This window comes from Prevotella multiformis DSM 16608 (assembly GCF_000191065.1).
In the GTDB taxonomy this organism is placed as follows: domain Bacteria; phylum Bacteroidota; class Bacteroidia; order Bacteroidales; family Bacteroidaceae; genus Prevotella; species Prevotella multiformis.
In genome coordinates this window covers 42683-216444 of the sequence record NZ_GL872282.1, presented here as the reverse complement: position 1 = coordinate 216444, position 173762 = coordinate 42683, and the positions used below count along the sequence as shown (strand labels likewise).

Below are 173762 nucleotides of genomic sequence, written 5' to 3'. Positions count from 1 at the left end.
ACTTCAACGAGCGACCGTACCTGAAGCACACGTGCTACCTCTACCTGACCAAGACGACGAAGGAGCGTAACCGGATGCAGAGCAATTTCAGCACGCTGTGCCGGGGGCATATCATCCCGAAGGAACTGGACAAGGAAACAGCCGCGAAGTTCATGGAGGCTGCGGAACAGTTCGAGCGCATCATCAACGACAGCGGCTTTGTCAGGCTGCGCCGCCTCTCCACCGACGAGATCGTGGGGACAGACGGCAAAGCCGGACTGATAGAGCGTTACTTCTCGCTCATGCCCGAAGGCGACGCCACGTTACAGGACATAGACCTCTCGGCACGGGAGATGCGCATCGGCGACAATCGCCTGTGCCTGCACACCCTGTCCGACGCGGAAGACCTTCCCGGCACGGTGGCTACCGACACACGGTATGAGAAACTCTCCACCGACCGCTCGGACTGCCGCCTCTCCTTCGCCTCCCCGGTGGGGCTGCTGCTCTCCTGCAACCACATTTACAACCAGTACGTGATTATCGACAACAGCGAGGAGAACCTTCAAAAATTCGAGAAGTCCGCAAGGAATATGCAGTCGTTATCCCGATACAGCCGGAGCAACAGCATCAACCGCGAGTGGATAGACCGCTACCTGAACGAGGCGCACTCCTACGGGCTGACCTCGGTGCGGGCGCACTTCAACGTCATGGCGTGGAGCGACGACGCGGAAGAGCTGAAGCACATAAAGAACGACGTGGGCAGCCAGCTGGCAAGCATGGAGTGCGTGCCGCGCCACAACACCATCGACTGCCCGACACTTTATTGGGCGGCTATGCCCGGCAACGCGGCGGACTTTCCGGCGGAAGAGAGTTTCCACACCTTCATCGAACAGGCGGTGTGCCTCTTCACGGAGGAAACCAACTACCGCAGCTCGCTCTCGCCCTTCGGCATCAAGATGGTGGACAGGCTCACGGGAAAACCGCTGCACCTCGACATCAGTGACCTGCCGATGAAGCGGGGCATCACCACGAACCGTAACAAGTTCGTATTAGGTCCTTCGGGCAGTGGCAAGTCGTTCTTCATGAACCACCTCGTGCGGCAATACTACGAGCAGGGCGCGCATGTGGTATTGGTGGACACGGGAAACTCCTATCAAGGGCTATGCGAGATGATACGGCGCAAGACGGGCGGCACGGACGGCGTGTATTTTACCTACACGGAGGAGAAGCCCATCAGCTTCAACCCGTTCTATACCGACGACTACGTGTTCGACGTGGAGAAAAAGGACAGCATAAAGACGCTGCTGCTGACGCTCTGGAAGTCGGAGGACGACAAGGTGACGAAAACCGAAAGCGGGGAATTGGGCAGTGCCGTGAGTGCCTACATCGAGCGCATCAGGGCTGACCGGAGCATCGTCCCCTCGTTCAACACCTTCTACGAGTACATGCGCGACGACTACCGCAGGGAACTGGCGGAACGCGACATCAAGGTGGAGAAGGAGGACTTCAACATCGACAACATGCTCACCACCATGCGGCAGTATTACCGGGGCGGACGCTACGACTTCCTGCTCAACTCGGCGGAGAACATCGACCTGCTGGGCAAACGGTTCATCGTCTTCGAGATCGATTCCATCAAGGACAACCGCGAACTGTTCCCGGTAGTGACCATCATCATCATGGAAGCCTTCATCAACAAGATGCGGCGTCTGAAAGGTGTGAGAAAGCAGCTTATCGTGGAAGAGGCTTGGAAGGCTCTCTCGTCGGCGAACATGGCTGATTACCTGCGCTATATGTACAAGACGGTGCGCAAATACTTCGGTGAGGCAATCGTGGTGACGCAGGAGGTGGACGACATCATTTCCTCGCCCGTCGTCAAGGAGAGCATCATCAACAACTCGGACTGTAAAATCCTGCTTGACCAGCGCAAGTACATGAACAAGTTCGACCAGATTCAGGCGTTGCTCGGACTGACGGAGAAGGAGAAGTCGCAGATACTCTCCATCAACATGGCGAACAACCCCTCACGGCTCTACAAGGAGGTGTGGATAGGCTTGGGCGGCACGCAGTCGGCGGTCTATGCCACCGAGGTGAGCGCGGAAGAGTATCTGGCGTACACCACCGAGGAAACGGAAAAGGTGGAGGTGTACCGTCTGGCGGAGCAATTGGGCGGCGACATCGAAGCCGCCATCCGACAGCTTGCCGAAAGACGGAGAAACAAGCAGTAAGTAATCAATAATCGGTAAAACAGATTTATCAACGAAAAAAGAAAAGCGTATGAGCATATCAAGAATGAAGATGCTGCAAGTCAGCAAGTGTCTGATCGGATTGGCGGTCATGGTGCTGCAATCCTGCGACGTGGCGGAGAACCGCCGCGACCTGCTGTGCGGGAATTGGGAAAGCGTGGAGGGCAAGCCCGACGTGCTTATCTACAAGGAGGGCGAAGCCTACAAGGTGACGGTATTCAAACGGAGCGGCATCCGCCGCAGGCTGAAACCGGAAACCTACCTCTTGCAGGAGGAGAACGGCAACCTGTTCATGAACACCGGCTTCCGCATCGACGTGGCGTATAACGAAGCCACCGACGTGCTGACCTTCTCACCGAACGGGGACTACGTGCGTGTGAAGCCGCAGCCGGAAACTCCGGCAGGAAAATAAGAACCGCTAAAATCCAAAGAAACATGAGAACAAGAATAACATTCGTCATCTGCCTGTGCCTGCTTCTCGCGGGCAGGGCTTCCGCCCAATGGGTCGTGAGCGATCCGGGCAATCTGGCGCAGGGCATCATCAATGCCTCGAAGAACATCATCCACACCTCGAAGACCGCCACGAACATGGTGAATAACTTTCAGGAAACGGTGAAAATCTACGAGCAGGGCAAGAAGTATTACGACGCCCTCAAATCCGTGAACAATCTGGTCAAGGACGCCCGCAAGGTGCAGCAGACCATACTGATGGTAGGCGACATCACGGACATCTACGTGACCAGCTTCCAGAAGATGCTGCGCGACGACAACTTCACGGTGGAGGAACTCGGAGCCATCGCCTTCGGGTACACGAAGCTGCTGGAGGAATCCAATGACGTGCTTACGGAGTTGAAGAACGTGGTGAACATCACCACGCTCTCCATGACGGACAAGGAGCGCATGGACGTGGTGGAACGCTGCCACTCCAAGATGAAGCGTTACCGCAACCTCGTGAGCTACTACACCAACAAGAATATCAGCGTGAGCTACCTGCGTGCGAAGAAGAAAAACGACCTTGACCGCATCATGGGGCTGTACGGGAGCATGAACGAAAGATACTGGTAGCCTATGGAGTTCGACAACCTTCACCAGATTCTCCGCTCGCTCTACGAGCAGATGATGCCGCTGTGCGCCGACATGGCGGGCGTGGCGAAAGGCATCGCCGGGCTGGGCGCGCTCTTCTATGTCGCCTACCGGGTATGGCAGTCGTTGGCGAGAGCCGAACCGATAGACGTCTTCCCGATGCTCCGTCCCTTTGCCGTCGGTCTGTGCATCATGTTCTTCCCTACGGTGGTGCTTGGCACGATAAACAGCGTCCTCTCGCCCGTCGTGCAGGGTACGGCGAAACTGCTCGAAACGCAGACTTTGGACATGAACAAGTACCGGGAGCAGAAGGACAGGCTGGAATACGAGGCGATGGTGCGCAACCCCGAAACCGCCTACCTCGTGTCCAACGAGGAGTTTGACAAGCAACTGGAGGAATTGGGCTGGTCGCCCTCCGACATGGTGACGATGGCGGGGATGTATATCGACCGGGGGATGTACAAGATGAAGAAGGGCATCCGCGACTTCTTCCGCGAGATACTGGAACTGATGTTCCAAGCCGCCGCCCTCGTGATAGACACCATCCGCACCTTCTTCCTCGTGGTGCTGGCGATACTCGGTCCGATAGCCTTCGCCATATCGGTGTGGGACGGCTTCCAAAGCACGCTCACGCAGTGGATATGCCGCTACATTCAGGTCTATCTGTGGCTGCCCGTGTCGGACATATTCAGCACCATACTCGCCAAGATTCAGGTGTTGATGCTCCAGAGCGACATCGAGCGCATGCAGACCGACCCCAACTTCTCGCTGGATTCCAGCGACGGGGTGTATATCGTGTTCATGATAATCGGCATCATCGGCTACTTCACCATTCCGACGGTGGCGGGCTGGATCATCCAAGCCGGGGGCATGGGCGGCTACGGGCGCAACGTGAACCAGATGGCGGGACGCGCCGGAGGCATGGCGGGAAGCGTGGCGGGTGCTACCGCAGGCAACATGGTCGGACGTGCCGGGAAACTGCTGAAATAATCAATGTGGAATTATAAACGGAAAAAGTAAAATGGAATTCAAGTCACTCAAAAACATCGAATCATCGTTCAGGCAGATACGCCTGTTCGGTATCGTCTTCCTCTCGCTGTGCGCAGTGATAACGGTATGGAGCGTGTGGAGTTCCTACCGCTTCGCGGAGCGGCAGCGGGAAAAGATCTATGTGCTGGACAACGGCAAGTCGCTGATGCTGGCACTCTCGCAGGACCTCTCGCAGAACCGTCCGGCGGAAGCGAGGGAGCATGTGCGCCGCTTCCACGAGCTGTTCTTCACGCTCTCGCCCGAAAAGAGCGCGATAGAACACAACGTGAAGCGTGCGTTGCTGCTGGCAGACAAGAGCGTGTACAACTACTATTCGGACTTCGCCGAGAAGGGGTACTACAACCGCATCATCGCCGGTAACATCAACCAAGTGCTGAAGGTGGACAGCGTGGTGTGCGACTTCAACGGCTATCCCTACCGCACCGTGACCTACGCCACGCAGAAAATCATCCGGCAGAGCAACGTCACAGAGCGCAGCCTCGTGACCACGTGCCGCCTCTTGAACTCGTCCCGTTCGGACGACAACCCCAACGGGTTCACCATCGAGGGATTCACCATCATCGAGAACAAAGATTTACAAACCATCAAAAGGTAAACGGACATGAAGAAAATCAAGAAATCACTGTGGAGTGCGTACTGGAAACTCCACGACAAAAAGAAAATGCTGGTGGAACGGCTCAAAGGGTATCTGGACGGCTTGCCGCCGAAGACACGCAGGCGCATCGTGCTGGCGATGCTCATCGCATTCGCCGCACTTGCCCTCTACACCTTCGGTAAAGCCGTCTATGACATCGGCAGGAATGACGGCAGCCGGATGGAGATAGACCATGCCGGACAGGTGGAACTGTCCGTGAAGCCGGATAACAATCACAATGTAATACCTTATTTATATGGAACAGACGAAGAATGAACCCAAGAACGAAAACAAGGCGGCTCCCGGCAACGACAAGCCGAAAAAGGAGCGCAAGCCGCTGACCGAAGCCCAACGGCTGAAACGCCAGAAAATGATAGTGCTTCCCGCTATGGTGCTGGTATTCATCGGGGCTATGTGGCTGATATTCGCCCCGTCCTCCGGCAAGGAGCAGGAGCCGGGAACAAGCGGCTACAACATCGAGATGCCCGATGCGGACAAGGAGAACCGCCGGATTATCGGTGACAAGGCGAAAGCCTACGAGCAGGGGGCAATGGAGGAACGGCAGGAGAACCGCAGCCGCGCCATGCAGCAGTTGGGCGACCTGTTCGACCGCGAAACGGTGGAAGCGGATGGGGACAGCGACTTCGACCTTGCCAATCCCGGCGGAACGGAAGAGGCGGTGAAGCCAGCACCGAAGACCATCCAGTCCTCGGCAGCCGCCTACCGTGACCTCAATGCCACGCTCGGCAACTTCTACGAGCAGCCGAAGAACGACAATGCGGAGATGGACGAGCTGCTGGAACGCATCGCCACCCTCGAATCCGAACTGGAAAGCGGAAAAGAGAGAAGCTCCACGATGGACGAGCAGGTGGCACTCATGGAAAAATCCTACGAACTGGCGGCGAAGTACATGGGCGGTCAGAACGGCACGCAGGCGGCAGCGGGACAGACCGCAGAGCCGTCCCCCGTGCAGAAAACCGGAAAGAACACGGCAAAACCCGTCAGGCAAGTGACGCATCAGGTGGTGTCCTCGCTCGGACAGCCCATGAGCAATGCCGAATTTGTCGCTTCCTTCTCGCAGGAACGCAACCGCAGTTTCAACACGGCGGTGGGCGTTACAACCGTACCGGACAGGAACACCATACCGGCATGCGTCTATGGGGCGCAGAGCGTGACGGACGGGCAGGCGGTCAGGTTGCGGCTGTTGGAGCCGATGGCGGTAGCAGACCGGATCATCCCCCGTAATGCGGTGGTGGTCGGCGCAGCCAAGATTCAGGGTGAACGGCTCGGCATCGAAATCACCTCGCTGGAACACGACGGTACGGTTATCCCGGTGGAGTTGGAGGTCTATGACACGGACGGGCAGCCCGGCATATTCATCCCCAACTCGATGGAGATGAACGCCGTCAGGGAGGTTGCCGCCAACATGGGCGGTTCGCTCGGCAGTAGCATCAACATCTCCACCAATGCCGGGGCGCAGCTCGCCTCCGACTTGGGCAAGGGGCTGATACAAGGCACGAGCCAGTACATTGCCAAGAAGATGCGCACCGTCAAAGTGCATCTGAAAGCCGGGTACAGGGTCATGCTCTATCAGGAGAAGAACTGATGTATAATCATAAGAAATCCAATCAATAACAACAACCCACTAAATTCAAAGTAAAATGAGAAAAGTAATCATGATGTTTGCCCTCGCTATGGGCATCGCAACTGCCAACGCGCAGGAAAACGTAACCGTTGAAACGACCAACGGAAGTGAAGAACTGACCTTGACAAAAGAGGTCTATCCGCAGAAGGAGGCGGACGGCGACCTGTATCACGGTCTGACGAGAAAGCTGGGCTTTGACCGCATGGTTCCCCCGCACGGCTTGGAAGTGACCTACGACAAGACCGTGCATGTCATCTTCCCGGCGGAGGTGCGCTATGTCGATTTAGGCTCGCCCGACCTGATTGCGGGCAAAGCCGACGGAGCGGAGAACGTCATCCGTGTGAAGGCTACCGTGAGGAATTTCCCGAACGAAACCAACATGTCCGTCATCACGGAGGACGGGAGTTTCTACACCTTCAACGTGAAATACGCCGCCGAACCGCTGCTGCTCAACGTGGAGATGTGCGACTTCATCCATGACGGCGAGGCGGTGAACCGTCCGAACAACGCGCAGGAAATCTACCTGAAAGAATTAGGCAGCGAAAGTCCGATGCTGGTGCGCCTTATCATGAAGTCCATCCACAAGCAGAACAAACGTGAGGTGAAGCATATCGGCTGCAAGCGTTTCGGCATCCAGTACCTTCTGAAAGGCATCTACACGCACAACGGGCTTCTGTATTTCCACACGGAAATCAAGAACCAGAGCAACGTGCCTTTCGATGTGGACTACATCACATGGAAAATCGTGGACAAGAAGGTGGCGAAGCGTACCGCCGTGCAGGAGCGTATCATCCTGCCGCTCCGCGCGCAGAACTACGCCACGCTCGTGCCGGGCAAAAAAAGCGAACGCACGGTCTTCACGATGGCGAAGTTCACCATACCCGACGGCAAGTGCCTCGTGGTGGAGCTGAACGAGAAGAACGGCGGCCGTCACCAGTCCTTCGTGATCGAGAACGAGGACTTGGTGCGCGCCAATACCATCAACGAACTTCAAGTGCGCTGACCATGAGAAAGTACATCGCAATAATCATCGCGTCGCTTGCCCTGTTCACGGGGCAGGCGCACGCCCAGCGATGCCTGCCGAAGATGCAGGGCATCGAGGTCAGGGCGAATCTGGCGGACGGCTTCAAACCCGGCGGCAACGACGGCGGGTACAGTTTCGGGGCGGCTCTCTCCACCTACACGAAGAAGGGGAACAAATGGGTGTTCGGAGGTGAGTATCTCCTGAAAAACAACCCGTACAAGGACACCGCCATACCTGTGGCGCAGTTCACGGCGGAAGGCGGCTACTATTTCAAGATACTTTCCGATGCCCGTAAAATCGTGTTCGTCTATGCGGGGGCTTCGGCTCTCGCCGGGTATGAATCGGTGAATTGGGGCGAAAAAGTGCTGCATGACGGTTCGACACTGCACGACCGGGACGCCTTCATCTACGGCGGTGCGCTGACGCTCGATGTAGAGTTTTACGTGGCTGACCGTATCGCCCTGCTCGCCAACCTCCGGGAGCGTTGCCTGTGGGGTGGCGACACGAAGAAGTTCCATACCCAATTCGGGGTGGGCATCAAGTTCGTCATCAACTGACACGCGGCATGGAACGGACGGATATAGACACCATGAGGCAAATATCCCTCGCGGACTTTCTCGCGCGGTTGGGGCATGAGCCTGTCCGAAGGAGCGGAAACGAACTTTGGTATCGTGCGCCGTACCGCAGTGAGCGCACGCCCTCTTTCCGTGTGAACGTGGCGAAACGGCTCTGGTACGACTTCGGTTTGGGCAAGGGCGGTGACATCTTCACGCTTGCCGGGGAGTTTGCCCGAAGCGGTGACTTCATGGCGCAGGCAAGATTCATAGCGGAAACCGCCCGTATGCCGTTTGTCGCATCGGAAAAGCCGTTGTACCTGCCGGAACCGTCCGAACCTGCCTTTGAGGGGGTGGAAGCCGTCCCACTGCTCCGCTCACCATTAACAGAGTATCTGGCGGAACGGGGCATCCCTTATGCCGTTGCATCCCGTCACTGCTGCCGCTTGAACTACGGCGTGCGTGGAAAACGGTATTTCGCAATCGGTTTCCAGAACGTGGTTGGCGGCTATGAAATCCGGAGCCGTTATTTCAAGGGTTGCGTGCCGCCGAAGGATGTGTCGCTGGTCAAAATGGAAAGTTCTCCGACTGGCGTGTGCAGTTTATTTGAAGGATTTATGGACTTCCTTTCCGCTGCCACGCTTGGATTGGAAACAGGCGACAGCCTTGTGCTGAACTCCGTCGCCAACGTGGGTAAGGCGGTAAAACACTTAGACGGGTACGGGCGCATCGACTGCTTCCTCGACCGTGACGAAGCCGGGCGGAGGACGCTGGAAGCCCTCAAAGGACACTACGGCGGACGTGTCTGTAACTGTTCCGCACTCTATGACGGTTGCAAGGACTTGAACGAGTATCTGCAACTGACAGCAAAAAAGAAATGAACAATAACTTAAAAATCAAAGGACAATGAACATACTGAACAACAAGAACAAGAGAATATCCATCTTCAAGGCGTTGGCACTCTGCCTGTTCGCCGCCGTGTCGCTCACGCTCGCATCGTGTGACGATGACATGGACATCCAGCAATCCTATCCGTTCACGGTGGAAACGATGCCCGTACCGAACAAGGTCACAAAGGGGCAGACGGTGGAAATCCGCTGTGAACTGAAAAGGACGGGCGATTACGCCAACACGCTCTACACCATCCGGTATTTCCAGTTCGAAGGGGAAGGCACGCTGAAAATGGCGGGCGGCATTACTTTTCTGCCCAATGACCGCTACCTGCTCGAAAACGAGAAGTTCCGGCTGTACTATACGGCTGAGGGCGACGAGGCGCACAACTTCATCGTGGTGGTGGAGGACAATTTCAAAAATTCCTACGAATTGGAATTTGACTTCAACAACCGGAACGTGAAGGACGACATTCAGACCGTCATCCCCATAGGCAATTACAAACCTCTGCCAAGATGATGCGTGTATTCATGGCTATCCTCTGTTCGCTGCTGGCGGTCTGCTCCGTGTCCGCACGGGACAGCCGTCGGAAGGGGACGGACAGGCAGGCGGCAATCTACCGCCTGCCGCCTTTTGAGCGGGCGGTTCGCTGTACGAAGTATTTTGAAGGCTGGCACTCGGAGAAACACCACCCATACGTGGGCTGGGGTCATCAGGTGCAGCCGGGGGAAAGGTATTCGGCACGCACCATGACGAAGCGGCAGGCGGACGCACTCCTGCGGAAAGACTTGCGTAAGTTCTGCGCCATGTTCCGTAAGTTCGGGCGTGACAGTCTGCTCCTTGCCACGCTCGCCTACAATGTCGGTCCATACCGGCTTTTGGGGAGCGGGAAGATACCCAAAAGCACGCTGATCCGAAAATTGGAGGCGGGCGACAGGAACATTTACCGGGAATATATCGCTTTCTGCAACTACAAGGGGAAACGGCACGCCATGCTGCTCAAACGGAGAAAGGCGGAGTTTGCGCTGCTGTACATTCCGTAACATGGCAAATGCCTGACAAATGAAACTCCGATGAAGCCGCAACTTCATCGGAGTTTCCGCTTTTCATACATTCGGGATTTTTCCTTTGCCGATTACTTCACCGTCCCTGCAATGCTCTATGATGCCGGGCGAAAATCCCATCTCCCCGATTGCGATATGCCGGATATACTCCACATATTCCTGACCTTGAAAAATCCTGCCCGTGAGGTTTTTGAAAATCATCCTTATGCTTGTTCCGTCATCGCTGTGCAGGATGATTTTTCCGTTCTGTCTGATTTCTTCCATGATTGAAACTTGTTTTTGTGAATACTATCGTAGATTGGGACAGCGGTTTCTTTGCTACTTTCTTTGTCCGCCGTCATGCTCACCGAAAGAAAGTAGGGCGGCTTTGTCCGCCGCCACTCAAAAATGGGTGTAGAGTCCTGTTACCATCGTGAACATTTCTTCCAGCATATCGCAATATATGCCATCGTGTGTTTCGATGTCCTTCGTCTTGCACTCGAATGTCTTTTTGCTGAACGTCCTGCGGTAGAAACGCATATTGTAGAGGTCTAAGCCGGCATCGTAGATGATGTCAAGGCGGTTGGCACTCGTCTTGTTCCTCGCAAGGCTCATGCGCAGTCCGTTACCCATATCTATAAAGTCCTTGCTTCCCGTCATGGCGGCAAAGCGTCTGCCGCCTATCTGCTGTAAAATAGTCTTCGCTATCATGCTTTTCTTGGTTGTAGGTTGGCGGTGCGGACACCGCCAACTTGTTTAACATTCTGTTATCTCGGCAATGGGTGTGTTTCGTTTCAACCATTCCATCAGGCACTCCATATTGTACTCGCTTGTGATGACTGCCGTATGGCTGTTGATGGCGGTAAACCTGCTGCTCTCGTAGTCGTCTATCCACCCTTTTAGGGTATCAACTCCCCACGCTTCGGCATCGTCAAAGATGCCGTCCAATACTTTGATAGGCTCACTGAACTTCACTATCAGCGTTTGATAGGCTGCGTTCATCGTCTGTCCTCCTTTCCTTCCTTTGCCGTGAGCCACTCATCCCGTGCTTCTCGGCACTCGTCCAATGTGGGTTTGACACAAGAGAACAACTCTCCGTCTGTGGGGTGGCGGTAGTCGTACTGCACAAGTGTCCGCTTGCGTCTGCCGATACCTAATTGGAAACGCTCGTATTTCTCCGTACCTGCTTCCGTGCAGGTGCTTACTCCGTTGATGGTCATCCGTGTTGCCATAATCGTTGATTTTAGGGTGGTTAAAAATGTACTGACAAAACTCTGTTCTTCATCACCATTTCGGGGTCGCTCGTGTAGCGTTGGTGCAGGTAGAAATGGTGGGAACCGAAGCCGTAAAGGAAAAACCTGTCAAGTCCGTGCTTCTCGGCAAAGTTCTTTACACTCCGTCTTAACTGCTCCTCACTCGTTGCAAGAGTGAGGAGGTTCACAAATTCAAGGAACATCGTGGGGATTTTATCGTCCCACAGACAAACCATGCTTTCAATTTTTACTTCCATACTATTGGGTATTATAGGTTGATACTATGCCGCTTCCATCCGCTGGCGGATAAGGTTCACGTTGCTGTTCACAAGGTTTACAATGCGGTCGTGGTACTCGGTATTGGAATTGTGCAAGCCACGACTTTGCACCACTTCCAATGTCTTCAAGGAAACCTCCACCGTTTCTATGCGCTTGCCGTCAATGGTAGCGGATAGGATAAGAGAGTTCTTTTCAAGGAAATAGGAGTTGGAAAACACGCAATGGTGCAGTTCCGTCCCTTCCGCTGCAAACTCCGCAACGCTCTCCAACACACGCACCTGCAAAGTGCCGTCCGTGAAGGCGATGCCGAAGAATATGCCTTTGAGTTTGCGGTATGCCTTCTCGTGTTTCTTCGCTTGGCGGATGCGTTCCTCCAACTTCTTGCGTTCTATCTCCTTGTTGCGCTTGTGCATAAGTCTGTCGTGTTCGGCTTTGAGGTCGGAGGGACAGACGTACTTCGGGCTGTTCGTGTCCTTGCCGAAATGCCGCAGGAGGTCTATGGTGTCACGCCACATGGAGCCGTCAGCAATGGTGTAGCCGTTGCGGATACATATCTTTACGGATGCCCAATACCTCTCTATGTCAAAGGAACTGCGGATATAGTGGCGCAACATGGGGTATTGCCCTGCCTTCAACAGCGTTTCGGCTCGGCTGTCGGAAAGGATAGCCGTGAAAAGGTCGTAAGGCAGTATGTTGTGGTATTCGCCATTGAAGCCGTTGCGTTTCAGTTCGGGTATGAAACGCTGTCGGGGATAGGTGCAGACGGGGTTTATATCGTATGCACGGAGTTTGTTGTTCTTGCGTACCTCCATGTCGCTGTATTCCGCCCATAGGTCGTAGTAAAGTATGGACATTCCACGCAGTCGGGCAATGGTGACGGTTGTGCCTTTGGGCGAAATCCACCTTTGCACCACTTCATAAATGGAATACCCGGCTGCCTGCCCTGCCTTGTATTGGGACTTGACGAAGAAGAAGCGTATCACTTGGTACTGCTTGCAGGTGGTGATGATGCAGAAATACTCGTTCTCGCTGAACACGCTCTTTCGGGTGCGCAACGCTTCCAACTCCATGCCGCAATGCGGGCAGGTGCATCCGCAAACGGTGTCCGCAAGGTTGTGTTCACTCCTCCACGAATGTCCGCACTCGGTGCAGATGTTCGTGCCGTCCGCCCTCTTGATGGCGTAATGTTTGAAGCAATGGCGGAAAGCGTAAGCCCTCTGTGTGGCGGTCAATTTCGGCAGTCGCTCGCTCAATCGTGCGACTTCCTGCTGTATGGGTGTTCTCGGTTTCATAATCAGAAATTGAATAGGTTGGGTTGTTGTACTTCTTGTGCGGTCGCTTTGGTGGCGGTTCTCGGCTTGCTGCGGTTCTGCAACTTGCGGAGTTCCTCCTCTTGGTATCTGCGGACTGCGTTCTGCCGTGCTTCCGCCTTTTCCTCTGCCGTGAGTTCCACAACGTGGTTCACCGCCACTTGGCACTGAATGGGCTTGCCTACCTCTATCTCGTTCTCGTCATAGTAGTGGACGGCTTGCCCGAATATCTCCCCGTCCGTGAAGCCGTTGCAACCGCTCCGCTGCACGTAGTTGAGAATGTAGGTGACACAATCGTCTATGTTCTTGGCAGGGTTGCGGTAGTTCCTCGCAAAGAGCGTATCTTCCGCTGCACGCTGCTCCAGATACATCTGTATCGTTCTCTTGAAATGTTCTGTTCCTTTCATATCGCTGTCTTTTTTAGATTGTCTGTTTCAGTATTTCTCTCCAATAGGTCGGCTCTACCTCGCTCAGAAGGAAGTCTGTAAAGTCCCTCCGTGCGTCCTTGTTCAGTTCTCGGTAGAGTTCACGGAACACGGATATGTTGCCGTTGATGTACGTTTCCACCATGTACACGAAGATGTTGTCCACCTCGTAGTATCTGCACTGCTGCGCTGCCGTTTTGCTGCTTCTCTTTGCCATGTCAGTAGGGGTTAAAGGGTGAATAACCAAAGGATGAAGCCGAAGAAGGCAATAGTGGAAAGGATAGCCACGATTACACCTATCGCCACTCGGAACACTCCGTTTACAATCTCTCTAATAATGCCCCAAAAGATGCCGAACATCCCGAAGGCGGTGCGTACCATCAAGCCGCATATCGCAAGCCCTATGTACTGCGCCATTTGTCTGAAATTTGCCGTTGCCGTCATATCTTCGCTGTTTTTGATTTTTTTGTTTTTTAATGCGGATTCAAGAGCTGAGGGAGTTGAGTTTCAAACTATCTTATCTGCCTCTCGTTTATCCGACATTTTTTTTATGCGTCTTTCTGTCGCATCGGTCGTTTTCGTTTCGGGTGCTTGAAAAGGTAGGGATTAGGGAATGCAAGGTTTTTCGGGAAAAATACTACCCGCAGGGCTGGAGATTTTTTCCGAAAACAGGAGGCTTGACCTTGCATTCCCGTCCAATCCCGGAATTACCTTTGCGCCCAGAACGGAAATGACTATCTGATGCGGCTCACTGAAAGACGCGAAAATGGAGGTAAACGGAAGTGGAGGCAGATTGGACAGGAAAACTTCAAAAGAGAAATCCGTAAAAAAGGGAAAACGCCAAAAGGAAAAGGGACATAGCCGGAGGCGTGAAACCGGGCAAACCACCGGCAAGGAAGTATGATTTTATATGTCTGGCCGAGCGTGTACGGTCGGACGGATAAAATCATTCTTCCCGGTTTGCCTGCCGTGTGTGACGGCTTGTTCCATTTATGGATCGGGCGGTCAGACACGGCTTTCCGCTTACGGCTCAAAGGAACAGTGGAAAAAGAAAAATCGTCAGAAACCCGTAAAAGCACCTCTTTGGCATAAGCACAAAAGAAATGGGCCTTGCATCATTAGTCTAAACTGTTGTTTAGGCGTGAGGCAAAGCCCTTTTCTCCGCTTATGCGTAGTCGGCATACGTTCGACCAAAATCCTTTTGGGCGATGGTGTGCCGACGGACAAAACCGCTTTTACGGAAAAACTTGTATGAGAAGAAAAAATTAGGGAGATTCATTTCAAAATCTCCCGTTTTATTGTTACTTTTGCATACGAAGAGTTCTTTGAAGGTTACGCAACGCGCAGAAGGATGATGCAGTAGATAACTAACTAAATCGTAACCTATTACTATCATGAGCAATTAACCTACGCTCAGTTCCAATAAATTACACTCTTTTCGTAACTTCTCGACACAAAGTTACAAAAAAGATTCCATATAGGAGGATTCCGGGAAGATGAGCGAAGAAAAATAGGATCCGTCTTTGATTCGTCTTTGACCTGCCGGGGAAAGGGAGTGGAAACCTTACAGTCCTGTGACGGGCCAGACATTGTCAATTCTTTGTCGCTCTTTCCTCTGTACAGAATCGATGCTGCAAGCGGTGAACATCGGAACTAATGTGGGAAATCTTTACCGGACAGCAATGGCGTCTTTTCTGATTCCGGGTTTGAGGCAGGCGCATGGGAGCGGGGGGACGGGTGGAGAACGTCCTGGGGATGAATGAGAGTTCTTGATCCGCAGACTTCAGAAAAGACTCAGGCTATGGTCCACTGCCGGCTTTTCTTCTTCTTTCTCCATTCCGCGGCGGAACTGGAGGAGCAGTTGTTGTGTTATCTTGTTAGACCGGTTGAGGCGGTAGACTCCTTTTCTTTTCTTTTCGATAAAGGGATCGTCCGCTTTGCTGTTCTTCAGGAGATACGACTGTACATATTTATGAACTTCCTCCTGTGTAATCGGATGGAACAGTGTGTTGCAGGCATTGTACACATGCCGGGAGATTTTCCGCACGGAAAGCCCCTCGGCACCAGCCTCTGCCAGCACACGTAGTATCTCTTTATTGTATTGCATAAAAAAGGAAGCCTATATCCTGTCATACAGACTTCCCCCTGTTTTGTATAAAAAATCTTGATTAAGCAAGTGTCACCTTGCCGTCTTCGTCTTTCACCTTGCCCTCCTTGAAGAGCCAGCCGATGCCAAGATAAACCTCCTCTGTGCTGATCTTTGCAGCTTTGGCGATCTCTTCCACGCTGAGGGCTTTGGATTCAGCTGCAAGCGCGTTATAAACATCGCCGGCCTTGAAACCAACATTCTCTGCGTTGATCGCTACGGTAACAACAGCCTTCTTTGCAGAAGTCTTCTTTGCTGCGGCTTTCTTTGCTGCCTTTGGAGCAGACTTAACTTCTTTCTTTTCTGTCATAATCTTATAAAATTAAAGTCCCATTCAAGCAATCTAATTACAATCTGCTAATATTTATGCAAATTTACATCAAATATTCCAAAGTATCAAATACTTATGACAAAAAGTAATTGAAAACGAATGTTTTTAATTCTTCCGACACGTTTTGTTGATATATGTCAACCTTATCGGTCTAATTCTTCAGGTCGAGCTTGATTTCCAGCTCATCCAACTGCTTCTGGTCGATAGACGAAGGAGCCTCCAGCATGACATCGCGTCCGCTGTTGTTCTTCGGGAATGCAATACAGTCGCGGATGGAGTCGAGGCCGGCGAGGATGCTTACGAAACGGTCGAGACCGAAGGCAAGGCCGGCGTGTGGCGGTGCACCGTATTTAAAGGCATTCATCAGGAAGCCGAACTGTGCCTCGGCACGCTCCGGTGTAAAACCGAGAACCTCGAACATCTTTTCCTGTAACTGTGTGTCGTGGATACGGAGTGAACCGCCGCCAACTTCGATGCCGTTGCATACGAAGTCGTAGGCCTTGGCACGGACCTGTTCCGGATGTTCGTCCAGCAGGGGGATGTCATCAGGATTCGGCATGGTGAACGGATGGTGGGTGGCCATCAGCCGCTGCTCCTCATCGCTCCACTCGAAAAGTGGGAAATCGACAATCCACAGACATCTGAATACGTTTCTGTCGCGCAGTCCGAGGCGGTTGCCCATCTCCAGACGGAGAGAACAAAGCTGGACGCGTGTCTTGTTGGCGTTGTCGCCGGAAAGAATCAGTACGAGGTCGCCATCCTTGGCACCTGTCGTCTCCTTTACCTTCTGCAATTGCCCCGGTGTATAGAATTTGTCGATAGAGCTCTTGGCAGTCCCGTCAGCATTGTACTTGATGAACACCAGACCCTGTGCTCCGACCTGCGGCCGTTTGACGAAGTCGGTCAGTTCGTTGAGCTGCTTGCGGCTGTAGTCCGCACAGCCGGGGACGACGATGCCGCCGATGTAGTCGGCCTCATTGAAGACGGAGAAGGTGCCCGTGCCCTTCAGGTCGTCCATCAGTTCGACAAATTCCATGCCGAAGCGCAGGTCGGGCTTGTCGGAACCGAAGCGTTTCATGGCTTCGTGCCAGGTCATCTGCTCGAGTCTGGGCAGTTCGACACCGCGTATTTCACGGAAGAGATGGCGTGCCATCTCCTCAAACAGATTGATGACATCGTCCTGGTCGACGAACGACATCTCACAGTCGATCTGCGTGAACTCCGGCTGGCGGTCGGCGCGCAGATCTTCGTCGCGGAAGCATTTGGCGATTTGGAAGTAGCGGTCGAAGCCGGCGACCATCAGCAGCTGTTTCAGCGTCTGCGGACTCTGTGGCAGTGCATAGAACTGACCCGGATTCATCCGCGAGGGTACGACGAAGTCGCGTGCGCCTTCCGGAGTAGAACCGATGAGGACAGGTGTCTCCACCTCTATGAACTGCTGTGCGTCAAGGAAGTTGCGGATGAGGATGGTCATGCGGTGACGCAGCTCCAGGTTCTTGCGGACCGCCTCGCGGCGGAGATCCAGATAGCGGTATTTCATGCGGAGGTCGTCGCCGCCGTCCGTATTGTCTTCTATCGTGAACGGAGGTGTCAGGGATGGGCTGAGCACTTTCAGCTCTTTGGCGATGATTTCGATGTCACCTGTCGGAATCTTGCTGTTCTTGCTCTGCCGTTCGCTGACAGTCCCCTTCACCTGAATGCAGTATTCGCGTCCCAGCTTGTTGGCTTCTCCACAGAGTGCGGCGTCATCTGCCTCATTGAAAACCAGCTGCGTAATGCCATAGCGGTCGCGGAGGTCAAGGAAAGTCATGCCTCCCATTTTACGTGAGCGCTGTACCCAGCCGGAAAGGGTCACCTCCTTGCCTGCATCTGAAATGCGCAGCTCTCCACAAGTATTCGTTCTATACATATTATATATGTTGTTTATATTTTATGCAAAGGTACAAACTTTCAGTGAGAAACGTATGTCGCCTTATGAAAATATAAGTCCGTAACGGAAGGAATCTGTCATTGCAGACGACAAAGCGGACAAAATCCGCTGGTTTCTGCTTAATTATTGTGAAAAATTCGTGTAACTATAAACTTTCTGATTACTTTTGCATCATACTTGCAACGGATACAGTATAAACGGATAAAACAACAAGGCGATATGAAAAAGATTCTATTAATGACACTTCTGTTGGTCTTCGGACTGACATTTGCCTCCGCACAGAACCAGGCGGAAATCAAGTTCGACCAGATCAGTTATGACTTCGGGACTTTTTCGGAGAACAACCCGGTCCATAAGACGACCTTCACGTTCACTAATGTGGGCAAGGCGCCTCTGGTCATCAATCAGGTGATTGCAAGCTGCGGATGCACGATTCCCAAGTATGACAAGCGTCCTATCGCTCCCGGACAGAAAGGCAGCATTGATGTGACATATAACGGTACTGGGAAATTCCCAGGACATTTCAAGAAGAGCATCACGGTCCGGACAAACGGAAAGGTAGAGATGACCCGCCTGTACATAGAGGGAGTCATGAACGGGAAGTAAAGTCTCTTCTACTGAAAACTGCCGCATCGCCGTCGTAGAGGCTTCTGCGAGGCGAGTGACCGATCAATAAACCCCCGGACGTAGAATTGGTCCGGGGGATTCTTTCTCGGTTCTTCCGTTCAGTGCGTGGATGCTTTTCGTATAGCTTTAACGGAAAACCGAAGTGATTCATTAAAAAAACTTTGCCAAGACTGTCCAACTGTCTATTCTATTATCATCCTCCGACACAAAACCCTATTCATTTTAATACGTCGGAAATACAGACAGGGTTTTGAAAAGTCATTACATAATTCCAAACAGATCATCTGAGAATATAAAAAACACGTGCGAGAAGCAGGTTTGTAACCAGCAGAAAATCAATTGGTTATCAAGTCGTTCATAAAAGGTGCTTGATTGGACTTCAAAAGGGCGTTGGTTACACGCTGAAAGAGCACCTGTTGCAGGTCAATCAGGCATCTTTTAGAAGCCAGAAGAGCATGTGTCAGCTTGGGTTGCATGAAAACAGTTTACAGATACCGATGATATGGGGATAGGTTGTCTGTGGAAGACGGAAAGATATGCTGATGGACAGATACTCTTGTCTATTTGCCTTCTCCGCATTTTATCCTCCTTTGTGAGACAATCCGTTTTCGGATAGTCATACCATGCAAGTGCATAAGCCTTTATTCTTTTTCAATCTATAGATCTAACGGAAGGATCTACTTTTCTGTATATGCCATAAAGGGGATACCGCCGGTTGTGGCGATCACGCTCTGTCATTGCTCGTTTTTGCATACAGGACACAGGGACTCGTCCTTGTCGAATTTCTTATAGTATTCCTTGCGTTTCGGATTCATCGGAAACCATCCTTTTGCTACTCGCTTCTCCTGTGCCAGCAGTTCGCCGATGCCCCAGAGGAAGGAAGCGCCTGATACGCCGAGCAGTGCCGACCAGAAGATGCTTTCGACAAACAGTGCGCCGGCGCAGCAGACAACCCCGGAGACAAGCCATATCCACCAGGGTTTTGTGCCAAAATAATATTCGGTCTTGATTACCAGGGGGTGACAGAGCCCGATAATCAGGAATGTACAAACGGCAAGAAGGATGCCTTCAAAGTTCAGTTCCATGCTTTTTTTGTTTAATGATGTCTGGTGACCGTCTACGAAGATGTTTCAGAGAGCGGTGGAAGTCTGGAGATATTCCATATTGAATCGTTTGCAAAAATACAAAAAAATATCTGTTTGCGGATGGCTTTCTCAGAATTTTTGATTACATTTGCAAATAGATATAGTCAATAATAAAAACTTAAATTATGGACAGTAACCAGACACTTATCGCCCAGTGCGAAAGCAAGGCAAAGCAGTGGTTGTCTCCGGCTTTTGACAATGAGACGCGTTCGGCCGTTGAGGCCATGATCAACAATGAGGACAAGACCGACCTCATTGAAAGCTTCTATAAGGACCTGGAATTCGGAACAGGTGGACTTCGCGGCATCATGGGTGCCGGTTCCAACCGCATGAATATCTATACCGTCGGTATGGCGACACAGGGTTTTGCCAATTATCTGAAGATCAATTTCAAGGACAGGGAGCAGATCAGCGTGGTAGTCTGCCATGACTGCCGCAACAATTCCCGGCTGTTTGCGGAGACGGTTGCCAACATCTTCTCTGCCAACGGCATCAAGGTTTACCTCTTTGAGGATCTCCGTCCGACACCGGAGTGCTCTTTCGCCATCCGTTACCTGAAAGCGCAGGCCGGCGTGAATATCACAGCCAGTCATAACCCGCGTGAATACAACGGTTATAAGGCATACTGGGAGGACGGCGCGCAGGTGCTTGCACCACATGACAAGGGCATTATTGACGAGGTGAACAAGGTCAAGGTTGAGGATGTCAAGTTTGACGGGAACAAGTCGCTGATTCAGATCATCGGTGAGGATATTGACAAGCCTTATCTCGACGAGGTAAAGACCATCAGCATTGACCCGGAAGTCATCCGGCACCAGCACGACCTGAAGATCGTCTATACGCCGCTGCACGGTGCAGGGCGCGTCATGATTCCCCGCTCACTGGCATTGTGGGGCTTTGACAATGTTCACTGTGTAAAGGAACAGATGGTGAAAGACGGCAACTTCCCGACCGTTGACCGCCCTAACCCGGAAATCGCCGAGGCATTGACGCTTGGACTGAGGGATGCGAAGGCGCTGGATGCCGACATCCTGATGGCATCTGATCCTGATGCAGACCGTGTTGGCATGGCCTGCAAGAACAGCGAGGGGAAGTGGGTGCTCATCAATGGAAACCAGACCTGTCTGATCTTCCTGTGGTACATCATCACCAACCGTCAGGCTGTGGGCAAGATGAAGCCGACGGATTTCATTGTCAAGACGATTGTAACAACGGAGGTTATCCGCAAGATCGCAGAAAAGCAGCATGTGGAGATGCGCGACTGCTACACCGGCTTCAAGTGGATCGCCCGTGAGATCGCACTCTCTGAAGGCAGACAGCAGTATATTGGAGGCGGTGAGGAGAGTTATGGCTTCCTCGCAGAGGACTTTGTCCGCGACAAGGATGCGGTGAGCGCATGCTCTCTGTTGGCTGAAATCTGTGCCTACGCCAAGGATCATGGTAAGACCTTGTACGATATTCTGATGGATATCTACCTGGAGTATGGTTATAGCCATGAGTTCACGATCAATGTGGAACGGCCGGGCAAGAGCGGTGCTGACGAGATCCAGCAGATGATGAAGAACTTCCGGTCCGATCCTCCAAAAGAACTTGGCGGCAGCGTGATAGATGTCTACAAGGATTTCCAGACTCTTGAACTGACAAAGGCTGACGGTTCTAAAGAGAAGATGGTGATGCCTGACACGAGCAACGTACTCCAGTGGTTCTGCACGGACGGAACCAAGGTCAGTGTCCGTCCATCGGGTACAGAGCCGAAGATCAAATTCTATCTGGAGATCAAGGACACCATGAAGTCGGCTTCTGACTTCCCGGTATGTGAAAAACGTGCTGCTGAAAAGATCGAAGCCATCAAGAAGAGTCTGGGACTCTAGGAGATTGATATTGTCTGCGGTCTTGCTCCACCGGATAAGATGGGGCAAGACTATGACACCATAAGAAAAGAGGAGTTCCCGTAACGCTGGGTTATGGGAACTCCTCTTTTCTTATGGTGTGTCATTCTCCTTATGAAGACCGGGGCACCTTATAATATATGCTAAATGTCTTCTTTCTCAGAGGTCTTGGATTCGTTGGGTAAAGTGTCAAATTCCAGTCTGTCACAGTCCTTCTTCTTGGATATGGAAATCGTATCTCCGGCCTTTATATTGCCGGAGAGAATCAGTTCGCATAATCCGTCCTCGATATAGTTCTGGATGGCCCGCTTCAACGGTCGCGCACCGAACTGGACATCATACCCTTTTGTCGCGACAAAAGTCCTGGCCTCATCGGTTATTTCCATCTTATAACCCAGTTCATGTACACGGTTGAACAGGCTTTTCAGTTCGATATTGATGATCTTCTTGATGGCCTCAAGATCCAATTGGTCGAAGGTGATGATCTCGTCCAGACGGTTCAGGAACTCCGGCGCGAACTGTTTGCTGAGACTCTTCTGTATGATCGAACGGGCACGCTGCTTGTCGTTCTCACTCCGGGAAAGACCGTTCAGACCGGAAGCCTTGAAGCCTACCCCCTGACCGAACTCCTTCAGCTGACGTGTTCCCGCATTTGAGGTCATGATGATGACCGTGTTCCGGAAGTCTATCAGCCTGCCGTTTCCATCGGTCAGTCTTCCTTCGTCAAGAACCTGCAGAAGCATGTTGAATACATTGCCGTGGGCTTTTTCTATCTCATCCAGCAAGACAATGGAGTAGGGGTGACGGCGTACCTTCTCCGTCAGCTGTCCGCCTTCCTCATAACCGACATAGCCCGGAGGCGCACCGACGAGGCGGGACGTATTGAAGCTCTCGGTATATTCGCTCATGTCGATCCGTATCAATGCGTCGGCAGAACCGAACATCATCTCTGCCAGCCGTTTGGCAAGATAGGTCTTGCCGACGCCGGTAGGGCCTAAGAACATGAATGCGCCGATGGGGTGGTTGGGGTCTTTCAGTCCCACGCGATTGCGTTGAATGGCCTTTACCATTTTGTCAATGGCGGCATCCTGGGCGATGACCACTTTCTTCAGGTCTGCATCCATATTCTTCAGCCGGACCCCCTCAGCCTCCTGCATGCGCTGTACGGGCACGCCCGTCATCATCGAGACGACAGCGGCAATCTCTGTCCCGCCGATTTCCACCTTGTCATCGGTGTCACCTTTCTGCCATTTCTCCTGCTCATTCTTCAAGGCATTTTCAAGTTCCGTCTGCTTGTCACGGAAGCTGGCTGCCAGTTCAAAGTTCTGATTCTTGACCGCCGCCTGTTTCTTCTCCTGCGTCGTCTCGATCGCCTTCTGGATATCCAGGATCACCTGTGGCACCTTCACGTGCTGTAAATGGACACGCGATCCGGCTTCATCGATAATATCGATTGCCTTGTCCGGGAAGAACCTGTCGGTAATGTATCTGTCTGCATACTTCACACAGGCCTTCAGGGCCTCATCCGTGTAGCTTACATGGTGATGTGTCTCATAGCGGTCCTTGATATTCTCGAGGATCTGGAGTGTCTCGCCGACCGTTGTCGGTTCGACCTGCACTTTCTGGAAGCGGCGTTCCAAAGCGCCGTCCTTTTCTATGGAGTTGCGGTATTCATCAAGGGTCGTCGCGCCGATGCACTGGATGGTTCCCCTTGCCAGGGCCGGTTTCAGGATATTGGCGGCATCCATCGAACCGGGAGATGAGCCGGCACCGATCAGCGTGTGAATCTCGTCAATGAAGATGATGATGTCCGGGTTCTGTTCAATTTCCTTGATCAGGGCTCGGATACGTTCTTCAAACTGTCCGCGGTACTTTGTGCCGGCGACTACTGCCGTCAGGTCAAGCGTGATGACACGTTTGTCGAAGAGAATAGGCGACGTAAGATGTCTCACGATCAGCTGTGCCAATCCTTCTACAATTGCGCTTTTCCCGACCCCCGGTTCACCTATCAGAATGGGGTTGTTCTTCTTTCTTCGGCCGAGAATCTCGCAGACACGCATGATTTCCTTCTCTCTCCCCACGACCGGATCCAGTTTCCCTTCAGCGGCAGCCTGGGTCAGATCGGTGCCGAAACTGTCTATCACAGGCGTTTTTGATTTTGTCCGTGAAGCCTGGGCTGTCTTGGCACTGCCGTTTCCGGAGGAGGCAGACGAGGACATCATGTCATCCTCCATTTCATCTTCGTCGGCCATCCCGATCCCGTTTTTCGGCTGGTTGGCACGCTGTTGCAGCATTGAGACCGCATTGTTGTAGTTGACTCCGTTATCCTCCAATACGGTCTTCGCCCCATTGTCTGAGGCATCATGCAGGATGGCAAGGAAGAGGTGGATGAGGTCCACCGTCTGTGCATGTTGCAGGCGGGCTTCCAATACTGCGAGTTTCAGAATGTTGTTGGCCTGGTCATTCAGCAGCATATCGGCCACCGGTGTCAGCGGATCGGCTGCCTGTTCCTGTATCTTTCTTTCTATGTCTTTCTTCAAACTGTCAATATCAACCTTCCAGCGGCTGAACAGTTCCCATACCGGTCCCGACTTTTCTCTGAGAATAGCGAGCATGATATGTTCGGGAGCGACCGACCTGCTTGTCAGCCGCTCGGCTTCCTCTCTACTGAATGAAAGAATTTCCGAAACCTTTGGGGAAAATTGATTCATCATATCCTAACCTTTCTTTTCTTTACTTATATATGGGCTTGTACGCCCTGCATCAGCAGGCTTCAATCTACAAAAGATATGCCAAATGACAAAGAATCGGACATACAGGCATGTAAGTCCGATTCACCCTTTTTCTATATCTTTTCACAGAGACTCGTCTGCAGGTCTCTGCAGCCTTCTCGGCAGTCTTGCCGGAGACCGTCTGCACGAATGTCCCTTCTTGCGGAGCCAGGCTGCCTTGCGCTGTTCATAGTCCTCCCGGTGACGCTCCAAGAAGTTATCTGCCATAGAACTTGCTGTATATGACGGAAATCTGAATGTTCTTTCCGCCGGCCGTATTGCCTATGAGCTTGGTGCTGGAGAGCCCCATGTCGTGGGAGACCTTTGTTATCTTTGTCTGTCTGCCGCTCCCTACACCTTGTGTGACCGTCTGCAGTTCGACGGGGACAACAACGACCTTCCCCCATTCCGGCATGGTCCTGTTGTGTGAAAAGAGGTTGACTATCCCCGAGATGTTATTGAATTCGTAGGCGTTCTTTGTACTGTTGTAGGTGGCCAGGAATGAGATCTTGTTGTCAGGCAGGCGGTTGTTCTTGAAGAACGACTGCAGACTGTCTGCCGGCAGCATGATGACATTCTTGGGGATCCCGAACTGATAGTTGGAGGAAGTATCGTTGTTCTTCCGATAGAGTACGATCTTCGCCGTGTTTATCGAGTCTGTCGAATGTCCTGCCATAATGTCAGCAATCGGGAGTGTCAGCTTGGTGAACAGCCCTGCCGGTGTTTTAAGGTAGGTATGTCCTGTCTCACTCGCAAGCTGACGCAGCTGTGTATTGTCATTGCTGAAGTTCGTTATCTGCAAGACCTCCTCCGTGCTTACAAAGTTGGTTGAAATCTCTGTTACCTTCTTTTTCTCCATGTGCTTGAAGTAGATGTTCAGCTGTGCCATCTGGATGTGTGCTATTGCTCCGTCACCTCCCTCTATCTTGAAATAGAAGCCCGGACAGACTTCGTGCAGGAAGCGGTAGGTGTCGCGGAAAGCCGAAGGATCCGTCAGGTACTTACGGAGCAGATAGGTACCGTAGTTGTTGTATGTCACACCGTTCTTGTCTTTGTAGGCCCCGTTCAGGCGGACGTTGATGTTACGTGCATAGCCTTTCTTTTTCCGGATGCTGTCCGTCTCGGTGAAATCCATCAGGGTGAAAGAACGCTTCTCGGCAATTCCGCCCTGTGCAGCCGGTCGGATGTAACCCCGTGCTTCCGGATCAAAGTCGGAAAAGAAGGTCTGTCCCTCCTCTACAGGCTTGGCAAGTTCGTATGCGGTCAGCTTCATCTGGCTGAGTGAATCGCCGTAATAGGAACTGTAATACAGGCGTATGTCACAGGAGTCTGCTATGATCTCGTTGTTTGCATCCCGGCTCATGATAGAGTCTTTCTCGGGCAGTTCAAAATTCTTCAGTACATGGAACTGCGACATCAGGTTGCCCGTAACAGTTGTATGGGTCTCCGGGTCTTCCATTCTCCCCAGATAACCTGTGGACGACCTTGCGATAACCTTCTCTGCCAGCATCGTCTCGGAAGTGACGCTGAAGGTATCTGCCTTTATGGAAAGTCTGTTGCCGTTGTCGGTCAGCGAGCCTCCGAGGGTGTCCGTCGTGTCATCACAGGACACCATACCGAGACAGGCTGCGAACATACAGGCTGCAATGATGTTTCTTCTCATTTAGAATCTGTTGTTGTAAAATATTGAGCGTGTCAGTAATCGCAGGACACTGAACGCATGGGAGGAGGTGGGGATGCTGATGGACTCAGATCAGCCTGCCGTAGAACTCCGAGTATTTATCCTTTAATTGATCATCGTCGATGGCGTGCTCCAGAAGGGGCTTGTCATTGTCCCGGGCATAGCCGATAAGAGCGGCGTTGGCCTTTTCGCTGGTGCCGATGATGCCGTCCGAATAGTCGATGGCCAGTTTCCCCAGTTCCATGAAGTCGAAATTGTCTCCATATTTCTTCAGGCATTTTGCCTTCGCCTCACGAAACTCCAGGCAGTGCTTGAAGTTCGTGCCCAGGCTGTCTTGGGGCTGCTCTGCAAAAAGCGAGGTGACTACTTTCGAGTTTGCGAACTGCGGCTCATCCTTATAGGCGGTCTTCACGTAGAACGGTATGACGGCCGACATCCACCCCTGACAGTGGATGATGTCCGGTGCCCACCTGAGTTTCTTGACGGTTTCCAACACGCCTCTTGCGAAGAAGATGGCACGCTCGCCGTTGTCCGGGTAATCGTTGCCCAGCTCGTCCTTCGTCATGGCAGGCCGTTTCTGGAAATAGTCTTCATTGTCAATGAAATAAACCTGTATGCGTGTCTGGGGGATGCTTGCCACCTTGATGATCAGCGGGTGGTCGGTATCATCAATAATCAGATTCATACCCGAGAGACGGATCACTTCGTGCAACTGCCCTCTACGCTCGTTGATGTTCCCCCATCTCGGCATGAATGTGCGGATTTCATAACCGGCTTCCTGCATGACATGGGGCATTTCAGAGCCATAGACCGACATCTCTGTCTCAGGCACATACGGCATGATTTCCTGATTGACGAATAATACTTTCTTTCCCATTATTATATTAGAAATTTTATTTTTGCAAAGGTACGAAAAAAAAAACGAGATACGTTTCGCTTTCGGGTTAAAACGGATAAAAAGTAGGTTTCATTGAGATTATTTAATTAAATTCTCGTCTATTCAATTATTTTGTTGTTACTTTGCACCCGTAAAATTCTTAGTCACTGATGAAAGTTTTTAAAAAGATTGTTGAACTCCAGAACGAGCTTTTCTCCTGCCGCAAAGAAAACAAGACCGTAGGACTGGTGCCTACGATGGGAGCACTTCACGAAGGACACGCATCACTTGTAAAACGAAGCGTTGAGGAGAACGATGTGACGGTCGTCTCCGTTTTCCTGAACCCGACCCAGTTTAACGACAAGGGCGACCTTGAACGTTATCCGCGGACATTGGAGGCCGACTGCCAGCTCGCCGAGACGTGCGGAGCCGATTATGTCTTTGCCCCGTCTGTCGGGGAAATCTATCCCGAAGGGGACAATCGTCATTTCGAATTCCCCCCTCAGTCGACCGTGATGGAGGGTGCAAAGCGTCCGGGACATTTCAATGGCGTCTGCCAGATTGTCAGCAGACTGTTCTATATCGTACGTCCGGACAGAGCTTATTTCGGCGAGAAGGACTGGCAGCAGATAGCCGTCATCAAACGTCTTGTCGATTTCATCGGCATGAAGGACACTATCAGGATTGTCGAATGCCCGATAGTACGTGATGCCGACGGACTGGCAAAGAGTTCGCGCAACACGCTGCTGACGGCTGACGAACGTGCCGTTGCGCCGAAGATATATGAAGCGTTGCAGGCAAGTGTGGAATATGCCAGGACGCACGGCGTGGCAGAGACCCGCGACAAGGTGGTTGCCGAAATCAATTCCGTCGAAGGGCTTGAGGTGGAATATTTTGAGATTGTTGACGGCAGCACACTGCTTGAGGTTGCCTCATGGGAGCAGTCGCCTTATATTGTCGGCTGCATCACGGTCTATTGCGGCAAGACACCTGTCCGGCTGATCGACCATATCAAATACAGAGGATAGTATGCAGATTGAAGTTTTGAAGAGTAAGTTGCACTGTGCAACCGTCACGGAGGCAAACCTCCATTATATGGGAAGCATCACCATCGACGAAGATCTGTTGGATGCAGCCAACATGATTGCCGGCGAGAAGGTTCAGATTGTCAACAACAATAACGGCGAACGTTTTGAGACCTACATCATCAAAGGCGAACGGGGCAGCGGGTGCGTCTGCCTCAACGGTGCCGCCGCTCGGAAGGCGGTCGTCGGCGATGTGGTCATCATCATTTCTTATGCCCTGATGGACTTTGAAGAAGCCAAGATGTTCAAACCGACCGTCGTGTTCCCCAAAGAGGGCAACAGGCTTTAGTCAGTCAGGACAAGAACATTCTTGAAAGTAGAAATCCGTGAGGCGGAAAACCGAAAGAGGGTTCTCCGGAAAGCTGCAAGACAGAACGGAATGTATAAAACAGCCATATCCGGGCATTGAATGCCTTGATATGGCTGTTTTATATTGGGAGGGAATACAGTTTTACATGATGCACAGACCGGACTTCTCAGCCGGTCAGGCTTATGGCATTCCCCACCGTCTCCCCATCCTCTGAACGGAAAGGAGGTCGATGGGGCAGTGCGTCAATCCAGTGTCTTCAGCTGGTCGGCAACTTCTGCATTGATGCGTTCTGCGAAGGCTTCCATGGTCATGGTAGCCTGCTCGCCACCGCCCTGCTGCCGCATGGAGACAAGCCCTTCCGCAGCCTCCTTCTCACCTACAATAACCATGTAAGGTACACGCTTCAACTCGTTGTCACGGATTTTGCGGCCGATTTTCTCGTTGCGGTCGTCCATGATGGAACGCACATTGTGCGCATCAAGGTAAGCCTTGACTTTGAAAGCATAGTCGTTGTATTTCTCCGAGATGGGCAGGATGGCCACCTGGTCAGGTGTCAGCCATAGCGGGAAATGCCCGGCCGTATGCTCGATGAGAACAGCTGTGAAGCGTTCGAGCGAACCGAACGGGGCACGGTGAATCATCACCGGAGTCTTCTTCGAGTTGTCCTCGGCTGTGTATTCGAGCTTGAAGCGGTTAGGCAGGTTGTAATCCACCTGGATGGTACCCAGCTGCCAGCGGCGTCCGATGGCATCCTTCACCATGAAATCGAGCTTGGGACCGTAGAAGGCAGCCTCGCCCAGCTCTACACGTGCCTTGAGCCCCTTCTCTTCACAGGCCTGCTTGATGGCAGCCTCGCTCTCTTCCCATACCTCGTCAGACCCGATGTACTTCTCTTTGTCGTTAGGGTCACGGAGAGAAATCTGAGCCTCATAGTTGTCGAAACCGAAAGTCTTGAACACCTTGAGGATAATGTCGATATTCGTTTCGAACTCTGTCTTTACCTGTTCGGGACGGACGAAGATATGGGCATCGTCCTGCGTGAAGGTACGGACACGGGTCAGACCGTGCAGCTCACCGCTCTTCTCATAACGGAACACTGTACCGAACTCGGCGATACGCAGCGGGAGGTCTTTGTACGAGCGTGGTTTGTAGGCGTACACCTCGCAGTGGTGCGGACAGTTCATCGGCTTGAGCATATATTCCTCGTCTTCCTCCGGTGTGTGGATAGGCTGGAAAGAATCCTTGCCGTAGTGGGCATAGTGTCCGGAAGTGACGTAGAGGTTCTTGCCGCCGATGCCCGGTGTGATGACCTCCTGATAGTTGTAGGGACGGAGAAGACGGCGCAGCAGATCCTGCAGGCGCAGGCGCAGCTGGGTTCCCTTCGGCAGCCATATCGGCAGCCCCTTGCCCACACGGTCGGAGAACATGAAGAGTTCCATTTCCTTGCCGATCTTCCGGTGGTCGCGTTTCTTGGCCTCCTCGAGCATGACGAGGTATTCGTCAAGCATCTTCTTCTTGGGGAAGGTGATGCCGTAGATACGTGTCATCTGTTCGCGCTTGGCATCGCCGCGCCAGAAAGCACCGGCCACGCTGGTGATTTTGATGGCCTTGATAGCACCTGTGGAAACAAGGTGCGGACCGCGGCAGAGGTCGGTGAAATGTCCCTGTGTATATGTCGAGATGGTGCCGTCCTCGAGATCCTGCTCGATGTGCTCCACCTTGTATTCCTGTCCGTCAGCGGTGAACTCCTTGATGGCGTCGGCTTTTGAAACGTCATGGCGGACAACCGGCTCGTTCTTCTTGGCGAGTTCGCGCATCTTCTCTTCGATCTTCGGGAAGTCGTTCTCGGAGATGGTCTGACCGTCAGCCGGCATCACATCATAGAAAAAGCCGTTCTCCACTGCCGGGCCGAAGCCGAACTGAATGCCCGGATAGAGTTCCTGCAATGCCTCGGCAAGCAGATGGGCAGAGGTGTGCCAGAAAGTGTGCTTGCCTTCTTCGTCATCGAACTTGTAAAGTGCGATGGTCGCATCTCCGTTGATGGGACGGTTCAGTTCTGTCGTTACGCCATTGACACCGCAAGATACAACGTCACGGGCGAGAGCCGGCGAAATGCTCTCGGCGATTTGATAACCAGTCACCCCCTGTTCGTATTCACGAACGGAGCCGTCTGGGAAAGTGATTTTAACCATACTACAAATTAGTTTTATAAATCAAATGTTGTGGCAAAGGTACTACTTTTAATTTATAAATCATAATTTTTTTGCCCCCAAAGGCTCTTCTTCCGAATCCTTGTTCTAATATTGAGTGAAGGTTGAGGACGCAAAGCGAACTCTTGCAAAGTCTTAATCCTTGTTTTAATGGAAGATACTCATTGAGAGCATGGTTTGATGCCTACTTCCCGACGCGTGAGTCTTAATCCTTGTTTTAATGGAAGATACTCATTGAGGCGGACTTTAACGAGTCTGCCAACGTTACACGGGGTCTTAATCCTTGTTTTAATGGAAGATACTCATTGAGTAGCAAAAAACTATTTTTCATAGAGCTCATTAGGTCTTAATCCTTGTTTTAATGGAAGATACTCATTGAGGAACGAAACAACCGCCCTTAAGGCTGCAAAAGCAGTCTTAATCCTTGTTTTAATGGAAGATACTCATTGAGATACACAAGAGTATATTTATGCATTTTAATCGGTCTTAATCCTTGTTTTAATGGAAGATACTCATTGAGGATGGAATAATGATGATTGTCGTAGAATGTGTGGACGTCTTAATCCTTGTTTTAATGGAAGATACTCATTGAGATTCAATCAGCTGTAGCGAAGAAAGTACCTACAGTGTCTTAATCCTTGTTTTAATGGAAGATACTCATTGAGAAAGACTGTTGTTGAACTTAGGAACTTTCTTAAAGTGTCTTAATCCTTGTTTTAATGGAAGATACTCATTGAGTTGCACAAGAAGATGGTACTTACAAAGAGGGTGAGTCTTAATCCTTGTTTTAATGGAAGATACTCATTGAGACAAAAGGAATAAGAAAACAATTGTTTTTAAATGGTCTTAATCCTTGTTTTAATGGAAGATACTCATTGAGTAAGAGACTTGCAGGCAAGTACATTAATTGCGGATGTCTTAATCCTTGTTTTAATGGAAGATACTCATTGAGTGAATCGTGAGTTGGAAATGGTAGTTGCTAACGGTGTCTTAATCCTTGTTTTAATGGAAGATACTCATTGAGGTTTTGTGGAGAGCAGACTCAGCGATACTTTAGAAGTCTTAATCCTTGTTTTAATGGAAGATACTCATTGAGACTCAGACTACTAAGGTTTGTAACTTTGAGTATGTCTTAATCCTTGTTTTAATGGAAGATACTCATTGAGAGGTTTATTCTTCACCAGTACGTAGAGGATCAGACGGTCTTAATCCTTGTTTTAATGGAAGATACTCATTGAGACGACATCACCGCCAGCTTGGTTGCCAGAACGGGCAGTCTTAATCCTTGTTTTAATGGAAGATACTCATTGAGGAAATTGTTAATAATTACTTAGACGAGTTTGAAGTCTTAATCCTTGTTTTAATGGAAGATACTCATTGAGCAACAAAAGAGAACCGCAACGGTGTTAAATCCAAGTGTCTTAATCCTTGTTTTAATGGAAGATACTCATTGAGATTTAATTCTCCTAATTTAATAGAAATGTATAACAGTCTTAATCCTTGTTTTAATGGAAGATACTCATTGAGGCCCATACATCCTTTCTGTAAAAGCCGGGAGAGAGTCTTAATCCTTGTTTTAATGGAAGATACTCATTGAGGAACTACGACAGTATGGACGAGTTATTCGCCGCATGGTCTTAATCCTTGTTTTAATGGAAGATACTCATTGAGTAATCCAAAGAAGCCTAAACGCTTATGCGCATGGTGTCTTAATCCTTGTTTTAATGGAAGATACTCATTGAGTGGAGATACCAGAGGCATTGGCGGATTTCAAGTCTTAATCCTTGTTTTAATGGAAGATACTCATTGAGTGGGTCAAAATGACGCTGCCGCCCTTAAGGCTAGTCTTAATCCTTGTTTTAATGGAAGATACTCATTGAGTGGGCGCAAACGATGCGGCCGCCCTCAAAGTTGCGTCTTAATCCTTGTTTTAATGGAAGATACTCATTGAGACTTTACAAATTTCAGTTATGCGCAAAAAACAGGGAGTCTTAATCCTTGTTTTAATGGAAGATACTCATTGAGAAAGCAGCATTCGAGGGGCAAACAAGCAACATTCAGTCTTAATCCTTGTTTTAATGGAAGATACTCATTGAGAGTAAAGACTTGTATTCCTTTATATGCCGCAGCTCCATGCGTGTAAGCCCTAAAAATGCTTGAGGAATTAAGAAAAATTAACCATATTCCAAGCGAGTGCAAAGGTACGAAAAACTGTGCAGAAAGTCAAAGAGCGATGCGTTAAATATTCTTTATGGAGGAAGCATTGCTGCTGCTTTCCCTCATGGGGAGGACATTCTTCCCTGTTGTAGAAGGTATCCTCGCTGCCATCTTCAGAAGAACAATGTGTTGCGCGAACGGATGATGACATCTATGCTGATGTCTTCACCGATGATCTGCATTGCCCGGATCTGATCGGTGGAGACAGGACAGACGATGATGCTGTCGTGGTTGTCGTAAAGCGACTGCACCTCGGCAAGGTCTCTTTTAATTTCATCGTAGACGGTCTTGTCGAGGTCGGCAAGGAAGATGGAACGCTGGATGCGTGTGCATCCTTTCCGTTCCAGGTATTTTGCGATATGATAGCGTACCTTGTCGCTCTCAATATCATACATGACGAAGAATAGCATATTGGTTGCCGGTCTTATGGGTCTGTTTACGATTCCCATGAGAAAATCCACCCGTTCCTGTAGTGTCGGCAGACAGCTGAAGTCGCCGGTCCGTCGGTTGATGACGGGTGATTTTTGCACACCGGCTCTGCTGAGCTTGCGTAAGATTTCTATGTAGGGGATAGCTTTTCGCATGGGATCTCGGGATGATTCGACTATCTGTTTTGCAGGAAATGTCCGTTTTTTTGAACCTTTACGGTACTGCCTGTTTTCCGACTGGGGGTTGTCTGCCTTCCAATCAATGCCTGTTTGCTTTCTTACTGATGCCCTTCCGGCCTGCAACTAACGCCCTTTTGCAATGCAACTGAGCGTCTTTTCAACAGCCCCTTTCAGACTTTCTGCAAGTACCTGTAAATGTGTTTTTTAGAGTTGAGGCCGACAACGTGTCTCCAGAGGATTTGACAGATCCGGCACTCCTCTCCGTGAGCCGGGGACACGGCCGTTCTGTCTGTTATTTTTACTTCTCCAGAAAATTGCCGACCAGTCCGGCGAGCAGTTCGTTCAGTTCCCCGTTGGTTCCGAGGCGCGGCGAGACGACGATGCTGAACCCCCGCTTTCCGTAGAAGAGATTTATCTCGGCCTCCTTCTGTCCCAGCCGTGCCCGTATTTTCTTGGCGTATTGAATGTTGATGATTTCAGTCACCTGCAGTCCGGTCGCCTCTATGAAGCATTTCAGATCGGCAATGATTTCATTGAGCCGTTCGGGTACGTAGGCCGGGGGTGGATCGGCCTGCGGCCGTGCGTTGGGGTTGAGCTGCCGGCGGATGCGTGCCAGCACCTCCTTGTCCGGGTCCTTCGGACGGGATGCCTGCCCGTCATCGCTCTTGCGTGTCACCTTGTCGTGCTCGTCCTGTTCGTGCTTCATCTTGAAGACGGTATCGGGGTCGGCCTCGTCGATATATGCCTTCATGTCGACGGGGATGGCATCAGGATTGTAGTAGGCATCGGGGTCGATGCTGACAAAACACGCTCTTGCCACATCCGAGGTTCTGCCGTCTGCCACCTGTGTCAGGTTATGGCGCATGGCGAAGGTAGCCGCAAAGGCCTTGTAGAAGATGGAATACAGGCCTGCATCGTAGCACCGTTCCTTGAGCCGGAACATCACCTTCAGACCGTCTTCGCTCGGTGAGGCGAAGCACATCATCACCTGTTCGTCGCGGATGATGTCTTCCCGTACCGTCTTCAGCGACAGCCGCTTGGCAGACAGATGGTCGAAGTCGAGGATGAAGCTCTCGGTATAGGCGAAGTTTTCTTTCCGCCGGAAAGCAGGATTGAACTGTCCGCAGACGAAGTAGGGAAGTCGCCGTTTCAGCTGGGCGTAGCCTTTGGCATCCATGCTGTAGACGATGCGCAGCTGCCGTACGGCGGCGGCGATGGCAGGCTTGGGATTGCGCAGACTGTTGTAAAGATACGCTTCCTGCACTTTCCGCAGTCCGTCTGCCGTTGATTGTATGTTTGTTCCGAATAGTAGCATAGGGAAGAGATTTAGGCGTTGAAAGAGTTAGGGGGATGGAGTTTATGAGTAAAAAAGTCGGGTGATGCATGCCTGTGTTTTTACCATCTTACCTTTTTACTGTTTTACTTTCCTCTTTGAACTTCTGTGCGAGCGACTGCACGTAGAGAGTGAGCTGGGTGAGGCGCGAGCGTGTGGTGCCTTTCACGGTGACAACCTCGTCCATGTAATCGTTGAGCGACTGGATGAGTACACGCCGTCCGAGTGCTTCGAGCCAGTAGGAACCGTCTTCGCGGACGGAATAGAATTCTTCGGTGATGACGTTCTGTGCAAGGAGGGTATAGACGACGTAGTCTACCCATATACGGTACATCTCGATGACATCGTAGACGAGTACCGGGCGGTTGTAGTCGTCCCGGTGCAGCACCCCGATATAGGGGTCGACGCCCGCCTTGATGAGCGCTCCCTCAATCCTGCCGTAGAGGATTCCGTAGCCATAGTTGAGAAAGGCGTTCGCCACGTCGAGCGCAGGATGCTGCGACCGGGCGTTGAAACGGAACTGCTCCGGGAGGAAGGCATTGATGGTGCTGAAGTAGATGCGCGAGGCCTGCCCCTCCCATCCGCGGAGCATGGGAGCGATGTCGTTGACGATGTCGCCGTCGAGGACACGGATCTTGTTGCGGTAGTCCTCCAGCCGGGCGACGTTCTTCTCCGTGGGTTCGTCCGTGTGGTCACTCGTGTCGAAGAGCATCATCAGTGCCTGCTGGTTTTCAATCTTCCTGAGCAGGACCTCCTTGATCCAGTCTACGGCGCGGTGGGAATAGACGAAGTTCAGCTGCCCTTTCCTGATGGTGGAGATGCTGCCGTACTTCGGACTCCATATCCGTCCGATAGGTTTCCCTGTCCGGTCCATGAACATGACTTCTATCTCGTGTTCCACGGCCAGCATCACGGCATCACTCGTGATCTGTGCGCCGCGGCTGATCTGTATGCTGTCTATGCCGACGGCAGGTATGCGCTGTTTTCCGTCGGACGTGCTGATGACGAATCCCTCGTTGTCACGGTTGAGGGAGACACCGTAAGTATTGAGTATCAGTTCCATAAAGTCTTGTTTTTGATTTTTTATTTTTTCCATACGGCTTTGCCAGGGTTTGATGCCTGCACCTTCCGGAGGCCGGTTTCACGCCAGACCGGGGGCTTCCGTATTCTAATATTCTCTGAACCGGACGAAGGAGAACTGAGCCAGTTTCCGGTCGCCGTCCAGTTCTTCCACGATTCGTTCTGAAGTTGAGGCTACACAGCACACCCCCGCCTCCTTGAGCTGACGGGCGACATGATAGCAGAAGGTCATCTCACCCATGATGTGTACCGTAAGCCCCCTCGCAGGGTAGTGCTTCAGAATGTCGTCAACATAGTCCGTCGCCATTGCCTGCACATCCCCGGCAGAAAGCTCCGGACTGATGTCCGGGAAAGGCATCTCCTCCAGTCCGCCGTATTCCTTTGCCGCAGCAAGCTGTGCGGATGACCATGTGGAGAGGGGATGGTTAGAGAGGTTGAGGAATGTAAAAACAGGCCGGGCAGTCTGGCGAGAATTTCCGGAAAGGACAATGCCGTTTACTTTTTCGATTCTTTCTCCAATCTTGCTGATAATTCCCTCTGCCTTCATGGGGTTGTTACGGAAGCCCGCATGGTTGAAATCATTTCTTATGTCGGTAGCAACCATGAAACTACTGGAAAGCTCTGCGACGAGAGGGAGACTGATAAGCTTTCTTACCTCGTTAAGTGCTTCGTCCTCTTTGCCGAATGGAGGGAGTTTCCAGCTGTCCTCTGCCTGCTGTTTCCTGTTTGCGACAATATGAAAGGCGGCATTGACGAGGTTCCTGGCGTTCTTGTCGGTTATAGACAGTCCTGAAAGTTGACAGATATAGGTGACTACCGTCTCCTGTAAGATGGTGATAGCCTGCTGGTACATCTGATTGTCATAGCACCATTTTGCCGCACATAATCCGTTGGTGATGTCGGCCTCATCTGTAAAGTCTGAAAATGATTGTTCTATTTTGTGGACAACAGGTATCAAAGGTTTTATGATGTCTTCAGACAGTTCGCCGATTATTTGCCTCAGACCGGAGATATCGTTGTCCTGTGTGATGGAAAGTCCACGACACATCTGGAGGTTATTGGTTATTGTCTGCAGTGACTTGGAAAATGTCTTCAGGTTTTTAGCCTGTTCGTCCCGTCCCTGTGTCTCACTTAGGATGGGTCCGTAGACCTGTGTAGTGAGGTGTACCAGATGTTCGCTATGGCCGTTGCGCAGGAAGTCGGCAGCGGCGAATGTCCAGTCCTGCAGCACTGTCAGGGGCAGGAGGTTGACGATGGGTGACCCCTCCTCATTCCGTGCTTCATAATTTCCATAGGATATATGTGCGATGTGTACGTTCTTCAGAAACTTCGCATAATTGCCGAGGACAAGGACGAGCATGGGAAGATAGCGGAAGCTGTGGGTGAGATCGAAGTAAAGTTCGTCCCCCTCCTGTATTTGAGAGAAGATGGTCTGGAATATCTTCCACATCTCGTTTTCGTCTTTTCCATTGAGTATAGGGACCGGATGGATTTTCGGCAGTAATTCCATCTGTTGGAGAAGGGTGTTCAGCCCCTCGTAGGGAATCATATCATCTGAATGCGGGCTTTTACGTGATGTCGCATTCCAATTGAGTTCCTGTGCCTTCTCTGTGAGTAGTATGCAGATCTCGTCGTTTTCTGTCCAGGTTTCCTTGCAACCGATCAGTTCGAGTGTCGCCTGCTGGATGAATCTTGTTTCAGACGATCTGAACGGGCCTTGTGTATATACTCCTTTTTCGTATAATCCTGTACCGAGTACGGATATGAACAGTTTACGTGCCATAAATGTTTTTATTTGATGATGGTCGTCAGGGCCTTAAGATACTTTTTGAGCAGGTCGATCATCCTCATGGGTTTCTTGTCTGTTTCAAGTGAATGAGCAAGACAGTTCCTGACGCTGTTGGCTTTGCGGAAGATGTCTGTAAGCCCGGCATCAATTTTCCACGAGCTGGTGTTCTCCCGTAAAGCTTTCTTTGCTTCTTCCCTTGTTTCGTAGTCTTCCCATGGCTTATGGTTTATCTCGCAAGCATAAGTAATGATACTCTCAATGACAGAGATGTAAGCAGCCGTGTAGTTACAATGCTCACACTGCCATTTTGCCAGTCGGAGCTGGAAGAGGGCATGTGAACTGATGTCACCGAACTGTTCGATGAATGTATTGATGATAGGAGTGATGATGAGACCCGGTATCAATGACCGGTATTTCGTATTCCTGATAGCTTTCAGGTTTTTCACCTCTTTCTGCAACAACCCTAAGTGATTCAGATTCATTAGATTGGAAAAACGGCGGAGGCGTTCGCTGACACTTTTGTTCTCGCTTTCAATCAGATCGGCAATCTGATAGGCATTGCCATAGTTCTCGAAGGCATAGGCACCAGTAATCCATTTGCTGATGTCGAGCATGCTTCCGAGTTCTGTCACAGGGGTATAACCGAGTTCTTTCGACACTTCCATCATGCCATAGTAGACGTGTGATATGCGTATGTCCTTGCGGCTGACTGTCTGAAGATAAATGAGGAGATTCATCAGCAGGATGGGGAGCGAACGGAAGGAATGAGTTATGTCGACGACCAGTTCGTCCCTTTCGTTCAGTTCTTCTTCAATAGCCAGAACGGTATTGATGTTTTCCTGGATTTCTTCATCTGTGATGCCGTATTTGATCAGGATAATCTGAGCATCCTTCCCGATGGACCGCTCGATGAGTTTTTTGTACGGGATGTCCAGAGAGGATGAATGCCCGGCTTTATTGCAGTGCTCGAGGATTTCAAAGTACTTGTCTTCATCAAGCTGCTTCCCGTCCTTTTCGGTAAAGTATCTGTAGACTTCTTCCCACATAGAATGGACTGTGCCAATCAGTATTATCTTGTCGATATTGCTGTGCTCGGCAAGTGCGGCGGCGACAAAGGTGTGTTCTTTTATATCACCGTTGTTGAAACGATACCTGGCGGTACGGTATTGACGTTCGCTGCTGGAAGGAGCATTGTTGCCTGTACCTGTCTTCAATGCACCTGTCCCGAGAAATGATATAAGTATTTTCGACATAGAACCTTATCGTTTAAGATAATCTTTTATGTTATCGGCATTTATCTCTATCCCAAGGATTTTCGAGGCTTCTTTCCATTTGAATTTCCTCTGGTCGGCTTTCTTTGCATTCACATATAACTCTGCAAGGGCGGCCGCACCTGTTTTCTGCTCTTCTTCCGTGAGTGCGGTTCTTCCGTTGTCGTATGCTGCGCACCACTTCTTCCATTTCCTCATGCGTCCATCCCAAACACCATAAGAGGTGAGGGAGGTGAGAAGGCGGGCAATGCCAGTAAGGAAATCCTGTCTGTCTTTGTTGGCTAGAATCGCATCCTCTAGTGTCGTCCGTCTGGTAGCCCATTCCGTCTTCAATTCATAGTAGAAGTCTCTTCGTTCCCTATTCTTTTCCTTTTCATATTTCTCTTGAAGTTCCTCTTTTAGCTCATGGAAGTTCTGGAGAGCCTCTTGCGGCGGCATTGAAAGGAGTTTATCAAAGCGTCTGTTGTAGGATTCGCGTATCTCAGCATTCTCTGCATCTATCATGGGTCTGTATATTTCTTCACCACGTGCGTATAACGACTTTAGGTGGATATTTGCTGCCAGAATCTGTCGGGCTGGGGGGAGATATTCATGTGCTTTTTTTGCTTTCACAAATTCGTTGCTCCCTTTCATGTCCATTGTCATGTATTCGAATGAGCTGCCTTGAACATTTTTGGAAGCCATCGCCAAAAGCGTCACGACCTGTCCTGACGTGGCCCAGGGTGTAAGCTGCCCGGAGACCGAAAGGGTAGTAAGTTCTTTTGTCATGGCATATTCAAAACAGGCCATGTAGTATTCCAGATCATTATTCTTGTTGTCACAGTCGAGTTCAATGTGGAAACTCGTCTTGCCGAATCCGTAGGGTTTCCCCTGTCCCAGACTGTGATAACAGTCCGGGGTTCCATGGTATGTAAGCGCAGAAAGCAATGCACCGAGTTCGACTGGGCGTAAGTTGTGGAATGTGATACGACTATGGAAAGCAGCACCGGCTTTGACAGGATGGATGACTGTGTTCATCTTCTCTTGATCCATCGCATTCCGCCATGTATGTTCACGGATATAATAACGCTTCCATCCTGCCGGTGTTCCATCATTGTAAGTGCTGTATTCCGTGACAATTCCATTTTTCCCATTTTGCCGGATATAAATAGGGTAGTAGGAGGCCTTGGGCGAGTTGAGCACTAAGGTGACATCTTCATCGGGCTGCGCATCCTCCGAAAAGGCGTTGCCGAACTGCACTCTCCCTTTCAGGCTCTTATCCTTGGACGTGTATCCGAAGATACATTGTGCGAGGTCGATTCCATTCTGCCGGTGTGCTTTAGGAAGTGCCTCATAGGGTGTCCGTTCATAGGGCAGCTTGTAAAGGTAAGCCATGCCGAAATCCTTTATCCCTGTCTCCTCAATCCTGAAAAACACGGGAACTCCCTGTGAAGTCTCAATCGCCTTCTTGATTCGTTTCCACTCTTCAGAACCCTGATAGATAAATTTGTAGTGCTCGAAAGTCTCTTTTGAAAGGTCATATACTGTTTGCTTCTTTGTATCATCATAATCAGCAAAAACGAACTCATAATACTTTCCTTTCGGTGTGGTCTTTTCAGAAGTTCCCTTTTCTTCTTTGCTTACCCGTTCTGTCCAGTGATTCGGTTGCCCTGTCAGCACGATGGTTCCTGTAATGTTTCCTGTTTCCGACACGAATACTCTTCGAGAGCTGTTCTTCGTACAGTTTTCTTTGTCAATTTCAAAGGACAGATTGTCAGTAGGGACACCCGCCTCGTTCATGAGATGATATTTGAATGCAGCAGTCTTGGGGTCGTAACCGGCTATTTTCTCGTTCAAGTTTAATTTGTGTTTCTCGGAGAAATAACTTTCCATAATATTTCTTCCGATGTATTCATCAAGACGCTTATGACTGATACGGTAGGGCTTTCCACAGTCTCTGATCTCGTAGTTTTCCCCTTTCCGCCTCAGCCATCCGCAATAAATCGCATCTGGAGTGGATTTGATGGGATAAAGACCGCTTATCCCCATCTCTCGCTGTGCGAATAGCATTCTTCGGTCTACATCCAACTTGGAGAAACTCAATATCTCCAGTATATTACGTACCTCTCCCTTGATGGATGTACCCGGGATGAAATAACGGTCTGCAATATTTGAAAAGCTCTTATAGACAGCATTCTTGTCATCGGCATCCTGCTTTGTGTGTCCGTTACGGACAAATGTCGGCGTATGGGTCGTTATGGCCAGATGAATGACTCCGCAGATACCATCTGAAAAGGGTATGTCGTGGGATATTTGTCCGCTCCAGTCAGGGAAATATACATTGTCAGAGACGGGGATAAAGTTAAATGGTGATTTTATGTAAGTCATAATCTATTCCTCCTTCGTTTTGAATCCGACAAACAGTTCTTTTTCTACTTCCTGTACATTCATGCTGTGACAGGCGGGGTCGGGAGTCTCCGTCCAGTAACGGAGGAACTCAGCCCACAGGGCATCCGAATCGTCCATGCGCTGGGTGAGATAGCACAGGCGGTTCGTGTCCTTGCTGTTGAAGTCGGATGGCTTCACCTTGTCTATATAAATACGGTATCGTCCATCAACATACTTTATGCTGATGGAAATGCCCTTCTCATGGTTGAACAGATAGCCTTCTGCCACAAACGGGTTATGGCCTTCGAACAGCTGTCTGTCGATCAGTGACTCGGGGTGGAATACCTGTGGATGGTTCTCGTTGCTCATCCACAGATAACCCTCGTAAGGTTGGTTGAAATCAATATTTATATCCATCATAGATTGTTTCTCCGTTTTTATTTAGTTTCCCTTTGAATGTTCCGTTGCCGCGATTCACGCCGCCTCCCAGCGGCAGATAGCCTTTGCAGAGGTCGGTCAGCGCTGCTTCAAAGGCTTTGACGATTTTTCCGTCTTTTTCATCTACAGCCGTTTTTCGGAGCATCAATTCAAGGTTGAAAGTCTTTCCGGATGCATAGAGTACTTCCTCAGAGAAGAGTGCTCCGTCAACCGCTCCACCTGTAAAACGGTCTATCTTGACATGATTGAGCACTTTCTTTTCGAGGGATGCTTCCTGCTTCTCGATGACATCAGAGAAAAGAATGTTCCCTCGCTGCTTGTTCTTTCCTTTGCGGTCGCCTTCAGAACCGAATAAAGTCTTTACGGCTTTGTTTTCTTTGCCGGTATTCTTTTCAAGTTCCTCTGCGGTCTTTTTATCTGCAAATACTCCTTCCAACCGGTTGTAATGATAGGCCGTGCGGTGTGCCAGTGCGCCTTTGACGGAGGAGGCCGGGATGAGTATCACTCGTTCCAGCTCCTCAACAGTTGCTTCTCCCCTGTCCCATGATGTGACGACCGGTTCCCGCACAAAGGTCATGTCCGACCGGTCGTCGCCGAAACCGGAGCCGAAAAACATGAAGTCGACAGGCCTTAGTTCCAGTGTGTATAAGATGCAGTCAGGATCTATTGCTGCAGATGGTGTGTGCGGCCTGTACCCTTCCCATGCTTTCGCCAGTGACGAGGACTTCCCAAGGTAAAGCGCCAACTCGTCCGGTACACAGAGATCCAAGTCCCTCCGAAGGATGCCGACAACTTCTATCTTCCCGAATCCGCTCCGGCTTCCACTGCCGATACGGAATCCATCCGATTGGATGATGGAAAGTATCGTGTCCATTATGCCGGGCTTGTCTTTCTCTGCCATCAGCTCTATCTCGAAACAGAAACGTACGCCTTTCGGCACGATTTCTTCATCGAACTTACCGTTTTTCACAGCCGTTCCCTGCTGGTTGATGCGTACATGCTGGCGGATGGGCAGTTCATGACATAGCCGCGTTACTGCATCTTCGTCAAGGTTCAGTCCGTCAATAGGATTCCTGTCGGCCGACAATATCTTGCCTTCAGACAGCATGATTCTCGATCCCTCTCCATCCTTCTTCTTCTGAAATCCCATCCAATACTCCTGTAGTTCCTCTGGGAGTGAATGTCGGATAAGTCCTGCCAAGGTCGTTGCAGGGATGTAAGGCAGTTCGTTTATATCTTTTGCAACGACCGAGTCGGTCTTGATGTCCTTGTTCCCGCTTCCGATTGCAAGCGGCGTTTCTGTTTCCAGGATGATTCTTGCCAGTTGCCTGTATCTATATGTATGCTCCATATTGGTTCATTGTTTTATGGTTTACAAATCTTCGCCATTTCCGATGCCAGGTTGATGACAGCCTCCTGCAGATGTCCCTTGAGTTCCTCGTTCTCCAAGAATTCCCAGAGCCTTTCCTTTCGTCCACGTTGATCCCATTTTTCTGATGCCGTTCCGTGGTTGATATAGCCTTTTCCCTCCTCGTCTTGTTTCCTGCTGCCGATGATTTCTTTCAGCTTCTCTTCATCTTCGTAGACCATGGCAAGACTGCGGATGCTTCCCCATTGCGAGGCGAACACATCTTGCTTAAACAGTCTCTTGTTCGCTTCTACAAACTTGTTTACATCCGTGATGATAATATTCTGTTTTTCAGCATCTTCCTTTCTCTTTTGCAGGAATCGTACCAGGCTGCTGTCTACTCCTTTTTCTCTCTTTTCGCAGGCAGGCTTCTCCTGTTTGACAAACTGGAAGATAGAGTGCCCCTCCTTGTCGCCCTGCAGGAAAACCGGGTTGTAGACAACCTGTCCGAACCCTTCAGTCAGATAGCAGCCTACGGTGCCTGTTGCAGGCGGCATACAGTCTGTTTCCACAAGAAAGACACTTCCTTTCTCTATTCCGCAGCGGTCAGCATCGAACGCCTGCCGCTTGTAGTTCCACGGCGCATACTGGAAGGTGCGAATCTGAGACCGTCCCCAGTCAATCTCTCCATGCTCTATCCCGAGGTCGGCAGGCTGTGGCCGGAACGTGCTGTTTCCATACCCGTCGAAAAAGACAAGGCGGCTGTCTGCATACACGGCGACGTACTGCCGGCTGCCAATGTGCAAGGGACTCTGCAGGGTGGCGGCTTCTGCAAAACCACACTCTGCTATTTCCACGCATCCGTACTGTGCAGAACGTGAGCGTCCCACATGATGAAGTCCGCAGATGGCTTTGACAATGGCGTCTTTATACGCTTTTGCCTCCTCGTCAATCTCAATGGAGAACAGCAGGACGAGTCCTCTGCAAAGAGCTTCGTAGCCGAATATCTGGTTGTCCATCGGCCTCCGTGTGTCGCTGTCGTATGCCGACTTGACGGTAAAGTCTTTGTCGACGGTAATCTGCGTGGCAATATGCTCTGGACCGAAAGTGCAGAAGCCTTCCCGGCATTGTCTCAGCTGCATTTTCCTGGCGGCATCCTCCTCTACGAGGTAGCGGACATAGCAGCCGCCCTCTATGCCTTTCAGTTTCGGATAGAAGAGTGAGGCGGGTATGCGCAGCCCCCTTGTTCCGTTGGCTGAAGGATGGGCATCACCGAAGCGGACGTGTCCGCTGTGGAAGATGAGCCATGCTGCTTCATCCGTCTCCTTATATAATTGCGATGCCACAATCCCCAGAAAGTTGTTTCCCGGAATGAAGTCCAGACTTCTTCTTTTCCCTTCTGTTGCCGACGAGGCGTTCAGGACAATGTCTGAAAGCAGCTCGCATCTGAATTGTATCTTTTCCATAGTCTTAATCTTCTTTTGTTATCTCACAACGTCCGTAGCCGCGGTTGCGTCCCAGCCCCATCCGCTTGATCCATCTGAAGGCATGGGTCAGTACCTCTACATCTCGCTCGTCGACATTCATTACCGTGCCGTAGACGCAGCAGGGCAGCGTAGTCTCCACCTTCCGGAGCGAATGGTCTTTTGCAATACCGTCCGCCCCGATGGCTGTCGATGCCACCGACCGGTAGAGATGTGGCGTGAGCTTCTGGCTGATGATGGCATCCCGTTCTCCTTTGTCGAGTGTCGCATTGGTGAACGATACACTCCTGAACTCGAGGCCGTCTGCGCTACCTGCCTGTCCGAAAAGCCGGTGAACGCTCTCCTCTGGAACATCCATGAGCTGGTCGAGCATGGCAGCTGCCTCACGGAGCAGTCCCTTTACGGTGCGTCCTGGCACATAGGGCAGACCGTCTCGGTCCTTGATGACCAGTTCGTCGGTATCGGCACCTGCGGCAAGTCCCGATCCACAGTGCCAGCTGGAAAAAAATGTGGCACTTCCGAAATATGGAGTGATGGAGTAAGCCTACTACATAATATGTCACGCAGAGAATCTGAGAACACTCTAAACACCACGGAATTGCCGATGGCACAAAAGGGCGAAAGAGAAGTAACGTACGGATCTCTTCTATTTTCGGGATCAACGTCTTTCACCATTCTCACAGATAAATGCTCTGGTAAATCTCTCAGATAACCCTCCGCTCCACGCCTCCGTTATAGGGTTTTACCTCTACTCACCGCCTCTGTGTGATATTTCATCAAAGTCATCAACTTATGGGACAAACTTCATCACGCCAAATTCCTGAAGACTCGGCAAAGAGACGTCGGCAAGTGCTTCGCTGCATGTCAACAGTTGGGTAACAGGTTTATTCTGCCAGTGATAATTTGTGATGACAGCAGGAAGAGCAGAGATTCTGATTGTAATAATAAAGTCATGCAGGATTTTACAGGTGCCTGACAACGTTGCAACCAAGGCTTGACAGGGGTGCAACCAAGGCTTGATAGGAGGTTTAAAGGGCGTTAGTTGGAGTGCGACCAAGCATTGATTAGCTTACTGTTCTGCAACCGGTTGACTGTGTGTCGGTTGTGTGTGAGGATTTTTAGGGTATTTGTTGAGGATTAAAATCGCTTCCCAGCTTACAGTGTAAAGATATTTCACCGCACAGGCTCATTTACCAGAGTGCTTTTCCCGGATTGTTGGAAAAGTCGGTACGTGTCTGCATCCGGCGAATGTTTCATTCATTACCCGGCGGTGGAAGAGGGTTGGGTAACAGGCTGATGATAAGAAGGCAGATGGTCTGTTTCAGCGTAGAAAGGAAATCGGACGGATGTCATTCTATGAAAAAAAAGAAAGCAGCATGCCGTAACACGAGACCTTCGCCGACCTTGTTTACACGGAGGAAGCGTTGTTGACTGTCAATGAATCGCTTGTTTCGTCACCGCTTAGCAAAGGGTTTTTGACGTGGCTCCAAGATGTCTGTTTTAGTGTGTCTTCCGGCCGCATTGTCACTGCGCTTTTGGAAGCCAGTCGATGCAATCTGCTTTTTCAGGTTTCCGGGAAGCTCATGTCGGGTAGACTTTTCCGGACGTGTTTATCTGCTTATCCGGAAGCCTTCTATCTGTTCGTATTGTCTTTCCTTCATTTTCCCGCAGATCCTGCCTATCCATCGGCGGTGGGTAAAGATGAAGCTGCAGCCGAGAAGGGAGAGAACCGTATGCGTAAGCAGGGGACGGCCAAGCCACCAGCTGCCCAAGGCGATGACGGGAAACGGACTGAAAAGAACCAAGAAAGGCACGACTGACAGAAGGTAAGGTGCTCCGGAACGTTTCCCGGTATGGACGGTGTTCAGGGGCTGTGCCACCTTATTATATACAGCCATCTGAAAGAGGGTGCGGTAGCAGACTCCGGCTGTGTACAGCGCATAAGCAATGATTGTCCACGGACTTATCGTGCCAAGGATCGCGGCAGGCAGCAACAGGAGAACCGGTAGCAGCAGCAAGGCGGCATAAAAGTAATATTTCGCAAGCAGCAGGGTGTACAGGCTGTTTCGCTGCATGAGCAGGCACTCAAAGTAGTTGCCTTCAACACTCATGATTCTTGTGAGGAAAGCAATGCCATAGATGGTGAAACAGTAAAAAAGGAAAAAATGGTTCTCTCCGTTTCCCACCCCGATTCCGAAGCATGTGCTCAGTGCGTAAAGGATGATGAATGCCGTATCGGCGATAAAGATGTATCGTAACCGTTTGTTTCGGAGAATGCTCCTTGTCTCGAGCTTGAAGTATTCTCCCAGAAGATGGAACCGTTCGAAGAAAGTGAGCGGAAGGGGGGCTTCTTTCCTGTAGACAGCTGCCGGGGTGAGGTATTGTTCGTGACGGATCTGCCATTGAAGAACACGCCTGTTCAGGTCGGCCAGCAGGAACAGCAGGGAGAACAGAGTCGTATAGACCCATAGATTCCAGGTCATCAGGGCATTCCCGATGAAACCGAAGGAATCGACATAGGAACGAGGGGTGGGGAAGAAGAAGATGGTCGCTGCGGCAGACAGGTAGACGGCCGTCGGAAGCAGCCAGTAATAGATTCTGTGTGCAATGAGCACTTGTGTGATTTGGAAGAACTGTCCGTTGACAAGCAGCAGCAGATACAGGCCGACCGTATAACCGGCCATGGCTCCTAAGCCCGACTCCGGGACGACGGTTTTAAGGCCGAAAGGAATACAGAGAAACAGGAAAAAAGTGTTCTTGAAATCTGTCAGCTGGCGGACAACCAGATAATCTGCGTAGATGTTTCCCGGCAGCGGCAGCAGGAGGTAGGGGCGCACCTGCATCAGCCTGCGGTTGTCGGACGCATAGCGAAAGAAGTAATCGAAGAAGAGCAGGAGCGGGAGCAGCGCATAGATGAATCGGTAGCCGCCGATGTCCGAACTGGCGACGAGATCCGCCATTTCTGCCCCTGCCCATCCCATGTATACACAAACAAAAACAGCCAACACGTAGTAAAGATACCTTCCTGCGTTGTTGGCTTGCCATTTAGGATTCCTCCTGTCCGAGAGGCAGAAGTGCGTATGTAGGGTGTAAAGTGCTTCCCAATAAGTCATTTACCGTAAGTCTATGATTTCAGCAGACGGATGGCTTTTCCTGTTGAAAGTGAAGATGGCATCGGAGAGATTCCTGCGCTGGATGCCTGTCACGGTGATGGTAGTCCATTTACCGCTTTGCTTCATCCTGACACCCTGTAACTGGTAGTTCCTGCTTACCGTCACATAAACCTCAGACACGCTCCGTCTGGCATCAAGCGCCTTCATGTGTACCACGTAGGCGTTGCCTTTGTCTGTCATCGAGAGGCTGTACCCCTGCCGGTACATCGTCAGTAAGGTGTAAGGATTCATCGAGAACCGCTGCGCCTCGGTGGGCGTGGAGATGTTCACTTCATTGGTAGACTTCATGTACGACCACTGGGTTTTCCCGTTGAACCAGATGGTCATCTGCGGGGTGGAGGCTACGAACTTCGTGCCTTTTACGGATATTGTGCCCGAAGTCCTTCCTACGGCTCCGGGTCTGGACAGTGCAAAGCGGGCGGTAATGCCTCCCCGGCTGGATACGATGGCTGTGGCTTTGTCCAGACAGGCCTTGGCCTGGCTGGAGTTCTGTGCGAGAATACTGTTTGCCGCAAAGAGGACGGACAGTAATAAGAAATACTTGATCTGTTTCATCGTTATGATGTTTACGCTGTTTTGTTCTTTACCGTTCTGGTCAGCAAGGGGACGGTTGAACGGTGTTCTCCATCCGTTTGTCGACCGCCTGTAACACCTCATCCGTGCAGAGAAGCGAGCATGTTGTCGAGGCTTACCTCATCCCCGATCAGTACCTCACGCGGCTTCGAGCCTTTGGCAGCTCCTACGATGCCGGCTTTCTCCATCTGGTCCATCAGCCGGCCGGCACGGTTGTAGCCGATGGACAGGCGGCGTTGGATCATACTCGTCGAACCCTGCTGGCTGATGACAATGGCACGTGCGGCCTCTTCGAACAACGGGTCGAGACTGTGCGTATCCAGTGAACCGCCTCCGCTCACCTCATCTTCTGACAGCGGCTCCGGAATCTCCAAAGGATGTACCGGCCCCAGCTGGTTGGCGATGAATTTCGTTATCTTCTCCACCTCGGGAGTATCCACAAAGGCACACTGCACGCGCACAGGATCGGCGCCGTTGAGATAGAGCATGTCACCGCGTCCGACAAGCTGCTGCGCCCCCGGACGGTCGAGGATGATGCGGGAATCCATCATGGCACCGACACGGAAGGCGATACGGCCCGGGAAGTTCGCCTTGATGTTGCCGGTGATGATGCTGGTGGTCGGTCGCTGTGTCGCAATGATCATGTGGATGCCGACGGCACGTGCCAGCTGGGCTATACGGGTGATGGGCATCTCCACTTCCTTTCCGGCAGTAAGTATCAGGTCGCCGAACTCGTCGATGATGACGACGATATAGGGCATGAACTCGTGTCCGTCCTCGGGATTCAGCCTGTGGCTGAGGAACTTCTGGTTGTATTCCTTTATGTTTCTCACGCGGGCTGCTTTCAGCCTGTCGTAACGCTCATCCATGAGCACGCACAGGCCTTTCAGTGTCTTCACGACTTTCTGCACATCAGTGATAATCGGTTCTTCCTCGTTCTCTTCGACGGCCGCCATGAACGGTTTGGCTATCGGTGAATAGACACTGAACTCAACTTTCTTCGGATCGACAAGTACGATTTTCAGCTCGTTGGGATGTTTCTTGTAGAGCAGGGAGGTGATGATGGCATTCAGTCCGACGGACTTACCCTGACCTGTGGCACCGGCAACAAGCAGGTGGGGAATCTTGGCAAGGTCTACCATATAGACCTCGTTGGTGATGGTCTTGCCCAATGCTATCGGCAGTTCCATCGTCGATTCCTGGAACTTGCGGGAATTGAGGATGGAGTACATGGATACGATGTTCGGCTTGGCGTTCGGCACCTCTATGCCGATCGTTCCCTTGCCCGGCATCGGAGCGATGATACGGATGCCTATCGCCGCCAGACTCAGTGCAATGTCATCTTCGAGGTTCTTGATCTTGGAGATGCGGATGCCTTGTGCCGGAGTGATTTCATAGAGGGTGATGGTAGGCCCGACGGTAGCCCGTATGCTGCGGATCTGTACCCCGAAGTCGTTCAGTACCTTGATGATGCGGTCCTTGTTCGCTTCCAGTTCCTCGTGGCTTACATAGCTCGTCTTGGAGTCGGAATCGTACTCTTTCAGCAGATCGAGTGTCGGAAACTTCCAGTTTGTGAATGGTTCACGGGGATTGATCGGTGTCAGTGGCAGATTGCTGTTTGCCACGGTCCTGCCATGTGCCTGTTCGGTGTCAGGGACTTTTTCCACTTCCAGGCCGGGTGTCTCCTGACCGGCTGTATGCTCCAACGCATCATGGTCGTCAGGAGCATAGAGGGAGTCGGATTCGCGCTGTACGGCAGCTGGCCTTGTGGACAGGTCTATGGGCTGGGCTAGTTCGGAGTCTACCGGTGTCGTCAGGTTGTCGGATACGTTGTCAGCAACCGCCTCATCTGCATACAGTCCGTCCGCAGCGGCTTTGTTGTCATGATGGACTACGGTGAATTTGACCTTGTCGCGTATGTAGCCGACCGGGTTCATCATTTTGCGTACGACCGTGATGGTCTCCGAAGTAAGATAGGTCAGGTAAGCCAGCATGACGATGACCAGTATTGCCATCAGTCCTGTCGTCCCGACAAGATTCTCTATATACTGCACACAGAAGACACCGTGATCTCCGCCGGGATTGAAGACCTGGTCACCCATCAGCGGGGTGAGCAGTTTGGCAAATGTAATCGAGGACCATATCATTACCAATGCCATTCCCATGAACCATTTCATCAGGTTCAGCTTCTTGTAAGCCCCCATCATGCGGAGACCGCAGAGGGTGATGAAGGCCGGGATGATGAAGGCCGGAATGCCGAAACAGCGTGAGATGAGACCGTATGAGAGCAGAGCGCCGAGCGATCCGCACGCATTCTGGAAGACCCTGCCGGTGTTTTCGACCTCACCGGGACGCAGGTCGGTTACTAAACTCTGGTCGGCGGCACCGGTGTTGAAATAGCTGAAGAAGGCCACGCAGATGAAGAGCGCAACACCAAGGAGGATGAGACCGGCTACAAATCCCGTCTTGTCGTTAATGATATTGTTGAGCCCGATTGCCTCTGTAAATGTCTTGCTTTTGCGTTCCGTTTTCTTCTTTGCCATTGGTTCATCTTCGTTTTATCCTTGCAAAAGTAATAAATTCATGCCACATAAGTACAGGATTTCAGACTTTTTTTCTTAATTTTGCAGGTCAGTATACATTCTGAAATGAATAGGGTATTATATAACAAATTCGACAAAAGCAGAATCTCGCAGCTGCCGAGAGTTACTTTTCCGGGGAGAATCGTCGTTGTCCTGAATGAGGCAGAGGCGGAGAAGGCCGTCAATTATCTGCTTTCACGTGACATCATCGGCATTGATACCGAAACACGTCCCACCTTCAGAAAAGGGCAGCACCACAAAGTCGCGCTCCTGCAGGCCTGCGACAAGGAGGTGTGTTTCCTGTTCCGACTGAACCTGTTGGGTATGCCCGACTGCATTAAACGTTTTCTTGAAGATACGACCGTACCGAAAGTAGGGCTTTCCTTGGGCGATGACATGCTGATGCTGCACCAGCGTTCAGCTTTCAAACCGGGCTATTTCATCGATCTGCAGGACTACGTGAAGTCGCTGGGCATCGAGGACATGAGTTTGCAAAAGCTCTATGCCAACGTTTTCCATGAGCGCATTACGAAACGTGAGCAACTGTCGAACTGGGAGAATCAGATCCTCAGTGACAAGCAGAAACTCTATGCCTCAACGGATGCGTGGACGTGCATCAATCTCTATGAACGGCTGCATGAATTGAAACATACTGGTGATTACGAACTGATTGTAGTGCCTCCGAAAGGACAACCGGTTCCTGCCGGGCACAAGGAAAACGTGGAGAGTGCTGCAATCTGACATTTCAGAACCGGGCTGTCCCACGGCGATTGATTTCCCGTGACGTGTAGCAGGGAAATCACTTGGATCCGGTATGGTCCAAGGACTGACAGACCGATGAAACGGGAATAATAGTGAAATTGAAACTTTATGTATAAGCAAATATATCTGAAAAAAGGCAAGGAGGACAGCCTGCTCCGTTTCCACCCCTGGATATTCTCAGGTGCTGTCGATGGAATCGATGAAGGACTTGAAGAAGGTGATACTGTCCGGGTGCTGACACATGACGGAAGATTCATTGCCGTCGGACACTTCCAAATCGGTTCCATCGCCGTCCGTGTCCTTTCTTTCCGTGACGTAGAGATTGACAATACCTTCTGGGAGAGCCGTCTGGAAGCGGCCTTGCGTATGCGGGAAGCCATCGGTGTCGTCTGCGAAGAAGGGGATGCCGACTCCTCGTTTGTCAACACGACCTACCGGCTTGTTCATGGGGAAGGTGACAATCTGCCAGGCCTGATCATCGACATTTATGGCAGAACAGCGGTCATGCAGGCACATTCTGTCGGCATACATGTATGCCGGTCTGTGATAGCAAAGGCCCTTGTGGACGTGATGGGAAACAGGCTGGACAGCATTTTTTACAAGAGTGAAACAACCCTGCCTTTCAAAGCCGATCTCGGACAGGAGAATGGTTTTATCTACGGTGAGACGGATCATGATATTGCGGTTGAGAACGGATTGAAGTTCCATATCGACTGGTTGAAAGGACAGAAGACCGGCTTCTTCATCGATCAGCGCGAGAACCGTTCGCTGCTGGAACGCTATGCCAAGGGGCGCAGTGTGCTCAATATGTTCTGTTATACAGGTGGCTTTTCTGTTTACGCCATGCGGGGCGGTGCGGAACTCGTACACTCCGTGGACAGTTCGGCCAAGGCGATAGAACTGACCACAAAGAATGTAGACTTGAATTTTCCGGGCGATCTGCGTCATGAAGCCTACTGTGAAGATGCCTTCAAGTATCTTGACGAACATGAAGGGAAGTACGACCTGATCGTCCTTGATCCTCCGGCTTTTGCAAAACATCGGAAAGCTCTGAAGAACGGTCTGCGCGGGTACACCCGGTTAAATGTCAAGGGATTTGAGAAGATCAAACCGGGGGGGATTCTCTTTACTTTCAGCTGCTCTCAGGTCGTTACAAAGGACAACTTCCGTCAAGCGGTATTCACGGCAGCTGCACAGGCCGGGCGTAAGGTGCGCATCCTGCATCAGCTCCATCAGCCTGCCGATCACCCCATCAACATCTATCACCCTGAAGGTGAATATTTGAAGGGACTGGTTCTCTATGTTGAATAAAGTCAGACGTTTCATAGCTAACGAACATCTACTGCATGCGGAGGCTCTATACTTAGTCGCCCTGTCCGGCGGTGCAGACAGTGTCGCCCTGCTGTTGACCCTGAAGGAGTTAGGCTATCGTGTTGAAGCTGTACATTGCAACTTCCAACTGCGTGGGGAGGAAAGTCTGCATGATGAACGGTTCTGTCAGGAACTTTGCCGGCGGGAGAACATTCCGCTTCACAAGGTTCATTTTGACACACGGTCCTATGCCACTTTGCATAAGGTGAGCATTGAGATGGCGGCACGCGACCTGCGTTATCATTATTTCTTTCAGTTGAAAGAGACGTTGGGAGCGGATGCCGTCTGTGTGGGACACCACGAAGAAGATTCTGTAGAGACGATCCTCATGAATCTTGTCCGTGGAACGGGGCTCAAGGGGCTGATGGGGATTCGGCCGAAGAAAGATGGTATTGTCCGTCCGCTGCTCTGCGTGTCACGCCATGAAATCGAGGCATATCTCCATGCACGGAATGAACCATTCGTAACGGACAGTACGAATCTTGTTGCCGATGTGGTACGTAACAAGATACGACTGACCATTCTCCCGAGGCTGGCTGAGATAAACCCATCTGTCAATGAGGCCATCCTCCATACGGCAGAACACCTTTCTAATGTAGACAGAATAGTACAGAATGTGCTTCAAAATACTTTGAGAGAGGCGATTATCCCTGTCGATTCAACTATTGGAGAAGAGGATATTCCCTCAACGGATCATGCCTTTAAACTTAATCTGAAGGTCATTCGCCAATTTCCCGCTCCCTCTCATCTCCTTTTTCATGTATTGAGACCTCTCGGTTTTACCCCCTCTCAGATTGAAGAGACGGCCGGGCATCTTGAAGGACAGACAGGACAGGTCTGGACGTCTTCCACACACGAGCTCACACATGACCGTGACGTGTTTTTCGTCATGCCGGTGGAGAAAGAAAGGAAACATACGCTTGTCATGCCTGAACCAGGACGCTATGTCTATGATGACGGCCTTTCCGTACGATTGACACGAAAGCGTCTGCTTCCTTCCCAAAGTCCTTCTTTCTCCCGCAGTCAGACCATTATCGACCTTGATGCCTCTTCCATCCGCTTTCCTTTGACCCTCCGCCGTGCAGCCGAAGGCGACCGCTTTGTCCCGCTCGGAATGGACGGTGCTCAGCTTGTAAGCGATTTTCTCACCAATCTCAAGCGTAACCGTTTTGAGAAGCGAGGACAACTGATCCTGGCAGATGCCACGGGTACGATTCTCTGGGTTCTCGGGCTGCGTATCAGTGATTGTTTCAAAATCACGTCACACACAACCTCCATCCTGCATATCGAACTGCTTTAGCTTTCTTATACGGTGTCTCTCTCCGGTTAACCCGTTATGATTCCGCCCGGCATTCGTATGATCTGCCGTTTCTTCGGTTCTTCCGTTAAATACATAGATTGGAAAAAGAATAAAGGATTATGCGCTTCTATGGTACGGTTGTCCAAAATCAGATAGTCTTGCAAAGGAGGATAAACTACAAGATGAAATGCAGAAAAGGCAAATTGAAACGATGTCCATTTATCAGCAGGTCTTTCTGCCTTCTACAAACAACTTATTCCTATATCATCAGTGTTTGTAAACTGTTTTCATGCAACGCAAAGCAACACATGCTCTTTCAGCTTCTAAAAGATGCCTGATTGACCTGCAACAGGTGCTCTTTCAGCGTGTTACCAACGCCCTTTTGGAGTCCAATCAAGCACCTTTTCAAAACGGATAGACAACCAATTGATTTACTGCTGGTTGCAAACTTGCTTTTGGCACGTGTTTCCTATATCTGCAGATGATTTATCTAAAATTATGTAATGGTTTTTCAAAACCGTGGTCTTCGGGACAGGACGGTCTGTAACTTTTGAGTTGCTGTCCGTTGAAACGTAAATGTCATCGATTTCTGTGCTGAATTTCCTTATAAATCAGTAATGCATCTTGGCCGTAGGGAAGCAAGTCCCCCTTTATTCAATTGATGACGTTAGCCTTTGGCTTTTACTGCATGCCGCTCCCGTTCCGGCAACAGAGGGCAAGACCGTATGCCCTCGACACGTCCCGTGTCCGCTGCCGGCACAATACGTGTCGGGCATCAACACGATGTGTGGCGGACATCAGTATATCGGCAGAAAAAAGGAAGTTCCTGCCATGATCGGCAGGCGAAAAGAGGGCTGTCCTATAGGGAAAATACTACCGGACAGCAACACAGGGCCTGCATCCTCGCATTGCCAATGGCGTAGTATCGGTTTGATGGTCAGAAAATAAAGTTGTAGGCCGGGTGCATGCCGAGGAATTAAACAGAAGGGGAGCCTTGCCTCATCTGCCTATAAGACAGATTTCTCCTTCAAGACGGACGGGAGCGTTATCCCTACGGTGCATCTTCCAATTGATACATTCGGGGGTGTGCCGGGATGCGATTTCAGCCAAAGACAGCTGTCATGTATAAAGAAAAACCGCTGCCAGAGAGCTGATAACTCGATGGTAGCGGTTGTTTTAATGTTTCTGAAGGATAGAAGCTGTCATTATGAAAGGAGACTCTCCACGGATTCTGTGTCTTGACGCACCCGCCTCTCTGTAAGATTATTCTGCAAGTTTCTTTTTTACTTCCGCGAGTGCTGCAATCCAGTCTGTATCGAGCGAGAACTGCGTAAGGTAATCTTCACGGTTGAAATAAGCCAGCACAAGGTCTTGGTCGGGATCATTATACAACGGATGATTGATGCTCGTCTCCTTGAACAGCTTGAGAATGCGATCCCTGTCCCGTTGCTTTGTCGCATGGGCGTATTGGCGTGTAAAGAAGTTGACATACTCGTGCATGCAATAAGACATGGAGTCGAGCTGGGCATTGAGATGGGCGATTTCCTTTTTGGACAGCTGTCGGGTCGTATCAACGATAGCCGATAATGTACGGGTATTCAGATAGGTGATGGCGTCGACCTTGAATGAGGCCGCCTTACGTACATCTACATCCTCTTTGGAATCAGTCGCTACTTTGTAAGCACTGGTATAAATCTGTTTTGAGACACGTTCCTGTTGCGCATTTACAGTCAGCAGTGAAGCGAACAGGAATGTCAGCACCATTAATTTAGTTTTCATACGCTTTGATAGTTTTAATATTGTTACTATATTTTTTCCCCGATGTGATTACCATGCCGGTCTAATCCGCACAAGTTGGACAGCTAACCCCGCCCTAACCATCTGCCTCCGGCACTGTTTCCCTTGAAGATGCAGGCTGCCGTACAAGGTCATCTTATCCGGTCAGCATGTGACTTTGCAAAGTCTTTCCAGGAACCATAATGCCGGGCATCAGTCGTCGGACGGTTCATCTGCAGGAAATGGCAATAAGCAGCAGCGACAGCATCTGTAGCATCCATGAAGTGTGGCATCTGGTCGTCACGCAGGTGGAGCAGCTTCTGTAACATACCCGCCACCTGTTCTTTAGAGGCCGACCCGTTCCCGGTGATGGCCAGTTTGATCTTTAACGGGGCATACTCACTGATCGGGACGTCATGATGAATGGCTGCTGCTATGGCCACGCCTTGCGCACGTCCGAGTTTCAGCATCGACTGCACGTTCTTTCCGAAGAAGGGTGCTTCGATGGCAAGTTCGTCAGGCAGGAATTCATCGATGATGCCGGTGACACGGTCGAAGATCTTGCCCAGCCGTAAGTACACATCTCTCTCTTTGCGCATATCGATCACTCCCATGACGACCAGTTCCGCCTTGTTGCCGCTGACACGCAGCACGCCATACCCCATGACATTGGTTCCCGGGTCGATACCCAGCAGTATTTTTTCAGTCTGTGAACTTCTTGTCTGCATTCTGAATGACTTTGATGCAAAGCTTTTCAACGGTCCATGTAGGGATTGTGGGCAAGTTCAAATCCAATGGTCGTCTTAGGTCCATGTCCCGGGTAGACGACGGTGGAGTCTGGAAGCTGTGCAAGTTCTCTCAGGCTGCCGATGATCTGGAACATGCTGCCACCCGGGAAATCGGTTCTCCCGATGCTTCCCTTAAAGAGGGTATCGCCTGTGAAGAGAACATTCTCTTCCGCACAATAGAAGGAAACCGAACCGCCCGAATGTCCGGGCGTACGGATAATCCTGAAAGTATGTGCTCCGAAGGATATTTCCTTGTTTTCAGTGAGATTAAGCTTGCCGGCGGGGAGTCGGTCGTTTAGTGTGATTCCCAGCATCTGGCTGGCAGCCTGTTCCGGATTCTCCATGAACACGCCATCACATTCATCCACTTCCGGCAGCAGCTTGAAAGCTTTGAGAATCGCAGCATCACCGAGGTGATGGTCAAGATGTCCATGTGTGCCAAGATTGTGGATGGGTGTCAGTCCGTTATCCTTTATGTAGTCGATGACCGTGTTCTGTTCACTCTCCGTGAAGGCACCACAATCGATGATGACGCATTCTTTAGTATCGTCGCTGACGACGTAACAGTTTTCCTGAAGAGGATTTACTTCAAATGTCTGGATTTTAAGCATAAGCGTTTATGTAGAATAGTAAGGAAGCGCGGATGATGGGACGAGGAAGAGAGCCATGGGGGAGAAGGTCTTTCCGTCAGGGGATTATCCCGGTACATAGATGAGATACTTCTCTTTAAACCATGCTTCGTCAAACCATTGCGACAATTCTGTCTTTTCGGCAATCTTTCGGAACGGTCTCAATTCTTCGTCAAGACAGCCTCCTTTGAGGACAAGTACGCCATTGGGAAGTACGTTGTGCTGGTCGCAGGCAATATTTTTCTTGACTACTTTCATCAATTCAGGCAGAGGCATCACAGCCCGCGAAACGATGAAATCGAACTTTCCCTTTTCCTCTTCGCCCCGTTGGTGCATGGGGAGAACATTCTCGAGGCCGATGGAATCGGCAATTTCCCGGGCAACCTTGATTTTCTTTCCTGTCCCGTCTATGAGTTTGAAATTTGACTCGGGAAAAAGAATGGCAAGCGGGATGCCGGGAAATCCGCCCCCCGTGCCGAAGTCGAGGACATTTGTTCCTTCCCGGAAGCGAATCCGTTTGGCGATTGCCAGGGAATGTAGGATATGATGTTCATAAAGGTTGTCAATGTCTTTGCGGGATATGACATTGATCTTGGCATTCCAGTCATGATACAGTGTGTCGAGTGCGGCAATCTGTTCTTCCTGTCGAGGAGTGAGATGAGGGAAGTATTTTCTTATTATTTCTGTCATTGTCTTGTTGAATGTCGGGGGATGTCAAGGTGAATGTGCGAGGGAGCGGAGGAACAGGCGGAGAGAATCTGACAGGAGGCGGATGGGGCTGCAAGGTGCCACCGGACGAGCAAGCTCAATTTTCCACCGCCACGCTTACTTCTTTCCGGCTGATTTCCCCGGGCGTATAAATGAACACGGTGGAATCATCCGTAAGGATGAAATTGTCGGATGGATAGGGAGTAATGCCCACGAAATATCCTTTCGATTGCAGTCTTTCAATATCGTTGTCCTCTATGTCTTCACGTTTTGACAGCCTTTCGATGATTTTCTCTGTCAGTTTTTCCCCGGCATCCTTTCCGAAATGTTCCGACAGGGTGACACGGTGTCCGTCCTTCAAATCGAAGTTGCGTGCTATCGTGTACTTTGTCAGCCTCCCGTTTCCATTGTTGATGGCGATATGTGAGACAGCTGTGACGTAGTGATCTGCCGCAGCCCTCAGTTCTGTCTTGATGGACAGTTCCCCAAGCAGTTGACTTCTTCCTTTCTCCTTCTGACGTATGAGGCGTGCCATTTCCATATAGTCTCTTATATATTGGCGCACGAAGGAGGGAATGACCGTCTTTGGTGAGAGCGGACCGTAACTGATAGAAAGATAATCAGGCTGCAGAAGTCCCATTCGCAGCAAGGAGTCATTGACAGCAGCATACTTCCGTTCCTTCAGACAGGTGAAGTCGACATGAACATGACACTGTATCGCATCAGAAAGACGAGCCAGCGTGTCTGCGGACACGACGATCGTAGAAACCTCCAGCTTCTTGGGAGGCCCCTGCCGATGTCCGCAGCTTCCTGCTGTCAGCAGGAAGACAGCGGAGAATGCAATGATTGAAAATAACTCCTTTGTCATATTACAGACGGCAAAGTTACAAAAAGTTTTTGTAACTTTGCATTATACATCTTATAATAAAAGGGAAAGAATGATAAAAGCTTGTTTGTTTGATTTGGATGGTGTCGTGTTCGACACAGAACCTTTATACACCTTGTTCTGGCATGAAATGGGGCGCAGGTATTGTCCTGACATCGAAGGTTTCGAGTATGCCATAAAGGGACAGACACTGGTACAGATCTTCGACCGGTATTTTGCCGGGGAAGAAGAAGTGCAACGGCAGATTACGCATCGTCTGGATGTATATGAGCAGAATATGCCATATCATTATGTTTCTGGTTTTGAATCATTTGTAAAAGACCTCAGAAGTAAAGGAATAAGGACGGCGGTCGTGACGAGTTCCAACCTTGACAAGATGCGGAATGTCTACAGATCTCATCCGGAGTTCAAGGATTATTTTGATGCCATCCTCACGTCGGAAGACTTCGCTGAAAGCAAACCGTCGCCAGACTGTTATCTCAGGGCTGCAGCCCGGTTCAATGTCCCCGTCGAGGCATGTGTGGTCTTTGAAGACAGTATCAACGGCTTATGTTCCGGCATCTCTTCCGGTGCACGGGTCATAGGACTTGCAACCACCAATCCGGCAGCTGACATCAGGCGCTATACCCATGAGGTCATCCGTAATTATGAGGGATTCACTTTGTCGGATGATTAAAAAGAGGTAACTTTGCAGCCTGAACGCAGGGCTTGCAGTCCGTGATTCTATGACAGGAGGAGCAGGAATGTATGTTCTGGATCACAGAAGGTAAATATGAACCGGAATTGTTGATTGTGAATCCGGAGACAAGAACAGGTATATGGGATATTTGACAACAGACAAGAAAAAGGTAACGGCCAGGACGCTGCTGGAGATGAAAGCGGCAGGGGAGAAGATTACCCAGATGACGGCCTATGACTACACTACGGCGGGAATCATCGATGCAGCTGGCATAGACAGCATTCTCGTCGGCGATTCAGCATCCAATGTGATGGCCGGCAATCAGGATACAACCCCGATCACTGTAGACGAGATGATTTATCATGCACGTGCTGTCGTACGTGCCTGCCGGCGATGTCTGGTCGTCTGTGATATGCCTTTCGGATCTTATCAGGTAAGTCGGGAAGATGGAATACGCAATGCCATCCGCATCATCAAGGAGACAGGTGCAGGAGCAGTCAAGATGGAAGGCGGCACGGAAATCGTCGATACCGTAAGAGGGATCATAGCAGCGGGGATTCCTGTTGTCGGACACCTCGGCCTTACTCCACAGAGCATACACAGGCTCGGCGGCTACGGTCTCCGTGCAAAAGAGGAGGCCGAAGCACAGAAGCTCATGGATGATGCGCTTGCCCTTGATGCTGCCGGCGTGAGCGCCATCACGCTCGAGAAGGTGCCCGCCGCTCTCGCCGCCAAGGTGACAACGCTGGTTAAAGCTGCGACCATCGGTATCGGTGCAGGGAACGGGACAGACGGTCAGGTGCTTGTCTATGCGGATGCACTCGGCATGACCCAGGGGTTCAAACCTAAGTTCCTACGCCATTTCGCCAATGTCCATCAATGTATGACAGATGGGGTACAGGCGTATATCAGATGTGTGAAAGAAAGTACTTTCCCATCGGATGCGGAGTCCTATTGAGATGCAACAACCCGCAGACCGGCTTGTGTCTTTACACCGTCAGACAGGGCATGATTCCGGTTACGGAGCCGGACAATAAGGATGAAAACGTGGCAAGATGGGTTGCCTGCGTCGACCGATAAAGGATAAGCATATAGGCAGACGGGGATCCTTACTCCTGTCTGTCAAATGATTATAGAACTTTGATTCTACCACAAAATAAAGGTTATGGACACTCAAAACATACCTGTTCACGTCAGACTCTGGAACAAGCGTTTCTGGATGCTGGCGATGGCAAACCTCCTGCTGGCGATGTCTTCTTATATGCTTCTTCCCGTAATTCCACTGCGAATGGAGGCATGGGGATATACGCATCTTCAGATAGCATGGGTGCTGGGAATCTTCTTTGCAGGGCTCTATCTGTTCGGATGTATGTCGGGTTATCTCGTGCAACGCTATCGCCGTAAGAACGTGTTCAGTGTGTCGACTTTGGCATTGTGTGCTGTCACGGGGGTTTTCTACTATCTGAATACACGTCCGGATGATTCTGTCGATTATGCACTGCTTCTGCTGCTCCGGCTGCTGCAAGGAGCATTCTATGGTCTGTCTCAGCTCGTACTTCTCGGTACTTTGATCATCGACACCGTGGAGGCTGTACACCGCACGGAAGCTAATCATGCAGCAACATGGTTTGGCCGGTTCGCCCTTGCCCTCGGCCCTTTGGCGGGGCTTCTGGTCTACCGGCATGGTCAATTCGGATCGGTGCTTCTCCTTTCCTGCGCCTGTCAGTTTCTCTCCTTCATATTCGTCGGTCTGGTTCGTTTTCCCTTCCGTATGCCGAACGAGGATCTCCACCGCTTTTCTTTCGACCGTTTCCTTTTGAAAGACAGTCACTGGCTGTTCCTAAACGTCATGCTGGTTACCGCAGCAGCAGCCCTTGTACTGACCCTTGCACACAGCCTGCGCTTTTATGAATTTGTCATGCTGGGTTTTTTCATGGCGCTTCTTGCCGAGCGGTATGCTTTTGCTGATGCCGACCTCCGTAGTGAGGCGACTACCGGGATGACGGCGATGGGGATTGCGGTCTTGCTCCTGATAACGCACAGTCGGGAGAGTGTCGGCTATATCGCTCCTCTCCTCATGGGTTTCGGAATTGGCGTGACAGGAAGCAGGTTCCTGCTGTTCTTTATCAAGCTGTCCGACCATTGCCAGCGCGGAACAAGTCAGAGCACCTATCTGCTTGCCTGGGAGACCGGGATTGGAGGGGGGCTGATGGCTTCCTTCGGCCTGTTCAACTGTTCTCCCGCTCCTGTACTGTGGACGTGCCTCGGGATTCTTGCAGCAACCTTGATCCTCTATGTGGTCTTTGTCCATAAATGGTACATTGCACATAAAAATCGGTAAGGAAAAAGAGGGAAGAAGAGGGAATAAGCCGAGACGGATGTCTTTTTCGGTTCTTCCGTTAAATGCATAGATTAGAAGAATAAAGGCTTATACACTTGCTGGGTATGACTGTCCGAAATCAGATGGCCTTGCAAAGGAGTGTAAACTACAAGGTAAAATGCAGAAAAGGCAAATTGATACGATGCCTGTACATCAGCATGTCTTTCCGTCTTCTACGGACAATTATTCCCATATCATCGGTGTTTGTAAACTGTTTTCATGCAACGCAAAGCAACACATGCCCTTCTGGCTTCTAAGAGATGCCTGATTGACTTGCAACAGGTGCTTTTTTAGCGTGTTACCAACGCCCTTTTGAAGTCCAATCAAGCACCTTTTTGAACGGCTTCACAACCAATTGATTGACTGCCGGTTGCAAACCTGCTTTTTGAACGTTTGTTTTATATTTGCAGCTGATCCATTTGAAATTATGTAATGGTTTTTCAAGATCTTATCTGATTTCAACAGATTAAATTGAAAAGGTCTTTGTATCGGATGATGATGATAGAATAGCCAGCCAAGACGGTCTTGCTGTGTTTTGTTCAGTGATTAACTTCGGTTCTTCCGTTGAAGCTATATGAAAAACATCCACGCATTTAACGGAAGAACCTTTTTTCTTTTCCATTTATCACGCTCAATTTCTTCATGCTTCAAGCCGTATTGGCGTTTCCATGATGAGATTCCGGACCCTCCACGGCTTCTGTCTCATCCGCATTGAGCAAAGACTGTATCAATGTGGGTGGTGTACACCCCGTGTTATCCCCCCTTGCCGGAGATACAGGTGTTTTCTGATTGTCAGCTCTTCGATTTAGAGTACACATATCCAATGCGATTGCCGTCCGGCAAACCTTCCCTGAATCAGTCAGCCATTCACTTTCCGTCATAACGGCAGGAATCCCCTCGTCTTGCCGTTTCCAGCCGATGTGTTGATGCTCAACACGCATCGTACCGCACGCAAACACCAGACACACTGAGGGCTTGCATCGTATCGTCCGTCGCAGCTATACTCTTGTCTATCGTCCACACATCTGTTTGTAAGGGCAATACTTGCACCGGTCCCAGTCGTCTGTCGGGACGAAAGCTATGTCCGGATTGTTGATTTCCTCCAGTTTCTCCGTGAGGTTCCTGAAGAAGTCCTTCTCGTATATGGTGGCATCCGTAATTTCTTCACCGTCCATGGACAGCACCGGGCTGTAGTCTTTGCCCCCTGCATGCTGGATGAAAAGCAGTGCGGGACTTACGGGACGATGGTCAGGATTGTGCTCAGGATCATGTCGGGCCTCGATGAGACTGTAAAGCATGGCCTGCATTGTGTAGTCGCTTTTCTTCCCGATGTTCTTCGGGTCAAAGACTTCATCGACGTTCTTCAACGGTTCAGCAGCCTTTCCTCCTGTTTTATAGTCGACGACACGTAGGCGAGAGCAGTCTGTATTGAGACATATTTCATCGAGACGGTCGATTCGCCCGCCGGTTTCTATCTGCTTTTCGGTTCCGTTGACCTTGACGGTCAATGTCTGTCTCACATCGAATTCATGACCGATTACACGCAATGGGGTCATCCGCCTGTCTATCCGCAGTAGTTGATGAAGGTACTTGATGATGACCTCGCGGTTGATCAGCTGAAGACCGTTGAGTTTCGGATGTTTCCTGCTGCCTGCCTGCTGGTGGAATAGCTCCGTTGCGAACGCCTCGTCTACGACATCGTCCAGCGTAGCGGGAATGTGTCCGGCTGAGGTCGGGCGGGTGCTCTTCCCGGTCTTTAGCAGGTAATCAATGTCCTTGGCCGTGATGACCTCCTTCGGAAGCAGTTTCTCGTACATGAGCTGGGCAGCGGCATGGAAGATATTGCCGAACATCCTGTTGTCGACATCATCAACATCCGTCTCATCGTTTTCTTTGATTCCGGCAATGTATTTAAAGAAATACTTTAATGGGCAGCTGATATATGTATTGATGGCAGTCGGTGAAAAATAACTGATTTCATCGAGCTTCCTGCGTACGGCTTCATCTTTCTTCACTGCTTGAGCTTCACTGTGCATGGGTTCCTGCCCTGCTTGCAGAGTCTGCCGGTGAATGGGATGGTTCCATTCCACCATCAGCTGTAACATGAAACGGCTCATTTCCCCTGTCCTGCTTCCTTTTGTGGAATTGTTGTAGAGGAAAGTTATGTCTTTCGCCCGTTGGATCAGACTGTGAAAATAGTAACTGTAGATGGAAACCTTATTTTCAATAGTGGTCAGGTCGTATGCTTTGCGGATGAGATGGGGGATAAACGACGAGTCGTCAACTCCTTTGGGCATATTGCCTTCATTGCAGGAAAGCACGAGCACATGGTCGAAATCAAGGTTACGCGTTTCCAGTACGCCCATCACCTGTACGCCTCGTGCCGGTTCGCCATGGAAGGGGATGCTTGTGGCTGCGATGAGTTGTGTCAGCAGGCGTCGGAAAATGATCTTGTCTGCTTCGAGATCGCCGCTTGCCATCAGGTCACTTAGCCTTGTGAGTAGAGTGAACATACGGAATATTGACTCTTCAAAGAGCGGGTCTTTGTCTGTGGCTCCATTCACTCCAATGGTACGGATGGTTTCAGCAAGCCAATCGACCAAGGCCGGCAGATGCCGTCTGTCGCCCGGATGGTATTCAAAGAGAGAGCCGGCCTGCGGGGTGATGTAAAACTGCCTTTCCTTGTTCAGCCTCTCGATGACCTCGGCCACATCCGGAACAAGATACTTGCCGTAGGGATGTCGCAGCACCCTGTTTACGTAATGTAGTCTGTAACCTTGCTCTTGTACGGAGAACCCTTCTGTCTGGAGTGTCAGCAATTGCGTCACCATGGAGGCTATCGGAGTCTGCTGTAGAGGATATCCGGTGGTCACATTGAGCGACTCCACTTCGTTTGGAATACAGTGGATGACGGTCTGCAGCAGATGTTCATCGCAAAGTACGATGGCTGTGCGTTTTCCGTCTTTGTATCTGTCTCCGTCACGCAGCCACTCGGTAATGAACCGTGCCTGTAGATTCTCTGTCGGTGCAGAGATGAAGCTGATTTCTTTCTCCTTGTCGAGATTGTCGTACAGGTCATCGCAGTCGTTCGGAAGAGCATTGGGAAACCGGTCGAGCCACCGCCTGATATAGTTGCCGGCCTCGTTCGTCCGCCTCATATAATAGCGGTCATAATCCCAATAGAAGCTCGCCTTTTCTTCATCTTTGAAGCGTTTGAAGAGTCGCTGTTCAACTTTCTGAAGGACGTTGAAACCGACAAATACATAATGTTTGTATTGCGTTTGGATATCGTCCTCTTCAACGACTTCTCTATAAAGCATCCCTTCATAGGCAAGTCCTTGTGAATGAAGTTTCTTCTTGAATTGGTTGTATATATCATTTAATCGTCCCCACAGCATGATGAATCTCTCCTTGAGCCCCTCAGGGTTGTCGTCGAAATTGGCGAAGAAACGGTGCAGTTCAGCCTTTTGCTCCTCGTTGAGATAGCTGATGTCGTCCAATTCCCTGAGGTCACGGATATTGGAGAATACCCTGTGTGCATCTGCCATATTCTTGTCGATGTCATCGAAGTCGGCCAACAGCAGCTGTCCCCATCCGTAAAACTGGTCAAGTGTCTCTCCCACATTGCCGGTCACCTCGCCATATGTTTTGTAGAGGTCGCATATACTTTTGATGGGATCGGCCACGGTCAGTTCGGAGTGCTGGCGGAAGAAATCAGAAATCGTAATATAGGCTGGACTCCAGAGCGGCCGTCCGGCCATCCGTGCCAATGCCTGGTTCAGGAAGAGGGATGCCCGTTTGTTCGGAAAGACGACTGCTATGCCCGACATGTCCGTTCCGTACTTGTCAAGCAGGTCTTGTGCTACGTATTCAAGGAATGTAATCATATTTTAAAACTTAGACTTCCGTCAGAGACGATGGAAAACTGACATCATCAACTTGTTTCTTTTATTTAGCTGTACTTTACTGACCCGTTTATTTACAATAGGTTGCCAAGTGTTCTGTATGTAAGGCCTCCGATACTCGGAATCGTCGGTTCCAATGTCTGCAACGGATTTTCCGGGTACTCGGGAGTACTGTTCCTTTAGGGAAACAGAGGGTCAAGGAAGAGTGGGAACGGGGACTACTTCATTTCTGACGACATACCAGATATAGCCTGACACCTGCCGGTACTCCATGGATGTAAGCAGCTTCATGTATCTTTGTACCTGTTCACGATATTCCTTGCGAGGCTTGCCGAACTTGAAATCGACGACGATCATCTCCTTGCCATCGGTCATGACACGGTCCGGCCGGTTTTCACGGACTTCCCCGGTCTCCTTGTCATATTCAAGGATCGTACACTCGTTAAATAGCTTCCAACGAGGGCTGAACCAGCTTTTCACCTGTTCATTTTTCAGGGCTTGCGAGATTCGTTCCTTGAGTTCTTTCGATGTGACCTCATCATTGTAGACGATTCCCGCTTGCTCAAGTTCCTTCAGTCGGGGCTGGATATCAGAATCGGTAAGGATCGTGGAAAACAGCTGGTGGAGAATATTCCCCATCTTTATATAACGGCTCGCATCCGGGAGCTCAAGATCTTCTCCGTTGATAAAATCGTGGCTTTTATTACTCTGACGGAAACTTACGGGGTGAGGGAAAGTCTCGATTTTCAGCGTGTGGGTCTCTGGTGTGATCTCAAAGGGATTGGTGGAGTCCCGTCCTTTCCCGGTCTTCTGTGTGCTGTCCGACAGACTGCCCATTTCAAAGACGAGCGGTTCTTTCTCCCCCCGATCTTCAAGTGTCGCTCCATGGAGTTCGGCAGTAAGATCATTGAGAATGAGTTGTATGATCTGTGAACGGTTGGAAGCCGTACCGCCCTCCTGAAGTTCCTTGAATCTCTTTTTGGAAGCTCTTTTCCCTGTGATAAAGAGGTTCTTGCCAGCCCTGGTAAAGGCAACATAGAGCAGATTCATGTTGTCCACGGTATTCTGCAGATGTTCTTCTTTATAGTCGTTTTCATACACGGTGCCCATCATGCTGTTCTTCGAAAAGTCTACGGGAATAAGCGGCAGTTTTCCATAAGGCATCTCCTTGTCGTCTCCCGGGCACCATATCGTGTTCCCCGACTTTTTTTCCAAATCCCAGTCGCAGAATGGAATCAGCACATTGTCGTATTCCAGTCCCTTGCTTTTGTGGATGGTGATCAGGCGTATTCCGTCCACCTCGTCACTCTGGATGGTATTGCTCGAAAGTGTGTTGTCCCATTCTTCGATGAAATCGTCTATATCCGCAGGATGATCGCGCAGGTATTCATTCAGCGTATCATAGAAAGTACAGACATACGCACTCTGCCCTTCGAGTCGGTCAAGGTTGAAAAGAGCGTATATCTCATCGACAAGGTCAACGAGCGACATCCTTAACAAAGTCTCAAACCTGCTTGTATAACCTTTTGGCAGCAAGCTCCTTGTGGATGGCGTATCATTGTCAACGAACAGTGTGTTGTCGTCCATCCCCGTCTGCAGAACCTGTTGCTGATAGAGTTTGACGAGCTTGCTTTCCGTGAGTCTGTCCTCACGGTGTGTCAGCAGGTGAAGGGCATAGACAATCACATTCACTGCCAAAGAGGCATCCAAGCGGAAGGCCTCGTCGGAAACGATGCCGACTTCCGTGCCGAACTCGTGTAGAAACTCGTCTGCAATTGCCTGTATGACTCCTTTTGACCGTACGAGGATGGCGATGTCTTTCTGCTTGTAACCGTGTGAAAGGAGCTCACGTACATTGTCGGTCAGCTCGCCGAGTATGTTTTCTCTATATTCCTTTTCGTTTCTACCGCAGTAAAAGAGTTTCACACGGACACAGCCCTTTCCGTCGTTTTTCTTAGGATGCTGTTCGATCTCCTGATAGGCTTCTGTCAGTTGGTCGGCATCTCGGATTTCATCAGTCTCCAATTCCTTTACCGTCCGACTTACGGCCAGTGAGAAGAAAGCATTGTTGAATCGGATGATGTTCTCCTCCGAACGGTAGTTGGTGTCAAGCGGCTGTATTCTTATCTGTTCGTCGTGGAAGTCATGTTCGATGTTGTTCAGCAGTTTCCAGTCTCCTTGCCGCCAGCGGTAGATGCTCTGCTTGACATCACCCACAATCAGATTGTGCGAGTCGATCTGTGCCATGCAGTTGTCAAGCAGCTTCCGGAAGTTCTTCCATTGAATCGTACTTGTGTCCTGAAACTCGTCAATCATGATGTGTTTCAGATAGGCTCCCATCTTCTCGAAGACGAAAGGCGTATCGGAGTCTCTCATCAGTGTGCTGAGCAATGATTGTGTGTTGCTTAGCATAAACCGGTTCGTGTCTTTATTGATTTCATCGACAGCTTCGGATATCGCATGGAGAAGTCTGAGCTGGGAGAGATGCGTCAGCGTGAGGTTGGAGGATTGGTATTCCTTCCATCCCTCTGTCCTGTATCTTTCCAGAAGCTTCAGGTCTGCACACAATGCGGTTGACGCAAGGTCGGTAATGGCGGCTTTCTCCGCTGCCGGGCAGTCGCCTGACGGCCACTTTCCGGCATCCTCGATGCAGGCATTCACATATTTGGGCGCACCGACACTGGAAGGCTTCTCTTTCGCCAGTCTGACGATGTACGGATAGATCCCTCTTGACTTGTTGTTGAACAGGTTCTGGTCGTCAAGGTGTGCCTCATGTATTTTCCCCAGCATTTGCGACGCATGGTCATTCAGGCATTTCTGTGCTGAAGCTCGCCGTTTGCGCAGGTCGGTGATCAGTCCGTCAAAGAAATTCTCTTCTCTGAAACGCTCGTCCAGTTCCTTCTGGTGATCCTTGTAGAAATCCTTGAAGATATTTTTACCGAACTCTTTTATCTGATTGATTACATTCCATCCCTGGTCATCCTCGATGTTTTTGTCTATGTAGTCACGGATCCATTTCAGCACTTCTTCTCCCTCCTCCAGGCTGTTGATCATTTCATCTACGGCCTGTGCTTCCACCTGGTCGTCGTTGAGGTCGATGCGGAGGTTGGCCGTCAGATTGAGCTCGTGCGCAAGGTTGCGCAGCACAGACTGGAAGAAAGCGTCAATCGTCTGTACACGGAACTCATTATAATGGTGGGTAAGCAGGGAGAGCGCTTCAGCTGCATGCTCACGGATGGTCGTCTCAGGGAATCCGGTCTTTTTCACGACCTGGTCGAAGTACGCCTGCGAATCGGAAAGGCCATGGGCGATGCCATAGAGTTGCGATAGGATGCGTATTTTCATTTCCTGTGTCGCTTTGTTGGTAAAGGTCACGGCAAGGATTTTCTTATAGTCCTGCGGATTCTTTACCACCAGGGCGATATATTCGGATGCCAGGGTGAAGGTCTTTCCTGATCCGGCCGATGCTTTGTATACTGTCAACGCTTTCTCCATCTTCTGACGGCAATACCGGGATTAGAGGCGGACACAATAGATGAACATTCCCGAGAAGTCCTTCTCCAAGGCGGCTGGGCGCTGGCCGAAGATGCCGAAGATCGTACTTCCGCTGCCGGACATCTGCGCATAGATAGCCCCGCGGTCGTACAGGGTCTTCTTCACGGCTGCAAGTTCCGGGTGTCTGGCGAAGACAGAGGCCTCAAAATCGTTCGTCAGTTCATTGCGCCATGTGTCGATGGGCTGCCGGACGATGTCACGGCAGCATTTGGCCGGTTTTTTAGGCGTGACTCCTGCGTATGCTTCGGCAGTAGCTACATCCGTCCCCGGCTTTATCAGTACAAGATAATATCCTTCCAGATTGCAGTTTTCATCGTCTGCGGGGGCGAGAATATCGCCGACACCTGTCGCAAAGGCGATCTCGGAACGGACGAAGAAGGCACAGTCCGCCCCCAGCTGTGCTGCGTAGCGTTCCATCTCGGCACTTCCCATATTCAGGCGGAAGCGTTCGTCAAGCAGCCGGATCATGTATGCCGCATCCGAAGACCCTCCGCCGAGTCCGGCTTGCATGGGGATGCGTTTGACCAGGTGTGCGTGGACGCGGGGGAGGGCGTAGTCGCGGGCAATAAGATGGTAGGCCTTCACGACCAGGTTTTTGTTCTCGTCACAGCCGACGGCATTTCCCGTCACCTTGAGGTCAATAGGCGTAGGAGACGGAAATTCTTCATCCATCTTCTTTATCTCGAGTGCATCACTGAGCGGAACAGGGTAGAATACCGTCTCAAGGTCGTGATAGCCGTCAGGACGTTTGGCAACAATGTTTAATCCAAGGTTGATTTTGCAGCAGGGAAATGTAATCATAGTCTGAAATGTTGTTTTAAGAATTATTTTGCAAAGATAGTAAAAGGTTGGAATATTGGTGTACCGAATGGAATATTTTTTGTAAATTTGTCGCCAAATGCCGGAAAGAAATAGTAACAGCAAAAGCAGTCGCAGGAGCCGTCAGGCTCCCATCGACACAACCTTTGGTCATCTGCAGCCGCAGGCGACAGATATAGAGAAGGTTGTCTTGGGTGCCCTTATGATAGACAAGGACGCCTTTACGGTCGTGTCCGAACTGATCAGGCCGGAGACCTTCTATGAAGCCCGCCATCAGAAAATCTATGAGGCGGTACAGTCGTTGAACCTGCAGGAGAAGCCTGTCGACATCATGACGGTCGTCGAGGAACTCCGCCGGAAAGGGACGCTGGAAGAAATCGGCGGCCCTGCCTACATCGTGGAGCTGAGTTCCAATGTGGCGTCCTCTGCCCACATAGAGTATCATGCGCACATCCTTGCACAGAAGTTCCTCGCCCGCCAGCTGATCCAGTTTGCTTCGATGATCGAGACGGATGCCTTCGACGAGACGGTCGACGTGGATGACCTGATGCAGAAAGCCGAAGGCGCACTGTTCGAGATCTCCCAGAAGAACATGCTGCAGGATTACGTGCAGATCGATACCGTCGTGGAGCAGGCCCACCAGCTGCTGCTCAAGGCTGCCAACAACAAGGGTGGACTGACGGGAGTCCCCAGCGGCTTCCACGACCTTGACAAGATTACGGCGGGCTGGCAGGCCTCCGATCTAGTCATCATCGCCGGGCGGCCGGCCATGGGTAAGACCTCCTTCGCACTCAGCATAGCGAAGAATATCGCCGTCGACTACCGCAAGCCGATCGCTTTCTTCTCCCTTGAGATGAACAATGTGCAGCTTGTGAACCGTCTGATTTCCAATGTCTGTTCCGTCCCGGGCAGCAAGATTCTCAACGGACAGCTGACGAATGACGAATGGGAACGCTTCGACTCGAACATCCGGAAGCTGCAGGGAGCACCTATTTATATTGATGATACCCCCGGGCTTTCCATCTTCGAGCTCCGGACGAAGGCGCGCCGGCTGGTACGCGAACATGACATTCAGATTCTGATGATCGACTACCTTCAGCTGATGAATGCCAATGGAATGCGTTTCAACAGCCGGCAGGAAGAGGTGTCGACCATCAGCCGCTCTCTGAAGGGACTTGCCAAGGAACTGAACATCCCCGTGCTGGCTCTCTCGCAGCTGAGCCGTGCCGTAGAACAACGTGAGGGCGTGGAGGGAAAACGGCCGCAGCTGAGCGACTTGCGTGAGTCGGGTGCCATTGAGCAGGATGCCGATATGGTGCTTTTCGTACACCGGCCGGAATATTACCATATCCTGCAGGACGAAAAAGGGAATGACCTGCATGGCATGGCGCAGATCATCATCGCCAAGCACCGTAAGGGTGCGACAGGAGACGTGCTCCTGAACTTCCGTGGCGAATATACCCGCTTTGCCAATCCGGAGGATGCGGCTCTCTCCGTACCGATGCCCGATGATGCGTTGGGAGGAGAGATTATCGGCAGCAAGATGAATGATGGACCGCTGCCGCCGCCTCCCAGTGGAGATCTGCGAGCACCTTTTTGAACAGAAAGGCAGCTTCTGGAGGACACCTCTGATTGATATTCGTCTTTTTAGGCGGCGGTCTCCTTCTTGTTGAAAGCGGTATGGCGGGTGCCATGCGGCAGTGAAAGAGAAAGCTGGAGGATCTGCATGCAAGAACCATCTATGTTGAGACGAGAGGCTTCCATAGCCACCCGTCTGTCTTTGTGTATCTTAGAACCTTTCATAAAGCATTTCCCCACGGGATTCGATAGGACATGTCGTCTGATTCTGTCAGTTCTGCATACTCCTTATGTATGCGGAACATCTGACAAGGTTTTCGTCTGTTTTTTTCGGCCGAGCAGGCCGGAGCTGTCAGTACCTCCTTCGCTCGTCTGACCGTATCTTGATGGAAAATGTTTCTTTTGTCCTGATAATTTGCTCCTTGTACCCGGAGATTGCCTATCGCATATATGTTTGAAGAGGATGAAGTCCCTTCGATGAAGATATGTTTAGACAATCTTTTCTTGTTTTTATAAGCCGTTTGTAACCAGTTGGTTAGCACGTCCTTTTCAAAAGGTGCTTGTTTGCATCCCAACCAACGCCCGATTGAGGCTCTATCAGGCGTTGGTTGGAACGCAAGTAACGCCCGTTTGGAAATCAAGCGGGCATGGGTAAGAATGGACAGGCTGGCGATGCGTTCCGTCAGGCATCGTTTTCCCTTTCCACAGACAGCGGCCAAAGGGAAAAGAACCGACCGCTTTCCGGATAAAGAAAAGCAGTATTTTTGATTCTTCCGAAATATGGAGTGATATAAAGTCCGTTTTCAAAAGAGTCGTCCAGCCTGTCTTTACGCAATGCTTAAATAATGTTTTTTCGTTCTAAGCGTTTTGTGGTGTGGAAAAATATTCGTATCTTTACACCTTGAAAATGAAAGAAAACGGCTCTGGGCGAAAATAAAGGCTATTGTAGACGATTTCGGCCTTTCGGCGATGAGCTTTTGTTTCCATGGAATTTATAACAATATAATATAATGGACGAAAATCAGACAATTGATCAGGACAGAATCATGAAGATCAACATCGAGGAGGAGATGAAAAGCTCCTACATCGACTATTCCATGTCGGTGATTGTGGCACGTGCCCTCCCTGATGTCCGTGACGGCTTCAAGCCTGTCCACCGGCGTATCCTCTTCGGTATGCGTGGTATCGGCAACTTCAGCAACCAGCCTTATAAGAAATGTGCCCGCGTCGTCGGTGAGGTGCTCGGAAAATATCACCCTCATGGTGACTCTTCCGTATACGGCGCACTTGTGCGTATGGGACAGGAGTGGAATATGCGCTATAAGTTGGTTGACGGGCAGGGAAACTTCGGTTCTGTCGACGGTGACTCTGCCGCTGCGATGCGTTACACGGAATGCCGCCTCTCAAAGATGGGTGAGCACGTTATGGACGATATCGAGAAGGATACGGTGGACATGGTCAACAACTTCGACGATACGCTGCGCGAGCCTGCCGTGATGCCTACGAAGATTCCCAACCTGCTGGTAAACGGCGGTAACGGCATTGCCGTGGGCATGGCGACGAATATCCCTACGCATAATCTCGGCGAGGTGATTGACGGCTGCTGTGCCTATATCGACAATCCGGATATTTCTACAGACGGACTGATGGAGTTCATTCCTGCTCCAGACTTCCCTACAGGGGCTTATATTTATGGTCTTCAGGGCGTAAAAGATGCCTACGAGACAGGACGCGGACGTGTCGTGATGCGTGCCAAGGCTGAGATTGAGAGCGATGAGAGCCACGACAAGATTGTTGTTACAGAGATTCCTTATGGAGTCAACAAGCAGCAGCTTATTGAATACATTGCCGATCTGGTAAAGGAAGGAAAAATCGAGGGTATCTCGAATGTAAACGATGAAACGGGCCGCCAGGGGATGCGGATTGTCGTCGACGTGAAGCGTGATGCCAATGCGAATGTCATCCTCAACAAGCTCTTCAAAATGACGGCGCTGCAAAGTTCGTTCTCCGTGAACTGCATCGCACTGGTGGGCGGGCGTCCACGCCTGTTGAGCCTGCGTGAGTGCATCAAGTACTTCGTTGAGCATCGTCATGACGTCACCATCCGCCGTGCCCGATTCGACTTGAAGAAGGCGCAGGAGCGTGCACATATCCTGGAGGCTCTGATAAAGGCCTGCGACAATATTGACGAGGTAGTTCATCTTATCCGTGCCAGCAAGACACCTTCCGAGGCACAGAAGAACCTTGAGGAGCGTTTCGGTTTCGACGAATTGCAGTCCAAGGCAATTGTCGATATGCGTCTGTCCCAGCTGACGGGTCTGCGTCTCGATCAGCTGCACCAGGAATTTGAGGAACTTATGCAGACCATCAAGGACCTGCAGGAGATTCTGGACAACCCGGAACGTTGTAAAGAAGTGATGAAGGCAGAGCTGCAGGAGGTAAAGGAGAAATATGGCGATGACCGCCGTACGGAAATCATCCCTGACGAGCACGAGTTCAATGCAGAGGACTTCTATCCCAACGACCCTGTCGTCATCACCATCAGCCACCTCGGCTATATCAAGCGTACTCCGCTCGCCGACTTCAAGGAGCAGGCTCGTGGCGGCGTGGGATCGAAAGGTGCCCGCACACGTGACAAGGATTTCACAGAGTATATTTATCCGGCGACGATGCACCAGACGATGCTCTTCTTCACCCGTAAGGGACGTTGCTACTGGATGAAGTGTTATGACATCCCTGAGGGCGACAAGAACTCAAAGGGACGTGCCATCCAGAATATGCTCTCACTTGATCCGGGCGACTCTGTAAATGCTTTCCTGCGCATCCGTGGTCTTGACAATGAAGAGTTCCTGGATTCGCACTTCGTGGTGTTCGCCACAAAGCAGGGCATCGTCAAGAAGACATCCTTGCGGGCCTACTCCCGCCCGCGTACGAACGGTGTGATCGCCATCAACATCAATGAGGGCGACGAGGTGGTAGACGTTCGTCTGACAAACGGCAAGAACGAGCTGATCATGGCTGACCGCAACGGCCGCGCCTGCCGTTTTGACGAGTCGAAGATCCGAAGCATGGGACGTGTCTCGACCGGTGTGCGCGGCATGCGTCTGGATGAGGACGGTCAGGATGAGGTTGTCGGCATGATTGTTGTCAATGACCCTGTCAACGAGACGGTAATGGTAGTTTCGGAAGAGGGCTACGGAAAACGCTCACAGGTTGCGGACTACCGGTTGACGAACCGTGGCGGAAAGGGGGTCAAGACCCTGAACATCACGGACAAGACAGGCAGGCTCGTCGCCATCAAGAACGTCACTGATGCGAACGACCTGATGATCATCAACAAAAGCGGCATTGTCATCCGTATGTCTGTCGCCGAGTGCCGTGTCATGGGACGCGCCACACAGGGTGTCCGGCTGATCAACCTCGCCAAGAAGAATGATGTCATTGCATCCGTATGCAAGGTGATGAGTTCTGAAATGGAATCACAGGTAGAAGAGGAAAGCCGCGAGCAGTGGGCGAAGAACAGTGAAGACATCAAAAACGACACCGCCTCCGTATAAAATTGTAATTCAAAGAAATCACCGTCCGGAATCATGATCGTCGAGCAGTCCTGCCGTACAGGGCGAAGGTTCACCGATGAGGCGGAGGACACCGGCATACGGAGGATGGACTGATTCCGAATACTGAAGAAATAGGATATAAACCTTTTAAAATGATAACTGATATGAAAAAGTTAATGTTCGCAGCATGGATGCTACTAAGTACATCAGCTGCATTCGCTGGTGACAGCGAACCGTTGAAGGCAATCCTGAAGGCACAGACCTATGCTGAGGCAGCAGATCTCCTGAAGGCAAACATTGCACAGATCACGGACAATGCCGAGAAGGCGAAGGCCTACGACAAGCTCTATGAACTTGCCATGAAGAAAGTCAGCGCCGAGCAGGGGGTACAGCTTGAGAACCAGACCAACCAGCAGATGGGCAAGGAGGGCAACAAGCCTGTTGATGAGAAAGGACTCTATGAGGCTGTCGGCCAGGCCTTCGATGCCGCTGCGGAAGTTGTCAAGTATGACAATATGCCCAATGCAAAGGGGAAGGTGAAGCCGAAGTATGCGGGACTTGTCGACCAGCTCTATCCGCTTCGCGGCCAGCTCATCAACGGAGGCATCTTCTATCAGGGAGCTAAGGATGATGCCAACGCTTACAAGTATCTTGCCCGTTATGTAGATTCTGCTGACGACCCGATGTTCGCAAAGTTCGACAAATCCAAGGACGAGAACCTGAACGAGATCGCCTATTTCGCAACTTACTATGCTTACCAGAACAAGGACTATCAGAAGGCGGAGAAGTATGTTTCGTATGCGATGAAGAGCAAGGACCGTGCGAAGGATGCACAGCAGCTGCAGCTGGCTATCCTCGGCGCACAGCTCAAGACCCGTCAGGACTCTGTGAATTATGCGGAGAAACTTGCCGGTATCTATGCGCAGGATCCTGAGAATGATGCCGTTCTGACAACGCTGACATCTACTTACAGCGCGCTTGGCATGCAGAACAAGGCTGAAGAGATTGTCAATGCCGCTTTGGCCAAGAATCCTAACAGCTATGGTGCATTGGTCATGCAGGGACAGTTCGCAAGCCAGAAAAAAGAATACGAAAAGGCCGCCGACTACCTTTCAAAGGCGTTGGCTCTTGCAAGAGATGACAATGCCAAGATTGCGATCAATGCGTCAATCGGTCAGTGCTGGTTCTACAAGGCACAGGAGCGTGTTGCAGCCGTAAAGGGTGTGTTGTCGCAGGCTGCACGTGCCCAGTTCAATGAGGTGTACAACAAAGCCATCTCTTACCTTGAGACCGCCAAGAAGCTGGATGTACTGAAAGAGCAGAAGAGCTCATGGGCTTATCCGCTCTACGGCTGCTACTATTTCGTAAAGGGTCCTCAGGCTCCTGAAACACTTGCAGCGGCAGCTGATGCCGGTGTACAGCAGTAACATCTTCTGTCAATCACCCCTCTTGTATAATGCTGCTCCCGTCAGATTATATGAGAGGGGGATTTTGTTTCACGAAAACCATTGTGGATGAATCGATTACTGATACTGGCGTTTACGCTCCTCACTGGAGGCAATATCGCCGGAGCACAGGAGGCATACAAACAGGCCGGGTCTTTTAACCGTCTTGCAGAGGAAGCCGTCTCCCGCATGGAGAAATGTTCGGATAGGGATTCTGTGGCCATCTTCAAAGCCGTTGTAGATGGTGTGGAATATTCATTGAAATGTGATGAGTTTGACAGAATGCCTAACCGAAAAGGAAAAGTGGCTCCGAAGTTTGAAGAGGAGAACAGACACCGGCTGTCCCTGCTGCATCCGATGCTGATAGACGCAGGAAAATACTTCAGCAAGGTAAGCTGTCGGAAACAGGAGGGATTGGATGCCCTGAAACTCTATCTGAGGACACGGAAGTCGCCCTTGGTGAAGGACAATGCGGACGAGTCGGGGGTGGCGGCCTACTACCTTTCTTATTATTATATGAGAGCGCATGACCTTCCGAAGGCCGATGCGTATGCTGATACGGCAATGCTGTATGATGAGACGGCACAGGCGGCGGCAGAGATCAAGGCGCAGTGCATGCACGACAAGATGCAGAACGGTGAGGATTCACTCCGTTATCTTTCAGTAGTGCAGCGACTCTATCAGGCTGATCCGACGAATGAGACTTACTTCGCATGGATAATGAAATTCTATCAGAAACCTTCTCGGAAATTCAATATAGAGGATTTCATAGACAAGCTGTTGGAAGAAAACACGAACTCTACGGTGCCATGGATTTTGAAAGGTGAGATTGCCATGCATGCAGAACGCTGGGAAGAGGCCATCGACGCCTATAAACAGGCGGATGAGATAGATCCGAGCAGTATTCCCGTTGCATATAATATAGGTGTCTGTCTGAATACGGTAGGCATGGCTGTCCGCGACTCTGTCGCCAGGCGGAAGCGGAAGGGCGAGCTTGTGTCGGAAAATGAATTCTTGGACTATTTTGCAGAAGCACGTACTTATCTGGAACGTGTAAGGGCAAAAGACCCGCGTAGAAACAGGGTGGACTGGGTAGGGCCGCTCTATCTCGACTATACCATATTGAATGATAAAATCAAGGCTGAAGAACTGGAGCCACTCGTAACGAACTATAAGAAGTGAAGAAGATAAGAGCATTATTGTTCTGCATTTGCCTGTTTTCCACATGCCTGTGCTATGCCCAGAAGAGGCAGCTGCAGACGGTTCGTGACCAGGTAAAAGCGGGGAAGGAACTTGCGAAGGCAGAGAAAACGCTTCGCGGTCTACTCGTTGATTCTGCTGCAAGAAGGAACGGCAGGATATGGCTCATGCTCTGTGACGTGCTGGCGAAACAGTATGAGCAGGGAAATGAAAAGTTATATCTGAGACAGAAGTATGACACGGCGGCGTTCTTTTCTGTCACAAGGAAACTGTATGATGCCATGTCAAGTTTCGACTCACTCGATGCCCGCCCGGATGGGCAGGGGAGGATTCGTCCGAAGTATCGGATCAAACACGCGGCTTTTCTGAATTCCATCCGTCCGAATCTCTTCAACGGCGGCGGGTATTTTGTCCATAGGGGGGATTATCAGACGGCCTTTGACTATTACAGCGACTATCTCAGGTCGGCTTCGTTCCCGGTCCTTGCGGGCTATGATTATATGCGGAAGGATGCCCTCATTCCTCATGCAGCCTACTGGGCGATGTTCTGCGGGTATAAGCTGGGGGATGCAGATAAAATCATGCGTTTCAAGGAGCTGGCTGAGCGTGACACGTCCATGTTGAACTTCGTAAGGCAGTATGAAGCTGAGGCCTATCTGGTGAAGAAGGACACTGCCATGTATGTGAAATCCCTGCAGGCGGGCTTTGAACAGTACCCGAACTTTGCCTTTTTCTTTCCCCGGCTGGTGGAATACTATGCCGGTATCGGTGAACATGAAAAGGCATTGGAAATTACGGAGCGGGCGCTGAAAGCCGACTCTACGAGCCTCCTGTTCCGTTTTGCAAAGAGCACCGCCCTCCTGAATCTTGGCAGGTACAGTGAGTGTGTCCGGTTGTGCAGGCAGCTGATAAGTGAGAAAGACTCTTTCGCAGATGCGTATTACAACATCGGTCTTGCTTATTTCAATCAGGCGATAGAATTGAATAAGGACAGACAGAAATACCGTGCCAACAAAGAGAAAGTCATCTCTTTGTATAAACTTTCCAGACCTTATATGGAGAGATACAGAGAACTTGCCCCTACGGCAAAGGAGAAATGGCTGGCTCCCCTGTATACCATCTACCTCAATCTGAACATGGGCAGGGAATTTGATGAAATAGACAAGATAAGAAAGGAAAAATAAAATGAACAGCAAAATTCTGACCAAACTCGGTATTACCCTGAATGCGATGCAGGAGGAGACTGCCGATGCCGTCTTGCATACAGGAAAAGACGTTGTGGTGATTTCGCCTACGGGCTCAGGTAAGACGTATGCCTATCTTTTACCGCTGATCCAGCGGCTGAAGGCTTCGTCCGATGAATTGCAGGCGGTCGTATTGGTGCCGGGCCGCGAACTGGCGCTGCAGTCAGCCAGTGTCCTCAAGGATATGGGCAGCGGGCTGCGTGCCATGGCATTATATGGCGGGCGGCCGGCTATGGAGGAGCATCGGGCATTAAGGGAGGTGAAGCCTCAGATCGTCTTTGCGACGCCGGGGCGTCTGAATGATCATCTCGACAAGGCGAACATCGATGCAGGGACGGTGAAATGGCTTGTGATAGATGAATTTGACAAATGCCTTGAACTGGGCTTCCAGGAGGAGATGATGCACATTCTCAGCAGGCTGCCGGGTATAGAACGGAGGATTCTGCTCTCGGCGACCGAGTCGGAGTCGATACCTGATTTCGTCTCTATGGGAAGGACTGTGCGTCTGGATTACCGTACGGATAATTCGGGTGTCTCCGACCGAATCCGTCTTTATACCGTTGCAAGTCCCGAGAAAGACAAACTTGAGACGTTGAGCAGACTGTTGCTTTCATTAGGAGACAAAAGCAGTATTGTCTTCCTGAACTATCGTGATTCCGTGGAGCGTACGGCCCTGTTTCTGAAAGAGAAAGGATTTACAGTCAGTTGGTTTCACGGAGGGTTGGAACAGCACGAACGCGAAGCTGCACTCTACCGGTTCTCCAATGGCTCTGCGCCGATCCTCGTCAGCACCGACCTTGCTTCGCGAGGACTGGATATTCCTGATGTCGATAACATCATACATTATCATCTTCCTGAGACGGAGGAAAATTATGTACACAGGGTAGGACGTACAGCACGCTGGGACAAGGAGGGAAAGACATTCTTTGTGCTCGGCCCCGGAGAGCACTTGCCCGAATATGCAGGTAAGTGTCAGGATGAATATCAGATCCCGGAGCGTCTTCCGTCCCCGTCCCAGCCCCGCATGGGTACTATATATATAGGTAAGGGGAAGAAGGACAAAATCTCGAAGATGGATATTGTCGGGTTTCTCTGTAAGAAAGGCGGACTGAATGCCTCCGAGATAGGGAAGATTGATGTGAAAGACCGTTTTTCCTATGTTGCGGTGTCGCGCAGGAAAATCAAAGAATTGCTCAGGCTGACGAAAGGTGAAAAAATAAAAGGGATTCATACCGTTGTGGAAGAGGTCAGATGATGTATGGGGCAAAGTGTCATTCCATGGTTTTTCGGAGACAGCTATATGTATAAGCGGCCGGAATTATGTCGGATAAAATTTATCTGTTTTTATTTGGAAGTATAAAAATAAAAGCGTATCTTCGCAACGTAAAACCATAGAAAGCTCTGACACTTTTTGATACAGATAATAACTATAAAACATAAGTCGAATTTTAACTAAACAAATCAGATGAAGAAGTACAATTTTAATGCAGGTCCTTCAATGCTTCCACGCGAAGTGATTGAGAATACTGCGAAGCAGATTTTGGATTTCAATGGTATTGGTCTTTCCCTTATGGAGATCAGTCACCGCTCAAAGGATTTCCAGCCGGTTATTGACGAAAGCGTTGCCCTGATCAAGGAGCTCTTGGACGTACCGTCAGGCTACTCTGTCATCTTCCTCGGTGGTGGTGCCTCACTGGAGTTCATGCAGATACCGGCCAATTTCCTGATCAAGAAAGCGGGGTATCTGAATACCGGTACATGGGCCAAGAAAGCCTTGAAGGAGGCTAAACTCTTTGGTGAAGTCGTTGAAGTCGCTTCTTCAGCTGGTGACGGATATATGAAGCTGCCTCACAACTTTGACATCCCCAAGGACTTGGATTACCTCCACATAACAAGCAACAATACAATTTATGGTACAGAATACAGAAAGGATCTCGATTCTCCCGTTCCACTGATCGGCGATATGTCTTCTGACATTATGAGCCGTCCAGTTGATGTATCGAAGTATACCTGTATCTATGCCGGTGCGCAGAAGAACATGGCCATGGCCGGTGTGACCGTTCTCATTGTCAAAGACGACATGCTGGGCAAGGCTCCGCGTGAACTGCCGACAATGGTTGACTACCGCACACACGTTGAGAAGGGTTCTATGTTCAACACCCCCCCTGTTGTACCTATCTATTCTGTACTGGAGACCATGCGCTGGGTGAAGGCTCACGGTGGCGTGAAGGAGATGGAGCGTCGTGCTGACGAACGTGCCCGTATTCTCTATGATGAGATCGACCGCAACAAACTCTTCAGAGGCACTGTCGCAACAGAGGACCGCTCTGTGATGAACATCTGCTTCGTGATGAACGACGAGTACAAGGAACTTGAAAAGCCGTTCTTCGACTTCGCTACTGAGCGTGGCATGGTAGGCATCAAGGGGCACCGTTCTGTCGGCGGCTTCCGTGCTTCCTGCTACAATGCACAGACCCTGGAAGGTGTGAATGCACTCGTTCAGGCGATGAAGGATTTTGAGGCTCAGCACTAAATCCATACTTGTCAGACTCGGCAACAGCGGATATGCTGTCCGCCGGGTCTAAACACCATCTTCATTATTTCCAAACCTAAACTTTAAAGCTATGAAGGTTTTAATTGCAACTGAAAAACCGTTTGCACCGGCTGCTGTGCAAGGTATTACAAGTGAACTGAAGAATGCGGGACATGAAGTTGTTCTGCTCGAGAAATACACGGAGAAGGGACAGCTCCTTGATGCTGTAAAGGATGCCGATGCCATGATTGTCCGTTCAGACAAAATCACCCCTGAAGTACTTGATGCTGCCAAGCAGCTGAAAATCGTTGTCCGTGCCGGTGCAGGATATGACTCCATTGATACTGCTTATGCAAAGGGGAAGAATGTGGTTGTTGAGAATACGCCGGGGCAGAATTCCAATGCCGTTGCCGAACTCGTATTCGGTATGTTGGTGTATGCTGTCCGCAACTTCTTCAATGGAAAGGCCGGTACCGAATTGAAAGGCAAGAAACTCGGTATTCTTGCTTTCGGAAATGTCGGGCGCAATGTGGCACGCATCGCCAAGGGCTTTGATATGGATGTTTACGCATACGATGCTTTCTGTCCTGCTGACGCTATCGAGGCTGCCGGGGTACATGCCGCCAAGTCGCAGGAGGATCTGTTCAAGACTTGTGACGTGCTTTCACTCCATATTCCTGCAACGCCACAGACCGTGAAGAGCATAGACTACCGTCTGGTCAATCTGCTTCCCAAGAAGGGGATTCTCGTAAATACTGCACGCAAGGAGGTTATCAACGAGGAAGAACTGTTGAAGTTGATGGCTGAGCGCGAAGACCTGAAGTTCATCACGGACATCAAGCCCGATGCTGATGAGGAATTCAAGAAGTTTGAGGGACGCTATTTCTCAACGCCGAAGAAGATGGGTGCCCAGACAGCAGAAGCAAACACGAATGCGGGCATTGCGGCTGCAAGGCAGATCAATGCGTTCTTTGCGACAGGTGACACCAAGTTCCAGGTAAATAAATAACATTCTATATATAAGGATTGATTGTCCTGACCATTGGCACAGGTCTCGACGGTCAATCCTTTTATCATTTTCTAAAACCTAAACACTATGGCAATTATCAAACCTTTCAAGGGTGTTCGTCCACCTAAGAATCTTGTAGAATCTGTCGCAAGTCGTCCTTATGACGTACTCGACTCTGAGGAAGCACGTGCAGAAGCAGGCGACAATGAGAAGAGTCTGTATCATATTATCAAGCCTGAAATCAACTTCGAGCCGGGAACCAGCGAGTATGATCCACGCGTCTACAAGAGCGCAGTTGAGCAGTTCGAGAAGTTCCAGAAAGAGGGATGGCTGGTGCAGGATGACAAGGAGCATTACTATATATATGCCCAGACGATGAATGGCAAGACACAGTATGGGCTTGTTGTCGGTGCTTTTGTCAATGATTATCTTACGGGTAACATCAAGAAGCACGAGCTGACTCGTCGTGACAAGGAAGAGGACCGCATGAAACACGTACGTGTATGCAACGCCAACGTGGAACCTGTATTCTTTGCTTATCCTGACGATCGAGTACTGGATGATCTGTTGAAGAAGTATGCCCAGACGACACCGGAATATGATTTTGTTGCCCCGGACGATGGCTTCCGTCATCAGTTCTGGGTGATCTCGGATGAGGCTGACATCAAGACCGTGACGGAGGAGTTCCGTAAAATGCCGAGCCTTTATATAGCAGACGGACACCACCGTTCAGCGGCTGCCGCTTTGGTGGGAGCAGAAAAAGCCAAAAACAACCCTGGACATAAGGGGGATGAGGAGTACAATTACTTCATGGCAGTATGTTTTCCTGCAAGTCAGTTGACTATTCTCGACTACAATCGTGTCATCAAGGATCTGAATGGCATGACTGTTGCAGAATTCCTGAAGGCTTTGGAGAAGAACTTCACCGTTGAGCTTAAAGGAAACGAGGAGTATCGTCCGAAGAAGCTGCATGAATTCTCTATGTATCTTGACGGCAACTGGTACGGCCTGGTTGCCAAGCCCGGTACATACGATGACAACGACCCGATAGGGGTTCTCGATGTGGATATCTCAAGCCGTCTTATACTGGACGAGCTGATGGGCATCAAGGATCTCCGTTCTGACAAACGAATCGACTTCGTCGGTGGATTACGTGGTCTCGGTGAACTGAAACGTCGTGTTGACAGTGGCGAAATGCGCTGGGCACTGGCGCTTTATCCCGTATCTATGCAGCAGATCATGGACATCGCAGACAGCGGGAAGATCATGCCGCCTAAGGCAACCTGGTTCGAGCCGAAGCTCCGTTCCGGTCTCGTCATCCACAAGCTGGATTAATGTGAGAACAGTGATTTTCTGAATGGATAACGATAAATACAGAACAATAAAAGAGAAGGCAATTGGCGAGGGATTTTACTCTGAAAAGCGGAGTAAGTTCCTCGCTTTTGCACATCATGTCGAGTCGGCAGAAGAGGCTCTGGAGATCATCAAGGAATATAAAAAGAAGTATTACGATGCACGGCATTGCTGTTATGCGTACCGTGTGGGGGCTGATGGCGCTGATTGTCGGGCCAATGACGACGGTGAACCTTCTTCGACTGCGGGAAAACCTATTCTTGGACAGATTGACAGTAATGGACTGACAAATACCCTCGTCTGTGTCGTCCGTTATTTCGGAGGAGTGAAACTCGGTACTGGCGGGCTGATTGTAGCCTATCGAGAAGCTTCCGCTGACGCCTTGTCGAACAGTAAGAAGGAAGAGCGGTTTGTAGAGGAAGAAGTAAAGTTTACTTTTACTTATCCCATGATGAATGATGTCATGCGAGTTGTAAAAGACATGAATCCGCACATCGTCAGTCAGCAGTTTGACAATACATGTGAAATAACGCTTTCTATTCGGAAAGGAAAAGCGGAAGAACTTCGTACACGGCTCAAAAATCTGTCCTTCGAGTGACCGAGTCCGATCGAATAGACGCATCCAATACGATTCAGGGATGTGTTGCAAAAAAGGTGAGGCAAGTCCGTCTGGGAAGGGAGAATAAGGTACAGGTTATTTTTTCATCGGTACTTCATAGAACATTTGTGGTTGCTGATAGGGGGGAAGGAGATGCTTCTTTTCCCAAATTCGATGTGTGGAGAAGTTGAGAGTATGTCGATAATCCCGGATCTTGTCAGGCTGCATGCAATTATCGTTTGAATAATTTGGCGTTTACAGTAGAATTGTTTACTTTTGCACTGTCAAATTAAGGAAGTATGGCAGAGTGACCGAATGCGCTGGACTCGAAATCCGGTATACGCCCTTACGCGTATCGGGGGTTTGAATCCCTCTACTTCCGCTTGTGAAGCCGTAAGCATTTTGTTTACGGCTTTTTTCTTGCTTGTGCTAAAGCCATACTAAATCCATAATAAGGGGACAGTAGATATTTAAGGGCAGCCAGTTTTGTGCTCGGAACAGTGGACTCTGCAAAAACGCAGTCCGTTCAGAAAACCGTTATTGATAATCAACAAGCAATATGCATTAAATTCTCCTACTTACAAAGCTGTTTTGCAGAGGTCTTGAAACTGTGATTTCCATGGGAATATGAGACTGTGCGTTCCTGTCCATGAGACTTTCTGATCCTCTAATCTGTTCATGTACGCAATTTTAACTTGTTTGCTGGAATCCGATTAAAGGATGATATGTTATGAATGCGCTGCACTGATCACCTTATATTTTTCTTCCTCGTTTATGACCTTTGAATTAATCTTTCGTTTATTAAATCTTATGACAATCTTGTATGGTATATCGTCTGAATTTGTATAAAAGAGGCGTCTGAATTTTATTCGCTCTCCAACGCCCTGTCTATCACGATCATTTATAGAATTAACAAGCTCTCTAATGTTTGAAGAAGATAAATAAGAATAGTCAGCTGTCCCGTCCGAGATGGAACCTTCCAAACTAGCTCTCCATCCCTTAAAATGGGAAGAAATAGTCTTGCCATTGCGTGTATAAATTTCAATAGATTTGATTCTCTCATCAATTCCCTTTAGACCGGGTTCAACCCCACCTCCAAAAAGAGTGAATTTTGAATGACATAATACGGTAGTAAAGCCTATCAAATAATATTTCTTTTTTGAGTTAACGGAGTCGCTCAAAGTGACAGCGTGCATACTTATCCCTGTGATCTTAAAGTTATTATACTGATAATCACAAGAAATGAAAGCCATTGCAGCCAATAAACAAATCATCTTCTTCATATAAATTATCATACAGTCATATAAGATTTGATGGATGCCATGTATCTGTCAAAAAGAGATTTACGAGGTCTGTTTTCTTCCAATGTCGGGAAACTTGCAAGTTTTTGTCGATTGAATACGATAATTTCACATGATGATTTGGAATGAAATCATCCGTTATATTGTCTTCCGTCTGTTTCTGTATTCATACATTCTAACCATACCTGACCTACTTTGACAGTAGTCGGATGCTTTTCATTCTCGTACTTGCAGGCGGAATTGTACAATTTCGACGTAGGCATGAAGTCGATACGCTGCAAAATTTATTGTCATATTCGCAAGGATGGGATTCACCGGTCATTCATGACTTTCTTTATACATATCCAGAGAGTGAAGGCATAAGTTATTAGACTTACGAAATCTGGTAAGAAGTTTTCAAGAAAATAAAGTCGTCTATCTATGTATATGCTTAATGAACCCAGGGAGAGAAGCATAGAAAAACTTCTGGCTAATATACACCAAGATAAAATGCCAACTGCCAGCACAGTTGGCAAGTGCTTAGATATATTTCTTTTCATGTTTTGCAAAATAATTTTAGGAAAGACATATTCATAAAGAGAATCCTTCTCCTTCTTTCAGCTGAATAGTGAGGAAAAGATGTGGTCCACAACACTTTTTGGGTGAATTCCCCCGATTCTGCCCATGATGGGCATCCGGGGGATTTTCTACAAAAGTACAAATAACATACCACTTTGGAAAACAATTAATTATGAATTTACAGGATATCCATAATTAAGGGTAACTGATGAAGACCTTCTCTTGTTTGCTATACTTGTCAATATGCTAAAGCTCACGGAAAACTTTCTTAATCGATAGGTCTTATAGTTTCTCTTCCCTTATATTTCTTTTTAAGTGCTTGTATAAAATCAAACCATTTATCTTTGAATTCTTTTTCGTCCATATCTTCACCCAAAAATTGTTTCCTAAGGATCTTTTCGCATTCTTTAGCATACTCATGGTCTGCTTTGTCACATTCTGCAGGATAGCATTTGCCAAGAATAATACAGTCTTTGAACAATGAAACGACATTTTGCTTTAGTTTCAATTCCTCAACGACTACTTTAGGCTTCCAAAAGAAAATTTTCTTTCTCAAGGATTCATTTATAGCCTTAGCATTTCTGACACTAGAACGATAGCCCTCTATCTGACGAATGTATTTGTCGAACTCGTAATACGGAATATCCTGCTCTTTTATTTGATATGCAAGATTACGACCTTTGCGAATGTCATTTACAGCTACTTCGCTAATTATATAACTGGTAGTCAAGTTCGAATATTTACTATAGGGAATATCAAAGTGTCTCTTCTCGGGGGACGGCTTGGGAAAGAACAATTCTGTTGTTATTATTTCTGTTGAATTATCTGGCAGAACACCTTCTGCATGTCCTTCAATTCCAGCCATTGTAATGCCAAATTTAAGTTTCATTTTCACATCCTCTATAGTCATATAAGATGCGATATGATAGTCTTTAAGAGTTTCAGAGGCACCACAGTCATAGGGGTCAAATATTGAAACTTCGAAGGCAACATATTTATCGTTTGTCAATTCTCTTACAGTGAACTTATAGAGATTGATTTCGAACATTTTACCTATTTGTTTCTTAGCAAAAGCCTTTTTCTTTTTAAATAAAGAATCTGATATACCACCTATAAACTTCTCTTTTGTACAATACTGCACTTCAATTGTTGTACCAAACACATACAATTCTTCATCGTTAGTTTCTTCTGAAAACATCATTGCAATGCGATGTGGCGTATAGTCCTCATGCTCGCAAAACCTGATTTCTTTAAGTATTGCTCTCATAATTTTTGATTTAATTGTCTTGTAAGTTTTTTTAAACAGTGACTTCTTCAAAACTTGACACACACCCTAACTTTACTGTAAACCTGAACTCGGGATAAGAACAATCAGTAAAGGCTGGCAACCTCATTATATTTTTGTATTTTTTTTAGTTGAAAATCAAATATTTACAACAAATATGATATATAATCTCCAAGACCTCATTATATTTTTGTATTTTTTTACCTTAATTCCGCAGCACAACTTCTTGTGAGAAATCCAAGTGCCTGAGAAACAAAGTCCTCAAAACACTTGGATATGTCAGAATTTTCACCTATCTTGGTGCTGCAAACATAACAAGCAAGCAAAAAACTGACATGACAAAGGTAGCAATTAAAAACGAGAATATCACTTCCTTCGGAGGAATTTATCATATCATGGACATTTTTTCAAAGCTGGGATTTGAAAAACTTACCGAATCCGTGTTGGGCAGACGCGGATGCAGCGGCAAGGCATTCAGCCATGGAAGCATCCTGGGATCTCTCTTCTTCAGCTACCTTTGTGGTGGGGATTGCCTTGAGGATATCAATGCACTTATAGGGCAGTTCAAGCAGAGACCCGGCACGCTATTGCCCGGTGCCGACACTGTGGGGCGCGGACTGAAGGTGCTTGCCGAAAAGAATATTGTCTACAGGAGCGAAACCTCCGGCAGGTCTTACAGTTTCAACACTGCAGAGAAGCTGAACACCTTACTTTTACGGATGATACGGAGGATGGGGCTTATAAAGGCGGGCAGCCATGTTGACCTGGACTTTGACCACCAGTTTGTTCCTGCCCGCAAGTTCGATGCAGTATGGGTCTTCCGGAATTTGGAGTGATAATAATTAGTTATTAATAATCAACTACTTACACCATTGCTCATATATGTTAAACCCTTTATATACGGAGAATTATAATCATAATGTGCTAATTAGTAGTGCAGGAGTTACTATAACTTATAGATTCACTTCATTTAGTCTAAATCCATTATTAATGAGAAGGTTATGAAGAGATTTTTGTCTCAAACTTTGAGTATCATTCATAGGTTATCACTCCAAATGTCGGATGAACCATTTATTGTCATATTCGCAAGGAAGGGATTTACCGGTCATTCATGACTTTCTTTATACATATCCAGAGAGTGAAGACATAAGTTATTAGACTTACAAAATCTGGTAAGAAGTTTTCAAGAAAATAACGTCGTCTATCTATGTATATGCTTAATGAACCCAGTGAAAAAAGCATAGAAAAACTTCTGGCTAATATACACCAAGATAAAATGCCAACTGCCAGCACTGTTGGCAAGTGCTTAGATATATTTCTTTTCATGTTTTGCAAAATAATTTTAGGAAAGACATATTCATAAAGAGAATCCTTCTCCTTCTTTCAGCTGACTCGTGAGGAAAAATCATTTTTTTTTTAGAATAAAATTATCTGCTGCTATATTTCTCCTGTTCTTCACAATGAATCTATATTTTCCTTGGGGCATATATCCACTTGATATTAATGAAGTAATATTGAATTCCTGCCTATAATGGCATCTTTTCTTTGAATTCATTTCCCTCTACATAAAGAAAAGCTTGTCAGTATCTTTTCTTTTATAGAGTTTAGTTAGAACGGCAATTAAAAAAAGAACAATATACACGTATAAAATTTTAGCGTCATCAGAAAAACAGGGGTGAATGGTGTAAGCTGCATCAGAAACAGCATTTCTACTTTCAACTATAGGGGGAGTGTAATAAAACTTAATATTGTCTGGAAGATAATCTATCACCATTCCTAAAACATAAAAAAATATCCAAAACAGTGTACTTTCAATCACGCATACCCATTTGCTTCTCATCCATATTCTATTTATCTTAGTGAAATACAGCATCCATAGGAAAAAAACATTTAACCAGCCAAGATACCCGAACGTAATAAAAGAAAGAATAAAAAGACCATTTATCATTTCTGTCATTCTATCCGGGAAAATGGTTTCTTGACGGGCTCCTGCCAGAAGAGTTGTAATGATATATAAAATTATTTGCATCCCCCAAAAGATAAGGAGAGAAATAAAGGATGTGTATAGAAAGAATTTAAATTTCTTCATTTTCTTAATGACTGTTTTGGAGGCCTTCCGTTAAATCCATAGATTGGAAATAGAATAAAGGTTTATGCACTTGCAGGGTATGACTGTCCAAAATCAGATGGTCTTGCAAAGGAGGATAAACTGCAGAAAAGACAAATAGATACGATGTCTGCCCATCAGTCTGTCTTTCCGTCTTCTACAAACAACTTGTTCCCATATCATCGGAGCTTGTAAACATTTTTATGCAGTTCAAAACTGACACATGCTCTTCAAGCTTCTAAAAGATGCCTGATTGACTTGCAACAGGTGCTCATTTAGCGTGTTACTAACGCCCTTTTGCCCCCCAATCAAGCACCTTTTTGGAATGGCTTGATAACAGGTTGATTGACTGCCGGTTACATACTTGCTTTATGCACATGTTTATTATATTTGCAGATGATTCGTTTGAAATTATGTAATGGTTTTTCAAAATCTTATCTGTATTTCAACGTATTAAAATGAAAAGGTCTTTGTATCGGAGGATGATATCAGGAGAGACAGTTGACGGTCTTGGCTATATTTTTTTAATGGATAACTCTGTTTCTTCCGTTATTAAGGCTATACGAAAAGCATCCACGCATTTAATGGAAGAATCTTTTTTATTCTTAGTCTCATCAATCTATTGCTTATAAACTTTCTTCTATCGTCTTGTATCAAATCCCCCCTTCGGACTGTCTCTGTTGAATTTGTGCGGCATACCTAAGTTGGCATGCTATTCAAAGCTTACACATCTTATATAAGGCTTACTTATTTCCGGGTGTTTAATGTCATAATTTACTGCTATCGTATCTCCACTTTTGATCGAATTAAAAGCTCCTGTTCGTTTTTCAGAACCTTTGAATTCTTTTCCATTGACTCTGTATGTATAAGAAAAGCAGGGACGGTAATGAGCGTAATACAAGTCCTCTATTATTCCAAAAGTCACAGAGGGGTTTTTCGTGATTTCATTATTTTCCCATATGTGGTAAATTGGAATTGCAAGAAAGGCCAAAAGGGCAAAGCATGATATGATTTTATTTTCTTTATTCATTGATGCCTTCTAATATTTAAAATTTTACTCTTGTGCTGTCTTGCTTCGTTTGATTCCTCACAACTTCTCGTGAAGGAGATGGATGATAATTAAAAGCGTCTCATAGATAGCCGGTTGTGTATGAGCTGTTGCGACCGTAGACGTTGTTAAACAATCCTGTACCGATACGGCTGGTGTACTTGTCACATTTCTCCATCCTCCGTAACAGTAGCTTTAAAACCTCTGTATAGCTAAAAGCGTTATTCATCTAAACAATAAAATATCGAATAGACAGCCGTAGGTTTTAGTCCCATAGACAAGATGTCGTTTTTTGATAAGTTGCTTACTGATTCTGCCTCCTTAAGAATAACGAATTCCTTTTCTTCCAACATCTTTTTTAAGGTAAAAGACAGACATTTGTTCCCCCCTTCAGAGCTATGCCGATGTATTTTATAAAAAATAATATCACCCGAAAAATAGTAACAAGATATTAATTGACTGCGACGATTCTTAGGATAGTAAAACGCACCTGCGGAATGTACAAGAGTACCATCATATCCATATTCAAGATCAGATAAATAGAGATCTCTTTTATAAATACCTCTTTGTGCATCCAAAGCAAAATCCATATTAAGAAATTTCCGATATTCTAAAGTGTCAAAAGGATTGATCCATTTACGAATCTTAGAGTTATCTTCTATCCTCATATAGAACGGATAAGTTTTCCCTTTTATCGAAATCGTATGTCCTTTACGTATATAACATAATCCGTTAGAGGATAACTCGTAATACCCTTTTATAATCCCTTTTTCTACATGGATGGATTTAAAAGTAGTCTGCGCATTAAGCACTATTGCGGGTATCAGAAAGAGGACAGCCCATACCGTTTAATTTCTGTATTTCATAATTCCCGTTTAGATGAATATTTACTGTTTACTCTAGAAGAATGATTATCAGGAACTGCTTGTAATATCAGTCCAATGCCATATGATAACTCCTGTGGATTTATGGAATATTTTACCGTGGAGTCCTTATGCCTCCCTCTATTAAACTCTGTTCTGACAAATCTTCTGCAAGCATTTATTCAGAACCGCCACTGTCAATGTAAGACTTAAAGTATTCAATACCATTTCAAATAGATTTTTCTCTACTTCACTATGGAAGATTAACTCACTCGAAAAAATCTGATTAATCCGTAAGCAATTGCAATAATACCAGCTTCATAGCCACCAATATGCCATGAATATTCAATCGTAAGACCAGGGGAAGGCTTGTTCTTGTCACGATATGTAAAAATGAAGAAAACAACACCAAACAATATTGCACAAATTCCATGATATTCATTAACAAGTATAGCTATTACAGCTAATATCACCATGAGACATCCAATACATAAAGAAAATAAACTTAAAGGTTTTATCGATCGTATTCCATTCTTTGCTATACGATATACAATGATGGCACCTGCAACAAGGGATAATGAATCCCAAATATAATCACAATACATCATATTAATTTCCGTTTTGCTCACTTCCTATATTCTCTTTTTTCGATAAGTTTATCTGTTAGCCGTTGTAGGCGTGATTATCTGTGATGTAAGACATGCTGACGAGGTGATCACCGTGATAGAAGAATGTTTCTTCACGTGTCGTGTCGTTAGGGACGTAAGCCGTAATCGGCCTGCGGATCGTCGGGACCGATCGGTCATCCCGAGAGACCAAGGGGGCGGGATGGGGGAGATTGAAGATGCGGGAAAAGAATCAAAATCCGGGGGACGTAACTTCCCTTCTGTGACGTTCATCACAGTATAGGGAATTTCTTCTCCATCACAAACCGACCTCCACCGTAAGGCTCTATACCCGCAGACGTCCCATGTCATGTGTTATGTTGTGGATACACCGTTGCAAAGTCTGTCCTCTCCAAAGTTTTACGGAGGAACGCACACACCCGTGGCAAACCACTTTCAAGAGCAAATATACAACTTTATTTTGTAAATACACTATTGAACGGATTGAAAACAAAGATTAGCCCTATCCATTCATTCTGCATCCTGTTTTCCAGCTTTTTGGTTAGGTCCTGATATGTTCTTCTTTGTTCTGTTCTGTTTTGTTTTTGATTTCATCTGCTGTCACTTTTCATATTCAGCCTAACCGGATTTCTATCATCAGGTTAAGCAAATCTCGAAAGTGACAGAAGTGACAGCAGACTTTGAAAAGCATTTTCCAGTCTTTCCTGTTGGCAGTACTTCTCGTCTTGCATTTCACTACTGGCGGCTCCTGTACCGTCAGCAGATTGGAAGCGTGTGTGCCCTCAACACACTTGATGTCGACAGCAAACACAACCGGTGCCGAGCATCGGCACATCGGCAGGAGGTGGAAAGAGTTGCATGCCAGTCCATACAACACATATCGTAAGAGACAGATTCCAGAATCATCTGGCGAGTGGCTGCTGTACGGCAATACCCGGGAAAGAAAGGGAAGACTGGGAATCGATGAAAGTCGGGGGGTAAGGCATGTTCTGAAAAAGCAAGTCGGTCTGTCGTTGATAGGGTGGAGAGTCGTCTATTTTTGTGCTTTCTCATGCGGGATTTCCTGCTTTTCCATTCTGCTGCATCCTTCCCTGTGTCCTTTCAAGAAAGAAGCAGGGTCTGATCGCCTGAAAAGCAAACCCCCATCGTGGATAATTCCTGAATATGCCAAAAAGGCAATGGGCGTCGATGAAGCGCATTAAGCAATTCATCAACGCCCATCTATTATCAGGCATTCTGAAAAATCTATGTCGGTCTGTGTCTGTCGCTGATAAGGATATTGCCGACTTAAGCCCCTTCGAACTCCCGGAGGAAGCGGGTGTCGTTTTCGGAGAAGAGGCGGAGGTCGCTGACACGGTACTTGAGGTTGGCGATGCGCTCGACACCCATGCCGAAAGCGTAGCCGGTATAGACGCTGGAGTCGATGCCGCAGGCCTCAAGGTCGTGCGGGTCGACCATACCGCAGCCGAGAATCTCCACCCAGCCGGTGTGTTTGCAGAAGCCGCATCCCTCGCCGCCGCAGATATTGCAGCTGATGTCCATCTCGGCACTCGGCTCGGTGAATGGGAAGTAACTCGGGCGGAGGCGTATCTTCGTGCCGGCACCGAACATCTCACGGGCAAAAGTGAGCAGCACCTGCTTGAGGTCGGTGAAGCTGACGTTCCTGTCTACATAGAGCCCTTCTACCTGATGGAAGAAGCAGTGGGCGCGTGCCGAGATAGCCTCGTTGCGGTAGACGCGGCCCGGACAGAGCACGCGGATCGGCGGCTTGTGGGTAGACATATAATGTGCCTCGTCGTTGGAGGTATGGCTGCGGAGAAGCACGTTCTTCGTCACGTCCATCGTATTGCTGCGCTCGATGAAGAAGGTGTCCTGCATATCGCGTGCCGGATGGTCGGCGGCGAAGTTCAGCATGGTGAACACGTGCTGGTCGTCGTCAATCTCCGGACCCTGATAGAGCGTGAAGCCCATCCGTGCGAAGATGTCGATGATTTCGTTCTTGACAAGTGTCAGCGGATGCCGTGTACCCAGGCTGATGGGGTAGGCGGTGCGTGTAAGGTCGATGTCGTCGCTCTGTGCCTCGCTGGTCTCGAGCTGGTCCTTCAGCTCGTTGATTCTGTTCTGTGCGAGCTGCTTGAGTTCGTTGATTTTCATGCCGACGGCCTTCTTCTGGTCGGCCGCCACATTCCGGAACTCACTCATCAATGCGTTGATTTCGCCTTTCTTGCTGAGGTATTTCAGTCGGAGCTGTTCCACGTCGCCGGCATTCTGTGCCGTAAGTGCGCTCACTTCCTTGAGAAGTTCTTCTATCTTGTCTAATAGCATACTGCTTGGTTATTTTCCTGCAAAGGTACGATTTATAATCGGAACGGAGAAATTACCCTGATATAAATTTATGTTTTTCCTGTCTTATTAGAAATAAATATCGTACATTTGCAGGAAATTTGAGACGAATAAAACGAGCGTATGAGAAAAGCATTTTTACTTGTTGTATGTGTCTGTGTGGCCATGATGGCGGTCACCACAGGCTGTTCTAACAGGAAGGTTGAAGCGGCGGACAGTTCCAGTACGGATTCTGCCATGGCGGCGGACAGTGACACCGCTGATACCGTCGACTCTGCTACGGAGGTGATTGCCTCCACGCCGATGCCGAAGGCAGCCGACCAGCTGTTTGATGACTTCTTCTTCAATTTCATTGCCAACAGGAAGCTGCAGCGCAGCCGCATCAAATTTCCGCTGCCGGTTGTCAACGGCGGGAAGACATCAGAGCTGATGCGCAGCCAGTGGAAGACCGACCATTTCTTCCGGCCGCAGGGATATTACACGCTGATTTTCGACAACGAGAAGCAGATGAAGTATCCGAAGGCAACAGACCTGGACAGTGTGATTGTCGAAAAGATCCACTTGAGGAAAAGAACCGTGGAACAGTACTGGTTCGACCATCAGGATGGGAAATGGAAGCTGAACAAAATCTGTACTATCGGTTTCAAGCAGAGCTATAACGCTTCGTTCTTCACGTTCCTTTCCCGCTTCTTTGCCCACAGCGGCAGGGGCTTCGTGAAGAATCCGCTGGCCTATTCAGGACCCGATCCCAATGGCGAGGAGGTCGCGACCATCAATACCACCATCCCTGCCGGGGAGTGGTCGTCGTTCCTTCCGGAAGTACCGGGCGAGATGATTTACAATATCCTCTATGGCCAGAAGTACTCGGAGTCGGACCGCAAGATTCTTACTTTCCGCGGACTGGCCAATGGAGCGGAGACGCAGCTGTTCTTCAGACGGCACGGAAAGGACTGGCGGCTGGAGAAGATCGTCGCTTATTGACGGGAAGGCCCTCTGCCTGATCATCGGTAGCGGGTCTTTCTTTAGCATATACCCAACTTTACAATGCCTGTTGCTTATGAAAAGTGAACGTCAGAAAGCCTTGGATGGTGAGTTCTTTAATGCTGTCGACCCGGAATTGCAGCAGATAATATTACGTACGAAACGCTTATTGCGTAAGTTGAACGATTGCGACTATGCCGACCACGAGGGCAAGCGCAGGATTTTTGAGCAGCTGTTCGGCTCTGTCGGTGAGCCGGTTCATATCGATGTTGATTTTCATTGTGAGTATGGTGTCAATATCCACTTGGGCGACTGGGTCGTTATCAATATGAACTGTACGTTTGTAGACAATAACCGTATTGACATCGGCAATCATGTTCTCATCGCTTCAGACGTGAAAATCTATACAGCCGCGCATCCTGTCACTGCCGGAGAACGGATGATTCCCGGCGGAGGGTGGAATATCTATGCCCGACCTGTCAAGATAGAAGACGGTGCGTGGATTGGCGGCGGAGCCATCCTCCTGCCCGGTGTGACGATAGGTCGTAATGCCGTGATAGGCGCAGGAGCAGTGGTGACAAAGGACATACCTGCCAATGCTGTTGCTGTCGGCAGTCCGGCAAGGGTCATCAGATACCAGGAAGAATAGTTCCTTGTTATAAGTTATGAACAGAAACAAAGGCAACGCCAAAACGGAATAAGTTAAAATGAAGATAGAGTGTGACTATAGTCTGTTAGAGCATAACACGTTCGGCATTGATGCAAAGTGCCGGCGTTTCGTTGAATACGAGTCCGTGGAGGAGGCGCAGGAGGCTGTGCGTTCCCTGAAGGAAGAAGATCATCCGTTGCTGATACTCGGCGGCGGCAGCAACCTGTTGCTTACGGAAGACTATAAGGGGACGGTACTCCATTCGGGTATCTCGTTTATAGAAGACGTGGGCGGCGGGCGTGTACGTTGTGGGTCGGGTTACGTGTGGGACGACTTCGTAGCGTATTGTGTTTCCCATGGGCTTTACGGTGCAGAGAACCTTTCGATCATCCCCGGTGAGTGCGGTGCGAGTGCCGTACAGAACATCGGGGCGTACGGTGCGGAAGCCAAGGACCTGATAGAAGAGGTGGAGGCTGTGGAGATTGCCACAGGCAGGGTGCGTCACTTCAAGAATACGGACTGCGGGTACAGCTACCGTCAGAGCCGCTTCAAGCATGAGTGGCGCAACAAGTACCTCATTACGTCGGTGACCTACCGTCTTTCCAGCACCTACAGGCCCAGGCTCGATTACGGCAATATACGCACGGCACTGGCAGAACGAGGTATTGCACACCCGACGGCAGACGAGCTGCGACAGACGATTATCGCCATCCGTAATGCCAAACTTCCCGACCCCAAGGTGACGGGGAATGCGGGCAGCTTCTTTATGAATCCCATCGTCTCCAAGGAGAAATACGATGAACTGGCGGCGCAGTACGAGCGTATGCCTCACTATACAATAGACAGTACGCACGAGAAGATTCCTGCCGGATGGATGATCGAACAGTGTGGATGGAAGGGCAGGTCGCTCGGCCGTGCCGGTGTCTACGATAAGCAGGCACTGGTGCTGGTCAACCTCGGGGGTGCTGCCGGGGCCGATGTTGTCCGTCTCTTTGAAGCCATACAGCATGACGTAAAGGAGAAGTTCGGTATTGAGATACATCCGGAAGTGAATGTGGTGTGACCTCCCCCTGACCCTCCGAAGGGAGGGAAGTGCCTGGCGGAAGCAAGTCCCCTGACCGTCCAAAGAGAGAAGAAGGGCTGATGGGAGCAAAGTCCCCCTCCATCTTTGTAGGAGGGAGGGAGCAATGTCTGTGACTTGCCGGATGGAAGGATTCTTCTTGGTGCCAGAGTATATATATGGAGGACGTATCATATAAAATAAGGTGTGTCATGCGTAATAACGAACGCCTCAGGGTGATGGGAGTATTACGGTGACAGCGGCTTTTATTTCAAAAACGACAAATCTTTTGGACAGACAGCAATCTTCAACCGGTACACAGTCCGTCAGACCTTCCCTTCCTTTCGGAGGGGGCGGGGATGGCTTCTCCTCTTCTTCGGAAGAAGCGGGGGGCACCTTGACTTTCCTGGGCACAGGTACTTCCAACGGCGTACCCGTCCTGGGCTGCACCTGCGAAGTCTGCAAGAGCAGTGACCCGCATGACAGCCGGCTTCGTACCTCGGCCTTGTTGGAGACCGTCCATACCCGCATCATCATCGACTGCGGACCCGACTTCCGGCAGCAGATGCTGCCGCAGCCTTTCCGGAAGATAGACGGACTGCTGATAACACACATCCACTACGACCATGTGGGCGGCATCGACGACGTACGTCCCTATTGCAGGTTAGGCGACATAGATGTCTATGCCAATGCAGACACCTGTGGCGGACTGCGGCATAATTTCCCCTATTGTTTTGCCGAACACCTCTATCCCGGTGTTCCCAAACTGAACCTCCATGCCCTTCCACCTCATTCCCATATACGGATCGGCGACATAGAGGTGGTGCCTGTCAACGTGATGCACGGCAGGCTGCCCATCTTCGGCTATCGTTTCGGGAAGCTCGCCTACATAACGGACATGAAGACGATGGACGATGCCGAGCTTCCTTATCTCGAAGGGGTCGAGACCCTCGTGGTGAACGCACTTCGCTGGGAGCGGCCGCATCATTCGCACCAGCTGATACCGGAAGCCGTCGAGTTCAGCAGGCGGATAGGTGCCAGACGTACTTATCTTACCCATCTCACCCATCAGGTCGGATTGCATGAGGAGGCGCAGCGACGGCTTCCCGACGGTGTGTTCCTTGCCTATGACGGGTTGAGAATCAAGGTGTAGTCGCCCGGACGGATTTTTTTTCCTGTTCACACATCGGGCACAGAATGCTATAAAACACCTCAGAGATGTTAATGCTGTGAGAAAGGCAGAAGCTGATACAGGAGAAGCAAGCCCGTCAGGATGCAGTACCTGATTCATCAGGATGGGATGGGACGACTGTCCGATGGAACTTGGTGGGATGGGCCGGCCGAGTTCTTTTTCTATCGTATGTCATGTCCTTTGACACGTTTTTTCTTCTTAACCTATCAGGAGATACCGCACGAAGATACAAGGGACGGCCAGTTTGAGAGGGGCAAATCGGCAATGTGGAATTTGGATGCAAACCTTATAATTTGCCTGCGATAGTTTGTTATTTCATGCTTTTTTACTATCTTTGCGGGCGAAATGAAAAAGGGGCTGTTCTATATCGTACTGTTGTTCTTCCTGTCCGTCTTCGATGCGACGGCAGGGGTACGGCCGGTGGTATATGCCGACAGTGTCCAGGTCTCTCTCTTGACCTGTTCTCCGGGTGAAGAAGTCTGGGCGCAGTATGGACATACCGCAATCCGTTATCTTGACAGGAAGAGCGGGGAGGATATAGCCGTCAACTATGGCATCTTCTCCCAGGACCAGCCTTATTTTATTCCTCGTTTTATCCTCGGACTGACCGACTACCGCATGGGAGTCGAGCCGATGGATATGTTTCTCGCACAGTACCGTTACGAGGGGAGGGGTGTCATAGAACAGGTGCTGAACCTGTCGGCGGAAGACAAGCAGGCTATCCACAGTGCCTTGCTGGAGAACATGAAGCCCGAGAATGTCGTCTATCGCTATAATTTCTTCTACGACAACTGCACGACGAGGGCGCGCGACATGCTTGTCAATCACCTGCATGGGAAGGTCACCTATCCGGTCGCTGACAAGCCGGAAACGTTCCGTTCGATGTTGCACAGGTGGAACCATGATTACGAATGGTCGCAGTTCGGGGAAGATCTGTTGCTTGGTGTGAATGCCGACCGCAAGACAACAAAGGCCGAGCAGCAGTTCCTTCCGGACAACCTAAGGTGTGACTTCGAAAAAGCTACCTATAACGGCAGGCCTCTTGTAGCGGAGACGCATACCCTGCTGCCTCCACAGAAGAAAGACATCGAGAGCGGTTTCCCACTTTCCCCGTTGTCTGTCTCCCTCCTGTTCGTTCTCCTCTGCGTCGTGATGATGACGTTCAGCAACCTTAAACGGCAGTTGTATTGGGGCTGGGATGCCTTCCTTATGCTTGTGTCGGGCCTGTTGGGAATGATCTATTTCATCATGCTTTTCTCCCAGCACCCCTGTGTAAGCCTGAATGTGATCATCTTCTTCTTCAATCCGCTTCCACTCTTTTTCCTTTACAGTACTGTCAAAAAGAAGAGAGATACTTGGTGGAAGATATGGAGCATCCTCATTGTCTTAGGGTTCGCCGGTTGTCTTTTCCAGCGTGTCTCCGTACCGGTATTGATTGTGGCATTGTTCTTGCTGCTGCATTGCATATTACATTTACGAATAAGCCGTTCGCTCAAGCGCGTGGCTCAAAGAGAAAAGGCACATGAATAAGTATATCACCGCTTTACTTGTCGTTCTGGCGGCAACAGGGGTCGAGGCGCAGGGCTGTCAGTCTGTGCTGAAGATCGCGTTGGGTGATGTCAACATTGAAGACCTCTGTCACCAGCAGGCCTTCAAAGGTGTCGGCCAGGATCTTCTCTCCGTCCTCGAAGCCTTTAAACAGATCAAGGAAGGCAAAGAAGTCGATCCGGCACAGAGCAAATTGGTCTATACTGCGGACCGCCCTGAAGGGCTTTTAGCAGCGTCAACATCTTATTCACATATTCATCAGGAGCAGCAGCTCTTTCTTCCCAATCCCTCCTTGACGACGGGGATTCAAATCCGTGCCCCCAGTCTGGTATCTTGATTTAAACAGGACGGGACCATCGTGTCCGCCTGTTTGCATGAAGATAAATTGTCCAGAGGAAGAACCACCTCTTTTTTTAATCAAACATCCGATAAGTACGTCGCAGGCAGAGACTTTGTTCCAGCAGGGCTGTAATGTCTTTGCCCGGACAGTATCTCGTTCTCGGATTTCCGGTTGTGTGGGAATCCTGTTCCCGACTATGTGGGAATCTTATTCCCAACCGTATGGGAATCTTGTTCCCAGCCCTTGGGACGCTTGTTCCCGACCGTTGGGAACACCTTTCCCGACCACAGGGACACATCGTGACCAGACGATAGTGGAACGGGAGGGAAGATGGTACTGACAGTCAGTGTACTGTCGGATGAAATAAAATTTATAGTAGAAATGAATTTCAATAAGATATTAAAAGCGATTTTCGGTGACAAGTCAGCACGTGACATGAAGTTGATCCAGCCTTATGTGGATAAGGTCAAGGCGGTATATCCGGAGATCAAGGCGCTCAGCAACGATGAGCTGCGTGCCAAGACAAAGGAGATACAGAAATATGTGCAGGATGCTGCCAGGGAGCAGCGTGAGCAGATAGCAGAGCTGCGTGCAAAGATCGAGGAGACCCCGATTGACGAGCGTGAGGAAATCTTCAACCAGATTGACAAGCTGGACAAGGAGGCCCTCGACAATTACGAGACGGCACTCAACGAGGTGATGCCGGTCGCCTTCTCCATCGTGAAGGATACGGCACGCCGTTTCTCGGAGAACGAGGAAACGGTCGTCACGGCAACCGATTTCGACCGTGAACTGGCAGCTGACCCTGCCAAGGACTTCATCACGATCGATGGCGACAAGGCCATTTACCACAACCACTGGACAGCCGGCGGCAACGACCTGAAGTGGGAGATGGTACACTATGACGTACAGATCTTCGGCGGTGTCGTCCTGCATCAGGGCAAGATCGCCGAGATGGCGACAGGCGAGGGCAAGACCCTCGTTGCCACCCTTCCGGTGTTTCTCAATGCGCTCACCGGCAACGGTGTCCACGTCGTAACCGTCAATGACTATCTGGCAAAGCGTGACTCCGAGTGGATGGGGCCGCTCTATATGTTCAACGGACTGTCCGTCGACTGTATCGACAAGCACCAGCCGAACTCGCCGGCACGCCGCAAGGCCTATCAGGCAGACATCACCTTCGGTACGAACAACGAGTTCGGATTCGATTACCTGCGTGACAACATGGCCGTGTCGCCGGCCGACCTCGTACAGCGTCAGCACAACTATGCCATCGTCGATGAGGTCGACTCGGTGCTGATCGACGATGCCCGCACGCCGCTCATCATCAGCGGTCCTGTGCCCAAGGGTGACGACCAGATGTTCGAGGAGTTCCAGCCTCTGGTACAGAGTCTTTATGAGGTGCAGCGCAAACAGGCTACCGAACTCCTGTCGGAGGCCCGTCACAAGCTGGCGGAGGCACAGAAGAATGCCGGTGACAAGGCTGCTTCCCAGAAGCTGCAGGAAGAGGGCTTCCTTGCTCTTTACCGCTCGTTCAAGGCCCTGCCGAAGAACAAGGCACTCATCAAGTTCCTTTCCGAAGAAGGCATCAAGGCCGGCATGCTGAAGACGGAAGAGTTCTACATGGCCAACAACAACCGGGAGATGCCGAAGGCCGTCGAACCGCTCTACTTCGTTACAGACGAGAAGATGAACTCCTGCGACCTTACCGACAAGGGTACGGCATGGCTCGCCCGCCAGGTGAAAGACGACCAGCTCTTCGTCCTGCCGGATATTACGACGGAGCTTTCCGCACTCGAAAAGCAAAAGGACGACAAGGTGATTGACGAGCAGACTTACATTGACCGGAAGGATGCCATGATGGCTCATTACGGCGTGCAGAGCGAGCGTGTACACACCTTGCAGCAGCTCTTGAAAGCCTATACCATGTTCAACAAGGATGACGAGTATGTCGTCCTGAATGGTGAGGTCAAGATCGTCGACGAGCAGACAGGCCGTATCATGGAAGGCCGCCGCTGGAGCGACGGCCTGCACCAGGCCGTTGAAGCAAAGGAACACGTGAAGGTGGAAGCCGCTACGCAGACCTTCGCTACCATTACCCTGCAGAACTACTTCCGTATGTACCACAAGCTCGCCGGCATGACCGGTACGGCTTCCACGGAGGCTGGTGAGTTCTGGGACATCTACAAGCTGGACGTCGTCGAGATTCCCACCAACCGTCCTGTCATCCGCAAGGATATGGAGGACCGTGTCTACAAGACGGCCCGCGAGAAGTATGCCGCCGTCATCGACGAGGTGGACACCATGCGGAACCAGGGCCGCCCCTGTCTTGTCGGTACGACTTCCGTCGAGATCAGTGAGCTGCTGAGCAAGATGCTCACGATGCGCAAGATTCCGCACCAGGTGCTGAATGCCAAGCAGCACCTGAAGGAGGCGCAGATTGTTGCCGAGGCCGGACGGTCGGTGAATGGTCTCGGTGCAGTGACGATTGCCACCAATATGGCCGGCCGTGGTACCGACATCAAGCTGACAAAGGAAGTCAAGGATGCCGGAGGTCTGGCCATCATCGGCACTGAGCGGCACGAGAGCCGCCGTGTAGACCGCCAGCTCCGTGGTCGTGCCGGCCGTCAGGGCGACCCCGGTTCATCCGTATTCTATGTGTCGCTTGAGGACAAGCTGATGCGTCTCTTCGGCTCGGAGCGTATCGCCAAGGTGATGGACCGGCTGGGCTTCGAAGACGGCGAACGCATTGAAAGCTCGATGATTTCCAACAGCATCGAGCGTGCGCAGAAGAAGGTCGAGGAGAACAACTTCGGTATCCGTAAGCGGCTGCTGGAGTATGATGATGTCATGAACAAGCAGCGTACCGTCATCTACGAGAAGCGTCGTCATGCGCTGATGGGCGAGCGTATCGGTATGGACATCTCGAACATCATCTGGGACCGTTGTGTGAACATCATCGAAAAGAACGACTACGAAGGCTGCAAGGAAGAGTTTCTGAAGATTCTGACGATAGAGTGTCCGTTCACAGAGAACGAGTTCATGAACGTTGACCATGACGAGCTGGCGGAACGCAGCTTCCAGCAGGCCATGGAGGCTTTCATGCGCAAGACCGAGCGCATCCAGACCGTCGCATGGCCTGTCATCAAGCAGGTCTATGAAAACCAGGGAGCCATGTACGAACGCATCATGGTGCCCGTCACTGACGGCAAGCGTGTCTACAACATTCCCTGCGACCTGAAGGAGGCCTATGAGAGCGAGGGCAAGTCGGTCGTCAAACAGTTCGAGAAGGTCATCCTGCTCCATATCATTGACGACGACTGGAAGGAGAACCTCCGCCAGCTGGATGACCTGCGGCATTCCGTCCAGAACGCTTCTTACGAGCAGAAAGATCCGCTGCTCATCTTCAAACTGGAGAGCGTGAAGCTGTGGGACAACATGATCGACGACATGAACAACCGTACGGCGAGTGTGCTCATGCGCGGTCAGATTCCAGAGATGCAGCCGGCCGAGGAGGTGCAGGAGGCTGCCCCGGAGCAGCGTTCACAGCGTTACAATGAAGAGAAGGTAGACCTTGACGATCCCGGTCAGACGGCTGCCGCACGGCAGGATACCCGTGAGGGAGCGCAGCAGGCACGCCACACTCCTTACCGTGCAGACAAGATGCCGCGTCCTAACGACCCATGCCCCTGCGGCAGCGGCAAGAAGTTCAAGAACTGTCATGGTCGAAATATCCGTTAGTCAACTGATAAAGAAATTCGGGGATAAGACGGCAGTCTTTATCCCCGAATTCTGCTTTCCGGCGGGTGAAATCATCGGCCTTGTCGGTAATAACGGTGCAGGGAAAACGACACTGTTCCGCCTTATCCTGAATCTCGTCAAGGCAGACAGCGGCAAGGTGTTTTTCAATGTAATGGATAATTCCTCCGTGCCACGACACGGAAAAGACGGCGAGACCGCACAGCATATCTCTCATCTTGACGAAGCGTGGAAACAGTATGTTGCCGCTTATCTGGAAGAAGGTTTCCTCATCGATTTCCTTACGCCGAGGGAGTACTTTACCTTTATTGCCAAAGCAAACGGCATAGAGAAGCAAGATGTTGAGGGGCTTCTGGAAGATTACAGGCCCTTTCTCGGTGACGAGATCCTCGGCCGGCAGAAATATATCCGAGAGTTTTCTGCCGGTAATAAGCAGAAGATCGGTATTGCAGCCGCCTTGCTGCCTTCTCCGCAGTTTGTGATTCTTGACGAGCCTTTCAATTTCCTTGATCCGAGCAGTCAGAATCATTTGAAAACCCTGCTGTTGGAATATAAGAAACGCTGCCATGCGTCGATCCTCCTCTCCAGCCATAATCTTCATCATACGACAGATATAAGCGACAGGATTGTATTGATGGAGGACGGCTTCGTCATAAAGAACATTTCCGAGAGAACGGATGGGGCGATAAAGGAACTGGAAGACTATTTCCTGTAGAACATGGTTCTGTGGAAAATTCTGCAACCGGTGTACAGGCAGAGATGGCTTGAGAATGTGTCAATACTCAAAGCCCGGAAAGTTTCCTTTCCAGTTGACGGTTTCAATCCCTCATCAATCTTAAGACAACCGCTGCCATTGAGCCATCAGCTCTTTGGCAGCGGTTGTTCTTTACAACCGACTGACAGCTGTCTTTGGCCGGAATCGGGTTTTGACACATCCTCGTTTTATCCGCAATGGATTTTGCGTCGAACGGTATAGAGTTCCTTTGCCATCCCCGCGGAACGAGCGGTCAGGCCAGCTCTGACAGTTCCAGCCACCGGAGTTCCATTTCGTCTAATTGCTCTTTCAAAAGGGGAAGCCGCTTGCTTTTTTCGGTGAGTTCTTCCACAGACAGTCTGCCTGAACAGAGGGCTTCTTCAAGCTGTTTCTGCTCCGCTTCCAGCTGAGAGATCTTGTCTGAGAGCTGCTCGTATTCACGTTTCTCCTTGAAAGACATCTTCCGTTTCGTATGGTTGCGGTACTCCTTTCCGGCTGTCTCTTCCGTCTGTTTCTTTGATTTGAGGTTTTTCTGCTGCTCTTCCTCCTGGGATTTCATCTTCTGGAAATCACGGTACTGCGTGTAGTTGCCGGGGAAATCCTGTATTTCACCCTCTCCCTTGAACACGAGGAGATGGTCTACAACCTTGTCCATGAAGTAACGGTCATGCGACACGACGATGACGCAGCCGGGGAAGTCCTGCAGGTATTCTTCAAGTATCTGCAAGGTCTGGATGTCCAGGTCGTTGGTAGGCTCGTCCAGCACGAGGAAGTTCGGATTCTTCATCAGTACGGTACACAGGTACAGCTTGCGTTTTTCTCCACCCGACAGCTTATACACATAGTTGTGCTGTTCCTCCGGGGAAAAGAGGAAGTAGTTGAGGAACTGCGATGCCGTCATGTGCCTTCCGCCGCCCAGGTCTATGTAGTCGGCAATGTCCGTGATGATGTCGATTACCTTCTGGTCTTCACGGAACTGCAGACCTTCCTGTGAGAAGTAGCCGAAGCGGACCGTCTCCCCGATGTCGAACCTGCCGCTGTCCGGTGCTGTCTTGCCGAGGAGCATCTTGACGAAAGTGGATTTTCCGGTTCCGTTGTTCCCGACGATTCCCATCTTCTCGAACCGTGAGAAGTTATAATAGAAATTGTCGAGGATGATTTTGTCATCGAACTTCTTTGAGACATACTGGCACTCGAAGATTTTGCTTCCGATATACACGCTGGAGGACTTCAGGCGTATCTGTCTCTCTTCAATCCGCTGTTTGGCTTTTGCCTGTAGCTCGTAGAAGGCTTCTTCACGGTAGCGTGCTTTGTGCCCGCGTGCCTGCGGCATACGGCGCATCCACTCCAGCTCGGTCCGGTACAGGTTGTTGGCACGTGCTATCTCGGCCCTTGTGTTGTCGATGCGTTCCTGCCGTTTTTCCAAATAATAGGAGTAGTTGCCCCGATAGGTGTAGAGGGTCTGGTTGTCCAGTTCCAGGATGGTATTGCATACGTTGTCAAGGAAATAGCGGTCGTGCGTAACCATGAAAATGGTCTTGTTCCCACGGGATAGACAGCCTTCGAGCCATTCGATCATCTCCAGGTCGAGATGGTTTGTCGGTTCGTCGAGAATGAGGAAGTCGGGTTCCAGAATCAGCACGTTTGCCAGTGCGACACGTTTCTGCTGCCCGCCGCTCAGCTGTCCCATCGGCTGTTCCAGATCGTGAAGCTTCAGCATGGTAAGTATCTGCTTCGCTTTCAGGATGCGCTCCGGGTTTCCCTCATGATTGAAGCACGCATCCAGTACGCTCTCTTCCGGGTCGAACTTCGGGCTTTGTTCGAGCATTCCCACACGCAGGTCGTTACGATAGATGATCGAACCGCTATCATAACTCTCCTTGCCCGTGAGGATGGAGAGCAGGGTGGACTTCCCCGTACCGTTCTGTGCCACGAGCCCGATGTGCTGCCCTTCTGCAATGGAAAAGGAAATGTCTTTGAAGAGAACCTGTGCACCGAAACTTTTTGTCAGGTGCTGCACATCAAGATAAGGAATCTGCGCCATGCTCCTATTCTAATGTATTGTTGATTTGTTCGATATAGTCCAGCACCTCCTCTTTCCCTGCTTTCGTCTCTGCGGAAGTAATGAAGTAGGGTGGAAGTGCCTCCCATCTGTCTTCCAGTTTCTTCATCCACAGCAGGGCATTCGATTTCGCTTTGGAAGGCGACAGCTTGTCGGCTTTCGTGAAGATGATGGAGAAAGGAATGTTGCTTTCTCCCAGCCAGTCGACAAATTCACGGTCGATCTTCTGTTGCTCATGCCGGATGTCTATCAGTACAAATACATTGACAAGCTGTTTGCGCTGCAGGATGTATTGTGCGATCATCTGCTCCAGCTTGTTTCTCACCGTCTTGGAGTTTTTGGCATAGCCATATCCCGGGAGGTCGACCAGATACCACTCGTTATTGATGATGAAGTGGTTGATGAGCAGTGTCTTGCCCGGTTTGGCCGAGGTCTTTGCCAGTCCTTTGTGGTTGCAGAGCATGTTGATAAGACTTGACTTGCCTACGTTCGACCGTCCGATAAAGGCATATTCTGCTTTGGTGTCTGACGGGCATCTTGCTATTGACGGCGAAGATATGGTGAATTCTGATTTCTTAATGATCATAGTGCTGTTTATGTGTCTGTAAATTACTGCAAATTTACATAAAAAGTGTGATTTACAAGCCTGTGGAATCAAGAAAATGTTTTTTTCTTTAGGTGAAAGCTCATAAAAAGTTAATTGTTAGTAATGGTAAGTTGGTGGTTTTTTGTAATTTTGCAGTAGACAGGATGATTCGGTGTGGACAGTGGTCATGTTTTCCTGCCACGATTCCTGCTATTCTGCAAAAGACAATGTGTAAAAATGAAACAGATCAACTGGGGATTCATAGGTTGTGGAGAAGTAACGGAAAAAAAGTCCGGGCCTGCCTTCAATGAGGTGATGGGTTCGCATGTCGTCGCCGTGTTCAGCCGCAGCGAGCTGAAAGCCCGTTCATACGCTGAACGTCATGGCATCCAACGCTGGTACACAGATGCGCAGGCACTGGTGGACGATGCGGATGTCAATGCCCTCTACATTGCCACCCCTCCCTCTGCCCATGCCACCTTCGCCATTATGGCGATGCGCGCCGGAAAACCATGCTATATAGAGAAGCCGCTGGCGGCCTCGTATGAAGACTGTGTGCGTATCAACCGAATATCTGAACAGACCGGTGTACCCTGTTTTGTGGCTTACTACCGCCGCTATCTACCTTATTTCAAACGGGTGAAGGAGATTGTAGACGCAGGCGAACTGGGCAAAATCCTCACGGTGCAAGTGCGTTTTGCCGTCCCGCCCCGCGACCTGGACTACGAACAGAACACGCAGCTGCCGTGGCGGCTGCAGTCGCACATCTCCGGCGGAGGGTATTTCTACGACCTCGCCCCTCACCAGCTCGACCTTCTGCAGACGCTCTTCGGCGTCATCGTGAAGGCGCACGGCTATACCGCCAATCGTGTCGGGTTGTATAATGTGGAGGACACTGTGAATGCTGTGTTCCGCTTCGAGAACGGACTGACTGGGAGCGGCGCCTGGTGCTTTGCAGCCCATGAGAGCGCACGCGAGGACCGCATAGAAATCTACGGCTCCAAAGGCAGGCTGTCGTTCTCGGTCTACACATATTCACCTATCCGGCTTTGCACCAGTGAGGGGGTGAAGGAAATGGAAGTGCCCAATCCTCCCTATGTGCAGCTTCCGATCATCAAGTCGGTCATTGAGGACATGCAGGGATATGGCGCCTGCGACTGTACAAGTGTCAGTGCAACGCCGACAAACTGGGTGATGGACCGTGTTCTTGGGAAAATATGATGGCCTGTCTGGAAAATTTGTTCTCGATCTGTCAATTCACGATGAAGCAGCCCTTAATCCACAGGATCTGTCTTTTCGTTCTCCTTCTTGTAGCGGAAGAAAACACTTTGCATGCCGTTTCCATGCGGATGTCGTCCGACTGTACGACGCAGAGGACAGACAGTGGAAGGCTGCGAACCGTCGGCTGGCAGGCTTTGGATTCCGTGAGATGGATGCGCAGAGAAACGACGGCACACCGGTCCGGACACCATCACAACAAAGAAAGCCGGTTTGTACATAAATTCAACGAGATTGACACTGCTTACATAGAACCGCAACGGTACAACTTCGCCTTTATGCTGCAGAACACGAACACGTATGAGGTGTACCGCCTGAGCAGTTCGAGCGGACAGAGCATCACCTTTGCCCCCGAGGCTACGGTCCGTGTCGGACCGTATTTCGGCTGGCGGTGGATCTTCCTCGGCTATACGCTTGACATCAAGCATCTGGACTTCTGGCATAGAAACGACAGCCCCCGGCAGGAATATGATCTGAGCCTGTACAGTTCGATGATAGGGCTTGACATCTATTATCGAAAGACGGGAAATGATTACAAAATCAGACAGTTGTATCTGGGCAGGAAGGTTGATACGGATGCTGTCCGTGGCTGCGGCTTCGGCGGGTTGACCTCCACCATCAAAGGCTTCAATCTGTATTATATCTTCAACCACCGACGCTTTTCTTATCCGGCGGCCTTCAGCCAGAGCACGATACAACGCCATTCGGCGGGAAGCCCGCTGATCGGCATCGGATATACCCGCCACAGTCTGGATGTAGACTGGGAGGAACTGGGCAGGATCGTTGCCGACCGGATGGGCAGCCGGCTGGACGACACGCCGATCGACAGTACGCTGATGTTCAGTCAGGTGAAATACACGGATGTTTCGGTCAGCGGAGGATATGCCTACAACTGGGTGTTTGCCCATAACTGGCTGCTGGCGGGTTCGCTCTCCATGGCACTGGCGTATAAGCGGAGTACGGGCGATGTCACACACCGCAGTTTCTCTTTCAGCGACTTCAAGTTCAACAACATCAATTTTGACGGCATCGGACGTTTCGGACTTGTATGGAACAACAGCAGATGGTATGCGGGCATGAGCGCAGTCTTCCATGCCTATAATTACCGGCGAAGCAAGTTCTCAACCAACAATTTCTTCGGGAACGTGAATCTGTATGCCGGCTTCAATTTTGGCAGGAGGAAGATGAAGTAGAAGGCCGTGCAACAGGACTCCAGGGATATCGCTGTCCGGTGGACATTTCCCATCCGCCTGTCATCAGCCGCTTGCTTATAAAGATTCCATTGACCGGGAAGTCACCACCTCCGGCTTTCGTGCGGATGCCTGTCACCACCTGTTCTGTTGGTGGACACCATGCGTGCTGGGCGTCAACACCATTGCGGTCTGCTGCCGGTACGGAACCATTGTTTCGTGACAAAGGCGTGCTGCACGCTGCTGAAAATCAACGCAGCCAGTTGGAGGTAGAGGGCATGTCTTTCCGGACACTGTAAGGAACGGCCTGTTTAAGAGAATCTGCACACAGAACACCGTGCGATTTAAGCTCAACGAATGCACTGATTCTGAAGCTGTTTCCGAATCGTATTTAACAATTTGTAAAAGTTAGTATGATCATTGATTATGAGAATGAAACTGAAGTATATCTTTATCTTTCCGCCCCTGTTTGTCCTGACCGCATGCGGAGCGAAGAGCAGGCAGGAACAGCAGACTGTAACAGCCGACACAACAGACCTGATACGGCAGCGGTCATACACCGCTTCAGACAGAAAGATGACTGCGAGCGACACGCTGCCGACCTATGTTGACAGATTTTCAAAGGCTGACAGTATGCTGGTGTGCAGGATTCTGCGGGAAACCGTCCCTCTGCGGCGCCGGCTTTCTCACGGGCAGCTCATCTTGAAAGTTGCCAGGATTTTTGTCGGCACACCGTACGTGGCACATACACTGGACCGGAATACAGATGAGAAGCTGGTGGTTAATCTGCACGGACTGGACTGCACCACCTTCATAGAGACTGTAACTGCGTTGGTTTTGTGTATAGAAAGAGATGAAATCCGTTTTTCCGACTTCGTACATCAGTTGGAGCAGATACGTTATCGAGGCGGGAAGACCGGATACCTGAACCGTCTGCATTATTTCCACTGGTGGCTGGAGGACAATGTCCGCATGGGATTCATTGCGGAAATCAATACCCCCGTTCCTCCTTTTACAGCTGTCCAGACTCTGAAGATCAACTACATGACCCTGAATGCACCGGCATACGATATGCTGAAAAACAGTCCGGAGCGTGTCGCCGGACTGAAGAAACTGGAGGATGCAAGCAATGGAACGAGGATACGTTATATTCCCAAGAGCCAGCTGGGAAACAGCGGGCTGCTCAAAACGGTGGTCCGTGACGGAGACATAATTGCCATTGTAACCAGCAAACGTGAACTGGACACCACGCATCTTGGCTTTGCGGTCTGGCATAGGGACGGACTGCATATGCTGAACGCATCGAGTCTTGAACAGAACGGCCGTCAGGTAATAGAGCCCGTAGAGACTTTCTACCATTATATGATGTCGCATCCTTCAAGTATCGGTATTCGGATTGCACGGATACGGTGAACCGTCCTGTCTGGCGGGCGGGAAGAGGGGGGCTTCTGTGCCCGGGAGGGCTTCCCGTCTCGGGTCAGGACACTTCGAGGGGAAAGGAAAAACGACATCAGAAAATAGAGAAATAGAACAACCGACAGGATAAAAAGATTAAATAATATCAAACTTTTCCTCTCTAAATTTGTAAGTCTGCAAGATAATATATAATTTTGCACATGATATTTGCGATGTGCAAATCGTATAACAGAGGAATAACAAAGGTATGTCAATATCGAAAACCAGACAGAAACTTGTTGATGTGGCACGCCAGCTCTTTGCAAAGAACGGCATTGCCAACACGACAATGAACGATATAGCGAAGGCTTCGGAAAAGGGAAGGCGTACGCTCTATACTTACTTCAAGAGCAAGGATGACGTATATTATGCCGTCATAGAGTCGGAGCTGGAACGGTTGTCGGACAAACTGGACGAGGTAGCCGCGAAGAAGATCAGTCCGCAGGACAAAATCATTGAGCTGATATACACACATCTCAGCATGATCAAGGAGACCGTGATGCGCAACGGCAATCTGCGTGCGGAGTTCTTCCGGAATATATGGATGGTCGAGAAGGTCCGCAAGAACTTTGATGAAGACGAAATCGAACTCTTCCGCAAGGTCTATGCGGATGCCAAGGAAGACGGTGAGTTTGATATTGACAATGTCGAACTGGTCGCAGACATCACACATTATTGCATCAAGGGGCTAGAGGTGCCGTTCATCTATGGCCGCCTCGGACACGGACTGACGGAAGAGTCCTCCCGTCCCTTGGTTGCCAAGGTCGTATATGGTGCATTGGGCAAAAGCGGGCTGAAGTAGTCCGTCTTGTCCGCTGGCACGGTACAGGAAGAGGTCTCCTTGCAGGTACGTTCTATCTGAAGTGTACCGGTCTGGCAATCATCAGAAATCAACATAACAAATATAGGAACTAACAGTATAAATCAAAACAACATGAAATTATTGGAAGGAAAGACAGCCCTCATTACAGGTGCTGCACGCGGTATCGGCAAGGCTATCGCATTGAGGTTCGCAGAAGAAGGTGCAAATATTGCATTCACCGACCTTGTCATCGACGAGAACGGCAAGGCTACCGAGGCGGAAATCGCTGCAAAAGGCGTAAAGGCCAAGGGCTATGCAAGCAATGCCGCCGACTTCGCACAGACGGAAGAGGTTGTCGGTCTGGTCAAGGAAGAGTTTGGTTCTATCGACATCCTTGTCAATAATGCCGGAATCACGAAGGACGGTCTCATGCTCCGTATGACCGAGCAGCAGTGGGATGCCGTCATTGCTGTAAACCTGAAGAGTGCCTTCAATTTCATCCATGCCTGTATCCCGGTGATGATGCGGCAGCGCAGCGGAAGCATCATCAACATGGCAAGTGTGGTAGGGGTACATGGCAATGCCGGTCAGGCCAACTATGCAGCTTCGAAGGCCGGCCTTATCGCTTTGGCAAAGAGCATCGGTCAGGAGATGGGTCCCAAGGGCATCCGTGCCAATGCCATTGCTCCCGGTTTCATCGACACCGCTATGACACAGGCCTTGCCGCAGAACATCCGCAAGGAATGGATTTCCAAGATTCCGCTTCGCCGTGGCGGTACGGTCGATGATATTGCCAATACGGCTGTCTATCTCGCTTCCGACCTGTCAAGCTACGTATCCGGTCAGGTTATCCAGGTTGACGGTGGTATGAATATGTAATTCCGTTTCCCCTTTCCTGTTATGGGAAGGGGGAAGCTCAATGTCAGAATCTCCCTTGCTGTCCCGGGACAGGGGCTTATGATGTCCGGTGGGAATCCGTTTCCGTCAGCTATCTTTCCTTGATGGAGGAGCAGGGGGAGATTCCCTTTTTCCTTACTATACTATGCAAGTACTTTACGAAGATAACCACATTATCATTGTCTACAAGGAGCCGGGCGAAATCGTCCAGGCAGACAAGTCCGGTGATGAGCCGCTTTCAGAGATCGTCAGGCGATGGATAAAAGAGAAGTACCAGAAACCCGGTAATGTCTTTCTTGGGGTCGTTCACAGGCTTGACCGTCCTGTATCGGGGCTGGTTGTCTTTGCGAAAACCTCAAAGGCACTGACGCGTCTGAACAATATGTTCCGCAATGGCGAGATCCACAAGACTTATTGGGCGATTGTCACACGTCCTCCTCTCGATCCGGAGGCGACATTGACCGACTGGCTTGTGCGCAATGAGCGGCAGAACAAAAGCTATGCTTATAACCACCAGATTCCGACCGCCAAGAAGTCTGTCTTGCATTATAAGACCATCAACCGGTCTGACCGGTACACGCTGCTGGAAATCAACCTCATGACAGGCCGCCATCATCAGATCCGCTGCCAGCTGTCCAATATTGACAGTCCCATAAAGGGGGATCTGAAATACGGAGCACCCCGTTCCAATCCTGACGGCAGTATCAGTCTGCTGAGTCATCGCGTAGAGTTCGTCCATCCCGTTTCCAAAGAGAACATCTGTGTAGAGTCTCCTTTGCCTGATGACGCACTTTGGCAGGCCATCGGGCACTTTCAATGAGGACGGAAAGGACGGATGTACGGATAAAACCGGCCGGTTCCTGCTTTTGTACAATCCCCAAAAAATTGCTGGATTTCCTTCTTTTGAAAGGTTCTTCCGTTAAATGCTTGGATGCTTTTCGTATGGCTTTAACGGAAGAACCGAAGTGATTCATTCAACAAAAACACAGCCAAGACCGTCAGCTGGCTATCCTGTTATCATCCTCCGATATAAAAGTCTTTTCAATTTAATATGGTGAAAAGACAGATGAGATTCTTAAAAGTCATTACATAATCCCAAACAAATCATCTGCAAATATAAAAGAAACGTGCAGAAAGTAGGTTTGTAACCAACAGTCAATCAATTGGTTATTAAGTCGTTTGTAAAAGGCGCTTAATTGGTCTTCAAAAGGACGTTGGTAACACGCTAAAAGAGCATCTGTTGCAAGTCAATCAGGCATCTTTCAGAAGCCAGAAGGGCATATGTCAGCTTGGGTTGCATGAAAACAGTTTACAAACACCGATGATGTGGGAATAAGTTGGTTGTAGAAGACGGAAAGACAGGCTGATGGACAGGCATCGTATCAATTTTCCTTTTCTGCATTTTATCTTGTAGTTTATCCTCCTTTGAAGCCCCTCTGATCCTGGACAGCCATACCCTGCAAGTGCATAAGCCTTTATCCATGTCCAATCTATGTATTTAACGGAAGAACTCTCTTAAACGGGTTGATCTGGCTTTTGCTGCAGGCGTCCAATATCAGACGGACCTGAGGCTGATGATGGATGTCTGCCTTGTGTAGAAAAATCCATTCCTGCCTGCTTGCCATCCGATAAGATTTAGTAACTTTGCAGACAGAAATTCATTCCCTATGGTTAAGAAGGTTCTTAAAGTGATAAGGTGGGTATTTGTCCTGACCTTTATTTCCACAATATTGACGGTAGTGGCCTATCGCTTCGTCCCTGTGTATTTTACTCCTCTGATGATCAGCCGCTGCTTTGAGCAGATAGGGAAGGGGGAGTCCGTCAAACTCTATCATGACTGGATTCCTCTGGAAAAGATGCCGAAGTCGATGCCGGTAGCCGTGATGGCAAGTGAAGACCAACGGTTTCTGATCCATCACGGATTTGACTACCAGGCTATAGAGATGGCGGCGGAGGAGCATCTGAAGAAAGGCAAGAAACTGCGTGGCGGTTCGACTATTTCGCAGCAGACGGCAAAGAATGTCTTTCTATGGCAGGGACGTTCGTGGGTGAGGAAGGGGCTGGAGGCTTATTTCACATTCCTCATAGAGACCTTGTGGAGCAAGCAACGCATTATGGAAGTTTATCTGAACTCAATTGAGATGGGCGATGGTATCTATGGTGTAGAAGCCTGTGCCAAACAGAATTTCGGGATGGAGGCCATACAGCTGGATCGGCGCGACTGTGCGCTTATAGCGGCTACCTTGCCCAATCCACGCCGATTCTCTTCCAAGACACCGGGTCCCTATATGCGTAAACGGACCGGACAGATCGAACATCAGATGACTTTTATCGCTCCTTTTCCCGAGGAACATGAATAATGCAGAAAGGCATATTGTTCTGCCATTCTGTTTAATGACCGAATAAAGATTATCTCCTGAAAAAGCAAAATGGATCATCAAGAAAGGGAAGAAGAACTCCTCAGCGCTTTGAATGAAAGCCAGCGCAAAGCAGTAGAATATTGTGCAGGTCCCTCACTGGTGATTGCCGGTGCCGGATCCGGCAAGACCCGTGTACTTACGTATAAGATAGCTTATCTGCTCGAGAAAGGGCTGAAACCCTGGAATATCCTTGCGCTTACGTTCACGAACAAGGCGGCGAAGGAGATGAAAGAACGAATAGCGCAGATCACGACGGCAGGTGAGGCACGACGGCTATACATGGGCACTTTCCACTCCATCTTTGCCCGTATCCTTCGTAGTGAAGGCGAACTGATAGGATTCGGACACAATTTTACCATCTATGATGAGACCGATTCACGTTCACTCATCAAGAGCATTGTAAAAGCCTTGGGACTCGATGAGAAGACCTATAAGCCGGCAGCGGTTCATAACTTCATCTCCATGGCAAAGAACCGCCTCATAACGGCTTCTGAATATGCAGAAGACCGTGCTGCACTCAATCGGGACAGGATTGTCCGTATGCCGGCAGTCTATCAGATCTACAAGGCTTACGAGGCGAGATGCCGGCAGGCGAACGCCATGGACTTTGATGACATTCTGCTGTATACTTATCTTCTTTTCCGCGACCACGTGGATGTAAGGAAAAAGTATGGACAGCTCTTTGAGTATATTCTTGTAGACGAGTACCAGGACACCAACTTTGCCCAGGTGAGCATCATCAGCCAGCTGGCGAATACACACCGCCGCGTCTGTGTCGTGGGCGATGACTACCAGAGCATCTATTCTTTCCGCGGGGCGAATATCGACAACATCCTTGACTTCAGAGAGAAGTTCACCGATGCAAGACTTTTCAAGCTGGAGCGGAATTACAGGTCCACACAGCTTATCGTGCAGGCTGCGAACTCGCTGATGAAACACAATGAGCGGCAGATTCCCAAGGAGGTCTATTCAGAAGAGGGCGAAGGACATAAGGTGCTTTACAAGCCCTGTTACAGCGACCGGGAAGAGGCGATGGTCGTGGCCGGTGAGCTGAGGCGTATCAAACGTGATGAACGATGTGATTATGGCAGCTTTGCCATCCTCTATCGGACGAATGCGCAGAGCCGTCCTTTTGAAGATGAGTTCCGCAAGCAAGGGATACCCTATAAAATCATCGGTGGACTGTCTTTCTATCAGAGAAAGGAAATCAAGGACATCATCGCCTATTTCCGTCTGGTTGCCAATCCTGATGACGAAGAGGCTTTCCGGAGGATCATCAATTATCCGGCACGCGGAATCGGCAGCACGACGGTCCAGAAGATCGTCGACTGTGCCCAGCACCATGCTGTCTCGCTGTGGGAGACAATCCTCAACCCGATTGGATACGGACTGAATGTCAACAAGGGGACATTGACGAAGCTCCTTGCTTTCAAGACGTTGATCAGTGGATTTATAAAAAAGGCGGCACTGACTGACGCCTATGAGCTGGGGAGTGAAATCATAGAGGAAAGCGGCATCGGTGCAGATATTCGTTCGGGGAGAGACCCGGAAGATCTGGCACGGCGTGAGAATCTGGAAGAGTTCATGTCGGCTATGCAGGATTTTGTCGACATCGGCCGGGAGGAAGGCCGGGAAGAGAACGTTTATTTGACCGACTATCTTCAGGAAGTGGCTTTGTATACTGACGCTGACAAAAAAGACGACGACACGCCCAAAGTGACCCTGATGACGATTCATGCAGCGAAGGGACTGGAATTTCCCACTGTATTTGTCGTCGGACTGGAGGAGAACGTCTTTCCGAGTCCGATGGCATCCGGTTCGAGACGCGAGGTGGAAGAGGAGCGTCGGCTGCTTTATGTGGCCATTACACGTGCGGAACGGCATTGTATTCTGACAAACGCCAGGAATCGTTTCCGGTACGGGACGATGCAGGTTGATGATCCCAGCCGTTTCCTGGACGATATAGATGCTTCACTGCTTCAGGAGGAGAACAATGGTTCCGATGTCTTTAGAACTCAACGGCAGAAAATGCCTTGGGATGATGATCCATGTAAGCGGAGTGGCGGAAGTACACGTGAATATGAACCTAACCGGCCCTATACGGGCAGTCGTCCATGGGGACAGGAATACAGACAGATGGGGGCTCGATGGCAGAATGCGAACCCGGTAGCCAGCCAGTTCCGTGCTGATCCGAAACCGAAGATTACGGAACGGAAGCGGCCGGAGGCGGCAGTTGATCCCCTGTCCGAGCGTACAAAGCGCAGGATTCTCTGCGAAGGAGGCAACTTCAAGCGGCTTTCTTCTGCAATGACAAATGGGGGAAGGACACTCCCAGCTTCTTCTTCCAGTGCAGCAGATTCCGCCTCGGCCTCAACGTCCGGGCTTCGTGTGGGGATGACCATTGAACATCAGCGGTTCGGCATCGGTAAAGTCTTGGGGCTCGAGGGTACAGGTGAGAATGCAAAGGCAACCGTCGAGTTCCGTAATGCCGGGAGAAAGCAGCTCCTGCTGAAGTTCGCCAGATTTAAGGTCATCGGGTAAAGCCGGCTGGTGGAAACTGACGGTGACGGGTGATGCCAGAGGCTGACGGGTAAGGAAAGGCAGTGGTCATCGTTGACAACAGCAACTTACCGTGAGGGGGAATAGGGGTCAAGGCATCTTGATAGCATCTACCGATACCCCCTCCCGCAGCCGGTCTATATCTACATAGGTCCAGATGCCACGTACTCTTCCACGCTTGCTTGATTGCCATATATCATGCTTTGCACCAAGTAGTTCAGGAGAGACGTTATAGTTTGCAATGAACAGGTGATAACGGTTGAAGTCCGGATAGAGATTCTGATGGTAGTACACTTCATTGGTATAAATCATAGGTGCATGACCTGTACGGTCCTTTACCAGGCGGATAAACTCTGCAAGGTTCTTCTGGATGAGTCTGCGGTTCCAGCCCCGTGTACCGTCTTTTTCTATGTCGACGAGCAGCAGCAGATCCTGCCTGTCCAAATCAATATGTGACAGAAAATTATCAACCTGCTCGGACATCGATGTACGGCGAGTAAGGAAGTGGTAGGAACCGACAAGCAGCCTCTTTCTTTTCGCTTCTTCAAAATTCTGTTTATAGAAAGGGTCTGCCATTGAACTTCCCTCCGTCGCCTTTATGTAAACAAATTGCAGCTGCGGATTCTCATCTACCAGCTCATCCCAGTGTATCCTTCCTTGATGTCGGGAGATGTCAAGGCCGTCAAAGTCTTTGGCGTATTCCCCTTCCGTCATGTCGTGATAGGGCCATTTGTCGCTGACTGTCGCATGCGGTCTGTGCCATGGTTTGAGGTCTATGATCAGAAGCATGGTCAGAGCAGCCAGGCCACAGCCCGCCAACCGCCACAGCTTTCCGTTCTTATATTTCCTGTTGTTACGTTTTCTTCTTCGTTTCACCATCTTTTCTAACTTTGATTCTATCAAGGCATGTCCTGAAAATCTCACATTGCTCTGTCGTTGACAGGAATACGGCCAACGCTTTGTCTCATTTTGTTTTATGTGGCATCATCAGCTTTTCCTTTCACGCGCATAGCTTTGCTTTCCATATGGGCGACAGATTGTAAGCGTGTGGGCCATCAATACGCCCGGTGTCGGGCATCGGCACATTGGAAAGAGGCCGGGTTCATTCCTGGCGTCATCATGCCATACAGCAAGAGAGACCGGCCGACCTTCACGGAAGAGGTGCAGCGGTCTGAGGCAGCTGCCTTTGCGACCGCTTTGGGCAGGAGGAGACTTGCGTCCGCCCCCCGCAGCCCGATCAAATCGGGTGGTCTTTCTCAAGTCCTGTTTTCTTTCCTTGTCCTGTTGTCTTGTTTGCCGATTTTCAGGACAAAGTTACGCATTCTTTTCCACTGCTGCAAATTATCAGGTATGGCCTCGAAAAAGCTGCCTATGACCTCAAACAGCTGCGAGTTCACATCCTTTCTGAGAATCTAAATTCATTTCAAACTTTATATAATTATTCTTAAATGGTTGGTTTACAGGTATATTTTTCGTACATTTGCAACATTAACATGAAGCCGAGGCGTGGTGGTAACTCATTCTCACATAGGAACACGCCGTAGAAAGCAGCTGTTTGAAGCACTTTCCAAGGCTTCGGAAAAGATTTAATGATGAGAATTTTAAAAGTAGTAAGTATTTGTTTCTTAATGATTTTTGCTTCACACGTTGAAGTATCTGCCAAAGATGACGGCTTCGACTGGGAACCCGTGATGAATGCTATCATCCAGATTGAAAGCAAGGGAAATGCTGCGGCTGTCAATGGCTCTTATGTGGGTGTGCTGCAGATTTCGCCTGTACTGGTGAAAGAATGCAACAACATCCTCAAGAGTTCTGGCAGCAAGAAGCGTTATTCGCTCTCCGATCGTTTCAGTGCTTCCAAATCAAAGGAGATGTTCGTCATTATCCAGGGCTTTCACAATCCGTTGAACAGCATAGAGAAGGCTATTCGCTTATGGAGCGGGGGCATCCGCTATAGCGTTTCGAAGACACAGGCTTATCTCCGCAAAGTCATGCGCAGATTGAATTGACGGAGAACACAGATGATTTAGGAAAATCCTTATGAGAAAGTCCGGCTATCTGTCCTTCAGGATAGATAACCGGACTTTTCTTTCCCAGTCTGCCCCTTTTTGTTTACTTTTGCATAGAAATAACTTTACTATAAGACAAATTCAGGCATGATGAGACTACGCTTTCTATCTCTCTCTTTCCTCTTGACTCTCCTTTCTGTACAGGCTCAGAAAGTGATGTATCATGGGACAAAACATTATGATGCAAAGGTAAGGCAGTTTCAGAGGGAGGGGAGGTTACCTGATGGGGCAATCATCATGTTGGGTGACAGCCACTCCGAGTATGGGGAGGACTGGAATCGTTTTTTCCCGGATGTGGCGAAGATCGTCAACCGCGGAATCATCGGAGACGACAGCAGGGGCATCCTCAACCGCCTCAATCAGGTGTTGCCGTATAAGCCCAGCAAGATATTCTTTGAGTGCGGAACAAACGACCTGAGTCATGGATGGACCGTTGATCGTACCTTTCAAGGGATCGTCCGTGTCATCGAAACAATCCGCAGGAACAATCCGGACACGCGGATCTATGTGCAAAGTCTCCTGCCGCTGAATGAACGTGTCGGTGTCTGGAAGCTCCTGAAAGGAAAAGAGGACATGATCATCCAGCTGAACCACAGGCTGGAGGACTATTGTATCCGCCATTCCCTCACCTTCATCGATCTCTATACTCCGCTCCTTGGGGATCGTTCCAAGACCATGCGTGAGGACTGCTGTCGTGACGGACTTCATCTGACTGCCAAAGGCTATGAAGTCTGGGCTGATGCCATCCGTGCCTATATCAATGAGTAGGCAACGTAAGAAACGGATATTTTCCTGCCTGCTGCCGCACGGTTTCCTAACCTTATCCGGCCATCAACCGAACAATGCCCGGAGAGCTTCTTCCACCTTTCTGACGGGATGGAGCTGTATCTTGTATTTCCCCTTGAGCCCAGACAGGTTGTACTTCGGGAGAATGATATGACTGAACCCCAGCTTTTCGGCTTCAGCTATACGCTGCTCTATCCGGCTTACCGGACGCACCTCGCCGCTAAGTCCCACCTCACCGCACATACACCATCCTTGTTCTATCGGTGTGTCAACATTCGATGAGAGGACGGCGGCTATGACACTCAAGTCCATGGCCATGTCCGTCACACGGAGTCCGCCGGCAATGTTCAGGAACACGTCTTTCTGCATAAGTTTGAAGCCCACCCGTTTTTCCAGTACGGCAAGCAGCATGTTCAGTCTGCGCTGGTCAAATCCCGTTGCTGAACGTTGTGGAGTTCCGTATGCAGCAGAAGACACAAGAGCCTGTGTCTCAACAAGAAAAGGTCTGATTCCTTCAATAGTACTTGAAATAGCCACCCCTGACAGTCCCTCATGGTCTTCTGCAAGCAGCAGTTCGGAAGGATTGCTCACCTGTCGTAATCCCTGCTGCTCCATTTCATAAATACCTAACTCGGAAGTCGAACCGAAACGGTTCTTGATGCTGCGGAGTATGCGATACATATAATGCTGGTCGCCTTCAAACTGAATGACGGTATCAACGATATGCTCCAGTATCTTCGGCCCCGCAATGCTTCCTTCCTTGTTGATATGCCCGATGAGTATCACGGGCACACCGCTCGTCTTGGCAAAGCGCAACAGTGCGGACGCACATTCACGTACCTGCGTGATGCTCCCCGGACTGCTGTCCACATCTTCTGTTGAGATGGTCTGGATGGAATCCACGACCACCAGATCCGGCTGTACGTCCCGAATGTGCTCGAAGATATGTTCAAGTGATGTTTCTGACAGGATGATGACGTTTTCAGCAATATCCTTCGTTATGCGTTCGGCACGCATCTTTATCTGATGGGGGCTTTCCTCGCCACTGACATAGAGTACACGCTGCGTCATGTGGAGGATTGTCTGGAGGGTCAGCGTACTCTTTCCGATACCGGGTTCGCCGCCCAGCAAAACGATGCTTCCCGGAACCAGTCCTCCCCCCAGCACTCTGTTCAGCTCTCCGTCATGCAGGTCCAGCCGCGGTTCATCGTGCGAAGACACGTCACGCAGCCGCTGGGGTTTATTGGCCAGCACAGAGACCGCACCGCCTGTCCCCTTGTTGCGCAGCGACGTAGCGGCATGCCGGGCTGCCTGGGTGCCCGTATCGGCGGCAATACGGATTTCCTTAAATGTGTTCCATTGCCCGCAGCTGGGGCATTTGCCTATCCATTTCGCACTTTCCTGTCCGCAGTTGCTGCAGACATAAGCAATTTTGTCTTTTGCCATAAGTAGGACAAAAGTAATAAGTTTTTTTTAGTTCCAAAATTTATTCTTAAATTTGCAACTATATGAAACTTATCAATTCCCTATCCATACTCTTTGTACTCATTTTTGCCGGCTGTGGCAAGAGCGACAAGGAACGGCAGGCAGAGCGGCTGGCACAGAGACTTGCAGAGCAGGAAGCTTATCAGAAGGCTTACAAGATCGCTGTGATGCCGACAATGGACTGTCTTCCTGCTTACCTGTTGAAAGACAGCCTTCTGTATGATTCTGCTAAAGTAGATGTCAGACTTTGCAGATTCAATGCCCAGATGGACTGCGATACGGCAATGGCCGGCGGGAGTGTTCAGGCGGCTTTCACCGATCTCGTTCGTACAGAACGGTTGAAGCACAAGCGGAAAGTGCTGATGCACTATCTGACGGATACGAATCTCGACTGGCAGCTGATAGCAGACCACGGCTCCAAGCTGAAGAAGCTGTCTGACCTCAGTGACAAGATTGTCGCAATGACCCGATATTCAGCAACCGACCTGCTGACCAATCTGGCAGTACGGAAAGGCAAGCCCAAGTATCAGGTATTCCGTGTACAGATCAATGATGTGATGGTACGGCTGCGTATGTTGCAGAACCACGAGATTGATGCCTACTGGCTTGCCGAACCGCAGGCTGCAAAGGCCTTGCAGGCTGACAACAACGTTATCTTCAGTTCGGCAGATGCCGGCGTACACCTCGGAGTGGTGGCCGTGATGGATAAGGTTCGTCGCCAGACCGAAGAAGCGGCTTTTGCCGAGGCGTACGACAAGGCGGTAGATCAGATTAACAAAAAGGGCGTGAAATATTATGCCGATCTGATAAAGAAGTACATGAAAGTGGACGATGCTACGGTACGTGCGCTGCCTGACATCAAGTACACGAAGATCGGGCCGCCCCGACGATCGGATCTGCTCATGGTTCATAATTTCCTGACGAGCGGAAAGTAAGAACAGAACTGGATATTAGTAATAAAAGCACAAGACGGTGAACGTAGAGGATATTCTAAGCAAAGCGGTTAACCTTTTGATGGACAAATGGCTGGGAAAAGCCATTGAAGTATTAGAACAGCTGTACATCCAGCATCCATCCCTCATAGGGCATAGAGAGTTCGACTCCATTCGAACTGATTACCAGCTGATGGTAGACTACATGGGAAAGGGCTATCCGGACCGTCAACGCGAGTCGCTCTATCGGGCTTTACTGCAGCGGCTCTATCGGGTCACTGCCAATCTCGAAATCAGCTGGCGGTGCAAGAATACCGGCGCATATATTGATGCTTTTCGGACAAGTGACCATCTGAACATGAGCCACGACCTTATCCGGACGGTTCTGGAGGCCTTCGTGTCGGAAATCGCAATGCTGTCATTACGGTCTGGGGCTGAGCGGGAACGGAGGAAGAACGAACTCTACGACCGTCATCACCAGTTTGTCGACCGCCTTTTCAATGCGCTGTGGACCTCCTGTCAATGGACGGATGAAGACAGTGCCTTCTATACCGACCTGCTGCTTTCTCCGACGATTGTTTCCAGCGACCAGCAGATCATCGTGAGCGCCATCAGCATGGGAGCCATGAACCTGTTTGATGTCAATAAGTTCAAGACGCTTGTCTCTGTCTACCGGCGTTCCACCGACGAGTCTGTCCGCCAGCGCGCATTGGTTGGCTGGGTGCTGTCGGTCTTTGAAGGAATGGATATTTTTCCCGAACAGGAGTCGCTTGTGCGTGAACTCTGTCAGGATCCAGCCGTCACCCACGAACTGTTGACGCTCCAGATCCAGTTCTTTTATAGTCAGGATGCCGAGAAAGATAATGACAAGATCCAGCGTGACATCATGCCCGACCTCATGCGCAGTTCCAATCTTGCCATCGGCCGGCTCGGTATCATCGAGAAGGAAGACGACAGTATCGAGCATGTCCTGCATCAGGATGCGGAAGACAAACGCATGGAACAGATGGAAGAAAAGGTACGCCGGATGATGGAGATGCAGAAGCAGGGATCGGATATCTATTTCGGCGGTTTCAGACAGATGAAACGTTTTCCATTCTTCAGGGATATGGTAAACTGGTTTACACCCTTCTATTTGGAGCATCCGGCCTTGCGCACGACGACACAGCGTTTGGGAGACTCACAGTTTCTACAGATTCTCATGGACAAAGGTAACTTCTGCGATTCGGACAAGTATTCTTTTGCACTCGCTCTGGAGCACGTCATCAACCAGTTACCTGCCAACATGAAAGAAGTAATGGGCTCTGAAGCGGCCCTGGGATCCCTTGCATCAACAGATGATCCACAGGATGCGGTTGCTATTCGACGTACTTATCTGCAGGATCTCTATCGTTTTTTCCGTCTCTATCGTACAGCAGATGATTTCATCAATCCTTTCGTGGATAACGGAAAGGGCAACTTCATGGGAGACACTTTCTTTTTTACCTACAAGACATTCATGGGGACAGGGCTCGATGAGGTCAAACTGCGCATGGCATTACACCTTTACAGGCATCATCGGTTCACCCAGCTTGCCGAACTGCTCACGACCTTCCAGAGCGATGATCCGCGCTATGCGATTCTTCTGGGCTATACAAATATCAACATCGGCAGGCCGGAGGCGGCTTATCAGTTCTTTGACAAGGCGCTGCAGCATGAATCTGACAATCTGTGGGCATTGAAAGGGAAGGCGCGGGCGGCACTTGCCTGTGAAGATTACAGCACGGCGGAAAAGGTCTATGCCCATTTATTGAAACTCGATCCGGCGCATAAGAACTATACTTTAAACCGCTGTGTGGCGCTGTTGAAGTTGGACAGGGCAAATGAGATTCGTGACGACCTTTTCCGCCTCGACTATCAGTATCCCGATGACGAGAACGTGAAACGTGTACTTGCCTGGGCGATGCTGTCAGACAACTGCCTTGAGAAAGCATCGAAGATCTATGACAGGCTTCTTGCAGCCACGCCGACCTGTGAGGATTATCTCAATGCCGGTTATTGCCAATGGGCACAGGGAAACACACGGCGTGCAGCCGAACTGTTCCGAGAATGGATGACAAGGAGCAAGAACAGTCGCGACCAACTTCTGGAAGAGTTCCGTAATGATGCCGGCATATTGAACAGATACAACATTTCAGAGACAGACTGTTTTCTGATGTTGAGTCTGGTGGAATAGAATAAGATGTCGTTCTTTGCCTTATGCAAGATGCCGGAAAATGAAAGATCCGGATCAAAGGAGATCGGCTTTGCATTGGAATCAGACAATTCACTCCCATCCGATGGAATACAACCGGCGGTGCCTCCCCTTTCATGTAGTGGATATACACCCAAGCAAAAAGACTGTCGGCACTATTGGCAATTGCTTAGACATTCTTTCATGTTGCTGTCCAAGTAATTGGATAAACAGGAAACAGCCCTTATATGCGATTCGTCATATAAGGGCTGTCCTGTTGTTGTCTCAAGGTCGGATGACATGAAACGTGGCTGCGGTCTCTTTCTTTAGAAAAATCCGACACGCTTCATCCTGCAGTCCCGAGGACAGGTTGATGCACGTTCAAAGCGGGAGATCATATCCTCACGACCTCTTTGACACCTTTTACCGTCCTAAGCTTTTTGATGAGCATATTCAGTTTTGAATTGTCGTCAAGCAGAACGACAAGGTTGCCGGAGAACAGTCCGTCATGCGAATCGATGTTGATGGAACGCATGACGATTTTCTCGTCTTTGGAAATGATGTTCGAAATATTGCTTACAATCCCTATATCATCATTTCCGATGACCCGCAGGGTGATGGCATACTGGGACGTGCCTTTTCCGCTCCAGCGTGCCTTGACTATCCGATAACCGAAACGCTTACGCATCTCCGGTGCATTGGGGCAGTCACAGCGGTGGATTTTGATACCTCCGCTGACGGTCACAAACCCGAAGACGGGATCGCCATAGATCGGATGGCAGCATTTGGCAAGCGAGAAGTCCAGCCCCTTCAAGTTCTGGTCGATGACAAGTACATCATCGTTCTTCTTCAGGAACTCGGTCGACGGGTTCTCAAATTCAAAGTTCTCCGCACTTTCAGCCTCTTTGGGCTGATTGAGATTGTGGTCGTGGTTGTAGACCTTCTGATATTCCTCGATGATGTAGTTGGGATCGAGCTTTTCCTCGGCGATCTGCTTATAGAACTCAGACACTTCCTTGAATCCCATCTTTCGCAGAAGATGCCCCATGGTCGCCTCTTCTATGTCTATCTTCTTGTTCTTGAACCGCCGTTCGAGGAGTTCCTTGGCATAGAGTCCGTCCTTGACCTGCGTTTCTTTCAGTGCCAGACGAATCTTGGCCTTTGCCCGTGACGATTTGCAGATGTTGAGCCACTCCTGCTTGGGCTTCTGTGTCGTTGACGTGAGGATTTCCACCGTATCGCCACTGTGCAGCTCGGTACGGAAGGACACGTTCTTGCCATTGATTTTCCCTCCCACACACTGATTGCCGATCTTGGAATGAATGTGATAGGCGAAGTCGAGTACGGTTACTCCCTTGGGGAATTTCAGCAGGTCACCCTTGGGGGTGAAGACATAGATCTCCTTTTCGTAAAGATCAGACTTGAACTGATCCATCACCTCAAGGTTGTCTCCGGCTTCAAGAGCCGCACGGATGGAAGCCAGCCAGTCGTCCATGCCGCCTTCCGCCTTCACCCCCTTGTACCGCCAGTGGGCAGCCAGACCGTGCTCGGCAATCTCGTCCATGCGTTCTGTACGTATCTGTACTTCCACCCATTTCTTGTCCGGGCCGAGAACCGTAATGTGCAGACACTCATAACCGTTGGATTTCGGCACAGAAAGCCAGTCCCGCAGCCGCTTCGGATTGGGCTGATACATATCCGTCACGATGGAATAGGCCTGCCAGCACTGCATCTTCTCCTTGTCTGCCGGGGAGTCGAGAATGATACGGATGGCGAAAAGGTCGTAGATACCTTCAAACCCGCACTTCTGCTTCTTCATCTTCTGCCAGATAGAGTGGATGGACTTTGTCCGTCCTTTGATATGGAACTTCAGCCCAGCCGCCTTCAGATGTTCGCTGACAGGGGTGATGAAGCTGCTGATATACGCATCGCGGGCCGCCTTGGTGGCATTCAGCTTGTCTTTTATAAGGTAGTATGCGTCATGCTCGAGGTATTTCAGGGAGAGATCCTCCAGCTCGCTTTTCAGCTGGTACAGTCCCAGCTTGTGTGCCAAAGGGGCATAAAGATAGCTTGCCTCTTCGGACACGCTGCGCTGCGCCTCCTTGTTTTCGACATCACGGATCTGCCGCATGAGATTGACACGGTCGGCGATCATAATCAGGATGACACGCATGTCCTCCGCAAAAGAAAGCAGAAGATTCCGGAAGTTCTCACTCTCTATGACAGGGGTCTTCTGGTATAGCATCCGGATACGGATCAGTCCGTGAATGATCTTTGAGACTCCCTCTCCAAACCGGCTGTCAATCTCCTCAAGCGTCAGATTACCGTCCTGGACGCTCTGATGCAGGAGAATTGCAAGAACAGAATCGCGCTTCAGCCCAATATCCTTGACGGCGATAGCGGCTGTCTGCAGTGCGCAAAGGATGGGATTCAGTCCGAAGACATTACGTCGGATGGCATTGGCTGCAATCGACCTGCTCAAATGATTGCGCAGCTTCGGCAGGTCGTTTTCGAGAAACGACTGTCCAAGGGTATCCTGCAATTCCGTAAGTATCTGTTCAGACCTCTCCTTCTCTTCATCCGTATAAATGAATTTCTCCTCCATAGGCAACATTCCGTTTATAGTTCATGGACAAAGGTACAAAGAAAAACGATATAATCGGAAATAAAAGTGACAATTAGTTTCTTCTTTCCAATTTAATTCGTTATTTTTGCATTTACAAAACAATCTTTTTAATACTTTACCGATTATGTTGAATAAAGAAGACCTAAGACAGATTCTTGAGAAAGGGATAAGCGAGGAGCAGATCAACCGCCAGCTCGAAGAGTTCAGACGGGGATTTCCTTTTCTGAAACTGGAAGGTGCCGCCACCCCGGGAAAAGGTGTCGAGGTGCTGGACGAGACAGCCTGCGAGGAGGCCTGCCGGGAATGGAAAGAATACCAGTCGGCTGGACACCGGGTGGTCAAGTTCGTCCCGGCATCAGGTGCAGCCAGCCGTATGTTCAAGAATCTCTTCGCTTTCCTCAATGGGGATCACGAGATACCTGCGAGCGACTTTGAAAAGGAGTTCTTTGCGAATATCCATCATTTTGCTTTCTTTGAGGAATTGTCGGACAAATGCCTGCAACTGGAAGGCAAGAGCGTGGACAGTCTGATGGCGGAAGGGCGTTACAAGGCCGTCGTCGCCGCCTTATTGAACAAAGAGGGACTGAACTACGGGCAGCTTCCGAAGGGCTTGCTCCTGTTCCATTCTTACGGGGATGGGGCGCGCACGCCCATGGAAGAACACCTGGTGGAAGCCGCACGCTATGCGGAGAGCGGCAGGAAGGCGCATGTACACTTCACCGTATCGCATGAACACCTGCACCTCTTCAAGCAGAAGGTAGCGGAGAAACAGTCGGAATACGAGGCGAAATTCGGAATCGGGTTCGACGTCACGTTCTCAGAACAGAAGCCCAGCACAGACACCATTGCGGTAAACCTCGACAACACCCCTTTCCGCAACGAAGACGGTTCGCTGCTGTTCCGTCCGGGCGGACACGGAGCCTTGATAGAGAACCTGAACGATCTGGAGGCGGAAATCGTTTTCATCAAGAACATTGACAATGTCGTTCCCGACAGACTGAAGGATTTATCCGTTGATTGGAAGATGGTTCTTGCAGGGAGACTCGTCGCACTGCAGAAACGGGCTTTTGACTACCTCCGGAAACTGGACGGAGGAACCTGCAGCCATGCGGAACTGGAGGAGATGGCCGGCTTCGTACAGAATGCGCTTTTCTGCAAGAAGCAGGACATTTCGGATCTCGATGATGCTGCACTGGCTGCATATCTCTACAAGAAGCTGAACCGGCCGATGCGGGTATGCGGCATGGTGAAGAATGTGGGCGAACCGGGAGGAGGTCCGTTCCGGGCTTACAACGAGGATGGCACGGTCAGCCTTCAGATACTCGAGAGTTCGCAGATCGACAAGAAGGACGAGGCTTCCATGAGAATGTTCACGGAGGGGACGCACTTCAACCCGGTAGATCTCGTGTGTGCCATTAGGAACTACAAAGGCGAAGCTTTCAACCTGACGGCCTATGTAGACAAGTCAACAGGATTCATCAGTGCGAAGTCAAAGAACGGACGCGACCTGAAAGCGCTGGAACTGCCAGGCCTGTGGAACGGAGCCATGAGCGACTGGAACACTGTCTTTGTGGAAGTGCCGCTTGGGACATTCAATCCTGTAAAGACTGTCAACGACCTGCTGCGTGAGCAGCATCAGTAATGCCCGCAACCGTACGGAAATACATGCTGCACGTACGGTCGGATTTGTTCCCAGCGGTTGGGACTCGGATTCCCAGCCGTTGGGAACGCTGTTCCCAGCCGTTGGGAATCATATTCCCGGCCGCTGGGAATCGCAGTCTTTGTGGATGAGCGGCAGGAAGTGTGCGGAGAAGGCTGAGACTGCCTGTGGAAGGTTTCATCTTCCGTAAGGGGGACTTCCCCCCGTCAGCTACCGTTTCTCCTTGCCGAAAGCCCTCTTTCTCAATGGAGTCGTCTTAAAAAAACAGGATAATTCTTGTGTGGTTCAGATTTTTATTATACCTTTGCGGCACAAAAAGACACATTTACGGATGTTTCTGCTTATGAAACATCAATGCTATCAGATGTAATTTCCCATACATATTATATATGTTAAGCAAAGAAGAATTATTAGACAAAGACGTTTCTGAGCTTGAAGCGATAGCCCAGAAAACCGGTGCCGTCTATACGCCAGGTGATGACAAGGACAAACTCGTCTACGCCATCCTTGATCGTCAGGCAGAAGAGGTGGGCACGGCACATCCACTGGAGTCAAAGCGCAAGCGTACGAGAATAGCGCGGAAAGATACGGACCGGGTCTATTCGGTGCATGGAGAGGAAGGAGAAAACTTTGACATGCAGAAGAACAAGACTGCCGGCGCTTCCGTCCAGACCACCTTGTTCAAGGACCTTCCAGAACAGCAGAGCAGCAAAAAATCGGAAATGACACCGGAAGAGATTCTGGCTTCCATTCCGAAACATCGCGGCCGCAAGTCGAAGGCCGAACTGGAAGCCATTGCGGCTGCGGAGGCAGCCATCAAAGCAAAGGCCGAACAGGGGGATGAGAAAGGCGGACAGAATGATTCCGAGCAGCAGAAAGAACCTGCCAAGCCTTCTGCCCCGGAGGACTTCATTCCCGAAGACCAGTTTGCAGGCGGCCAGTCACAGGAAGAAACCGATGGAAAGGACGAACTCCTTGCACGGCTGAAAGAAAAAGTGAATGCCCACAATATGAATAATGAAACAGCCAATTCACCGGCCGGTCCGGAGGGAGTCTGGAGCGGAGACCCGGGTGACGGAACAGACTTCATTCCTGTTGTCGACTTACCGATAGAGGATCAGGGTATTGTTCCGAACTACGATATGTTCGACCAGCCGACGACACCTGCACAGATGTCCTCAATGCATTCGTACGACAGCATGGCCGCCTCTGACAACACGGAAAGCTATGATTTTTCCGACCTTATCAAGGCGAATGGCGTACTCGAGATAATGCCGGACGGTTATGGTTTCCTCCGTTCGAGTGATTACAACTATCTGTCGTCGCCGGACGATGTCTATATAGCCAACAGCCAGATAAAGCAGTTTGGCTTGAAGACGGGTGACGTGGTGGAATGCCATGTCCGTCCGCCGCGCGAGGGAGAGAAGTATTTCCCGCTGACCAGTATCGACAAGATCAACGGCAGGAAACCTTCTGAAGTCCGCGACCGTATTCCTTTCGAACATCTTACACCGCTATTCCCGGAAGAGAAGTTCTCGCTATGCGGCGACCCGAATACAACGAACTTGTCTACCCGGATTGTGGATCTTTTCTCACCTATCGGCAAAGGACAGCGTGCCCTGATCGTTGCACAGCCTAAGACAGGAAAGACCATCCTGATGAAGGATATTGCCAATGCCATTGCCGCCAACCATCCGGAAGCATACCTGATGATGCTCCTGATTGACGAGCGTCCCGAGGAGGTTACGGACATGGCGCGTACAGTCAATGCAGAGGTCATTGCCTCTACGTTTGATGAACCGGCAGAACGTCATGTGAAGATTGCAGGCATCGTATTGGAAAAAGCCAAGCGTATGGTTGAGTGCGGACATGACGTTGTCATCTTCCTCGACTCCATCACGCGTCTGGCACGTGCTTACAACACGGTGGCTCCAGCCTCCGGAAAGGTACTGACAGGTGGTGTCGATGCCAATGCGCTGCAAAAACCGAAACGGTTTTTCGGAGCAGCCCGCAACATAGAGGGGGGCGGCTCACTGACCATCATCGCGACAGCTTTGATTGATACGGGCTCCAAGATGGATGAAGTCATCTTCGAGGAATTCAAGGGAACAGGAAACATGGAGCTGCAGCTTGACCGCAGCCTCAGCAATAAGCGTATCTTCCCCGCAGTCAATCTGGTTGCGTCAAGTACACGCCGTGATGATCTTCTGCAGGACCGCACCACACTCGACCGCATGTGGATTCTTCGAAAGTATATTGCCGATATGAACTCTATTGAGGCGATGAACTCTATCCATGACCGCATGGCCCGTACAAAGGATAATGACGAGTTCCTGATGTCGATGAACGACTAAGGGTGCAAGAATAAAAGTGCATCAGAGGGCAGGACGGTTCTGTTCCGCTCTCTGATGCACTTTTTCTGATGTTTTGGATGGATGTATCGAAAGATTCCAGTCCCTTTCAAGGGTCGGCTCTTGCACCCCCATGAAAAGGCCTTGTGGATGTTTTGCACGGGGAAGAGCGCAGAGGAAGTCTGACAAGGTGCGTCAAGGCCTCTGCAAGCTGACCTGTTCACAAGAGGAAGATATGTCCGCCGTGGAAACGGTCAGAACGACCCTTTCACGAATCTTACATTGGCATAGGCTACAAGTCTGTCTGTCCTGCCTCCTTGTGGTCGGAAATAAATGAGTGCCTGATAGCTGTTTTCCGTCTGAAAATGGCCTTTGTCTACACTGAAAGGAAGGATTTCCCCTTGTCCATCCACTGCAAGGAATTGATAATTATAATAGCCGAATTTTAAAGGCACTGTCGCTTCATAACATCTTTTTTCAGCATCATAAGTCATCTTGTAGGATGGCAGCAGGCGGCTATACGTCCAGTCACCATTGAGATAGATATCGTAAGGGTAGGGGGACGGCGTGCTGAGCCGGAAGTGGACAAAGACATAATCACTGGCGGTGTTTATGTCCATATTGTCTGAATTGCGAATGAGGAAGGCACCGTCGGCATCCTCGTCATAGATGTAATTCAACAGCGGTGATGCGGCGAAGGGATAGACGTGGAAGTGGCTTCCGTCCCAGCTTATCCTGTCGATTCCCATCGAGGCGGCATCGGTAGAGAGAATCTCGAATTTACGGTATTCGTTGCCTGCCGGGAAAATATAATCGGGGGCGTGCTTCCAGCGCAGTCCATCCGCCATCACATATTGTGGCCTGCTGTTCCATCGGGCATCTATCCAGTTCCTGTTCTGCATCACAACGGTCTTGATCTGCTGCTGCGGATAGTTGACCCTGTTGTTACCGTAATCGACCTGCATTTCCAACTGCTGGTGTCTGTCGTTGATGGTCTTGTCCGTATGTGTCGTGACATTCAGTTTTACCCCCATGGATCGGTCTGCCGGTTCTAAAAGCATAAAGCAGGCAGTGAGCAGAGGGGTATCAGGGGTTTCATCATCGTACACATACAGCCTGTAATTCCCAGACAGCCTGGGACTGCATTTTTCGTTGGGAATATCCAGATGGTAGTGGGTGTATAACGTGTTTGTGAGCACGGAGCCCTTGACGTTGTCGATCGTATTCCCTGACAGGAAACCGCTGGCAACATCACTGTCGAACAGACCCGTAGAGGGCTGCCAGTCGGCTTCACAATGTTCCAGCCGGTAAGTCATCCGCCGGTAAGTGTGCGTGAGGTCGTCAAAATCGATGCTTATTTTTCCGGTGTTGAGCATCATGACCGGCAGCTCCATCCACCTTCCATCAGCAATTACCTGTAGAGAACGGATTCGGGCATCCCGTATTTCATGCCGCTGTGCAGACATGGGAACCGCCGAAAGACACGCCAGGCAAAAGAGAAGCCTCAAGATCCTTTGCTTCATTTCTCCTGATTCAAAATATCTTCCAGGAAACTGTCAAGTTCTTCGTCCAGCCCCTGCATGAGGTCGCCTCCTAAGATTGCCATATCGTCGTCTACAAGATACAGTTCCGCGACATTGTTTTTGTCATCATCCTCGAGCAGGAAGCTGTAAGGTTTCATGATCGACAGATTCTCCGTCACCTCTTTGATGCGGTTGAGCTCTTGACGCAGGATGACCGCCGCCTCCGGATAGAAATTGTCGCTCTTGTCGTCAATCCACTGACTGACGACACAACGGGTAATCTCGTTGTCGCTGTCATCAAATGCCATAAGATCTCCACTGTCCTGTGAGGCGCGCAGATGAATGTCCGTCATGGGCATGTCACAGCCGCCGGCCGTGAATTTCTGTGCGATTTTCTTCAGGAAACGTTCAATCTGCTGCTGGGTCTGCTCGGTTTCTGTCATGTCTCGGTATGTATTGATATTGTTCTGGCAAATATACAAAAAGTTTTCGATTATGTAGAAATCAGCGAACTTTTTTACATTCTTTTTTTTGAAAGTAACAAAAAAAACACTAACTTTGCAGCGAAACTGATGGATGCAGGTCAGCCTAAATAAAGAAAAACGAAAGATAAAATGAAACAAACAATTCTTGTTACAGGAGGAACCGGTTTTATCGGTTCGCATACGAGTGTCGAACTGATTGAAGCCGGATACGACGTGGTAATCGTCGACAATCTGTCTAATTCGAAGATAGAGGTGCTGGATGGCATCGAGAAGATAACGGGTGTACGTCCTGCATTTGAACAGATTGATCTTCGCGACCGTGAGGCAACAGAAAATGTTTTCCGTAAGTACCCGAAGACAGAAGGGATTATCCACTTCGCCGCATCTAAAGCCGTCGGTGAAAGCGTGCAGGAGCCGCTGCTGTACTATCGGAACAATATCGTTTCTCTGATCAATCTGCTGGAACTTATGCCGGCATATAATGTGAAAGGATTTATCTTCTCAAGTTCCTGTACCGTCTATGGGCAACCCAGACCGGAGAATCTACCGGTTACAGAGGATGCCCCTCACCAGAAAGCGACTTCTCCATACGGTAACACAAAAGAAATCAACGAGCAGATCATCCTGGACTATATCCATAGCGGCGCCAATATCAAGAGCATCGTCCTGAGATATTTCAATCCCATCGGTGCGCACCCCTCTGCTTTGATCGGAGAGTTGCCGAACGGTGTCCCCAACAATCTGATTCCTTATGTTACGCAGACGGCGATGGGCATCAGGAAGCAGCTTACCATCTTCGGCAATGACTATGACACGCCAGACGGAACCTGTATCCGTGACTATATCTATGTCGTCGATCTGGCAAAGGCTCACGTAGCGGCCATGGCACGTGTGTTGGATCAGGATACTGACAACATCGAGTACTTCAATATCGGAACGGGACATGGCAATTCTACCAAGGAAATAGTGGAGACCTTTGAAAAGGCCACAGGAGTAAAAGTAAACTGGAAGTTCGGCCCGCGCCGTGAGGGAGACATAGAAAAGATCTGGGGAGACTGTACCAAGGCCAACACGGTGTTAGGCTGGAAGGCTGAGACTCCTTTGTCTGATGTTCTTGCATCAGCATGGAAATGGCAGGAAAAACTCAGAGCCGATGGCGTGATGTAAAGACAGAGATCCAAGGTTTAAAAAAATATTCTACGATTAACAAAGTCTGTATTTGCAAACAAAAACAGTATTGCAGGTGTATCCTGCTTTATTTTGTGTTTGTGTTGTTGTTATCCCTCGATGCGAATCGGGGGATAATTTTTTTGAAACTTGTGTACTGACGAGAAGGATAGAGGCTGTCCGTTCTGGGCATTCTCCTGTTTTCTACGAAGTTGTCTCATTTATATTACTTTCAGTCGCATGGCAACGTCCTGTTCCTTCAAGGAGGAAGCTGTTTCTGTCACTTAACAGGCAGAAATCCATCAAGAGTGTTCTTTAAGCCTGCTCATAATGAGCGTACTGTCCTTGAGCCGTCATCGGGCAGTCGGCATGAGCCCGTCAGAAAGAATAGGCCAGGTTGACCAGTACCGAACTGCTGGCGGCATGGTATTTCCCGTAGGCAAGGTTCAGCTTGAATCGTTCAAGGTTGATGCCGCCGCCGATGCTGAAGCCTGCTCCGTGCGCAGAGGCATCCTCCGCCTTGCCGACGGTCATCTCGTCAGCCCGGCGGAGATTGTAGCCTGCGCCGATCCATATACTCTCGGAAAGCAGGAGGTCGAGGCCGAGGTCGAGGTGATCGGCAAGGCGGTAGTTGTAATGGGTAAGGTCGACGAGCGTCGCCGACAGCCTGACGGGCAGAGCGGCGAAGGTCTTGCTCACACCCACCTGCACATCCGTCGGCATCTTGCCGTAATCCTCCTCATAGGCCTTGATCTGGCCACCGAGGTTCTTGGCGACCAGTGACACCGACCACTGTTCCTCCGGCTCATACCAGTTCAGACCGAGGTCTACGCCTACCGCCATCGAATTGTAATGTCCGATGTAGGACGTGATGAACTTCGCCGTGATGCCGCCCACGATGTTCCGTGCCAGTTCGTAGGCGAAGATGCCCTCGACGGCAATGTCGCTGGCGTTGAAGGTGCCTGTCTGCACGTTGTTTTCGTCGGTCTCCTTCATCCGTCCGTAGTTCATGTACTGTACGCCGCCGGCGACGGTGGCTTTCTCGCCCAGGGCCTTGGTATAGGAAGCCCCCATATAGTTGACTCCATGCATATAGTTCATGTAGTTGATTCCCACGGTCCTGTCGCTCACCGATGCTGCCAGGGCCGGGTTGGAGAACATCAGCGAAGGGTCGTCCTCGATGACGGTGATGTTCTCTCCGCCCAGTGCAGCAGCGTGTGCGCTCAGCGGCAGCCGCAGGAAGTTGTATTCTGTCTGGCTCTCCTGTGCCTGCATGGCAGCAGAAAAAAGCGTTAGCAGGAGTGCAGAAACGATTTTTTTCATCTGATCTGACTTAATTTCTCGGCAAAGTTACTGCTTTTTCCGAATATCTTATTACTTTTGTCTTTTGAACTTCCGGCGCGGCGCAGAGGATTTTCCTGCGATGCCTGCCATGGTTTGTATAACGGCGTAAGCGCACATTTAGTATATTTTGTCTTGGAAATAAAGAAGTCGGACAGGGCAGACCTGGAGAATAAGCGGTGGGTTGGTTTCCTTCTGGGAATCATCATCGCCCTCTCTGTCTTTTTTGTGGCGATGGAATACAATGCGGCAGGTACGGATGATGATGCGGCCGACTCCAGGACCTTGAAGAATGTGACGCTCCACGACATGGATATGCTGCCGGCCATCGACCAGCAGGACCTGGCGAAGAAACAGGACGAGAAGAAACCGACCATAGAGGATATGCTCAACCTCAAGCGGCGCGACATCCCCAACAAGGTGACACCGCACGACGTGGGCAGCATGAACGCCAACGACAGGAAGACGGGGGCTCCGCAGGTGAGCGACGAGGCTGTCGTGATGCCGATGGTGACCACTACGCCCGAGCCGCCCAAAGTAAAGGAAGAGGCAAAGAAGGAGATGGAGAAGATGACCGATGACCCTTCTGAAGAGGAGGCGGAACGCTATGACGACAAAGTCAGCAAGCGCATTCTCTCCCAGACACCGACGCCGCCCGGCGGATGGGTGGAGTTCATGAAGTGGCTTACGAAGACGCTGCAGTACCCCGTCGATGCAAAGCAGAAGCAGGTGCAGGGGACGGTGAACATCACCTTCATCATCAATGTGGACGGAACGGTGGACGATGTCCGGGTGAAGAGCGGGAAGATTCCTGTGCTCAATGCCGAGGCACTGCGGGTTCTCAGGACGATGGGCAGATGGAAGCCGGGAATCGAAAAGAACCGCCCGTGCCGTTCACTTGTGGAGATTCCCATCGTCTTCCAGCTCTCATGACGCCCCCTGATATGCAAAGGCGGATCCATCGCCGGTGAAAAAAGAAAATAACTGTTTAACCAAACGCACTATCATGTACACTGCTGATGAAATTCTCGACAAAGTAAACGAGTATATAGGCAATCTCTCTTACGGACGCAGGCCGCAGAGCCTGTACGAACCGATCAGATATGTACTCTCGCTGGGAGGGAAGCGCATACGTCCGACGCTGATGCTTCTGTCCTACAACCTCTTCAGGGACGACCCTGAGACCATTCTCTCTCCGGCGTGCGCCCTTGAGACCTATCACAACTACACGCTCCTGCACGACGACCTCATGGACGACGCCCCGCTGCGCCGCGGACAGCAGACGGTACACGTGCGCTGGGATGCCAATACGGCCATCCTCTCGGGCGACTCGATGCTTGTCCTGGCATTCGAGCGGATGCAGCAGTGCGACGACAGACACCTGCGGGATGTGCTGCGGCTCTTCACCGTGACGGCACTTGAAATAGGGGAGGGACAGCAGTACGACATGGAATTTGAGCACCGGAACGATGTGACGGAAGCGGAGTACATCGAGATGATCCGGCTCAAGACCAGTGTCCTGCTGGCCTGTGCGATGAAAATCGGTGCCATACTGGCCGATGCGCCTTCTGAGGATATGGACAATCTCTATAAGTTCGGCGAACAGATCGGACTGGCGTTCCAGCTGCAGGACGATTACCTGGATGTTTATGGGGATCCCAAGGTTTTCGGCAAGAAAATCGGGGGGGACATCACGTCGAACAAGAAGACGTATATGCTGATCAATGCGCTCAACAAGGCGAATGCACGCCAGCGGAAGGAGCTGGAGAAGTGGATCGGCTGTGAGTCGTTCCACCGCAACGAGAAAGTGGCGGCCGTCACGGCATTGTATAACAAGATAGGTGTAGACAGAATGGCGATAGACTGCATCAATCATTATTTCGATGAGGCAAACAAGTATCTTGCCGCCGTGAATGTCTCTGATGAACGCAAGACCGAACTGATGGCATACGCACAGAAACTGCTGCATAGACAGCGTTGACAAGCTGTATCTGGCTTCATCCGTTCCTCCGCATTTCACCGCCTATCTCCATCTGCATTTCCATCTCGACCATCTCATATCCTCCTCCTTTGCAGGAGTTCGGAGATACTTTCTTTTTTATTACCCATACAAATGATCATCGACACCCACGCCCATTTAGATGTAGAAGATTTCAAGACCGACCTTCCGGAGGTCGTGCGCCGTGCCCATGAGGCCGGAGTTGGAAAGATCTTCCTGCCTGCCATCGACTTGAAGTCGGTTGACTCCGTCCTGGCTGTCTGCCGTCAGTTCCCTGACACCTGCTGGCCCATGATCGGCCTGCAGCCCGAAGAGGTGCGTGACGACTGGCGTGAAGTGCTGGCTGCCATGCACCAGCGCATCCTCCTTTCGCTCCGTCAGAAGGCGGAGGGAACGGTGCTGCCGGGCGAGACGGTCGTTGCCATCGGTGAGGTGGGGCTGGACTTCTATTGGTCGCGCGAATACGAACGGCAGCAGCTTGCCGCCTTCGAGGAGGCCGTGAAGTGGAGCGTGGAGACACGGCTTCCGCTGATGATTCACTGCCGGAAGGCGCAGAATGAACTGCTGCGCGTCATGCGTGCTTATGAGAGGGAATTGCCAGGCGGTGTCTTTCACTGTTTTACAGGCAACCGGAAAGAAGCCGAGGCGTTCCTCCGTTTCGACCGTTTCGTCCTTGGTATCGGTGGCGTGTCAACGTTCAAGAGCAGCCATCTGCGTGAGGATCTTCCTGCGGCGGTTCCCTTGGACCGCATCGTCCTCGAGACCGACAGCCCTTACATGGCTCCTGTCCCACACCGTGGACAGCGCAACGAGAGCGCTTTCATCGTAGAGGTGATGCGTACTCTTGCTGCCTGCTATGCCGTCGACGAGGCTGCTATCGCCCGTCAGACAAATGAGAATGTAAGGCGTGTGTTCGGCGTGGAGATCTGACGTGTCATGCGTCTTCTTCATCTGGAACGATGCGGAACATCTGTTCCCATGTTCTGAAACGTTGCAATCCTTCCTCTCCGAATTTCGCAAGACTTGTTTCTGCTTCCTCCAGACTCTTTTCGTGATCGAGATGGCTCTTGGAGAAGAACTTGTCAGCATAGCAGATAAGTTTCTCTTCCGGTGTCTCAGGCAGGAAGTCGTGCATGGGAAGGGGCAGATGCTGTACGAGTATCTGTTTACGAGTGATGCCTGCTCCGGTGTGGCGTTCGCAGACGCGGGCATGTCGCGGGAAACCTTCTGCAAGCAACATCCCGGCTCCGATGTGTCCATGACAGATGTAAGGTTCGCTGCCGAAACACTGTATGCCGGGCGCATTGCAGCGCACGATTCCGATGTCGTGCAACATGGCAGCCTCTTCAATGAACCGTCTGTCAAATTCCAGCTCAGGATGATGACCGGCGATGGCGAGAGCCTTGTCGGCTACGGAGCGGCTGTGGACAAGGAGGATGTGGCGCAGAGCATTGTCTTCGGGATAATATTTGTCTATGATTGCCTGATAATCCATTGCTTGTTGTTGTATAGATGGAGTAGGGGGAGGACGGCATCCTTGGGAACATTATACCTTTCTGCTGTCAAGGCTCCAGCTACCCTGTGATTATAAGAATCGGCCGTTATCCGACCAAAGCCCATGTATCTGTGGGCTTTACCGTTCCTGACAGTCCCGTTGAGCTTCTTGCCGGCAGCGGTACCGCTGTTCTATATATGCTGTCTGGCCGTTTCCTTCCATCAAAAAAGCCATGCCTCCTCTCCCTGCCGGCATTCACCGACATGAACGAGGAAGCATGGCTTTGATCATTTAAAATATCTTTATGCTTCGTGAGCTCTCTCGATGTAGGCGATGACATCACCCTTGCCCACCTTGGCACCCTGCTTGGCATTGATTTCAACCAGCTTGCCGCCGAGAGCGGCAGGGACGGTGACGAACTCGCCCCATGGAGCCTGGATGTAACAGAAGACATCGCCCTCCTTGTATTCCTTTCCGATGTACGGCTCGACTGCCGGAGCAGCTTCGCCGTCGCCCTGGAACTCCCAGAAGAGCTGACCCTTGACCGGTGCGACGATGGCGTCGGCCTTGGCATGCTTGAAGGCTGCCGCCTCCTCCGGGCTGACCTTGGCGCCGAGCTTGGCATCCTTGGCGGCCTGCAGGTCGGCAAGGAAGTTCTTCTTAGCCTGTCCGCTCTTGTAGTTGCGGTACTGTTCCGGGTGCATGGCCAGCTCGAAGAGTTCCTCATCGTCCTGACCGTAGTCCCATCCGTTCTCGTCCATTTCCTTGCGGAAGTCGTCGAGTGCGTTGGGGAGCAGGGTATGCGGGTCGGCATCGGTGAACTCGAGACCTTTCTGCTTGGCAAGATCCTTCAGCTCCTGGCAGATTTCACCAGGTACACGACCGCTCTTGCCGAGAATCATGCCCCACATGGAATCGTCCATCATCACGAAACGTCCCTTGCCCTGCTCGAGGGTGAGGAGGTTCATCAGGGCGATGTTCTTGGTATATTGCGAGAAGGGGGTCACCAATGGAGGGTAGCCGACGCGCGGCCATACGTATGCCACCTCGTCGAACAGTTTGATGAGCATATCGTCTACTGAAAGCTCCGGTTCGCCCTTCTTCCTGCGGAGATTGTTGATTGTCGTGCGGATGCCGCCGAGGTCGGCCATCATCGATCCCATCATGCCGCCCGGCAGACCGCAGGTAAGCAGCAGCGAACTCATGTACTTGTTCTGTGGGTTGATGAAGTAGCCGAGCCACTCATCGATGAACTCCTGGGTCATGGCGCGTGCCTTCATATAGGCGTCCATGTTGATATCTGGAACGTCGAAGCCGGCGTTTTTCAGCATGCTCTGTACGGAGATGACATCCGGATGAACCTTGCCCCATGACAGCGGCTCGATGGCAACATCGAGAATGTCGATGCCGTTCTTGGCAACTTCGAGCATGGAGGCCATGGAAAGGCCGGGGCCGGAGTGCCCGTGGTACTCCAGAAGAATGTCCGGATGCTTCTCCTTGATGCGGCGCGTCAGTTCACCGAGGAAGACCGGCTGGCCGATACCGGCCATGTCCTTCAGACAGAGTTCCTCCGCACCGGCAGCAATCTCCTCGTCGGCCAGCTTGCAGTAGTATTCGATGGTGTGGATAGGGGAGGTGGTGATGCAGAGCGTACCCTGAGGTGTCATGCCGCCTTCCTTCGCCCACTTCAGTGCCGGGGCGATGTTGCGGATGTCGTTCAGACCGTCGAAAAGACGGGTGATGTCCACGCCCTGCGCATGCTTCACACGGTACATCATCGCACGCACGTCGTCAGGAACAGGGTACATACGCAGTGCATTCAGACCGCGGTCGAGCATGTGGGTCTTGATGCCGGCCTCATGCAGGATTCTGGTGTAGGCACGGACAGACTCGTTCGGGTTCTCACCGGCGAGGAGGTTCACCTGTTCGAAGGCACCGCCGTTTGTTTCTACACGTGCGAAACAGCCCATCTCGATGAAAACAGGCGCAATACGTACCAACTGATCCTTGCGTGGCTGGAACTTACCAGAGCTTTGCCACATGTCTCGGTAAATGAGACTGAACTGAATTTTCTTTCCCATATATGTTTTCTGTTGTTATCTAAATGAAGGGATTGCAGACTGCAATCTGACCTGCAAAATTAGATAAATTTTTCCAAAAAACAACTGACAGCTAATATTTTTTGCAATAATTGACTAACTTTGCAGTCTAAAAGTAAATACATGAAGAAATTGTCTTTTCCCTTTGCCAGTCTGTTCCTGCTGCTGCTCACGGCCTGTTACAATCAGGCTACGACGGGCGACCAAGGCGCTATCGACGTGGAGACCCAGCTGAAAGGCGACAGTACCCGATACGGTCTGGCGTGCGACGGATGCTCCGATTCGGTGATTGTCCTCCTGCCGAACGAGGGAGGAGATCCGATAAAGTTCGACATCGTTACGGCCAAACGCAACGGTCAGGTGTACGGTACGCCGGAGATCGGAGACGAACTGGCGATCGTACCGAACCCTATCGACCCTTATGAGGCGGAGATGGTCATCGACCTCGAACAGATGAAAGGCACGTGGACGTTCCAGGTCGTACCGAAGCTGAAGCCGAACCCGACGAAGTCGGAGGATGAAATCATGGCAGAGATGAGCGACTCCATGAAGGCCGCGCTGTTTATCCCCAGGGAGTACGGATTCACTTTGAAAAGCTACAACCAGGCTTCTCCGGTAGGCTATATCATCAAATCCAATTCGCTGGAGGACGAGAGCCCGGTGGAATATCCGAAGGTGACCGTCTATACCAGCTGGCATATTTTCAACGGAAGGCTATATATCTACAAAGATACGGTTGATGAGCAGGGACACCGTATTCCGCAGGATTCCGTCGGCTTCGACTCCGGCTCCATGCGCTATCTCTCAGCCGACTCCATGGCCGCCCTCTTCGGCAAGAAGGTGATGCAGTACCATCGGAAGAAAAACGCCATGGAGGCGAACAAGGAGGCACAGGAAGCAGAATCGAAGAACCAAGCTAAATAGCACGCATCACTTCTCCTGTCACCTTGTCTATCCCTCACGGACAAAATCAAGCGCCTCCCGGACCTCCTCTTCGGATAGGGTCTGGTCGATGCGGACCTCGCCGATTCCCGACAGAAGTGTGACATTGATTTCACTGCCCCGGTTCTTCTTGTCGTGGTGCATCAGCTCTATCAGTTCGGGATAGTCATTGCAGGTAAAGGGAAGGACACCATAAAAGGCACGGATAAAGCTGACGGTCTGCCTCATCTGTTCGGCAGGGAATCCTGTCAAGGCAGCCGACAGGTAAAGTTCGGCTATCAATCCGAAGGCAACGGCATATCCGTGGAGGACCGGCTTGCGTCTCAATGACCATGCCTCAAAAGCATGACCGAATGTGTGCCCGAGATTCAGAGCCTTCCTGATTCCCTTCTCATGCGGATCCTCTTCCACGATACGTTCCTTCACCTTGACGCTCTTCCCGAGCATCACCGAGAGTTTCGACAGGTCAGGCCGTGCAAGGTCAAAGCCGACCAACTCTGCCCACATTGTCTTATCCGCAATCAGGCCGTGCTTCAGCATCTCCGCATATCCGCTACGGATGTTCTCTTCATCAAGGGTCTTGAGCCATCCGGTATAAAGGATGACGAAAGCCGCATCAGAGAACATGCCGATTTCATTCTTCAGTCCTCCGAAGTTGACACCGGTCTTTCCCCCCACGCTGGCATCCACCATGGCGAGGAGTGTCGTCGGAACATTGATGAAGTTGATTCCACGTTTGAAGGTCGAGGCGGCAAATCCTCCAAGGTCGGTCACCATTCCTCCCCCCAGATTGACAAGTAGTGAATGACGTGTTGCCCCTCCCTCCTGCAAAGCCTTCCATACTTCTGTGAGTGTCTCGACGGTCTTGCAGCTGTCGGTTGTTCCAATCGTGATGAGCCGTGCGCCTTTCAGGCAGAAGTAGTCCTTGACACAATCCCAGCATTTCGCACGTGTCGTCTCATCGACAAGTACAAAGGTTCTGTCGTGTTCACACTCCGAGATGGCCGCCGCCAGATCTTTTCCGAACAATTCCGATATGATCACATTCTGTCCCATAAGCTTTCTCCTATATTAATACTTACACAAAAATAAGTTTTTTCTGTTACAACATGATGGAATAGAATGGATATTTCACACACTTTAATACTATTGACTACATTCTTGCGCAGATGGTTCTGCCTGTGTGCAACAATTGGAAATGTCAGACAAAGGAGGATAAACTACAAGACAAGATGCTGAAAAGGCGAATTGATATGATGCCTGTACATCAGCATGTCTTTCCGTCTTCTACAGACAAATTATTCCCATACCATCGGTGTTTGTAAACTGTTTTCATGCAGTTCAAAGCAACACATGCTCTTCTGGCTTCTAAAAGATGCCTGATTGACTTGCAACAGGTGCTCTTTCAGCGTGTTACCAACGCCCTTTTGAAGTCCAATCAAGCACCTTTTTTGAACGGCTTGATAACTGATTGACTGGCTGCTGGTTGCAAACTTGCTTTTTGCACGTGTATTTCATATTTGCAGGTGATTTGTTTGAAATTATGTAATGGTTTTTTAAAATCATATCTGTGTTTGCTACCAAGTTGTTTTTATCCGGGTGGCAGATGACAAACGTGCGAGCCTTTAACACGACTGGTGTTAGCCCTTAACACGGTTTGTCAACAGCACATTATGTAAAATTGCCTGGTGAGACTTATGCCTGCCGTAAAGGAACAGATTTATTCAGATTTCGAAGGTCTTCCCTTCCTGTGTCAAGAAAGTATTTGGAAATACTTCTTTGGCTTCCTCCAGCAGCTTCTCCTCATTCCCATAGCGGGCGGAATAATGCCCTAAGAGCAGTTTTCCCACACCTGCATCACGGGCTACCTGTGCTGCCTGATGCGATGTGCTGTGCCAATAGAGACGGGCGCGTTTGACATCTTCGGTCGTGTAGGTGCTTTCATGATAGAGGGTGTTGACCCCTTTGACCAGTTTGCAAAGCGTCTTGAAATATCGGGTGTCCGAGCAATAAGCATAGCTGCGGGGGGGATTGGAAGGGTATGTCAGCCGGCTGTTAGGAACAAGAAATCCCTCCGGTGTCGTCCAGTCTGCACCGGCTTTGATGTTGTTGATCTGGCTGACGGGGATATGATAAAAGTCGAGCATGTCACGACGGATATGCGGAAGTGTCGGTTTCTCCCGGAACAGGTAACCGCAACATTCTATGCGATGCTGCAAAGGAACCGTCTCCACGGTCAGACTCCTGTCTTCATAGACCACCCTGTGCAAGGTGGTATCAACGGGATGGTAGACGACTTCAAAACCTAAATTCTGACAGAAAAAGTCAAGCATCTGACGGAGAACCGGCTCAAAGGTAGCAGGCGCATAGAGATGCAAAGGAGCGGTACGCCCCGTCATGCCGAACGTGGACAGCATGCCCGGCAGACCGAAGCAGTGGTCACCGTGCAGGTGGCTGATGAATACGGCTATAATCCTCGAGAAACGTATGTGCAGTCGGCGGAGCTGGATCTGCGTTCCTTCCCCGCAGTCGATCAAGAACTGCTTCTCCCTAAGTTCTACGACCTGCGAAGAGGGGAAATGCTGCAAAGTCGGCAGGGCGCTGCCACAGCCAAGGATCCTTACGGTGAATGGTTCCATAAGATGCTTTGAATAGAAGTGTATGTCAGGGATGCTGGCAGGTGAGACAGTAAGGACAGATACCCCCATCCGGTCGTACACGGTCGGTCTGTCGTCCAGACGAGGACATCCTCTCTTGCAGATAAGCTCCCGACCTCACACCATTCGATTTACTTTCCTCTGGTAAATACGAAAATACCGTTTTTGTTTTCCAATGCCAGAGAGTCTGCACCGAGGTTGTCTACCTCGAAGGTATCCTTGGACAGGATCAGTTTCCCGTTCCATATCTTCCACGAGGTCCAAGGATTCTTTTCCGACTGCAGACTGGATGTGACGGTACCGTCTTCTTTGATTTCAAAGTTACGGTCAAGGCTGATCCAGTTACCCAACAGCGAGGTGAGGTTGATGGCTGAACGCATGAAGCGGTCGCCGTATTCCTTATAGCCGATAATGGCGAAGCGGTCGCCGTTGAGCTTTCCGCCCTTGACAACATCGACAGTATCATTAGGATTGGTGAGATACACAATGGTGTCTCCGTTGTCGGTTAGCAGAACGATGGAATTCATCCCGCCGTCCACCATCGTTCCATAAACGGTGCTGTCACCGGTCGCAAGCGTGTCGGTCTGCCCGTTTTCCTGTGTCATCACGGCCTTGGGCTTGCTGTCCTTGCAGGAGATTGCTGAAGCAAGGACCAGCAGTGAAACGATAAAATAAAAAGCATTTCTCATATTCTTTGGAGTCTGATTTATATCTTTAAAATTGGCGATGGACATCAGCGGTCAGCCGTCTTGGCTTCTTCCCACAGCCGGTCCATCTTCGCAAGCGTCAGGTCTTTGATAGTGACACCTTTTTCCTTGGCTTTCTCTTCAATGTAACTGAACCGTCTGATAAACTTCTGGTTAGTATGTTCCAGTGCATTGTCCGGGTTGAGATGATAGAGACGTGCCGCATTGATGACCGAGAAAAGGAAGTCGCCCAGCTCCTCGGTTGAATGTTGTCTGTCGTCTTTCTTCAATTCAGCCTTCAGTTCGTCCAGCTCCTCATAGACCTTCTCCCACACCTGCTCCTTCTCCTTCCAGTCGAAGCCTACGTTGCGTGCCTTGTCCTGGATGCGGTAGGCCTTGATAAGGCTGGGCAGCGAATCGGGTACGCCGGAAAGTACGGAGGTGTTGCCGTCACGTTCGCGCTGCTTGCGTTGTTCCCATGTCGATTCCACCTGCGAAGCCGTGTCGGGAGTCGCCTGCTGGCTGTCGGCAGCTTCCTTTCCAAGTTCGTCTTTGTAGACAACCTGTCCGGAAGCATTGACGGTCATATCCGGATGTGTCACGCTCCATCCTGTCCAGTCGATGAAGTCGTGGCGGAACATGAGTTTGTCTGACTGCGCATTGCAGACATCAGCCACATCGAAGTCTTCCTTTTCTTCGCCGAGCATGGAATAGAAAATGACGTGTTCCATGACATCCCCCAGTTCCTTGCAGATGTTCTTGGAGTCGTTCTTCATGAGGGCGTCTGCCAGCTCGAAAGTCTCCTCTATCGTATTGGGACGCAGGCTTTCATTGGTTTGTTTCCTGTCCCAAGGGCACTCTTTACGCAAACGCTCCTGAATATCCAGAAGCCGGGCAAAGGCTTCGAGTTTCTCTTCTTTTGTATGCAATGTCTTGATGTTTAATGTTGAAGATATACGTTAAAGTACTCATCCGGGTACTATTATTGTTGCAAAGATACGCTTTTTAGGTGGATTTTTTGTACTTTTGCAGCGTTATTTTAAAGATAATAAAGAAATAATATTATACGAAACAAATGGATTTAGCAAGCAAGTATGATCCACAGATTGTGGAATCGAAATGGTACCAGTACTGGCTGGACAACAAGCTTTTCAGTTCTAAGCCTGATGGCCGTGAGCCTTATACCGTGGTGATTCCGCCGCCCAACGTTACGGGGGTGCTCCACATGGGACATATGCTGAACAATACGATTCAGGACATCTTGGTCAGGCGTGCCCGCATGGAGGGCAAGAATGCCTGCTGGGTGCCGGGCACTGACCACGCCAGCATTGCGACTGAGGCGAAGGTCGTGAACAGACTGGCACAGGAAGGCATCAAGAAGACCGACCTCACCCGTGAGCAGTTCCTTGAGCACGCATGGGACTGGACACGCGAGCACGGTGGCATTATCCTCAAACAGCTGCGCCGCCTGGGTTGTTCCTGCGACTGGGACCGTACGGCTTTCACCATGGACGAGACCCGCAGCCGGAGCGTCATCAAGGTGTTCTGCGACCTGTATAATAAAGGTTACATCTACCGTGGCGTGCGCATGGTCAACTGGGATCCGCAGGCACAGACAGCCCTCTCCGATGAGGAGGTAATCTATAAGGATGAACATTCAAAGCTCTATCACCTTAAATATTATGTTGCTTCGGAAGACCAGGCAAGGGTTGAACGCAAGGATGAAGGCAACGTGATGCACAAGGATGAGAAGGGCTACTATGCAGTTGTTGCCACTACTCGTCCGGAGACTATCATGGGGGACACAGCCATGTGTATCAACCCAGAGGACGTTAAGAATACTTGGTTGAAGGGGCTGCATGTCATCGTTCCATTGGTAAACCGTGTGATTCCAGTTATTGAGGACTCATACGTTGACATTCAGTTCGGCACAGGTTGTTTGAAGGTAACACCTGCTCACGACGTAAACGACCATGCGCTTGGTTTGAAGCATGGACTGGAAACCATCGACATCTTCAATGATAACGGAACAATCTCTGAGGCGGCGGGCCTCTATGTGGGGCAGGACCGTATGGATGTACGTAAGCAGATTTCAAAGGACTTGGAAGCTGCGGGCTTGATGGAGAAGGTTGAGGACTATGACAACAAGGTGGGATTCTCCGAGCGTACGAACGTGCCGATCGAGCCGAAGCTCTCCACGCAGTGGTTCCTCAGGATGCAGCACTTTGCCGACATCGCCCTCTCTCCCGTCATGGACGACGAAATCGAGTTCTATCCGAAAAAGTACAAGAACACTTACCGCCACTGGCTCGAGAATATCAAGGACTGGTGCATCAGCCGCCAGCTCTGGTGGGGACATCGTATACCTGCCTATTACTTCAAAGATGCGGAGGGTAAGAATGCAACCGTTGTTGCAGAGACAGAAGAAGAGGCATTGAAGTTGGCACAGGAAATCAACCCTTCAGTAACCGCTGCCGACCTCGAACAGGAGAGCGACTGTATGGACACATGGTTCTCAAGCTGGCTGTGGCCGATTTCCGTCTTCGACGGCATCAACCATCCGGACAACGAGGAAATCAGCTACTATTATCCTACCAGCGATCTCGTAACGGGTCCGGACATCATCTTCTTCTGGGTGGCACGCATGATCATGGCGGGCTACGAGTACCGTGGCAAGTTCCCGTTCAAGCACGTCTACTTTACAGGTATTGTACGTGACAAGCTCGGACGTAAGATGAGTAAGAGCCTCGGTAACTCTCCCGACCCGATCATGCTCATCGAGAAATACGGTGCCGACGGTGTCCGCATGGGCATGATGCTTTCCGCTCCGGCAGGCAACGACATCCTCTTCGACGAGACACTTTGCGAGCAGGGACGTAACTTCAACAACAAGATTTGGAATGCTTTCCGGCTGGTACAGGGCTGGCAGACAGCCGACACGGAACAGCCGCAGGCAAGCCGGATTGCCGTGGAGTGGTTCGATGCCAAGCTGAAGGCTGTGAATGCAGAGATGGACGAACAGTTCAGAAGCTACCGTATCTCCGAGGCACTGATGACTGTCTACCGCCTCTTCTGGGACGAGTTCTCAAGCTGGTACCTGGAGATGATCAAACCCGAATACGGCAAACCGATTGACAGGACGACCTACGAGGCGACACTCCGTTTCTTCAATGCCCTGCTGAAGATGCTGCATCCGTTCATGCCGTTCATCACCGAAGAATTGTGGCAGCACCTCTACGACCGCAAAGACGGCGAGAGCATTATGTGTGACGAGCTGCGCCTCCCGGCTCCAGGCAAGGACGAGCTGAGGCTCATGGAAGACATCGAGCAGGTAAAGGCCATCGTCGGGGGTGTGCGTACCGTCCGCAACCAGAAGAACATCGCTCCGAAGGTAGAACTGGAACTCGATGCCATCGGCCAGAACAACTACGAGGCATACAACAGCGTCATCACAAAGATGGCAAACCTGAAAGCCATCGAAGTCGTAACGGAGAAGTCGGGGGATGCCTCCGGTTTCATGGTCGGAACGGACTCGTTTGCAGTACCTGTCGGCGACCTGATCGATGTGGCGGCTGAAATAGAGAAGCAGGAGAAGGAACTCCTGCACCTCGAAGGCTTCCTCGCCGGCATCAAGAAGAAACTCTCTAACGAGAACTTCGTTGCCCATGCACCTGAGGCCGTCGTTGAGCGTGAGCGCAAGAAACAGAGCGACTCCGAAGAAAAGATTGCTGCTTTGAAGGCAAATCTTGAAGAGCTGAGGAAAAAGTAAAATCTATTTTAATCTCCAACATGAAGGAGGGCGTGTCAAAACCCGACTTCAAGACAGCTGCCATTTGTAAAGAACAACCGCTGCCAAAGAGCCGATAGCTCGATGATAGCGGTTGTTTGATGTCTAAGGGGATCAGAACCGTCAATAGGAAGGGGAGGCTTTTCTGAATTTTGAGTTTTGACACACTCTCTCATGCAACCATCACTTTTAATTAAATCAAGACCAGTACGCCCCCCCCTTCTCTTGCATCTCATATTGTTGAAAGAACTCTCATTCGTCATGTTTCGATTTGTAAGTCGTATATACTAACCAATTACGGATAGCTTTTATGCTATATGAATGGTCATAATAGATTGTTAAAAGCAACACAGGCTTTACATCAATATGATATATAGATGTAGAAAACAGATTGGGGTTTTCTTGTTTTATCTGAATCCGGTGATTCCTATAATTAGCGTCTCCAGAATATACGGTATCCAACATCTCTGTTGTGGACATCAGTAATTCTTTATGTCCACCGTAGTCGGAAGTAAAAACCTCACTGTTGTCTTTATAAAATTTAATTACGGTTCGAGAGTAGTCATCTCTTTCTTCGATAATAGTTGTTGTGTCGTGATTTTCGCTCAGTTTATAAGATCTGACATTATCTACAGGGACTAAAACATGTTGGACTTTAGAATGACATGATTCCCACACGCCAAAACCTATAATCAACACGAAATAATTGATAATTCTTTTTTTATTCTTTAAAAACATGCTCAAATGATTTTGATTTACTATTCTGAAACCTCTGTAAAACTCCATTACATGAGACTCTCGAAAATATTATTTAAAGAAACGGTATCGTCTAATATTATGCCATTAACAGATGTGTCTGACGGCACAGAAACCTCCTTCTTAACATGTTCTGCAACATCTATTTTCCCATCTACTCTTTCTTGTCCAACACAAGCTTGTATGGTAAATAAGCTATTGAACAAGACGAGAACCAGCTTTACATTCATCGACACAATTTGGATTACCTTTGATGTTAAAAATCATCCTATGTGTCCCACTAGGAGTAATCAACTTATTAAAGAATTTCCATTCATTTAGATTTTCCGTAACAACCGACTGTACCAAAGCTGCCCTTTGTAACAGATAAATTAATATCTGGATGTACGCTAAGTCCTGATCGTCTATTGCAAATTGGTAAAAGAGCTTTCCACCCTGTACGTCTATCGTTTAGCATTCCAGACTCATTTGCTGGCACAGCACTAAACACATCATAGAAGTTGTCAGGTATAGAGTGTACCATTCTATTTATCATCTATACATAGGATTCGAAGGCTAAAATTCTTCTATTATCTTTGCTATTTCTTTATCAATCTTTTCCATTCTAGGACAAAAAAATGTTCTCTTATACATCTTTCTAAAGATGAGGACATCTGTTATATTATTTTTTATCCAAAGTTCAAAGACAATCAAAAGATCTAATGATAGTTTCTTCCCTGTATAATCTGTGATCAGCACATCATAATCATCTATCCGTCTATATACTTGATTCCCATTCGGATATAGAGTATATCCATTATTTTTAAAAAAGTTGATATTTCTCTTTATAAAATATGAATATTCCATAATAAGTTTATTTTGTAAAAGAACATATCCTGATGCTGGTATAATAAAATAAGAGCAGGACCAGGACCAGCTCCATGTTTTATGGCATTATTGTCTATATTCTTAGCGCCACCTTCCCGAGATGGACGGACAGCATGCTCAAATCCTGATTCCCATAGAGTGCCACTTTCTGAACCCAGCCGTGAGTTTCTTCAGGAGGTTGCCTGCCGTCAGAGCAGGCCATATCCTTCCCACCGGCATTAGGGTGGTCTTATTTTTCATATCCAGATATATTCCTAATATAAGCCCACTTTGAATCAAAAGTAATTTCCTTATTATCTAAAAGATTCTTTAATATAACAACATTTTTTTCATCCTTTCTCTGCATTATAAAATTATAATCCATACTTTTAGTAAGACAGATTTTTTTTAGATCAACATCTATAAAGTCTATTTCGAACTGAACAGTATTTATTCTTTTTTTGGACCACTTTAAAGGTAAAACTTCAGGCAGTTCTGTTGTATCTAAAGTTAAAATCAGTTCAGTATCTTCTCCTGGTATAATAGTGATCTTGACAACTTCTATTTTCGTAAAAGTAGGCAGAGATCTCTTGTATATAGCAGATACGCTTGTTGCATTTTCAAATAGTGTAAAATCCATTGCTTATTTATGGTTAAAAAATACAATGTTTTTTCTGGATACGATCCCTTTTTGGCATTGAGACCTCTTCCCTCCCTTACATGAGAACCCCGTGGAATGTAACTTGTTGATAGTCAAATATAAGATATATAGAGGTCTTCTGTATGGACAGCATCGTGACTCTTATTTTTGAAGCATAATGTCCCTGGAATCGCACAAGACACATAATTACTATAAGCGCAAAGTGAAAAGTGATTCCGTCCATTTTCATCTTCTCCCAAATCAAAGATAAACACCTTAGGTGCATCCTGTTTCCCAGAGATACAAGTCCATAAGTTCTTGGCAACATATTAGTTCCATGGAATTGAAAGCCTCTAGGGTATCTTTTGGTTCTTCCGTTAAATGGATAGATGGGAATAGAATAAAAAGCTTGTGTACTTGCATAGTATGACTTTCCCCAAGCGGATGGTTTTACAAAAGAAGGTAAACTACAAGATAAAAGGGCAGAAAAGACAAATTGATACGATGCCTGTCCATCAGCCTGTCTTTCCGTCTTTTACATACATTTTATTTCCATATCATCGGTGTTTGTAAACATTTTTGTGCAGTTCAAAGCTGACACATGCTCTTCTGGCTTCTAAAAGATGCCTGATTGACTTGCAACAGGTGCTCCTTTAGCGTGTTACCAACGCCCTTTTGAAGTCCAATCAGGCACCTCTTACAAACGACTTAACAACCGATTGATTGACTGCTGGTTACAAACTCGATTTTTGCACGTGTTCTTTACATTTACAGATGATTTGTTTGAAATTATGTAATGGTCTTTCAAAATCTTATCTGTCTTTTCAACGTATTAAAATTGAAAAGGTCTTTGACTCAGAGGCTGATGACAGGATAGACAGTTGACAGTCTTGGCCATGTTTTTGTTTCATCAATCACTTCGGTTCTTCCGTTAAAGCTATATGAAAAGCATCTACACATTTAACGAAAGAACCTTTTATCTTGTAGTTTATCCTCCTTTGTAAGGCCGTCTAATGTTGGACAGTCATACCCTGCAAGTGTATAAGCCTTTATTCTTCCAATCTATACATTTAACGGAAAAACCATATAATTGAACCAGATTCTATTGCTTGAGTATCGTAATAAACAACTATAATACTGTAGAATAAATATACGGCACAGCCTGAGATCATTAATAAAAGAGGTCTACGGACTTGTCTGCATTCCATTTTTATTGACCACCATAATCTTCAGGTGATTGCACTTTCTTTCCAACTGACATGTATGCATACTCCTTCCTCCCAGCTTCGCCTTGTTGAGTTTCGTCAGCGACGTTGGGTTGGCGGCATTCGTGATACCGAGGATATTTTCCACAGCATCATAACGATACCTGTTCTCCATGACAGTCTGACCGTCCGCTGCAAGGCGCATCGCCTGCAGACGCTCACGCTGCCTCTCGTAGGTATAGGTTGTCTCCGTGCCGTTGCCGAGCTTCGTATAGACCGTATGACCCTCTTTGTCGTAACCTATCCTGTCAACAATAACGCTCTGACGTCCCGGTTTATTGCTCGTAAGACCATCTATTTGTCCTGCCGCATTGTAGTTGTAGTGATAGGTGACGACCTCGCCGTCAGGACAAGTCATCATCCGCATACGGTTCAAGCTGTCGCAGGTGATAAAATCAACGTGAGGTTCTTTATTGTCAGTCGAAAGCATAGTAAACGGTAGAACCCCTACTAACTACTTTACTTGTAATCTCTCTCCCTTTGAATTCCACTTTTAACGATGCTGGAGTCATCTTTGTATGTCTCAGCTTTAGTATTCTCCCCGTCTCAATTCTAAACATTCTATTTTCATCAATGTTGGAATTTATCTTATTGGTAATGTTCATAACGGACTTTTCCACATCTGCTTCTATCACTGTACTATCTGATCGTTTAGGATAGACAACATACAGACTTCTTCCTTCATTGCGCTGTATACTGTCCTGAGAGAACCTGTCAGTCATGTCATATCCTCTCTTATCCAACACTTTAATAGAACACAAGCTATCAATGCTTCCATTTCTCCCGGGAGGAAATGGCGCTTTAAAAAATTCATAAGTAAAATTGCAATATACTACATCGAATGTCAGCAAATAATAATTGTCATAAGTATTTCCTTTTATTTTTATTTTTTGTAAATTCGCATTTATAATTTTATAATTATGAGGTACTCTGTCTATGCAAACATCTCCTATTGCACAAAGCACTCCTATAATCAAAAATACTCCTATGATTTTCTTCATCTTGGCAAAATAAACAATTGGTGCATTCCATTTATACCGCTAATTTCCAGACATTCTGTGATGAAAGGATAATTCCATGACTAAAATCTAATTAAGCCACTCTCACCAGTACAAGTTATGTTTATATAATGATTGGTCTCCCAGGATGGATCAATTCTTCCTTTCCCCTATTATCGTATGTGGTTACAATAACGGAATTCTTCTTAAAATCAATTTCAGAAATATCATTATTCGCCGGCCCATTATTTATTTTATATCTCGATACTTGAATATGCTCTTAGGAGGCGCAGATCCCTTGCCGCAGTCCCCCGGTGTTCTTCATAGTTTTTGCAAACTATTACTCATCGAGGGATTCCGCACTTACGAATTGAATGTGCGCATGAGGAAAAATATTTTTTCCGTAGGCAGTGTATTAGCCTGTCTATAATTTCCCTACACCGGACAAGACATCTGCTACGTCTTCAGGTGTATTGAACAGGAGTCCCTCTTTGAGTTCTTCATCCGAGAGCTGTGCGAGGAGTTCCCTGGCAGATGACTCGTCGAAACAGGGTTCACCTTTGGTATTGGTCTTGGCGAGCAAGGCTGTAAGTATTTGCCGGCGATATTCTTCTATTGACATGATAAATTTTGTTTTCTATTGTCTGTAAATCTTTTATGTGACTCTTCCGATCAGATGTCATCAGTATTTCCCTGGTTTAAAGGAGGATTGTACCGGCATTTGTGAGATGAAATGCGGATGCGCCTCGTCTCCATAACCCGGCTGATAGACGAATCCTTCATACTCAAAGCCAAGAAGGTCGGCCGGACTGTCAAGCCGTTTGCGCAGGATATAGCTTGTCATAGCCCCTCTGCAGCTTTTGGAATAGACACTGACAGCTTTGAGGCGGTCTTCCTGTTCCACCATGAAGAGCGGCTGGATAATGCTTATTTCTTTTTGCATCCGTTTCCAGTCGAAGAGATGTTGGAACTCTTCTGTCGCCAGATGAACAAGAATACCGTCGTCTTTCTTCACAGCCTTGATGAGCATATCGGTGAGACGGGGTTTCCAATAAGCAAACATGTTCTTCGCACCTGTGGAAGACAGCTGGGTCTTCCCCTCCAGCCGGTATGGATGGATGAGGTCCAAAGGGCGTAACAATCCATAAAGAAAACTTGTAATCCAAAGATGCCGGTCGGCAAAGCACATATCCTCCAGACTATATTCCTGTGCCTTCAGGCATTTGTATGCCTGCCCATAATAAGCGAGCAATGCGGGCAGCAGTCCTTCCTCATTGAAGAAATCCTGATACCGCAGTTTGTTTTCCATTGCAATTTTCCGGCTACAATGGAGTTCTTTGGCAAGTGTCTCTACAGAGAGATCGCCCAGCTCTAACGCCATCTGCCCCGCTTCCTTTCGGAAACGAGGCAGATGCATAGGTAGAGTGAGAACCTTGGTGGTACGGTTCATTGTCTTTGCTGACGCTAACAGAATCTGCATACTTATATAAGGTAATGTTCTAAAGAAGCCGCATTGCCAGACACCCGTTCCATGGGGGCAGGCTTCGCTTTGTTCCTTTCGTTTAACGCAGCCGCCGTTCCGTTTCTCGCGGACAGAAGCCAACGGAGTGAAGCCTATGCCTCACAACAGGCTTCCTGCGATGGGACAGCCGGCACGGCTCCATTGGCTTCAGAGAGACGGCGATTCTCCCTTAATACTTCAGCCCCATGTTGTACAGGATGAAGCCATAAATATCCGCATGCTCTTCCAGCTGCTTCGACAAGGGCTTTCCGCTTCCATGTCCCGCCTTGGTGTCAATGCGGATGATCGTCGGTGTATCGGCAGCATTGTCAGCCTGCAGAGTCGCTGCGAACTTGAACGAGTGAGCCGGTACGACACGGTCGTCGTGGTCGGCAGTAGTAATCATTGTAGCCGGATAACGTGTGCCCGGCCGGAGGTTGTGGAGGGGAGAGTAGGCACGGAGGTACTCGAACATCTCCTTTGAGTCTGCACTTGTCCCATAATCCGGTGCCCAGTTCCATCCGATGGTGAACTTATGGTAACGCAGCATATCCATTACCCCCACTTCCGGAATACAGACCTTGAAAAGGTCGGGGCGTTGTGTCATGCAAGCACCGATAAGCAGTCCGCCGTTTGACCCGCCGACAATGGCAAGGTAGTCTTTGCTTGTGTATTTATTCTTGATGAGCCATTCACCAGCGGCGATGAAATCATCGAAAACATTCTGCTTCTGCATTTTCGTACCGGCAATGTGCCATTCTTCTCCGTATTCACTGCCACCGCGCAGACAGGCCTGTGCGTAGATTCCACCGTTCTCAAGGAATGGGATACGGTTGGAAGAGAAGTAGGGAGGCATGGCAATATTGAAACCTCCGTAAGCATAGAGATAGACCGGGTTTCTGCCATTGCGCTTCAATCCCTTTTTATAAGTGATGAAAAGAGGAATCCTTGTTCCATCCTTGCTGGGATAGAAAACCTGTTCACTTACATAATCAGATTCCTTGAATTTCACCTTTGGTGCAGAGTAAACCTTGCTGGCACCTGTGGCGAGGTCGTACTGGTAATTGCTCGTCGGAACGGTGAAAGACGAGAATGAATAAAATACTTCTTTCCTGTCTTTTTCGCCGTAGAAAGCAGCACTGCCCACCGTAGGAAGTTTGATCTCAGACAGCTGTTTCCCGTCCATGGAATAGACATAGGCATGATTGGAAGCATCCTTCATGTAGTTGAGGATCATCTTCCCGTCAGCAAAGGTAACAGCTTCGAGCATATCCTTGGATTCCGGGACGAGGGTCTTCCACTCGTTGAAACCAGGATGCCCGAGGTCGGTGACCATCAGCCGGTTCTTCGGGGCACCGTCATTCGTGAGGAAATACATTCTGTCCCCGACAGTCTCTATCAGACTGTATTGCAGATCTAGGTCGGATGTCATCTGGATGAACTGGCCTTCCGGCTGGCGCAGATCGCGTACATAAACACGGTTTCCGGATCCTGCACCGCTCTCATAGAGGAACATCATCGTCTCGTCCTCATTCACGTAAACGGAATAGAAACGCATGGGATTGGCAGGATTCTGATAGAAGAGAATATCCTCAGACTGCGGAGTGCCGACCTTGTGGTAGTAAATCTTCTGTACCGAATTTACATTGCTGAATTCATGTCCTTTCTGCGGTGCGTCATAAGCACTATAATAGAAGCCGTCGCCTTTCCATGCCGCACTCGAGAACTTTGCCCACACAAGATGGTCGTCAAGCAGTCTGCCGGTCTTGGCATCCATCACATAAAACTCCTGCCAGTCGCTCCCGCTGCGCGAAATGGAGTAGGCGGCATATTTCCCGTTGTGAGAGAAATAAATGCCTTTCAGAGCCACGGTCCCGTCGGTTGACAGCTGGTTGGGGTTGAGGAGAACCCGGGCGTTCTTCTCGTCTCCGAGCCGGTCCATCATATAGAGAACACTCTGGTTCTGCAGACCGTCGTTCTTATAGAAGAGCCACTTGCCGATGGACTTGATGTAAGAAGGAGCAGACACCTTCTCGTAATTAGCCAGTTCCTTCATGCGCTTCAGGAGTTTCCCCCGGAACGGAATGCGGGAGAGATATTCCTGTGTCACCTTGTTTTCTGCAGCCACCCACTCAGCCGTCGCCTTGGAGCTGTCGTTCTCTAACGGACGGTAGGGATCGGCCACCTGCACACCGAAGTAAGTGTCTACCGTCCCGTCCTTCGGTGCCTGCGGGTACGTCAGTTTCTGTGCCATCATGCTGGTTGCGGACAGTACTGCCGCGGTTAGTAATACTTGTTTCTTCATATTTTTAAAGGTTAAAATGAATAAATTGTCCGGACTCGTTTTGTTCGTGGATCTGCCAGACCGAACGGAGCCGACCTGTCCGATTCGCCCCGTCGTCTGGCATCCGTTCATTTCAAGCTGTTCTGATACCATTCATAGAGTTTTTCCACACCTTCCTCAATCTCCACCTTGTGTGTCCATCCGAGGCTGTGCAGCTTGTCTACGTTGATAAGTTTGCGCGGAGTACCATTGGGTTTTTCCGCATCCCAGATAATGTCTCCTCCGAAATGAACCGTCTTCCTGACAAGCTCTGCAAGTTCCTTTATGGTCAGTTCCTTGCCGGTCCCGATATTGATGTGACAGTTGCGTATCTCGCCTAATGAGGGGATCGCTCCGCCCCGTCCCTCAGAGTTGTTGCGGTCTACCGTCCCGTCAATCCTGGATCCGTAAAAGACGCTGGAATACTTCTCTATGCCGATGATGTCTTTAAAGTCTACATTCAGCAGAATATGGACACTGGCATCCGCCATGTCTTCACTCCACAGGAACTCACGCAGCGGACTGCCGTCTCCCCACAATGTCACGCAGTTGTTTCCGATGCCGTAGAAAGCAAGCGCCTGCAGGATGCGTTCCTTGTCGCTCCTGCCGTCTACATTTCCTTCCCCGATCTCCTTGCGGAGCTTGTCTGTCGGATTGATCGGCCGTCTGTCCATGTCATTACGGATGGCATCCCAGTCCCCCTCATGGATGAGTCTGGCAAGATAGACCTTTCGCATCATGGCAGGCATTACATGGGAGTTCTCCAGATGGAAATTATCATTCGGGCCGTAGAGGTTGGTCGGCATAACGGCTATGTAATCGGTTCCATACTGGAGGTTATAGCTCTCGCACATTTTCAGTCCGGCAATCTTGGCAATGGCGTATTCCTCGTTGGTATATTCCAACGGTGATGTCAGAAGGGCATCCTCACGCATGGGCTGCGGCGCATTCTTCGGGTAGATACAGGTACTTCCGAGGAAAAGGAGTTTCTTTACTCCATGGAGATAACTCTGCTCTATGACATTGCACTGTATCTTCATGTTCTGCATGATGAAATCGGCACGGTACAGAGAATTGGCCATAATTCCTCCGACAAAAGCGGCGGCAAGGACAACAGCGTCAGGCTTCTCCTTGTCGAAGAATCTCTTTACAGCCTGCTGGTCGGTCAGATCCAGTTCCTTATGACTTCGTCCGACGAGGTTTGTGTACCCTCGCTGAAGCAGATTGTTCCAAATAGCAGAGCCCACCAGTCCGTGGTGTCCTGCAATGTATATTTTACTGTTCTTATCCATAATTCATAAGTTCTTCTTAGCGTCTCCCTGCGGAGAGAGTACCTGGCGGAAATCCCGTGGCCATGGGCATCTTGATAAGAGGTTATGCCTTTGACAGGTCACAAAGGCTTCACGTTGTCCGAAGAAACAGAAGCAGCCCTCCCCTGTGCCTTTGCCTTTCTACGGCACCTTTCGCCTCCCATCCCTCCTGCACAGCCGCACTTCAGCTTTTCAGGAGAAGACTGCATCTGCCTGTCCGAAAGGAAAAGAGCCGTCCAAGGGTCGTGGCCAACTGCATGCTCCGCAAGAATACAGGTGCTTCTTCCGCTTGCGAAGAGACACACTCAGTTTTCTCACACTTTTTTTTTATCCTTACAAAGTCCACCGGCGGTTTCTACGGGATGTACTTCCTGCGTGGGGGGCAATACGCAGCTCCTCCCGTCCGGCAGCCCTCCTCTCCCTGCCGGAAGAGGAGCGGAACGGTACTCCAGCCTCCACAGGACGGATCGGACGTCTACTTCACGATTCCTTTCTCCAGATACTCCTCCAGATTTGTCCTTACCTTCTCCGCAGCCCCTTCAGAAGCCACTTTGGCCATATCGCTGTCCACCATCAGGTCGACAAGCTCTTCAAAGCTGGTACTGTTAGGATTCCATCCGAGTTTAGCCTTCGCCTTCGTCGGGTCGCCCCATAGGTTGACTACATCCGTTGGACGGTAGAAATCAGGGCTTACTTCGATGAGCACCTTTCCGGTTGCCTTGTCGATACCTTTTTCCTCCATTCCCTCTCCCTTGAATTCAAGTTCGATACCGATGTGCTTGAAAGCGTAGTAGCAGAACTCCCGCACACTGTGCTGTACGCCTGTCGCAATGACGAAGTCTTCCGGTTTGTCCTGCTGGAGGATCAGCCACATGCACTCCACGTAGTCTTTGGCATATCCCCAGTCGCGGAGAGAGCCGAGGTTTCCCAGATAGAGCTTTTCCTGCTTGCCCTGTTTGATGCGTGCTGCGGCAAGTGTGATCTTGCGGGTAACGAAAGTCTCCCCCCGCCGTTCGCTTTCATGATTGAAGAGAATGCCGGAGCAGCAATACATGTTGTACGCCTCTCGATATTCCCTCACAATCCAGAACCCATACTGTTTGGCGACAGCGTATGGGCTGTAGGGATGGAACGGGGTGTTCTCATTCTGCGGGACTTCTTCTACCTTCCCATACAGTTCGGATGTCGATGCCTGGTAGATGCGGCAGGTTTCGGTCATGCCCAGCTGGCGGACAGCTTCCAGGATGCGCAGTACGCCCACGGCATCTACATCTGCGGTGAACTCTGGAGAGTCGAAACTTACCTGCACATGGCTCTGTGCGGCAAGGTTGTAGATTTCATCCGGACGCACTCTGCTGATTACGCCCAGGATACTCATCGAGTCGCCAAGGTCGGCATAGTGCAGATGGAAATGGGGGAGTCCCTCCAGATGAGCGATGCGCTCACGGAAATCCACGGACGAACGGCGAATGGTACCGTGCACGTCATATCCTTTCTGGAGCAGCAATTCCGCCAGATAAGATCCGTCCTGTCCGGTAACGCCTGTAATAAGTGCTGTTTTCTTCATTGTATGTCTTTTGAGTCAAACTGTTTTCTTCCAATAATCGCACAAAGATACAAATTATAATTTATAATCAAGGTTTTCGATGAAGATAATCTTTTGGTTTGTTCTGAAAAGTCATGTTGACGGCAGATCCCAAAATTGGTCTTTGATCGTTTTTGCCATCATAGAAGCCCGGATTCTTTCCTTCCTAAATGACAATGCCGCAGGAGGAACGACTGAAAAAGAAGGCCGCACAGCTCGCGTAATAAAGGGAATAAAGGCTGTGGTTCGGTAAACTCTTTCCGTGCAGGCAGGCATCAGTCCCCTATTGATTGTGCAGGGAAGGAATCAGCTTGTCCGTCATCAGCCGATATGCTGTCGATGAAAACCAAGCGTGCTGACGATGAACACTAAGTGTGTTGACGATGAACACTAAGTGTGTTGACGGCGCGCGCCCTTTCGATCTGTTACCGGCAGCGAGAACAGTCTGCAGCTCTTCGGATGCCTGGAAGCGGTTGAGAAACGACAGGCGTAGGAAATAGATGCGATGGCCATCCATCAGCGTATCTTACAGTCTTCTACAAACGACTTATTCCCATATCATCGGTGTCTGTAAACTGTTTTCATGCAACCAAAGCTTACACATGCTCTTCTGGCTTCTAAAAGATGCCTGATTGACTTGCAACAGGTGCTCTTTCAGCGTGTTACCAACGCCCTTTTGGAGTCCAATCAGGCACCTTTTACGAACGATTTGATAACCAACTGATTGACTGCTGGTTACAAACCTGCTTTTTACACGTGTTTTTTATATCTGCAGCTGTTTTGTTTGAAATTATGTAACGAATTTTCATATTCTTATCTGTCTTTTCAACGTATAAAAATGAGAAGGTCTTTGTATCGGAGGATGACAACAGGATAGACAGTCGACGGTCTTGGCAATGTTTTTTTATGGATAACTTCGGTTCTTCCGTTAAAGCTATACGAAAAGCATCCACGCATTTAACGGAAGAACCGGAAATTATGGGAACAATCCGATGTTTCTCAGCTTTTTTTCGTACTTTTGCAGACATAGTATGGAATGAATGTCATTCCTTCGTAAACAGAGAATGGAATCTTGATGAATAACAAGAAGGCGACACTGGAACTGGGAACAAAATCCGTTGGCAGACTGCTGGTGCAATATGCACTGCCGGCGATCGTTGCCATGACGGCAGCCTCCCTCTACAATATCATCGACCGCGTCTTTATCGGTCAGGTAGTAGGTCCGATGGCTATTTCCGGACTTGCCATCACCTTCCCTTTCATGAACCTTGCCAGCGCTTTCGGCGCGGCGGTCGGTGTGGGAGCGTCGACGGCGATCAGTGTGAAGTTAGGACAGCGTGACTATGCCACTGCCGAGAACATCCTCGGCAATACCGTGACGCTGAATCTTCTTATAGGAATCTCGTTCAGTGTGATCTGTCTTCTGTTCCTTGATCCGATCCTGCGTTTCTTCGGAGCCAGTGATGCCACGATCCCATACGCCAGGAGCTTCATGGAGATTATCCTGGCCGGCAATGTCATCTCGCACATGTATTTCGGAATGAACGCTGTCCTGCGGGCGGCATCCAAACCGCGGCAGGCGATGATGGCCACCCTCTTCACCGTGGTGATGAACATTCTTCTGGATGTCGTTTTCATCTGGTGGTGGCACTGGGGAATACGGGGGGCGGCCTTCGCCACGATTATCTCACAGGCACTGGCACTCTGCTGGCAGATGGAGCAGTTTGCCAATCAGAAGGAGCTGCTCCATCTGAAGCGTGGAATCTACAGGCTGCGGCGGCATCTGGTAGAGAATATCATCGCCATCGGCATTTCCCCTTTCCTGATGAATGTTTGTGCGTGTGTCGTCGTGATCTTCATCAACAACCAGCTGGTAAGATATGGCGGTGACATGGCTGTCGGTGCTTATGGGATAGCGAACAGCATTGCGATGATCTTCGTGATGTTCGTGATCGGACTGAATCAAGGTATGCAGCCGATAGCAGGCTATAACTACGGTTCCCAGCAGACCGACCGGCTGATGCGGGTCGTGAAGCTGGCGGTCTTCGCTGCGACAGGCATCATGGTGACAGGCTGGCTGACCGCCCATCTCGCCCCTTATTACTGTGCCCGTATGTTTACGACAGACACAGAACTGATCCGACAGGCTATCAAGGCTATAAAGATAAACATGATGATGTTCCCGTTCATCGGCTTCCAGATGGTAGTGACCAACTTCTTCCAGTGTATCGGCAAGGTGAAGATCAGTATTTTCCTTTCCCTGTCACGGCAGCTGCTGTTCCTCATTCCTCTGCTTGCCGTCCTGCCTCACTTCTTCGGTCTGGACGGGGTGTGGTCGTCTCTTCCCGCCAGCGACTTCACGGCATCACTTGTGGCGGCGGTCATCATGTTCGTCTATATGCGCCGGCTGACACATCAGCCCAAAGAACAATCAAGAAGCTGACCATAAACCAAAACCTAAAAGATGGACAAGAAACTGATCATAAACATCGGAAGGCAGATCGGAAGCGGTGGCCGGGTCATCGCAAGGCTGCTGGCAGATGAGTTCGACTGCCAGTTTTACGACCGTGAGATTCTCAATCTTGCGGCCAAGGAGAGCGGTTTCTCCGAAAAATTCTTCGAGCAGAACGATGAGCAGAAAGGATTTCTGAAGAGCCACTTCAACATTCATCTCCCCCTTCTGGCAGATAATGATTTCTACAAGAACAACTTTTCCCAGGAAAGTCTTTACCAGTTCCAGAGCGACGCCATCCGTGAGGTTGCCGATAAGAATCCACGCTGCGTGTTTGTGGGAAGAACCGCTGACTATGTGCTGCGCGACAATCCCCATACGGTCAACATCTTCATTACGGCCTCGATGCCGACCCGTGTCGCCAACGTCTGTCAGCGTCGTGGCTGTACGGAAGAGGAGGCGCAGAAGATCATTGAGAACGGAGAGAGCGAACGTGCCAAGTATTACAACTACTACACGGCCAAGACCTGGGGAGCGGCGGAGAGCTATGACCTCTGCGTGGATGCCAGTATTCTGGGGACGGAAGGCACGAAGGAACTGATTGCCGAATTTATCAGAAGAAAACTCCAGCGATGAAACGGATCGGGATTCTCTCTGACACCCATGGCTACTGGGATGACAAGTACGAGTATTATCTTGGTGAATGTGATGAGATATGGCATGCCGGTGACATCGGATCGATGGAGGTGGCGGACAGGTTCGAGGCGATGAAACCCGTCTTCCGTGCCGTCTGCGGCAATATCGACGACTACGACATGCGGGCACGCTACCGTGACATACTGCGCTTCCGGTGCGAGGAAGTGGATGTGCTGCTGAAACATATCGGCGGATATCCCGGACGCTACGACCGTTCGGTACAGCGTATGCTCTATGCTTCGCCGCCCGACCTCTTCGTCGACGGACATTCGCACATCCTCAAGATACAGTTCGACAGAACACTGAATCTGCTGCATATCAATCCTGGTGCGGCAGGTATGCGGGGATGGCACAAGGAACGCACCTTGGTCAGACTGAACATTGAGGGCAATAAATTCTCGGACTGTGAAGTCATCACACTGGGAGACAAGCTGGCGGCGCTTTGATCTTCAGGCTTTGCCCGGCTGTGTACAGGGAGGGGGAGTGAGCCGTCTCCGCTTTCCGGCCTCAGTCAGGATATTGTGCATCATATCCGCCGGGAATGCAGTAAAAGTAAGGAATATAAAATAAACAGAAGATATGAAAACCTATTTAGTAACCGGAGCTGCCGGCTTCATCGGCGCTAACTACATCAAGTACCTGCTTCACAGAAAGTATGCAAACGAAGATATCAAGGTAATCATTCTCGATGCGCTCACATATGCCGGAAATCTTGGCACCATCAAAGAGGACATAGACGGTAAACGTTGTGTGTTTGTGAAAGGTGACATCCGTGACCGGGAACTCGTCGACCGGCTGTTTGCAGAGAACGATATTGATTATCTTGTCAACTTTGCGGCAGAGAGCCATGTCGACCGTTCGATAGAAGACCCTCAGCTCTTTCTCTCCGTCAACATTCTCGGTACGCAGAATCTCTTGGACGCTGCACGCCGCGCATGGGTGACCGGCAAGGACGAGCAGGGTTATCCTGTATGGAAGACAGGGAAACGTTATCATCAGGTGTCTACCGACGAGGTGTACGGCTCCCTGGGGACAGAAGGGTACTTCACCGAACAGACACCGCTTTGTCCGCATAGCCCTTATTCAGCCAGCAAGACCAGTGCCGACCTGTTTGTAATGGCTTATCGGGATACCTACCACATGCCCGTCAGTATCACGCGCTGTTCCAACAACTATGGACCTTATCATTTCCCGGAGAAGCTGATACCGCTGATTATCAATAACATTCTCGAAGGGAAGAAGCTCCCTGTCTATGGAGAAGGACTGAATGTACGCGACTGGCTTTACGTGGAAGACCATTGCAAAGCCATTGATATGGTCGTACGTGAAGGACGTGAGGGGGAAGTCTATAATGTAGGCGGTCACAATGAGATGAAGAACATAGACATTGTCAAACTCACCATCAGGACCATCCATGACATGATGGAGGCGGACAAAAGTCTGCGCAATATCCTCAAGAAACAGGAAAAGGACAGTCATGGGGATATTGACATCAGCTGGATCAATGAGCATCTGATCACGTATGTCCCCGACCGTCTCGGACATGATGCACGTTACGCCATTGATCCGACAAAGATCAAGAATGAGCTGGGATGGTATCCTGAGACAATGTTTGCTGACGGCATCGTGAAGACGATCCGATGGAATCTGGAACATCAAGACTGGATCCGGGAGGTCACTTCGGGAGATTACCAGAAATACTACGATAGGATGTACACGAAGAAAGGAAGATAAAATGCAAGGTGTCCACGGCAAACTGCAATATGGAAATAACAGATAAGCATCAAATCTGCAGTTGATTCCAGACACCCGCATGATATCAGACCGGATTTACAAGGGATCTCGCCGGTCCATCCCTGATGGAACTGGGACGACAGGCAAGGATCTTGAGAATCACACCCTTTTACATTATATATAAACAACACCTCACATGAAGAAAATCTTGTTATTAGGTTCCGGCGAGCTGGGAAAGGAGTTCGCCATTGCGGTAAAGCGCGCAGGCCAGTACGTCATTGCCTGCGACAGTTATGACAATGCGCCGGCGATGCAGGTGGCCGATGAGTCGGAAGTGATAGACATGCTTGACGGTACGGCTCTTGATGCTGTGGTCGAGTTTCATGCCCCCGACCTGATTGTTCCCGAGATAGAGGCGATCCGTACGGAGCGGCTGCTCGACTACGAACAGAGAGGAATACAAGTCGCTCCATCGGCACGCGCCGTTAATTTCACGATGAACCGGCGTGCCATACGTGATCTTGCCGCACTCGATCTGGGATTGAGAACGGCAAAATACTTCTATGCCAAGTCTTATGATGAGTTCAAGACGGCTGCGGATGTAATCGGTTTCCCATGTGTGGTAAAGCCTCTGATGAGTTCCAGCGGACATGGGCAGAGCTACGTCCACAATGACGAAGAACTGGCAGAAGCTTACAGGAACGCCATGGAAGGGGCGCGCGGCGATGTAAAAGAGGTCATTATAGAAGAGTTCATCGACTTTGAAAGCGAGTTCACCTTGCTGACCGTTACCCAGAAGAACGGCCCGACTCTCTTCTGTCCCCCTATCGGTCATGTGCAGAAAGGCGGCGACTATCGCGAGAGCTGGCAGCCCTTTGCCCTCCCGGAAGAAGCTCTGAGACAGGCTGAACACATCGCCGGCGAAGTGACACGTGCTCTGACAGGGTATGGTATATGGGGTGTCGAGTTCTTCCTGACAAAGCAAGGGGAGGTCATCTTCTCCGAGCTGTCTCCCCGTCCGCACGATACTGGGATGGTCACTTTGGCACACACAACGAATTTCAATGAATTTGAATTACATTTCCGTGCTGTGATGGGGCTGCCGATACCGGCCGTCCATCTGGAGCATGCAGGCTGTTCGGCCGTCATCCTTTCTCCGGTTGAATCGGGAAAGCCATTGTCGTATCACCTGACAGACGCCTGCGGGGAAGACCGCACACGTCTGCGCATCTTCGGCAAGCCGGTTGCTCATGTGGGGAGACGTATGGGGGTAGCACTCTGCTATGGTGATGTCGGCACCGATATGGATGCTCTTCGCAGGAAGGCGAGACGTGTGGCAGAGACCGTATTAGGCACTGACCCGTATATGAAGAAGTGAAGTGTCTGGAAAACAGGAAATTGAGGAGATGAAAGACAAGCCGACTTCATTAGGGAAGATCATCTCATTACAGAAGGTAGTCGACCCTCGTGGCAACCTGACCGTAGCCCAGGGAATGAAGGACATACCCTTTCAGATGGCCCGGGCTTATTGGACCTATGATGTCCCATCAGGTACTTCCAGAGGGGGGCATGCACATAAGCATTGCCGTGAATTCATTATTGCTGTAAGCGGATCATTCACTGTTACGCTGGACGATGGCCATGGGAAAGAGTCCTTCCTGCTGAATCATCCTTATCAGGGATTGCTCGTCAACACAGATCTATGGCGCACACTCGATGACTTCTCGTCGGGTGCTGTGTGCCTTGTATTGGCTGAAGATCCCTTTGACGAGGCCGACTACATCCGCAACTATGATGATTTTATCGACTATTTAAGCCATAAGTAGTTATGAGGCAATGCTTTTATCCCAGGATCAGCATAGGATTAATAACCTTGACAGTACTGGTCTTGACGTGCTCGACAGACCCCGGCCTTTATTGAGCCACGTATAAATCTTGATATAGAATGTTTGAAGTAAGGCAATACACTAAAGAACAGGAATCTGAATGGGATGACTTCGTGCAGAAATCGAAGCAAGGGACATTCCTTTTCAATCGTTCTTACATGGATTATCATGCCGACAGGTTCCTTGATTGCTCGTTGATGATCTATCGGGAAGGACGGCTCTATGCCCTTTTACCTGCCAATAGGGTCGGTGCAACAATTTGCTCACATCAGGGACTGACCTATGGAGGACTTATTACAAATGCAACTGCGACTGCCGTAGGTGTATGTGAGGCTTTCCTTGAAATCAACAGATTCCTCTATGCACATGGAATACGGCGTGTCCTTTATAAATGCATCCCTTGGATCTACCATAAAATACCAGCGGAAGAAGATTTATACGCACTCTTTCACGTCTGTAGAGCGCACCTTAAATATCGGTATATAGCGTCTGCTGTTGATCAGACAAACCCTGTAAAATGGAGAAGGGATAGACGTCATGGTGTTAAAAGTTCCCTAAAAGAGAATCTGATAATCGAACGAAATAGTGAGAAGTTAAGCCTGTTTTGGAATATACTTACGGCAAACTTACGAGAAGTACACCATGCGAAGCCTGTCCATTCACTTGAAGAAATGACCTTGCTACATCGTCGGTTTCCCGACAACACTCCTTTGTATATGGCCAGACAAGATGAGAAATACCTCGCAGGAATCCTGCTTTATACCACACATAACGTCATTCATACACAGTATATATCTGCTACTTCGGAGGGGAAGGAACTTCATGCCATTGATGCCATTTGTTATCAGATTATCAAAGAAGACTATAAAGATGTACACTACTTCGACTTTGGCACTTCAAATGAGGACTCCGGATGTTTTCTCAATGCAGGGTTAATTCAGCAAAAGGAAGGCTTTGGAGGACGGGCTGTATGTTACGACCAATATGAATGGGAGATAACTGGAGATCTACTCACTTCTTCTTGTCTTCCAACAATACGTAAATAAAATGATCGACTACCTATCTCTCAAAGATATAACAGACCTCCACGGCGATGAAATCGCCAATGCCGTTGAACGTGTCGTGCGTTCCGGATGGTATCTGCAAGGACAGGAAACGAACCTGTTCGAGCAGAATTATGCCCGGTTCATCGGTACCGAACACTGTGTGACCTGTGGAAACGGGCTGGACGCACTCAGCCTCATCCTCCGTGCCTATATGGAGTTAGGACAATTGAAAGCGGGTGATGAGGTTGTTGTTCCGGCCAATACATACATTGCAACGATTCTTGCAATAACTGAAAACAGGCTGACCCCGGTGTTGGTGGAGCCGGACATCAATACCCTTGAACTGGACGACGAGCTTGTTGAAGCCACCATCACCGAGAGGACACGCGCCATCATGCTGGTACATCTTTATGGCCGCTGTTCTTACACTCCGCTGATTGGTGACCTTTGCCAGCGTCATAAGCTGCTTCTTGTTGAAGACAATGCGCAGGCACATGGCTGTCGGTTCGGTGAGAGGCGCACGGGAAGTCTCGGTAATGCAGCCGCCCACAGCTTTTATCCGGGCAAGAACCTCGGAGCACTGGGTGATGCGGGAGCCGTAACGACTGATGATGAAGAGTTGGCACAGACCATCCGCAGCATTGCCAACTATGGTTCGGCACGTAAGTATGAGTTTCAGTTCAAAGGGATCAACAGCCGCATGGATGAGATTCAGGCTGCCGTACTGAATGTGAAGCTGAACTATCTGGAAGAGGAGAACCGCCGCCGCAAGACGATAGCTACGGTCTATCATGAGACGATCAAGCATCCACAAGTGAGATTGACGGACGACCGTGAAAGGGACAACGTCTATCATATCTTTCCGGTTTTCTGTCCTTCACGCGACAGATTGCAGCAGTATTTGAAGGACAAGGGCATCGGGACGATGATCCATTATCCCATCCCCCCTCACCGGCAACAGGCCTATCAGGAATGGAACGGTCTGCACTATCCGGTCACGGAAGCCCTGCACAGGCAGGAATTGTCCTTGCCCTGCAATCCTGCAATGAGCGATGAAGACTGTCGGAAAGTCGTCGATTGCATCAATGAATTTGGATAAGGACTACTGCTGCCCGATAAACGCCCTCCGTATCAACCGGCCATTCGCACTGGGTAGATGAAGCTGTGACGGGGATAAAGCTGGCCTCCTGCCGGTGTGCTGATGCCCGACACCGATGGTACCGTTGGCAAACACCAGTCGTGTTGAGACCCCTTACGCTTTCAATCTATGGACCGGAAGAAAACAGCCTGCCGCAAAAAAACAGAAACCGATGTACTATATCTGATGAGGGAAACCTGCTCTTCCAAAGCCGATGGAAAAATACCGATCGGAAGGAAGTCACGCATAGAAGTCCATGACCTTTTAAGTTATACTGAACAACAATAAATAAAAAACCAATCATAACGTATGAGAAAGATTACCTATATTTCCACACTACTAACTGCCCTCATGGCATTACAGGCACAGTCTGGCGATGCCGCAAGTATCAACTGTACGGCTTTGGAAAAAGGGCTTTGCTGCCCGGCTGATGCCGTGAAGTTTCCTTCCAAGCGTCCGAAAGAGGCCGACCGTCTTTTCCATTCAGAAGCTGTTGAGAAAGAGATACAACGCATCGTACGACAGCTGAACAACAGACGTCTGGCCTGGATGTTTGAGAATTGTTTTCCGAACACGTTAGATACTACTGTCCATTACAGTGAAGATGTCGACGGGTCGCCAGATACTTTCGTCTATACAGGTGACATTGCCGCCATGTGGCTGCGCGACTCCGGCGCACAGGTATGGCCCTATTTACAGCTGGCCGGCAAGGACCGGAAACTGAAGAGAATGCTGGCAGGAGTCATCAACCGACAGTTGAAATGTATCAACATAGACCCTTATGCCAATGCTTTCAACAGAGTGCCTGACCCTGACGGCAATTGGATGAGTGATGAGACGGACATGAAACCGGAACTGCATGAACGCAAATACGAGATTGATTCTCTCTGTTATCCCATCCGACTTGCCTTTGAGTACTGGAAAGTGACAGGCGATACAAGTGTCTTTGGGGCTGAATGGATCAAGGCGGTTGGGAATATCCTCAAGACTTTCCGCGAACAGCAGAAAAAAGAGGGAAAGGGGAGCTATCGGTTTCTGCGCGTTACGGACCGTGCGCTGGATACCATGAACAATGCAGGGTGGGGGGCACCCGTTAAGCCCGTAGGACTGATAGCCTCCGCCTTCCGGCCGTCCGATGATGCAACCACACTGCAGTTTCTCGTCCCATCCAACTTCATGGCTGTGACTTCTTTGCGAAAGGCAGCAAAGATATTGGACAAGGTGAATGGACGGGCTGACCTCGCTGCTCAATGCACCGGTCTTGCCGATGAGGTAAGCGCTGCCCTGCAGAAATATGCCGTGTACAATCATCCGAAATATGGAAAGATATACGCTTATGAAGTGGACGGCTTTGGCAATCACTTCCTGATGGATGATGCCAATGTGCCAAGTCTGCTGGCAATGCCCTATCTCGGTGACATTGACATCGACGACCCCGTGTACCAGAACACACGCCGCTATGTGTGGAGCGAAGACAATCCATACTTCTTCCGCGGCAGGGCCGGGGAAGGAATCGGCGGTCCTCATGTAGGGTATGACATGATATGGCCGATGTCCATCATGATGCGTGCCTTCACCTCACATGATGACGAGGAAATACGGAAATGTATCGAGATGCTGATGAACACGGATGCGGGTACTGGATTCATGCACGAGAGCTTCAACAAGGATGATGCGACAAAATACACCCGTGACTGGTTTGCCTGGCAGAATACCCTCTTCGGTGAACTGATCATCAAACTGGTCAATGACGGGAAACTGAAGCTGTTAAATAGCATAAGGTAAGAAAAAATGGAGCTTTAAGTATATGTATGTCAAGTTATTTTGTCCATAACTTGACAAATAACCAATGATTTAATTTATTTAACGTTTTATATTTGCAAATATAACAAAATACGGATATCTTTGCATCGTGTTTTTCATGGTATTAGATTATTAAGGTTAGAAGATTAGTTGTCGTGAGACAGGTAATCTTTCAGTCCCAGACAACAGTCTGGGACTTTTTTTATTCCCCCTTTTTTTCCTCTTCTCTGTATCTTCGACTGATCTTCGGCCTGATATGGATTCTTTCGGGTCAGTCCTAAAACCCAGTTGCAAGCCTATCCTCTTAAGCACACAATTCCATAAGTATTTATTACCTTTGCATCATGAAGAGTCACCAATTATTACGTTGCATCTTTCCAGATGTACTTGCCGACTACTTTGATGTTGTCGATATTCACGAGAGTGTTTCGCAGTTTGACTTTTGGCTTGACGAGCGTAACTTCATGGAAAAGTCAGACCATAAGTTAGGCACTGTAAGCAGTTATGGTTTTACCAGCGAGCGTGTTATTCAGGACTTTCCCCTTCGTGGCAAAGCAGTTTACCTCCATGTCCGCCGTCGCAAGTGGCGTGACAGTTCCAACGGAGAGATCTTTACTTATTCATATGATGATTTGACGGCTGAGGGCAGTAGACTATCTCCCGAGTTCGTTTCTTTTTTAAAAGAATAGAATTGAGTCCACTGCAGAGAGCATCGCAAGCATTGGTGCGCACTATGGCGTAAATGGCAAGCTGTTATCCACACAGTACAAGGAACATTTCAGTGATTATCGTAGCTGGAATCAGTTGGATCATGCTCAAGACTGGCTATTGTTTGAAGATAACATAGGAGAGAGTCTAAGTATTGATGAGACCTGTCTAAGCAGTGGCGAGGTTTATACTTTTCTGACCAACAAGGCGGGAAAGGGCGGAAAAGGGACTTTGGTAGCTGTGGTTAAAGGGACCAAGGCTGAGGACGTCATCCAGGTTCTCAAGAAGATAAACCTTTCTAAACGAAAGACAGTCAAGGAGATAACACTCGATTTGTCATCTTCGATGATGCGC

Annotated in this window: 143 protein-coding genes, 1 tRNA gene, 2 pseudogenes and 1 CRISPR repeat array; of the genes and pseudogenes, 75 read left to right on the top strand and 71 right to left on the bottom strand. The window is 49.7% G+C overall.

The window, feature by feature from the left end; all coding sequences use genetic code 11:
* The 12 genes from HMPREF9141_RS00930 to HMPREF9141_RS00875 all read left to right on the top strand — a co-directional run.
* Positions 1-2207 (top strand): TraG family conjugative transposon ATPase (locus HMPREF9141_RS00930; protein WP_007366510.1); only part of this gene is annotated, 2207 nt, incomplete at its 5' end.
* Positions 2208-2256: 49 nt separating this feature from the next.
* Positions 2257-2637, top strand: a complete 381-nt coding sequence (locus tag HMPREF9141_RS00925) for a DUF3876 domain-containing protein (RefSeq protein WP_007366509.1) — start codon at positions 2257-2259, stop codon at positions 2635-2637.
* Between the two features lie 23 nt (positions 2638-2660).
* Positions 2661-3290, top strand: coding sequence for a DUF4141 domain-containing protein (locus HMPREF9141_RS00920; RefSeq protein WP_007366508.1), 630 nt, complete (start codon positions 2661-2663; stop codon positions 3288-3290).
* Positions 3291-3293: 3 nt separating this feature from the next.
* Positions 3294-4298, top strand: coding sequence for a conjugative transposon protein TraJ (gene traJ, locus HMPREF9141_RS00915; RefSeq protein ID WP_007366507.1), 1005 nt, complete (start codon positions 3294-3296; stop codon positions 4296-4298).
* A gap of 31 nt (positions 4299-4329) precedes the next feature.
* Complete coding sequence (traK, locus tag HMPREF9141_RS00910) at positions 4330-4953, top strand: conjugative transposon protein TraK (protein WP_007366506.1); 624 nt, start codon at positions 4330-4332, stop codon at positions 4951-4953.
* Positions 4954-4959: 6 nt separating this feature from the next.
* Positions 4960-5268, top strand: coding sequence for a TraL conjugative transposon family protein (locus HMPREF9141_RS00905; RefSeq protein ID WP_007366505.1), 309 nt, complete (start codon positions 4960-4962; stop codon positions 5266-5268).
* A complete protein-coding gene (gene traM, locus HMPREF9141_RS00900) occupies positions 5249-6598 on the top strand; it encodes a conjugative transposon protein TraM (RefSeq protein WP_007366504.1) in 1350 nt (449 codons plus the stop codon). The genes HMPREF9141_RS00905 and traM overlap by 20 nt, the downstream gene beginning before the upstream one ends.
* Positions 6599-6653: 55 nt before the next feature.
* The gene (gene traN / locus HMPREF9141_RS00895; RefSeq protein WP_007366503.1) at positions 6654-7640 is read left to right on the top strand and encodes a conjugative transposon protein TraN; all 987 of its coding nucleotides are present in this window, start codon (positions 6654-6656) and stop codon (positions 7638-7640) included.
* A gap of 2 nt (positions 7641-7642) precedes the next feature.
* Positions 7643-8218, top strand: coding sequence for a conjugal transfer protein TraO (locus HMPREF9141_RS00890; protein ID WP_007366502.1), 576 nt, complete (start codon positions 7643-7645; stop codon positions 8216-8218).
* Between the two features lie 8 nt (positions 8219-8226).
* Positions 8227-9096, top strand: coding sequence for a toprim domain-containing protein (locus tag HMPREF9141_RS00885; protein WP_007366501.1), 870 nt, complete (start codon positions 8227-8229; stop codon positions 9094-9096).
* A gap of 25 nt (positions 9097-9121) precedes the next feature.
* Positions 9122-9625, top strand: coding sequence for a DUF3872 domain-containing protein (locus HMPREF9141_RS00880; protein ID WP_007366500.1), 504 nt, complete (start codon positions 9122-9124; stop codon positions 9623-9625).
* Positions 9622-10149 carry a glycoside hydrolase family protein gene (locus HMPREF9141_RS00875; protein ID WP_007366499.1) on the top strand — a complete coding sequence of 176 codons (528 nt, stop codon included), beginning with the start codon at positions 9622-9624 and terminating at the stop codon, positions 10147-10149. Before HMPREF9141_RS00880 ends, HMPREF9141_RS00875 begins: the two co-directional genes overlap by 4 nt.
* 63 nt (positions 10150-10212) lie before the next feature.
* Here HMPREF9141_RS00875 and HMPREF9141_RS00870 read toward each other — a convergent pair whose 3' ends face one another.
* The 12 genes from HMPREF9141_RS00870 to aspS all read right to left on the bottom strand — a co-directional run bounded on the left by HMPREF9141_RS00870 (position 10213) and on the right by aspS (position 17802).
* Positions 10213-10434 carry a DUF7688 family protein gene (locus HMPREF9141_RS00870; RefSeq protein ID WP_007366498.1) on the bottom strand — a complete coding sequence of 74 codons (222 nt, stop codon included), beginning with the start codon at positions 10432-10434 and terminating at the stop codon, positions 10213-10215.
* 117 nt (positions 10435-10551) lie between these two features.
* Positions 10552-10860: a hypothetical protein gene (locus HMPREF9141_RS00865; RefSeq protein WP_007366497.1), complete on the bottom strand. Its 309-nt coding sequence runs from the start codon at positions 10858-10860 to the stop codon at positions 10552-10554.
* Between the two features lie 45 nt (positions 10861-10905).
* Positions 10906-11151 carry a DUF6956 domain-containing protein gene (locus tag HMPREF9141_RS00860; protein ID WP_007366496.1) on the bottom strand — a complete coding sequence of 82 codons (246 nt, stop codon included), beginning with the start codon at positions 11149-11151 and terminating at the stop codon, positions 10906-10908.
* Entirely contained in the window at positions 11148-11381 is a 234-nt protein-coding gene (locus tag HMPREF9141_RS00855; protein WP_007366495.1) for a DUF3873 domain-containing protein, read from the bottom strand. Before HMPREF9141_RS00855 ends, HMPREF9141_RS00860 begins: the two co-directional genes overlap by 4 nt.
* 20 nt (positions 11382-11401) lie before the next feature.
* Positions 11402-11659, bottom strand: coding sequence for a DUF8466 domain-containing protein (locus HMPREF9141_RS00850; RefSeq protein WP_007366494.1), 258 nt, complete (start codon positions 11657-11659; stop codon positions 11402-11404).
* 24 nt (positions 11660-11683) lie between these two features.
* Positions 11684-12973, bottom strand: a complete 1290-nt coding sequence (locus HMPREF9141_RS00845) for a PcfJ domain-containing protein (protein WP_014224642.1) — start codon at positions 12971-12973, stop codon at positions 11684-11686.
* A 2-nt stretch (positions 12974-12975) separates the two neighbouring features.
* Positions 12976-13398, bottom strand: coding sequence for a PcfK-like family protein (locus tag HMPREF9141_RS00840; RefSeq protein ID WP_007366492.1), 423 nt, complete (start codon positions 13396-13398; stop codon positions 12976-12978).
* A gap of 13 nt (positions 13399-13411) precedes the next feature.
* Complete coding sequence (locus HMPREF9141_RS00835; protein WP_007366491.1) at positions 13412-13633, bottom strand: hypothetical protein; 222 nt, start codon at positions 13631-13633, stop codon at positions 13412-13414.
* A gap of 11 nt (positions 13634-13644) precedes the next feature.
* On the bottom strand, positions 13645-13860 hold the full coding sequence (locus tag HMPREF9141_RS00830) for a hypothetical protein (RefSeq protein WP_007366490.1): 216 nt from the start codon (positions 13858-13860) through the stop codon (positions 13645-13647).
* A gap of 1339 nt (positions 13861-15199) precedes the next feature.
* Positions 15200-15523: a hypothetical protein gene (locus HMPREF9141_RS00825; RefSeq protein WP_007366487.1), complete on the bottom strand. Its 324-nt coding sequence runs from the start codon at positions 15521-15523 to the stop codon at positions 15200-15202.
* Positions 15524-15584: 61 nt separating this feature from the next.
* Entirely contained in the window at positions 15585-15872 is a 288-nt protein-coding gene (locus HMPREF9141_RS00820; RefSeq protein ID WP_007366486.1) for a winged helix-turn-helix domain-containing protein, read from the bottom strand.
* Between the two features lie 172 nt (positions 15873-16044).
* Positions 16045-17802 (bottom strand): aspartate--tRNA ligase, encoded by a 1758-nt coding sequence (gene aspS, locus HMPREF9141_RS00815; RefSeq protein ID WP_007366485.1) that lies wholly within the window; start codon positions 17800-17802, stop codon positions 16045-16047.
* A 240-nt stretch (positions 17803-18042) separates the two neighbouring features.
* On the opposite strand from aspS, the gene HMPREF9141_RS00810 reads away from it, so the two are divergent.
* Positions 18043-18429: a DUF1573 domain-containing protein gene (locus HMPREF9141_RS00810; RefSeq protein ID WP_007366483.1), complete on the top strand. Its 387-nt coding sequence runs from the start codon at positions 18043-18045 to the stop codon at positions 18427-18429.
* 755 nt (positions 18430-19184) lie between these two features.
* Here the strand turns inward: HMPREF9141_RS00810 and HMPREF9141_RS00805 are convergent.
* Positions 19185-19535, bottom strand: a complete 351-nt coding sequence (locus tag HMPREF9141_RS00805) for a DUF4491 family protein (protein ID WP_007366482.1) — start codon at positions 19533-19535, stop codon at positions 19185-19187.
* Positions 19536-19720: 185 nt separating this feature from the next.
* Between HMPREF9141_RS00805 and HMPREF9141_RS00800 the strand changes: the two genes are divergently transcribed.
* On the top strand, positions 19721-21466 hold the full coding sequence (locus tag HMPREF9141_RS00800) for a phospho-sugar mutase (protein ID WP_007366480.1): 1746 nt from the start codon (positions 19721-19723) through the stop codon (positions 21464-21466).
* Positions 21467-21627: 161 nt separating this feature from the next.
* Here HMPREF9141_RS00800 and HMPREF9141_RS00795 read toward each other — a convergent pair whose 3' ends face one another.
* The 4 genes from HMPREF9141_RS00795 to HMPREF9141_RS00780 all read right to left on the bottom strand — a co-directional run bounded on the left by HMPREF9141_RS00795 (position 21628) and on the right by HMPREF9141_RS00780 (position 26813).
* Entirely contained in the window at positions 21628-24198 is a 2571-nt protein-coding gene (locus HMPREF9141_RS00795; RefSeq protein ID WP_007366479.1) for an ATP-dependent Clp protease ATP-binding subunit, read from the bottom strand.
* Positions 24199-24339: 141 nt separating this feature from the next.
* Positions 24340-24483: a hypothetical protein gene (locus tag HMPREF9141_RS13770; RefSeq protein WP_007366478.1), complete on the bottom strand. Its 144-nt coding sequence runs from the start codon at positions 24481-24483 to the stop codon at positions 24340-24342.
* Positions 24473-25918, bottom strand: coding sequence for a DUF4270 domain-containing protein (locus HMPREF9141_RS00785; RefSeq protein WP_007366477.1), 1446 nt, complete (start codon positions 25916-25918; stop codon positions 24473-24475). The genes HMPREF9141_RS13770 and HMPREF9141_RS00785 overlap by 11 nt, the downstream gene beginning before the upstream one ends.
* An 85-nt stretch (positions 25919-26003) precedes the next feature.
* The gene (locus tag HMPREF9141_RS00780) at positions 26004-26813 is read right to left on the bottom strand and encodes a glycogen/starch synthase (RefSeq protein ID WP_007366476.1); all 810 of its coding nucleotides are present in this window, start codon (positions 26811-26813) and stop codon (positions 26004-26006) included.
* A 170-nt stretch (positions 26814-26983) separates the two neighbouring features.
* Here HMPREF9141_RS00780 and panC point away from each other — a divergent pair, with 170 nt between their 5' ends.
* Complete coding sequence (gene panC / locus HMPREF9141_RS00775) at positions 26984-27841, top strand: pantoate--beta-alanine ligase (protein ID WP_007366475.1); 858 nt, start codon at positions 26984-26986, stop codon at positions 27839-27841.
* 1 nt (position 27842) lies between these two features.
* The gene (gene panD / locus HMPREF9141_RS00770) at positions 27843-28187 is read left to right on the top strand and encodes an aspartate 1-decarboxylase (protein WP_007366474.1); all 345 of its coding nucleotides are present in this window, start codon (positions 27843-27845) and stop codon (positions 28185-28187) included.
* Positions 28188-28450: 263 nt separating this feature from the next.
* Here panD and thrS read toward each other — a convergent pair whose 3' ends face one another.
* From thrS to HMPREF9141_RS00700, 14 genes are all read right to left on the bottom strand, one after another.
* The gene (thrS, locus tag HMPREF9141_RS00765) at positions 28451-30400 is read right to left on the bottom strand and encodes a threonine--tRNA ligase (RefSeq protein WP_007366473.1); all 1950 of its coding nucleotides are present in this window, start codon (positions 30398-30400) and stop codon (positions 28451-28453) included.
* A gap of 150 nt (positions 30401-30550) precedes the next feature.
* Positions 30551-32515: direct repeats of the CRISPR family, unit length 37 nt; unit sequence GTCTTAATCCTTGTTTTAATGGAAGATACTCATTGAG.
* Between the two features lie 233 nt (positions 32516-32748).
* Positions 32749-33219 (bottom strand): CRISPR-associated endonuclease Cas2, encoded by a 471-nt coding sequence (cas2, locus tag HMPREF9141_RS00760; RefSeq protein WP_040554119.1) that lies wholly within the window; start codon positions 33217-33219, stop codon positions 32749-32751.
* A 322-nt stretch (positions 33220-33541) separates the two neighbouring features.
* Positions 33542-34558 carry a CRISPR-associated primase-polymerase type B gene (locus tag HMPREF9141_RS00755; protein WP_007366468.1) on the bottom strand — a complete coding sequence of 339 codons (1017 nt, stop codon included), beginning with the start codon at positions 34556-34558 and terminating at the stop codon, positions 33542-33544.
* Between the two features lie 88 nt (positions 34559-34646).
* The gene (gene cas1 / locus HMPREF9141_RS00750) at positions 34647-35639 is read right to left on the bottom strand and encodes a CRISPR-associated endonuclease Cas1 (protein ID WP_040554118.1); all 993 of its coding nucleotides are present in this window, start codon (positions 35637-35639) and stop codon (positions 34647-34649) included.
* Positions 35640-35744: 105 nt separating this feature from the next.
* Positions 35745-37439, bottom strand: coding sequence for a TIGR02221 family CRISPR-associated protein (csx2, locus tag HMPREF9141_RS00745; protein WP_007366466.1), 1695 nt, complete (start codon positions 37437-37439; stop codon positions 35745-35747).
* Positions 37440-37447: 8 nt separating this feature from the next.
* On the bottom strand, positions 37448-38698 hold the full coding sequence (gene csx2, locus HMPREF9141_RS00740; RefSeq protein ID WP_007366465.1) for a TIGR02221 family CRISPR-associated protein: 1251 nt from the start codon (positions 38696-38698) through the stop codon (positions 37448-37450).
* Positions 38699-38704: 6 nt separating this feature from the next.
* A complete protein-coding gene (locus HMPREF9141_RS00735; protein ID WP_007366464.1) occupies positions 38705-41083 on the bottom strand; it encodes a TIGR03986 family type III CRISPR-associated RAMP protein in 2379 nt (792 codons plus the stop codon).
* 3 nt (positions 41084-41086) lie between these two features.
* Positions 41087-41503, bottom strand: coding sequence for a TIGR04423 family type III CRISPR-associated protein (locus HMPREF9141_RS00730; protein ID WP_007366463.1), 417 nt, complete (start codon positions 41501-41503; stop codon positions 41087-41089).
* On the bottom strand, positions 41484-42872 hold the full coding sequence (locus tag HMPREF9141_RS00725) for an RAMP superfamily CRISPR-associated protein (protein ID WP_007366462.1): 1389 nt from the start codon (positions 42870-42872) through the stop codon (positions 41484-41486). Before HMPREF9141_RS00725 ends, HMPREF9141_RS00730 begins: the two co-directional genes overlap by 20 nt.
* A 14-nt stretch (positions 42873-42886) precedes the next feature.
* Positions 42887-44335: a hypothetical protein gene (locus HMPREF9141_RS00720; protein ID WP_007366461.1), complete on the bottom strand. Its 1449-nt coding sequence runs from the start codon at positions 44333-44335 to the stop codon at positions 42887-42889.
* 4 nt (positions 44336-44339) lie between these two features.
* A complete protein-coding gene (locus HMPREF9141_RS00715) occupies positions 44340-44888 on the bottom strand; it encodes an RAMP superfamily CRISPR-associated protein (protein WP_040554117.1) in 549 nt (182 codons plus the stop codon).
* A 1075-nt stretch (positions 44889-45963) separates the two neighbouring features.
* Positions 45964-47466 carry a DUF5687 family protein gene (locus tag HMPREF9141_RS00710; RefSeq protein WP_007366457.1) on the bottom strand — a complete coding sequence of 501 codons (1503 nt, stop codon included), beginning with the start codon at positions 47464-47466 and terminating at the stop codon, positions 45964-45966.
* Positions 47467-48081 carry an outer membrane lipoprotein periplasmic chaperone LolA1 gene (lolA1, locus tag HMPREF9141_RS00705; protein ID WP_040554315.1) on the bottom strand — a complete coding sequence of 205 codons (615 nt, stop codon included), beginning with the start codon at positions 48079-48081 and terminating at the stop codon, positions 47467-47469.
* 98 nt (positions 48082-48179) lie between these two features.
* Positions 48180-50642 (bottom strand): FtsK/SpoIIIE family DNA translocase, encoded by a 2463-nt coding sequence (locus HMPREF9141_RS00700; protein WP_007366455.1) that lies wholly within the window; start codon positions 50640-50642, stop codon positions 48180-48182.
* 105 nt (positions 50643-50747) lie between these two features.
* On the opposite strand from HMPREF9141_RS00700, the gene HMPREF9141_RS00695 reads away from it, so the two are divergent.
* From HMPREF9141_RS00695 to tilS, 3 genes are all read left to right on the top strand, one after another.
* The gene (locus HMPREF9141_RS00695) at positions 50748-51422 is read left to right on the top strand and encodes a 3'-5' exonuclease (RefSeq protein WP_007366454.1); all 675 of its coding nucleotides are present in this window, start codon (positions 50748-50750) and stop codon (positions 51420-51422) included.
* Between the two features lie 129 nt (positions 51423-51551).
* Positions 51552-52754, top strand: a complete 1203-nt coding sequence (locus HMPREF9141_RS00690) for a class I SAM-dependent rRNA methyltransferase (RefSeq protein WP_007366453.1) — start codon at positions 51552-51554, stop codon at positions 52752-52754.
* Positions 52744-54114 (top strand): tRNA lysidine(34) synthetase TilS, encoded by a 1371-nt coding sequence (gene tilS / locus HMPREF9141_RS00685; protein WP_007366452.1) that lies wholly within the window; start codon positions 52744-52746, stop codon positions 54112-54114. Before HMPREF9141_RS00690 ends, tilS begins: the two co-directional genes overlap by 11 nt.
* Before the next feature lie 1263 nt (positions 54115-55377).
* Here the strand turns inward: tilS and HMPREF9141_RS00680 are convergent.
* The 5 genes from HMPREF9141_RS00680 to HMPREF9141_RS00660 all read right to left on the bottom strand — a co-directional run bounded on the left by HMPREF9141_RS00680 (position 55378) and on the right by HMPREF9141_RS00660 (position 58883).
* Complete coding sequence (locus HMPREF9141_RS00680; RefSeq protein ID WP_007366449.1) at positions 55378-55893, bottom strand: hypothetical protein; 516 nt, start codon at positions 55891-55893, stop codon at positions 55378-55380.
* Positions 55894-56042: 149 nt separating this feature from the next.
* Entirely contained in the window at positions 56043-56618 is a 576-nt protein-coding gene (gene ruvC, locus HMPREF9141_RS00675; RefSeq protein ID WP_007366448.1) for a crossover junction endodeoxyribonuclease RuvC, read from the bottom strand.
* Between the two features lie 26 nt (positions 56619-56644).
* Positions 56645-57289, bottom strand: a complete 645-nt coding sequence (locus tag HMPREF9141_RS00670) for an MBL fold metallo-hydrolase (protein ID WP_007366447.1) — start codon at positions 57287-57289, stop codon at positions 56645-56647.
* A gap of 84 nt (positions 57290-57373) precedes the next feature.
* Positions 57374-57997, bottom strand: coding sequence for a 16S rRNA (guanine(527)-N(7))-methyltransferase RsmG (gene rsmG / locus HMPREF9141_RS00665; protein ID WP_007366446.1), 624 nt, complete (start codon positions 57995-57997; stop codon positions 57374-57376).
* Positions 57998-58112: 115 nt separating this feature from the next.
* Positions 58113-58883, bottom strand: a complete 771-nt coding sequence (locus tag HMPREF9141_RS00660; RefSeq protein ID WP_007366445.1) for an RsiV family protein — start codon at positions 58881-58883, stop codon at positions 58113-58115.
* A 70-nt stretch (positions 58884-58953) separates the two neighbouring features.
* On the opposite strand from HMPREF9141_RS00660, the gene HMPREF9141_RS00655 reads away from it, so the two are divergent.
* The 3 genes from HMPREF9141_RS00655 to HMPREF9141_RS00645 all read left to right on the top strand — a co-directional run bounded on the left by HMPREF9141_RS00655 (position 58954) and on the right by HMPREF9141_RS00645 (position 61921).
* Entirely contained in the window at positions 58954-59577 is a 624-nt protein-coding gene (locus HMPREF9141_RS00655) for an HAD family hydrolase (protein WP_007366444.1), read from the top strand.
* 142 nt (positions 59578-59719) lie between these two features.
* Positions 59720-60538 carry a 3-methyl-2-oxobutanoate hydroxymethyltransferase gene (panB, locus tag HMPREF9141_RS00650; protein WP_007366443.1) on the top strand — a complete coding sequence of 273 codons (819 nt, stop codon included), beginning with the start codon at positions 59720-59722 and terminating at the stop codon, positions 60536-60538.
* A 207-nt stretch (positions 60539-60745) separates the two neighbouring features.
* Positions 60746-61921: an MFS transporter gene (locus HMPREF9141_RS00645; protein WP_007366441.1), complete on the top strand. Its 1176-nt coding sequence runs from the start codon at positions 60746-60748 to the stop codon at positions 61919-61921.
* Positions 61922-62970: 1049 nt separating this feature from the next.
* Here the strand turns inward: HMPREF9141_RS00645 and HMPREF9141_RS00640 are convergent.
* The 3 genes from HMPREF9141_RS00640 to ispE form a co-directional block, all read right to left on the bottom strand.
* Positions 62971-65847, bottom strand: a complete 2877-nt coding sequence (locus HMPREF9141_RS00640; protein ID WP_007366439.1) for a PD-(D/E)XK nuclease family protein — start codon at positions 65845-65847, stop codon at positions 62971-62973.
* A gap of 213 nt (positions 65848-66060) precedes the next feature.
* The gene (locus tag HMPREF9141_RS00635) at positions 66061-69360 is read right to left on the bottom strand and encodes a UvrD-helicase domain-containing protein (RefSeq protein WP_007366438.1); all 3300 of its coding nucleotides are present in this window, start codon (positions 69358-69360) and stop codon (positions 66061-66063) included.
* Between the two features lie 21 nt (positions 69361-69381).
* Positions 69382-70221 (bottom strand): 4-(cytidine 5'-diphospho)-2-C-methyl-D-erythritol kinase, encoded by an 840-nt coding sequence (ispE, locus tag HMPREF9141_RS00630; protein ID WP_007366437.1) that lies wholly within the window; start codon positions 70219-70221, stop codon positions 69382-69384.
* 97 nt (positions 70222-70318) lie between these two features.
* Between ispE and dnaB the strand changes: the two genes are divergently transcribed.
* Positions 70319-71839: a replicative DNA helicase gene (gene dnaB / locus HMPREF9141_RS00625; protein WP_007366436.1), complete on the top strand. Its 1521-nt coding sequence runs from the start codon at positions 70319-70321 to the stop codon at positions 71837-71839.
* A gap of 47 nt (positions 71840-71886) precedes the next feature.
* Here the strand turns inward: dnaB and HMPREF9141_RS13195 are convergent, their stop codons facing one another.
* Entirely contained in the window at positions 71887-72042 is a 156-nt protein-coding gene (locus HMPREF9141_RS13195) for a hypothetical protein (protein ID WP_007366435.1), read from the bottom strand.
* 785 nt (positions 72043-72827) lie between these two features.
* Between HMPREF9141_RS13195 and gyrA the strand changes: the two genes are divergently transcribed.
* The 10 genes from gyrA (at position 72828) to HMPREF9141_RS00570 (ending at position 85138) form a co-directional block, all read left to right on the top strand.
* The gene (gene gyrA, locus HMPREF9141_RS00615; protein WP_007366431.1) at positions 72828-75374 is read left to right on the top strand and encodes a DNA gyrase subunit A; all 2547 of its coding nucleotides are present in this window, start codon (positions 72828-72830) and stop codon (positions 75372-75374) included.
* Between the two features lie 164 nt (positions 75375-75538).
* Complete coding sequence (locus HMPREF9141_RS00610; RefSeq protein ID WP_040554116.1) at positions 75539-76801, top strand: tetratricopeptide repeat protein; 1263 nt, start codon at positions 75539-75541, stop codon at positions 76799-76801.
* An 87-nt stretch (positions 76802-76888) separates the two neighbouring features.
* On the top strand, positions 76889-78001 hold the full coding sequence (locus tag HMPREF9141_RS00605) for a tetratricopeptide repeat protein (protein ID WP_007366429.1): 1113 nt from the start codon (positions 76889-76891) through the stop codon (positions 77999-78001).
* Positions 77998-79203 (top strand): tetratricopeptide repeat protein, encoded by a 1206-nt coding sequence (locus tag HMPREF9141_RS00600; protein ID WP_007366428.1) that lies wholly within the window; start codon positions 77998-78000, stop codon positions 79201-79203. The genes HMPREF9141_RS00605 and HMPREF9141_RS00600 overlap by 4 nt, the downstream gene beginning before the upstream one ends.
* 1 nt (position 79204) lies before the next feature.
* Positions 79205-80518 (top strand): DEAD/DEAH box helicase, encoded by a 1314-nt coding sequence (locus HMPREF9141_RS00595; RefSeq protein WP_007366427.1) that lies wholly within the window; start codon positions 79205-79207, stop codon positions 80516-80518.
* Positions 80519-80728: 210 nt separating this feature from the next.
* Entirely contained in the window at positions 80729-81796 is a 1068-nt protein-coding gene (serC, locus tag HMPREF9141_RS00590) for a 3-phosphoserine/phosphohydroxythreonine transaminase (protein WP_007366425.1), read from the top strand.
* A 91-nt stretch (positions 81797-81887) separates the two neighbouring features.
* The gene (locus HMPREF9141_RS00585; RefSeq protein WP_007366424.1) at positions 81888-82805 is read left to right on the top strand and encodes an NAD(P)-dependent oxidoreductase; all 918 of its coding nucleotides are present in this window, start codon (positions 81888-81890) and stop codon (positions 82803-82805) included.
* Between the two features lie 87 nt (positions 82806-82892).
* On the top strand, positions 82893-84140 hold the full coding sequence (locus HMPREF9141_RS00580) for a DUF1015 domain-containing protein (protein WP_007366423.1): 1248 nt from the start codon (positions 82893-82895) through the stop codon (positions 84138-84140).
* Between the two features lie 22 nt (positions 84141-84162).
* Positions 84163-84756, top strand: coding sequence for an IMPACT family protein (locus tag HMPREF9141_RS00575; protein ID WP_007366422.1), 594 nt, complete (start codon positions 84163-84165; stop codon positions 84754-84756).
* 293 nt (positions 84757-85049) lie between these two features.
* Positions 85050-85138: transfer RNA gene (locus tag HMPREF9141_RS00570), tRNA-Ser, on the top strand.
* 346 nt (positions 85139-85484) lie between these two features.
* Here the strand turns inward: HMPREF9141_RS00570 and HMPREF9141_RS00565 are convergent.
* Both HMPREF9141_RS00565 and HMPREF9141_RS00560 read right to left on the bottom strand, forming a co-directional pair.
* Positions 85485-86039 carry a hypothetical protein gene (locus HMPREF9141_RS00565; protein ID WP_040554314.1) on the bottom strand — a complete coding sequence of 185 codons (555 nt, stop codon included), beginning with the start codon at positions 86037-86039 and terminating at the stop codon, positions 85485-85487.
* A gap of 844 nt (positions 86040-86883) precedes the next feature.
* Positions 86884-87882, bottom strand: a complete 999-nt coding sequence (locus HMPREF9141_RS00560) for a hypothetical protein (RefSeq protein WP_156792400.1) — start codon at positions 87880-87882, stop codon at positions 86884-86886.
* 353 nt (positions 87883-88235) lie between these two features.
* On the opposite strand from HMPREF9141_RS00560, the pseudogene HMPREF9141_RS00555 reads away from it, so the two are divergent.
* Positions 88236-88724: pseudogene (locus HMPREF9141_RS00555) on the top strand (transposase family protein); the annotation flags it as partial.
* Between the two features lie 737 nt (positions 88725-89461).
* Here the strand turns inward: HMPREF9141_RS00555 and HMPREF9141_RS00550 are convergent.
* The 4 genes from HMPREF9141_RS00550 to HMPREF9141_RS13185 form a co-directional block, all read right to left on the bottom strand.
* Positions 89462-89989 (bottom strand): hypothetical protein, encoded by a 528-nt coding sequence (locus HMPREF9141_RS00550; protein WP_007366416.1) that lies wholly within the window; start codon positions 89987-89989, stop codon positions 89462-89464.
* Between the two features lie 730 nt (positions 89990-90719).
* On the bottom strand, positions 90720-91037 hold the full coding sequence (locus tag HMPREF9141_RS13190; protein ID WP_156792399.1) for a hypothetical protein: 318 nt from the start codon (positions 91035-91037) through the stop codon (positions 90720-90722).
* 239 nt (positions 91038-91276) lie between these two features.
* Entirely contained in the window at positions 91277-91723 is a 447-nt protein-coding gene (locus HMPREF9141_RS00545; RefSeq protein ID WP_007366415.1) for a hypothetical protein, read from the bottom strand.
* A 458-nt stretch (positions 91724-92181) separates the two neighbouring features.
* Positions 92182-92547 carry a hypothetical protein gene (locus tag HMPREF9141_RS13185; RefSeq protein ID WP_156792398.1) on the bottom strand — a complete coding sequence of 122 codons (366 nt, stop codon included), beginning with the start codon at positions 92545-92547 and terminating at the stop codon, positions 92182-92184.
* Positions 92548-93224: 677 nt separating this feature from the next.
* Between HMPREF9141_RS13185 and HMPREF9141_RS13180 the strand changes: the two genes are divergently transcribed.
* Positions 93225-93746 (top strand): hypothetical protein, encoded by a 522-nt coding sequence (locus HMPREF9141_RS13180; protein ID WP_156792397.1) that lies wholly within the window; start codon positions 93225-93227, stop codon positions 93744-93746.
* Between the two features lie 85 nt (positions 93747-93831).
* On the opposite strand, the gene pheS is transcribed toward HMPREF9141_RS13180, so the two are convergent.
* Positions 93832-94869 carry a phenylalanine--tRNA ligase subunit alpha gene (gene pheS, locus HMPREF9141_RS00530; protein ID WP_007366411.1) on the bottom strand — a complete coding sequence of 346 codons (1038 nt, stop codon included), beginning with the start codon at positions 94867-94869 and terminating at the stop codon, positions 93832-93834.
* A 141-nt stretch (positions 94870-95010) separates the two neighbouring features.
* Here pheS and HMPREF9141_RS00525 point away from each other — a divergent pair, with 141 nt between their 5' ends.
* From HMPREF9141_RS00525 to HMPREF9141_RS00490, 8 genes are all read left to right on the top strand, one after another.
* Entirely contained in the window at positions 95011-95868 is an 858-nt protein-coding gene (locus HMPREF9141_RS00525) for a DUF4348 domain-containing protein (protein WP_007366410.1), read from the top strand.
* 76 nt (positions 95869-95944) lie between these two features.
* Entirely contained in the window at positions 95945-96517 is a 573-nt protein-coding gene (locus HMPREF9141_RS00520) for a sugar O-acetyltransferase (RefSeq protein ID WP_007366409.1), read from the top strand.
* Between the two features lie 58 nt (positions 96518-96575).
* Positions 96576-97580, top strand: a complete 1005-nt coding sequence (gene murB / locus HMPREF9141_RS00515; RefSeq protein ID WP_007366408.1) for a UDP-N-acetylmuramate dehydrogenase — start codon at positions 96576-96578, stop codon at positions 97578-97580.
* Between the two features lie 394 nt (positions 97581-97974).
* Entirely contained in the window at positions 97975-98730 is a 756-nt protein-coding gene (locus tag HMPREF9141_RS00510) for an MBL fold metallo-hydrolase (RefSeq protein ID WP_007366407.1), read from the top strand.
* A 384-nt stretch (positions 98731-99114) separates the two neighbouring features.
* On the top strand, positions 99115-100299 hold the full coding sequence (locus tag HMPREF9141_RS00505; protein WP_007366405.1) for an Lnb N-terminal periplasmic domain-containing protein: 1185 nt from the start codon (positions 99115-99117) through the stop codon (positions 100297-100299).
* Complete coding sequence (locus tag HMPREF9141_RS00500; RefSeq protein WP_007366404.1) at positions 100292-100654, top strand: hypothetical protein; 363 nt, start codon at positions 100292-100294, stop codon at positions 100652-100654. Before HMPREF9141_RS00505 ends, HMPREF9141_RS00500 begins: the two co-directional genes overlap by 8 nt.
* Positions 100655-101038: 384 nt before the next feature.
* Entirely contained in the window at positions 101039-104398 is a 3360-nt protein-coding gene (gene secA, locus HMPREF9141_RS00495; RefSeq protein ID WP_040554112.1) for a preprotein translocase subunit SecA, read from the top strand.
* Positions 104379-105131, top strand: a complete 753-nt coding sequence (locus HMPREF9141_RS00490; protein ID WP_007366402.1) for an ABC transporter ATP-binding protein — start codon at positions 104379-104381, stop codon at positions 105129-105131. Before secA ends, HMPREF9141_RS00490 begins: the two co-directional genes overlap by 20 nt.
* A 292-nt stretch (positions 105132-105423) precedes the next feature.
* On the opposite strand, the gene abc-f is transcribed toward HMPREF9141_RS00490, so the two are convergent.
* Together abc-f and yihA are read right to left on the bottom strand one after the other, a co-directional pair.
* Entirely contained in the window at positions 105424-107214 is a 1791-nt protein-coding gene (gene abc-f / locus HMPREF9141_RS00485) for a ribosomal protection-like ABC-F family protein (protein WP_007366401.1), read from the bottom strand.
* Positions 107215-107218: 4 nt separating this feature from the next.
* Positions 107219-107818: a ribosome biogenesis GTP-binding protein YihA/YsxC gene (yihA, locus tag HMPREF9141_RS00480; protein ID WP_007366400.1), complete on the bottom strand. Its 600-nt coding sequence runs from the start codon at positions 107816-107818 to the stop codon at positions 107219-107221.
* A 237-nt stretch (positions 107819-108055) separates the two neighbouring features.
* Between yihA and HMPREF9141_RS00475 the strand changes: the two genes are divergently transcribed.
* From HMPREF9141_RS00475 to HMPREF9141_RS00440, 8 genes are all read left to right on the top strand, one after another.
* Positions 108056-109039, top strand: a complete 984-nt coding sequence (locus HMPREF9141_RS00475) for a Gfo/Idh/MocA family protein (protein ID WP_007366399.1) — start codon at positions 108056-108058, stop codon at positions 109037-109039.
* A gap of 41 nt (positions 109040-109080) precedes the next feature.
* Positions 109081-110289 (top strand): DUF4421 domain-containing protein, encoded by a 1209-nt coding sequence (locus HMPREF9141_RS00470; RefSeq protein ID WP_040554111.1) that lies wholly within the window; start codon positions 109081-109083, stop codon positions 110287-110289.
* Between the two features lie 429 nt (positions 110290-110718).
* Entirely contained in the window at positions 110719-111699 is a 981-nt protein-coding gene (locus HMPREF9141_RS00465) for an N-acetylmuramoyl-L-alanine amidase-like domain-containing protein (protein WP_040554110.1), read from the top strand.
* Between the two features lie 250 nt (positions 111700-111949).
* Positions 111950-112543, top strand: a complete 594-nt coding sequence (locus HMPREF9141_RS00460) for a TetR/AcrR family transcriptional regulator (RefSeq protein WP_007366395.1) — start codon at positions 111950-111952, stop codon at positions 112541-112543.
* A gap of 132 nt (positions 112544-112675) precedes the next feature.
* Positions 112676-113422 carry a 3-oxoacyl-[acyl-carrier-protein] reductase gene (gene fabG / locus HMPREF9141_RS00455; RefSeq protein WP_007366394.1) on the top strand — a complete coding sequence of 249 codons (747 nt, stop codon included), beginning with the start codon at positions 112676-112678 and terminating at the stop codon, positions 113420-113422.
* 163 nt (positions 113423-113585) lie between these two features.
* A complete protein-coding gene (locus HMPREF9141_RS00450; protein ID WP_040554109.1) occupies positions 113586-114260 on the top strand; it encodes an RluA family pseudouridine synthase in 675 nt (224 codons plus the stop codon).
* A gap of 847 nt (positions 114261-115107) precedes the next feature.
* Positions 115108-115800: a monofunctional biosynthetic peptidoglycan transglycosylase gene (mtgA, locus tag HMPREF9141_RS00445; RefSeq protein WP_007366392.1), complete on the top strand. Its 693-nt coding sequence runs from the start codon at positions 115108-115110 to the stop codon at positions 115798-115800.
* 69 nt (positions 115801-115869) lie between these two features.
* Positions 115870-118401 (top strand): ATP-dependent helicase, encoded by a 2532-nt coding sequence (locus HMPREF9141_RS00440; protein WP_007366391.1) that lies wholly within the window; start codon positions 115870-115872, stop codon positions 118399-118401.
* A 108-nt stretch (positions 118402-118509) separates the two neighbouring features.
* Here HMPREF9141_RS00440 and HMPREF9141_RS00435 read toward each other — a convergent pair whose 3' ends face one another.
* A complete protein-coding gene (locus tag HMPREF9141_RS00435) occupies positions 118510-119298 on the bottom strand; it encodes a glycoside hydrolase family 25 protein (protein ID WP_007366390.1) in 789 nt (262 codons plus the stop codon).
* Positions 119299-120008: 710 nt separating this feature from the next.
* Here HMPREF9141_RS00435 and HMPREF9141_RS00430 point away from each other — a divergent pair.
* Both HMPREF9141_RS00430 and HMPREF9141_RS00425 read left to right on the top strand, forming a co-directional pair.
* Entirely contained in the window at positions 120009-120428 is a 420-nt protein-coding gene (locus tag HMPREF9141_RS00430) for a hypothetical protein (protein WP_007366388.1), read from the top strand.
* 147 nt (positions 120429-120575) lie between these two features.
* Positions 120576-121256: a GDSL-type esterase/lipase family protein gene (locus HMPREF9141_RS00425; protein WP_040554108.1), complete on the top strand. Its 681-nt coding sequence runs from the start codon at positions 120576-120578 to the stop codon at positions 121254-121256.
* Positions 121257-121319: 63 nt separating this feature from the next.
* Here HMPREF9141_RS00425 and radA read toward each other — a convergent pair whose 3' ends face one another.
* On the bottom strand, positions 121320-122720 hold the full coding sequence (gene radA, locus HMPREF9141_RS00420) for a DNA repair protein RadA (RefSeq protein WP_007366386.1): 1401 nt from the start codon (positions 122718-122720) through the stop codon (positions 121320-121322).
* Between the two features lie 62 nt (positions 122721-122782).
* Between radA and HMPREF9141_RS00415 the strand changes: the two genes are divergently transcribed.
* Together HMPREF9141_RS00415 and HMPREF9141_RS00410 are read left to right on the top strand one after the other, a co-directional pair.
* Positions 122783-123694 (top strand): ABC transporter substrate-binding protein, encoded by a 912-nt coding sequence (locus tag HMPREF9141_RS00415; RefSeq protein WP_007366385.1) that lies wholly within the window; start codon positions 122783-122785, stop codon positions 123692-123694.
* A gap of 79 nt (positions 123695-123773) precedes the next feature.
* A complete protein-coding gene (locus HMPREF9141_RS00410; protein WP_050788032.1) occupies positions 123774-125906 on the top strand; it encodes a tetratricopeptide repeat protein in 2133 nt (710 codons plus the stop codon).
* 391 nt (positions 125907-126297) lie between these two features.
* On the opposite strand, the gene HMPREF9141_RS00405 is transcribed toward HMPREF9141_RS00410, so the two are convergent.
* Positions 126298-128508: a RelA/SpoT family protein gene (locus HMPREF9141_RS00405; RefSeq protein WP_040554107.1), complete on the bottom strand. Its 2211-nt coding sequence runs from the start codon at positions 128506-128508 to the stop codon at positions 126298-126300.
* A 145-nt stretch (positions 128509-128653) separates the two neighbouring features.
* Between HMPREF9141_RS00405 and HMPREF9141_RS00400 the strand changes: the two genes are divergently transcribed.
* Positions 128654-130171 carry a DUF4301 family protein gene (locus HMPREF9141_RS00400; protein WP_007366382.1) on the top strand — a complete coding sequence of 506 codons (1518 nt, stop codon included), beginning with the start codon at positions 128654-128656 and terminating at the stop codon, positions 130169-130171.
* Between the two features lie 407 nt (positions 130172-130578).
* Positions 130579-132543: a transcription termination factor Rho gene (gene rho, locus HMPREF9141_RS00395; RefSeq protein ID WP_007366379.1), complete on the top strand. Its 1965-nt coding sequence runs from the start codon at positions 130579-130581 to the stop codon at positions 132541-132543.
* Positions 132544-132794: 251 nt separating this feature from the next.
* Here the strand turns inward: rho and HMPREF9141_RS00390 are convergent, their stop codons facing one another.
* Complete coding sequence (locus HMPREF9141_RS00390) at positions 132795-134063, bottom strand: type IX secretion system plug protein (protein ID WP_007366378.1); 1269 nt, start codon at positions 134061-134063, stop codon at positions 132795-132797.
* Entirely contained in the window at positions 134060-134506 is a 447-nt protein-coding gene (locus HMPREF9141_RS00385) for a hypothetical protein (RefSeq protein WP_007366377.1), read from the bottom strand. The genes HMPREF9141_RS00390 and HMPREF9141_RS00385 overlap by 4 nt, the downstream gene beginning before the upstream one ends.
* Positions 134507-134677: 171 nt before the next feature.
* Between HMPREF9141_RS00385 and galE the strand changes: the two genes are divergently transcribed.
* Entirely contained in the window at positions 134678-135715 is a 1038-nt protein-coding gene (galE, locus tag HMPREF9141_RS00380; protein ID WP_007366376.1) for a UDP-glucose 4-epimerase GalE, read from the top strand.
* A gap of 378 nt (positions 135716-136093) precedes the next feature.
* Here galE and porQ read toward each other — a convergent pair whose 3' ends face one another.
* Positions 136094-137038, bottom strand: a complete 945-nt coding sequence (gene porQ, locus HMPREF9141_RS00375) for a type IX secretion system protein PorQ (RefSeq protein WP_007366375.1) — start codon at positions 137036-137038, stop codon at positions 136094-136096.
* A gap of 153 nt (positions 137039-137191) precedes the next feature.
* Between porQ and HMPREF9141_RS00370 the strand changes: the two genes are divergently transcribed.
* The 3 genes from HMPREF9141_RS00370 (at position 137192) to HMPREF9141_RS00360 (ending at position 139985) form a co-directional block, all read left to right on the top strand.
* A complete protein-coding gene (locus HMPREF9141_RS00370; protein ID WP_007366374.1) occupies positions 137192-137989 on the top strand; it encodes an energy transducer TonB in 798 nt (265 codons plus the stop codon).
* A 73-nt stretch (positions 137990-138062) separates the two neighbouring features.
* Complete coding sequence (locus HMPREF9141_RS00365) at positions 138063-139037, top strand: polyprenyl synthetase family protein (protein ID WP_007366373.1); 975 nt, start codon at positions 138063-138065, stop codon at positions 139035-139037.
* A gap of 132 nt (positions 139038-139169) precedes the next feature.
* The gene (locus HMPREF9141_RS00360; RefSeq protein WP_007366372.1) at positions 139170-139985 is read left to right on the top strand and encodes a TatD family hydrolase; all 816 of its coding nucleotides are present in this window, start codon (positions 139170-139172) and stop codon (positions 139983-139985) included.
* Between the two features lie 4 nt (positions 139986-139989).
* On the opposite strand, the gene HMPREF9141_RS00355 is transcribed toward HMPREF9141_RS00360, so the two are convergent.
* Together HMPREF9141_RS00355 and HMPREF9141_RS00350 are read right to left on the bottom strand one after the other, a co-directional pair.
* On the bottom strand, positions 139990-140550 hold the full coding sequence (locus HMPREF9141_RS00355; RefSeq protein ID WP_007366371.1) for an HD domain-containing protein: 561 nt from the start codon (positions 140548-140550) through the stop codon (positions 139990-139992).
* A 302-nt stretch (positions 140551-140852) separates the two neighbouring features.
* Positions 140853-142631 (bottom strand): biotin/lipoyl-binding protein, encoded by a 1779-nt coding sequence (locus tag HMPREF9141_RS00350; protein WP_007366369.1) that lies wholly within the window; start codon positions 142629-142631, stop codon positions 140853-140855.
* Positions 142632-142772: 141 nt separating this feature from the next.
* On the opposite strand from HMPREF9141_RS00350, the gene HMPREF9141_RS00345 reads away from it, so the two are divergent.
* Positions 142773-143573, top strand: a complete 801-nt coding sequence (locus tag HMPREF9141_RS00345; protein WP_007366368.1) for a hypothetical protein — start codon at positions 142773-142775, stop codon at positions 143571-143573.
* A 27-nt stretch (positions 143574-143600) separates the two neighbouring features.
* Here HMPREF9141_RS00345 and aroB read toward each other — a convergent pair whose 3' ends face one another.
* From aroB to mazG, 4 genes are all read right to left on the bottom strand, one after another.
* Positions 143601-144647 carry a 3-dehydroquinate synthase gene (gene aroB / locus HMPREF9141_RS00340; protein WP_007366367.1) on the bottom strand — a complete coding sequence of 349 codons (1047 nt, stop codon included), beginning with the start codon at positions 144645-144647 and terminating at the stop codon, positions 143601-143603.
* 668 nt (positions 144648-145315) lie between these two features.
* On the bottom strand, positions 145316-146230 hold the full coding sequence (locus HMPREF9141_RS00335) for a ribonuclease Z (protein ID WP_040554313.1): 915 nt from the start codon (positions 146228-146230) through the stop codon (positions 145316-145318).
* A 149-nt stretch (positions 146231-146379) separates the two neighbouring features.
* A complete protein-coding gene (locus HMPREF9141_RS00330; protein WP_040554106.1) occupies positions 146380-146937 on the bottom strand; it encodes a lipocalin-like domain-containing protein in 558 nt (185 codons plus the stop codon).
* Positions 146938-146981: 44 nt separating this feature from the next.
* Positions 146982-147863 (bottom strand): nucleoside triphosphate pyrophosphohydrolase, encoded by an 882-nt coding sequence (mazG, locus tag HMPREF9141_RS00325; protein ID WP_007366364.1) that lies wholly within the window; start codon positions 147861-147863, stop codon positions 146982-146984.
* Between the two features lie 146 nt (positions 147864-148009).
* Between mazG and HMPREF9141_RS00320 the strand changes: the two genes are divergently transcribed.
* Entirely contained in the window at positions 148010-150703 is a 2694-nt protein-coding gene (locus tag HMPREF9141_RS00320) for a valine--tRNA ligase (RefSeq protein ID WP_007366363.1), read from the top strand.
* A gap of 270 nt (positions 150704-150973) precedes the next feature.
* Here the strand turns inward: HMPREF9141_RS00320 and HMPREF9141_RS00315 are convergent, their stop codons facing one another.
* From HMPREF9141_RS00315 to gmd, 10 genes and pseudogenes are all read right to left on the bottom strand, one after another.
* Positions 150974-151459: a hypothetical protein gene (locus HMPREF9141_RS00315; RefSeq protein ID WP_156792396.1), complete on the bottom strand. Its 486-nt coding sequence runs from the start codon at positions 151457-151459 to the stop codon at positions 150974-150976.
* Between the two features lie 573 nt (positions 151460-152032).
* Complete coding sequence (locus tag HMPREF9141_RS00305) at positions 152033-152323, bottom strand: hypothetical protein (protein WP_007366360.1); 291 nt, start codon at positions 152321-152323, stop codon at positions 152033-152035.
* Between the two features lie 250 nt (positions 152324-152573).
* Positions 152574-152963, bottom strand: a complete 390-nt coding sequence (locus tag HMPREF9141_RS00300) for an Imm50 family immunity protein (RefSeq protein ID WP_007366358.1) — start codon at positions 152961-152963, stop codon at positions 152574-152576.
* A 1248-nt stretch (positions 152964-154211) separates the two neighbouring features.
* Positions 154212-154604 (bottom strand): annotated as a pseudogene (locus HMPREF9141_RS00290) (hypothetical protein); the annotation flags it as partial.
* A gap of 40 nt (positions 154605-154644) precedes the next feature.
* Positions 154645-155229: a hypothetical protein gene (locus HMPREF9141_RS00285; protein ID WP_007366354.1), complete on the bottom strand. Its 585-nt coding sequence runs from the start codon at positions 155227-155229 to the stop codon at positions 154645-154647.
* 421 nt (positions 155230-155650) lie between these two features.
* Positions 155651-155848 (bottom strand): hypothetical protein, encoded by a 198-nt coding sequence (locus tag HMPREF9141_RS00280; protein ID WP_007366352.1) that lies wholly within the window; start codon positions 155846-155848, stop codon positions 155651-155653.
* Between the two features lie 60 nt (positions 155849-155908).
* Entirely contained in the window at positions 155909-156706 is a 798-nt protein-coding gene (locus HMPREF9141_RS00275) for a YaaA family protein (RefSeq protein ID WP_040554103.1), read from the bottom strand.
* A gap of 211 nt (positions 156707-156917) precedes the next feature.
* A complete protein-coding gene (locus HMPREF9141_RS00270; protein WP_040554102.1) occupies positions 156918-159032 on the bottom strand; it encodes a prolyl oligopeptidase family serine peptidase in 2115 nt (704 codons plus the stop codon).
* Between the two features lie 107 nt (positions 159033-159139).
* Positions 159140-160342 carry a GDP-L-fucose synthase family protein gene (locus tag HMPREF9141_RS00265; RefSeq protein ID WP_007366349.1) on the bottom strand — a complete coding sequence of 401 codons (1203 nt, stop codon included), beginning with the start codon at positions 160340-160342 and terminating at the stop codon, positions 159140-159142.
* Between the two features lie 493 nt (positions 160343-160835).
* Positions 160836-161927: a GDP-mannose 4,6-dehydratase gene (gmd, locus tag HMPREF9141_RS00260; RefSeq protein ID WP_007366347.1), complete on the bottom strand. Its 1092-nt coding sequence runs from the start codon at positions 161925-161927 to the stop codon at positions 160836-160838.
* 79 nt (positions 161928-162006) lie between these two features.
* On the opposite strand from gmd, the gene HMPREF9141_RS00255 reads away from it, so the two are divergent.
* The 12 genes from HMPREF9141_RS00255 to HMPREF9141_RS13765 all read left to right on the top strand — a co-directional run.
* The gene (locus HMPREF9141_RS00255; RefSeq protein WP_007366346.1) at positions 162007-162198 is read left to right on the top strand and encodes a hypothetical protein; all 192 of its coding nucleotides are present in this window, start codon (positions 162007-162009) and stop codon (positions 162196-162198) included.
* 822 nt (positions 162199-163020) lie between these two features.
* The gene (locus tag HMPREF9141_RS00250) at positions 163021-164388 is read left to right on the top strand and encodes an MATE family efflux transporter (RefSeq protein WP_007366344.1); all 1368 of its coding nucleotides are present in this window, start codon (positions 163021-163023) and stop codon (positions 164386-164388) included.
* A 21-nt stretch (positions 164389-164409) separates the two neighbouring features.
* Positions 164410-165033, top strand: a complete 624-nt coding sequence (locus HMPREF9141_RS00245) for a cytidylate kinase-like family protein (RefSeq protein ID WP_007366343.1) — start codon at positions 164410-164412, stop codon at positions 165031-165033.
* Positions 165030-165539, top strand: coding sequence for a metallophosphoesterase family protein (locus HMPREF9141_RS00240; RefSeq protein WP_007366342.1), 510 nt, complete (start codon positions 165030-165032; stop codon positions 165537-165539). The genes HMPREF9141_RS00245 and HMPREF9141_RS00240 overlap by 4 nt, the downstream gene beginning before the upstream one ends.
* A gap of 133 nt (positions 165540-165672) precedes the next feature.
* A complete protein-coding gene (gene rfbB / locus HMPREF9141_RS00235; protein ID WP_007366341.1) occupies positions 165673-166827 on the top strand; it encodes a dTDP-glucose 4,6-dehydratase in 1155 nt (384 codons plus the stop codon).
* A gap of 196 nt (positions 166828-167023) precedes the next feature.
* Positions 167024-168205, top strand: a complete 1182-nt coding sequence (gene purT, locus HMPREF9141_RS00230) for a formate-dependent phosphoribosylglycinamide formyltransferase (protein WP_007366340.1) — start codon at positions 167024-167026, stop codon at positions 168203-168205.
* A gap of 28 nt (positions 168206-168233) precedes the next feature.
* Positions 168234-168653 (top strand): sugar 3,4-ketoisomerase, encoded by a 420-nt coding sequence (locus tag HMPREF9141_RS00225; protein ID WP_040554311.1) that lies wholly within the window; start codon positions 168234-168236, stop codon positions 168651-168653.
* Positions 168654-168772: 119 nt separating this feature from the next.
* Complete coding sequence (locus HMPREF9141_RS00220) at positions 168773-169759, top strand: GNAT family N-acetyltransferase (RefSeq protein ID WP_007366338.1); 987 nt, start codon at positions 168773-168775, stop codon at positions 169757-169759.
* 1 nt (position 169760) lies between these two features.
* Positions 169761-170858 (top strand): DegT/DnrJ/EryC1/StrS family aminotransferase, encoded by a 1098-nt coding sequence (locus HMPREF9141_RS00215; protein ID WP_007366337.1) that lies wholly within the window; start codon positions 169761-169763, stop codon positions 170856-170858.
* Positions 170859-171206: 348 nt separating this feature from the next.
* Positions 171207-172682 carry a glycoside hydrolase family 125 protein gene (locus HMPREF9141_RS00210; RefSeq protein WP_007366336.1) on the top strand — a complete coding sequence of 492 codons (1476 nt, stop codon included), beginning with the start codon at positions 171207-171209 and terminating at the stop codon, positions 172680-172682.
* A gap of 362 nt (positions 172683-173044) precedes the next feature.
* On the top strand, positions 173045-173389 hold the full coding sequence (locus HMPREF9141_RS00205; protein WP_007366335.1) for an ISAon1 family transposase N-terminal region protein: 345 nt from the start codon (positions 173045-173047) through the stop codon (positions 173387-173389).
* Positions 173390-173528: 139 nt separating this feature from the next.
* A partial coding sequence (locus HMPREF9141_RS13765) for a transposase (protein WP_442512532.1) occupies positions 173529-173762 on the top strand: 234 nt, incomplete at its 3' end.

Bases quoted from the DNA above. Each gene is read 5' to 3' on its own strand.
- HMPREF9141_RS00925 (WP_007366509.1), top strand. From the start codon at position 2,257: ATGAGCATATCAAGAATGAAGATGCTGCAAGTCAGCAAGTGTCTGATC.
- HMPREF9141_RS00920 (WP_007366508.1), top strand. From the start codon at position 2,661: ATGAGAACAAGAATAACATTCGTCATCTGCCTGTGCCTGCTTCTCGCG.
- traJ (WP_007366507.1), top strand. From the start codon at position 3,294: ATGGAGTTCGACAACCTTCACCAGATTCTCCGCTCGCTCTACGAGCAG.
- traK (WP_007366506.1), top strand. From the start codon at position 4,330: ATGGAATTCAAGTCACTCAAAAACATCGAATCATCGTTCAGGCAGATA.
- HMPREF9141_RS00905 (WP_007366505.1), top strand. From the start codon at position 4,960: ATGAAGAAAATCAAGAAATCACTGTGGAGTGCGTACTGGAAACTCCAC.
- traM (WP_007366504.1), top strand. From the start codon at position 5,249: ATGGAACAGACGAAGAATGAACCCAAGAACGAAAACAAGGCGGCTCCC.
- traN (WP_007366503.1), top strand. From the start codon at position 6,654: ATGAGAAAAGTAATCATGATGTTTGCCCTCGCTATGGGCATCGCAACT.
- HMPREF9141_RS00890 (WP_007366502.1), top strand. From the start codon at position 7,643: ATGAGAAAGTACATCGCAATAATCATCGCGTCGCTTGCCCTGTTCACG.
- HMPREF9141_RS00885 (WP_007366501.1), top strand. From the start codon at position 8,227: ATGGAACGGACGGATATAGACACCATGAGGCAAATATCCCTCGCGGAC.
- HMPREF9141_RS00880 (WP_007366500.1), top strand. From the start codon at position 9,122: ATGAACATACTGAACAACAAGAACAAGAGAATATCCATCTTCAAGGCG.
- HMPREF9141_RS00875 (WP_007366499.1), top strand. From the start codon at position 9,622: ATGATGCGTGTATTCATGGCTATCCTCTGTTCGCTGCTGGCGGTCTGC.
- HMPREF9141_RS00870 (WP_007366498.1), bottom strand. From the start codon at position 10,434: ATGGAAGAAATCAGACAGAACGGAAAAATCATCCTGCACAGCGATGAC.
- HMPREF9141_RS00865 (WP_007366497.1), bottom strand. From the start codon at position 10,860: ATGATAGCGAAGACTATTTTACAGCAGATAGGCGGCAGACGCTTTGCC.
- HMPREF9141_RS00860 (WP_007366496.1), bottom strand. From the start codon at position 11,151: ATGAACGCAGCCTATCAAACGCTGATAGTGAAGTTCAGTGAGCCTATC.
- HMPREF9141_RS00855 (WP_007366495.1), bottom strand. From the start codon at position 11,381: ATGGCAACACGGATGACCATCAACGGAGTAAGCACCTGCACGGAAGCA.
- HMPREF9141_RS00850 (WP_007366494.1), bottom strand. From the start codon at position 11,659: ATGGAAGTAAAAATTGAAAGCATGGTTTGTCTGTGGGACGATAAAATC.
- HMPREF9141_RS00845 (WP_014224642.1), bottom strand. From the start codon at position 12,973: ATGAAACCGAGAACACCCATACAGCAGGAAGTCGCACGATTGAGCGAG.
- HMPREF9141_RS00840 (WP_007366492.1), bottom strand. From the start codon at position 13,398: ATGAAAGGAACAGAACATTTCAAGAGAACGATACAGATGTATCTGGAG.
- HMPREF9141_RS00835 (WP_007366491.1), bottom strand. From the start codon at position 13,633: ATGGCAAAGAGAAGCAGCAAAACGGCAGCGCAGCAGTGCAGATACTAC.
- HMPREF9141_RS00830 (WP_007366490.1), bottom strand. From the start codon at position 13,860: ATGACGGCAACGGCAAATTTCAGACAAATGGCGCAGTACATAGGGCTT.
- HMPREF9141_RS00825 (WP_007366487.1), bottom strand. From the start codon at position 15,523: ATGCAATACAATAAAGAGATACTACGTGTGCTGGCAGAGGCTGGTGCC.
- HMPREF9141_RS00820 (WP_007366486.1), bottom strand. From the start codon at position 15,872: ATGACAGAAAAGAAAGAAGTTAAGTCTGCTCCAAAGGCAGCAAAGAAA.
- aspS (WP_007366485.1), bottom strand. From the start codon at position 17,802: ATGTATAGAACGAATACTTGTGGAGAGCTGCGCATTTCAGATGCAGGC.
- HMPREF9141_RS00810 (WP_007366483.1), top strand. From the start codon at position 18,043: ATGAAAAAGATTCTATTAATGACACTTCTGTTGGTCTTCGGACTGACA.
- HMPREF9141_RS00805 (WP_007366482.1), bottom strand. From the start codon at position 19,535: ATGGAACTGAACTTTGAAGGCATCCTTCTTGCCGTTTGTACATTCCTG.
- HMPREF9141_RS00800 (WP_007366480.1), top strand. From the start codon at position 19,721: ATGGACAGTAACCAGACACTTATCGCCCAGTGCGAAAGCAAGGCAAAG.
- HMPREF9141_RS00795 (WP_007366479.1), bottom strand. From the start codon at position 24,198: ATGATGAATCAATTTTCCCCAAAGGTTTCGGAAATTCTTTCATTCAGT.
- HMPREF9141_RS13770 (WP_007366478.1), bottom strand. From the start codon at position 24,483: ATGGCAGATAACTTCTTGGAGCGTCACCGGGAGGACTATGAACAGCGC.
- HMPREF9141_RS00785 (WP_007366477.1), bottom strand. From the start codon at position 25,918: ATGAGAAGAAACATCATTGCAGCCTGTATGTTCGCAGCCTGTCTCGGT.
- HMPREF9141_RS00780 (WP_007366476.1), bottom strand. From the start codon at position 26,813: ATGGGAAAGAAAGTATTATTCGTCAATCAGGAAATCATGCCGTATGTG.
- panC (WP_007366475.1), top strand. From the start codon at position 26,984: ATGAAAGTTTTTAAAAAGATTGTTGAACTCCAGAACGAGCTTTTCTCC.
- panD (WP_007366474.1), top strand. From the start codon at position 27,843: ATGCAGATTGAAGTTTTGAAGAGTAAGTTGCACTGTGCAACCGTCACG.
- thrS (WP_007366473.1), bottom strand. From the start codon at position 30,400: ATGGTTAAAATCACTTTCCCAGACGGCTCCGTTCGTGAATACGAACAG.
- cas2 (WP_040554119.1), bottom strand. From the start codon at position 33,219: ATGCGAAAAGCTATCCCCTACATAGAAATCTTACGCAAGCTCAGCAGA.
- HMPREF9141_RS00755 (WP_007366468.1), bottom strand. From the start codon at position 34,558: ATGCTACTATTCGGAACAAACATACAATCAACGGCAGACGGACTGCGG.
- cas1 (WP_040554118.1), bottom strand. From the start codon at position 35,639: ATGGAACTGATACTCAATACTTACGGTGTCTCCCTCAACCGTGACAAC.
- csx2 (WP_007366466.1), bottom strand. From the start codon at position 37,439: ATGGCACGTAAACTGTTCATATCCGTACTCGGTACAGGATTATACGAA.
- csx2 (WP_007366465.1), bottom strand. From the start codon at position 38,698: ATGTCGAAAATACTTATATCATTTCTCGGGACAGGTGCATTGAAGACA.
- HMPREF9141_RS00735 (WP_007366464.1), bottom strand. From the start codon at position 41,083: ATGACTTACATAAAATCACCATTTAACTTTATCCCCGTCTCTGACAAT.
- HMPREF9141_RS00730 (WP_007366463.1), bottom strand. From the start codon at position 41,503: ATGATGGATATAAATATTGATTTCAACCAACCTTACGAGGGTTATCTG.
- HMPREF9141_RS00725 (WP_007366462.1), bottom strand. From the start codon at position 42,872: ATGGAGCATACATATAGATACAGGCAACTGGCAAGAATCATCCTGGAA.
- HMPREF9141_RS00720 (WP_007366461.1), bottom strand. From the start codon at position 44,335: ATGGAAAAGATACAATTCAGATGCGAGCTGCTTTCAGACATTGTCCTG.
- HMPREF9141_RS00710 (WP_007366457.1), bottom strand. From the start codon at position 47,466: ATGACTTATTGGGAAGCACTTTACACCCTACATACGCACTTCTGCCTC.
- lolA1 (WP_040554315.1), bottom strand. From the start codon at position 48,081: ATGAAACAGATCAAGTATTTCTTATTACTGTCCGTCCTCTTTGCGGCA.
- HMPREF9141_RS00700 (WP_007366455.1), bottom strand. From the start codon at position 50,642: ATGGCAAAGAAGAAAACGGAACGCAAAAGCAAGACATTTACAGAGGCA.
- HMPREF9141_RS00695 (WP_007366454.1), top strand. From the start codon at position 50,748: ATGAATAGGGTATTATATAACAAATTCGACAAAAGCAGAATCTCGCAG.
- HMPREF9141_RS00690 (WP_007366453.1), top strand. From the start codon at position 51,552: ATGTATAAGCAAATATATCTGAAAAAAGGCAAGGAGGACAGCCTGCTC.
- tilS (WP_007366452.1), top strand. From the start codon at position 52,744: ATGTTGAATAAAGTCAGACGTTTCATAGCTAACGAACATCTACTGCAT.
- HMPREF9141_RS00680 (WP_007366449.1), bottom strand. From the start codon at position 55,893: ATGAAAACTAAATTAATGGTGCTGACATTCCTGTTCGCTTCACTGCTG.
- ruvC (WP_007366448.1), bottom strand. From the start codon at position 56,618: ATGCAGACAAGAAGTTCACAGACTGAAAAAATACTGCTGGGTATCGAC.
- HMPREF9141_RS00670 (WP_007366447.1), bottom strand. From the start codon at position 57,289: ATGCTTAAAATCCAGACATTTGAAGTAAATCCTCTTCAGGAAAACTGT.
- rsmG (WP_007366446.1), bottom strand. From the start codon at position 57,997: ATGACAGAAATAATAAGAAAATACTTCCCTCATCTCACTCCTCGACAG.
- HMPREF9141_RS00660 (WP_007366445.1), bottom strand. From the start codon at position 58,883: ATGACAAAGGAGTTATTTTCAATCATTGCATTCTCCGCTGTCTTCCTG.
- HMPREF9141_RS00655 (WP_007366444.1), top strand. From the start codon at position 58,954: ATGATAAAAGCTTGTTTGTTTGATTTGGATGGTGTCGTGTTCGACACA.
- panB (WP_007366443.1), top strand. From the start codon at position 59,720: ATGGGATATTTGACAACAGACAAGAAAAAGGTAACGGCCAGGACGCTG.
- HMPREF9141_RS00645 (WP_007366441.1), top strand. From the start codon at position 60,746: ATGGACACTCAAAACATACCTGTTCACGTCAGACTCTGGAACAAGCGT.
- HMPREF9141_RS00640 (WP_007366439.1), bottom strand. From the start codon at position 65,847: ATGATTACATTCCTTGAATACGTAGCACAAGACCTGCTTGACAAGTAC.
- HMPREF9141_RS00635 (WP_007366438.1), bottom strand. From the start codon at position 69,360: ATGGAGAAAGCGTTGACAGTATACAAAGCATCGGCCGGATCAGGAAAG.
- ispE (WP_007366437.1), bottom strand. From the start codon at position 70,221: ATGATTACATTTCCCTGCTGCAAAATCAACCTTGGATTAAACATTGTT.
- dnaB (WP_007366436.1), top strand. From the start codon at position 70,319: ATGCCGGAAAGAAATAGTAACAGCAAAAGCAGTCGCAGGAGCCGTCAG.
- HMPREF9141_RS13195 (WP_007366435.1), bottom strand. From the start codon at position 72,042: ATGAAAGGTTCTAAGATACACAAAGACAGACGGGTGGCTATGGAAGCC.
- gyrA (WP_007366431.1), top strand. From the start codon at position 72,828: ATGGACGAAAATCAGACAATTGATCAGGACAGAATCATGAAGATCAAC.
- HMPREF9141_RS00610 (WP_040554116.1), top strand. From the start codon at position 75,539: ATGAAAAAGTTAATGTTCGCAGCATGGATGCTACTAAGTACATCAGCT.
- HMPREF9141_RS00605 (WP_007366429.1), top strand. From the start codon at position 76,889: ATGAATCGATTACTGATACTGGCGTTTACGCTCCTCACTGGAGGCAAT.
- HMPREF9141_RS00595 (WP_007366427.1), top strand. From the start codon at position 79,205: ATGAACAGCAAAATTCTGACCAAACTCGGTATTACCCTGAATGCGATG.
- serC (WP_007366425.1), top strand. From the start codon at position 80,729: ATGAAGAAGTACAATTTTAATGCAGGTCCTTCAATGCTTCCACGCGAA.
- HMPREF9141_RS00585 (WP_007366424.1), top strand. From the start codon at position 81,888: ATGAAGGTTTTAATTGCAACTGAAAAACCGTTTGCACCGGCTGCTGTG.
- HMPREF9141_RS00580 (WP_007366423.1), top strand. From the start codon at position 82,893: ATGGCAATTATCAAACCTTTCAAGGGTGTTCGTCCACCTAAGAATCTT.
- HMPREF9141_RS00575 (WP_007366422.1), top strand. From the start codon at position 84,163: ATGGATAACGATAAATACAGAACAATAAAAGAGAAGGCAATTGGCGAG.
- HMPREF9141_RS00565 (WP_040554314.1), bottom strand. From the start codon at position 86,039: ATGAAGAAGATGATTTGTTTATTGGCTGCAATGGCTTTCATTTCTTGT.
- HMPREF9141_RS00560 (WP_156792400.1), bottom strand. From the start codon at position 87,882: ATGAGAGCAATACTTAAAGAAATCAGGTTTTGCGAGCATGAGGACTAT.
- HMPREF9141_RS00550 (WP_007366416.1), bottom strand. From the start codon at position 89,989: ATGAAGAAATTTAAATTCTTTCTATACACATCCTTTATTTCTCTCCTT.
- HMPREF9141_RS13190 (WP_156792399.1), bottom strand. From the start codon at position 91,037: ATGAATAAAGAAAATAAAATCATATCATGCTTTGCCCTTTTGGCCTTT.
- HMPREF9141_RS00545 (WP_007366415.1), bottom strand. From the start codon at position 91,723: ATGAGGATAGAAGATAACTCTAAGATTCGTAAATGGATCAATCCTTTT.
- pheS (WP_007366411.1), bottom strand. From the start codon at position 94,869: ATGCTATTAGACAAGATAGAAGAACTTCTCAAGGAAGTGAGCGCACTT.
- HMPREF9141_RS00525 (WP_007366410.1), top strand. From the start codon at position 95,011: ATGAGAAAAGCATTTTTACTTGTTGTATGTGTCTGTGTGGCCATGATG.
- HMPREF9141_RS00520 (WP_007366409.1), top strand. From the start codon at position 95,945: ATGAAAAGTGAACGTCAGAAAGCCTTGGATGGTGAGTTCTTTAATGCT.
- murB (WP_007366408.1), top strand. From the start codon at position 96,576: ATGAAGATAGAGTGTGACTATAGTCTGTTAGAGCATAACACGTTCGGC.
- HMPREF9141_RS00505 (WP_007366405.1), top strand. From the start codon at position 99,115: ATGAAAAAGGGGCTGTTCTATATCGTACTGTTGTTCTTCCTGTCCGTC.
- HMPREF9141_RS00500 (WP_007366404.1), top strand. From the start codon at position 100,292: ATGAATAAGTATATCACCGCTTTACTTGTCGTTCTGGCGGCAACAGGG.
- secA (WP_040554112.1), top strand. From the start codon at position 101,039: ATGAATTTCAATAAGATATTAAAAGCGATTTTCGGTGACAAGTCAGCA.
- HMPREF9141_RS00490 (WP_007366402.1), top strand. From the start codon at position 104,379: ATGGTCGAAATATCCGTTAGTCAACTGATAAAGAAATTCGGGGATAAG.
- abc-f (WP_007366401.1), bottom strand. From the start codon at position 107,214: ATGGCGCAGATTCCTTATCTTGATGTGCAGCACCTGACAAAAAGTTTC.
- yihA (WP_007366400.1), bottom strand. From the start codon at position 107,818: ATGATCATTAAGAAATCAGAATTCACCATATCTTCGCCGTCAATAGCA.
- HMPREF9141_RS00475 (WP_007366399.1), top strand. From the start codon at position 108,056: ATGAAACAGATCAACTGGGGATTCATAGGTTGTGGAGAAGTAACGGAA.
- HMPREF9141_RS00470 (WP_040554111.1), top strand. From the start codon at position 109,081: ATGAAGCAGCCCTTAATCCACAGGATCTGTCTTTTCGTTCTCCTTCTT.
- HMPREF9141_RS00465 (WP_040554110.1), top strand. From the start codon at position 110,719: ATGAAACTGAAGTATATCTTTATCTTTCCGCCCCTGTTTGTCCTGACC.
- HMPREF9141_RS00460 (WP_007366395.1), top strand. From the start codon at position 111,950: ATGTCAATATCGAAAACCAGACAGAAACTTGTTGATGTGGCACGCCAG.
- fabG (WP_007366394.1), top strand. From the start codon at position 112,676: ATGAAATTATTGGAAGGAAAGACAGCCCTCATTACAGGTGCTGCACGC.
- HMPREF9141_RS00450 (WP_040554109.1), top strand. From the start codon at position 113,586: ATGCAAGTACTTTACGAAGATAACCACATTATCATTGTCTACAAGGAG.
- mtgA (WP_007366392.1), top strand. From the start codon at position 115,108: ATGGTTAAGAAGGTTCTTAAAGTGATAAGGTGGGTATTTGTCCTGACC.
- HMPREF9141_RS00440 (WP_007366391.1), top strand. From the start codon at position 115,870: ATGGATCATCAAGAAAGGGAAGAAGAACTCCTCAGCGCTTTGAATGAA.
- HMPREF9141_RS00435 (WP_007366390.1), bottom strand. From the start codon at position 119,298: ATGGTGAAACGAAGAAGAAAACGTAACAACAGGAAATATAAGAACGGA.
- HMPREF9141_RS00430 (WP_007366388.1), top strand. From the start codon at position 120,009: ATGATGAGAATTTTAAAAGTAGTAAGTATTTGTTTCTTAATGATTTTT.
- HMPREF9141_RS00425 (WP_040554108.1), top strand. From the start codon at position 120,576: ATGATGAGACTACGCTTTCTATCTCTCTCTTTCCTCTTGACTCTCCTT.
- radA (WP_007366386.1), bottom strand. From the start codon at position 122,720: ATGGCAAAAGACAAAATTGCTTATGTCTGCAGCAACTGCGGACAGGAA.
- HMPREF9141_RS00415 (WP_007366385.1), top strand. From the start codon at position 122,783: ATGAAACTTATCAATTCCCTATCCATACTCTTTGTACTCATTTTTGCC.
- HMPREF9141_RS00410 (WP_050788032.1), top strand. From the start codon at position 123,774: ATGGACAAATGGCTGGGAAAAGCCATTGAAGTATTAGAACAGCTGTAC.
- HMPREF9141_RS00405 (WP_040554107.1), bottom strand. From the start codon at position 128,508: ATGGAGGAGAAATTCATTTATACGGATGAAGAGAAGGAGAGGTCTGAA.
- HMPREF9141_RS00400 (WP_007366382.1), top strand. From the start codon at position 128,654: ATGTTGAATAAAGAAGACCTAAGACAGATTCTTGAGAAAGGGATAAGC.
- rho (WP_007366379.1), top strand. From the start codon at position 130,579: ATGTTAAGCAAAGAAGAATTATTAGACAAAGACGTTTCTGAGCTTGAA.
- HMPREF9141_RS00390 (WP_007366378.1), bottom strand. From the start codon at position 134,063: ATGAAGCAAAGGATCTTGAGGCTTCTCTTTTGCCTGGCGTGTCTTTCG.
- HMPREF9141_RS00385 (WP_007366377.1), bottom strand. From the start codon at position 134,506: ATGACAGAAACCGAGCAGACCCAGCAGCAGATTGAACGTTTCCTGAAG.
- galE (WP_007366376.1), top strand. From the start codon at position 134,678: ATGAAACAAACAATTCTTGTTACAGGAGGAACCGGTTTTATCGGTTCG.
- porQ (WP_007366375.1), bottom strand. From the start codon at position 137,038: ATGAAAAAAATCGTTTCTGCACTCCTGCTAACGCTTTTTTCTGCTGCC.
- HMPREF9141_RS00365 (WP_007366373.1), top strand. From the start codon at position 138,063: ATGTACACTGCTGATGAAATTCTCGACAAAGTAAACGAGTATATAGGC.
- HMPREF9141_RS00360 (WP_007366372.1), top strand. From the start codon at position 139,170: ATGATCATCGACACCCACGCCCATTTAGATGTAGAAGATTTCAAGACC.
- HMPREF9141_RS00355 (WP_007366371.1), bottom strand. From the start codon at position 140,550: ATGGATTATCAGGCAATCATAGACAAATATTATCCCGAAGACAATGCT.
- HMPREF9141_RS00350 (WP_007366369.1), bottom strand. From the start codon at position 142,631: ATGGGAAAGAAAATTCAGTTCAGTCTCATTTACCGAGACATGTGGCAA.
- HMPREF9141_RS00345 (WP_007366368.1), top strand. From the start codon at position 142,773: ATGAAGAAATTGTCTTTTCCCTTTGCCAGTCTGTTCCTGCTGCTGCTC.
- aroB (WP_007366367.1), bottom strand. From the start codon at position 144,647: ATGGGACAGAATGTGATCATATCGGAATTGTTCGGAAAAGATCTGGCG.
- HMPREF9141_RS00335 (WP_040554313.1), bottom strand. From the start codon at position 146,230: ATGGAACCATTCACCGTAAGGATCCTTGGCTGTGGCAGCGCCCTGCCG.
- HMPREF9141_RS00330 (WP_040554106.1), bottom strand. From the start codon at position 146,937: ATGAGAAATGCTTTTTATTTTATCGTTTCACTGCTGGTCCTTGCTTCA.
- HMPREF9141_RS00320 (WP_007366363.1), top strand. From the start codon at position 148,010: ATGGATTTAGCAAGCAAGTATGATCCACAGATTGTGGAATCGAAATGG.
- HMPREF9141_RS00315 (WP_156792396.1), bottom strand. From the start codon at position 151,459: ATGTTTTTAAAGAATAAAAAAAGAATTATCAATTATTTCGTGTTGATT.
- HMPREF9141_RS00305 (WP_007366360.1), bottom strand. From the start codon at position 152,323: ATGGAATATTCATATTTTATAAAGAGAAATATCAACTTTTTTAAAAAT.
- HMPREF9141_RS00300 (WP_007366358.1), bottom strand. From the start codon at position 152,963: ATGGATTTTACACTATTTGAAAATGCAACAAGCGTATCTGCTATATAC.
- HMPREF9141_RS00285 (WP_007366354.1), bottom strand. From the start codon at position 155,229: ATGAAGAAAATCATAGGAGTATTTTTGATTATAGGAGTGCTTTGTGCA.
- HMPREF9141_RS00280 (WP_007366352.1), bottom strand. From the start codon at position 155,848: ATGTCAATAGAAGAATATCGCCGGCAAATACTTACAGCCTTGCTCGCC.
- HMPREF9141_RS00275 (WP_040554103.1), bottom strand. From the start codon at position 156,706: ATGCAGATTCTGTTAGCGTCAGCAAAGACAATGAACCGTACCACCAAG.
- HMPREF9141_RS00270 (WP_040554102.1), bottom strand. From the start codon at position 159,032: ATGAAGAAACAAGTATTACTAACCGCGGCAGTACTGTCCGCAACCAGC.
- HMPREF9141_RS00265 (WP_007366349.1), bottom strand. From the start codon at position 160,342: ATGGATAAGAACAGTAAAATATACATTGCAGGACACCACGGACTGGTG.
- gmd (WP_007366347.1), bottom strand. From the start codon at position 161,927: ATGAAGAAAACAGCACTTATTACAGGCGTTACCGGACAGGACGGATCT.
- HMPREF9141_RS00255 (WP_007366346.1), top strand. From the start codon at position 162,007: ATGAAGATAATCTTTTGGTTTGTTCTGAAAAGTCATGTTGACGGCAGA.
- HMPREF9141_RS00250 (WP_007366344.1), top strand. From the start codon at position 163,021: ATGAATAACAAGAAGGCGACACTGGAACTGGGAACAAAATCCGTTGGC.
- HMPREF9141_RS00245 (WP_007366343.1), top strand. From the start codon at position 164,410: ATGGACAAGAAACTGATCATAAACATCGGAAGGCAGATCGGAAGCGGT.
- HMPREF9141_RS00240 (WP_007366342.1), top strand. From the start codon at position 165,030: ATGAAACGGATCGGGATTCTCTCTGACACCCATGGCTACTGGGATGAC.
- rfbB (WP_007366341.1), top strand. From the start codon at position 165,673: ATGAAAACCTATTTAGTAACCGGAGCTGCCGGCTTCATCGGCGCTAAC.
- purT (WP_007366340.1), top strand. From the start codon at position 167,024: ATGAAGAAAATCTTGTTATTAGGTTCCGGCGAGCTGGGAAAGGAGTTC.
- HMPREF9141_RS00225 (WP_040554311.1), top strand. From the start codon at position 168,234: ATGAAAGACAAGCCGACTTCATTAGGGAAGATCATCTCATTACAGAAG.
- HMPREF9141_RS00220 (WP_007366338.1), top strand. From the start codon at position 168,773: ATGTTTGAAGTAAGGCAATACACTAAAGAACAGGAATCTGAATGGGAT.
- HMPREF9141_RS00215 (WP_007366337.1), top strand. From the start codon at position 169,761: ATGATCGACTACCTATCTCTCAAAGATATAACAGACCTCCACGGCGAT.
- HMPREF9141_RS00210 (WP_007366336.1), top strand. From the start codon at position 171,207: ATGAGAAAGATTACCTATATTTCCACACTACTAACTGCCCTCATGGCA.
- HMPREF9141_RS00205 (WP_007366335.1), top strand. From the start codon at position 173,045: ATGAAGAGTCACCAATTATTACGTTGCATCTTTCCAGATGTACTTGCC.